The organism is Citrobacter amalonaticus (assembly GCF_002918555.1).
In the GTDB taxonomy this organism is placed as follows: Bacteria; Pseudomonadota; Gammaproteobacteria; order Enterobacterales; family Enterobacteriaceae; genus Citrobacter_C; species Citrobacter_C amalonaticus_A.
In genome coordinates this window covers 749,731-980,416 of sequence record NZ_PQMB01000002.1, presented here as the reverse complement: position 1 = coordinate 980,416, position 230,686 = coordinate 749,731, and the positions used below count along the sequence as shown (strand labels likewise).

The window sequence follows — 230,686 nt, the reverse complement described above, 5'->3', positions numbered from 1 at the left end:
AGATGCCCGACACAATCATGTGGTTTAACTGGATACGGTATTTGCCGAGGGTGCCGCCTGCTTTTCTTCATGGCGACGCATCAGAATGACTTTGTTTTGCAGCTTTTGCTGGAACTGGTCGACGACGACGGCGGTCACAATTACCACGCCCTTAATGACCATTTGCCAGAAGTCGCTGACGCCCATCATCACCATGCCATCGGCCAGGAAGACGATGACAAAGGCGCCGATAATGGATCCGGAAACCCGTCCGCGACCACCGGCCAGCGCGGTTCCACCCAGCACGGTGGCGCCGATGGCATCCATCTCAAACATGTTGCCGGTCATCGGGTGGGCCGTTTGCAGCTGTGACGCCACAATCAGCCCGACAAAAGCGGCGCACAGTCCGGAGAAGGCGTATACAAAAATTTTCGCTTTTACGATTGGCACACCGGCCAGTCGCGCAGCGGATTCGTTCCCGCCAATCGCATAGATATAGCGACCGAGCGGCGTTTTCGTGGTGATCCAGTAACCCAGCAGCAGGAAGCCGATCATCAACCAGATAGGCAGATAAATCCCCAGCAGCGTGCCGGATCCCAGGGTGGCGAAGCCGGTATTACCCAGCACCTCCATGCCGTTGAGGTTGGGATAGGTGCTACCGTCGTTGAACAGCAGGGCGGAGCCCCGGGCGACATACATCATGCCGAGGGTGCAGATAAACGGCGCAACGCCGAAGCGGGTGATGACTGCCCCGTTTACGAATCCGACGAGAATGCCGAAAATGGCGACGCAGAGGATCACTTCCGGGACGTTAAAGAAGATAATGTTGCCGCCCCAGACCGGCAGGCCGTTGGTAAGCAGAGCACCCGCCACCATGCCGCAGATACCGGCAACCGCGCCGACGGAGAGATCGATACCGCCCGTCAGGATCACCAGCGTCATGCCAATCGCCAGTAACCCGGTGATGGCCACGTGCTGGGTCATGATCAGCAGGTTAGATGTGGTCAGGAAATTCGGTACCATCACGCTGAAGAATGCGATTACCAGCAGCAGTGCGATAAATGTTCTGGCCTTCAGCAGGTACATATAAATCATATATTTCTGGTTCATGATGGATTCCAGCCTGATTAATCTTGAGGGGTAGAAGCCGCGATCAATGTCTCGCGGGTGACCGCATGGCGGGGGATATCCGCAGTGATGCGGCCATCGGCCATCACCAGAATGCGGTCCGCCAGCGCCATCACTTCATCCAGCTCTGATGAAGAGAACATCACGGCAAGCCCTTGCTGCGCCATTTTGCCAATAAGGTGATAGACGTCGGTTTTCGCCCCTACGTCGATGCCGCGGGTAGGCTCATCGAGAAAAACCACCTGCGGCTGCGTCATTAACGCTTTACCCAGTACCACCTTCTGCTGATTACCACCGCTGAGTGAGGTGACGGGCAGTTCAGGATCGCTCACCTTGATGGCAAGCTTTTCAATCATCTCTTTGACGCTGGCCTGTTCTTTTTGTGGATTCAGCCATTTCCAGGCCCGACGAAAGCCCTGCAAACTGAGGTCAGACAGCGTCATGTTGGCCTGAATCGACATCATCTGAATGACGCCTTCGCCCTGTCTGTCTTCCGGCACCAGCGCCAGCCCTTTTTTTAGCCGTAACTGGAAAGAGGCTTTATTAATGCATTCGCCATTGAGCTGAATAGTGCCGCTCTGACAGGGCATCAGCCCAACCAGACCTTTGAACAGCTCTGTCCGCCCGGCGCCCAGCAGACCGTAGATCCCGATGACTTCCCCTTTGCACAGGCTAAACGTCACGTCATTGAGCTTATAGCCGCCGCTGGAATGGAGCGCCGTAAGTCCCTGAACGGAGAGGATCGTGTCGCCTTGGGGGGCTGGCTGATAATCAAAATGTTTTTTCTTATCGCCGACCATCTGCTCAATGATCCACGGAATACTGGCATCGCTGACGGGCCGCTCGCTGATAAATCGTCCATCGCGGAAAATGGTGATGTAGTCGCCGATTTCCATAAGCTCTTCCAGACGGTGGGAGATATAGATAATGGTGACGCCCCGGCGCTTAAGCTGCTCAATCACGTTGAACAACACCTTCACTTCAGACTGGCTCAGCGCGGAGGTAGGCTCGTCCATAATTAAGACGCGCGTATCTTTGGAGAGGGCGCGGGCGATCTCCACCAGTTGCTGATGGCCGATCCCGAGCTCTTCCAGCGGCGTTAAGGGATCGACATCCAGCTCCAGCCTTTCCAGCAAGGATTTCGCCAGCGCATATTGATATTTTTCGTTGATTTTCCCTTTCTGAAAGAACTCGTTAGCCATGAAAATATTATCCATGACGTTCATATTCGGAAATAAATTCAATTCCTGAAAAATAATACTGATGCCCTGTTTTTCGGCCTGATGTGTCGAATTCAGTGAAACAGGTTTTCCATCGAGAAAAATTTGACCAGAGGAGGGGCTTTCGACGCCAGCAAGCATTTTCATCATGGTGGATTTACCCGCACCATTTTCTCCGATCAGGACGTTGACTTTATTTCGATAGACCCGATAGTTAACGCTATCTAATGCCACTACGCCGGGATAGAGGCGAGACAAATCGCGGGTTTCGATAATAACTTCAGATTCGACGGGCTGGGGAGCGACGAGATCCTGCGGCTGCATTTTACTGTCCTCCTGATGATTCTATTTTTGCTGGCGTGATATCAGGAATCGTTTGAGGGATATCCCACGCAGAAAATACGCCATAAACCTGGGTTGACTCACCGGTTTTCAGCTCTGCGGCCTGAATCATTTTTATCGCCTGCTCGTTAATGGCCCGACCATATTCGCCAAATAAAACCTGGTCGTTGAAATCACCATAGCTCGCGCCTTTATAGGCATCGCGTAATTGGGTGCCGCGCAGCGTTGGGCCAATCTGTACAATAATATTGTTCCCGCTTTTATCCGCGACGGTCATTTTTCCGCTTCGCGAGGCGGTATCCAGATTGCTAATTTTCCCTTCAACTTTTACGTAAAAAATACAAGGATTTTCTTCCTGAGAGCGATATCCCAGACTTTTACAGATGCTGTCGAAGTCTTTCCCGGCCTGTAATGCGGTCAATAAATCTGTCACCGGAAGAGCCTGCCCGACAATTTGCGGGACGATTTTGTTTTGCCACGTTTGGTCTATATTGGCCATATTTGGATTTGGCGGGGATTTAAGGTCCGCAAGCTCCTGCTGCGAGACGATGCGACATCCTCCCACGGTCAATACAGCCAGCGCCAGCCAGGCTTTTTTAGACATAATGTTCTCCTTTGCGCCTCGTGAGAGGCGCAACAACCCGAGATCAGGACTTAATATTGAAATCCTGTACTTTATCTGCGTTATCTTTGGTGATGAGAATGCCGCGGAACATGACGCGTTGTTTTTCCGGCGTCACGCCGTTTTGCAGGTAGTTATCCAGATCGGTAACCCCCTGGGCGGCGATAGCCTGGGCCTGGAGCATCACGGTTGCCTGTAAGGTTCCGGCCTTCACGGCATCGCGCTCGTCGTTGCTGCCGTCAATACCAACCACGACAACGTCGCTGCGGTTGGCGGCTTTCAGCGCCGCAATCGCGCCCAGTGCGACCGGGCCGTTACCACAAATGACGCCTTTCACGTCCGGGTGGGCCTGCAGGATGCTGTCCATGATACGTTTACCGTCGATAAGCGTCCCTTTGGCATCTTGTCTGGCGACGCTGACCATATCCGGGAACTGGTCGATAACCTGGTGGAAGGATTTTGAGCGGGTGACGCAGTTATTATCGGCAAGGTTACAGGTCAGCTCGGCATATTTCCCTTTCTCGCCCATTTTTTCGACAAATACGTTGGCGACTTCAGAACCTGCCTGGAAGTTATTATGGGTAATTTGCACCAGTGCAACATCATCAACGGGAATTTCCCGGTTAATTAAAATAACGGGAATGCCCGCTTTTTTCGCTTTCTCAATTGCCGCGACGCTGGCCGTTGAATCCGCATTATCCAGAACGATGCCCTGGACCTTTTGACCAATGGCGGTATCAATCAATTCATTCTGTTTTTTCACATCTTCGCTGTGCGACAAAATAGTGGTTTTGTAGCCTAACTCCTGGGCTTTTTCACTGGCCCCTTTGGCCTCGGAGGCGTAATAAGGGTTATCCAGTGAGTTCACCATAATCATGATGGTCCCTTTTTCTGCCGCATGGGCAGTAAAAGACAAAGCGGTCAGGGTTGCAGCGGTTAACAGCGTTAAACGTAATTTCATGACAATGTTCTCTCTGTGTTGTTATTGTCGGGTACGGTGAAACAACGTAAAGCCTGAAATCTTTTATGGTCTGGGTGGCTCCTCTGGTGAGTGATTAAGAACCTGGTCCATCAGGCTATTTTGCTTGCCATTTTGAACCCGGGCAGTGCTCGCCATTCTCACGTCCGGCTGCTGCGCGCTGTCCGGGTTCAAACTGTCTACGCCAGTTACGCCTGGTGGATCCGGTTCTGCGTGACATTCCGCGTCTGTTCCCTGGTGAGGCGTCAGGCGGATGAGGCCGGTTTCCATAATGTTCTGTTCACCGCATGGCGCCACTCCTGCCATCTTTTTTGCAAGCGATGGTGGCGGGCCATGTCGGGTTGAAATGCGCTGTGTACGGTCAAAAAGGCTTTTAAATCAGTCAGCGAGCCAGGGCGGATCGCTTTACGCGCCAGTAACGCTGCGCCGATGGCGGAAAGCTCAGGCACGTCGCTACGCATCACCGGGCACCCCAGCAGGTCTGCCTGATACTGCATTAACCAGTCGTTCTTCGTGGGGCCGCCGTCAACCATCAGCGCGGACAAGCTAAAATCATCATGCTGCTGCATGGCGACGACCACATCGGCGATTTGATAAGTAATGGATTCAAGGGCGGCGCGAATCAGATGCGCTCGCTTCACCCCGCGGCTAAGTCCGCAGATCACCCCGCGGGCGCTGTCATCCCACCACGGCGCGCCCAGCCCGGTGAGCGCCGGGACGAAGTAAACCCCCAGGGTGGACTCCACGGAAGCGGGGAGGGTGTTCAGTTCGTGAGTCAGTTCGGCGTCGGAAAGTTCGCTCAGTCCGGTGCTGTCGGCCATCCAGGCCACCGCGTCACCCGTGTGCGGGATGTTACCTTCCAGACCATAGATAATGCGGTCGCCATCGTGCCAGGCAATGGTGGTGGCCAGGGCGCCAATATCGCACTGGGCTGATTTGACCGGCGCCATCACGGATGAACCGGTGCCGTAAGTGGCTTTTACACATCCCATCTCACCGAGGGCGTGACCAAACAGGGCGGCGTGCGAGTCGCCGACCATCGACATGATCGGTATGCCGTCGGGGATCCCGGATAAATTACGGGTATAACCAAATAAGCCGCTGGAGGGTTTAATTTCCGGCAGCGCGGCGCGAGGAATGTGGAACAGCGCCAGCATAGTGTCATCCCACTGCCCGGTGTGCAGATTAAGTAACTGGGTGCGGGCGGCGTTGGAGTAGTCGCAAGAGAACGCGTCACCCCCGGTTAAATTCCACAGCAGCCAGCTGTCGATCGTGCCCAGGCAAATGTCCCCCTGCGCCGCGAGCTTCAGACCATCTGTCACCGACTCCAGCAGCCAGCGCATTTTGGAGGCAGAGAAAAGCGGTGCGATCGGCAGACCGGTGGTGGTTTTTATCAGTTGTTCTTTGTCCCCGCGCCGCAGTTCCTCGCAGTAAGCCGCGCTGCGCGTGCATTGCCAGGTGATGGCGGAATTCAGCGGCTTGCCCGTCTGACGATACCAGCCAATCGCGGTTTCGCGCTGATTACTGATAGCCAACGCCGCAACGTTTTCTGCGCCGACGTGGCTTATCGCGCTGGCGATCACATCAATTGATGCGTCAATCAACACTTCGCCGGATTGTTCAACCCAGCCTTCACGCGGGGTCTGAATGGCCAGCGGCTGAGAAAACTTTGCGACCACCTTGCCCTGTGCATCAAGCGCCACCGCTTTGGCATTGGTGGTGCCTTCATCCAGCGCAATAATGAACTCGTTCTTCGCTGCACACATAGATTATCTCCTGAGTCACATTGCGTCCTGGCGTAGAAGGGAGCGTTTCCCTCATTGTTGCGTCATGACTTCATCAGGCCTGACTGTGACATCGCGTGTTTTAGTGTTTGAATATATATTCGATATTGATTATTTATTTAATACCTTAGCCAGAATCTTCCTGTTGGGCTACAGAAAAAATCATCAATTGTGCTGAGAATCACACTTACACAGACAGGAGAATATCAGATTGAATAAGAAATTAAGCGAAGGTGAATCCTTTCAGTGTGTTGAAATATAAAGATTTTTTTGGCCTTCGCATCAGGCGGTATTAGCGCGAAGGCCGGGAGAGGTATCAGGATCAGGCGGTTACCAGCAGACGGGCGGTAGGGTAGTCGGTGATCAGAACGTCGATGTATCCACCGTTCAGCGCCCCTTTGAGCGCCGCAACTTTGTCTGTTCCGCCTGCCAGCGCCACGACGTTCGGGCATTTTTTAACTTTGTCGAGCGCCATGCCAATCACCGGATCTTCGTCATCCTGCAATACCGGCTGGCCTTTTTTGTCGTAGTAATGCAGGCAAATATCCCCAACGGCGCCGCGGTCGGCCAGCACCTGTAGCATATCTTCGTGGTAGTAGTTACCTGACGTTTTGAGCAACTGGGAAGGCTCCAGGATGCCGACCCCCACAATGGCGATATCCACGTTATCAAAGCGTGAGATCACATCGGCGACATCTTTGCTGGCGATGAGCCGATTTTTCTCTTCAACGGAACCTTCGATACTTTGTGAAGGAAGCAGCCAGGCCTCGCAGTTAAGATGCTGCGCCAGCGTCTGCGTCAGAATGGTGGCCTGCACGTTGCCGTTGGGACCTACGCCGCCCAACAGCTGGATGACGCCGCCGGCCTTCAGGTTTTGCGTATGGACTTCGTCAACCATGGCGCGGATTGTCGAGCTCCATGATGAGACACCCACCAGATCTTTGGGTCTTAAGCGGGTTTCCAGGTAGTGAGCGGCGGCAGAACCGATGGCGCGTTTGATGGTGTGATCGCTGGCATCGTCTTCGGTATCCACTACGATAGCCTGCTTAATGCTGTAACGTTCCTCGATCCCTTTTTCGAGATTCAGGAAGATATTTGAGGGCTGGACGACGCTGATTTTTACCACCCCTTCTTTCTGGCAGCGGGTGATTGCTCGGGAGATAAACGACTGAGAAAGCGAGAGAAGTTGAGCAATATCGGACTGTTTACGTCCTTCAAGATAGTAAAGGGTAGCGATTTTAACCAATAGCCGCTGTTCGTCCTGTTTAGCCATATATTTCCCCAAAAATCATTTACGTACCGCCATTATTTTAGTGCGTTTTATCATACGCGAAAAATGTGCACAGTTAAGTGTGATAAAGCTCTAAGTTTAACCAATCCTCAAAAACAGCTATGGACAAATACGGAAAAGAGGTTGCATAATTGAATAAAGAGTCATATGTGAATATATATTCAAGATGGCTCCAGGTCAACGAATTATTACCGGCGTCATTGTGGCCGCAGTAAGGAGGCAGAATGTTCCTGAGTATGATGCAGTGGCGTAAGCCTTGTGATGCGATGCATGGGGATTTCTGGTTTTTTTAGTCCCTGATGGAATAAATATTCCATATTGAAAATAAATTCAGAGGTGTTAAATGAATCCCTGGCACTATGATATCCAGACTCTTGAACGCAAAGCGCGAGCTGTGCGTCGTCACATCGTCAGATTAAATGCCAATAGCCCTGCGGGAGGACATACCGGTGCGGACCTGTCCCAGGTTGAGCTACTTACCGCACTCTATTTCCGCATTCTTAACGTCGCCCCGGATCGGATCGCCGATGACGAGCGAGACATTTATATCCAGTCTAAAGGTCATGCGGTGGGCTGCTACTACTGCGTTCTGGCTGAGGCGGGTTTTTTCCCGATTGACTGGCTGGAAACCTATCAACACGCAAACTCCCATCTGCCAGGCCACCCGGTTCGTCAGAAAACGCCGGGTATTGAACTCAATACCGGCGCTCTGGGCCACGGCTTGCCTGTGGCGGTAGGCCTGGCGCTGGCGGCGAAGAAAAGCCACCGCTCCCGCCGTATTTTTCTGATAACCGGTGATGGCGAACTGGCTGAAGGAAGTAACTGGGAGGCGGCGCTGGCTGCGGCGCATTATGGTCTTGATAACCTGGTCATTATTAATGACAAAAACAATCTTCAGCTGGCAGGGCCAACCCGCGAAATCATGAATACCGACCCGCTTGCTGAAAAATGGCAGGCGTTTGGGATGCAGGTCACCGAATGCCAGGGGAATGATATGGCGTCGGTTGTCGCCGCGCTGGAAGGATTGAAACAGGAAGGCAAACCCAACGTCATTATCGCCAATACCACCAAAGGCGCGGGTATCTCGTTTATCCAGGGGCGTCCTGAGTGGCACCACCGGGTGCCGAAAGGTGAAGAGATCGAACTGGCTCTGGAGGAGTTAAAAGATGAGTAATGCAGAACACCTCGCGAACGTCATGGTTCAGGCGTTTATTGATGCAGTAGAAAATGGTGTTGACCTGGTGCCGGTGGTGGCGGACTCAACGTCAACCGCGAAAATTGCCCCTTTTATGAAGCAGTTTCCAGGCCGACTGGTCAACGTGGGCATCGCCGAACAAAGTATGGTCGGAACCGCGGCGGGGCTGGCGCTCGGCGGCAAGGTCGCCGTCACCTGTAACGCAGCGCCATTTTTGATTTCGCGCGCCAATGAGCAAATTAAAGTCGACGTTTGTTACAACAATACCAATGTGAAGCTGTTTGGCCTTAACGCCGGTGCCAGCTATGGTCCGCTGGCGAGCACGCACCATTCGATTGATGATATCGCCATAATGCGCGGCTTTGGCAACATCCAGATTTTCGCGCCCTCTTCACCGCGGGAGTGTCGACAGATAATTGATTATGCCATTGACTATGAAGGGCCGGTCTATATCCGCCTGGACGGAAAAGCGCTGCCGGAGCTTCATGATGAAAGCTACCGCTTTGTACCTGGAGCGGTCGTGACGCTACGGGAAGAGGGCGATCTGGCGCTGGTGGCAACGGGTTCCACGGTCCATGAAATTGTTGATGCTGCCGCGCTGCTGGCGGATTCCGGTATTCAGGTGAAGGTGGTGAGCGTGCCCTCCATTCGACCGTGTGATACCCATGCCCTGCTGGATGTGTTGAAGGGATGCAGGGCCGCAATCACGGTAGAAGAGCATAATGTTAACGGTGGGCTGGGAAGTCTGGTGGCGGAAGTGCTGGCGGAAGCCGGGGAGGGCGTGGTTCTGAAGCGTTTAGGGATCCCGGATGGCGAGTACGCGGCGGCGGCCGATCGCGGCTGGCTGCGTCAGCACCACGGTTTTGACGCACAGGCCATTGCAGCCCAGGCGCGGGAAATGCTTTGAAGTGTATACACTTCATCCTTCAAACCGCCTCTTTGTGGGCTACTGAGTTACTCGTCTCATCCATGAGACTCGCCCTTACGGACCGCCGCTGTGCGACGTTCAAATCTGTTCCCTGCAGATTTGTCACTCTCCCCGGTCACGTACTGCTTGTACGCGCCTGGGGATTTAATGAGGGACATCCTTGTCCCTCACCGGAGGCCAGCCTTTGGCTGGTCAAATTCGTTCCAGACGAATTTATCATTCACTTGTCGCCTCGATGCAACCTGAATGATTTTGTGTATAGCGCATTGCCAGGGTGATTATGCGGCTACCTGAAAACAGCCACCGCACTCGATACGTCCGGGCATGGCTCTGCAGCAACATCTGGTTTTTCTGAACGTCCACAATTTGATATTGCATAAACCCGGCGTTCACCTGCCGCGACGTCGGGGTGGCTTTAAAGGCGCTCTCTTTGGCGGAAAAGGCCAGCGTGAGCGCCTGTTCCACTGGCAGTCCACTGCTTTCCAGCTTTCTGCGTTCTGCTTCCGTCACAATGCAGCTTTCCAGTTCAGCCGCCAGCGTGGGCGTAAAAATGGCCTCCACATCCACACCGACAGGCTGTCGCGAGACGACGGCCAGCGCGGTTGTTGCGCAGTGGCTAATGCTGCCAGACAGACCCTCCGGCCATCGTGGTTGACGCCGGTCGCCGATCCCAGGGACCGTTTTATGACCGTATTCATGCAGCGCATGGACTGCGGCAATCCGGCCAGCTAAATGTTCGGTTTTACGTTTATTGGCGCACGTCTGTAATTGCGCATGATGGGGGAGCCACAGCAGGTCGTGCTCGTGAAAACTGGCAGGATCGAACTCAATAATGTGCAGCCTGTGGCCTGCAATGGTTCGGGAAGTATAGGTTGTTCGCATGATTTCCTGGAAAATCCCTCCCCGTGCAGGGGAGGGAAGGCCAGCATCAGAAGTGCGTATTGATGCTCATGTACCACGTACGCCCCGGTTCGTTATAGGTGTACGCGCCTGCGCCACGCATATAAGAGACGTCGGTTGTACTACCGGTTGTCTGGGCATTACCTTCACGCCACAAACGTTTGTCGAACAGGTTATCCACGCCACCGGTCAGGCTAACGTTTTTGGTCACATCCCAGGTCGCGCTCAGACCCACAATGCTGTACGGGCTGATGGTCTGTTTATCCGAACCGGTAACCGGTTTGCCCTGATAATCGTATTTCTTCGGCTCTTGCTTACCGTACCAGGTGAAGGTGGATTGCACAGAGACATCCTGGTGTACCTGCCAGCTCAGCGTGGAGTTCAGCGTGTATTCCGGGATAATTGACAGGCGTTCGCCAGTCTCTTTGTTTTTACTCTGTAGCATGTAAGTGATGTTATTGGTCCAGTTAACGGTATCGCTCACCGGAACATTGAGCGTCCCTTCCAGACCTTCAACCACCGCTTTAGGCACGTTCTCCCACTGATAGATATCGGTGTAAGTCGTTTTACCTTTATTGGTGATTGAGGTTCTGTCAAATGGCACCGTACCTGCTTCGATCTTGTTACGGTAATCGTTGCGGAACCAGGTTACACCGGCCAGCCAACCATCACGTTTGAACTCCAGACCAATCTCTTTGTTGACGCTGGTTTCCGCTTTCAGATCATCGTTACCCATCATGTAGCAGCCGATGCCGGTAGCCGCGCCCGTGGCGTAGCAGCCCTGACCTTTACTGTACAGGATATAGTTCGGGTTAGTCTGGTACAGGCTCGGGGCTTTGTACGCCCGTGCGATCCCCATCTTCAGGGTAAAGTCATCACCCAGACCTTGCGACAGATTCAGTGACGGGCTCCAGTTGTTGCCCACGATAGTGTGATGATCGAAACGCAGACCCGGCGTCAGCATGGTGCTGTCGGTTATCTCCATATTGTTTTCAGCAAACAAAGAGAAGATCTCTGCTTTTGAATACGGACTGCGATCGGTGCCGCTGGAGCCTGGAATGTCGCCCCCCATAAAGGTTTGCGAGTTAGAGAGCATGTCTTTCATGCGCTGTTGGGTCCATTCGGTACCCAGCGTCAGGTTCTGATTTACCAGCAGATCGAATGGCATGCTCACTTCACTGTGCAGCGTGACGTCGTTCAGGTCGGCATCCACATATTTCTGCGCGGCTTTTGGATCAAAGATCCCCTCGGTTCCGCCCGCCAGACCTTCCGGTGTGCGGGAGTTACGCGTATGTTCGTACTGCACCCAGCTGCTGGTGGTCACGCCGTTATCCCAGCCGCCGTTCCAGGTCAGGGAGTAGTTCTGGCGATAGAGGCGGTTAGTCTCTTTACCGTAATTATCTTTTACCAGCTGGTTGGTGTTGGTGTTCTGGGTGTCACCCGCGTACAGGTTGCCCTGACGGCTGTAACCCGCTTCCAGCTCAATGGACTGCATCGGGGCGAAGTCCCAGCGCACCACGCCGTTGATGTCTTTGTTGATGACGCCTTCGCGTCCGGCGGGCAGGGTGTCAGCATAGGTTCCGGTACGTTCAGACTGATGGCCCTGGTTGATATCACGCGCATCGGCCTGAGTCTTATCAAGATTGCCGGACAGACGGAAGCTGAAATCTCCGCCCAGGGGACCGTTCAGGCTAAAGTTGGTGCGTTTGGTTGCGCCTTCGTCTTTGTGTTCCGGGGCATTGAAGTAGGTATTCCAGGAACCGTGCCATTCGCTGCCGCCTTTTTTAGTGATGATGTTGACCACACCACCGGCAGCACCGTTGCCGTAACGCGCCGCGGCAGGACCACGCAGCACTTCAATACGTTCGATCATTTCCGGCGGTACCCAGGAGGTATCGCCGCGGGTATCACGCTCGCCGCGCCAGCCCAGGCGCACGGAGTTACGGCTGGTGACGGGTTTGCCGTCGATCAGGATCAGGGTGTTTTCAGGTCCCATGCCGCGGATATCGATCTGGCGGTTATTACCACGCTGGCCGCTGGTTGAGTTACCGGTCAGGTTGACGCCCGGCATGGTGCGGATAATTTCCGATACGTCGCGGGCGGCGGGATTTTTGCGGATTTCATCAGCGGTGATGGTCGAAACGCCGGGTGCCTGCAGGTTCTGCTGGGCAGCGGTGACCACGATGGTATCTTCATGAGAGGCGGCGGCGCTATCGGCTGTCTCGTTTGCCATTGCAGGCAGCGCTACCCCATAAATCCCGATATTGACCAGTAAGGCCAGGGAATGAATCTTCTTGTTCATTGTATTTCCTGCTTTTCTTTAGCCACAAGCTTTTAGCCTGATATTGTCCGCATCTGCGAAAACGATCCGTTCCAGATAAAGCACGCAGTGCTGGCGTTTTATAATTGGTTAAATACTGTCCGCGCTTCCCACAGCGCGACAATACGCTATTGCAAATGCAAATAGTTATCAATAATATTATCAATAATTTTTATCAATTAATAAAAAATTACACAGTTAACATGGGGTTATGACGGTGACGGCGTTTACAACAGGAAGCGAAGCCTGGTGGCAGTCAAAACACGGGCCTGAATGGGTACGTGAAGAGGACGGAAATTATCGGGTAACTTTCTGGTGGCGCGATCCGCAGGGGAGCGAGCTGTGCTCTGCTATCCGGCGTGTCTGGATCTACATTACCGGCGTTACCGACCACCATCAAAATGCCATTCCGCAGACGATGCGGCGAATTGCTGGCACCGATGTCTGGCGGTGGAGCACGACATTCAGCCCCAGCTGGCGCGGCAGCTACTGCTTTGTCCCTGCCGAACGTGACGATGCGTTTGCGTCGCTGAGCGGGGGAGACACGCCGGACAGAGCAACGCTGCGGGAAGGCTGGCGACAGCTGTTGCCGCAGGCGATTGCCGATCCGCTCAATCCGCAGAGCTGGAAAGGTGGCCGTGGCCATGCGGTTTCGGCGCTGGAAATGCCGCAAGCCCCGGTGCAGCCTGGCTGGGATTCCCCCATGGAGCCGCAATCGCCTCCCGTTATTCTGGACTGGCACAGCAGGCGTTTGGGCAACTCGCGTCGGGTATGGATTTTTACCACGGGTGACGCGCAGCCTGAAGAGCGTCCTCTGGCAGTGCTGCTCGACGGGCAGTTCTGGGCACAAAGTATGCCGGTCTGGCCTGCGCTTACCTCACTGACTCAACGCCAACAACTTCCCCCGGCGGTTTATCTGCTCATTGATGCTATTGATACCACTCACCGGGCCAGTGAGCTGCCCTGCAATGCGGATTTTTGGCTGGCTGTGCAGCAGGAGCTATTGCCGCTGGCAAATCGCGTCGCACCGTTCAGCCATCGTGCGGAACGTACGCTGGTGGCCGGGCAGAGCTTTGGCGGTTTGTCCGCTTTGTATGCTGGACTGCACTGGCCTGAACGCTTTGGCAGCGTGCTGAGCCAGTCCGGTTCTTTCTGGTGGCCGCATCGCGGCGCACATCAGGACGGCGACATTATTGAACAGCTAAAAGCGGGCACGTTATCTGCCCGGAAGCTGCGCATCGTGCTGGAGGCGGGTGTCAGAGAGCCGGTTATTTTTCGCGCCAACCAGGCGCTTTATGCGCAATTACAGAGCACACGGCAGTCGGTTTTCTGGCGTCAGGTGGACGGCGGGCATGATGCGCTTTGCTGGCGCGGCGGCTTAACGCAGGGGTTGATCGATCTCTGGCAGCCGCTGCTTTAGCCAGCGATTTTTACGACAGGAGTTGAGTATGGAATTCAGTAATCCCTTCGATAATCCGCAGGGACAGTTCTACATTCTGCAAAATTCGCAGCGTCAGTTTAGCCTCTGGCCACGGCAGTGTGCATTACCTGCGGGCTGGCAGGTGGTTTGCGAGCCGCAATCACAAGAAGCATGTCAGCAATGGCTGGACGCGCACTGGACCACACTCATTCCGGCCCATTTTGCCGATAAACAGGAGGCATAATGCGCCCGCGTTTACCTTTGGTTGCCGCCCAGCCAGGGATCTGGATGGCGGAAAAGCTCTCCGATCTCCCCTCCGCCTGGAGCGTCGCTCACTATGTGGAATTATGCGGATCGCTGGATGCGCCGCTGCTGTCGCGCGCCGTAGTAACAGGGATGCAGCAGGCTGACACGCTGCGAATGCGCTTTGCAGAAGATAATGGCGATGTCTGGCAATGGGTGGATGAGACATTTACCTTTGCTGAACCGGAGATTGTCGATCTCCGTGCGCGCCCACACCCGCACGACGCAGCCTGTGCGCTGATGCAGGCGGATCTGCAACAAGATTTGCGCGTCGACAGCGGCAAAGCGCTGGTATTTCATCAACTGATTCAGGTGGATGACAACCGCTGGTACTGGTATCAGCGCTACCATCATTTACTGGTCGATGGCTTCAGTTTCCCGGCGATTACCCGTCAGATCGTGAACATTTATTGTGCCTGGCTGAAGGGCGATGCGACGCCAGATTCCCCGTTTACCTCGTTCGTTGAGGTGGTGGAAGAGTATCAGCAGTATCGTCAGAGCGATGCGTATGTGCGTGACGGTGCTTTCTGGGCGCAGCAGCGTCGCGAATTACCGCCTCCCGCCTCGCTTTCTCCGGCTCCGTTGCCGGGTCGTGCGGCGACAGCGGAGATTATCCGTATGAAACTCAACGCGCCGGAGGGGGATTTCCGGCAGCTGACGACGCAGATGCCTGGCGTGCAGCGCACGGATTTAGCGCTGGCGTTAGTGGCGCTCTGGCTGGGAAGGCTGTGCAGCCGGATGGAGTATGCCGCAGGTTTTATTTTTATGCGCCGGATGGGTTCCGCCGCACTGACGGCGACCGGTCCGGTGCTCAATGTCCTGCCGCTTGGCGTACAGCTTGTGGCATCGGAAAGCCTGCCTGAGCTGGCGACGCGTCTTGCCGGACAGCTGAAGAAAATGCGGCGGCATCAGCGCTACGATGCTGAACAAATTGTGCGTGACAGTGGGAAAGCCGCGGGGGAAGAACCGCTGTTTGGCCCGGTGTTAAACGTTAAAGTTTTTGATTATCAGCTCGCTATTCCGGGCGTTGCTGCACAGACCCATACGCTGGCGACCGGGCCGGTCAACGATCTGGAACTGGCGCTGTTCCCGGATGAAGAGGGGGGACTGAGCATTGAGCTTCTCGCCAATAAGCAACGTTATGATGAAACCACACTGAGGCAGCACGCTGCACGCCTGATGTCTTTAATTGCTCAGTTTGCCGCCAATCCTTCGCTTTGCTGCGGGGATGCCGAAATGCTGCTTCCGGCAGAATATGCACAGCTGGAAAAGATTAACGCGACGGCGGTGGAAATCCCCACCACGACGCTTAGCGCGCTGGTCGCGGAACAGGTAAATAAAACGCCGGATGCACCGGCGCTGGCGGATGCCCGCTATCAGTTCAGCTACCGTGAAATGCGCGAGCAGGTTGTCGCCCTGGCGACGCTGCTGCGTGAGCGCGGCGTTAAGCCTGGTGACAGCGTTGCTGTCGCTTTGCCGCGTTCTGTCTTTCTGACGCTGGCGTTGCACGGCATCGTCGAGGCGGGGGCGGCGTGGCTGCCGCTCGACACGGGATACCCGGACGATCGTCTGCGGATGATGCTGGAAGATGCGCAGCCGAAGCTGCTGATTACCACCGTGGAACAGCGGGCGCGCTTCAACGACATTCCGGGACTGGAAAGCTTCTGCTATAGCGAACCGCTGCCGGGAGGAGAGACGGCGCTGCCTGTCTTATCGCAGCCGCATCATACGGCGTACATCATTTTTACGTCTGGCTCGACGGGCAGACCCAAAGGGGTGATGGTGGGACAAACGGCCATCGTCAACCGCCTGTTATGGATGCAAAATCACTATCCCCTGACGGCAGATGATGTGGTCGCGCAAAAAACGCCGTGCAGCTTTGATGTATCGGTCTGGGAATTCTTCTGGCCTTTTATCGCGGGCGCAAAACTGGTGATGGCGGAGCCGGACGCCCATCGCGATCCGCTGGCGATGCAGCGCTTCTTTGCGTACTACGGCGTGACGACCACCCACTTTGTTCCTTCAATGCTGGCGGCGTTTGTCGCGTCGTTAACGGCGGAAAGCGCCCACGAAAACTGCGCGACGTTGCAACATGTTTTCTGTAGCGGCGAAGCGCTGCCTGCTTCCCTGTGTCGGGAGTGGGAACAACTGACGCGGGCACCGTTGCATAATTTGTATGGTCCAACGGAAGCGGCGGTGGATGTGAGCTGGTATCCCGCATGGGGCGAAGCGCTGGCGCAGGTCGCGGGAAGCAGCGTGCCGATTGGTTATCCGGTGTGGAACACCGGGCTGCGCATTCTGGACGCGATGATGCGTCCGGTTCCCGTTGGCGTGGCGGGCGATCTCTATCTGACCGGGATCCAACTGGCGCAGGGGTATCTGGGAAGACCGGATTTGACGGCCAGCCGTTTTATTGCCGATCCGTTTGCGCCAGGTGAACGCATGTACCGTACCGGGGATGTGGCACGCTGGCTGGAGTCTGGCGCGGTGGAGTATCTGGGGCGCAGTGACGATCAGCTAAAAATTCGTGGTCAGCGTATTGAGCTGGGTGAAATTGACCGCGTAATGCAGTCGCTGGATGATGTTGAGCAGGCTGTTACCCACGCCTGCGTCTTTAATCAGGCGGCAGCGACAGGGGGAGATGCCCGGCAGCTGGTGGGGTATCTGGTGTCACAGTCCGGACTGCCGCTGGACATTCCCGCGTTGCAGGCCCGGCTGCGGGAAAAATTGCCACCGCATATGGTCCCCGTGGTTCTGCTGCAACTGGCAGCGCTGCCGCTTAGCGCCAACGGCAAGCTGGATCGTAAAGCATTGCCGATGCCGGCGCTTACGCAACGGGCGAAAGGGCGCGCACCGCTGTCGGGAACGGAAGCCACCGTGGCGCAGGCGTTCTCCGCTTTGTTAGGGTGTGAAGTTAACGATATTGAAGCCGATTTCTTTGCCCTGGGCGGGCACTCGCTGCTGGCAATGAAACTTGCCGCATTGCTGAGCCGTCAGTTTGCGCGTCAGGTCACGCCGGGACAGGTGATGGTAGCCTCCACGGTGGCCCAGCTCAGCGCGCTGCTTGATGCGAAGGAGGATGAATCCGCCCGTCGTCTGGGTTTCGAAACGCGGTTACCGCTTCGCGAAAGCCACGGACCAACGCTGTTTTGCTTCCACCCGGCCTCCGGTTTCGCCTGGCAGTTCAGCGTGTTGTCACGTTATCTCAGCGCGGAGTGGACAATCACCGGGATCCAGTCGCCGCGTCCGGGAGGCCCCATGCAAACGGCGGCAAATCTGGATGCGGTTTGTGAACGTCATCTGGCGACGCTGCTGGAGCAACAGCCTCACGGTCCCTACCATCTGCTGGGGTATTCTCTTGGCGGCACGCTGGCGCAAGGGATCGCGGCGCGCTTACGTGCGCGCGGGGAGTCGGTGTCGTTTCTTGGGTTGCTGGATACCTGGCCACCGGAAACACAAAACTGGCAGGAAAAAGAGGCCAATGGTCTGGATCCTGAGGTGCTGGCAGAAATTGAACGCGAGCGTGAAGCCTTCCTTGCCGCTCAGCAAGGGAATGGATCTGCAGAATTATTCAGCGCTATCGAAGGAAACTATGCCGATGCTGTGCGCCTGCTGACCACGGCACACAGCGTACCGTTTGATGGCCGGGCGACACTGTTTGTGGCTGAGCGAACGCTGCCCGATGGCGTCAGCCCTGAACACAGCTGGGCGCCGTGGATTAGCGAGCTGGATATTTATCGTCAGGATTGCGCACACGTCGATATTATTTCACCTGCATCTTTTGAAAATATAGGTCCCATTATCGCCCGTTTGCTCAAGGAAATATAAGTACAGCAGTCTTATGTCACGTCAGGTTATCGATAACCCCCGTAATGAAGGGAACTCGTTGCGGGAATATTTTTTGTCGTGATTATTAACTTATTAATAATCTTAGTCGAAGGGGGAGGGCTTCTGATTTTATCGTTGTTGAGGAGGTCTGTTGTAAAGATGATTTCAGATTAATCTTATACTCTGTTAGAATATTTATAAGAATCGCTCCTTATGGAATCCGCTGCAGGACACACAGCATGCCGTCACTCAACGCAAAGTACGATAAAGATTCGGAATTTACTGGCTATACTTTGGCTCCCGCGCAAAATAATGAAATAGATCTGTTGGGCCTCCTTGATGTTTTGTGGCAGGCGAAAAGTCGGATCGTGGCATCGGTTTTGGCTTTTGCGTGTGTCGGTTTGTTGATCTCTTTTCTTTTGCCGAAAAAATGGACCAGCGAAGCCATCGTTACGCCAGCAGAAGCTGTCCAGTGGCAGGCTCTGGAGAGAACGCTGACGACGTTACGCGTCCTGGACCTGGATGTGAGCGTGGATCGCGCCGGTGCGTTTAACCTTTTTATTAAGAAGTTTCAGTCACCGTCGCTGTTGGAAGAGTATCTGCGCTCGTCTTCCTATGTGATGGATCAGCTCAAAGATGCCGAAATCAACGATCTGGAACTGCATCAGGCAATCGTTGCTCTCAGTGAGAAGATGAAAGCGGCTGACAGCAATTCAGGGAAGAAAAATGAAACGACGCTCTACACCTCATGGACGTTGAGTTTTACCGCGCCCACGAAAGAAGAAGCTCAAACGGTGCTGGCAGGATATATCCAGTTTATCTCTGATATTGTCGTGAAAGAGTCACTGGAGAATATTCGCAATAAGTTAGAGATCAAAACCACTTTTGAGAAAGAACGCCTGGCGTTAGATCGGGCGAGGGTTAAAAACCAACTGGATACTAACATTCAAAGACTCAATTATTCTCTGGAAATTGCCCGGGCTGCCGGGATTAAGAAACCCGTTTACAGCAATGGCCAGGCGGTGAAAGACGATCCTGAGTTTTCTATTTCCCTTGGCGCTGACGGTATTCAGCGTAAGCTCGAGATTGAGAAGGGTCTTACGGATGTCACCGAATTGAATGCCGATTTAAAAAATCGCCAGTACCATATCCAGCAGCTGGAGTCGGTGAATATCAGCGATGTAAAATTTTCACCGTTTAAATATCAGCTGATGCCTTCGCTGCCAGTGAAAAAAGAGGGGCCGGGTAAAGCGATCGTGGTTATCCTGGCGGCGTTAATTGGGGGGCTGGTCTCCTGCGGCGGCGTGCTGCTGCGTCATGCCATGCTGTCGCGTAGAGTGGATCAGACATCGGGATGGAAGAACGTTTAGAGCCAGCCCCATCAGGGCTATTTTTCTTGCCATTTTGAACCAGGGCAGTGCTCAAACTGCCTGCGCCAATAACGCCTGGTGGGTCAGGCTCTTAGTCCAGGCTCAGTCACAGCGCCTTAATTGACGGCCCATACATCACGCACCGTCTCACGTCATGTCCTGCCGGACGGCTGAACGCCATCCGGCATTTTTATCGACGCCCAAGCGGCACGACCAGCGGCGTTCCAGCGACCGGATCGTCAATAATCATGCAGCGCAGTCCGTAGATCTTCTCTATCAGTTCCGCGGATACAATTTCCTTTGGTGCTCCCTCAGCGACAATTTTCCCTTCACGCAGGGCAATCAGATGCGTGGCATAACGACACGCCTGATTAAGGTCGTGCAATACCGCGGCGAGGGTATAACCTTTCTCACGATTCAGCTCGCTGAGCAGCTCCAGCAGGTCGATCTGATGGCTGATGTCCAGCCATGTAGTGGGTTCATCAAGCAACATGATTGACGTTTCCTGAGCCAGCACCATGGCTATCCATGCCCGCTGGCGCTGACCGCCGGAAAGGGTATCCACACTTTGCGCAGCCAGATGGGTAATCCCCGTGGCGCGCATCGCCTGCGTCACCGCCTCTTCATCCTCTTTACGCCAGCGAGTGAACAGCGGTTGATGGGGATAACGCCCACGCGCAACCAGTTCCTGGACGGTGATATCGCCCGGCGTGGTGGCGTTTTGCGCCAACAGACCGATGCGTCGCGCCACCTCTTTACTGGCGAAACGCTGTATATGTTCGCCATCCAGCCAGACGTGACCGTGTGCGGGGGTCATCAAGCGGCTTAGCGTGCGCAGTAATGTCGATTTACCACAGCCGTTGGGACCAATAATCGCCGTGAAGTGGCCGTCGGGAATCGAAACGTTCAGGTTTTCAGCGACGGTAAATTTGCCATAACCCAGCGTTAGCTGGTCGCCACGCAAACGGGCTACTGATGAGGTCATTTTTTGCGGGACTCCTGAATTAACAAGACGATAAGGTAAATACCGCCGAGGCTGACGGTGACGACGCCAACCGGTAACTGGTAAGGCATAAACAGCTGTTGTGCGCACAGGTCGGCGGCGAGCAGAAGCAGCGCCCCGCACAGCGCGGACTGGGTTAAGCCCCAGCGTGCGGTGCCGCTGAGACGGCGGGCGATGTGCGGTGCGACAAGTGCGATAAATGAGATCGGCCCGGCCAGCGCGGTGGCGGCGGCGGTTAATACCACCGCCACCAGCATCATCAGCAGACGAGAGCGCTCCACGCTAACCCCAAGCGCACAGGCGCTGTCATCCCCCATCTCCAGCAGGCGCATCCGGCGCACCAGCAGCGCGGCGCAGACCAGCATGATGAGGATCAGTGGCGCACTGGGCCAGGTTTTTGCCCATGTCAGGCCGTTGAGTGAGCCCGCGTTCCACAATCCCGCGGTGAGCGCCGTTTCCAGCGAGGCCTTCAGCAACAGCCAGGTGTTAAACGCGACCAGCATGGCACGCACGCCGATGCCGATAATAATCAGGCGGAATGTTTCAATACCGTTGCGCCAGGCAAGCGCCCAGACCACCAGTGAGGTCAGAATGCCTCCGACCATTGCTGCCAGGGCGATAGCCGTCAGATGCTGACCAAACAGCACCATCGCCACCAGAACGCCGCTCCAGGCGCCAGTGTTAAAGCCCATCACGTCCGGGCTACCGAGTGGGTTACGCATCAGCGACTGGAATATGGCACCGCTGACGCCGAGCCCAGCACCAATCAGCAGCGCCATCAGTACGCGCGGCAATCGCCATTCCGTGACGACCAGCGTAACGCTGCGCGGCGCGTCACCCAGCAGCGCCGCAATAATCTGCTGAGTTTCCAGCGGCACAACCCCGCTACGCAGGCTCCACAAACCGATAGTGAGACAGGCGACAATGAGGAACAGACAGCTAATGAGTAGCCGACGAGATACGTGCATCATGCGGCACCTCGCGGTCTGCGACGAACCAGGAAAATCAATACGGGCGCGCCAATAAAGGCGCTAACTACGGAAACCCGTAGTTCGCCAGGAACAATCAGGCGACCAGTGATGTCGGCAAACAGCAGCAGGACGGGGGTGGCGAGCAGCGTGACGGGCAGCGACCAGCGATGGTCTGCGCCGACCAGCCAGCGCGCCATGTGTGGCATCATCAGGCCAATAAAGGCAACAGGGCCAACAATGGCCGTCGCGCTGCCGCAGAGAACGGTAATTGCCAGCAGGCCGATGAGCTGCGTTCGCGCCACCTTGCTCCCCAGCGCCGTTGCAGTATCGCTGCCCAGGCTCAGGCTGTTCAGGGCACGACTGAGAAACAGCGCAGTCGCCCCGGCCAGTAACACCGGCACGATAACCACTTTAAGCGTTTCCAGACTGCGAATGTCCAGCGAACCGGCCTGCCAGAAGCGAAGCTGATCGTAGACGTCAGGGTCAAGCAGGGCGATGCCGTAAGAAAGTCCCTCCAGCACCGCACCAAGGGCGACGCCCGCCAGCGTCAGGCGAACCGGGCTGAGCTGTCCCCCGCCCTGACTGCCGGTAAACGCGACAATCAGCGATGCCACCAACGCCCCGGAAAATGCCAGGATGAGCTGCTCCTGCGGGGAGGAAAAACCAAACAGCGATGCGCCGAGGACAATGGCGAAACTGGCGCCGGAATTCACGCCAAGAATTCCCGGGTCGGCAAGCGGGTTGCGGGTCAGCGTTTGCATTAACGCGCCAGCCAGACCCAGCGCGCCACCCGCCAGCAGCCCTGCCAGGGTTCGTGGCAGACGCGCGTCCAGCACGATGGTGCAATCGGCGCTTTGGCAGGTTCCGCTGAGAGCGTCCAGAACCACGGAGACGGGCAGGGGCTTTGCCCCGATGATCAGACTTAATGCCGTAGCGAAAACCAATAATAATAACAATCCGGGCACGGCAAGGGCGCGCGTCACGGAAACAGAGCATGGCATACTTAAACTTCCCTGATAATGATAGTAATTATCGTTATCGATCTTATTTGGTTATGTTAGCATGTGTAGCCATTGAATGGATATTTAAAAATTACCTGGTAAGGCGTTGTAATGAATCGACAATCCTGGCTGCTCAATCTCAGCCTGCTAAAGACGCACCCGGCATTTCGTGCGGTTTTCCTTGCCCGTTTTATCTCTATTGTTTCTCTGGGGCTGCTTGGCGTAGCGGTACCCGTACAGATCCAGATAATGACTCACTCCACCTGGCAGGTTGGCCTCTCGGTTACCCTCACCGGGAGTGCCATGTTTATCGGTCTGATGGTGGGAGGTGTGCTGGCCGATCGCTATGAACGGAAAAAAGTGATCCTGCTGGCGCGCGGAACCTGTGGTATAGGCTTTATTGGCCTGTGCCTGAATGCCTTATTGCCGGCCCCCTCGCTGTTGGCCATTTATCTGCTTGGCATGTGGGATGGCTTCTTTGCCTCGCTTGGCGTGACGGCACTGTTAGCCGCGACGCCCGCGCTGGTCGGACGTGAAAATCTGATGCAGGCAGGGGCTATTACAATGCTGACGGTGCGCCTGGGTTCGGTGATTTCGCCGATGCTTGGGGGATTGCTGTTAGCCACCGGCGGCGTGGCCTGGAACTATGGACTGGCGGCGGCGGGCACGTTTATTACCCTGCTACCGCTGCTGAGCCTGCCGGCATTACCTCCGCCCCCCCAACAGCGTGAACATCCTTTGACATCTTTACTGGCGGCGTTTCGCTTCCTGCTGGCCAGCCCGTTAATTGGCGGTATTGCCTTATTAGGCGGTCTGTTAACGATGGCGAGCGCGGTGCGCGTGCTCTATCCGGCGCTGGCAATGGGCTGGCAGATGTCGGCGGCGCAAATCGGCCTGCTGTATGCCGCTATCCCGCTCGGCGCGGCGGTAGGGGCGTTGACCAGCGGACAGTTGGCACATAGCGTTCGTCCAGGATTAATCATGCTTGCATCAACCGTTGGCTCCTTTCTGGCGATCGGGCTGTTTGCGCTGATGCCCGTCTGGGCTCTTGGCGTGGTGTGTCTGGCGGCGTTTGGCTGGCTGAGCGCCATCAGCTCATTGTTGCAGTACACCCTGCTGCAAACCCAGACGCCGGAAAATATGCTGGGAAGGATTAACGGGTTATGGACGGCGCAAAACGTGACGGGCGATGCGATCGGCGCCGCGCTGTTAGGCGGTCTGGGCGCAATGATGACGCCGGTGGCTTCGGCGAGCGTGAGTGGCTTTAGCCTGGTGATTGTGGGGGTGTTGTTACTGTTGTTGCTCAGTGAATTACGTCGATTCCGTCAGACGCCGCCAGAAATGGCAACATCTGACGGGGCGTGATTAAAACAGCGCGGAAAGCCGCTCCAGCACCAGCATGGCGCTGTAGTAATCCAGACGGAACGTCTCGGTACCCAGGGCATAAACACGTTTATTTTGCACCGCAGGCAGATGCGCCAGCAGCGGGTTAGCGTAAACCGCTTCGGCGTCTTTACTGTCTCCGGCAAACAGGAACAGCGACTCGCCGTTCAGCCCGGCAGCCAGATTCTCTCCACCGAGCTGGATGATGTCGTGGCGCTTACCCTGGCTTTTACTGGTATGTAGCCCGTCGGGCAGCGTTGCCAGCGTAAAGCCGAGCTGTTCCATCATCTTGCCCTGAGCTGATTCCGGCGTCCACAGATTGGCGCTGTGCGCTGCGGCAGTATAGACCAGCGCGCTAACCGGCTGCGGTGGCAGGGCGAGCTGTTGTTTAACGGCTGCCAGCTGTTTGTCAAATGCGTCAATCCGGGCGGCGGCCTGTTTTTCATGGCCGGTGATTGCGCCCAGTTGGGTCAGTAGTGACTGCCAGCTTTTGTCGTCATAGTTGATGACCAGCGTCGGGGCAATGGTGGAGAGCTGATCGTACAGCGCCAGCGCGGAATCCCCGCCAGTGGCGCTAATCAGGATCAGGTCGGGCATTTGTGCGGCAACCGCTTCGGCGGCTGGCTCGCCAATGTACAGACGGCTTAATTTGCGCGCTTTTGCCACATCGCTCCACTGGCGTAAAAAGCCCTGGCTGTCGGCAACGCGATTGTTGGGTGTGGTGGCGCCGCTGGCGATAACCGGGGCGTCGATGGCAAGCAGGGAACCGGTCAGCGTCACGCTGGTGGAAACGATACGCTGAGGTTTCTGCTCCAGCGTGTGGGTTCCGTGACTGTCGCTAAACTGGCGCGGCCAGTCAGCGGCGTGGGCTGAGGAGAATCCGAAAACGAAAAGCCCAATTAGCAGGGCAGGCAGGGAAGATAGTCGCACAAATGAGTTCCTGTTATTGACACATCACCCTCAGGCCGCCTTTTCGTCAGCTGCGCTTATTTGCTTGCCGCTTTGCTGCGTCCGAAGCGTGTCATGTCATGTTGATTTAATGCTTCTCATTTTCATTATTAGCGGGGCGGGATGCAAGTCTAAGTCGCACATTGTGCAACCCGAAGAGTTGACATATTCGCATTTTGCTTTTAGGTTAGCGCCGAAATATAAATGATAATCATTATTAAAACCTTTATCATTTTGGAGGATGATATGGATACGTCACTGGCCGAGGAAGTTCAGCAGACTATGGCAACAATTGCTCCCGATCGCTTTTTCTTTATGTCGCCGTATCGCAGCTTTACGACGTCAGGATGCTTCGCCCGCTTTTCCGAACCTGCTATCGACGGGGATGCCCCCGACAGCGCCTTCCAGCAAAAATTACAGCAACTGTTTGGAGAAGCGAAAGCGCAGGGTATCGCCAGCCCCATTATGGTGGGGGCCATCCCTTTCGATACACGTCAGCAGTCATCCCTGTTTATTCCGCACGCCTGGCAGCCGTTCTCCCGTACGGAGAAACAGCAGTCTGCGCGTTACTTTACCGGGTATCAGTCACTGAATGTTGTTGAACGCAAAGCCATTCCTGAACAAGAGACCTTTGAAGCGATGGTGTCGCGCGCCGCTGCGCTGACGGCAACGCCGGATGTTGACAAAGTGGTGCTCTCACGCCTTATCGATATCACCACCGATGCGGAGCCAGACAGCGGGGCATTGCTGGAACGACTGGTCGCGCAAAACCCGGTTAGTTACAACTTCCATGTTCCGCTGGACGATGGCGGCGTACTGATTGGCGCCAGCCCGGAACTGCTGCTGCGCAAAGAGGGCGATCGTTTTAGCTCGTTGCCGCTGGCAGGATCGGCGCGTCGTCAGCCTGATGACGTTCTGGACAGAGAGGCTGGCAATCGGCTGCTGGCGTCGGAGAAAGATCGTCATGAGCACGATCTGGTGACGCAGGCGATGAAAAGGGTACTGCGCGATCGCAGTACCGAGCTTCAGCTGCCCTCTTCCCCACAGCTGATCACCACGCCGACGCTGTGGCATCTCGGTACGCCATTTGAAGGGAAAGCCAGGGCGCAGGAAAACGCGCTGACGCTGGCCTGCCTGCTGCATCCGACGCCTGCGCTGAGCGGTTTCCCGCATCAGGTGGCGAAAACGCTGATTGCCGAACTGGAGCCGTTTGACCGTGAACTGTTTGGCGGCATTGTTGGCTGGTGTGATGCCGAAGGTAACGGTGAGTGGGTGGTGACTATTCGCTGTGCGAAGTTGCTTAAAAATCAGGTGCGTCTGTTTGCCGGTGCCGGGATTGTACCGGCCTCTTCTCCCGTCGGAGAGTGGCGCGAAACAGGCGTCAAGCTTTCCACCATGTTGAATGTTTTTGGACTGCATTAAGAGCCTGGTCCATCAGGCTATTTTATTTGCCATTTTGGTCCAGGGCAGTGCTCACCATCCTCACGTACTGCGTGTACGCTCCGGTTGTTGTGCGCTGTCCGCGTCCAGACTGGCTGCAACAGTATACGCCTGGTGAACCAGGCTTTAAGGAGCGATGATGAGCATTCCTTTCACCCGATGGCCTGACGAATTTGCCCGTCGCTATCGTGAAAAAGGGTACTGGCAGGATTTACCGCTGACGGACATTCTGACCCGTCACGCAGGGAGCGACAGAACAGCAGTGATTGAAGGCGAGCGTCATTTTAGCTATCGCGAACTGAATCAGGCAGCGGATAACCTGGCCTGCACCTTGCGTCGTCAGGGGATCAAATCAGGTGAAACCGCGCTGGTACAGTTAGGCAATGTGCCTGAGCTGTATATCACCTTTTTTGCATTGTTAAAGCTCGGCGTGGCGCCCGTACTTGCGCTGTTCAGCCATCAGCGAACCGAGCTTAACGCTTACGCCTCTCAGATTGAACCGTCGCTGCTGATCGCTGACCGCCAGCATACTCTGTTTGGGAGTGATGATTTCCTTAACACGTTTGTTGCGCAGCACAGCGCCATTCGCGTGGTGCATCTGCTCAATGATACGGGTGAACACTGTCTGCAAACGGCGATTAGCCAGCCGGCGGATAACGTTGAGGCAACGCCGTCCCCGGCGGATGAAGTGGCTTATTTCCAGCTTTCCGGGGGGACAACCGGCACGCCGAAGCTGATCCCACGCACGCATAACGATTACTACTACAGCGTGCGCCGCAGTAACGAAATCTGTCATTTTACGCAGGATACGCGCTTCCTGTGCGCGATTCCTGCGGCGCACAACTATGCCATGAGTTCACCGGGCGCGCTGGGCGTGTTTCTCGCTGAGGGCACGGTGGTGCTGGCCGCCGATCCGAGCGCAACGCTTTGCTTCCCGCTGATTGAGAAACACCAGATTACCGCGACGGCGCTGGTGCCGCCGGCGGTCAGCCTGTGGCTCCAGGCGATCGGTGAGTGGGGCAGCAACGCGCAGCTGGCCTCGCTTACGCTGTTGCAGGTTGGGGGCGCACGCCTGTCCGCGTCGCTCGCCGCCCGCATTCCGGCAGAAATCGGCTGTCAGTTGCAGCAGGTATTCGGCATGGCGGAAGGGCTGGTGAACTACACCCGTCTGGATGACAGCCCGGAGCGCATTATCAACACTCAGGGACGCCCGATGTGTCCGGACGACGAAATCTGGGTCGCCGACGCCGATGGCAACCCGCTGCCGCAGGGGGAAACGGGACGCTTAATGACGCGCGGCCCCTACACCTTCCGTGGCTACTTTAAAAGCCCGGAGCACAACGCCAGCGCCTTTGACGCCGACGGCTTTTACTGCTCCGGCGATCTGATCTCCATCGATAAAGACGGCTACATCACCGTTCAGGGCCGCGAGAAAGATCAGATCAACCGCGGCGGAGAGAAGATCGCTGCCGAAGAGATTGAAAACCTGTTATTGCGTCACCCGGTGGTGATCCACGCGGCGCTGGTCAGTATGGAAGATGAACTGATGGGTGAGAAAAGCTGCGCGTATCTGACGGTGCAGGCGCCGCTGCGTGCGGTAGAGGTTCGCCGCTTCCTGCGCGAGCAGGGCGTCGCAGAGTTCAAATTGCCGGACCGGGTTGAAGTTGTTGAGGCGCTGCCTCTGACGCCGGTCGGTAAAGTCGATAAAAAACAATTACGTCAGTGGCTGGCATCACGAAAACCTGCCTGAAGGAGATAATAATATGGCAATTCCCAAATTACAGGCCTATGCGCTGCCGGGCGCTCAGGACATCCCGACCAATAAAGTCAGCTGGGCATTTGAACCCGATCGCGCCGCGCTGCTGATCCACGATATGCAGGACTACTTTGTCAGCTTCTGGGGAGACAACTGTCCTATGATGGCGCAGGTGGTTGCCAATATTGCCGCGCTGCGCCAGTACTGCAAAGAACATCACATACCGGTCTATTACACCGCTCAGCCCAAAGAGCAGAGCGATGAGGATCGCGCCCTGCTCAATGATATGTGGGGGCCAGGACTGACGCGTTCCCCTGAGCAGCAGAGGATCGTGGATCTGCTGACGCCGGACAGGGAGGATACGGTGCTGGTGAAGTGGCGCTACAGCGCATTCCATCGCTCCCCGCTGGAGCAGATGCTGAGAGAGACGGGACGTAACCAGCTGATCATCACCGGCGTGTATGCTCACATCGGCTGCATGACCACCGCCACCGATGCTTTTATGCGTGATATCAAGCCGTTTATGGTAGCGGATGCGCTGGCGGACTTTAGCCGTGAAGAGCACCTGATGTCGCTGAAATATGTCGCCGGGCGCTCTGGCCGGGTGGTGATGACTCAGGAGCTTTTGCCGACTCCGGTTCCTGCCAGCAAAGAAGCGCTGCGTGCGCTGATTCTGCCACTGCTGGACGAGTCCGACGAGCCGCTGGATGATGAGAATCTGATCGACTACGGTCTGGATTCCGTTCGGATGATGGCGCTGGCGGCGCGCTGGCGTAAGGTACACGGCGATATTGATTTCGTCATGCTGGCAAAGAACCCAACGATTGACGCCTGGTGGAAACTGCTTTCCCGCGAGGTGAAATGATGGTGGGTTTCGATTTTCAGGGTAAAACCGTCTGGGTAACCGGCGCGGGCAAAGGTATTGGTTATACCACGGCGTTGGCGTTTGCTGACGCCGGGGCACAGGTAGTGGGATTCGATCGTGAATTCCCCCAGGCGCAATACCCCTTCACCACCCAGGTGATGGATGTGGCGGATGCCGGACAGGTTGCGCAAGTGTGCTCGCGCCTGTTGCAGGAAACGGAACGGCTTGACGTCCTGGTCAACGCCGCCGGAATTTTGCGCATGGGGGTGACCGATGCGCTGAGCGCAGAAGAGTGGCAACATACTTTTGCCGTCAATGTGGGCGGGACGTTTAACCTGTTCCAGCAGACGATGGCGCATTTCCGTCAGCAGCAGGGCGGGGCAATTGTCACCGTGGCTTCTGACGCCGCGCATACGCCGCGTATCGGCATGAGCGCCTACGGAGCGTCGAAAGCGGCGCTGAAAAGCCTGGCGCTGACCGTAGGACTGGAACTGGCGGGCAGCGGCGTGCGCTGTAACGTTGTTTCACCGGGATCAACCGACACCGATATGCAGCGCACTCTGTGGGTCAGCGATGATGCTGAACAGCAGCGTATACGCGGCTTTGGCGAGCAGTTCAAGCTCGGTATTCCGCTGGGCAAAATCGCTCGCCCCCAGGAGATCGCCAACACGATTCTGTTCCTCGCCTCCGATCTGGCCAGCCATATCACCTTGCAGGATATCGTGGTCGACGGCGGTTCAACGCTGGGAGCGTAACGATGATCTGGAAACGTCATTTAACGCCTGAAGAGCTGAATGCCACCAGTCAGAACACGATGGTGGCGCATCTGGCTATTGTTTATACCCGTCTGGGGGATGATGTGCTGGAGGCGGAAATGCCGGTGGATAGCCGTACGCATCAGCCGTTCGGCCTGCTGCACGGGGGGGCGTCGGCAGCCCTGGCGGAGACGCTGGGGTCGATGGCGGGTTACCTGATGACCCGCGACGGGCAGTGTGTTGTCGGCACTGAGCTGAATGCCACTCACCATCGTGCGGTTTCGCAGGGCAAGGTGCGTGGCGTCTGTCAGCCGCTGCATCTTGGGCGTCAAAACCAGTGCTGGGAAATCGTTATTTTTGATGAGCAGGGGCGGCGTTGCTGCACCTGTCGCCTGGGCACCGCAGTGCTGGGGTAATAGCGGTAATATCCAATGAGATTGCAGCGTTAACAGGCCAATGAAGTGATCCAGTTAACAATGCAATGTAAATAATCAGTTATGCATCAGGTTTAAATGGTTGTCAGGTTGTTATAACCGGAAAAGATGTTATAGAAACAAAATGTAACATCTCTCTTCTCTGGAACACGCAACCGGATAACAACCATGAATAAATCAGGGAAATACCTCATCTGGACACTGCTCTCCGTCATGGGCGCTTTTGCTCTCGGATACATTGCATTAAATCGTGGGGAACCGATAAACGCGCTATGGATCGTGGTCGCGTCAGTCTGTGTCTACCTCATTGCCTACCGTTTTTATGGTCTGTATATCGCCAAAAATGTGCTGGCGGTTGATCCGACGCGTATGACCCCGGCGGTGCGCCATAACGACGGTCTGGACTACGTGCCAACCGATAAGAAAGTGCTGTTCGGTCACCATTTTGCGGCAATCGCCGGGGCAGGCCCACTGGTGGGACCGGTACTGGCGGCGCAAATGGGCTATCTGCCTGGGATGATCTGGCTGCTGGCCGGGGTGGTGCTTGCCGGGGCAGTACAGGATTTTATGGTGCTGTTTGTCTCTACGCGCCGGGATGGTCGCTCGCTGGGTGAGCTGGTCAAAGAAGAGATGGGACCCACCGCCGGGGTGATTGCGCTGGTGGCCTGTTTTATGATCATGGTGATTATCCTGGCAGTACTGGCGATGATCGTGGTGAAAGCACTGACCCACAGCCCATGGGGAACGTACACCGTGGCGTTTACCATCCCGCTGGCGGTTTTTATGGGTATCTACCTGCGCTATTTGCGTCCGGGACGCATTGGCGAAGTGTCGGTGATTGGTCTGGTGTTCCTGGTCTTTGCGATCGTTTCCGGCGGTTGGGTGGCGGAAAGCCCAACCTGGGCACCGTACTTTGACTTTACCGGCGTCCAGCTGACCTGGATGCTGGTGGGGTATGGCTTCGTGGCGGCGGTTCTGCCCGTCTGGCTGCTGCTGGCCCCGCGTGATTATCTCTCTACCTTCCTGAAAATCGGCACCATCGTGGGGCTGGCCGTCGGTATTCTGATTATGCGCCCGACGCTGACCATGCCCGCGCTGACCAGGTTTGTCGATGGGACCGGGCCGGTATGGACGGGTAACCTGTTCCCGTTCCTGTTTATCACCATTGCCTGCGGCGCAGTCTCTGGCTTCCATGCGCTGATCGCGTCCGGCACCACGCCGAAGATGCTCGCGAATGAAGGACAGGCCTGCTTTATCGGCTATGGTGGGATGCTGATGGAATCCTTCGTGGCCATTATGGCTCTGGTGGCGGCCTGCGTGATCGACCCTGGCGTCTACTTTGCGATGAACAGCCCGATGGCGGTGCTGGCCCCGGCCGGAACCACCGATGTGGTTGCGTCAGCCGCGCAGGTTGTCAGCAGCTGGGGCTTTGTGATTACGCCGGACACCCTGCACCAGATTGCTAACGAGGTAGGTGAGCAGTCTATTATCTCCCGTGCCGGGGGCGCTCCGACGCTGGCCGTAGGGATGGCGTACATTCTGCACGGTGCGCTGGGCGGCATGATGGATGTGGCCTTCTGGTATCACTTCGCCATTCTGTTTGAAGCGCTGTTTATTCTGACGGCGGTGGATGCGGGCACCCGCGCCGCGCGGTTCATGTTGCAGGATCTGTTGGGGGTGGTTTCTCCAGGGCTGAAACGTACCGATTCACTGCCTGCGAACCTGCTGGCGACGGCGCTGTGTGTGCTGGCATGGGGTTACTTCCTGCACCAGGGGGTGGTGGATCCGCTGGGTGGTATTAACACCCTGTGGCCGCTGTTCGGTATCGCCAACCAGATGCTGGCGGGGATGGCGCTGATGCTTTGTGCGGTGGTGCTGTTCAAGATGAAACGTCAGCGTTACGCGTGGGTGGCGCTGATGCCGACGGCCTGGCTGCTGATTTGCACCCTGACCGCAGGCTGGCAAAAAGCGTTTAGTCCGGATGCGAAAATCGGTTTCCTGGCGATCGCCAACAAGTTTCAGGCTATGATCGACAGCGGAAATATTCCCGCGCAGTACACCGAATCTCAGCTGGCGCAGCTGGTGTTTAACAACCGACTGGATGCGGGCCTGACCATCTTCTTTATGGTTGTGGTCGTGGTGCTGGCGCTGTTCTCCATCAAGACTGCCCTGGCCGCGCTGAAGGAAGACAAGCCAACGGCACAAGAGACGCCATATGAGCCAATGCCGGAAAATGTTGATGACATTGTGGCGCAGGCAAAAGGCGCGCACTAACGTTTAACAGTAGCGCCCTCCCTTTGAGCGGGAGGGCGCTTGCATGATGGGTGATAACGATGTTTGATACGCTTTCAAAAGCCGGAAAGTATCTGGGACAGGCGGCAAAGCTGATGATTGGCGTGCCGGATTATGACAACTATGTTGAGCATATGCGTGCCACTCATCCGGAGCAGACGCCAATGACCTATGAAGAGTTCTTCCGCGAGCGACAGGATGCGCGCTATGGTGGGAAGGGCGGCGCACGCTGTTGCTAATGCTCTTTATGCAAGCCACATAATTCACGCTACAGGTGTGTTGGCTTTGTTACCCGGCCCCTTCGGGGCCAGCGCAAGCGCTGTTCAAAACGACTCCGCGTTTTGTCCTGTAACTTGAATTATTTTGCGCATCTGAAGCGACTATCAGTCAAGGCTATTGCTAAACGTCTCCACCTTTCCGAACGCCGCGCGCAGGGTTTCGGGCGTGACTCTGACCGGTAAAGCGTGGATGGATTCGACCGGGCGCAGGGTATGCGCGATCACCTTGTCGATCTCTGCCTGGTTATGAATATCCACCTCCAGCCCGGCAAGCCGTGTCGGCAGATGAAAGCGCTGATAAGCGGCGATCAGCTGGGCCAGCACGTCGTCCTGCCCCAGCAAAGCACTTTGCACCAGAATGCCGTACGCCACTTTGGTGCCGTGCAAAAACTTCTCTGTTTGCGGTAAAACGGTCAGCCCATTGTGCACGGCGTGCGCTGCCGCCACCCGGGTAAAGCGTTCGCCCAGTCCGCCAACCATGCCACCACCGGCGATGATGGCATCCACCACATCATAAAATGCCTGGGTGAGTTTTCCCTGCTTTTTATCTTCCAGCGCCTGCTCACTGCTATCGAGTAATACATCACGGATGGCCTGCGCGCCGTTAATCCCTAAACGTACGGTCAGCGGCAGGGTTTCCGGTTGAGGAGCCAGCACGACGGCCTCGTACCATTTCGCCAGCGTGTCGCCAATACCCGCCAGCAAATATTCCTCCGGCGCATTAAGAATGATCTCTGGCTCTACCAGAACCAGGAAGTTGGCATCATCGAAAATCTCAAACTGTAGTGCCTGACCTTCATCGTTGTACCAGACGGAAAGCGGCGTCCAGGCGGCACAGGTCGCCGCAATGGTTGGAATGCCAACAAAGGGCAGGCCCAGACGGCGAGCGAGGGCTTTGGCGGTGTCCAGTAACGCGCCGCCGCCAACACCAATCACCACGCTGCGGTCATCTCCGGAATCGTGCGCCAGCTGTTGTACGGCAGATTCGCTGCAATGTCCGGGAAAAAGCAGATGCTTTGCGCCCGAAAGCGTAAATGCCTCGGGAAGCCAGGGGCGTGCTCCGGCAATGGCGCGCTCGCCGTATACCCATACGGCGCGTGCAAGCTGCTGCGGGCTGAAAAAATCCTTCAGTCGGTTGAGGCTGCCAGGGTGTGAAAAATAGTTTGCCGGGCCGGGTACGACGCGGATCTCGGTATGATTCATGTTGTGTTGTCCTTATGGCTGTCCTGTCCATGCAGGTACTTTATATATAGACGTCTGAACGTCTTAATTGCCAAATACTAACACCGTGTTATAGTGCTATCAACACGCAACACCATCGGGCATGATAAAAATGAGTAATAATCCTCTGATTCCGCAAAGCAAGCTTCCCGCGCTCGGTACCACCATCTTCACGCAAATGAGCGCCCTGGCGCAGAAACATCAGGCCATTAATCTTTCTCAGGGCTTCCCGGATTTTGACGGGCCGCGTTATTTACAGGAACGTCTGGCCTGGCACGTCGCGCAGGGCGCAAATCAGTACGCTCCAATGACGGGCGTCCAGCCGCTGCGTGAAGCTATCGCCGACAAAACGGCGCAACTGTATGGTTACAAACCCGATCCTGACCATGAGATCACCGTGACTGCAGGGGCTACGGAAGCGCTGTATGCTGCCATTACCGCGCTGGTACGTGAAGGCGATGAGGTGATTTGCTTCGATCCAAGCTATGACAGCTATGCGCCAGCGGTTACGCTTTCTGGCGGTGTTTTAAAGCGTATTGCGCTTCAGCCGCCGCATTTTCGGGTTAACTGGGCGGATTTTTCCGCGCAGCTCAGCGAGCGTACGCGACTGGTTATCCTCAACACCCCACACAATCCGAGCGCCACGGTATGGCGCAACGCGGATTTCGCCGCGCTCTGGCAGGCAATTGGCGAACGTGAAATTTATGTGCTGAGTGATGAGGTTTACGAACATATCAACTTTGCGCAGGGGGGGCACGCCAGCGTGCTTGCGCACCCTGAACTACGCCAGCGCGCCGTTGCCGTGTCGTCGTTTGGTAAAACCTTTCATATGACCGGCTGGAAAGTCGGATACTGCGTGGCGCCCGCAGCAATCAGTGCAGAGCTGCGTAAGGTGCATCAGTATTTGACGTTCTCGGTGAACACGCCCGCCCAGCTGGCGCTGGCGGATATGCTGCGCGCCGAACCTGAACACTATCGGGACTTACCCGAATTTTACCGCAATAAACGCGATATTCTGGTCAATGCGCTGAGTCACAGTCGGCTGGAGGTTCTGCCATGTGAAGGAACTTACTTCCTGCTGGTGGATTATAGTGCGGTGTCCGCGCGCAATGACGTTGAGTTTTGTCAGTGGTTGACGCAGGAACATGGCGTGGCAGCCATTCCGCTGTCTGTATTTTGCGCCGATCCCTTCCCGCATAAACTGATTCGTTTATGCTTCGCCAAACAGGAGTCGACGCTACTTGCGGCGGCAGAGCGCCTGTGCAGGCTGTGATTATTTCACCGTCCACGCTTTAGAGAACCGACGGTCTGCAAACAGCTCCTGCAGGCCGTTGATCTGTTTCAGACGTAAAACTTCATCGTCATCCATCCCCAGCTCTTTACCAATTTTATTATCGTCCCAACCCAGCTGCGCGAGCTCGCGAACGATTTCTGACATGGCATGGATCTGATGGCGGCCACGCGCCCGATTATGGCGAATGGTGGCGGCAATACGTTCGTGCCGCGTTCTTTCCAGGCAGGTGACGGGCAGGTAACCTTTCAGACGGGACTTCAGGACCGCTTTGCCTTTACCTAATTCATGACGATGAAAACCATCAATAATTTCATACGATCCGGCGCTGGATTGTGACACGACGATAGGTTGAGTAAATCCATCAGCCTCGATCGACTTCAGCAATAACCGTTTCTCCGGTGGCGCGACGTTGTTCGGGTTATAGTCGTTGGGCGCAATGTTCTCGTTTTTAACCCACAGCACGCAGTCGACAGGTTCATTGCGAAAGGGGCTGACTTTGTGAATCGCCATGCGAAATTCGTTAATGGCCTTGATCCGGTCTTCTTCGGATAATCCAGAGAGAAAGCGGATTAACTCCTGTGTTAATCGTTGCTGCATAGTATCCCCCATTCCTTACGTTTTTCTTTCATTCGTTCGTTGTAACGTTGGTAACTTTTGGGTTTTGTAGGACTGAACGACAGAGCCCGGCACCAGTAATCATTATTCAGCAGTACCTTACAGATACGTCGCCAGGACGGGATATCTTTGGAGCCAATGTCGCCTTGCTGCGTCTGGGGAATATCGTCCATCCCCTTTTTCTTGTACCACTGTAAATAGACAGCGATTTTGTTGCGATAATGCTCAGCGGTATGCTCCGGCATACTGTTAAGTAACAGCATTGCGTATTCATTCCACTCTAAATGTTCCGGCTTTAAGATCTTACGGTGACCATAAAAGTGGTTATCCTGGCCGGCGTAAATACCGCCGCTTCGCACACCGCTGACGCGTGCGCACATCATGGCCCAGCGCTCGGGTTCAATGACATGGTATAGCCACAGTCCCTGACGCTGTTCGGGGCCGAACGGTTCGCAAATGCGCATGTAGCGGGCGGGGACTCCAGCCTGATACATCAGATTGTACAATGGGTTGCAGGGTTGTTTACTTTTTGCAAACCAGGTCCAGATGTCAGCGGTCTTCCAGTCATAGATGGGATAAATATACCAGGTGTGACCACCGGGCGCCGCTGTCGTCCAGGGTTTATCATCGGCAAAGCGCTGCTTATGGGAACTCGCGATGGCGATAAACCGATTGTATGATTCATCAGCCCGGATACCTACCAGCATTCCAGCCGGACGTTTTTCTGAAAACCAGTCTGCAAAATCACGAACGAACTGCTCGAACGTCATACCGTAATGATAAAAGGGGAAGAATGCGGGATCGGTAATAGCATCTGCGGGAGGCTGGCGAACCCAGTCGGTTCCTGGCTCCCAGCATTGCCATTCCGGTTGAAACTGTGAAAGGGAATTTTGAGTCGTTAATGGCAATGCGACCCAATAAAAATTATCGACAACATCGGAATAATAGTCACGTAAGGTCTGAACATAGTCGATCGTACAGGAGAACTGCGCTTCCCAGTCAATAAATAATATATTGATTTTTTTGTTTAACTGACGCGCCAGCGTGGCGGTCAGATGCAGCATTAATCCGGAGTCCTTACCGCCAGAAAATGAGACGCATACCCGAGGCAGATTCTTTAACGTCCACGTTATACGCTCCTGAGCGGCTTCCAAAACGTTTTGATTGAGTGGAATTTTATAAACAGACATCTAAAGGTTATCCCTGAACGTTAACCCGATAGTGCTTAATAATTATCAACCTATAAGATAGTCTAATTAATTGATTGTTTGCAATATTTAATTGTATTGATTGCGGTAATGTTTTTATTTTGATTAATTTGATTTATGAATAATTCGTTTATTAATTATTAGAGTGATGAGGTATTTAGAGGCCGTTCTCCTTTATCAATAAAATCTGTAAAACTGATATTTTAAAGAGGTGCTCGATTGTGCATTAAATATAAAAGAGATGAGGGTGGTGTAATGGGAACGTTTCACCGGCTTGCGCTTGATTAAATTTTTATAAAAATTGACGGCGATTCAGGGAGCATTCCAGCCAGGTCAGTTACTGAAAGAGGACAAATAATAAAATACGCGAGGTGCTTCTGAACTGTATTTTCTTTCGCAGACTGTAAACCTGCGCTGGCCTGGAAATTTTAAATACCCGTTGCAGGACGGGTTATCAGGAGACATTTTTCCTGCAAAAAAATCTTCTGAAGAAACCGGGGCAGATAAGCGTGGGTGATTACGGGTACAGACAAGGACGGGTTCGGGCAGACAAACTGCAGAGGCTGTTGATCCGCGTGGCTGCGCGGAGGTTGGCGCGCTACGATATGCTAAAGCTCGTCGGTGTTTCCGGGGGGAGGCTTCACCGGGTTTAATCTCAATATCAGACAGGTACGCGCCTGATGGATTAATTTCATCATATCAACCGGCACGATTAAGTTATGCCTATGACCTTTTTCTTCAGGGATGGTGTTATCTGTAATGCGGGGCGGCGTTGCAGATTATTCAGGTTATTCTCAAAGCATTAATGTGAGGTGATGCTTGCCGCGATCGGTATAATACCCTTGTTGTGGCGCGTAAATTAATAGTCTACACACGCCCGGCAATGACCGACTCACTGCCGATGGCGTTATGCACAGCATTTCAGCCATCTTGCTGATGACAGAAAATATACCCGAGGAGGAGAAGTTGATTGAAAGCGGGTTTTTCCGTTTACAGATATAAGCCATTTTCTCTCGAATATTATTTATTTTGCTTAATTATCCAGCGTTGTTAATGTTTTTTTGCACTTTTCGGATACGGGTGGATCAAAAAATAAATGGATTTTTAGTATGGCTAAAATAGCATCTCACCATGATGTAAGGTCGGGAGCAATGCGGAAAGGTGACTGTTAAAAATAAAAAACAATCACCTCATCTTGTGGCTTATTTGTTACCCATCATTACATTAAATTGTTCTTTGTCAGGCAACCCCACAACCTGCTGTAACATCTTTTCTTTGTCCATGTAATAAATGGCGGGGGTCGCGTTTGCTCCCAGGTCATCCATGATCTTCTGGTTCATATTGATAGCTTTCATCTGTTCAGGCGGAACGGATGCAGGCACGTTGAGCTTCAGCTTGCCGCCGGAAGCCTCATAGTCATGCCAGGTTTTGGCAGGATCTTTCGTCGATAAAATGGCGGCGGCGACCATCGGGCTTTCTGGTTTGATTACGCCAACCAGCAACGTGCGCAACTGGACTTTACCAGAATCAACCCACGGACGCGCTTGCTGCCAGAACTGCGTACAGTAAGGGCAGAAGGGATCGGCGAAAACATACAGAACGATCGGTGCGTCTTTTTTACCATCGGGAAGCCATGACGCTTTCTCCATCTGCTGCCACAATTCACGTCCGGCAGGGGCGTAAATCTCTTTTTCAATGAGCGCGTTACTCAGGTTTTTCCCTTTTTCATCATACATATAGCCAGAGATAGCCTGTTTACCGTCTGGAGTCATATAGATGGTCACGCCCATGTCCTGATATTTACCCAGATACCCCTTCATTCCTCCTGGGGCATCGAACGATTTGATAATGGTAATCCCTTGCTTTTCGATAGCTTTCACCGGGGCGGGTAACGCTTCGGCAAAGGTGACAAGTGGAAAAAGGGTGAGCAGCAGCAGACTTCGTTTAAACATTATTTTTCCTTATAAATCAATGCGGAATTGGGATGTATGGCTGAGCCTATTACAGCCATAGGCAAGATCTCATCCGGGAACATTGCCCTTTCGTGAGTGGGGTGTTGTAATCCTTTCCGCTGTTACAGCCTTTGTTAAGGTAATGTAGAGCGCAACACTTAGCCAGCTTGCTGGCGCTGAAGTTACCCACGGGTAGTTCAGGTAATGGGGCCGCCTGTTAAGGGGGCCCTTTTTACTTTGGTCGCATTGCTGCGGCTTACGGTTCACTAAAGCTGTCTTACGTTGGTTGTTAGTTAACGCTTATTGATTTGATAAAGGAAACGCATTAGCCCTGGCAAAGAAATTTCGTTAACTTACTCCTCAACGAAAACACGGAGGAAGTACAGATGTCCTTGATTAATACTAAAATTAAACCTTTCAAAAACCAGGCGTTCAAAAACGGTGAATTCATCGAAGTCACTGAGAAAGATACCGAAGGCCGTTGGAGCGTCTTCTTCTTCTATCCGGCTGACTTTACTTTCGTATGCCCGACTGAACTGGGCGACGTTGCAGACCATTACGAAGAACTGCAGAAACTGGGCGTAGACGTTTACTCAGTTTCCACCGACACCCACTTTACTCACAAAGCATGGCACAGCAGCTCTGACACCATCGCTAAAATCAAATATGCGATGATCGGCGACCCGACCGGCGCCCTGACCCGTAACTTCGACAACATGCGTGAAGATGAAGGTCTGGCTGACCGCGCCACCTTTGTTGTTGACCCGCAGGGCATCATCCAGGCGATCGAAGTTACCGCTGAAGGTATTGGCCGTGACGCATCTGACCTGCTGCGTAAAATCAAAGCGGCTCAGTATGTTGCTTCCCACCCAGGCGAAGTGTGCCCGGCTAAGTGGAAAGAAGGTGAAGCGACGCTGGCTCCATCTTTAGACCTGGTTGGCAAAATCTAAAATTCGCTGTGTCTTTCGTGCAACAGGTGCGTTGGCTACGTTTAATCACCCCGGACGCTTACTGATGTAAGCGTCCGGGGATTCAGAAGCTAGCCGCCTTCCTGTAACGCGAAATACGTGCGAATTCATTCTTAAGCGGGTGCGCGGCACCCGTTTTTTCCAGCACCATGATGCAAGTTGCATTCAGGCAGCCCGAATAAGGCAGCTTGCATGATGACGTTTTTAGAGAGGGAAGAAGAATGCTCGACACTAACATGAAAACCCAGCTCAAGGCCTACCTTGAGAAACTGACCAAACCTGTTGAGTTGATTGCCACGCTGGACGACAGCGCTAAATCGGCAGAGATCAAGGAACTGCTGGCGGAGATCGCCGAACTGTCACCGAAAGTGACCTTCAAAGAAGATAACAGCCTGGCAGTACGCAAGCCGTCTTTCCTGATCGCTAACCCAGGTTCTCACCAGGGGCCGCGCTTTGCCGGTTCTCCGCTGGGACACGAATTTACCTCCCTGGTACTGGCGCTGCTGTGGACCGGCGGTCATCCGTCAAAAGAGGCGCAGAGCCTGCTGGAGCAGATCCGCGATATCGACGGTGATTTTGAGTTCGAAACCTATTACTCACTCTCCTGCCATAACTGCCCGGACGTGGTGCAGGCGCTGAACCTGATGGCGGTGCTGAACCCGCGCATTAAACACACGGCGATTGATGGCGGTACCTTCCAGAACGAAATCACCGATCGCAACGTGATGGGCGTTCCGGCGGTCTTCATGAATGGTCAGGAGTTTGGGCAGGGCCGTATGACCCTGACGGAAATCGTCGCGAAAGTGGATACCGGTGCGGAAAAACGCGCAGCGGAAGCGCTGAACAAGCGCGAAGCGTATGACGTGCTGATTGTCGGCTCCGGCCCGGCGGGTGCGGCAGCGGCGGTTTACTCTGCACGTAAAGGGATTCGTACTGGTCTGATGGGCGAACGCTTTGGCGGCCAGGTACTGGATACCGTCGATATCGAAAACTACATCTCTGTGCCGAAAACCGAAGGCCAGAAACTGGCAGGCGCGCTGAAGGCGCACGTCAGCGATTACGATGTGGATGTGATCGACAGCCAGAGCGCCAGCAAGCTGGTTCCGGCTGCGGTGGAAGGTGGGCTGCACCAGATTGAAACCGCTTCCGGCGCAGTGCTGAAAGCGCGCAGCATTATCATTGCCACCGGCGCGAAATGGCGCAACATGAACGTCCCGGGTGAAGATCAGTATCGTACTAAAGGCGTCACCTACTGCCCGCACTGCGATGGCCCGCTGTTTAAAGGCAAGCGCGTGGCGGTCATCGGCGGCGGGAACTCCGGTGTTGAAGCGGCTATCGACCTGGCGGGTATCGTTGAACATGTCACCTTGCTGGAGTTTGCGCCAGAAATGAAAGCGGATCAGGTCCTGCAGGATAAACTCCGCAGCCTGAAAAACGTCGACATCGTGCTGAATGCGCAGACGACCGAAGTGAAAGGTGACGGGACGAAGGTGGTTGGACTTGAATACCGCGACCGCGTGAGCGGCGATGTTCACAACGTAGAACTGGCCGGTATTTTTGTTCAGATTGGCCTGCTGCCAAACACGACCTGGCTGGAAGGCGCTATTGAACGTAACCGCATGGGTGAGATTATCATCGATGCGAAATGTGAAACCAGCGTGAAAGGCGTATTTGCGGCGGGTGACTGCACAACCGTACCGTACAAACAGATTATCATTGCGACCGGAGAAGGCGCGAAAGCTTCCCTGAGTTCATTCGACTATCTGATTCGCACCAAAACAGCATAAAAAGAAGCAAGACTACACACCTGCAAACACCGCCTGCTAATTACAGGCGGTGTTTTTTTATCTGCATAATGCGATTTAACGAACAACCAGCACCGGCAGGGTGGCATGGCGAACGACGCTGGAAGCGTTTGAACCCAGCAGATGCGTCGTGATTGACGGATTGCGAGAGCCAATCACCACCACATCCGCCTTCAGCTCTTCGCCCAGCTCGTTGACGACATCCCGCACGCTGCCGAAGCGGACATGTTGCTTAATTCGTGATGGATCAATATTAAAGTGACCAGCCATCGTTTGCAGACGCGTTTCCGCTTCATGTTGCAGGTGTTCTTCAAAGCGGCGAACGTCAGCGGCAAACCGATGCAGGCTTAAGCTGGCAGAGCCTGGAAGCACATGCAGCAGATGAATCACGCCTTTATCTTGTGCCAGAAACTCTGCATGACGGACAGCCTTGTCGCTCAGCTCCATTTCAAAAACATCAACAGGCATAATGATAGTGTTGTACATAAGCGTTCTCTCCTTGTTATACACGTCACTTTTCAGGCTGCTTCTTTGCTGGCTGTCGTCACGCGTCCCGATCGCTTATTTGCGTAAGCCTCAGGGACGCATTCCGTTGCCGCCTCGATGCATCATAAATGGTGTTGTGCATTTCTCATGAATACATAACATCATAGTAATAAATATGATTCTGTCAGTCACGGCACAGATTACGCTTTGTGGCCTGGAGCCTGTAAAGATACGTACAACACGCTGTTACCAGCGATCTTCAAGGTAGATCACTGCCGCAACGAGGAGCGCCGCTATCAGGAAATACACCGCAGTGATGCCAAACGCTTCGGTCATGAAAGGTTCCACAGACGGATAACCCCTTCAGGTTAGTTCGCGCAGAAACTCGTTAAAATGATAAATTTGGCTGATATTAAACCGGAAAGAGGATGCGGCGGCATCCTCTGGGTAAAGCAGTGAATTGCTTATACAGATGGGATTAGCGCAGGTAGTCGCCTGCTGCTTCTGGCTGGTATTCGAGCTCCAGCACTTCGAGGTGTGTGGCGACGCCGCCCGGTAATTCCCAGTGAATAGTGTCGCCTACGCGCAGACCAAGCAGGGCTGCACCTACCGGAGCCATGACCGAAAGTTGCGTACTGCTGTCGGTCATCCCTGCCGGATAGACCAGCGTGCGTACGCGAATCTCGCCATCGCTGAGATTGCGAAATTTCACACGACTGTTCATGGTCACGACATCGTGGGGCATGGCTTCTGGCGAGCACATTTGCGCACGATCCAACTCTGCGTTTAACGCGTCGGCAATGGGGAGATCGGCAAACGCAGGCTGCTCCAGCAGACGGTCGATGCGCTCTGCGTCAAGGTCGTTAATGATGATAGTGGGTCTGGACATTTTTACTCCATGTCGTCGGTACTGCGAGTGCCGCAGGTAAATATTCCAAAAGAAAACCCTCACCGTCAGGCGGCGAGGGTTCAACTCTCATGATAATACTGAGACTTCCCCATTCTTTGAAGTGATTTAGTTCACATTCAGGCAAATCATCAATAGGGGGAAATTTTAGGTGAAAAACGTGATCGTTCTCAAATCTGCATTATGCTTTTTAAGCGCTCGCTTTGGGCGCGTCACCACTCTCAGTGTTCCACAACAGGAGATCTCATGAGCCATTACGACAAACTGACGTTAAAAGACGGCAGCTATTTGTACTTTAAAGACTGGGGGAGTGGGCAGCCTGTCGTGTTCAGTCACGGCTGGCCGCTAACCGCAGATGCGTTTGAGGATCAGATGCTGTTCCTCGGCTCGAAAGGGTTTCGGGTGATTGCCCACGACAGACGCGGGCACGGGCGGTCGGCTCAGCCCTGGGATGGCCACAATATGGATCAATATGCAGACGATCTGGCTCAGTTGACCGCGCATCTCAATCTTAAAGATGCTGTTCATGTCGGGCACTCTACCGGCGGTGGCGAAGTGGCGCGCTATATTGGTCGCCACGGAACCCTGCGAGTGGCAAAAGCCGCGTTGATTGGCGCGGTGACGCCCATCATGATTAAGACCGACTTTAATCCGAACGGCGTACCGAAAGAGGTATTCGATGGGATCCGTGAAGGGGTCGTGAACGATCGTGCTGCCTTTTTCTATGAGCTGACTGCGGCATTTTACGGCTACAACCGGCCGGGGGCGAAAGAGTCGAAAGGCGTACGTGAAAGTTTTGTCGCCCAGGGTTTACAGGGATCGATAAAAGCGATGTACGACTGCATAAAAGCATTCTCAGAAACCGATCTGCGAGAAGACCTCAAAAAAATGACCATTCCGACGCTGGTGATTCACGGGGATGACGATCAGATAGTCCCGTTTGAAACCTGCGGTAAGGCGGCGGCGGACATTCTGCCAGACGCTCAGCTGAAAGTGTACACCGGTGGCTCTCACGGCATTTGTACTACCCATAAACACCAGATTAACGACGACCTGCTTAACTTTATTCAGTCGTAATTATTAGCGGATTGTTCTACGCTGATCCTCCTCCATCAGGGGGATGAGCGAAGCATAATTCGTGTTTTGCTGTCGTAAACCTCACCAGAGAACGCTATGTACTTCTATCAGCCTTCCCAGGGACACGGCCTGCCGCATGACCCGCTGAACGCCATCATTGGGCCACGGCCTGTCGGCTGGATCGCGTCGCGCGACGGCGCCGGTCGACATAATCTGGCACCGTACAGTTTCTTTAACTGCTTTAATTATCACCCACCGATTATTGGTTTTGCCAGCAGCGGCTGGAAAGACAGCGTGCAGAACATTATCGAAACCGGTGAGTTTGTCTGGAATCTGACGACTCTCGAACTGGCCAGCGCGATGAATGAAACCTCGGCCAGTTTGCCGCATGGTGAAGATGAGTTTTTGGCGGCTGGACTTAGCAAAGCGGAAAGCCGGATCGTCAGCGTGCCACGTGTCGCACAAAGCCCGGTCAATTTCGAATGTCGTTTGTCACAAAGCCTGCAGCTGACCACTGCCGAAGGCGCACCCGTTGAAACCTGGCTGGTGCTGGGGGAGGTCGTCGGTATTCACATTGACGAATCCCTGCTGGAACAGGGAATCTACCAGACGGCGAAAGCGAAGCCGGTGCTGCGGGCGGGAGGGCCAACGGCGTACTATTCGATCAGTGACGCACATCGTTTTGATCTGGTCCGCCCGGATGCCCGCCTGAAGCGTTAAGCATAAAAACCGACGCTGGTCTTGCGTCGGTCGCAATGATCAGTAGCCCGCTTTGTCGATAATGAACTGTTTACCACAGTTACCCGGATGCGGCTGAGGCAGAAATGACAGGGCAGATAACGGTTGGTTAATGGTATCGGCTTTCAATGAAAGCTGGATCTCCGTCAGATATGCCGGATTGCCGTGACAGCTTAGCTTCACCGCGGTGACATTCTCTTTGCCCCAGCTCCTGGCGAATGCGGCGTTAAAAGCGCTACGCTTGACGGTTTTGCCGTAGTTATCCGCCAGAAACTTGCCGATCTCGCTGTGCTTTATCTCTTTATTCAGACGGACCATTGTGCCGAAGTAAGCATCCGGATTAAAGCCAAAACAGGCGCCATGCTTGGCGTATTCGTAACGTTCAAGGCAGGAGCGACCACCCGCGCCAGGCATGACCTCGCTTAACTTAGCGGCACTCTCCAGCGAAAGCCCTGTCTCTGGCGCTGCGCATTTGCGGCTGGCGCGCGCTTCCGGCAGATTAGGGATGGGGCGCGTTGCGCAGCCAAAGCGAAACCAGCGGCGCTCGTCTACTCCGCGCGCGGCAATCGATTTCGGTAAACCCGGCCACAGACCATGCACGGTCAGAAAATCGGTTTTGTTGGTGCTTTCTTTTTGCAGGCGACACTCATCGGGTTCGCGGAGATTGCGCTCATGCTGGCTCTGACAAAATCCCGTTTGCCAGGAGAGGGCCAGGACATAGCGATCGAAATCGCCGTACCGTTCAGGCTGAAGCGCGTCGGCCATTGCCATTGAGAGAGGAAGCAGAGACGCTGCCAGCAATGCACCATAGTGCCAGGTTGATTTCATGATGATTCGGGGACTTATATAAAAACTGAATAGTCTCTATTTAACCATAAAAAAGCCCGCCGGGTGTTTTTACCTGACGGGCTGTCGTCAATTCAGTTTTTCGGCGAGAGGATTAGCTCCACATTGCCAGAATCGGCCAGCCAACCAGCAGCAGCATGGCGATATAGATCACCCCAAAGATGGCGCCCAGGCGCCAGTAGTCTTTGGATTTCACATAGCCGCAGCCGTAGATAATGACGCCCGGGCCGGTTGCATAGGGGGTCAGACAGCCCATGATACCGATAGACAGCACCAGCAGAATACACAGATGTTCCATCGGTACGCCCGGGATACCTTTCCCCACGGCCAGAATAACGGGCAGCATGGTGGCAGTGTGGGCAGAAAGGCTGGCAAACAGGTAGTGAGCGAAGTAGAACACCAGCACCAGAACGATGACCGTCGCATTCGGCGAAAAGCCTTCCAGATGGGTACTCATGGTGTTAGCGAACCAGTCGATAAAGCCGGAACGGGTCAAACCGTTAGCCATGACGACCAGCGTCGCAAGGTTCACCAGCGTATTCCAGGCGCTGTTGTAACGGGTAATGTCTTTCCATGGAACGACGTGCAGCGCCAGCATCAGGGAAACCGCCAGCAGGCCGACTGCGGTTGCATCAATTAATTTGCCACCGAATACCCATAGCCCCAGGCTCAGCAGAACCAGGCCGATCAGCGTCCACTCTTTACGGCTCAGGTTACCCATGTTTTTCAGTTCGTCACCGGCCCAGGTCGCAACCTCCGCGCTGTGGGTCACTTCGGGTTTGTACAGAACATAGGAGAGCCACGGCGCAACGATCAGCAGAATAATCCCTACCGGCAGGAAGCTCAGGAACCACTGTAGCCAGCTGATCTGAATACCGGCAATCTTGCTGACGAACTCCAGACCCAGAACGTTTGGCGCAGCGCCAGTGACAAACATGGAGGAGCTCAGGCTGGTACTGATAACCATCATCCACATCAGGTAACCGCCGATACGACGCGATGAAGGATCGTTAGGGAACGATTTAAACAGTGGCGGCAGGTTTTTGATAACCGGGAACACGGTACCACCGGTACGCGCGGTGTTGGAAGGCGTAAACGGCGCCAGCAGAATGTCGATGATCACAATCGCATAGCCCAGCGTCAGGGTACGTTTACCCATGAACTTCACCAGGAATAGCGCGATACGACGACCCAGACCGGTAACTTCATAACCCAGCGCAAAAATGAATGCGCCAAAGACTAACCAGACGGTGGTGCTGGAGAAGCCAGCAAGGCCCCATTTCAGAGCCTGTTTACCGGCTTTGAATGCCGGGTCTGCCAGTTCTGAAGCATCAAAAAGCAGGTAGTTGCTGCCGATAACGCAAATCGTCACTGCGATAAAGCTGATCGCGGTAGCCGGAATCGGCTCCAGGATCATACCGATGATCATGGCGACGAAAACGGCGAAGTAGTGCCATGCCTGAGGTGGCATGCCATCGGGCACAGGAATAAGAAACATGACGCCCATTACCACTAATGGTGCCAATAACTTCCATATACTATCTTTAGATAAAGACATAAGTGATTCTCCGGAAAGGATCTTTCAATAATTGTGTAAATGCTTAACGTGTGGAATCTGTGCTAAAAACCAGGTGACGATCAGCAAATCGGCACTTCCTCCGGGGCTGAGGTTGCGTGCAATGCATTGCCTGTCGAACTGGTAGAGGTCATCGAGATCGGCGGGGGTTCTCATCCCCCCTTTTTGCAATAGCGTCCTGGCGTGCTGCTGCAGCCAGCGCAAACCTTGCGCACCACCGCGTGATGCAACGTTGGTATCACCGTTTATTGTCATCAGCAGCAGTAAGGTATCGAGGAGTGCCAGCTCAGGGTCGCGTCCCTGAGCCAGCAGCGTGCGGTAATGTGGCAAAGCATGACGGATCACCAGCGGATATCCCGCCTCGGCTTCGCCACGTGCGCCTGTCAGTCCCAATTGTTTAAAGAGTCGTTGGCCTGCCGTGAGTTGTTGATTGTTCTGACGCAGTTCGCGTTCAGTCAGGCCGCGGCAAAAGGTTGCCGCAGTCGCACAAAGGGTTTCTGCCGTGATTGCCTGCCGGTGTTGATGCAGACGACCAATGGCGGCGCAGAGCAGTCCTAAAGAAAAAATGCTGCCCTTATGGGTGTTCACACCGGCCGTTGCGCGGAACATATCGGCTTCACAGGCCATACCCAGTGGACGTAATCCATTCAGCACCGCCTCTGCGGGGAGTTGTGCACAGCACGCGCCGTATTCGATAAAACGCGGCAGCCACGCCTGGATCGCCAGCGCGCTGCGATGAAAATCCGCCAGCGCCATGTCCTTATGCGCCCCGCAGTTGAGGCGATCAACCAGACCAGGTTTTGGCGATAAATTCACTTCGGTGAGCATGGCGCGCCACGCCAGATGCGCATAAGCATCGAACAGCGCATGGGGCAGCGCGCTCGTTTCAGCGGGCATTTCGGGTATCGGCTGCATGCAGCAATGCCTCCATTTGATGGGTAAGGTCAGAAAGCGCATGGGTTTTGCCGCGCGCGCATTCAGCGGCGCTGTGGCCGCACAGCAAACAGCGACGGGCAGGCAGTGCAAAATGGCGACGGGAGAGAATTTCGCCTCCGGGGGTAAGAACGTCGATGTCCCACAAACGTCCCAGAGGATGACTGTGTTCAAGCCCGATTGTCGCGAGCTTGATGTTACGAGCCGGTGCTTCAAGAGAGAGCATACCTTCCGGCCCGCTTGCAGAGGCCAGTGCAGCCTGCTCCCGGATGGGCCACGCCATATTCCCCGCGAGGGTAAGCAGGGCAGTGACGCCGTGATTGAAGATCCGGCGAGTGAGCTCGCTGTCTTTAATCGGGCCTGGCGCCACCACGGTAAAGGAGACCAGTGGAATGGGATGGCGCATGAGCCAGGCGTGCTGCCTTGCCTGTCTCTCATCCCGGCTGGCGAGCAGCGCAGGGATCGAGACTTCATGATGAGTGGCGAGTTCCGGGAGCAGGTGCATGGCTTATTCCTTCACCTGATGAACCACGTCGATAACGGAACCATCACGGTAGCGCACAACGGCGATCACACGGTCGGTGAACCCGATGGGGCGCGGTTCGCCGGTGAGCTGTTGCGCACGTTCACGCAGCCACTCAATCGATACCACTTTCATTCCCGCTTCTTTCAGGCGTTCCGCCAGTTCCGGACGCGCCGGGTTAACAGCGATACCGTGATCGGTCACCAGGATGTCAACGCTTGAGCCTGGCGTGACGCAGGTAAGGACGTTATCAACCAACGTCGGGATACGACCACGCACCAGCGGTGCGACGATGATGGAGAGCGCGGCTGCGACGGCGGTATCACAGTGGCCGCCGGACGCGCCGCGAATCACGCCGTCAGAACCGGTCAGCACGTTAACGTTGAATTTCGTATCGACTTCCAGCGCACTGAGCACGACGACATCCAGACGGTCGACGGACGCCCCTTTTGAACCCCAGTTGGCATACTGGTTAGCGCTGATTTCGATGTGGTTAGGGTTACGTGCCAGTGACTCCGCAGCGTTGCGGTCAAAGCTTTGCACATCCAGCAGTTTGCGGATTAAGCCCTTTTCATGCAGGTCGACGATGGTGGCGGTAATCCCACCCAGCGCAAAGTCAGCACGGATATCGCGGCTGCGCATTTTATCTTCCAGGAAGCGGGTCACAGCCAGAGATGCGCCGCCTGTTCCCGTTTGCAGCGAAAAGCCTTCTTTGAAGAATCCGGAGTTGGCAATGACTTCTGCCGCGCTGCGGGCAATCAGCAGCTCACGCGGGTTGGTGGTCATGCGGGTGGCGTCAGCGCCTATTTTGTCGGCATCGCCAACCTGTTCGATCTGCACGATCAGATCCACCTGGTCCTGGGCAATGCTGGCCGGGTTATGAGGATACGCCAGCAGTTGTTCCGTCAGCAGAACAACCTGCCTGGCGTTTTCCGCGTCAACGCGGGCGTAGCCCAGAGAGCCACAGCAGGCTTTTCCGGTGTATCCGTTAGCATTACCGAATTGATCGCAGGAGGGCACGCCGAGGAAGGCGACGTCAATGTTAAGCTCGCCGCTCTGTACAAGATGAACGCGACCGCCGTGTGAGTGGACCTGAACCGGCTCAGCCAGCAGCCCACGGGAGATCTCTTCCGCCAGCGGCCCGCGCAGTCCCGAGGTATAAATGCGGCTGACCACGCCTTTACGAATATGATCGACCAACGGGGCATGACAGTCGCTCAGGGAACTGGACGCCAGCGTCAGGTTTTTAAAGCCCATACTGGCGATGGCATTCATCACCAGGTTGATGGTGAGATCGCCGCCACGAAACGCGTGATGGAAGGAGATCGTCATGCCATCCTGCAGACCGGAACGACGAATGGCCTCTTCCAGATTCGCACACAGCTTTTTATTACGCGGCTTTTGCGCCTGCTGGTTCTGCTTAGAGGTACTTGTGTAAGTGGAAAGGTCGCTTTCAGCGTGGCGACTCCACGCCGCTACCCGTTCCTGTCGTTGGGACTGTTCGATTTTCTGCGTCATTATTTTGCCTTATTCTTCGCGAATGCCGGAAAGTTCTGCACGGGAGAGCACCAGACGGGCGCGCTCAATCACCGGGCTGTCGACCATCTTGCCGTTCAGGGAGACGACCCCGAGGCCTTCACGGGCAGCGGCTTCAGCCGCTTCTACGACCAGGCGAGCGTGGTTCACCTCTTTTTGCGTCGGTGCGTACAGGTTGTGCAGCAGTTCAATCTGGCGCGGGTTGATCAGCGATTTGCCGTCAAAACCCAGCTGTTTGATGTGGGCAGCTTCGTGCAGGAAACCAGCTTCGTTATTGGCGTCGGAATAGACGGTGTCGAACGCCTGGATACCTGCTGAGCGTGCCGCTTGTAAAATCGAGCAGCGGGCAAACAGCAGTTCAGTGCCTTCCGGGGAGCGTTCGGTACGCAGGTTACGCACATAGTCTTCTGCACCCAGCGCAATCCCTATCAGACGCCCGGAAGCGTGGGCGATTTCTACGGCGCGAGTGATGCCCAGCGGGGATTCGATAGCGGCCAGCAGACCGGTACTGCCCGGCTCGCGACCACAGGCTTTTTCAATGCGCAGGATTTCGTTTTCGATATCGGTAACGTCCGAAGCGGTGTCGGTCTTCGGCAGACGTACAACGTCAGCGCCGCCGCGAACGACCGCTTCCAGGTCGTTGATCCCAAACTCAGAGTCGAGCGCATTCACGCGCACGATGGTTTCAACGTCCTGATACAGCGGATGCTGTAGCGCGTGATAGACCATGCGACGAGCGGTGTCTTTTTCACGCAGCGCGACGGAGTCTTCCAGGTCGAACATCAGGGCGTCCGCCGGGTAGATAAACGAATTGCTGACCATCGCGGCATTGGCACCCGGAACGAACAGCATGCTGCGGCGGGTGCGGGACTTACGTTGTTGCAAAGAAGTGGAAATCACTGGCGATCCTCCCAGGGCAGGGCCGGGATACCGCTGGCGCGCGCCAGCAATGCTTCCAGTCGGGCGCGTAAAATGCAGTCCAGCGCACCTTTATCGTCGACATTTAATTGCACGCCGTGGACATCGTTGCGAGCGAGTACGTCCAGAATGGTGGCGCGAATTGCGTCGCCGAACTGTTTCTCAACGCTGCTGTTGATCTGCAGATCAATATCCTGCGTATCGAGTGGGGCGATGCGTATCATCACATCACCGGACTCAAGTGTGCCTGCGACGGCAGCCTGATTTATTTTCATTTTTCACCTGTTACTAATGCGGGGGTCTTTTGGCGGACCGTCGCGCTCACCGGGGTACGTTCAGGCATATCCTGCAGATAGTGCAGAGTGGCTTCAGGTACCAGTGAGGCGATAGCCGTGAGATCTTTTTTAACCAGCAACTTACGAACCAGCGAGGCGGAAATTGGCGTCTCCTGGAAACACAGTCGCTCTATTTCCACCAGTTCAATTGGTGGGGCGGGAAGTGTTGGCGTCTCCAGCCAGAAACGCATATCGCGGTTATACTGGGAGGTGACAGCGCAAAAAGGTTCAGTACCGACGAAACGATGGGTGATACCCAGCGCCGGCGCCAGATACTGGCGGAAAATCTTCAGATCGATTTCGGTGTAGCAATGGTTGATAACGCTCTGCTCTTTGATGAAGTAGCACGGAAACGTGGCGCGGGAAATGATGTACTCAGAGCCGCGATGCACGGTGAGCCGTGGGATATCCGCCGTTCCTTTGAGCACCAGATCGAGCCGATCTTCATACGGGAAACGCGACGTATCCTCTTTGACGAGAAACAGATGCAGCCAGTCACACTGCGCGGCCGCTTGTTGAATCAGATAACGGTGGCCGTTTGTGAACGGATTGGCGTTCATGACGATACAGCCGATTTTTTCCCCGCTATGGCGCAGTTTTGTCAGCGATTCCGCATAGCGCTTCAGGCGTGTGGTGCTGTTTTCCATCAGCACCATGACGCCAGGGACACAGGTTAAGGTTGAAAAGCCGCACTGTTTAAATAGCGATTCATATTCAGTTTTTGTATATATAAAAAGATGTGTACAGTGTCTTTCATAAGCAAGGTTGATAAGCTCAGTTGCGAGAGTTAACGCTAAGCCCTCACCACGGACGGATTCACTGATGGCCACGCATTTAATGATATTCCCGGCAATGCCGCCACAGGCGATGAGCTTGTCGTCACGCATCACGGTAATAAATACTTCGACGGTCGTATCAACGCTTAAATCATTCGATTTCAGGAATTGCGTGATGGCGGCCATCTTTATATTTTCTGAGCGTTTAACTCGCGTAAATACATTATTACCAAACATAGTGAAAAGCGTCCTGAAGCTATATGTTGTTGCCAGTTTCCTGGGGTTGTTGTGCAGCATTGCCAATTGATAACATTTTGTTTCCGTCAGGTAGTTTTAGTTTTCTACTACTGAATATTTCTGTCCTGCCTTGACACGTACATCGTAAGGAGTATTTAAGAGATAAATTTTGATTTATTTCACAAAGACTTAGATGGTTTTTATGTGTTTTATGGTTTTAAGTTTTTTAATTATCCTAATCACATTTTGCATTGTGGTTTTAAGGTGTTTAATTGATTTAAGTTGAATAATCTGTAACGATCGCAATTAATGTCACGCTGTTGAGTTAAAACATTTTTATTACAAATGCAGAAAATGCACATCAAATAATGCCAGTCGAGGAACCGTAATGTGGGATCGAAAAAATAAAAAGCCGTTCTCTTTTTTTCGGCGACTTGCGTTTCCCTTGCGGATTTTTTTGCTTATCCTGGTTTTTTCCGTCTTTATCATCGCGGCGCTTGCCCAATATTTCTCCGCCAGTTTTGAGGATTATCTGACTTCGCACGTTCGGGATATGGCGATGAATCAGGCAAAAATCATTGCTGCGAATGACAGTATTATTGCCGCGGTGAAAAAACGTGATTACACGCGACTGGCGACGATTGCGAATAAGCTTCAGAGCGATACCGATTTCGACTACGTGGTCATCGGCGATCGCAACTCCATTCGCCTTTACCATCCAAACCCGGAGAAGATTGGCTATCCCATGCAGTTCACCAAGCCTGGCGCGCTGAGCAAAGGGGAGAGCTACTTTATTACCGGCACGGGTTCGATTGGTCTGGCGATGCGTGCTAAAACGCCGATATTTGATGATGATGGCAATGTGATTGGGGTGGTGTCGATAGGCTACCTGGTCAGCAAAATTGACAGCTGGCGGCTGGATTTTTTAATTCCGATGGCGGGGGTTTTTGTGCTGTTGCTGGGCGTGCTGATGTTGCTCTCCTGGTTTTTCGCCACTCATATCCGTCGCCAGATGTTAGGCATGGAACCGAAGCAAATCGCGCGAGTGGTACAGCAGCAGGAGGCGTTGTTCAGTTCGGTTTATGAAGGGCTTATTGCTGTAGATCTGGAAGGGAATATCACGGCCATCAATCGCAATGCGAGAAAGATGCTGGGTTTACGTTCGCCCGGCAGACAGTGGCTGGGGAAACCGGTCAGTGAGGTAGTCAACCCTTCCGGTTTCTTCACCGAACAGATCGCTGAAAAACGTCAGGATGTGATGGCGACCTTTAACGGGCTGAGCGTGATTGCTAACCGTGAAGCCATCCGCGCCGGGGATGATCTGCTTGGAGCGATTATCAGTTTCCGCAGCAAAGATGAAATTTCGACGCTCAATGCCCAACTGACGCAAATCAGGCAGTACGTGGAGAGCCTCAGGACATTACGCCATGAGCATCTAAACTGGATGTCGACAATTAATGGCCTGCTGCAGATGAAAGAGTATGACCGGGTTATCGCAATGGTGCAGGGGGAGTCGCAGGCTCAGCAACAGCTCATTGACAGCTTGCGCGAGGCTTTCGCCGATCGGCAGGTTGCGGGATTGCTGTTTGGTAAAGTACAGCGAGCCCGTGAGCTGGGGCTGAAAATGACGCTCGTGCCCGGTAGCCAGTTGCAGCAGTTGCCTGAAGGGCTGGACAGTACCGAATTTGCGGCAATTGTCGGTAATCTTCTGGATAATGCCTTTGAAGCCAGCCTGAGAACGACGGAAGGCAATAAGGTTGTAGAACTGTTCCTGAGTGACGAAGGGGATGACGTGGTCATTGAGGTCGCCGACCAGGGGTGCGGCGTGCCTGAGGCGTTACGCGAAAGAATATTTGAACAGGGTGTCAGCACCCGCGCCGATGAGCCAGGGGAACACGGTATCGGTCTGTATCTGATTGCAAGTTATGTGAAGCGCTGTGGCGGAGCAATTACGCTGGAAGATAATTCCCCCTGCGGCACTTTATTTTCTCTCTTTATTCCGAAAGTGAAAAAGAACAATGACGGAACCATTAACCCTATTGATTGTTGAGGATGAAACACCGCTGGCGGAGATGCATGCGGAATACATCCGCCACATTCCCGGCTTCAGTCAGATCTGGCTGGCAGGAAATCTGCTGCAGGCCCGGATGATGATTGAGCGTTTCAAACCCAGTCTCATTTTGCTGGATAACTACTTGCCGGATGGAAAAGGGATCACGTTACTGCACGAGCTGATGGAGTCGCACTATCCTGGTGGCGTAGTTTTTACCACTGCCGCCAGCGATATGGAGACGGTATCAGATGCTGTACGCAGCGGCGCGTTTGATTACCTTGTCAAACCTATCGCCTATGAACGGTTGGGGCAAACTCTGACAAGGTATCAACAGCGCAGGCGGATACTGGCCGCTAATGACAGCGCCAGCCAACGGCAGATTGATGAAATGTTCAATACCTACGCGCGCGGTGAGCCAAAAGGGGATTTACCTACCGGTATTGATGCCCTGACGCTGAATGCGGTGAAAAAGCTGTTTGCGGATCCGACTGTGCACCATACTGCAGAAACGGTGGCGCAGGCGCTGACGATCAGCCGCACAACCGCCAGACGTTATCTGGAGTACTGTGCCAGTCGACACCTGATCGTTGCGGAGATTGTTCATGGGAAGGTGGGAAGGCCGCAGCGTATTTACCACGGTGGCTGATACACGTCTTCCTTCAGGCTGCCCCTTTGCTGGACGTGGATTTGTCAAAAACCCCAGGAACATTGCTACCGATGTCACTGGGGTTTTTCACTTGCCGCCTGGATACGACTTTGTGTATCCAGGTGGAGAATAGACTCTAACTAATTCAGGTTGCAGGACAAATCTGCCGGGAGCAGATTTGAACGCTGCTTGCCTCGGCCCCGCAGGGGCGAGGCCCAGTGATGGGCCGGGTAACAAAGCCAACGCATCTGCAACCTGAAGTATGACGAGTATAAACGGACAGATTAGCCGCCTGCCACGGTAGAGGACGAGCCTGGCACCATCACTTCGGTCGCAATGATAACAATCAGTAACCCGACCATCACGGGAACTGACGTGCGCTTCACCACCTCAAACGGCGAAATTTTTGCCATCCCCGCGACCGCAACGACGACACCGGAAACCGGAGAGATAGTGCGCCCCAGATTTGACGCCTGCAGCATCGGAATCGATAAGTACGCCGGGTTGATGCCGGAGGAGTGGGCCAGTTTCGGGATCATCTCCACGAAGGCGTAGAACGGTGCGTTACCGGAGCCGGTGGTCATTGCGGCCAGCATGGTCAGAATCACCAGTACCAGCATCAGAATAATGCTCGCGGAACCAAAAGAGGTGGCGATCGAGATCAGGCTCTGAATAAAACCGATGGTGCTCAAACCCTGAGCGAAGACACCCGCAGCCACCAATAGCATGACTACGTTGGCGAATGCGTCCGCCATGCCGCGATAAGCGACTTCCAGACCAGTAAAGACTTTCTGCGTGTTGAAGCCGCGGACAAACTCCAGCACTGACGCGATCAGCATACAAATCACCAGAATCGTAATGATGTGCAGCTGTGGACCCCATTTGCCATCAAACACCAGCACGCCGATGATTGGCGTAAACGGCAGAAGGGCGTAAAAGGCCGGGGCGGTGGTGGTGATTTCATTCACATCGAGAATTTCATGTGAAATGTTCTCTTTTTTATCCAGATAGCGCTGCCAGAAGAAGTGGGCGATTGCCATTCCGATAATTGCCGCGATGGAGATTGGCAGCGTGGTTTTAAACGCGAAGTCGATTAGCGGCATTTCGGCTGCTTTGGCTGCCAGTACCACATCGCCGGAGGTGGGGGACAGGATGATCGCTGCGGGAGATGCGCAAATCGCTGCTGCGGCACCACGGCTGATCCCTACGTTCACCATCACCGGGAAGAGGGTGGCCATCAGCAGTACGCCCAGCCCCGTTGCCGAGGAGACTGCCAGCGACATGAGGCAGGCGACAAAATAGGCGGCAATCATGAGCAGGTAAGGTGAGTTAATATATTGCAGCGGCTTGGACGCCAGCTTGACGACCATATCGTTAGCGCCGATATGCGTCATGTAAGCGGCAAAACCACACAGCATCATGATCATCATGCCGAGGTCGCCACCGCGGCTCATCAGCAGAATTTTAATATATTCAACAATATCGGTGGCCGTGTAACCGGTGCTGGTTTCACTGGATGGCAAAATCTTGTGACCCATTAGCGCGCTAATGATTAACAGCGCCAGACCACCAACGAAGAGTACACCCGTTGCCGAATAGCCTTTAATGATATAACGGGCGACGCCCACAATAACCACAACTCCAATAAGGAGTTCAATAAACGTTAACATTACTTCCCCTGTCGCGTAGACGCCCAGAATATGAAAATAAGAAAATACTAATACTCTAAATAATTCGAGTTGCGGGACAAAACGCGTAGTCGTTTTGAACAGCGCTTGCGCTGGCCCCGAAGGGGCGAGTCCCCAGGAGCGTACACGAGTACGTGACTGGGGTGAACGACAAATCTGTCAGGAACAGATTTGAACGCTGCTTGCAGCTGCCCCGAAAGGGCGAGCCCCTGGGATGGACCGAGTAATAAAGCCAACGCACCAGCAACTTGAAGTATGACGAGTATAAATATTGATGCCAAAATGTGCCGAATAAACCGTTCTCTCTTGCTGATTAAAATCAATAAAAGAGTGGATTAAAGCGAGTCTGTGGTTATTTTTGTACCCTGGCAACAATTATGGAATACAGGGTTGCTAAATTTTTAAAAAGCCAGATTGTTAATTAAATGATGCAAATATGATTGATAAATGTTTAATTTTATATGCAGCGAGAGGATCCTGACAGGCAATGCAATGATCCTGGAGTGAGAAAATTTGTGCGACTGGCATTTTCTCCTGAGTGACGGCCGCTCAGGGTAACCAGGCCTTTTAAACAGGGATCTTTCTGATTTTGTTATTATGTATTTTTGTTAAGCTTTTATTCAGGTTTGCTTTGCTACGATCGGCATTGAATTTAATAATGGTAATAACAACTGTGATTTTCGCTAAAAGATATTTTACTATTTTCTCATTTCTTTTTATTCAGTTAGCGCTTTTTCCTCAGGCTAATGCCGCGGAAAAGGGGTGGTTCAACACGTTTACCGATAATGTTGCTGAAACCTGGAATCAGCCTGAGCATTTCGATTTGTATGTGCCTGCTATTACCTGGCACGCGCGTTTTGCCTATGATAAAGAAAAAACGGATCGCTATAACGAACGTCCCTGGGGGGCTGGATTTGGTCAGTCGCGCTGGGATGACAAGGGCAACTGGCATGGCCTGTACATTATGGCGTTTAAGGACTCGTGGAATAAGTGGGAACCTATTGGTGGCTACGGCTGGGAAAGCACCTGGCGACCACTGGCTGATGAAAACTTCCATATGGGTCTGGGCTTTACCGCCGGCGTAACGGCGCGTGATAACTGGAACTACATTCCGCTCCCTGTGTTGCTGCCTCTGGCATCGATTGGTTATGGCCCGGCAACGTTCCAGATGACCTACATTCCTGGCACCTATAACAACGGTAATGTTTACTTTGCCTGGATGCGTTTTCAGTTTTGACCCTGGCAACGACGGGTGTACTGACGGCGCTCACCGTAGCCTCCCTGAAAGCCCACTGATACTGCTTACAGACCGCCTGTTTTACCGGATAGCGTATTAAAAATATCGATAAAACAAGAAGTAATGTGTTTACACTAAAAAATAACGCGATATTTATCACTTTTTAGCAAAGATAGACTGGACAAAGCGTACCACAATTGGTGTACTGATACCCGACACAGCATTTGTGTCTATTTTTCATGTAAAGGTAATTTTGATGTCTAAGATTAAAGGTAACGTTAAGTGGTTTAATGAGTCCAAAGGATTCGGTTTCATTACTCCGGAAGATGGCAGCAAAGACGTGTTCGTACACTTCTCTGCAATCCAGACTAATGGTTTTAAAACTCTGGCTGAAGGTCAGCGCGTAGAGTTCGAAATCACTAACGGTGCCAAAGGCCCTTCTGCTGCAAACGTAACCGCTCTGTAAGCATACGTCAGCAAGAATTCAAAACCCGCTTATGGCGGGTTTTTTTTGCTTCTTAGTGGGCGGTTGAGGCTGAAAAGAGCCAGAACGCCAGAGCTGTCATGGCGAAAGAACCTAACAGGTTTACCAGTACGTTCAGCATCGCCCATGCAAAGCGTCCTTCCTGCAGCAGAAAGACGACTTCCGCTGAAAAAGTAGAGAAGGTCGTTAATCCCCCGCAGAAGCCGGTTGTGATCAACACTTTCCACATCGGGTCTATATTGGTCATCCGACTGAACCAGGCGAATCCCATACCAATGATAAAAGCGCCAATCAGGTTAGCTGCCAGAGTCCCAACAGGAATCGCCTGATGGAGCGGATTAAACCGCATACTGAGCATCCATCTCGCCACGCTTCCTGTCCCACCACCAATAAAAACCGCTAAAAATAGTTGTAACACTGCCAAATCCTGCTATTTGATTGGTACATGTAATGAGTTTAACGCTGAACAATCGTTGTTGGCGAGTTTAACCAGGCTAAGCGGAGGGAATATGTTTGTTGCCGCGGGACAGTTTGCCGTTACCCCTGTGTGGGAAAAGAATGCTGAAACATGTGTGTCGCTGATGTCTCAGGCGGCAAAGAACGGCGTGTCGCTACTGGTTTTGCCTGAAGCGCTACTGGCGCGTGACGATCTTGACCCCGATCTGTCGGTTAAGTCGGCACAGTTACCTGAAGGGGCATTTCTGACCAGCCTGCTGTTTGAGAGCAGGCGTAACAGGATGACCACAATTTTGACAATCCATGTTCCCTCTACGCCGGGACGGGCGTTTAATATGCTGGTGGCGCTGCGCGGTGGCAAGATTGTTGCTCATTATGCCAAGCTGCACCTTTATGATGCATTTTCGGTTCAGGAGTCACGCTATGTTGATGCCGGAGAGACCATAGCCCCCTTGCTGGAGGTTGAAGGCCTGAAGATTGGGTTAATGACCTGCTACGATTTGCGTTTCCCTGAGCTGGCGCTGGCTCAGGCATTGCAGGGGGCGGAAATACTGGTGCTTCCCGCGGCCTGGGTACGTGGCGCGCTGAAAGAGCATCACTGGTCAACGCTGGTGGCGGCGCGTGCGCTGGATACTACCTGCTACGTTATTGCTGCGGGGGAGTGCGGCAATAAAAATATTGGTCAGAGCCGTATTGTTGATCCGCTTGGCGTAACGATAGCCGCTGCGGCGGAAACACCGGCGTTGATTATGGCAGAGATTTCCGCTGAACGTGTGAGGCAGGTTCGCGCCCAGCTTCCCGTTTTGCGTAACCGTCGGTTTGCGCCACCACAATTATTATGACGCCTTTTTAAACAATGCTTGATTCACCTTGTTACAGATTGCTATTGTGTGCGCGCGTCGAATGACCGTTAATATTCTCAGGTTAATACGGCGCATTATGCAGCCTGTTTTAAGTCAAGAAGGTATCTATGGGTGAGATTAGTATTACCAAATTGCTGGTGGTTGCCGCACTGGTCGTTCTGTTGTTTGGTACCAGGAAGTTACGTACGCTGGGCGGAGACTTGGGAACAGCGATTAAGGGTTTCAAGAAAGCGATGAATGATGAAGACGGCACTGCCAAAAAAGACGCAGAGGCTGATGTTCAGGCTCAGAAACTCTCTCACAAAGAGTAATACCGGAAGCATAATGCTCATCCGTCTACTCTGAAAGAGAAAAAACCCGCGATTAAGCGGGTTTTTTTACAGAGAAAGTGTAAGTATTCATTACGTGATTACTTCACTTCCATGCCCTTTGCCTGCAGGTCTGCGTGATAAGATGAGCGGACAAAAGGACCACAGGCTGCGTGGGTGAATCCCATCGCCATAGCTTCAGCTTTCATCTCATCAAACTCATCCGGACTCACGTAACGCTGTACCGGTAAATGGTGACGACTTGGCTGTAAATACTGCCCCAGCGTCAGCATGGTCACGCCGTGGCGACGCAGATCGCGCATTACCTCAATGATTTCGGCATTGGTTTCGCCCAGACCCACCATCAGACCCGATTTGGTTGGGATCTCCGGATGCGCTTCTTTAAACCGCTCCAGCAGCTTCAGCGACCAGTTGTAGTCAGCTCCCGGACGCACCTGGCGATAAATACGTGGCACATTCTCAAGGTTATGGTTAAACACGTCTGGCGGCGTTTCGGTGAGGATCTCCAGCGCGCGATCCATACGACCACGGAAGTCAGGCACCAGTGTTTCGATCTTAATTGACGGACTTTTCTCACGAATGGCCGTAATGCAATCTGCAAAGTGCTGAGCGCCGCCGTCGCGCAGATCGTCACGGTCTACGGAGGTAATGACCACATAGCGTAACGCCATGTCGGCAATGGTCTGCGCCAGCTTCACGGGTTCGTTGGCATCCGGTGCAACCGGGCGACCATGGGCGACATCGCAGAACGGACAACGGCGGGTGCAGATCGCACCGAGGATCATAAAGGTCGCGGTTCCGTGATTGAAACATTCAGCCAGGTTCGGACAGGAAGCTTCCTCGCACACAGAATGCAGGCCATTTTTGCGCATTGCGGCTTTGATGCCCTGGATACGAGTGGAGTCCGCTGGAAGCTTTATTTTCATCCATTCCGGCTTACGGAGCAGGGCTTCACGCTCTGTTGCCACGTTTTTAACCGGGATAAGGGCCATCTTATCGGCATCGCGGTATTTAACACCGCGTTCCATCACAATGGGTTTACTCATAGCGTGCGTGTTCCAGTTGCGAATAACGAAGGAAAGCGTTTCAATTCAAGGAAATGTTGTATTTATCAACTATTTTTGAATTCACTACAGGCAGTATATCATTGAAACGAGCCATAGAGCAGCCTGAGCGGTCGGCAAAATGTAAAATAGTTGTTGTTTTGTGCCATTTGCCCAACATGTAGTGGTGCTTTGTCGCAACATTTCTTTTTCAGAACGCCTCTCGTATCGCGTTAATGACATTGTCCAGTACCGGATCGCGCAGGCTCAGCTTGTTAAAGTGGAGTGAGAATTCAACATGTTCACTGTTGATTGGCCCATGAGGAAGGCTCTGCAATGGCCAGCAGTTTCTGAAAAGCTCTAAAAAACGGCCCGGCATAATACCCAGTAGATCGCTGCTGGCAATAAGCGCTGCAATCGTGAAGATGTTGTAGCTGCTAAAGCTGATTTGCCGATCCGGAAACATTTCCTGAATACGCTGGCGTAGCAGGATGAAATGTTGTCCCTCAATCAGCAGTAACGTGTGATCGAGACCTTTTAATTTATCATCGTCAAGTGGAACGGAAAGGGACGGATGATCCTGACGGTAAACCAGTTCAAGATTATCAACAAAAAGCACGTAGCTCTGCAGCGCCCGGTTGGTGTAAACGCTGTTATCAATGATCAGGTCCGTCTGAAACTGGCTGAGCTGAATTTCGGCATCACTCACCGGAATATTCCGCAGCAGAAGTTGCGGATAGCGAGCTTTGATCGCCTGATAAATAGTGGGCATCACCAGTGCGCCCACCGAAGGTGTGGTACCGATAGTGATCGTGCGTTGTTTATCGTAGCTCCCTGTCAGATCCAGGGCACCAAGGATAGATTCCAGCCCCTGGCTGATATACTCGTGCAGATGGGTCGCATAGGTCGTTGGCGTAACGCCCTGGCCTTTCCTGATAAACAAAGGGTCGGGAAATATGGTGCGCAATTTCTGGATAGACTGACTAATAGCCGATGGCGTCAGATTAAGAATTTTCGCTGCATTAACGATGCCTTTATGTACATATACCGCTTCAAAAATAGTCAGCAGGTTAAGATCTATATTTCTCAGCGTTCTGAAAATTTGCGGTTTGTCTTCTGGCCGTTGCTCGGTAAAACGCGTTTCCGGCTGGTTATTATCACTCACACTTGTGCTCCATATTTATTCATATAATGAATAATAGTAGATAATTCACTTAAAGCATGCATTGAATTGCTTGAGGCGCCATTTGCCAGGATTTTTCCCACGATTTCAACAGGTAATTGATTAAATGTTCTAAAGTATTCTGCACGGCAATATTTCTCGCCATATTACACGGCAAGGTTGTATCGTTAATGGCTTCAGCCATAGTGTAGTGAAAATATAGAAACCTGGTGAAGATGTAAAGCATTCAAGTGATATATGACAAATGACCCATGCAATTTGGGTCATTATATTTTATTGATTAAGCAGGGATATATTCAGAGGGTGGGTTGTTTAGCAGGGCTAACATATTCTTTAATAATATTGGACGAATATTATCGGTTGTGGCACCGCTGTCCCACTGCGATATTTTCGCCATTTCCATCCCGGCATAGCCGCAAGGATTAATGCGTAGAAACGGCGAGAGATCCATATTCACGTTTAATGCCAGCCCGTGAAATGAACAACCGCGACGAATACGTAATCCCAGAGAACAAATTTTCTTTTCGCCGACGTAGACGCCCGGTGCGTCAGCGCGAGGATGGGCCTCAATACCCCGTTCGGCGAGTGTATTAACGACGGTTTGTTCCAGCAGTGTGACCAGTTCCCGCACGCCCAGTTTGCGGCGTTTAAGATTGAGCAGGACATACATGACCTGCTGACCTGGACCATGATAGGTGACCTGACCGCCACGATCGCTCTGAATAACCGGAATATCACCGGTCATTAAAAGGTGCTCTGCTTTTCCTGCCTGGCCTTGTGTGAAAACAGGATAGTGCTCAACCAGCCAGATCTCATCGGCGGTATCTTCATCACGGGTATCGGTGAATTCATGCATGGCCTGGGAGACGGGCTCGTAGGGCTGAAGACCGAGCTGGCGGACAAGAATTTTATCCTGATACAAAACAGCATCTCCGTAGAGAATGTAAAAGAGGCGAAAAGTATATCACAGTGGGGAAAGGAGGGGGGTTACCCGGACGAGGCCGGGTAACCGACAGGTTTTTACAGAACCATGCGCACAATGTCGATATTGCCCAGTTCTTCGTACAGCGTTTCAACCTGCTCGATATGGGTTGCGTTGATGGTAATTGAAACCGAGTGGTAGTTGCCTTTGCTGCTTGGTTTTACCGTCGGAGTGTAGTCACCTGGCGCATGGCGCTGTACCACTTCAACCACCTGATCAACCAGCTCAGGCAACGCCTGTCCCATTACTTTGTAAGTAAAAGGAGTAGGGAATTCAAGCAGTTCGTTAAGTTTGGTTTTCATGTCAGCTCCGGCATTACATCAAAAAATAATAACTCCCACTACGTGTGGGAGTTATCAGGATAACGAGTATATGGGGATGGAAATCACACTTTCAAGTGTTTAATTTTTAACCAAACCAGTGATGGAACATTAACTTAATGTAATCAATGATTTTACCGAAGAAGTTACCTTCAGGAATTTCCTGTAGCACCACTAATGGGCGCTGCTCAATGGTTTTGCCATCCAGCTGGAAGTTGATGGTACCGACAACCTGATTTTTCTGAAGCGGGGCGTGCAGCTCAGTGGCATTAAGCACATAGCTGGCTTTCAGGTCTTTCATTCGGCCACGCGGGATTGTGAGGTAGACATCTTTATCCACCCCCAGCGAAGCGCGATCGGTATCACCGAACCACGCAGGCTCAGACGCAAACTCTTTACCAACTTTCAGTGGATTAACCGTTTCAAAGAAGCGGAAGCCCCAGGTCAGCAGCTTTTTGCTTTCCGTCTCGCGGCCTTTGTAAGTACGTCCACCCATCACGGCGGAGATCAGGCGCATTTGACCTTCGGTAGCGGAGGCGACGAGGTTATAGCCTGCTTTGTCAGTATGGCCTGTTTTGATGCCATCCACGTTAAGGCTGTTGTCCCACAACAGTCCGTTACGGTTTAACTGGCGAATGCCGTTAAAGGTGAACTCTTTTTCTTTGTAAATGGAGTATTCATTCGGTACGTCGCGAATCAACGCCTGACCAATCAGCGCCATGTCACGCGCGGAGCTGTACTGACCGTCGGCATCCAGGCCATGCACGGTCTGGAAGTGGGTATTTTTCAGCCCCAACGCGTTTACATAGCTGTTCATCAGCCCGACAAAAGCATCCTGGCTACCGGCGGCAAAATCGGCCATTGCCACGCAGGCATCGTTGCCAGATTGCAGGTTAATACCACGGATCAGCTGGGAAACCGGAACCTGCATACCTGGCTTGAGGAACATCAGCGACGAGCCCTTAAATACCGGATTGCCGGTAGCCCAGGCGTCGTTACCCACCGTGACCAGATCGGTTTCTTTAAACTTACCTGCCTTCATGGCCTGACCGATGACGTAGCTGGTCATCATTTTAGTCAGGCTGGCAGGATCGCGGCGCACGTCCGCGTTTTGTTCTGCCAGCACTTTGCCGGAGTTATAGTCGATCAGGATATAGGACTCCGCATCGATCTGCGGAACACCCGGGATCATGGTTTTGATATTCAGGTCATCGGCGTGCGCAGCGGAGATAAAGGCTGCACAAAGAGCCGTGGTGAGCGCCATGCGCTGCATGATACGAGCGGAAAAAGTGGTCTTCATGGTCTGAACTACGACGTCCGTGATGGAATTAAAAAAGTGCCCTACTATAGCAAACGCATTACCTGCAGGCATCTGACTTTCCGCATGACTTTGTTAATGTCATTTACAGAAGCTGACAATTACACTCGTCATAGTTCAGATTGCGGGGAGGGCTTTGTTAGCAGGCCTGACTCTGAGCCTTGCCCCTTCGGGGCCGCCTTCCCGCAACGCGAATTATTTAGCGTTGATATGATGCCTGTTTTACGTTATTGCGCGCCAGTAATGAAGGACTGTAACTGTGCTTCAGACTGCAAACGCTGCTGCAGCGCACTGGCTTCTGCTTTGCTGGCGAAAGGTCCGAGCTGAATACGCCAGATAGCACCGTTCTGCGTTACGCGTCCGGGAACGCCAAATTGCTGGCCTAAACGTTGCTGATACTGCTGTGCCCGCGTCCGATCGCTGACGGCGCCAACCTGCACCACGTAGTCCCCGCTGGCGGTCGTTGCGGCAGCAGGCGTCACTGCGGCGTTTGATGCTGTGGACGGAGCCGTTACGGGAGCCGTTGCGACAGTGGGTTGTGGTGCCGGGGTCGGCTCACTGCCTTCCAGTACGCCCGGAGCTAACGTTGTTGGGGCGCCGAGGAAGCCGCTGCTGTTAACTGGCGCACCTGCGCTATCCTCGCTCTTCAGCGTTGAATTGCTGATGGCACGGATATCTTCCTGTGGCTGCATGGGTTCTGCCGGGGAGGAAACGCTGCCCATTCCACCGCTTAAATCAGGACGTGCAGGCAGGGCATAAGTTTGCTTAGCAACGGTTGTACACGCCATTCCCGGACCGGACAGCGTACCATCCTGGGCAACGATAATCGGGTCAATGCGCACTTTGGTGTTGTTTGACGTATTCAGACGATCGGCCGCAGCACGCGAAAGCGAAATCACGCGATCGCTGCCATAGGGGCCACGATCGTTAATCCGCACCACGATCATTCGACCGTTGGCGAGGTTGGTTACCCGCACGTAGCTGGGGATCGGCAGCGTTGGATGCGCTGCGGTGAGCTGCATAGGGTCAAACGCCTCACCTGACGCCGTCAGATTGCTGCCCGGTTCGGCATCATAAATTGCCGCCAGACCGGCCTGACTGAAACGAGAGGGATCCTGGACAATTTTGTAACTCTTACCATCGCGCTGGTAATCCTGATTTGCCGTTGCGTTAAGAGGTTCGAAGCGTGGGTCCGCCCCGCTGATTTCAACGATCGGACCATTACACACCGCAGGCTGCGGTGCGACGGTCGTCCGTTGCTGACCATCATCATTTGAACACGCCGCGAGCATTCCTGCCGCGATGCAGATTCCGAGCCACTGCTTACGCATTGCGCACCCCTTACACGCTTTTCGACAACATTTTTCTGTGGGTGTGGATCGACATCACAATCCCGAACCCGGCCATCAGCACTATCAGTGCGGAGCCTCCGTAACTGACCAGCGGTAATGGAACGCCTACTACCGGCAGAATACCACTCACCATACCAATATTTACGAAGACATAAACGAATAATATCAACATTAAGCCACCGGCCATCACGCGGCCAAAGGTGGTTTGCGCCCGGGCGGCAATCCACAGACCGCGCATAATCAGCAGAATGTAGAGTGCGAGCAGGACAAGTATGCCTACCAGACCCAGTTCTTCAGCCAGTACGGCGAAGATAAAGTCGGTGTGGCGTTCGGGTAAAAACTCCAGCTGCGACTGGGTTCCGTGCAGCCAGCCTTTACCACTCAGGCCACCGGAGCCAATGGCAATTTTCGACTGAATGATGTGATAACCCGCTCCCAGCGGATCGGTTTCCGGATCGAGCAGCATCATGACGCGCTGACGCTGGTAATCGTGCATCAGGAAGAACCACAGTATCGGGATAAACGCCGCCACCAGCACCACAGCAACGCCGATAAGGCGCCAGCTCAAACCCGACAGGAACAGCACGAACAGGCCGGAGAGCGCCACCAGGATAGAGGTTCCGAGATCCGGCTGTGCGGCGACCAGCAGCGTAGGCATGAAAATCAGCACCAGGGCGATAGCGGTGTTCTTCAGTGACGGCGGGCAGACGTCACGGTTGATAAAGCGTGCGACCATCAGCGGCACCGCGATTTTGGCGATTTCAGAGGGCTGGAAACGCACGATGCCCAGATCGAGCCAGCGCTGCGCCCCTTTGGAGATGGCCCCGAAAGCATCAACCGCCACTAACAGGATAATACAAAAAATATAGAGGTAAGGCGCCCAGCCTTCGTATACGCGAGGCGGGATCTGCGCCATCACCACCATGAACACCAGACCCATGGCAATCTGACCGATTTTACGCTCCATCATGCCGATGTCCTGGCCGCTGGCGCTCCAGATAACCATTGAGCTGTAGACCAGAAGAGCCAGTAAGATAAGCAACATGGTGGGATCGATATGGATCTTATCCCAGAATGTTTTTTTGTTCGGATTATCCGTCATGTTTATTGGTCCTCCGCCGCTGCGACCGCAGGGTTTTCAGCTGGCAGACTGGTGTTGTTGTCGCCCAACATAATGTGGTCAAGGATCTGGCGCATCAGCGTACCGACTGCCGGGCCCGATCCACCATTTTCCAGAATCATCGCGACAGCAATCTGAGGATTGTTATACGGTGCGAATGCTGTCATCAGCTTATGGTCACGCAGGCGTTCGGCAATTTTGTGTGCGTTGTAAGTCTCGTTGGCTTTCAGACCAAAGACCTGTGCAGTACCGGATTTCGCGGCGATTTTGTAGGGTGCGCTGGCAAAATATTTATGCGCAGTACCGTTAGCGCGATTTGCCACGCCGTACATGCCGTCTTTGGCCAGCTCCCAGTAACCGGAATGAATATCACCGACCGGAGGCTCGTGCGGCTGTACCCAGGGCACCTGCTTACCGTCTTCTGCGGTACTCATCAGCAGATGCGGCACTTTCACCACGCCGTCGTTAATCAGGGTCATCAGCGCCTTATTCATCTGAATTGGCGTTGCCGTCCAGTAACCCTGGCCAATCCCCACCGGAATGGTATCGCCCTGGTACCAGGGTTTTTTAAAGCGTTTCTGCTTCCACTCACGCGTTGGCATGTTACCTGAGCGCTCTTCTGCCAGGTCGATGCCGGTATAATGACCATAGCCGAATTTCTCCATCCACTCGGAGAGACGGTCGATCCCCATATCGTAGGCGACCTGGTAGAAGAAGGTATCCGCGGACTCTTCCAGTGATTTGGTGATGTTCAGATGGCCATGGCCCCATTTTTTCCAGTCACGGTAACGTTTTTCTGAACCAGGAAGCTGCCACCAGCCGGGGTCAAACAGACTGGTATTGCGGGTGATAACTCCGGCGCTCAAGGCCGAGACGGCAACGTAGGGTTTAACCGTCGATGCAGGCGGATAAATCCCCTGCGTTGCGCGGTTAACCAGCGGCGTATTCGGATCGTTGAGCAAGCCGGAATAATCTTTGCTGGAAATGCCATCGACGAACAGATTCGGGTCGTAGCTTGGCATGGAGACCAGCGCCAGCACGCCGCCGGTACGGGGATCGGTCACCACAACGGCGGCGCGACTGCCTGCCAGCAGCGTTTCAATATACTGCTGGAGTTTTAAATCCAGCGTAAGGTAGATGTCGTGTCCGGCCTGCGGCGGCACCTCTTTGAGCTGACGGATCACGCGACCGCGGTTGTTGACTTCAACCTCTTCATAACCGGTCTGCCCGTGCAGTACCTCTTCGTAATAGCGCTCGATCCCCAGCTTGCCGATATCATGGGTAGCGGCGTAGTTAACTAGCTTGCCATCTTTATCCAGGCGCTCGACGTCTTTATCGTTAATCTTCGATACGTAGCCAATGACGTGGGTCAGGGCAGAGCCATAGGGATAATAACGGCGTTTGTAGCCTTTGACTTCCACACCCGGAAAACGGTACTGGTTTACGGCAAAGCGCGCCACCTGTACTTCAGTCAGGTTGGTTTTGACAGGAATGGAGGTAAAGCGGTGAGAACGGGCGCGCTCTTTTTTGAATCCGGCAATATCGTCGTCGGTCAAATCCACCACGCTACGCAATGCATCCAGCGTTTGCTGAACGTTATCCACCTTCTCCGGCATCATTTCAATCTGGTAGATGGTACGGTTCAGGGCGAGAGGGATCCCGTTACGGTCATAGATAATTCCGCGGCTGGGTGCAATAGGCACCAGCTTGATGCGGTTTTCGTTTGAGCGGGTCTGGTAATCGGTAAAACGGACGATCTGCAGATTATACAGGTTGGCAATTAGCACGCCGGTCAGCAGTAAAATACCCAAAAAAGCAACCAGCGCCCGGCGCACAAACAGCGCAGACTCAGCCGTATAGTCGCGAAAAGAATTCTGTCGTTTCATCCGCTGCTTAATCTATTCAAGACTCAATGATCACTCACGGTGATAAGGGTGATTGGTGGTTATGCTCCACGCCCGGTATAAACTCTCTGCGACCAGCACCCGAACCAGCGGGTGGGGGAGGGTCAGCGCTGAGAGGGACCAGCTTTGTTCCGCTGCCGCTTTGCAGGCCGGGGATAACCCTTCCGGTCCGCCAATCAACAGGCTGACGTCACGACCGTCCAGTTTCCAGCGCTCCAGTTCGCTCGCCAGCTGCGGTGTATCCCAGGGTTTGCCCGGAATATCAAGGGTGACAATGCGGTTTTTGCCTGCGGCAGCCAGCATCTGTTCACCCTCTTTGTCGAGAATGCGTTTAATGTCCGCGTTCTTGCCGCGCTTGCCCGCAGGAATTTCAATCAGCTCAAAGGGCATATCTTTGGGAAAACGCCGCAGGTACTCCGTAAAACCGGTCTGCACCCAGTCGGGCATTTTCGTTCCTACGGCGACAAGTTGCAGCTTCACGCATTAACTCCAGAGTTTTTCCAGTTCGTACAGGCGACGGCTCTCTTCCTGCATGACGTGGACAATCACATCACCCAGGTCAACAACGATCCAGTCTGCGACGTTCTCGCCTTCGACGCCAAGCGGCAACAGACCTGCTGCACGAGACTCCTGAACCACATGGTCAGCAATAGACATGACGTGTCGGCTGGAGGTTCCGGTACAAATAATCATACAGTCGGTGATACTGGATTTGCCCTGAACGTCTAAGGCAATGATGTCCTGACCTTTAAGGTCATCAATTTTGTCGATAACAAAATCCTGGAGTGCTTTACCCTGCAAGTTTTCCCCCTGGGTGCATGAACGAATCTAACGATAGATAAAAAGGCCTGCCAGTATACCTGAATCAGAGGCGATATCGGGACAAATGTCGTCGAACCGACTGTTGAAAGTGGGCTATCATCCCATCCCGCGCCACAGAATGCATCGCCATTTTTGTAAAACAATTTCTGCAATGCTCTGGATGGCAGGAAAAGTCTGGCTGCGGAGAATAACAGCCTGTCAGGGGGTGTCAATGGCCGGAGCCTCCCTGACGAAAAAAAACAGAAGTTTCACTGTCCTGGCTGCCAGATAGCCCGGCTGTTTAAGACCTTCAGCGTGGCAAAATCTTCACAAAAATCAATGGCGCTCCAGCAGCCTTGCTCAACGCGAAAATGCCACATGGCAGCGGCTGGCATGGAGAGCAATCGGGCGACCAGCAGACTCAACACGCCCTGATGACTCACCACCAGTAGATTCTGGTGCTGCCGGTAATCGGTAAGCTGCGTAACAAAGCGTTCGACGCGCTGCGAGAAGTCCTGAAATCCTTCACCGTTGGTGGGGACGGCGTTCTGCCAGTCGGCACACCAGGCGGCATAATTTTCGGCATCTTCCTGCGTCAGATCGCGATGGTGGCGCATTTCCCAGTCGCCAAAGAACATTTCGTTGAGCTCGGGTTTTATCTGCCAGGGCACGTCTCGCCCCTGTAGCACCAGCTTTGCGGTATGCCGGGCGCGTTCCAGCTCACTGCACAGTACCTGATCAAACGGAACGTTTTGTAACAGCGTACACAGCGTTTGCGCCTGTATAATTCCCCGCCCGGTGAGCGGCGTGGGGGCATGACCGCTATACAGCCCGGCAACGTTGGCCTCGGTTTCTCCATGACGAACTAACCAGAGTCGCATTTTTTTCCTCTTGAGACGTAATCGCGCAAAACATGATTCAGGCACTGATTGCGCAGGTTTTTTTTTATAAAATAACGGTTTTCTCTGGAGCGGCACATGTCTTTATTGAAAAGCGCGCACGGCGGCAATACGCGGGAAGCCGCTGCGTGGTTAGGTATTGCGCCTGAACAGCTGCTGGATTTTAGCGCGAATATTAACCCGCTGGGTATGCCCGCGTTGGTGAAACGCGCCATCATCGACAATCTGCAGCGTGCTGAGCATTATCCCGATGTCGATTACCACCACCTTCATCAGGCGCTGGCGCAGCATCATCAGATACCAGCGGCGTGGATCCTCGCCGGAAATGGAGAGACGGAAGCGATTTTTACTCTTGTTAAAGGGCTTAAGCCGCGTCACGCGATGGTGGTCACGCCTGGATTTGCAGAATACCGCCGGGCGCTACGGTGGGGAGAATGTGCGGTACATGAATTTGCGCTAAGTGAAGAAGACGACTGGCAGCTTACCGATGCCATCCTTGATGCCTTAACATCCGATCTGGACTGCCTGTTCCTGTGTACGCCGAATAACCCCACCGGCTTGCTTCCGGATCGCGATTTACTCCAGGCCATTGCGCAGCGGTGCAGGGTGCTCGAAATTGCCCTGATCCTCGATGAAGCGTTTCTTGATTTCATTCCTGCCGAGCCTGGGTTTATTCCCGTGCTCAAAGATAATCCGCATATTTGGGTTTTGCGCTCGCTCACCAAGTTTTACGCCATTCCGGGATTGCGTCTGGGCTATCTGGTCAACAGTGATGAACAGGCTGTGGCCAGAATGCGGGCACAGCAGATGCCCTGGTCGATTAACACATTTGCTGCCCTGGCGGGGGAGCTTGTTCTTGACGATGCCGCTTATCGGGAGGCAACCTTTCGTTGGCTGAAGGAAGAGGGGGGGCGTTTTTATCAACGGCTGAGCGAATTACCGGGGCTGAAAGTCTACCCCGGCCAGGCAAATTATCTCTTATTACGCAGCGATCGCGAGTTGCAGTGGGCGATGCTGGAGCGGCACATCCTGATTCGCAGTTGTGCTAATTACCCCGGGCTGGATGAGCGCTATTACCGGGTGGCGATACGTGGACAAGAGGAGAACAACCGCCTGTTGGCAGGATTATCCGGGGTGCTTAGCGGTACAACCCCTGCTGATTAATGTAATTCAATACCGCTTGCGGCATCAGGTCATCGCACGGTTCGCCGTTCTCTAGACGTTCGCGGACGATAGTGGCGGAGATATTGAACCACGGCGTTTCCGCCAGATAGATTTTGCCTGCCGGTAATGTGTGCAGATCGTCAGGTGTATGGGTCAGATGATGTTCAAGCCACTGTTGATACTGCGGCTGTGACATTTCGAGCGGATATCCCGGGCGTCGGCAGACAATCAGATGCGTATTGTCGAGAATGGTTTCGTAGTCATGCCAGGTTGGGAAGGTGAGCAGCGAGTCCTGGCCGATGATAAACGCCAGCGGCACGTCCGGGCCTTGTTCTTCACGCCACTCTTTCAGCGTCTGAGCGGTATAGGAAGGCATATCGCGTTGCAGCTCGCGTTCATCCAGGACAAACAGCGGCTTATCGGCAATCGCCAGTTCAAGCATATATTTCCGCTGCGCGCTGGTGGCTTCTGGCTGCGGGCGATGCGGAGGCACGTTATTGGGCATGACAATTACCCGTGAAAGGCCAATCAGGTTCGCCAGCGTTTCAACCGGTTTGAGATGACCATAATGCACCGGATCAAAGGTGCCACCAAACAAAGCTTGCAAAGATTTCATATCAGCCATCAATAAATACGTCCGCCAGCGTCTTATGGCAGAGCAGGAGTGAAAGCCCTTCTAGCTCGGCCCAGACGGACTGACCATAATCCTGTTTAAGCGTAATTTCTGTTCGCGTCAGCAGCTGCACAGACTGGCGTAACTGCGCCTGACTGAGGCGGTTCAGCGCGTCGCCGATCATGCCCCGACGATTCTGCCAGACCCGGTGCTTATCAAACAGCGTCCGCAGCGGCGTATGGACAGACTGGCGCTTCAGATTCACCAGCAGCAGCAGTTCGCGCTGTAACGTCCGTAGAAGGATCACCGGTTCGCTGCCTTCCAGCCGCAGCTGCTGCAGGATATGCAGTGCACGCTTACTTTTACCCATCAGCAACGCGTCGACCCAGTGGAAAGGGGTAAAGTGCGCGGCATCGTTGACGGCCCGCTCTACGCGAGGCAGCGTCAATTTACCGTCCGGCCACAGCAGAGATAAGCGTTCCAGCGCCTGCGCCAACGCCAGCAGGTTGCCCTCATAGCAGTAACACAGGAGTTGATTCGCCGCATCGTCCAGCCGCAAATTGTTCTGCTTTGCCCGGGTTGCGACCCAGCGCGGGAGCTGCGCCTGTTCAGGCGTCTGACAGCTTATCTGTACGCTGCGATCGGCAAGTTGGGTATACCATGCGGCGTTTTCCTGCGCTTTGCTGAGTTTGTTACCACGCACCATCAGCAGCAGATCGTCATGTAGCAGGCTGACCAGCGTTGCGAGCTGTTCGTTTATTGCCGCATTGGGGCCATTTTCAGGCAGCAGCAGCAGCAGTGTCTGACGGCTGGCGAACAGGCTCATCGCCTGACACAACGAGAAAAGGGAATTCCAGTCGGTGCTGGTATCGATAGTAAAAGAGTGGTGTTCTTCGAATCCTTGCCCTGCTGCAACCTGACGGATTGCGTCCTGGCTTTCCTGCAACAAGAGCGGATCGTTGCCCAATAATAAATACGCCGCGCGCAACCCCTCATTGAGCTGCGCGCGGAGTTGTTCAGGGTACAACCGAATCATCAGTTACCCAGAGTCGTGGAAACGCGAGTCGAAGACGAGTCTGACGCTGCCGCTGAGTTATCCGCGGCGGCCTCTTCCCGGGTTGACTGTATATCTGCGGCACGAATGCTTGGCAGCTTACGAATCAGCTGTTCTGCGGCCCGGTCGTACATCTCTTTGATAATCATATCCTGCTCGTTATCTTTCGCCAGCGCCATCTGCGGGTTATCGAAGAAAGAGCGGAACACTTTAACGTTGATAGGATAAATGTCATGACCCGGAATCAACACCGAAGCACTGACTGTCATCACCATCTGATACTCGGCCGTCTGACCGTTCTGGAATACGGACGCGGTATCTTTCGTGAGGGTGGTGCGACCAAGGCGCAGAGACGGAACGTCCTGACGCATTGACCCTTTTTCAAGCAGAGTGACATCATTCAGACGTAGCTGATTACGTACCGCCCGACTTAACGGACCGTTCGGATCCCCGGAATCAAGAATCATGGTTTTCATAGTGGCTGGCACCTGCGTGGTATTACGCAGATGCCAGCCACACCCGGCGGTGGTTAACACCGCCAGAGATAACAACAATGTTGCCAGATATCGCACGCTTCCTCCCGCGCTTAGCCAACGACCAGATTGAGCAGTTTACCCGGAACGTAAATCACTTTACGTACGGTAACGCCATCAAGATATTTTGCAACCAGATGCTCCTGGCCTGCACGTTCACGAACCTGCTCTTCAGTCGCGTCCACCGGAACGGTGATTTTGCCACGTACTTTCCCGTTAACCTGAACGACAACCAGCGTAGAGTCTTCAACCATAGCGCTTTCATCAGCCACCGGCCACGGTGCGTTATCAATATCGCCTTCGCCTTTCAGCGCCTGCCACAGGGTAAAGCTGACGTGCGGCGTGAACGGGTTGAGCATACGCACAACCGCCAGCAGCGCTTCCTGCATCAGAGCGCGGTCCTGCTCATTTTCCTGCGGCGCTTTCGCCAGCTTGTTCATCAGTTCCATAATTGCCGCAATCGCGGTGTTAAAGGTCTGACGACGACCGATATCATCGGTGACTTTAGCAATCGTTTTGTGCACGTCGCGACGCAGCGCTTTTTGATCTTCGCTTAACGCTTCAACGTTCAGCGCGGCAACCTCACCTTTGCTGATGTGTTCATAGACCAGTTTCCAGACACGTTTCAGGAAGCGGTTAGCCCCTTCCACGCCGGATTCCTGCCATTCCAGCGTCATGTCAGCCGGAGAGGCGAACATCATGAACAGGCGCACGGTATCCGCGCCGTAGCGCTCAACCATCACCTGCGGATCGATGCCGTTGTTTTTCGATTTGGACATCTTGCTCATGCCGGTATACACCAGTTCATGGCCTGCCGCGTCTTTCGCCTTCACGATGCGGCCTTTCTCGTCGCGCTCGACGATAGCATCAACCGGAGAAACCCAGTTACGCTCGCCGTTTTCGCCCACATAGTAGAAGGCATCAGCCAGCACCATGCCCTGACACAGCAGCTGTTTCGCCGGTTCGTCAGAGTTCACCATGCCTGCGTCGCGCATCAGCTTATGGAAGAAGCGGAAGTAGAGCAGGTGCATGATGGCGTGTTCGATACCGCCAATGTAGATGTCAACCGGCAGCCAGTAGTTTGCCGCTTCGGAGTCCAGCATTCCTTCCTGGTACTGCGGGCAGGTGTAGCGCGCGTAGTACCAGGACGATTCCATAAAGGTATCAAAGGTATCGGTTTCGCGCAGGGCAGGCTGGCCGTTAACGGTGGTTTTCGCCCACTGCGGATCGGCTTTAATGGGGCTGGTGATCCCATCCATCACCACATCTTCCGGCAGGATCACCGGCAGTTGATCTTCCGGCGTCGGCAGTACGCTGCCGTCTTCCAGAGTGACCATTGGGATTGGCGCGCCCCAGTAACGCTGACGGGAAACGCCCCAGTCACGCAGACGGTAGTTCACTTTACGCTCGCCCACGCCTTTTGCTGCCAGCTTGTCGGCAATCGCGTTAAATGCTTCTTCGAATGCCAGACCGTCGAACTCACCAGAGTTAAACAGCACACCTTTTTCAGTCAGCGCCTGTTCGGACAGATCCGGTGCGGAACCGTCGGCAGCCAGAATAACCGGCTTGATGGTCAAACCGTATTTGGTGGCGAACTCGAAGTCGCGCTGATCGTGGCCCGGAACGGCCATTACTGCGCCGGTACCGTACTCCATCAGCACGAAGTTGGCGGCCCATACCGGGATCTCTTCGCCGGTCAGCGGATGAATTGCTTTAAAGCCGGTATCGACACCTTTTTTCTCCATGGTCGCCATATCGGCTTCGGCCACTTTGGTGTTACGGCATTCGTCGATAAAGGCGGCAAGCTCCGGGTTGTTCGCGGCAGCTTTCTGCGCCAGTGGATGGCCCGCGGCAACCGCCAGGTAAGTTGCGCCCATAAAGGTGTCAGGGCGGGTGGTGTAAACGGTCAGCGTGTTGTCGTAACCGTTCACATCGAAAGTGATTTCCACACCTTCTGAACGGCCGATCCAGTTGCGCTGCATCGTTTTTACGGTGTCTGGCCAGTGATCCAGCTTATCCAGATCGTTGAGCAGTTCGTCGGCATAGTCGGTGATCTTAATGAACCACTGCGGGATCTCTTTACGCTCGACTTTGGTGTCGCAGCGCCAGCAGCAGCCGTCAATAACCTGTTCGTTCGCCAGTACGGTCTGGTCGTTCGGGCACCAGTTCACCGCAGAGGTTTTCTTATACACCAGCCCTTTTTTATACAGCTCGGTGAAGAATTTTTGTTCCCAGCGGTAATATTCCGGGGTGCAGGTCGCCAGCTCACGGCTCCAGTCATAGCCGAAGCCCAGCATTTTGAGCTGGTTTTTCATGTAAGCGATGTTGTCGTACGTCCACGGCGCGGGGGCGGTATTGTTTTTGACCGCTGCACCTTCCGCCGGCAGACCGAATGCATCCCAGCCGATTGGCTGTAATACGTTTTTGCCCAGCATGCGCTGATAGCGGGCAATCACGTCGCCGATGGTGTAGTTACGGACGTGGCCCATGTGTAGTCGACCAGAAGGATAGGGAAGCATAGACAGGCAGTAATACTTCTCTTTGCTCTCGTCTTCGGTTACTTCAAATGTGCGCTTCTCATCCCAGTGAAGCTGTACTTTGGATTCTATCTCTTCCGGGCGGTATTGCTCTTGCATGGCAGCCAGTGGTCCTGTTTTCAGTACTGCTACAAATGTAGCTTTCGGGGTGGTGTTTCAGATCCGCATAGCATAGCCCAAACGCCCGCGTCAAAACAGCCTTTCGCGCATTCAGCGGCTAAATCCCATGCCAACAATCCTTGCATTAATTTACACACTCTGTGGGCAGTCTTGCAAAGCGGGGTGCAAATAACGTCTATTATTATAGACAGTTAACGACCCAGGAGGCGAAGTGATGAACAAGGTTGCTCAATATTACCGTGAACTGGTTGCGTCTTTAAGCGAGCGTCTGCGCAATGGCGAACGCGATATTGATGCGCTGGTGGAACAGGCACGTCAGCGTGTTTTGCAGGCCGGGGAGTTAACGCGAACCGAGGTGGACGAACTGACGCGGGCCGTCAGACGCGACCTGGAAGAGTTCGCCATGAGCTATGAGGAGAGTCTTGAAGAAGAGAGCGACAGCGTCTTTATGCGGGTGATTAAAGAGAGTCTGTGGCAGGAGCTGGCGGACATCACTGATAAAACGCAGCTTGAGTGGCGGGAAGTTTTTCAGGATCTCAGCCACCACGGGGTCTATCACAGCGGGGAAGTTGTCGGCCTGGGCAACCTGGTATGTGAGAAGTGTCATTATCATCTGGCGGTCTACACGCCGGATGTGCTGCCGCTGTGCCCGAAATGTGGTCACGATCAGTTTCAGCGTCGGCCGTTTGAGCCTTGATTATTGCGCGCGCCGAAGGTCATTGACAGGCCGGATAAGGCGCTTGCGCCACCATCCGGCATGTCGCCTGATGACGATGCTGGCGCCTTATCCGGCCTGACGTCATCCTTCGGCAACGTATTACGCGTAATACTTCAGACGCTCCGCCAGCAGATCGACAAACCCTTCACGATCCACATCCACCATCACGGTGGCGTTCGGCTTGTTGCCGGTCAGGGAATAGTAATCCACGACCGTCATCCCCTGGGTATATTTTCCTTGCGTCTCAACGCCGACCCAGCGTTCTACCGTCGTGAACAGTTCGGGTTTCAGCAGCCAGGCGATAGTACATGGATCGTGTAATGGTGCTCCGGTGAAGCCCCATTTTTCGTCTTTGTGGTATTCAAAGAAGAAATCCAGCAGTTCGGCGACGATGGTCGAAATCGGGTTACCTGTTGCGCGCAGGCGCTCGGTATCTTCAATGTGAATCTGCGCTTTGTGCGTCACATCCAGGCCAGCCATTACGACCGGAATCCCTGACTGGAAGACGATTTCCGCCGCTTCAGGATCGACATAAATATTGAATTCTGCTGCTGGCGTCCAGTTCCCCAGAGCCATCGCGCCGCCCATAATCACAATGCGGGCGATGTTGTTGTGCAGTTCCGGATGACTGTTCAGTAACAAAGCAACATTGGTTTGCGGGCCGGTGGAGACAATGGTGACCGGCTCCGGGCTCTCACGCAGGGTCTTTGCCATCAGCTCAACGGCAGTACAGGCTTGCGGAGCAAAGGACGGCTCTGGCAGCGCCGGGCCGTCCAGCCCGCTCTCGCCGTGGACATTGTCGGCAATGATAAGCTTGCGCATCAGCGGTTTTACTGCTCCACCGGCGACAGGAATATCCGGTCGGTTCAGCAGCGTCAACATGCGTAGCACGTTACGCAGCGTTTTGTCGGGCGTCTGGTTACCAGCGGAAGAGGTGATGGCTTTTACATCAAGTTCAGGGGAGGCGAGGGCGAGAACAAGTGCGATAGCGTCGTCATGACCTGGATCGCAATCAAACAGAATCGGCAGTGTCATTGTTGCTCCTTGTGAGTACTGATTTGTGGCAAGGGTAACGCCGACCTGAAAATGATTCGATAAATGAAACAAGAAAGCGTGATACGGCGCGCACTCTGAAGTGCGCGCCGGAAAGATTAATGCAGGATTTTAGCCAGGAAGTCTTTGGCGCGATCGGATTTCGGATTGGCGAAGAACTCTTCTTTCGGCGAATCTTCGACAATTTTCCCTTCATCCATAAAGATCACCCGGTTCGCCACTTTACGCGCAAAGCCCATCTCGTGGGTCACCACCATCATGGTCATTCCTTCATTGGCAAGCTCAACCATGACGTCCAGCACCTCGTTGATCATTTCCGGATCGAGGGCCGAAGTGGGTTCATCGAACAGCATGGCGATCGGATCCATACACAGCGCCCGAGCAATCGCCACACGCTGCTGCTGGCCACCGGAAAGCTGTGCCGGATATTTATTCGCGTGCGCGGCAAGACCCACGCGCTCCAGCAGTTTTTGCGCTTTCTCGCGAGCAGGGGCCTTATTGCGCTTAAGTACTTTCACCTGCGCCAGGGTCAGGTTTTCAATGATTGACAGGTGTGGGAACAGCTCAAAATGCTGAAACACCATCCCGACGCGAGAACGGAGCTTCGCCAGATCCGTTTTCTTGTCGTTCACCATGATGCCGTTAACGGTGATTTCCCCTTTTTGCACTGGCTCAAGACCATTGACGGTTTTTATCAGCGTCGATTTACCGGAACCGGAAGGGCCGCAAACCACCACCACTTCGCCTTTTTTGACTTCCGTGGAGCAGTCGGTCAGCACCTGAAAGTGACCATACCATTTAGAAACGTTTTTCAGGGTAATCATTAAACTGTCCTTTTCTTCAGATAACTGACCAACAACGACGCGCTCAGGCTGATAACAAAGTAGACGGCACCGGCAAACAGGATCATTTCGACCTGCGTACCGTCACGCTCACCAATCGTGGAGGCGGTACGGAAGAAGTCCGCCAGGCTTAATACATACACCAGAGAGGTATCCTGGAACAGCACTATGCCCTGAGTCAGCAGCAGCGGCACCATCGCGCGAAACGCCTGCGGCAGAATGATCAGCTTCATTGACTGCCAGTGCGTCATCCCCAGCGCCAGCGCGGCGCTGGACTGCCCGCGGGAGATACTCTGGATACCCGCGCGGATAATCTCTGAGTAATACGCCGCTTCAAACATGGAAAACGCCACCATCGCGGAGATCAGACGAATATCCGTTTTTGGCGACAGCCCCAGCACGTTTTGCAGGAAGCCGGGCACAATCAGGTAGAACCACAGCAGCACCATCACCAATGGGATGGAGCGGAATACGTTGACGTAGGCTTTGGCAAACCAGGCGATCGGCGCAAAGCTTGAAAGCCGCATCACGGCCAGGATCGTCCCCCAGACAATACCAATGACCACCGCCGTGACGGTAATTTTCAGCGTAATAACCAGTCCTGCCAGCAGATACGGCATGGAAGGAACGATTGAACTCCAGTCGAATTCGTACATTATTTGCCTCCCAAATTGCCAGGCAGGCGGATTTTGCGTTCCACCAGACTCATCACCAGCATGATGAAGGCGTTAATTAATACGTAGGCCAGGGTGATGGCGGTAAACGATTCCCAGGCGTGCGCCGAGTAATCCAGCAGTTTTCCCGCCTGGGCAGCCATATCCACCAGACCGATAGTGGAGGCGATGGCCGAGTTCTTTACCAGGTTCATCATCTCCGAGGTCATCGGTGGCACAATCACCCGGTAAGCGTTAGGCAACAGCACATAGCGGTAAGCCTGCGGGAGCGTCAGCCCCATCGCCAGCGCCGCGTTCTTTTGTCCGCGAGGCAGTGACTGAATGGCGGCACGGACCTGCTCACAGACGCGGGCGGCGGTGAACAAGCCCAGGCAGAGCATTGATGAGAGGAAGAACTGAATGTTGGGATCGAGTTCAGCCTTGAACCACATACCGAGGTTTTCAGGCAGCAACTCCGGTATCACAAGGTACCAGGTAAAGAACTGCACGATCAGCGGAACGTTACGAAACAGCTCAACGTACAACGTGCCGATGCCAGAAAGGAAGCGGTTAGGTACGGTGCGCAGGATGCCGAATATCGAGCCGACCAGGAAGGCGATAATCCAGGCGGTGATGGATAAGGCGACGGTGACCTGGAAGCCGCTCCAGAGCCAGCCGAGATAGGTGGTGTTGCCGAACGGGGCTTGTTGTAAAAAAATCCCCCAGTTCCAGTCTATTGACATAAATCTACTCCAGAAAAAAAAGGGTAGCAGTGCTACCCCCGAAGATTGTTACCCCGCTTTTTGCGGTTTTCGGGCCTGATGGGGAACGACCATCAGGCTTATAGTCTGTCCGTGCCGGGTAACAATCGAGAGGGAGGGGAAGCCTCCCTGATTACACTTCACCCTTCAGGCTGTCTCGTCGTTGGCTGCCTTTACTCATCCCGGTCACTTACTCATGTAAGCTCCCGGGAATTCGCTCAGTTGCCGCCTTGATACAACCTGAAAGATTTTGTGTACTCTTCTAATTAATTAGTTAAGCGCTTTATCATTCGGTGCTTTGAACAGGGCCTTCATCTCCTCAGACAGTTCAAAATTCATGTTCAGGTTCTTCGGCGGGATTGGGTTTTTGAACCATTTATCGAACCATTTTTCTGCTTCGCCTGAGGTCTGGGCCTGGGCGATGGTGTCATCCATCAGTTTTTTGAACTCTGGATCGTCTTTGCGCATCATGCAGCCGTAAGCTTCCTGGGACTGCGGTTTGCCGACAATTTCCCAGTTATCCGGTTTCTTCGCTTTCGCGCGTTCGCCAGCCAGCAGGGCGTCATCCATCATAAAGGCAACGGCACGACCGCTTTCCAGCGTACGGAACGAGTCGCCGTGGTCTTTTGCGCTGATGATGCGCATGTCCATTTTCTGTTCGTCATTGAGCTTGTGCAGCAGCACTTCGGAGGTCGTACCGGAAGTTACCACCACCGCTTTCCCTTTCAGATCAGGGAAATCTTTAATATCGCCACCTTTTTTGGTCAGCAGGCGTGTACCGACGACAAAGATCGTATCGGAGAAGGCGGCCTGTTTTTGACGCTCAAGGTTATTGGTAGTCGAGCCACACTCAAAGTCGAAGGTACCGTTTTGCAGCAGGGGAATACGGTTCTGGGAGGTGACAGGAATCAGCTTTACCTGCAGATCCGGTTTGTTGAGTTTTTTCTTCACCGCTTCAACGATGGCGTTGGAGTAGTCCTGAGAATAACCCACCACTTTCTGCTGGTTGTCGTAATAGGAGAACGGTACAGAAGATTCACGGTGACCGACGACGATCACGCCATTTTTGGCGATCTTTGCCAGCGTACCGCCCGCGGCTGGGGCGGCGTCTTCTGCCTGTGCCAGACCGGCAGACAGTCCCATTACCAGCATTGCTGTGGTTAGCTTACGTAATTGCATATCCAACTCCTTCATCGTCTGCGTCATCGACGCATTGATATGTGTTATTGTGTTGTTATAACTTGTAACCTAAATGCTTGGTGTTATGCGTGATTGTTAGCATTTAGTTTGGCTAAATGTAAAGATTTTGCCGTGTTTTTGTTTATTTTTGCGAGGTGCGCCGCACCGTTTTAAGGCAAAAATCTCACGTTGCACTATCCTGGTGCCACTGGCGTTCATCTTTGGTGCGACCCGGTTGCACATTCAGCCAAAATTGCGTTTGCCTTGTATTACAAAGCAATAGGCGTGCCAGAATGGACGTCGGAGCGGGAGGAAGGATTGCAGACCCCAGCAGGATAAGCGTTCGCGTTATCCGGCTGGAGAAGGAAGGGTTATTTGCGGCGCTGACGCAGGCTCATCACCACGGCACCAAAACCAAACAGTACGGTGAGCAGCCACAGCGGCCAGTGACCAGTACGGGCATAAGGCGTTAACCCGGTGGCTGGCGTCACTTTAGTCGTCAATACTTCACGAGTGAACTGCGGGATCATCGCCTGGATCTCACCTTGCGGACCAATCACCGCCGTAATCCCATTGTTGGTGCTGCGCAGCAGCGGTCGTGCCAGTTCGAGCGAACGCATCCGCGCCATCTGGAAATGTTGCCACGGACCAATTGACTTCCCAAACCAGGCATCGTTAGAGATGGTCAGCAGGTAGTCGGTATCCGGACGGAAGTTATCCCGCACCTGCTCACCGAGAATAATCTCGTAGCAGATGGCGGCGGTCAGTTTGAGGCCGTGCGCCCGCAATTGAGGCTGTACGTAGGGACCACGACTGAATGAGGACATCGGCAAATCAAAGAACGGAGCCAGAGGACGCAGAATCGACTCCAGTGGTACAAACTCGCCAAACGGCACCAGATGGTTTTTGTTGTAGCGGTTGGCAGAATCATAGCTGTACGGATTGTCTTTCCCCAGCGTGATAATGGTGTTGTAAGTGTCGTAACGATTCTGTTTGTTCAGCCGCGCGTCAACGATACCGGTGATCAGCGAGCTGCCCTTAGCGTTAAGCTGGTCGTCCATCATGTCCAGAAAACGCTGCTGGTTGATTTCCAGATCCGGGATGGCGGACTCCGGCCAGATGATTAACTGCGATTTCCCCATCAGCGGCCGGGTGGCATCAAGGTAGATTTTCAGCGTATTGATAAGCTGGCTTTCATCCCATTTCAGCGACTGCGGAATGTCGCCCTGTACCAGCGAAACCTGAGTTGCCTTTTCGGGCTCCAGCGTAAACCACTGGATATAACGTAGTGGGAAGGGGAGAGCGAAAAGCACTATCGCGGCAGCCAGCGGACGCCAGTTGCGCGTCACCAGCGCCAGCGCCAGCAGGCCGCTAACCATCATCAGCAGGAAGTTAATGGCTTCCACACCCATTACCGGCGCCAGACCTTTCAGCGGACCGTCAATCTGGCTGTAACCAAACTGTAGCCATGGGAAGCCGGTCAGCACCCAGCCGCGCAGGAATTCAGTCATTTGCCAGACGACAGGGGCGGCAATCGCCATCCGCAGCCAGTGGGTTTTCGGCCACAGACGCGACAGAATGCCAGCAAACAGGCCGGTATACAGCGAGAGATAAGCCGCAAGCAGCACCACGAGGAAGACGTTTACCGGGCCAGGCATCCCGCCGAACTGCGCGATACTGACGTAGACCCAGTTGATGCCGGAACCGAAGAGTCCCAGCCCCCAGACATAGCCAATCGCGGCGGACTGGAGCGGGCGACGGTTTAAGGTTAACGCCTGCAGACCCATGAGCGAAATAATCGCGGCGGGCCAGATGTCGTATGGAGAGAAAGCCAGCGTGCCGCAGGCACCGAATAATAACGCCAGCAGCAGGCGAATGCGCTGGCGTTCAATTAATGAGGCAAATGCCATTGAGTTCTTCATCCAGTTCGGGTTTATTCGTCCAGTTTCGGCTGGGGGGAGTCGTCCGGAATTCTGACATGAACCTGAATAATACGACGGCTGTCAGCCATCGCCACCTTGAACTGGTAACCATCGATGTCAATAGTTTCCCCGCGCGCGGGCAGGTGACCAAACGCCTGCATCACTAGTCCACCAATAGTGTCGACCTCTTCGTCGCTGAAGCTGGTGCCAAAGGCTTCGTTGAAGTCTTCAATGGGCGCGAGAGCGCGAATGGTCCAGGTGTGGCGACTGAGCTGACGGAAGTCGATATCGTCTTCTTCGTCGTATTCGTCTTCAATTTCACCGACGATCAGCTCCAGGATGTCTTCAATCGTCACCAGACCTGAAACACCGCCGAATTCATCGATGACGATAGCCATATGGTAACGCTGGGAGCGGAACTCTTTGAGCATCCGATCAACGCGTTTGCTCTCCGGGACGACAACGGCCTGGCGTAACACTTTTTCCATGCTGAAGGCTTCGGCATCACTGCGCATAAACGGCAGCAGATCCTTGGCCATCAGAATCCCTTCAATGTGATCTTTATCTTCGCTGATTACCGGAAAGCGCGAGTGGGCGGACTCGATGATAACATCAAGGCACTCATCCAGAGTCTGGTTGCGTTTCAGGGTAATCATCTGGGAACGGGGGATCATGATGTCGCGAACGCGTTGGTCCGCAATGTCCATTACCCCTTCGAGCATATCGCGCGTATCTTCATCGATAAGGTCGTTTTGCCCGGAATCACGGATCAGCGCCAGCAGTTCGTCACGGTTTTTTGGTTCACCGTGGAAAAGTTGGCTCAGTAACAGGGAGAAAAATCCCTTTTTGCTGTTTAAGGTGTCACTACTGTGTGAATTGTCGTCGCTCATGGCGTCGTATGGGTTCTCATGTTGGTTAATGGGTCGCTCAGTGCGCGCAAACTCAGCGCATGGCTTCACGGGAGGTCGGGCGCGTACCCGACAGCTTATTCCTTCTCGGCAATGTACGGATCCTCATAGCCCAGAGCAAGCATAATCTCTGTTTCGAGGGATTCCATCTCTTCCGCTTCGTCATCTTCGATGTGGTCGTAGCCCAGTAAATGCAGGCTGCCGTGTACCACCATGTGCGCCCAGTGGGCATCCAGCGGCTTGCCTTGTTCCTGCGCCTCCTGCTCAACCACCTGACGGCAGATGATCAGATCGCCCAGCAGCGGCATCTCAATGCCAGGCGGTGCCTCAAACGGGAAAGAGAGCACGTTGGTCGGCTTATCCTTCCCGCGATACGTCAGGTTAAGGTTATGGCTTTCAGCTTCGTCCACCAGACGAATCGTGACTTCTGATTCTTCCTGAAACTGGGGAATGACCGCATTCAGCCATGTCTGAAACTGGCTCTCTTGCGGCAAACCGGCGTTATTCTCACACGCCAGCTGTAAATCAAGGATCACCTGACTCATTTCTGTTCCTGCTCCTGGGCTTCACGCTTGCGCTCTGCCGCCAGCTCTGCTTTACGTTTTTGTTCCGCTTCTTCCCAGGCCTCATAGGCGTTAACGATGCGGGCAACCACCGGGTGGCGCACGACGTCTTCGCTGTGGAAGAAGTTAAAGCTAATTTCGTCAACCTCGGCCAGTACCTCAATTGCGTGACGCAGGCCGGACTTCGTGTTCCGCGGCAGGTCTATCTGAGTAATGTCGCCGGTGATCACCGCTTTTGAGTTAAAACCAATGCGGGTCAGGAACATCTTCATCTGTTCGATGGTGGTGTTCTGGCTTTCATCGAGAATGATAAAGGCGTCGTTCAGCGTACGACCGCGCATATAGGCCAGCGGGGCGACTTCAATCACGTTACGCTCAATCAGCTTTTCGACCTTCTCAAAGCCGAGCATCTCGAACAGCGCGTCATACAGCGGGCGCAGATAAGGGTCTACCTTCTGGCTCAGATCGCCCGGGAGGAAGCCCAGCTTTTCACCAGCCTCAACCGCCGGACGGGTCAACAAAATCCGACGAATTTCCTGGCGTTCAAGGGCATCAACGGCAGCGGCAACGGCCAGGTAAGTTTTGCCGGTACCGGCAGGACCGACGCCAAAGGTGATGTCGTGGTCGAGGATATTAGCGATGTACTGCGCCTGGTTCGGCGTGCGTGGCTTAACCACCCCACGCCGGGTTTTGATGTTCACCACTTTGCCATAATCAGGCACGCTTTCGGCGCTCTGCTCAAGCACGCGCGCTTCTTTAATGGCAAGGTGGATCTGTTCCGGTTCAATATCCTGAAGCTGGCCGCGCATGGGGGCAGTATCAACGTACAGACTACGCAGAATATCCGCCGCAGCGGTGACGCAAATCGGGCGACCGGTCAGTTTAAAGTGGTTGTCACGGCGGTTAATCTCGATGCCGAGACGGCGTTCCAGCTGTTTAATGTTGTCATCAAACGGGCCGCAAAGGCTCAGCAGACGGGCATTGTCTGCCGGCTCAAGAGTGATTTCGCGAGTGTCTATGTTCAAACTGTTCCTCTTAATGCATAGAGAGCCGGAAGAACAATATTCACCGGCTGATAAGGAAATTATTCACGCCGCAGAAGAAAGGCGCAAGCACTGCAATAAATATGGGGATGATGAGAGCGATTACAAGGCCCGCCCCGTCATACTTCAAGCCACAGAGGCGTTGCCTGCGGAGTTACTCGTCTCATTCACGAGACTCGCCCTTACGGGCCGTCGCTCAGCGACGTTCAAATCTGTTCCCGACAGATTTGTCGCGCACCCCAGTCACATAGTTATCTATGCTCCTGGGGATTTGCTCGTTTGTCGCCTTTCTGCAACTCGAATTATTTAGGGGGTAGAGGAGGGGCTATGGTGATTAAGGCTGGTAAAAACCGACGCCCAGATCGTTCTCTTTGCGGGTACGGGCAATCACCGATTCCGGGGTTTCTGCGATGCGCAGGCCCATCTCGTCTTCGGTACGCACCACTTTACCGCGCAGAGAGTTTGTCCACACGTCGGTGATTTCCACATCGACAAACTTCCCGATCATGTCCGGGGAGCCTTCAAAGTTCACGACACGGTTGTTTTCGGTACGACCAGACAGCTCCATAATGCTCTTACGTGAAGTGCCTTCCACCAGAATGCGCTGAACGGTGCCAAGCATACGACGGCTCCAGGCCATCGCCTGCTGGTTGATACGCTCTTGCAGAATATACAGGCGCTGCTTTTTCTCTTCTTCCGGCACGTCATCAACCATATCGGCTGCCGGCGTTCCCGGACGCGCGGAAAAGATAAAGCTGTAGCTCATGTCGAAATTGACATCGGCAATCAGCTTCATGGTCTGTTCGAAATCCTGGGTGGTTTCGCCTGGGAAGCCGACGATGAAGTCGGAACTTATCTGAATATCCGGACGCGCCGCCCGCAGTTTACGAATGATAGCTTTATATTCCAGCCCGGTATGGGTACGCCCCATCAGGTTGAGCACGCGGTCGGAGCCACTCTGTACCGGCAGGTGCAGGAAACTCACCAGCTCCGGCGTGTCGCGGTAAACTTCGATGATATCATCGGTGAACTCAATGGGGTGGCTGGTGGTGAAGCGGATCCGGTCGATCCCGTCAATGGCGGCTACCAGACGCAGCAGATCGGCGAACGATCCGCTGGTGCCGTCGTAGTTCTCACCGCGCCAGGCGTTAACGTTCTGGCCGAGCAGGTTCACTTCGCGCACACCCTGAGCGGCAAGCTGGGCGATTTCAAACAGAATATCGTCGGATGGACGGCTGACCTCTTCACCGCGGGTGTAAGGCACCACGCAGTAGGTACAATATTTGTTGCAGCCTTCCATAATGGAGACAAACGCGGTTGGGCCTTCGGCGCGTGGTTCCGGCAGACGGTCGAACTTCTCGATCTCCGGGAAGCTGATGTCTACCACCGGGCTGCGGTTGCCGCGAACAGAGTTAATCATTTCCGGCAGGCGATGTAGCGTTTGCGGACCAAAAATAATATCAACATAGTGCGCGCGTTGACGGATATGCTCGCCTTCCTGAGAAGCCACGCAGCCCCCGACGCCGATAATCAGATCCGGGTTCTTTTCTTTTAACAGTCTCCAGCGGCCTAACTGATGGAAGACTTTTTCCTGAGCCTTCTCGCGGATTGAGCAGGTATTCAGCAGCAGCACATCCGCTTCTTCCGCCACGTCGGTCAGCTGATACCCGTGGGTAGCGTCCAGCAGATCGGCCATCTTCGATGAATCGTACTCGTTCATCTGACAGCCCCAGGTTTTAATATGGAGTTTTTTGGTCATCGACTTGCTCTTGCGAAATAGTAGCCAGGAATGCAGGGCGCATAGTGTAATGCTTCGGCGCGGTTGTGACCAGTATGACCGTTATCAGCCTCAAGGGGTAAAAAATCCTGTAAACTTACACAATACATGTAACAGGATGATTGACCATGACAAATCAACCAACGGAAATTGCCATTGTCGGCGGGGGAATGGTCGGTGGCGCGCTGGCGCTGGGGCTGGCGCAGCATGGATTTACCGTTACGGTGATTGAACATGCCGCACCGGCGCCTTTTGTGGCTGACAGCCAGCCTGATGTGCGCATTTCAGCGATAAGCGCATCATCGGTCTCGCTGCTGAAAGGTCTGGGGGTTTGGGAGGCGGTTCAGGCGATGCGCAGCCATCCGTATCGTCGGCTGGAAACCTGGGAGTGGGAGAATGCCCATGTGGTGTTTGATGCCGCGGAACTTAAACTGCCTTTGCTTGGGTATATGGTCGAGAACAGCGTTCTGCAACAGGCGCTCTGGCAGGCGCTGGAACGACATCCGAAGGTGACGCTGCGCGTTCCTGCCTCTCTGATTGCCCTGCATCGCGACAACGATCGACATGTCCTGGAACTGGCTGGCGGTGAACGTATCTGCGCAAAACTGGTGATTGGCGCGGATGGGGCCAATTCCCAGGTGCGTCAAATGGCCGGAATTGGCATTCATGCCTGGCAGTATGCGCAGTCGTGCATGTTGATTACCGTACAGTGTGAGAACGAACCCGGCGACAGCACCTGGCAGCAGTTTACCCCGGACGGGCCGCGTGCGTTTCTGCCGCTATTTGACAACTGGGCATCGCTGGTGTGGTATGACGCTCCGGCGCGGATCCGTCAGTTGCAGGGGATGAGTATGCCGCAGTTGCAGAATGAAATTAACAAACACTTCCCATCCCGGCTGGGAGCGGTGACGCCCGTCGCATCGGGTGCATTCCCGCTTACCCGTCGCCATGCGTTGCAGTATGTTCAGCCAGGACTTGCGCTGGTAGGCGATGCGGCGCACACCATTCATCCTTTAGCCGGGCAGGGGGTAAACCTGGGCTATCGCGATGTTGACGCGCTGCTGGATGTGCTGGTGAATGCCCGCAGCTACGGTGAATCCTGGGCCAGCCAGCCGGTACTCAAACGTTATCAGGCGCGCCGCATGGCGGATAACTTCGTTATGCAGAGCGGGATGGATCTGTTCTATGCCGGATTCAGCAATAATCTCCAGCCGCTGCGTATTATGCGCAATCTTGGGCTGATGGCGGCAGAACGCGCTGGCGTGCTGAAACGCCAGGCGCTGAAATATGCGTTAGGGTTGTAATCAGGGGGCCCGGTGGGAGCGATGCTTACCGGGCCTGCTATCAGGCAAGAAATTCAGAAAAGCAAAAAGCCCGCCGAAGCGAGCTTTTCTAAGGTGGCTGGGGTACGAGGATTCGAACCTCGGAATGCCGGAATCAGAATCCGGTGCCTTACCGCTTGGCGATACCCCAATTATACCGTTTCGTATCTCGTGCCGGACTCAGCCCGATGCCTTACAGCCTGGAGATACCTCAATTATACCGTCTCGTATCTCGTGCCGGACTCAGCCGTCTGGAGATACCCCAATTATTGGGCTTCTTGCGTTCGTTGTCTGAACGTCTTTTAAATTTGGCTGGGGTACGAGGATTCGAACCTCGGAATGCCGGAATCAGAATCCGGTGCCTTACCGCTTGGCGATACCCCAATTATACCGTCTCGTATCTCGTGCCGAACTCAGCCCGGTGCCTTACAGCCTGGAGATACCCCAATTATACCGTCTCGTATCTCGTGCCGGACTCAGCCCGGTGCCTTACCGCCTGGAGATACTCCAGTTATGTCTTTTTTCGAACCTGTCAACGTGAATCAACATGCTCTGAATATGGTGGCTACGACGGGATTCGAACCTGTGACCCCATCATTATGAGTGATGTGCTCTAACCAACTGAGCTACGTAGCCAGATATTTCTTCGATGGCTGGGGTACCTGGATTCGAACCAGGGAATGCCGGTATCAAAAACCGGTGCCTTACCGCTTGGCGATACCCCAATGACCGTCGCGGTAATCCGCAAACTCGAAGAAATATGGCTGGGGTACCTGGATTCGAACCAGGGAATGCCGGTATCAAAAACCGGTGCCTTACCGCTTGGCGATACCCCATCCGTGCAACGCGTACTGGTGAATGGTGCGGGAGGCGAGACTTGAACTCGCACACCTTGCGGCGCCAGAACCTAAATCTGGTGCGTCTACCAATTTCGCCACTCCCGCAAAAAAGATGGTGGCTACGACGGGATTCGAACCTGTGACCCCATCATTATGAGTGATGTGCTCTAACCAACTGAGCTACGTAGCCATCTTTTTTCGCGCGTTACCTTATCGGCGTTGCGGGGCGCATTATGCGTATTGAGCCTTGAAGCGTCAACCCCTTTTTCATCGAAAACGACCGGAATGTGACTGTTTGGTTAGGTTGCGAACAGCGTGACGCAATATTCGGCAATTATTGGTTATTAAACGTTTTCGGGACAGGATTTCAGGATAAAAAAAGGGCTCTGTTGAGCCCTTTTCATCACGCTGACTTATTTATAAGCCGACTGGTGTACGCCGACGGCGCGACCCGATGGATCGTTCATTGTTTTGAATGCTTCATCCCATTCGATGGCTTTCGCAGAAGAGCAGGCGACGGACGGCCCGCCAGGTACGCACTCGGCGGCGCTCGGGACCGGGAACAGCTCTTCAAATATCTCACGGTACAGATACGCTTCTTTTGATGAAGGCGTGTTGTACGGGAAGCGGAAGCGAGCGGTTTCCAGTTGTTGGTCGGAAATCTGCTCTGCCGCCACCTCTTTTAAGGTATCGATCCAGCTGTAACCTACGCCGTCAGAGAACTGCTCTTTCTGACGCCACGCCACGCTTGCCGGCAGGTAGGATTCAAAACATTCGCGCAGGATATGTTTTTCCATTTTGCCATTGCCACACATTTTGTCTTCCGGGTTGATACGCATCGCCACATCGAGAAATTTCTTGTCGAGGAACGGTACGCGAGCTTCTACGCCCCAGGCGGACATCGCTTTGTTGGCGCGTGCGCAGTCAAACATATGCAGCGCCTGCAGTTTACGGACGGTCTCTTCGTGCAACTCTTTAGCGTTTGGCGCTTTATGGAAGTACAGATAGCCGCCAAACACTTCGTCAGATCCCTCGCCGGAGAGCACCATTTTGATTCCCATCGCTTTGATTTTACGCGACATCAGATACATTGGCGTAGAGGCGCGGATAGTGGTGACATCGTAGGTTTCAATGTGATAAATCACGTCGCGGATCGCGTCCAGACCTTCCTGCACGGTGAAGTGGATTTCATGGTGCACGGTACCGAGATGGTTCGCCACTTCCTGAGCGGCTTTCAGATCCGGAGAACCTTCCAGACCTACGGCGAAAGAGTGCAACTGGGGCCACCAGGCTTCTGAACGCTCCTGATCCTCTACGCGACGAGCGGCGAATTTCTTGGTGATTGCAGAAATCACCGAAGAGTCCAGGCCGCCGGAGAGCAGCACGCCGTAAGGGACATCTGACATCAGGTGGCTTTTGACGGCCTCTTCCAGCGCCTGGCGCAATTCGTTTTTGTCGGTGACGTTGTCTTTGACTGCATCATACCCGAACCAGTCACGCTGATAGTACTGACGGATTTCCCCGTCTTTGCTCCACAGGTAGCTGCCCGCCGGGAACTCTTTAATGGTGCGACAAACCGGCACCAGCGCTTTCATTTCAGAAGCAACATAAAAGTTGCCGTGCTCGTCATAGCCCATATACAGCGGGATGATACCGATATGGTCACGGCCAATCAGATATGCATCCTGCTCGCTGTCGTACAGCGCAAAGGCAAACATACCCTGCAAGGAGTCGAGGAATTCCGGCCCCTTTTCCTGATACAGCGCGAGGATCACTTCGCAGTCGGAACCGGTCTGGAACTGATAGCGATCGCCATATTCTGCGCGCAGCGCCTGATGGTTGTAGATCTCTCCGTTAACGGCCAGCACGTGGGTTTTCTTTTCGTTATACAGCGGCTGAGCGCCCGCGTTGACGTCAACAATAGACAGACGTTCATGGGCCAGGATCGCCTGATCGCAGGCATAAATGCCTGACCAGTCCGGGCCGCGATGGCGCATCAGGCGTGACAGCTCGAGGGCTTTTTTCCGCAGTTCAACCGCGTCAGTTTTGATATCGAATACGCCGAAAATAGAACACATAACTTTCTCCGTTAACCCGTTGTGCGGTGCTTTACTGTTTGCTTGTTTTAGAAAATGCCGCAAAGGGGCGAGAGGCGCAAGAGATTTACAGGCAGAAAAGGAAAAAACGCAATAACGATTGCTGATTGATAAAAAAAGAATACGTAATGAGCGCGTTTATTAGTGAATATTCATTTTTATGGCGTTTTTATTGAATGAGTGATTTTGCTTCTGATGTGCAAATGAAAAACCACGTCCTGGGACGTGGCTGGCTTCAGATGACGTCGATTTCGGCGACGGAAGGGTAGATCCAACTGGGTCTGAACGGCATGCTGTCGATATCGTCAATGGTCGATACGCCGGAAAGCACCAGAATGGTTTCAAGACCCGCCTGGAATCCTGCCAGAATATCGGTACGCAGGTTATCACCCACAATCACCGTTTCTTCCGAATGCGCCTGCATTTTGTTTAACGCCGCGCGAATAATCCACGGGCTGGGTTTGCCGACGTAGAACGGTTTGCGTCCGGAAATCTTCTCAATACCGGCACAGAGCGCACCGCAGGCGGGATAAAAACCACGGCCGTGGGTGTCGGGGTTGGTGGCGATAAAGCGTGCGCCATTCGCCACAAAATAGGCGGCTTTATGCATCATGTCCCAGTTATAGGAGCGGGTTTCACCGACAATCACGAAGTCCGGGTTAACGTCGGTAATGGTAAAACCGGCTTTATACAGTTCGTGAATCAACGCGCCTTCGCCCACGACGTAGGCCTTCTTGCCTTCCTGACGACGCAGGAAATCGGCGGTTGCCATGGCGGAGGTATAAAACACGCTGTCCGGTACGTTAACGCCAGCGGTCGCAAAGCGGTTTGCCAGATCCTGGCCGGTCTGTGACGGGTAATTGGTTAGCAGAACCAGCGGCAACCCTTTTTCTAATACTCCCGTCAGGAATTCTGCCGCGCCGGGAACGGCTACGTTGTCGTGCATCAGCACGCCGTCGATATCACAAATTACATTCTTGATGGTCATGAACTACCCAGAGATTCTGTTAGTAATCAGATATTATACCCTTCAAATTGTATTTTTGTTGGCTACGTCCACTCACCCCAGTCACATCGACTTGCCGCCTCGATACAATTCGAAATCCATTAGGTATATAAGAGCGCTTCAGTTTTCCAGCAAATGCTGTAACAGCGTGCCGTTAAGCATTGCGCGCTTCACCAGCGCAAAGGCGCCAATGGCGGAACGGTGGTCCAGCGTCGAGCGCACCACCGGTAAATTCTTACGAAACGCCTTCAGTGCCTGAGTGTTGATACAGCTTTCAATCGCCGGGAGCAGCACTTTATCGGCTTCAATAATTTCCCCGGCAATGACGATTTTTTGCGGATTAAACAGGTTAATGGCAATCGCGATCGTTTTACCCAGATGGCGTCCTACGTGTTCAATGACTTCGGATGCCAGGCTATCGCCCTTATTAGCCGCTTTGCAGATGGTTTTGATGGTGCAATCATCCAGCGGCACGCGGCTCTGGTAGCCTTGCTTCAGTAAATTGAGGACGCGTTGTTCAATGGCGGCATTGGCGGCGATAGTCTCCAGACAGCCGAAGTTCCCGCAGTGGCAGCGTTCGCCCAGCGGCTCAACCTGAATATGACCAATCTCGCCAACGTTGCCATTACGGCCAATAAAGATTCGTCCGTTAGAAATAATTCCGGCACCGGTACCGCGGTGAACGCGCACCAGAATGGAGTCTTCACAATCCTGACTTGCACCGAAGTAGTGCTCTGCCAGAGCCAGACTACGGATATCGTGACCGACAAAACAGGTCACGCGAAAACGTTGTTCCAGCGCCTCAACCAGCCCCCAGTTTTCCACCTGAATATGCGGCATATAGTGGATCATGCCGCTATCGGGATCGACAAGGCCGGGCAGGATCACGGAGATAGCAATTAACTCGCGAATTTTGCGCTGGCTGGTATCGATAAAGGTGGTGATCGCATTGAGCAACGCATGTTCCAGCGTCTCCTGAGTGCGCTCCGGCAAAGGATAGTGCTCCTCGGCCAGCACTTTGCTGCTCAGATCAAAAAGGGTGATGGTCGCATCATGGCGACCAAGCCGGACGCCAATGGCGTGGAAATTGCGGGTTTCGGTAACAATAGAGATAGCGCGGCGGCCCCCGGTGGAGGCCTGCTGATCGACTTCTTTGATCAGCCCGCGTTCAATAAGCTGACGCGTAATTTTGGTTACGCTGGCGGGGGCAAGCTGACTTTGCTCGGCTATCTGGATCCGCGAGATTGGCCCATGCTGGTCAATCAGGCGGTAAACGGCCGCGCTGTTAAGCTGTTTTACGAGATCAACATTCCCTATCTGAGCTTGTCCGCCTGGTGTCATATTTTCTCTTATTGAGTAACGACCTCGTTACCATTAACGATGGTCTTGATGATTTTAAAGTCATGCGTGAAAGCGGTCAGGTTTGCCACTTTGCCTGCGGCAATGCTGCCGAGCTGTTTGTCGACGCCAATCGCACGAGCCGGGTAGAGCGTAGCCATACGCAGGACTTCGTCGAGGGCGATACCGCAATGTTCAACCAGGTTACGCACGCCTTCGATCATGGTCAATGCCGAACCGCTGAGCGTACCGTTTTCATCCACACACAGCCCATTGCGGTAGTATATTGTTTTACCAGCAAAAATGAACTGTTCAATGTTTGCGCCTGCGGGCGCGGTTGCATCGGTGACCAGGCAGAGCTTGTCGCCTTTCAGCCGTTTGGCGTTGCGAATGTTGGCGTAGTCAACGTGCAGGCCATCAGCAATGACGCCGCAGTAGATGTCTGCTTCATCCAGAATTGCCCCTGCCAGACCCGGTTCACGCCCGGTGATATACGGCATTGCATTGAACAAGTGAGTGGCGAAAGTAATCCCTGCACGAAACCCGGCCTTCGCTTCTTTCAGCGTGGCGTTGGAGTGGCCGGCAGAGACGACAATACCGGCATTCGCCAGTTTGCCGATCGTTTCAGCGGGAACCTTTTCCGGCGCCAGCGTCACTTTGGCGATCACATCGGCATTATCGCACAGGAAATCGACCAGCGCAGCGTCAGGTTGACGGACAAAATTTGGATTGTGGGTGCCTTTTTTCACCAGGTTCAGCCACGGGCCTTCCAGATGAAGACCTAATGCCTGATTCGGATACTTTTCCAGATATTCGCGCATAACGCGGACACCTTGCTTCATCAGGTCATCGCTGGTGGTAATCAGCGTCGGCAGGTAGCTGGTGCAGCCGGATTTCTCATTGGCTTTTTGCATGATCTCCAGCGTTTCAACGGTCACGGCTTCTGCCGTATCGTTAAACTGCACGCCGCCGCAGCCGTTTAGCTGCACATCAATAAAACCGGGGGAGAGAATGGCCCCATTCAGCGAGCGTTGTTCAATATCTGCCGGCAGTTCGGCCACTGGACAGATGCTTTCGATCAGGCCATTAGCGACAACAACCGCATGGTCATCAAGAATTTCGTGACCGGTAAAGATCCGGCCCTGGGTTAAAGCGTACATTCCGACCCCCGATTTCAAAAAATACCGCCCCGCTGCGTGGCAGGGCGGAGACAGCATTACAGATCTTTAATATTTTCTGCTTCTAACTCATTGAAGTATTTCAACGTCTTCACTTTCAGCTCCATGGTGGATGGCTCATCACACACCACAACGGCTTTCGGGTGCAGTTGCAGACAGCTAATGGTCCACATGTGGTTGACGTTACCTTCAACCGCCGCCTGCAGCGCCTGGGCTTTCTGATGACCCAGCACCAGAATCATCACTTCTTCTGCATCCAGCAGCGTACCCACGCCTACGGTCAGCGCGTATTTAGGCACCTGGCTTACGTCGCCGTCAAAGAAGCGGGAGTTTGCCACACGGGTGTCATGGGTCAGCGTTTTGATACGGGTACGGGAAGCCAGCGAAGAGGCTGGTTCGTTAAACGCGATGTGACCGTCGTTACCCACGCCGCCCATAAACAGATGGATTTTACCGTAGGAACGGATTTTTTCTTCGTACTGACGGCATTCTGCATCGATATCCGGAGCATTGCCATTGAGCAGATTGATGTTTTCTGCTGGAATATCAACGTGATCGAAAAAGTTACGGTGCATGAAGCTGTGATAGCTTTCCGGATGCTCCTTCGGCAGACCTACATATTCATCCATGTTGAAGGTGACAACATGTTTGAAACTTACCTGGCCCGCTTTGTGCATTTCAACTAATGCTTTATAGGCGGTCAGAGGGGTACCGCCGGTGGGCAGGCCCAGTACAAACGGACGATCCGCAGTGGGTTTAAACGCATTGATGCGGTTAACGATATGGCGGGCAGCCCATTTGCCGACCTGTTCAGCGGAAGTCAGGGGAATCAGTCTCATTCTTCACCTCAGAAAGTAAATGTAAGAAGTTGGCGGATTGAGCGCCTTATAAGCGTAACCTGGATTTGAATGGACAGGAGCCAATCCGTCATGATTTTTTGAATGATAAAATAAGTTTTGGCAGTTAGCCAGTATGAGGGAGCAATCATAACGATATTTGGTGACTAAAATCACAAAAAACACGCTTTTAATTTGCGATACGAATTAAATTTTCACACACTCTGCAGGAGATGATCTAACAACTCGATTACAGAACATCGCGTTTTTAAAGTCTGCTGCACAATAAAAAAACGGCTTGAAACAAGCCATCGGGGTCTCGTAGGGGGAATAAGATGAATATTTTAGGTTTTTTCCAGCGACTGGGTAGGGCGTTACAGCTCCCTATCGCAGTGCTGCCGGTGGCGGCACTGTTGCTGCGATTCGGCCAACCAGATTTACTAAACGTAGCCTTCATCGCGCAAGCGGGTGGGGCGATTTTTGATAACCTCGCGCTGATCTTCGCTATCGGTGTGGCATCCAGCTGGTCAAAAGACAGCGCAGGTGCGGCAGCGCTGGCGGGGGCGGTAGGTTACTTCGTGCTGACCAAGGCAATGGTTACCATCAACCCGGAAATCAACATGGGTGTCCTGGCGGGTATCATTACCGGTCTGGTCGGTGGGGCTGTCTATAACCGTTGGGCGGGCATCAAGCTGCCTGATTTCCTGAGCTTCTTCGGCGGCAAACGTTTTGTGCCAATCGCGACCGGCTTCTTCTGCCTGGTGTTAGCGGCAATCTTCGGCTACATATGGCCGCCGGTTCAGCACGCTATCCATGCCGGCGGTGAGTGGATCGTGTCTGCGGGCGCGCTGGGCTCCGGTATCTTTGGTTTCATCAACCGTCTGCTGATCCCAACCGGTCTGCATCAGGTGCTGAATACCATCGCCTGGTTCCAGATTGGTGAATATACCAACGCCGCGGGGGCTATTTTCCACGGTGATATCAACCGCTTCTACGCCGGTGACGGCACTGCGGGCATGTTCATGTCCGGCTTCTTCCCGATCATGATGTTTGGTCTGCCGGGTGCGGCACTGGCGATGTACTTCGCTGCGCCGAAAGCGCGTCGTCCGATGGTCGGCGGTATGCTGCTGTCCGTTGCAGTCACCGCGTTCCTGACCGGTGTTACTGAGCCGCTGGAATTCCTGTTCATGTTCCTGGCGCCGCTTCTGTATCTCCTGCACGCAGTCCTGACCGGCATCAGCCTGTTTATTGCCACCCTGCTGGGTATTCACGCAGGCTTCTCTTTCTCCGCGGGCGCAATCGACTATGTGTTGATGTACAGCCTGCCGGCGGCGAGTCAGAACGTCTGGATGCTGCTGGTTATGGGCGTGGCCTTCTTCGTTATCTACTTCCTGCTGTTCAGCGCGGTTATTCGCATGTTTAACCTGAAAACGCCGGGCCGTGAAGATAAAGAAGACGATATCGTTACTGAAGAAGCGAACAGCAACACGGAAGAAGGTCTGACCCAACTGGCAACCAGCTACATTGCTGCGGTTGGTGGGACTGACAACCTGAAGGCGATTGATGCGTGCATTACCCGTCTGCGCCTGACCGTTGGTGACTCTGCTCGCGTGAGCGACGCAATGTGTAAACGTCTGGGTGCATCCGGCGTGGTGAAACTGAACAAACAGACCATTCAGGTCATTGTTGGGGCGAAAGCGGAATCTATCGGCGACGCCATGAAGAAAGTGGTCGTGCGTGGTCCGGTTGCGGCAGCGTCTGCTGATGCGGCTCCGGCAGCAGCGGCTCCGGTTGCGAAACCGCAGGCTGTAGCGAACGCAGTAACCGTTGAAACTTTAGTTTCTCCGATTACCGGTGACGTGGTTGCGCTGGAGCAGGTGCCTGATGAAGCCTTCGCCAGCAAAGCGGTAGGCGACGGCGTGGCGGTGAAGCCAACGGATAAAATCGTGGTTGCTCCGGCTGCCGGCACCATCGTGAAAATCTTCAACACTAACCATGCGTTCTGTCTGGAAACCGTTAAAGGCGCGGAAATCGTGGTCCACATGGGCATCGATACTGTAACGCTGGAAGGTAAAGGCTTTAAGCGTCTGGTTGAAGAAGGTGCGGAAGTGACTGCAGGTCAACCGATTCTGGAAATGGATCTGGAGTTCCTGAACGCCAACGCACGCTCCATGATTAGCCCGGTTGTGTGCAGCAACAGCGATGATTTCGGTGCTCTGGTCATTAAAGCCGAAGGTCATGTGGTTGCTGGTCAAACACCACTGTATGAGATTAAAGGTAAATAACTGCTCCTGAGTAAAGTGAGTTAAGTGCCTTAAGCGGCGGGGGATATTCCTCCGCCGCTTTTTTTTGCAGCAAATACCCTCATATATCCTGTTGAAACACCTTTTTTGTGTAACTAATAGTTGTCTCCTGACGTCGCTTATAAGATCATGTTCCGTTATACGTTGTTTACGCTTTGAGGAATCCACGATGAGTGAGGCTGAAGCCCGCCCGAGTAACTTTATTCGTCAGATCATTGATGAAGATCTGGCCAGTGGTAAGCACACCACTATCCATACACGTTTTCCGCCGGAGCCAAATGGCTATCTGCACATTGGCCACGCGAAATCCATTTGTCTGAACTTTGGCATTGCGCAAGATTACCAGGGCCAGTGCAACCTGCGTTTTGATGATACGAACCCGGTTAAAGAAGATATCGAGTACGTTGAGTCGATTAAAAACGACGTTGAATGGTTAGGTTTCCACTGGACTGGCGATATTCGCTACTCTTCGGATTACTTCGATCAGCTTCACGCCTATGCCGTAGAGCTTATTAATAAAGGCCTGGCGTACGTTGATGAACTGTCAGCGGAGGAAATCCGCGAATACCGCGGCACCCTGACGCAGCCGGGCAAAAACAGCCCGTTCCGCGATCGTAGCGTCGAAGAGAACCTGGCACTGTTTGAAAAAATGCGTACCGGTGGTTTTGAAGAAGGTAAAGCCTGCCTGCGCGCGAAAATCGATATGGCTTCGCCGTTTATCGTGATGCGCGATCCGGTGCTGTACCGTATTAAGTTCGCCGAACACCACCAGACCGGCAACAAGTGGTGCATCTACCCGATGTACGATTTCACCCACTGCATCAGCGATGCGCTGGAAGGCATTACGCATTCACTGTGTACGCTGGAGTTCCAGGATAACCGTCGTTTGTACGACTGGGTGCTGGACAACATCACCATTCCGGTTCACCCGCGCCAGTACGAATTCTCGCGTCTGAATCTGGAATACACCGTGATGTCCAAGCGCAAGCTGAACCTGCTGGTCGCTGACAAACACGTTGAAGGCTGGGACGATCCGCGTATGCCGACGATTTCTGGCCTGCGTCGTCGTGGTTATACCGCTGCGGCTATTCGTGAGTTCTGCAAACGCATTGGCGTGACCAAGCAGGACAACACGATTGAGATGGCATCGCTGGAATCCTGTATCCGCGAAGATCTGAACGAAAACGCCCCGCGTGCGATGGCGGTTATCGATCCGGTAAAACTGGTGATTGAAAACTACCCGCAGGGCGAAAGCGAAATGGTTACCATGCCTAACCATCCGAACAAGCCGGAAATGGGCAGCCGTGAAGTACCGTTTAGCGGTGAAATTTGGATCGATCGCGCCGACTTCCGCGAAGAAGCCAACAAGCAGTACAAGCGTCTGGTGATGGGCAAAGAGGTGCGTCTGCGTAATGCTTACGTGATCAAGGCTGAACGTGTAGAGAAAGATGCTGAAGGCAATATCACCACCATTTTCTGTACCTACGATGCTGACACCCTGAGCAAAGATCCGGCTGATGGTCGTAAAGTAAAAGGTGTTATTCACTGGGTGAGCGCGTCCCATGCGCTGCCGATTGAAATCCGTTTGTACGATCGTCTGTTTAGCGTGCCAAACCCAGGTGCGGCGGAAGACTTCCTTTCCGTTATCAACCCGGAATCGCTGGTCATTAAGCAGGGTTACGGTGAGCCGTCGCTGCAGGCTGCGGTTGCAGGTAAAGCGTACCAGTTTGAGCGCGAAGGGTATTTCTGCCTCGACAGTCGCTATGCAACGGCTGACAAGCTGGTGTTTAACCGCACCGTTGGTCTGCGTGATACGTGGGCTAAAGTCGGCGAGTAATTCCTGTCACACTGCCTCAAACGCCGCCGACGCGACGTTTGAGGCGGATTTCTCTGTTTTACTTATGCTGCATTAACGCCTGAACCCGCTGCTGGCTGCGTTCCAGCACCACCGATGTCTCCTGCTTGCCCACCGTGACCTGATTGACCATTTCACTGAGGATCATGGAGCCGGTAATATCCCCCATCCGCGTAAAGTTCTTCTCGCCGACCGATCCAAAGACTTGCATATTCGGGTACTGGGCAATCAGCTGTTCAGGGAGACTGCCAAAGACTTTGACGGCAGGGTTGTCCTTCCAGCTGACGTTTTGCGCGGCGGCCTTCGTCACCGGCAGCATGGCCCCCGGCGACATCAATACCCAGTCCGCCGCGTTCTGCGCCTGTCCCATAAAGCTGACAAATTTTTCGGCGGCTTTCGTCTCTGCCTCAGTCTGACCGGTCGTGAGCGTTAATGATGTGATAACGCCAAATACGGCAGGTGATTTTTCGCTCGGCACGACAAAGCCTAAATCCGCCAGTGAGCCATCCTGATAAATCGCTGGCAGGATGTAGGTCGAATAGACCGCCATCGGCGCGGTGCCGTTCATAAAGGCGTCTTTGATTTCTGTTACGTTGTTCGAGCCGGGCATGGTGTAGCGGGCCAGTTCGCGATAATAGTTCAGCGAGGCCTGCATTTCCGCTGAGTTAACCGTGATGTCGCCGTTCGCGTTGAACACATTGGCACCGTTTGAAAGTGCGAACTGGGAGAAGGTTTGTTCGCTCATGACGCTTTCAGCCGTCGGCAGCGCGATGCCATATTTTTTACTGGCGCTGTCGGTCAGCCTGCGTGCCGCCTCCAGCAGCTGCGTCCAGTTTTTGGGTTCGTCGATTCCCGCTTTAGCCAGTACCGATTTCCGATACCAGACCCCCTGCAGCCAGGCGCTGATCGGCACGCCGGTATAGGCCGCTCCGTCTTCGGTTCGAACAATGCGCAGCACGCCGTCGTAGAAGGCGCTTTCGCCTTGCCTGTCGATCAGCGTTTTCACCGCTTTGTGGTCGATAAGCTGCTCTTTATCCATGACTTTGGCATAGTCATGGCTGACCTCGACGACCTCCGGCAGTGACCCTGAGCGGGCAAGGGTAATGATTTTAGTATTATAGGCATCCTCTTCTACGGGAACCTGCTTCACAATAATATCCGGATTCTCTTGCTGAAAGCGGTTGATGATCCCGGCAATGACGGTCTGGCGCTCCTGCTCAACGGCGGAGTGCATAAATTCGATGGTCACCTGCTGCGGTTTATCCTCACAGCCTGAAAGCAAAACGGCGGTCATCAGCGCCAGCATTGTTTTTGATATGTTCATTTTTAATCCCTTGTTGTCGTCCATTTCCGTTGATTAGCAACTGGCGCTGATATGGATAGCGTCCGTCGACAGCGCACCCGCACAAATCAGTAAACCGATCCCGCCATCCATAAAGGCTTCGCGTTCAGCGTCCTCCACGCGCAGCGTTTTACCGTCAACGGTCGCGGAGATAATCTGCCCGTTGATAGCGATATCGAACGAGACAGGGCGCTCGTACACACCGGACAGCGCCGCTTCTGCCAGGACTCTGGTGCTGGTGTCGCGCACGCGGACGATCTGTAATTTTCCGTCGCGCAGGATGCGCGCGGCGTAATAGCGCCTCATCCCCTGCACCCGAAAAGCCAGACCGCCGTACTCCCCTGAATGCAGCGTAATGTCACTCTGAACGCGGTAGTTATCCCACTGCCGGGTTCCGTGAATAATCAATCCCTCGTCGTACTCTTTGGAGATGCGAAAGCTGGTGGGATAGTGGCGCGAAAAGAGATCCACGCCGTTTACCCAGGCCCGCCACCAGAAATTATTTTCCCCTGTGGGTTTTCGCAGGGTCAGCTCAGGCGCGCCGTCCCAGCGCATACTGTCGATGAGCAGGCGACCGCGGGCAACGCGGGCATCGGTGCTGATTGTTACGCCAATCTCGCCGATTGGTTGGCCCTGGCAGTCCGGGAGATCCAACGCCAGCGTTAGCGATTCACCCGGGGCTATGCTCTGCGCGGCGCCGTACTGGGGCGTCAGCTGATTGTTGTCATCATAAACCCGGTAGCAGAGCCGCACGTTTAACGCGGATGTGTTATCCGGTGGCGCAATCAGGGTGGCCTGAAGACGCTGACCTGGGTAGATAAGTGGGGTAGCCATTAAATCGTAGCTGCGCATTTCCACGATTTCAGGCGGGGTAAAGGTTTGCGTGGTCACGCTGGCGTGAAGTCCGGGCGCAAGATGGCGATAGTGCAGACTCAACATCTGCCGCCCCAGGTGCACCTCATTCTTAACCTCAACCGCGGCCGAATTTTCTTCATTAAGCCAGCGGAAACCCTGCACGCTGCCCGGTAGTGAGAAATGGTACTGCGCGCCGGATTTTTTGGCTTCAGGGCGCGGCAGACCGGCAATCTGGTGTCCCAGCCCGACCAGGTAATCGGTGATCCGCACGGCGTTGTTTATGGAGAACCCCCCGTCGGCTGAGGAGATCAGCATTCTGTCCGCCAGCGGCCCGCGCCAGTCCGGGCCTGCGTCAATACCCTGGAGTCCCAGCATAATGGCGGACAGACACCCGACATTCCCCGCATTGCAGTCGGTGTCCCATCCTGACGTATTGACGATGCACTGGGCCTGCTGGAAGTCGTCCGGCGCGTAAAGGATCGCCATAATCATCAGCGCATGATTAGGGATGATGTGACAATTGCTGGGATATTTGTGATAGCCATAGTTGTCGTCGATTCGCTGGCGGGTCGTCTGCCAGTCGTTATCTTCCCGTCGCCAGCGACGGATATCGCCAACCAGCTGGGCTATTTGCGACTCTGCCGGGATCACGGATAATCCAACGTCAATAAGCTGTTCGATCTCCTGGCAGATAAAAGCCTGTGACTCCATCGCCGCCCAGAGCATGGCGGCATACACCGCTTCGCCGCCGTGGCTTACGCTGGCGGCGTTTTTGGCAAGTTCTGCCGCCAGACGGGGCTGTCCCGGTGCGACAAGCGCCCAGCTATCAATAAAGATTTGTGCGCCAATCTGTTCGGCAATCGTTTTCCCGTTGGTCACAATGGCACCGCTTAGCGGAGCCGGAATGCCTTTTTTGAGATTCAGCCAGGCGGTGTGTTCCGTCGAATTACCGTTGCCGCCCCACCAGAGAATGGTGCGCTTATCAATGATGTAATTAAGCCAGCAGTGCCCCATCTGTTCCGCGCTCAGATCCGGCGGCAGGGCATAATCTTCCAGTGCGCGGATAAAGGTAAAGGTTCCGGCGACATCATCGTCGGTGACAACCAGCGGACGGTTAAACTTTTCATGGACGTAATACTGGATCGGCCCCAGCTCCTGCATAATTTTTTCGTAAGTCCACCCTTCGAAAGGGCGGCCAAGATAGACGCCGATTAATTTCCCTAACACACCCGCATAAACGCGCGACTCATAATCTGAAGGCAATTCCATCTGTTTGATCCTTGTGTGGTGTTTTATCAGCCGGTCAGGCGGATTCTCTTTTAACCAGGCCCCAGGGCATTTCTGTGGTGCTGCCCTGGAGCGGTGCGGTGATATCGGTTTGCGCCAGGAGGAGGGCGGCCGCTTTTTGCCCAAGCTGCTCCGGGTACTGGGCAATAGTGGTCAGGGAAGGGGTTACCAGCCCGGCGGCGGGAATATCATCGAAACCCATCACCGCAAGCTGCTCCGGGATATTGATGCCTTTCTCCCTTGCGGCGCGCATTACGCCGATAGCCATTAAATCGTTGGCGGCGAAAATCGCATCCGGGAGCGTGCCGTCATTAATCAGCTGCATCGCGATCTGATAGCCGCTCTGTTCGTTAAAACCTGGCAGAATTTTGATGCGCGGAAGGCGTCCTGCCTGCGTCATCGCCTGGCGATATCCTTCCACTCTGGCAGGCTCAGGACCGCCAGCGCTGGCGATCATCGTGATATTTCGGTGTCCCTGTGCCAGCAGATATTCGACGGCGCTGCGCGCGGCAGCGGTGTTGTCGATATAAACATTATGCAGCGGTAGCGGGCCGTTTTTTTTCATCCTGCCTTCAATACGCGCAATCGGGATCCCTGCCTGAAGATAAGGGGCAAAATCTTTCATCCCGATGTTAAAAAACGTTCCCACCACGGCGTCGACCCGCCCCTGCGCTGACCAGCGCAAAAAATGCAGCTCTCTTTCCCGCAATCCGTCGGTGCTGGCCACGATCGCATCGTAGTGATAAGTGTCCGTCACCGACTGAACGCCACGGACGAGCGAGGCATAAAAAGGGTTGGCGATATCCGGTACGATGCAGGCGATAGACATGGTTTTATTGGTTTTCAGCGCTTGTGCAAAACGGTTCGGTATATATCCCAGCTGATTAGCCGCTTGCTCAACCCGGCTCACTGTCTCCTGTGGGTAGGTGTGATTTCCTTTGGTGAGTACCACGGATACCACCGCCTGTGAAACGCCAGCCAGGGCCGCGACATCTTTCTGCGTGATGCGTTTTGTCATTTATCTACCAACTTATACGTATAACCTGCATCTTTAAATAATGGGGCACCCGGTAGTTGTCAATAAAAACCTTATAAAGTAAGTGCGTTTGTGTGGAAAATCCGAGGACGGTCACATCCACGACGGAGAGTGAATTCAGGAGATTGAACGTTCTGTTTGCAGAGCGAATTAATGACGTTCGATAATTAATATGTTTCGTGAATGTAAAGACAATTATTAGAGGGTGAATTATATATAAAATAAAGAAATTGAAGATATGCTTATGTAAATAAAGTGATTTTTTGTTATTTCGTGACTTTTTTACTCCTGAAGTAAAATGTAACATAAAACAAGAAAATATGTGCGGTTGCTCATACTCTTACATTCTCGTTACAGAAAGGTATTGATAATTCGCGTCGCGAAAAATAGTCTATCCACTGTAGTCTGCGAGGTTTTTCTCAACGCTACTTTTCAATTTTTATTTTTCGCTGCTTGCCTTTGGCAACAGCAATTAATACCCAAAAGATTTCGAGTTGCATTGAGGCGGCAAGTCTGTAACCCCCTGAAGCGGAGATAACTCTGTGACCGGTCTGAACGGACATCGCCAACAAAATGTTACCTGAAAGATGAAGGGTTTATACGTCAAAGAGGATAAACATATGCGTACGTTTAGTGGCAAACGTAGTACGCTGGCGTTAGCTATCGCTGGTATTACCGTAATGTCGGGACTTGTCGTTGTACCCGTGGCACATGCCGAAGGCTTTGTTGACGACTCCACCTTAACCGGTGGCATCTATTACTGGCAGCGTGAGCGTGACCGTAAAGATGTGACCGATGGCGACAAATATAAAACCAACCTCTCTCACTCGACCTGGAACGCCAATCTGGATTTTCAGTCCGGTTATGCGGCGGATATGTTCGGTCTGGATATTGCCGCATTCACTGCCATTGAAATGGCGGAAAACGGCGACAGCGGACATCCAAACGAAATTGCTTTTTCGAAAAAGAATAAAGGCTACGACGAAGATTACTCCGGTGATAAGAGCGGGATCAGCCTTTATAAAGCGGCGGCAAAATTTAAATACGGCCCGGTCTGGGCTCGCGCAGGTTATATCCAGCCAACCGGCCAGACGCTGTTGGCTCCGCACTGGAGCTTTATGCCTGGCACCTATCAGGGGGCCGAAGCCGGTGCTAACTTCGACTATGGCGATGCGGGCGCGCTGAGCTTCTCCTACATGTGGGCCAATGAATATAAAGCGCCGTGGCACACCGATGTTGATAAATTCTATCAGGCCGATAAAAAAACCAGCGTCGATTATCTCCACTCCATCGGTGCTAAATACGATTTCAAAAATGACCTGGTGCTGGAAGCCGCATTTGGTCAGTCTGAAGGCTATGTTGACCAGTACTTCGCTAAAGCCAGCTACAAATTTGATTTGGGCGGCAATCCTTTCACCACCAGCTACCAGTTCTACGGGGCGCGCGACAAGGTCGATGACCGCAGCGTCAACGATATTTATGACGGTACGGCCTGGTTGCAGGCGTTAACTTTCGGCTACAAGGTGTCGGAAGTGGTTGACCTGCGTCTTGAAGGAACCTGGGTTAAGGCCGAAGGCCAGCAGGGCTACTTCCTGCAACGTATGACCCCAACCTATGCCTCTTCAAACGGTCGTCTGGATATCTGGTGGGATAACCGCTCTGACTTCAACGCCAACGGGGAGAAAGCAGTATTCTTCGGCGCGATGTATGACCTGAAGAACTGGGATCTGCCGGGCTGGGCCGTCGGTGCCTCCTATGTCTATGCCTGGGATGCCAAACCATCCACCTGGCAGAGCAACCCGGATGCTTACTACGACAAAAACCGGACTATCGAAGAGTCTTCTTACAGTCTGGATGTGGCCTACACCCTGCAGGAAGGCCGTGCGAAGGGCACCATGTTTAAACTGCACTTCACCGAATATGACAACCATTCCAACATTCCGAGCTGGGGCGGTGGTTACGGCAACATCTTCCAGGATGAGCGCGACGTGAAGTTCATCGTCATTGCTCCGTTCACTATCTTCTAATGCCGACCACGGCAGGCTGTACGCCTGCCGTACCGCTGAGGAACGTTATATGAAAAAACGGATACTCATCGCTGTCATGGCATCGGGGCTGGTGGCCTGCGCGCAGCCTCCTGCGCCGAAAGAAGATAGTCGACTGAAGGAGGCATACAGTGCCTGCATCAATACGGCCCAGGGGTCGCCAGAAAAAATCGAGGCCTGCCAGAGTGTGCTGAACGTGCTGAAGAAAGAAAAACAGCATCAGCAGTTTGCCAGTCAGGAAAGCGTACGCGTGCTGGATTACCAGCAGTGTATTCAGGCAACAGGCACGGGCAACGATCAGGCGATTAAAGCCGATTGTGACAAGATCTGGCAGGAAATTCGCAGCAACAACGCGGCAAAGTAAAGCGCGGGTAAGAGGTATGGCGGGCGGAGAGCGTTCTCCGCCCGTTTGCGTTTCAGAGCTTATTCTCCACCGGTTGATAACCACGGCTCAAGCGGATGAACAACATCGCCGTGGCGGCAAGGCCGCATAGCGCGGCGCACATCAGCCACCATCCTGGGGAGCTTTTATCTCCGGTCCACTGGACCAGGGCGGTAGATATCGCGGGCGTCAGGCCGCCAAAAATCGCGGTCGCGAGGCTGAAGGCCAGTGAAAAACCCACGGTGCGCACATAGACCGGCATGACTTCGGTAAGTGCCGCCACCATGGCTCCGTTGTACATCCCAAAGAAGAACGAAAACCAGAGTAGCACCAGCGTCATACGCGTGAAATCCGGGGCGGCGGTGAGCCAGTGCATCACCGGCCAGGTGGTGAACAGCGCCAGCAGGGTAATCCCCATGAGTACCGGACGACGACCAATCCTGTCGGAAATTGCGCCGCCAACAGGCAGCCAGATAAAGTTAGAGATGCCAACCAGCATGGTGACAATCAGGCTGTCCCGCGCGCTCAGGTGGAGTACGGCTCTGCCATAGGTCGGGGTATAGACGGTAATAAAGTAAAAGGTGGTCGTGGTCATTGCTACCAGCAGAGTGCCGGCGGTGATGAGACGCCAGTTTTTGATAATAGTGATAAAAATTTCCCTGGTGTCGGGGCGGTGCTTACGTTGTAAAAACGCGTCGGTCTCCTGGAGTGAACGGCGAAGAACAAAAATGAGTGGGATAATCATGCAGCCAATAAAGAACGGGATCCGCCAGCCCCATTCGGAAATCTGATCGTGACCGAGCGTGGCGTTCAGGCCGTAGCCAATCAGTGCGGCAACAACAATGGCGACCTGCTGGCTGGCGGATTGCCAGCTGGTATAGAAGCCTTTATTTCCCGGCGTGGCGATTTCAGAGAGATAAACGGAAACGCCGCCCAGCTCTACACCTGCAGAGAACCCCTGCAATAATCGTCCCAGCAATACCAGCACAGGGGCCAGCAGACCAATACTGTGATAACCAGGTACCAGGGCAATCAGCAGGGTACCGCAGCCCATAATCGCCAGCGTCACCATCAGTCCTTTACGGCGACCAATTCTGTCGATGTAAGCACCCAGCACAATTGCGCCAACAGGCCGCATTAAGAAACCTGAACCAAACACGGCGAAAGTTAACATTAGCCCGGCAAATTCACTCTCTGCAGGAAAGAAGGTCTTTGCGATATAGGTGGCGTAAAAACCGAACAGAAAAAAGTCAAACTGTTCGAGGAAATTACCGCTGGTTACCCGCAGTATTGCGCCGAAAGTTCCGGCGCGCGATGGTTGTTGTGTCATTGGGTTTGCTCCACTGTCTTATCATAATATTTATAGAGGTAAGAGTTTGCGGGTTAGTCGCCTGCGACCCCCGCCTGTTTGCCGCGCCGTTTCTCAATTGCCCACTTGAGTAAGGCTGCGCAGCGGTAAAATCCGTGGGCAAATTTTCCATAAGGAATGGTCAAAAAGAGCGCCATGACCACGCCGAGGTGAATGGCGAGCAAAATAGCCATCCAGGAGGTGTCTCTTCCCGCCAGCAAACCCAGGCCAGTCAGGCTGGTCAGCAACAGCAATAAAATAAAACCGCGATCCATCGGCTTTTGCCGTGCGTCGCCATGCAGCGGTGAGCGCTTAAGATTCAGCCATAACAAACCGGCCGGGCCGATGACCAGACCTGCCCCACCCAGCGTGCCGAGGATCACCGGAACGCTGAAGAACGGGTAGGGCGCTTCAAGGCCCGCAAAGTAGTGATAGCCTGTCGCCACCACGGTAGCGGCGAAACAGAGCATGAAGCCGTAAAAGGTAAAGTGGTGGAAACGGCGACGCATCAGGGTGAAGGCATCATCCGCTTCGTTACAGCCTTTGCCGTGGCCGCCATCGAGATATTTCAGCGTCAGGGCATTGTGCGAGGCTTCGGCAATCTCAGCGGAACGCGGCATACCGGGTGAGATCTCCCGCCAGAAGCGGATCACGCCCGTCATGAGTAAGCCGATCGCCAGAATGAAGACTGAACCAAACATCCACGCCAGCAGGTTATGGGGGAATATCTGGTAAAAATCACCGGCCAGCGGCGGGTGAAGCAACGATCCTTTTAACCCCATCGCGAGGAGTAAAAAAAGAATCAGGCCAAACGCCAGGGTCAGCGTTACTGTCATGCCTGCCCGGCGATACAACGCGCCAAAAGCGGCGGGTTGGGCATAATGTTGATAGGTCTCCAGCCGGACTTCCGCCATCGCCTTCGGCACGTTAATGGCAAATTCATGGGGCGGCGCATACTGACACGCATGCAGGCAAGCGCCGCAGTTATGGCACAGGTTCGCCAGATAGTTAATATCCGCTTTAGGGAATTCCAGACGCTGGGTCATCGCCGGGAACACGGCGCAAAAGCCTTCGCAGTAGCGGCAGGCGTTACACACCTGCATTACGCGCTCCACTTCTGCTTCTGGCCCGGTAAGAATTTGTGCTTCGATAATCAATTTCTCAAGCTGCCTCATGACGTGCCTCCTTACGTGCTGCCAGAGCGGCCTCTTTTCCGGCGATACGACCAAACGTGGTGCCGATCGACATGCCCACGCCTGCGGTATAGCCCTTGCCCAGCACGTTACCCGCCATCATCTCTCCGGCGACAAACAGGTTGCGGCTTGGTTGTCCGGCAAAGTGTACGGCGGCGTGTTCGTTCACTTTCAGTCCCAGATAGGTGAAGGTGATGCCCGGTCGCAGGGCATAGCCATAGTAAGGTGGCGTGTCGAGTGGTCGCGCCCAGTGTGTTTTAGGGGGGATCAGACCTGCGGTAGAGCAGTTATCCAGAGTGGTGTGGTCGAATTGCCCGGACTGACAGGCTTGGTTGTATTGCGTCACCGTGTGGGTTAAGCGTTCGGCATCGAGTCCCAACTGGCGCGCCAGCTCCGCCAGCGTACTGGCCTGCGCGCCGGGGAATACCGGTGGCATAAAGTGGCCGATGGCTTTACTGTCGATAATGGAATAGCCAATCTGTGCTGGCTGTTGAGCGACCAGGCGTCCCCAGATGGCGTAGCGTTTGGGCCAGAAATCTTCGCCTTCATCATAAAATCGCTCAGCGTCGCGGTTGACGACCACGCCCAGCGATACGCAGTCCACGCGGGTGCAAATCCCGCCGTCATACAACGGCGCTCTGGCGTCAATCGCCACGCAATGCGACTGGGAAGGTTCGCCGATAATATCTGCCCCGGCATCCATCATAAATTTAAGCAGTACGCCCTGGTTAAAGCGCGTACCGCGAATGAGAAAGTTATCGGCTGGCCATTCGCCGCGTTCGTTTTCGCCCCACGCTTCCCGCAGCCATTCGCGGTTAGATTCAAATCCTCCGGCGGCAAGCACGCAGGATTTAGCCTCAATGCGCTCCTCTCCCGCCAGTGCCGCCACGAATTCGCCGTTACGCAGTTCAAGAGCCTGCACAGGCGTGTTGTAGCGAATTTGTACGCCCAGCTTTTCGGCACTGCGATAATAGGCATTCACGAGGGCTTTCCCGCCACCCATAAAAAATGCGTTGGTGCGCGCCACATGCAGCGCACCGGAAAGAGGGGGCTGAAAGTTAACGCCGTGCTGGCGCATCCAGTCGCGACACTGTGAAGAGGTGCGGATCACCAGGCGAGCCAGCGCTTCGTTGGTATTTCCTTCGGTAACGCGGCGGAGATCCTGCCAGAACTCCTCTTCGGGATAGCTCTCGACCAGTACGTCCTGCGGCGCATCGTGCATGCAGCGTAAATTGCGGGTGTGTTGGGAATTCCCGCCGCGCCACTCCCGGGGGGCCGCTTCGAGCAGCAGTACGGAGGCTCCACTCTCCCGGGCGGTTAAGGCGGCACATAATGCGGCGTTGCCTCCGCCAATCACCAGTACATCAACCATCGTATACTCCATTACCATTTAACTAATTGTTAAATTTGTAATTAAAATGTATACGCATAGGTTGTGTGGGCGCTATGAGGTGATGCTAAAGGGCTCTTTAGCCAGCGTAAAGGGTCGCGCCAGGCCAGTTTCCGGTCTCCACCAGCTGACGCATCACTTTCGTCAGCACCACGCGGGCGGCAAGGCCGGCCGGAGTCAGCTCATCATCAGAAAGACTGACCAGAAAGTTTGGGCGACTGAGTATCGGATTGTGGACGCCGATCACTCTTAGCGCCTCCTGATCAAGGTGGGAAATCGCCGCGCCTGGCTGGAGCGTGGCGCCCGATCCGCAGCGAACGGCACGCATGAGCAGCGCCAGACCGTCTATTTCGGTGACCACTTCCATGTTGAGGGCGTGTTCCTGACAAATCGCCTCCAGTCTGCCGCGCAGACCATGACCAGGGCTTGGCATAATCAGGGGAATATTGGCCAGCTGCGCAGGCGTGATGTTCTCATCGGCGATATCAGCCAGCAGAGCATGTGTGCCAATCAGAAACAGCCGCTCTTCGAGAATCGGCCTGGCGCTCCAGCGCAGAATCTTCTCCTTCTGAAACACCACGGCTAAATCTATCTGCCGGGTATTGATCATCCGCTCCAGGTTGCCGGAAAGGCTTTCCACCACGTGCAGGCGAACATCGGCATAGCTTTCCCGCATCGCATGGATAAAAGGCATCCCGAGGACAGAAGCGGTACTGGGAGCCATGCCGACGCTGACGTGCCCGGAGAGACGAGCCTCCCGTGCAGCAAGGATCGCATCGTCCGCATGTCGCAGCGCCAGCTGTGCCTGGGAGTAAAAGGCCAGTCCGGCGCTGGTGGGCGTGACGCCACGAGAAGTGCGTTGTAACAGGCGAATGGCGAGTTCGTTCTCCAGTCGTGTCATTTGCTGGCTGAGCGCCGAGACGCCAATATTGAGATCGAGCGCCGCGCTGCCCATGCTGCCGGTTTCCACGATGCGGACAAAGTAGCGAAGCTGGCGAAGTTCCATTCCGATTCTCCGGACAAGGCAAGATAGATTTCACATTAAAGCAACATAAGGAGGGAGGAAAGCAAATGGAGGGAATTCGACGCATATCCTTGTCGTCTTTCACGTTGTAATCCATTGGGTATAAAAAAAGCCAACCGATGGTTGGCTCTTTCAATGTGGCGTATCACTTCGCGTCGTGAGCGTGCTCGTCTTCGCGGCAGTCGCCTTCAGCGCAGTGACCGTAGAGATAAAGGCTATGGTTTGTTAAACGGATACCATGTTTCGCCGCAATCTCACGCTGACGCGCTTCGATGGAATCATCACTGAATTCAATCACTTTACCGCAATCAAGGCAGATCAGATGATCGTGGTGATGCTGTTGGGTCAGTTCAAAAACGGATTTGCCGCCTTCAAAATTGTGGCGGGTTACGATACCGGCGTCATCAAACTGGTTCAGCACGCGATACACGGTCGCCAGACCAATCTCTTCACCCATGTCAATCAGTCGTTTGTATAAATCTTCCGCACTGACGTGATGGTTATCCGGTTCCTGAAGAACTTCCAGAATTTTTAAACGAGGAAGCGTTACTTTCAGGCCAGCCTTCTTTAATGCGGTATTGTTGTCAGTCATGCGGAATCTGTCCTGTTGCTAAACGATTCACTTCAAACAAAGAAGTGACAGAAATTGCACTCGGGATAATGCGTTTCATTATAGGACTGCCACACCTAAATGAAAACTGCAAGCCTCTGGCAAATGTTAATAAAAACGAGGTATCGCCTGGAAATGAGAGCGCCACCTAATAACTTCCGCACATTGTACAGGGATGGGCAAGAAAGTTACAAATTTGTAGCAATTATTTTGATTGGTTTTATCTATTGATGCGGCATAGATAGAAATCTATGCCGCATAAAATCAGGCGTTGAGGATTTCGTCGAGATGCAGTTCTTCAGAAATCTGCTTAACCCATTTCTCTACGCGTTCGGCGGTCAGCTCCGGCTGGCGGTCTTCATCAATAGCCAGACCCACAAAGTGGTCGTCATCAGCCAGACCTTTGGACGCTTCAAAATGGTAACCCGCGGTCGGCCAGTGGCCGACGATGGTCGCGCCGCGCGGTTCAATAATGTCGCGGATGGTGCCTAACGCATCGCAGAAATATTCAGCATAATCTTCCTGGTCGCCGCAGCCAAACAGCGCAACCAGTTTGCCATTGAAATCAATCTCTTCGAGGGTAGGGAAGAAGTCATCCCAGTCACACTGCGCTTCACCGTAGTACCAGGTCGGGATGCCCAGCAGCAGAATATCGTACCCTTCCAGGTCTTCTTTGCTGCTTTTTGCAATGTCATGCACATCGGCAACGTCTTTACCAAGCTGTTTTTGAATCATTTTTGCGATATTTTCGGTATTGCCGGTGTCGCTGCCAAAAAAGATGCCAGTGATTGCCATGAGTAAAATAACCTCTTGAAACTTATTGAAATGGTGGTGGCGAATTGCCCACGGATAAGGGCAATCATAGCAGAACAGTCAGGCATGCGGAAACAGCAAACATGCCCGAGTGCACTCAGTGCTACATGAATTGTGTGTTAGCGCAGAAATTCAGACTAAGCCTTGCCGCGCAGCGCGGCCAGTTGAGACATCAGTATCTCTTCAATGAGTTCGCTGCGGTTCATATTGCGCGATTCGGCCAGTTCGTTCAGTGCGTCCACCGCCTCCGCGTTGAGCTTCAGTTCGACACGCTTAAGACCACGAACTTTATCGCGTTTTAGCTGATTGCGCTTATTGATGCGCAGCTGTTCATCACGCGAAAGCGGATTGGTTTTGGGTCGTCCCGGGCGACGCTCGTGCGCGAACAGATCTAATGTCGTACGGTCCGTTTGTTCTTTGGCCATGGTTTTGGTGACTTCGGGGAAACAATCAGCCAGGCGTCTGCCCGGATGGATAGCGCGCCATCATACATCAGCAAGGCAGGCACGCCAACGCCCGCGGACGCAATCGTGCGCGGACGCTGAGTTTTTAATCAGTTAGCCTTTATCGTTGAGGTAACGACGGATGGCACGCAGCACGGCATCCGGCTTTTCGGCATGTACCCAATGACCGGCCCCGGCAATCACATGTGCGCGGGCCTGCGGGAACTGCGCCAGCAGCTCACTGCGATACGCTTCGGTGACGTAGGGGGAATTGCCGCCGGGGATAAACAGCGCCGGATGCTCCCAGGCCGGGAGGGTTTCCCAGCCCACGATATGAGGATACTGCTCCCACAGTACGGGGACGTTAAAGCGCCATTCACCGTCAACATACGACTTCAGCAGAAACTGGATCACCCCTTCTTCTTGCAGATGCTCGCGCATAATGCCTGCCGCCTGCTGGCGCGTTTTTGCGTCGGACGTGGTCACCGCGTTGATAGCGGCAAAAATCTCATCATGGCGACGCACGTGATAATCAACCGGTGCGATGTCGATCGCCACCAGCTGGTCGATGCGCTCAGGAGCCAGCGCGGTGAGCGCCATAACTGCTTTCCCGCCCATGGAGTGACCAATAAAGGTTGCTTTTTCGATTTGCTCTGCATTGAGGGTATCCAGCAGATCCTGTGCCATCGCCGGATAGTTCATCACGGGATCGCGAGGAGAAAGACCGTGATTACGCATATCGACCTGGATAATGTTATGGTCGATCGCCAGGTCGCGTGCCAGCACACCGAGATTGTCCAGACTGCCAAACAGACCATGGACAAGGACAATGGGAGAATTATTGTGCAGGTTTTGTGCAGATTGCGCTCGGATATTCAATTTCATGGCAAAGTTCTTTTTTTCGCTCTGTCGGGTTAGGGTATTATGTTGACCATTCTGCCACACGGCTGCAACAAGCACGGTTTACTCCGAGTTTTTCTGCAAGCCAGGCTTAACGCTATCCGCTGTTGGGATTTGCCTTTACACTACCGGTAGACCATCCCAACGACTTGTATTCAGCTAAACACCGCACTGGATTAAGATGAAAACGATTGAAGTTGATGATGAACTCTATAGCTATATTGCCAGCCACACCAAGCATATCGGCGAGAGCGCATCCGACATTTTACGGCGCATGTTGAAGTTTTCCGCCGCAGCACAGCCCGCCACTTCGGCAGCGAAAGAGGTTCGCGTCGCGCAGCCTGCTATCGCGGAAGCGAAGCCGGTCACTCTTGTCAAAGATAAAGTCCGCGCCATGCGTGAACTACTGCTTTCCGATGAGTACGCAGAACAGAAAAAAGCGGTCAATCGCTTTATGCTGGTGCTGTCTACACTCTATTCACTGGATCAACAGGCGTTTGCTGAAGCAACCGAATCGCTGCACGGCCGTACGCGCGTCTATTTTGCGGCTGATGAGCAAACGCTGCTGAAAAATGGTAATCAAACCAAGCCCAAACACGTGCCCGGCACGCCGTACTGGGTGATTACCAACACCAACACCGGCCGTAAATGCAGCATGATTGAACACATCATGCAGTCAATGCAATTCCCGGCGGAATTGATTGAAAAGGTTTGCGGAACAATTTAATCCTTGCATCAGAAGGACCAGGCAATGGCAATCCACAACCGTGCAGGTCAACCTGCACAACAGAGTGATTTGATTAACGTCGCCCAATTAACGGCGCAATACTATGTACTGAAACCTACAGCCGGTAATGCGGAGCACGCGGTGAAGTTCGGCACCTCCGGACATCGCGGCAGTGCAGGTCGTCATAGTTTTAATGAGCCGCACATTCTCGCCATCGCTCAGGCAATTGCGGAAGAACGCGCGAAAAACGGCATCACTGGCCCTTGCTTTGTGGGTAAAGATACTCACGCCCTGTCCGAACCGGCGTTCATTTCCGTGCTGGAAGTGCTGGCGGCGAACGGCGTCGACGTCATTGTTCAGGAAAACAATGGCTTTACGCCGACGCCTGCGGTGTCAAACGCCATCCTGGTCCACAATAAAAAAGGTGGCCCGCAGGCCGACGGTATCGTGATCACGCCGTCTCACAACCCGCCGGAAGACGGCGGTATTAAATACAACCCGCCAAACGGGGGGCCGGCTGATACTAATGTCACTAAGGTGGTGGAAGACAGGGCCAATGCGCTGCTGGCTGACGACCTGAAGGGCGTGAAGCGTATTTCTCTGGATGCGGCGCTGGCATCGGGCCATATTAAAGAGCAGGATCTGGTGCAGCCGTTCGTTGAGGGGCTGGCGGATATCGTTGATATGGCGGCGATTCAGAAAGCTGGTCTGAAACTGGGCGTTGATCCGCTGGGTGGTTCCGGTATCGAATACTGGAAACGCGTTGCGGAACACTACAAGCTGGATCTGACCATCGTGAACGATCACGTCGATCAGACCTTCCGCTTTATGCATCTGGATAAAGACGGCGCGATCCGTATGGACTGCTCCTCCGAGTGCGCGATGGCGGGACTGTTGGCGCTGCGTGACAAGTTCGATCTGGCGTTTGCCAACGACCCGGACTATGACCGCCACGGCATTGTGACGCCAGCCGGCTTGATGAACCCGAACCACTATCTGGCGGTGGCGATCAACTACCTGTTCCAGCATCGCCCGCAGTGGGGTAAGGATGTTGCGGTGGGTAAAACGCTGGTTTCTTCTGCCATGATTGACCGCGTGGTGAACGATCTGGGACGTAAACTGGTGGAAGTGCCGGTGGGCTTTAAGTGGTTTGTGGACGGTCTGTTCGACGGTAGCTTTGGTTTCGGTGGCGAAGAGAGCGCGGGCGCATCCTTCCTGCGTTTTGACGGCACGCCATGGTCTACCGACAAAGACGGGATCATCATGTGTCTGCTGGCGGCGGAAATTACGGCGGTAACCGGTAAGAACCCGCAAGAGCACTACAATGAGCTGGCCGCTCGCTTTGGTGCGCCGAGCTACAACCGTCTGCAGGCGGGGGCAACCTCTGCGCAGAAAGCGGCGTTGTCGAAACTGTCTCCGGAAATGGTCAGTGCCAGCACGCTTGCAGGCGATCCGATCACCGCGCGTCTGACGGCGGCACCGGGTAACGGCGCGTCGATTGGCGGTCTGAAGGTGATGACCGAGAACGGCTGGTTTGCCGCGCGTCCTTCAGGTACTGAAGATGCATACAAAATCTATTGCGAAAGCTTCCTGGGTGAGGAACACCGTAAGCAGATTGAGAAAGAAGCGGTTGAAATTGTCAGCGAAGTGCTGAAAAACGCCTGATGTGTGGTCAGGAGCCGGTAACGGCTGATACCAACCGTTTAAGAGATAACGGAGAACTTTTAACAATGGCAAAGGGTTCCGTTCACCGTATGTTCATTGTTTCTCTGGAACCGTCATACCCGTGAACGGGCAAGGGAGGCTCGCCGCCGCCTCCCTTGCAACCCAGGCTCCCGGCAGGGAAAATCGCCACTTCGTGGTCCATTCGCCTTATGTCGTCTTCCTTCGGGTCGGGGACGAGCCTGCGTCCATGCAGGCCGTCCCCTCCGCCCGCATCCCTGCGGGCGGACCCGGTCATCCGCCAACGTCTCATCGATTTTCATGCCGGACTAGGAGCATCGCTTCAGCACGCTGACTTTCAGTTAAATCCGTTTCGCTTTAATAAAAATACAGACCGCACAAAGGGTCAGGTGTGGAACAGTCCGGCTGAAAATTGCCGACGTGTTTCTGTAAGGCCGGGAGAACCCGCATGGATGCGGGTTCAGGGCGCGTTTTGCAGGGACGCTACATCGCGCCCGACCCGGTAGCCTGGAGGAATAAACGGAGGGTATCGCGAAGCGACAATTTTCCCGCCGGGAGCCGGGATTGTTAAGGGTGCGGCGATAGCACCCTTAACCCGTTCACAGGAGCAGGAATGTCAGAAAGGCGCAGAACATGACGTGAACGGAATAATTAACCGAATCCGGCATATTGAATCTTCGTCACACAGGGGCTTTGCGGCTAATCAATCCTTAAGTGACCAGCATCAGCTGTCCACGACTCCCTTTTGGATCAGCTGTGTTTACCCTTCAGCTCAAAGCGTGGCGATACCAGGCCATACAGCGTCCAGCCGAGGAAAGTCACGATGGAGCCATACAGCATCGCTTCTTCACCTGAGGAGTAGAGCGCATAGAAGCTGTACATTGCGCCAATGAACGCCACGAAGTTTGCCGGTTTTGCTTTTGATGACGGGACATTCGCGATCTTCTGAATGATGACCAGCGCGGCCATCGACAGAATATACGGAATGATGTTAGTCACCACCGCAAGGTTGACCAGCACGTTGAACTGACTGTTCAGCGACGGGCTAATGGTCATCAGCGATAGTCCGCTCTGAATAACCACGATAGCCAGCATCCCCTGCACCGGCGCGTCTACTTTCGTCACGCGGGAGAAGATTTTCGGGAAGTAACCTTCATCTGCTGAAGATTTGAAGACCTGGGCGATAGTGAACTGCCAGCCCAGCAGTGAGCCGCAGCAGGACATCACCATCAGCGCCATGATCACTTTCCCGACTTCGGGGGTGAACATTTGCGCGAAGGCTAAACCGAACGGTGCCGTAGAATTAGCCAGATCCATATTCGGCACAATCCCTGCAATCACGTTGGTGGAGATGATGTAAATTACCGCCGCGCCCAGCGTACCGCCTAAGACGGCGATGGGCACGTTGCGTTCCGGGTTTTCCACGACTTCAGCGTTGGCACAGGCGGATTCCAGACCGAGGAAGGCCCACAGGGTCATCGCAATGGAAGAGCCAACGGCCGTGAAGAACGGTACATGATGCGGGTTCCAGGAGTTGGCATACAGCGTCGGGCTGAACCAGAACCAGCCGATGATGCACAGACCGACCACCGGAATAATGACGCCCCAGACGGTGACGCTACTGATCTGCCCGGTAATGCGCGCACCGCCAAAGTTAGCAACGGTACAGATCCACAGCACGCCGATAGTTGCCAGGCCAATTTGCACCGGCGTCAGTGCGGCACCAAACAGCTCGGTGCCGTACCCGACGGCGGAGATGGCGATAGCCACGTTGGCGATTAACAGCGAAACGCCATAAGTGTAGTTCGCCATAAAGTTACCGGATTTGCCGAAGGCATACTCAGCGTAGCCGCCCATGCCGCCGGATTTACGGCTGAACATGCCGCATTTTGCGAAGGCCCAGGCCAGCGCCATTGAACCAACCGCAGTCACCAGCCACGATATGATTGAAATGGTGCCAACTTCTGCAAGTTTAGTGGGCAACATGATGATTCCGGATCCCATCATATTAACCATGGTCAGGATGGTGAGCTGGACGACGCCCATTTTGTTGGATTTGGCTTTGCTCATAACATTTCCCCTTTCAACAGAGCGTGTTGCGCGCTTTGTTGCTTAATCACGTAGCACCACACCTGTTTACGACCGTCGTGTTCTTCGATGTATACGCCCTGTAATTCGGGCGCAAAGCCAGGCAGCAAATTGATCCCTTCTTCCAGCGCACTGAAGTAGCGTAATACTGCGCCCCCCCAGATTTCACCTGGAACCACACACAGCACGCCCGGAGGATAAGGAAGCGCACCTTCCGCCGCGATGCGGCCTTCGGCGTCCGGCAGCCGCACCAGTTCCACTTCACCACGCAGGAAGGCATAGTTGGCATCCTGGGGATTCATGCTGACGCGCGGGAAATGATCCTTACGGAACATCTCTTTCTGGAGTTGCTTCACGTTATGGCGTGCATACAGATCGTGCATCTCCTGGCACAGCTGGCGCAGGGTGTAACCGGCGTAACGGGCTTCGTGCTGTTTGTAGATTGATGGCAGAACCTCCGCCAGCGGGGCATCGGCTTCCAGCAGTTTTTCGAAACGCACCAGCAGGGCGACAAGCTGCTGCAGCTTCGCCATATCTTCTGCTGGGGTCAGCAGGAACAGGATGGAGTTAAGGTCGCATTTTTCCGGTACCACACCGTTTTCACGCAGGAAGTTTGCGAGAATGGTAGCCGGAACGCCGAAGGTATCGTATTCACCGTTACGTGCATTAATACCCGGAGTGGTGAGCAGCAATTTGCACGGATCCACAAAGTACTGGTGTTCGGCGTAGCCTTCAAAGGCATGCCAGTGTTCACCGGGGACAAAGTGGAAGAAGCGCAGGTCGCTGGCGATTTCGGCGGTGGGATAAGCCTGCCACGGTTTACCCTCCACCATCTCCGGCACGAACGGGCTAATGTGATGGCAGTTTTCCAGAATCAGTTTGCGGGTATCAACCCCGTTGGCGACGCAGTCCATCCACATGTTGCGGCCGCTGACGCCTTCGTGCATTTTGGCGTTGATGTCCAGCGCGGCAAACAGCGGATAGAACGGGCTGGTGGAGGCGTGCATCATGAAGGCGTTATTCAGACGTTTATGTGGCACATACCGGGACTGGCCTTTGATATGGCTGTCTTTTTTGTGGATCTGCGAGGTCTGGGAGAAACCTGCCTGCTGTTTGTGAACAGACTGGGTCACCAGAATACCGGGGTCGTTTTCGTTCAGCTCCAGCAGCAGCGGAGAGCAATCGGCCATCATTGGAATAAATTGCTCATAGCCGACCCACGCGGAGTCAAACAGGATGTAATCGCACAGATGACCAATCTTATCCACCACCTGACGCGCGTTATAAATGGTGCCGTCGTAGGTGCCTAACTGAATAACGGCCAGACGGAACGGACGGGCATCGTTTTTGCGCTGTGGTGCGACGTCGTTTACCTGCTCACGCAAATAGCTTTCTTCAAAGCAGTGTGCGTCGATGCCACCGATAAAGCCGTACGGGTTGCGTGCGGTTTCCAGATACACCGGCGTTGCCCCGGCCTGCAATAAAGCGCCGTGGTGGTTTGACTTGTGGTTGTTGCGGTCGAAAAGTACCAGATCGCCCGGCGTTAGCAGCGCGTTAAGCACCACTTTGTTCGATGAGGACGTTCCGTTCAGTACAAAGTAGGTTTTATCCGCGTTGAAGACTTTGGCGGCGTGCTGTTGGGCGATGCAGGGCGCGCCTTCGTGAATCAGCAGGTCGCCCATTGCCACGTCGGCATTGCACAAATCGGAGCGGAAAAGCATTTCGCCGAAGTATTCAACAAACTGATTGCCTGCGGGATGACGGCGGAAAAACTCGCCTCCCTGATGTCCGGGGCAATCAAATGCGCTGTTGCCCTGGTTGACGTAATCGACCAGGGCGCGGAAAAACGGCGGGCGTAGCTGCGTTTCATAATGGCTGGCGGCACTTTCTAACTGGCGACCATAGAAGGCGGTACGGGCTTCATTATATTCGAATACGCCCGAGATCCGCGGCAGGTACTCTGCCGGAACGCGCTCTTCATTTTCGGTAGCGATAAATACGGGAATACCGTAGCCCGTTGCGTCAATTTCATCGAGTTTTCCACGTTCAATATCATTGATGGATAACACCACTGCAGCAACATCAATAAAATTACTTTCATTAATATTCACAATGCTGCGGTGGCTGGAAAAACAGTCAGGGCAGTGACGACTTACGGCAATTTTTAATTCAGACATTTTTCATCTCTTTATTTTCAGGTAATAGCAGGTCCTCAATTTCTCAAATGAGAAATTGATAACTCCGGAAAAAAAGCAAAGTCATACCGCTGATAAATAAATCAGTAAATTGCTTTTTTTAAGATGCAAAAAACCATGCCTGTCCGGTCACAGGTATGTCAGGTATTTGCAGAGTGAGCACCGCGGGATACAGGCGTTATACCCGTCGTCTTTCGGGCTGCATCTGTGTTGGCTTTCCTCGCTTACCCCAGTCACGTACTGATGTACGCTCCCGGAGATTCACTGCGTCGCCGCCTTGATACAACGCGAAATCCATTGGGTATGGCCTGCGATACAGAGAGTCAGGAAGACCTGTATGCTGGAGTGCCCATAGTCGGAAGACTAACGGGCATTAAAGAAATGAAAGTCGAAGCTGTTACGGTGGGCAAACATCATAATATGTGTTGTCCGCCTTATGTGAGGCATAGTACGGCTATTATTTTCCATTTTGGTTACCTTTCCTGGATAAGTAGAAGGTGGGGGTATTTTATCCAGGAAATGGCTTTGTTCTGTGAAGAGGATCAATAAAAAAAGATCATTTCTAAAATAATTAGTCGCCATTTATGCATATCGTGCGATAAGATATAAGTATGTTTATTATATGTTATATTTTTGTTTTTTATTATTTTGGTGGTATTTGACTCATTCCGTGAAATAAAGCTCTCACAGCGGCATAAATAATAATTTCAAGAATTGAGAATTAATCAGAAAAAATGAATAACCATTCATGGCATAAAGCGATAGCCAATTCCGGTTTCGGTAATGAAATGGCGGGGGCGGGCCGGATCCTGCTCCAGTTTCTGTCGCAGATGACCCATATAAATACGCAAATAGTGGCTGTGCTCAACGGCGTTTGGTCCCCAGACCTGGTTCAACAGCTGGCGCTGGGTGAGGACTTTGCCTGCATTATTGAGCAACACGCCCAACAGACGGAATTCGATCGGCGTCAGATGAATCTCTTCTTCACCCCGCCAGACAAGGTGCGCGGCGAAATCCACCTTTACGCTGGAAAACTGTACGACAGGTTCAGGCGAAGGGCCGCTGGCATGGCGACGCAATGCCACGCGTAAGCGCGCCTGTAGCTCGCCAATACCAAAAGGTTTGCTCAGATAGTCGTCCGCGCCCGCATCCAGTGCGGCGATTTTATCGCTCTCCTCGCTACGTGCAGAAAGTACAATCACCGGGATTGCGCTCCATTGCCGCAGGTCGCGAATGAAATCGATGCCGTCGCCGTCCGGCAGGCCAAGATCAAGGATGATGAGGTCCGGTTTTCGCGTTGCGGCTTCAAGCAGGCCGCGGCTCAGGGTCTCTGCTTCATATACGCGCAGCCCGTCGCCTTCCAGCGCGCTGCGCAGAAAGCGACGAATAGCCTGTTCATCTTCAACAATCAGAACGTTGGTCACATATCCTCATGAAAATCATCAAGTTCGGGGACGGCTTCCTGCGGGAGTGTAACACGAAAACAGGCGCCTCCCTGCGGACGATTATGGGCGGAGATTGTTCCTCCGTGCACCTCAACAATCGCCTGACAAATGGCCAGCCCCAGTCCGACCCCCGGAACCGCTGACTCTTTATTTCCTCTGGCGAATTTGTCGAAGATACTCTTCTCCTGCCCGTCAGGAATACCGGGACCATTGTCCCATACATCGAGCTGGAGATGTTTGTCTTCGACGTGAGCCTCAATGCCGATTTCGGCCTGCAAACCCGCATACTTCACGGCGTTTTCCAGCAGGTTAATCAGTACCCGTTCAAACAGCGGGCCGTCAACATGTACCAGCGTTAATGGCTCCGGGAGCGCCAGATTTATCGGATGGGATAACCCCGGCTCCAGCATCTGTAGCGCGCTGCCGACGATCTCTTCCAGCGTCAGCCACTCTTTCTTTAAATTAAAGCCGCCAGACTGAATTCGCGCCATATCTAACAGATTATTCACCAGCCGGGTGGTGTTGAGCACGTGCTGGCGAATTTCGCTGGCCTGGCGTGCGTGCGGCGATCCTTCGCTGGCCAGATCCAGCGTCAGGATCTCCGCCTGACCAAACAGCACCGTCAGCGGGGTACGTAAATCGTGGGAGAGGGCGGCGAGCAGGGCGTTACGAATACTTTCGCGCTCACTGGTCAGCCGGGCCTGTTCTTCACTGGCGGTGAGCGTCAGACGCTCCAGTGCGCTGGCGACCAGCAGAGTAAAGGTTTCCAGCAAGCGCTGCTGCTCCGGGATCATCAGCTGGCGGAGGTTTCCTGGCTCTACCACCACCAATCCGTACGTTTTGTCGGCACTTTTCAGCGGCAAAATCTGGTACGGCACGCCGGGAAGGGTATCGGTACCGGCGCCCGCTGGCTGTCCCTTATCAAAACTCCATTGGGCAATTGCATCATCCCAGGGGGTCATGCCCTGTTGGTGCGTCAGCGGCGCTAACTTACCCTTTTCATCGGGTAATAAGATCTGACTGCGAGCCTGGAAAGTGGATGCGATGAACTGCTCGCTGGTGGCGGCGATATCCTGCTTGCTTCGTCCTGGCGCCAGCGCTTTGGACATTTCATACAGGTGACGAGTGCGCTGTTCGCGATAGCGGGCAACCCGGGCCTGATAACGCACACCGGCAGTCAAATTACCGATCACCAGTCCAACCGTCAGCATCACGGCGAAAGTCAACAGATATTGCACATCGGAAACGGCAAGCGTACCGCGCGGGGCAATAAAGAAGAGGTCAAAGCTGGCGACGTTAATAAAGGTTGCGACGACCGAAGGCCAGCGACCATAAAACAGGGCGATAATGACCACCCCCAGTAGATAGAGCATCACCAGGTTGGCGGCATCAAAGGCGACCATCCACTGCATCGCAATGAAGGTGGTCAACGCGCACAAGATGACGGCAGCCACGCAGCCCTGGATCTGTACCCGCCACTTATCCTTAAACGCCCGGGTGTCCGACGCGTGGTTGAGCGGGCGGGCAGGAGGCTCATCCAGCGCCACGACCACCTGATCGAGGTCCGGCGCCAGTTTTGCCAGGCGATCGGCAAACGAGTCGCTGCGCCACCAGCGCCGCGTCGTCGGACGGCCCAGCACAATTTTGCCCAGGTTATGTTCCCGGGCGTAACGGACGACCGCTTTTTCTGCCGCAGGATCGGAGAGGGTGGAGGTTTCCGCGCCCAGTTCCTGAGCCAGACGCAGGGCGCTTAAGATGGCCCGACGCTGTTTTTCCGGCAGGCGGTGCAGCGCTGGCGTTTCGACGTATACCGCGTGCCAGACGCTGCCGAGCCGGGAAGCCAGGCGCGCAGCGGCCCGGACCAGCTTTTCGCTCCCGGTGTTGTACCCAATGCACAACAGCAGGGCGTCGCGAGTGTGCCACACTTTCTCTTCACCAGGACGCCCCCGCCAGGCGCGCATCTGGTCATCCACCCGGTCGGCGGTACGCCGCAGCGCCAGCTCGCGCAGGGCGATCAGATTTCCTTTGCGAAAGAAATGTTCAATTGCGCGTTCGGCCTGACCGGCGATGTATACCTTGCCTTCTTTCAGACGCGCTCGCAGATCGTCAGGCGGCAGATCGACCAGTACCACTTCGTCAGCGGCATCAAAAAAAGGATCCGGTACCGTCTCACGAACCTGAATACCGGTGACGCCGCTGACCACGTCATTAAGACTTTCCAGATGCTGAACGTTGACGGTGGTAAAAACGTCGATACCCGCTTCCAGCAACTCTTCAATATCCTGCCAGCGCTTGGGATGACGCGAGCCTGGCGCATTACTGTGCGCCAGTTCGTCCATTAAAATCAGCGCCGGACGGCGGGCCAGCGCCGCGTCGAGATCAAACTCGCTGATATGGCGACCGTGGCGGGCTTGTCGCTTCAGCGGGAGCAGGGTAAGACCGTCCAGCAGCGCGGCGGTTTCTTTGCGTCCATGGGTTTCCACCACGCCGATTAACACATCAAGCCCCTGCGCCCGCAGCCGCTGCGCCTCTGCCAGCATGGCCCAGGTTTTCCCGACGCCCGCACAGGCGCCGAAGAAGATTTTCAGTTTTCCCCGGTGCGGAGCAGCGGTCTGCTCCAGCAGGCGATCCGGGTCGGGGCGTAAGGGTTCGTTATTCATGTCCTTTTTCTCAGCGCTTATCCAACGCTAAATTGAGTTCCACGATGTTAACCACCGGCTGGCCGATAAACCCGACCAGTGGCTTTTGCGTATATTGTGCAACCAGCCGCGTCACCTCTTCAACGCTGAGGTTGCGCGCCCTGGCGACCCGCGGGATCTGCCATTGCGCGGCCGCTGGCGTCAGGTTGTTGTCCAGCCCGCTGGCAGAGGCGGTGAGCAGTTCTACCGGAAGGGCTGTGCTGGCGTCCGGGTTGGCGGCGCGCAGTGCGACTGCCCGACTCTGTAGCAGTTTATCCAGTTCCGGGTTGCTGGCCGCCAGATTGCTGCCGCCAGAAGCCATTGGATTATAGGGCATTTCCGCCGTTGCCGACGGCCGCCCCTGAAAATAGCCTGCGGCGGTAAAATTCTGCCCGATAAGCTCAGAGCCGCGCACCGTATTGCCATCAACAATCAGCGAGCCGTTGGCCTGATGCCCAAACCACCATTGTCCCAGCGCCGTGGTGAGCAACGGATAAACGCCACCGGTCATCAGCATCAGGAACACCAGCGTCGATAGTGCAGGACGTAATCCACTCATCTTATACCTCACACCAGACCCAGAAGGGTCAATAGTAAATCAATCACTTTGATGCCAATAAACGGCACAAGCAGTCCACCCAAACCGTAGATCCATAAGTTACGGCGCAGCATGGCGGAAGCGGAGAGCGGTTTATAGCTCACCCCTTTCAATGCCAGCGGGATCAGAAAGATGATGATCAGGGCGTTGAAAATGACCGCGCTGAGGATGGCCGAATCCGGTGAATGCAGCCGCATAATGTTCAGCGCGTTCAGCTGCGGGTAAGTCGCGGCAAACGCAGCCGGAATAATGGCAAAGTATTTCGCTACGTCATTGGCGATACTGAAGGTGGTCAATGAACCTCGGGTCATCAGCATCTGTTTACCAATATGCACCACCTCGATAAGCTTGGTCGGGTTGGAATCGAGATCCACCATGTTGCCCGCTTCTTTCGCGGCCTGCGTGCCGGAGTTCATCGCCACCGCCACATCGGCCTGCGCCAGCGCCGGAGCGTCGTTGGTTCCGTCGCCGGTCATCGCCACCAGACGCCCTTCCGACTGATACTGACGAATCAGCGCCAGTTTGGCCTCCGGCGTGGCTTCTGCCAGAAAGTCATCCACACCGGCTTCTGCGGCAATCGCGGCTGCCGTCAGTCGGTTGTCGCCGGTGATCATCACCGTTTTAATGCCCATTTTACGGAGCTGGGCAAAACGTTCTTTTATCCCGCCTTTGACAATATCTTTCAGCGAAATAACGCCCAGCACGCGGGAACCTTCAACCACCACCAGCGGCGTCGCGCCAAGACGGGCCACGCTATCCACTTTTTGGTCGACATCTGCAGGAAAGTGACCGCCGTTGGCCTCAACGTGGCGACGAATGGCATCCACTGAGCCTTTGCGGATCATCCGGTTATCGATGTTAATACCGCTCATCCGGCTTTGTGCAGTAAAGGGAACGAAGGTGGCATGCAGCGACTGCACATCTCTTTCGCGCAGATTAAAGCGCTGTTTGGCAAGAATGACGATGCTGCGCCCTTCCGGTGTCTCATCCGCCAGCGAAGAGAGTTGGGCCGCATCGGCCAGCGTCCTTTCATCCACCCCCTGAGCGGGCAGAAAATCGGAAGCCTGGCGGTTGCCCAGGGTGATAGTACCGGTTTTATCCAGCAGCAGCACGTCCACGTCGCCCGCCGCTTCTACCGCACGTCCGCTGGTGGCGATGACGTTTGCGCCCAGCATTCGGCTCATCCCCGCGACGCCAATCGCCGAAAGGAGTCCGCCAATTGTTGTTGGGATCAGGCAGACCAGCAGGGCGACCAGCACGGTAACGCTAACGGCATTGCCGCCCCAGGCGGAAAAAGGCCACAGCGTGGCGGTGGCCAGCAGAAAAACGAGGGTCAGAGCAATCAGCAAAATGGTCAGCGCGATCTCATTTGGCGTTTTGCGACGTTGGGCGCCTTCCACCATCGCGATCATGCGATCAAGGAAGGTTTCCCCAGGGTTCACGCTGCATTCGATGACCAGCCAGTCAGAGAGGATCCGTGTCCCGCCGGTCACTGAGGCAAAGTCACCACCCGATTCGCGGATCACCGGCGCGGACTCACCGGTAATGGCGCTCTCGTCCACCGACGCGCCGCCTTCAATGACTTCGCCATCGCAGGGAATAATGTCGCCAGCTTCAACCAGCACAATATCCCCTCTGCGTAATGTATCCGCAGGGACGTTATCCATCTGCGCGCCATATTTCGCTTCGCGCAGCTTGCGGGCAAATGCGGTTTTCTTAACACCTTTCAGACTGTTGGCCTGGGCTTTACTGCGACCCTCAGCCAGCGCCTCGGCGAAATTGGCGAACAGTACGGTAATCCACAGCCAGAGGCTTATCGCGCCGGTAAACAGAGGGTTTCCCGCCATCTGTCCGGTCGCTATCGCCACCGTTATCAACGTTGTCAGCAGGCTGCCGATCCAGACAATAAACATCACCGGATTGCGCCACTGGGTATGTGGACTTAATTTTTTCACGGCATCGAACAGCGCCTGAGCGACCAGGGAGGGTTCGAATAGCGCCAGTTGTTTGCGACTCATAACAATGTGCTCCGCATCGCTCAAAATAAAGAGAGGTGTTCTGCAACCGGCCCAAGCGCCAGCGCAGGAATAAAGGTCAGGGCGCCTACCAGCAGGACGGTACCGATCAGCAGACCGACAAACAGCGCGCCATGCGTCGGCAACGTGCCGGTGCTGGCCGGTTGGCTTTTCTTACTGATAAGCGATCCGGCAATCGCCATGACCGGGATAATCACGCCGAAGCGCCCCGCGAACATGCAGAAAGCCAGCAGGCAGTTCCAGAATGGGCTGTTGGCGCTCAGTCCCGCAAAGGCGCTGCCGTTGTTGTTGGCTGCGGACGAGACGGCGTACAGTACTTCACTAAAACCGTGCGGACCGGGATTGAGCATGGCGCTGCGACCCGCTTCGGTCATCATGGCCAGTGCCGTACCGAGCAACACCAGCGCAGGGGTGACAAGAATCGCCAGAGCGGTCATTTTCATCTCGCGCACGTCGATTTTTTTACCCAGATACTCAGGCGTGCGGCCAATCATTAGCCCGGCAATAAATACGGCTAACAGCACGAACAGCAGCATCCCGTACAGACCCGAACCGACGCCGCCAAAGACCACTTCCCCAATCTGCATCAGCCACATCGGCACCATGCCGCCCAGGGCGGTAAAGGAGTCATGCATCGCAGCCACCGCCCCACAAGAGGCCGCCGTAGTGACGACAGCGAACAAGCTGCTTGCCAGCACGCCGAAGCGGCTCTCTTTGCCTTCCATATTCAGGCTGCTGTCAGCGCCAAATTGCAGCAGGTGAGGGTTGCCCTGAGTTTCCGCCCACATCACCACGGCAACGCAGACCACAAAAATGAGCGACATTGCCCACAGCAGCATCCGTCCCTGACGGCGGTCGCCGACGGCATCACCAAAGGCGAAGCAGAGCGCCGCCGGAATTAAAAAGATCGCCAGCATCTGCACCATGTTGGTCAGCGCGGTCGGATTCTCAAATGGATGCGACGAGTTGGCGTTGAAGAAGCCGCCGCCGTTGGTCCCGAGCAATTTGATCGCTTCCTGTGAAGCCACCGGTCCCATCGGCAATAGCTGTTTTGCCCCTTCAAGGTCGGTAAATGGCTGGTAAGGAAGAAAATTTTGCAGCGTGCCTTGTTGAATAAAGAACAAGGCAATCAACAGCGCGATGGGCAACAGGATCCACAGCGTAATTCGCATCAGATCCATCCAGGCATTGCCCAGCGTGTTCATACTCTGGCGGGCGAACGCACGGATCAGGGCGAAGATCACCGCGATGCCGGTCGCCGCCGACAGGAAGTTTTGCACGGTCAGCCCCGCCATCTGGCTGAAGTAGCTTAAGGTGGTTTCACCACTGTAAGACTGCCAGTTAGTGTTGGTAACAAAACTGACCGCCGTATTGAGCGCCAGATGCCATGAAAGACCGGGGAGCTGCTGCGGATTCAGTGGCAACAGGTTTTGTCCCATCAGCATCAGGAACAGTATCACCAGCCCCAGCATATTGAGTGCGAGAATCGCCAGCAGATACTGTTTCCAGTTCATCTCCTGCGGAGAAATTCCCAGCCCGCGCCACAGCCAGCGTTCAACGTTGGCGGTACCGGGCAAGGGAATATCATTAATAAGCCGTGCCAGACCCGTCCCTAAAGGACGAGCGAGCACGAACAGGATCAGTAAAAAACTGGCAATCAGTAAGAACCCTTGAGCCGCCATCAGAACGCCTCCGCATTAATCAGGGCATACACCAGATAACCTAAAAGTAAGAAAATCAGCACGATGCCGATTATCACGCCTGCACTCACGGTGCACCTCCAGTGGCATTATGATCTTGTTATCAGGGTATTTTTTTGCCTGCAAAGATTTCGCAAAAATTGGCGGGCGGGGTGTAAAAAAAGTATAAAAATGGCAAAAACCACTATTTAACTAATGATTAGTATTAATTTAACTTTTATGTAACTTAATTACGTGGTGAATGTAAATGAGGCATAAATAAACAAAAATAAGTGGTCGGATGAGTAGTAAAATTACGTACAAAGCGGTATTATTTTCAGCAGATAACCAAATTCATTTTACCGGTGCCATTCACCGACAAACCTGAGGGGAGAAAGCTATGGGACATTACAACGATTATCCTGCACATATCATCTTTTTACGCCGTGCTTTCGCCGTCCTGGCTGGGGTTCTGGCGTTGCCGGTGATGCTGTTCTGGAAAGATCGCGCCCGTTTTTATAGCTACCTGCACCGCGTCTGGTCGAAGACCAGCGATAAGCCGGTGTGGATGGATCAGGCTGAAAAAGCCACCGGCGATTTCTACTAAGTATTTGCTGATTAACAGGAGCCGCTGATATCGACGATATCAGCGGCTTTTTTTTTGAATTCGCAATGCCAGAAACGGCGGCGGCAGTGAAAGAGAGTGATAATTTTAGAAATATGTTTTTGCTTATGATAGCTACACTTATCTCAGGAATGAGAAAGGAGAAATCATGAGCGAGAAAATCCCTGTTGGCATCAGCGCCTGTCTGTTAGGGGAGGCGGTTCGCTTTGACGGTGGGCATAAACGGCTGGCTTTTGCCGTAGAAGAGTTGTCGCCGTGGGTGCATTTTGAACCGGTATGTCCTGAAATGGCGATAGGGTTGCCGGTCCCGCGACCGGCGCTCCGGCTTGTTAAAGGCGATGGCGAAATCGCTCTGCGCTATAGCGATAAGCGTGAAGGCGATTTGACCGGGGCGATGACGGCGTTCAGTCTTGGGCGGGTGGCCCGATTTGAGCATTTGTGCGGCTACATTGTTTGTGCGAAATCGCCAAGCTGCGGGATGGAGCGTGTCCGCGTCTACGATGCGGAAGGAAAAAACAACCGTAAATCGGGACGTGGCATTTATACCTCAGTGCTGATGGAGACTTTTCCGTGGCTGCCCGTTGAAGAAGACGGGCGTCTGTGCGATCCGCAGATCCGTGAAAATTTTGTTGAGCGAATCTATGCCCTTAACGAGCTGAATGGCATCCGGCAGCAAGGATTAACGCGAGGCGCATTGATTGATTATCATAGTCGCTACAAGCTGCTACTGTTAGCTCACTCTCAGCCGGCGTATCGTGAGCTGGGGCGATTTGTGGCGGCGATTGGCGAATGGCAGGATCTCGATGCCTATTTTGTGGCGTATCGTCAGAGACTGATGGATTTACTGTCACACCCTTCCTCCCGACGTAACCATACCAATGTTTTGATGCACGTTCAGGGTTATTTCCGCAAGCAGCTCAATGCCCGTCAGCGGCAGGAACTCGCCTCCCTCATCGACGGGTATCGACGTGCAACGCAACCGCTGCTTGCGCCGATCACGTTGCTCAAACACTATATGGCGGAATACCCGGACGCTTATCTTTCCGGGCAGCGCTATTTCAATCCCTGGCCCGAAGCCCTGCGTTTACGCTACGGGCGTTGAATTATTCTTTTCAGGAGCGTTATGACCACTCATCTGGTCTGGTTTCGTCGTGATTTGCGTCTGCATGACAATCTTGCGTTAGCGGCGGCTTGCCGGAACGGTGCCGCCCGCGTGCTGGCGTTATACATTGCCACGCCTGAGCAGTGGGCTGCTCATGATATGGCGCCGCGTCAGGCCGCATTTATCGCCAGCCAGCTGAACGCGCTAAGGACAGCGCTGGCGGAAAAAGGGATCCCCCTGATCTTCGAAGAGGTGAAGGATTTTGCTGCCAGCGTGAACACGGTGAAAACACTCTGCCAGCAGCATGAAGTTAGCCATCTGTTTTACAACTATCAGTATGAAGTGAATGAACGTCAGCGTGATGCTGCGCTGGAAAGCGCGCTGGCGGGCGTGGTTTGCGAAGGTTTTGATGACAGCGTGATCCTGCCTCCGGGAGCGGTAATGACGGGCAACCATGAGATGTACAAAGTCTTTACGCCGTTTAAGAATGCGTGGCTGAAAAGGCTTAAAGAGGGGATACCTGAGTGCGTGGCGGCACCGGCCCCGCGAGGTAATGGCACGTTTTCCGCATCCCGACCGATAGCTTTTAGCTACCCGCAGCTGGATTTCGATGCCACGCTTTTTCCCACCGAAGAGAAAGCGGTCATTGCCCGACTGCGCCATTTTTGCAAACAGGGAGCAAGGGAGTATGAGCGGCTGCGCGATTTCCCGGCGACGGAAGGTACCAGCCGACTCTCCGCCAGCCTCGCAACCGGTGGCATATCACCGCGTCAGTGCCTGCATCGTCTGCTGGCAGAACAGCCGCAGGCGCTGGAGGATGGTCCTGGAAGCGTCTGGCTCAATGAGCTTATCTGGCGTGAGTTTTATCGCCATCTTATGACCTATCATCCACAGCTGTGCAAACATCGCCCGTTTATTCGCTGGACTGACCGCGTGCAGTGGCAATCAAATAGCGCACATTGGCATGCATGGCAGGAGGGGAACACGGGTTACCCGATTGTCGATGCGGCGATGCGGCAGCTCAATGCCACGGGCTGGATGCACAATCGGCTGCGGATGATTACCGCCAGCTTTCTGGTGAAAGATCTGCTGATTGACTGGCGGGAAGGTGAGCGCTATTTCATGTCGCAGCTCATTGATGGCGATCTTGCCGCGAATAATGGTGGCTGGCAGTGGGCTGCCTCGACAGGGACCGATGCCGCACCTTATTTTCGTATTTTTAACCCGACCACTCAGGGGGAAAAGTTCGATCGTGACGGTGACTTTATTCGTCAGTGGATCCCTGAACTGCGCGGTGTACCGGGTAAAGCCATTCACGAACCGTGGAAATGGGCAACGAAAGAGGGGATCAAACTCAACTATCCCCAGCCGATTGTGGATCACAAACAGGCAAGGCTGGAGACGCTTGCAGCATACGAGGCGGCGCGAAAGGGGTGAGTGTCCGGGGACGTTATTTGAGTCTAAAAACAATGCAATTGTTTCTCAATGAGTCAAAGAATTGCCTGGTGACGAACGGATAGGATGACGCTATTTTAACGGAGTGCCTAACTCAACAAGGGAGCGATGATGAAAAACACCGAACTGGAACAACTGATCAACGAGAAGCTGAACAGCGCCGCGATTAGCGATTACGCGCCGAATGGTTTACAGGTTGAAGGCAAAGAGACGGTGCAGAAAATCGTGACCGGCGTCACCGCAAGCCAGGCGTTGCTGGATGAAGCGGTGCGGCTGCAGGCTGATGCGATCATCGTTCACCATGGCTACTTCTGGAAAAACGAATCCCCGGTTATTCGCGGGATGAAACGTAATCGTTTAAAAACGCTACTGGCTAATGACATTAATCTCTATGGCTGGCACCTGCCGCTGGATGCCCATCCTGAGCTGGGAAACAACGCCCAACTGGCGGCGCTGCTTGGGATTACCGTGATGGGGGAGATTGAACCCCTGCTGCCGTGGGGCGAACTGGCCATGCCCGTTCCTGGACTGGAGCTGGCATCGTGGATTGAAGCGCGCCTGGGACGCAAGCCTTTGTGGTGCGGCGATACCGGACCGGAAACCGTTCGACGCGTGGCCTGGTGCACCGGCGGCGGTCAGAGCTTTATTGACAGCGCCGCGCGTTTTGGCGTGGATGCCTTTATTACCGGTGAAGTGTCCGAGCAGACCATCCACTCCGCACGCGAGCAACAGCTCCATTTCTATGCCGCAGGGCATCACGCCACCGAGCGCGGCGGCATTCGTGCATTAAGTGAATGGCTGACAGAGAATACCGATCTGGATGTGACTTTCATTGATATTCCGAATCCTGCCTGACCTCACTCATTAAGGCTATGTTATTTACCATTTTGGCCCCGGCAGTGCTCACAACCCTCACGTACCGCGTGTACGCTCCGGTTGCTGTGCGCTTCCCGTGTCCGGACTGACTGCGACAATAACGCCTAATCAGGCAGGCTGTAATAAGAGGGGCACAAGTGCAACGAGCGCGTTGTTATCTGTTAGGGGAAACGGCGGTGGTACTGGAGCTTGAGCCGCCCGTAACGCTGGCGAGCCAGAAGCGCATCTGGCGTCTGGCGCAGCGTTTGATCGAGCTGCCTGATGTGGTCGAAGCCATTCCGGGAATGAATAATATCACGGTGATCCTGGGCGATCCGCATACGCTGGCGCTGGATGCCATTGAGCGTTTGCAGCGTTGGTGGGAAGAGAGCGACGCGCTGGAGCCAGAGTCACGATTTATCGAAATTCCGGTGAATTATGGCGGCGAGTGTGGCCCTGATCTGGCTGAGGTTGCCCGCCACAGTGGCCTGAGTGAAAAGCAGGTTGTTGAACTGCACGCATCGGTTGACTACGTGGTCTGGTTTTTAGGTTTTCAGCCTGGCTTTCCGTATCTGGGGAGCTTACCAGAACCTTTACATACGCCAAGACGCGCGGAGCCACGGCTGAACGTTCCGGCAGGATCTGTGGGGATTGGCGGCCCGCAAACCGGGATCTACCCGCTGCCGACGCCGGGAGGCTGGCAGCTGATTGGCCTTACGCCGCTGAAGTTATTCGATCCTCATCGGGATGAGCCTATTCTTCTGCGCCCGGGAGACAGTGTGCGCTTTGTCCCACAGAAGGAGGGGGTATGCTGAATATTATTCGGGCGGGCATATACACCTCGGTGCAGGATAATGGGCGTCACGGGTTTCGTCAGTCAGGAATCAGCCACTGCGGGGCGCTGGACAAACCGGCGCTGTATATCGCTAACCTGTTGGTGGGCAATGATGCTGGCGCGGCAGCGCTGGAGATCACGCTGGGCCAGCTGGTTGTGGAGTTTGAGTCTGACGGTTGGTTCGCTCTCACGGGGGCGGGCTGCGAGGCGCAGCTGGATCGTCAGCCCGTCTGGACCGGCTGGCGGCTGCCGGTAAAAGCCGGCCAGCGTCTGACGCTGAAACGTCCGCAACACGGTATGCGCAGCTATCTGGCGGTGGCCGGAGGAATTGTTGTACCCGACGTGATGGGCTCCAGCAGTACCGATCTGAAAGTCGGGATCGGTGGTTATGAAGGGCGTCTGCTTAAAGATGGCGATCGGCTGACAATAGCGCAACCCGCGCGACAGTTTAACGGTACATGCGGCGTTAAACAGCTGCTGTGGGGAAACCGTATCCGTGCGCTGCCGGGGCCGGAATACCAGGAGTTTGATCGCGCTTCACAAGAGGCGTTCTGGCGCTCGCCCTGGCAACTGAGTCCACAAAGTAACCGTATGGGGTATCGTCTGCAGGGGCAGCCCCTTACGCGTACGACTGACCGCGAAATGGTGTCACATGGTTTGCTGCCGGGCGTCGTCCAGGTGCCGCATAACGGGCAACCCATTGTATTGATGAACGATGCCCAGACGACCGGCGGTTATCCGCGAATGGCCTGCATTATTGAGGCGGACATGTACCACCTGGCGCAAATCCCGCTCGGGCATCCCATCCATTTTGTTCAGTGTTCGCTGGAGGAGGCGCTACAGGCGCGTCACGATCGGCAGCGTTATATCGAACAGCTAATATGGCGACTCAACGATGAAAATTGATATGAATGCGGACCTGGGCGAGGGTTGCGGCCACGACGCGGAATTATTAAAAATCGTCTCCTCCGCAAATATCGCCTGTGGATTTCATGCGGGCGATGCGCAAACCATGCTGACCAGCGTGCGTGAGGCGCTGAAAAACGGCGTGGCCATCGGCGCGCATCCGGGGTTTCCGGATCGGGAAAACTTCGGTCGCACCGCCATGACGCTGCCGCCGGAAACGGTCTATGCGCAAACGCTGTATCAAATTGGCGCGCTGGCGGCGATAGCCCACGCGGAAGGCGGCGTGATGCGTCACGTTAAGCCACACGGTATGCTCTACAACCAGGCGGCAAAAGATCCACAGCTGGCCGATGCTATTGCGAAGGCGGTATACGCCTGCGATCCGTCGCTGATTCTGGTGGGGCTGGCGGGCAGTGCGCTGATTCGCGCAGGTGAGCATTATGGACTTGCGACGCGCCAGGAGGCGTTTGCCGATCGGGGCTACCAGCGCGACGGCACACTGGTGCCGCGTACGCAGCCTGGCGCGCTGATTGTGGATGAAGAGCTGGCACTGGCGCAGACGCTGGGAATGGTCGAATCCGGTAGGGTGAAAAGCATTACCGGCGAGTGGGCGCAGGTGACAGCCCAGACGGTGTGTATCCACGGTGACGGTGAACATGCGCTCGCCTTTGCCCGCAGGTTGCGCGCCGCGTTTGAGGAACGCAGTATCAGAATTGTTGCATAAGTAAACCCACGCAATCCCCGTAGAGGGGTGATGTATACCCGTCATACTTCAGGTTGCAGGTGCGTCGCCGCGTTACCCGGTCTCTCTCCTGCGGGGTCAGCGCAGGCGTTGTTCAAAACGACTACGCGTTTTGTCCCGCAATGCGAATTATTGGGAGTATAGTTGTCGTTTTGAACCTGGGCAGTGCTCATCGCTGTCACGTACTGCGTGTATGCGCTTGCGCGCTGTCGGTGTTCAAACTGACGGCAACTAACACCTGAAAAGCCAGGTTAACTAAAAGGACAGAAAAATGCCTGAAGGCCCGGAAATCCGTCGCGCGGCGGATAACCTGGAGGCGGCGATCAAAGGTAAACCATTGACCGATATCTGGTTTGCCTTTGATCGGCTAAAACCGTATGAATCGCAACTTGCAGGGCAAATCGTTACCCATATTGAGACGCGGGGAAAGGCGCTGTTAACCCACTTCTCCGGGGGGCTGACCCTCTACAGCCATAATCAGCTCTACGGCGTTTGGCGGGTGGTGGAGACGGGGACGATGCCGCACTCCTCGCGGGTGCTGCGCGTCAGGTTGCAGGCTGCCGACAAAACGATTCTGCTTTATAGCGCTTCTGATATCGACATACTGACGCCGGAACAGCTCACCACTCACCCGTTTTTACAACGGGTGGGACCGGATGTATTGGATCCGCGCCTGACGGCTGATGCGGTGAAAGCGCGGCTGCTGTCGCCCCGTTTTCGCAATCGTCAGTTTTCCGGGCTGCTGCTGGATCAGGCTTTTCTCGCCGGACTGGGTAACTATCTGCGGGTGGAGATCCTCTGGCAGGTTGGTTTGAACGGGCAGCACAAGGGGAAAGATCTCAGCGATCAACAGCTGGAGGCGTTGTCTCACGCCTTGCTGGATATCCCGCGTCTCTCCTATGCCACGCGTGGCCAGGTGGACGAGAATAAACATCATGGGGCACTGTTTCGCTTTAAGGTCTTCCATCGGGATGGCGAAGCCTGCGAACGCTGCGGCGGTATTATTGAAAAAACGACGCTCTCTTCACGCCCGTTTTACTGGTGTCCGGATTGCCAGAAATAGCGTGCCATTGTTCTGCCGGAGGGGCGTGAGGAGGCGATTGTCTGGCAGGACGGTAGCAGAAGCAGGGTATCCGGATTAAGACTCTTTTTCACGACGCGATGGTTTCGGCGCATACGTTGAAATAAACCGGGCCACCGCCGGGCCGGTCAGCAAAATACTGAACAGCCGCAGGGTTTGCATCGCCATAATCAGCGTCATATCAGCATTGCTGCCCGCGGCGATGACCGCCACCGTATCCAGTCCCCCAGGGCTGGTGGCAAGATAGGCAGTCATAAAATCAATCTGCATATAATGAGCGAGCCCCCAGGCCATTGCTGCGCAAATTGCCAGTAGCGCGAAGATGGAGGCCAGGATCTGCGGCAGGGGGCGCAGCGCCATAAAAAAGACCTGTTTGTCGAATCCCAGCCCGATGCGCCAGCCAATCGCCATATACGCAATCGCCAGCAGCCACTCCGGCAGCTCAATCACCATTATGCCGCCTGCGTGCAGCAACGCGCCGGCCAGCATCGGCACCAGCATCGTGCCGGAAGGAATACGCAGCATTCGTCCGGCAATACCGGCAATGGCGGCCAGTAGCAGGGTGCCGAGGAGATGAATGTTCAGGGCCGGGAACCATTCAACCTGCTGGCTCACCGCTTCGGCGTTGTCGCCCATGATAATCCGGGTGACCAGCACCGCCGCGCCAGCGACAAACAGCACGCGTAAATACTGCATAAATGCCACCAGGCGGATATCAGCGCCATAGTCCTGGGCCATCGCCACCATTGCCGCCGCTCCGCCGGGAGAGGAACCCCAGGCCCCGGTATTCCCCGGCAACGCGCTGTAGCGAACCAGCAGCCAGCCGACGATGGCGCTGGAAAGGAGCGTAACCAATAAAATGACAAGCACCACCGGCCAGTTGGCCGCCAGCGTGGTGAGTATTGAACCGGTAAGGTTTTGCGCGATCATGCAGCCGAGAATAGCCTGAGCAGCAAGGAAGGCAGAGCGGGGGAGTTGCAAAGAGATACCGCGCAGGCTGAACAGGATCCCGGCGATCATCGGGCCAAGCAGCAGGGCCGCCGGGAAATGCAGACACAGAAACAGCAGGGACAGAAGAAGCGATACGACAAACAACAAACCCCACTGCAAAACAGGCATTCCGTGCTCCCAGGCTCTCTTTGATCGGGTGTAACGATACAGCATAGAGAAAGCGGAGGGAGAAAAAAATATCAAGAATCAATAAAAAGCGATGGGCAAAGGGATCAGTCATAAAAAACGCGCCCGAAGGCGCGTTTGCAGAAAGCGAAGATTAGCGCTTAATTGACGATTTGAAATCGCGCTTGTCGTAGCCGGTGTACAGCTGACGCGGACGAGCAATTTTCATGCCGTCGGTGTGCATTTCGCTCCAGTGTGCAATCCAGCCAACGGTACGCGCCATCGCGAAGATAACGGTAAACATGGAAGAGGGGATGCCCATTGCTTTGAGAATGATCCCGGAGTAGAAGTCTACGTTCGGGTAAAGTTTCTTCTCGATGAAGTACGGGTCGTTCAGCGCAATGTGCTCCAGCTCCATGGCGACTTCCAGCAGGTCATCTTTGGTACCCAGCTCTTTCAGAACTTCGTGGCAGGTTTCACGCATAACGGTCGCGCGCGGATCGTAGTTTTTGTAAACACGATGACCAAAGCCCATCAGACGGAAAGAATCGTTCTTGTCTTTCGCACGACGAACAAATTCAGGGATATGTTTCACCGAGCTGATTTCTTCCAGCATCTTCAGCGCCGCTTCGTTTGCGCCACCGTGCGCCGGTCCCCACAGGGAAGCAATACCGGCTGCGATGCAGGCAAACGGGTTAGCGCCGGAGGAGCCAGCGGTACGTACGGTGGAGGTGGAGGCGTTCTGCTCATGGTCTGCGTGCAGGATCAGAATTCTGTCCATTGCGCGTTCCAGCACCGGGCTGACTTCATAGTTTTCACACGGCGTGGAGAACATCATGTTCAGGAAGTTACCGGCATAGGAGAGATCGTTGCGCGGATAAACAAACGGCTGGCCGATAGAGTATTTGTAACACATCGCTGCCATTGTCGGCATTTTAGACAGCAGGCGGAATGCCGCAATTTCACGGTGGCGTGGATTATTTACATCCAGGGAGTCGTGATAAAACGCTGCAAGCGCGCCGGTGATCCCGCACATAACCGCCATTGGATGCGAGTCGCGGCGGAAGGCGTGGAACAGACGAGTGATTTGCTCGTGGATCATCGTATGGCGGGTAACGGTCGTTCTGAACTCGTCGTACTCTGCCTGCGTAGGTTTTTCGCCGTACAGCAGGATGTAGCATACTTCCAGATAGTTTGACTCCGTTGCTAACTGGTCAATCGGGAAGCCGCGATGTAACAAAATACCTTCGTCACCGTCGATAAAGGTGATTTTGGATTCGCAGGATGCGGTAGAGGTGAAACCTGGGTCAAAAGTGAACATACCTTTTGAACCAAGGCTACGAATATCAATAACATCTTGACCTAGCGTGCCCTTCAGCACGTCCAGTTCAATAGCAACATCACCATTTAGGGTGAGTTTTGCTTTTGTATCAGCCATTTACGGTCTCCTTAGCGCCTTATTGCTTAAGACTGCCGGAACTCACATTTGCCTTCGTACATCAATGAACCGTTACCAGTTTGTTATTTGGCTCGCCGCTCTGCGAAAGAGGGGATGACCTGGGTACAGAGCTATGGGCGCTTGCAGGTAAAACGGTTTGTTCATGGCGAATAAACAGCAAATCAAGAACTTAGCAATCCGAATTATTCAACCTGTCTATCACTATTAACTGTACTGAAGGGGTCGGTCAATAGCTTCTTACTGTTACATAACTTATTAGCAGGTTAAAGAGTGACCCCATAACTTTTACGCATTATATGCTTTTTCTGGTGTTGTTTGTAACAACTTTGTTTAATATTTGTCAAATCAAATGATTAAAAATTAAAAAAATGTTGTTATCGTGACCTGTGTCACTGTTCGGGATAAAACCTGACAAACTATATGTAGGTTAATTGTAATGATTTTGTGAACGTCCTATACTGCCGCCAGGTCTCCGGAATACCCTGCAATCCCGAGCCACCCAGCGTTGTAACGTGTCGTTCTAGCATCTGGAAGCAGTGTTTTACATGACGCGTAGTTATAGAAAGGACGCTGTCTGACCCGCAAGCAGACCGGAGGAAGGAAATCCCGTCGTCTTTCAGGCACAGCTGGATTCAGCCTCTGTACCCGAAGTCCATAGGGAATAATAAGAACAGCATGTGGGCGTTATTCATGATAAGAAATGTGAAAAAACAAAGACCTGTCAATCTGGATCTGCAAACGATCCGGTTCCCAATCACGGCGATAGCGTCCATTCTCCATCGCGTTTCTGGAGTGATCACCTTTGTGGCGGTCGGGATCCTGTTGTGGTTATTGGGTACCAGCCTCTCTTCCCCTGAAGGATTCCAGCAAGCATCCGCCATCATGGGTAGCTTTTTTGTTAAATTTATTATGTGGGGCATCCTGACCGCGCTGGCTTATCACGTCGTGGTCGGTATTCGTCACATGATGATGGATTTTGGCTATCTGGAAGAAACATTCGAAGCGGGTAAACGCTCTGCCAAAATCTCTTTCGTTATCACTGTCGTGCTTTCACTTCTCGCAGGAGTCCTCGTATGGTAAGTAACGCCTCCGCATTAGGACGCAATGGCGTACATGACTTCATCCTGGTCCGTGCTACCGCTATCGTTCTGACCTTATACATCATCTATATGGTGGGTTTCTTCGCGACAAGCGGCGAGCTGACCTTTGAAGTCTGGACCGGTTTCTTCTCATCGGCATTCACCAAAGTCTTCACCCTGCTGGCCCTCTTCTCCATCTTGATTCATGCCTGGATTGGCATGTGGCAGGTGTTGACCGACTACGTTAAACCGCTGGCTGTACGCCTTGTGCTGCAACTCGCTATTGTTGTTGCGCTGGTGGTTTACGTCATTTATGGATTTGTTGTGGTGTGGGGTGTGTAATGAAACTGCCAGTCAGAGAATTTGATGCTGTTGTTATTGGCGCAGGCGGCGCGGGTATGCGCGCAGCGCTGCAAATTTCCCAAAGCGGTCAGACCTGTGCGCTACTGTCCAAAGTGTTCCCAACCCGTTCCCATACCGTATCTGCGCAGGGTGGTATCACCGTCGCACTCGGTAATACCCATGAAGATAACTGGGAATGGCACATGTACGATACCGTAAAAGGGTCGGACTACATTGGTGACCAGGACGCCATTGAATATATGTGCAAGACCGGCCCGGAAGCGATTCTGGAGCTGGAACACATGGGGCTGCCGTTCTCTCGTCTTGACGATGGTCGCATCTATCAGCGTCCGTTCGGCGGTCAGTCGAAAAACTTCGGCGGCGAGCAGGCGGCACGCACCGCGGCGGCGGCTGACCGTACCGGTCATGCGCTGCTGCACACGCTGTATCAGCAGAACCTGAAAAACCACACCACGATTTTCTCCGAATGGTATGCGCTGGATCTGGTGAAAAACGCGGACGGTGCCGTTGTCGGTTGTACCGCGCTGAGTATCGAAACCGGTGAAGTGGTCTACTTTAAAGCGCGCGCGACCGTGCTGGCGACCGGCGGTGCGGGGCGTATTTATCAGTCGACCACTAACGCCCATATCAACACCGGCGACGGCGTGGGTATGGCAATCCGCGCCGGTGTGCCGGTACAGGATATGGAAATGTGGCAGTTCCACCCAACCGGTATCGCCGGTGCGGGCGTTCTGGTCACCGAAGGCTGCCGTGGTGAAGGCGGCTACCTGCTGAATAAACACGGCGAGCGCTTTATGGAGCGTTATGCCCCGAATGCGAAAGACCTGGCGGGTCGCGACGTGGTGGCGCGTTCCATCATGATCGAAATCCGGGAAGGTCGTGGTTGCGATGGCCCGTGGGGACCGCACGCCAAGCTGAAACTCGACCATCTGGGTAAAGAAGTTCTTGAGTCCCGCCTGCCGGGTATCCTCGAACTCTCCCGTACCTTTGCTCACGTTGACCCGGTAAAAGAGCCGATTCCGGTGATCCCGACCTGCCACTACATGATGGGCGGTATTCCGACCAAAGTAACCGGCCAGGCGTTGACCGTGAACGCGCAGGGTGAAGATGTCGTCATTCCAGGGCTGTTTGCCGTTGGTGAAATTGCCTGCGTATCGGTACACGGTGCTAACCGTCTGGGGGGCAACTCGCTGCTGGATCTGGTGGTCTTTGGTCGTGCCGCAGGTCTGCATCTGCAGGAATCTATCGCCGAACAGGGCGAGCTGCTGGATGCGACAGAAGATGAGATCAATGCCTCGCTGGAACGTCTGAACCGCTGGAACGGTAACCGTGATGGTGAAGACCCGGTCGTCATTCGGAAAGCGCTTCAGGAATGTATGCAGCATAACTTCTCGGTATTCCGCGAAGGTGATGCGATGGCGAAAGGGCTTGAAGAGCTGAAAGTCATCCGCGAGCGTCTGAAGAATGCCCGTCTGGACGATACCTCCAGCGAATTCAATACCCAGCGCGTTGAGTGTCTGGAGCTGGATAACCTGATGGAAACGGCTTATGCAACCGCGGTTTCCGCCAACTTCCGTACCGAAAGCCGTGGCGCGCATAGCCGCTTCGACTTCCCGGAGCGTGATGATGAAAACTGGCTGTGCCATTCCCTGTATCTGCCAGAGACGGAATCCATGACGCGTCGTAGCGTCAATATGGAACCGAAACTGCGCCCGGCATTCCCGCCGAAGATTCGTACTTACTAATGCGGAGACAGGACAATGAAACTCGAGTTTTCAATTTATCGCTATAACCCGGATGTTGATGACGCTCCGCGTATGCAGGATTACACCCTGGAAGGCGAAGAAGGGCGTGACATGATGCTGCTGGATGCGTTAATCCAGCTTAAAGAGAAAGATCCGAGCCTCTCTTTTCGTCGCTCCTGCCGTGAAGGCGTGTGCGGTTCCGACGGTCTGAACATGAACGGAAAGAACGGTCTGGCCTGTATTACCCCCATTTCAGCGCTGAATCAGCCGGGTAAGAAGATTGTGATTCGCCCGCTGCCCGGTTTACCGGTGATCCGCGATTTGGTGGTAGACATGGGACAATTCTACGCACAATATGAGAAGATTAAGCCTTACTTGTTGAATAATGGACAAAATCCTCCGGCTCGCGAGCATTTACAAATGCCAGAGCAGCGGGAAAAACTCGATGGGCTGTATGAATGCATTCTCTGCGCATGTTGCTCAACGTCTTGTCCATCTTTCTGGTGGAATCCGGATAAGTTTATCGGTCCGGCAGGCCTGTTAGCCGCGTATCGTTTCCTGATCGATAGCCGTGATACTGAGACCGACAGCCGTCTGGAAGGGATGAGCGATGCATTCAGCGTATTCCGCTGTCACAGCATCATGAACTGCGTCAGTGTATGTCCTAAGGGGCTGAACCCAACGCGCGCCATCGGCCATATTAAGTCGATGCTGTTGCAACGCAGTGCGTAAGGTATAAACGCCGGGGAAGCGATTCCCCGGTTATCCAGGAAATCTTTAAAAACCGCCACATTGCAGTACCCGTAATCGAGGCGTTCAGAGCGAGACAAGGCGGCAACTGAGCGTATTCCCGCAGCATAGATAACTCTGTGACTGGGGTAAGTGAAGGCAGCCAGCGAAGTCGCAGCCTGAACGCAGAAGATGAATGGCAGTTTTTAAAGGTTCCTTCGCGGGCCAGTAAGAGCTCGCAGGTGAACCCCGGCACGCACGTCACTGTGCGTGGTAGTATCCACGGCGTAAATACTCGCCATACTTCACGTTGCAGATGCGCAGAGCTTCGTAAACTCGCCGCCCTCCTGAAACGTGAATTATTCAGAGTATTAAGTAAGCACAAAAGATGCTTAAGGGATCACGATGCAGAACAGCGCTTTGAAAGCCTGGTTGGACTCTTCTTACCTCTCTGGCGCAAACCAGAGCTGGATAGAACAGCTCTATGAAGACTTCTTAACCGATCCTGACTCGGTAGACGCTAACTGGCGTTCGACGTTCCAGCAGTTACCTGGTACCGGAGTCAAACCGGATCAATTCCATTCAAAAACGCGTGATTACTTCCGTCGTCTGGCGAAGGATGCTTCACGTTACTCTTCTTCGATTTCCGACCCTGACAGCAATGTGAAGCAGGTTAAAGTCCTGCAGCTCATTAACGCTTATCGCTTCCGTGGTCACCAGCATGCGAACCTCGATCCGCTGGGACTGTGGCAGCAAGAAAATGTGGCGGATCTGGATCCTTCATTCCATGATCTGACGGAGGCCGACTTCCAGGAAAGCTTTAACGTAGGTTCTTTCGCCAGCGGCAAAGAGACGATGAAGCTGGGCGAGTTGCTGGAAGCACTCAAACAAACTTACTGCGGCCCCGTTGGCGCCGAGTATATGCACATCACCAGTACCGAAGAGAAACGCTGGATCCAGCAGCGGATCGAATCCGGTCGCGCGGCATTCAGCAGCGATGAGAAAAAGCGTTTCCTGGGCGAACTGACCGCCGCCGAAGGGCTGGAACGCTATCTGGGGGCGAAATTCCCGGGGGCGAAGCGCTTCTCGCTGGAAGGTGGCGATGCGTTAATCCCGATGCTCAAAGAGATGATCCGCCATGCCGGTAACAGCGGCACCCGTGAAGTGGTGCTGGGGATGGCGCACCGTGGTCGTCTGAACGTGCTGGTCAACGTGCTGGGTAAAAAACCGCAGGATCTGTTCGACGAGTTTGCGGGCAAACATAAAGAGCACCTCGGCACCGGTGACGTGAAGTACCACATGGGCTTCTCGTCGGATATCGAAACCGAAGGCGGCCTGGTTCACCTGGCGCTGGCGTTTAACCCGTCGCACCTGGAGATCGTCAGCCCGGTGGTGATCGGTTCCGTACGCGCTCGTCTGGACAGGCTCGACGAACCGAGCAGCAATAAAGTGCTGCCAATCACCATTCACGGTGATGCGGCGGTGACCGGGCAGGGCGTGGTTCAGGAAACGCTGAACATGTCGAAAGCGCGGGGTTACGAAGTGGGCGGTACCGTTCGCATCGTGATCAACAACCAGGTGGGCTTTACCACCTCTAACCCGCTGGATGCACGTTCCACCCCGTACTGCACCGATATCGGTAAAATGGTTCAGGCACCGATTTTCCACGTGAATGCCGACGATCCGGAAGCCGTCGCGTTTGTGACCCGTCTGGCGCTGGATTTCCGTAACACCTTCAAACGTGATGTCTTTATCGATCTGGTGTGCTATCGCCGTCATGGGCACAACGAAGCCGACGAGCCGAGCGCAACCCAGCCGCTGATGTATCAGAAAATCAAAAAGCATCCGACCCCGCGTAAAATCTACGCCGACAAGCTGGAGCAGGATAGCGTTGCAACGCTGGAAGATGCGACCGAGATGGTCAACCTCTACCGTGATGCGCTGGATGCTGGCGAGTGTGTGGTGAAAGAGTGGCGTCCGATGAACATGCACTCCTTTACCTGGTCGCCGTACCTGAATCACGAATGGGACGAAAACTACCCGAACACAGTTGAGATGAAGCGTCTGCAGGAGCTGGCTAAACGCATCAGTACGGTGCCGGAAGCGGTGGAAATGCAGTCACGCGTTGCCAAAATTTATGGTGACCGTCAGGCGATGGCCGCTGGCGAGAAACTGTTCGACTGGGGCGGCGCGGAGAATCTGGCCTACGCCACGCTGGTTGATGAAGGTATTCCGGTTCGCCTGTCCGGTGAAGACTCCGGTCGCGGTACGTTCTTCCACCGTCATGCGGTGATTCACAACCAGACGAACGGTTCTACTTACACCCCGCTACAGCATGTGCACAACGGGCAGGGAACCTTCCGTGTCTGGGACTCCGTGCTGTCCGAAGAAGCGGTACTGGCATTCGAGTACGGTTATGCCACGGCAGAACCGCGCACGCTGACCATCTGGGAAGCGCAGTTCGGTGACTTCGCCAACGGCGCGCAGGTGGTTATCGATCAGTTCATCTCTTCTGGCGAGCAGAAATGGGGCCGTATGTGTGGTCTGGTCATGCTGCTGCCGCACGGTTACGAAGGGCAGGGGCCGGAGCACTCCTCCGCACGTCTGGAACGTTATCTGCAACTTTGCGCCGAGCAAAACATGCAGGTTTGCGTACCGTCCACCCCGGCTCAGGTGTATCACATGCTGCGTCGTCAGGCGCTGCGCGGAATGCGTCGTCCATTAGTGGTCATGTCGCCGAAATCGCTGCTGCGTCATCCGCTGGCGGTTTCAAGCCTTGATGAACTGGCTAACGGAACCTTCCTGCCCGCAATCGGCGAGGTTGATGAAATCGATCCGAAAGGCGTGAAGCGGGTGGTGATGTGTTCTGGTAAGGTTTATTACGATCTGCTGGAACAGCGTCGCAAGAACGAGCAAAAAGACGTGGCCATTGTGCGCATCGAACAGCTCTATCCGTTCCCGCATCAGGCGATGCAGGAAGTGCTGAAACAATATGCTCACGTACATGATTTTGTCTGGTGCCAGGAAGAGCCGCTCAACCAGGGCGCATGGTACTGTAGCCAGCATCATTTCCGTGAAGTGATTCCATTTGGGTCCGCTCTGCGTTACGCAGGTCGCCCGGCCTCCGCCTCTCCGGCGGTAGGGTATCTGTCCGTACACCAGAAACAGCAGCAAGATCTGGTTAATGACGCGCTGAACGTCGATTAATTAAAGGATAAATAATGAGTAGCGTAGATATTCTTGTTCCCGACCTGCCTGAGTCCGTAGCGGACGCGACTGTTGCCACCTGGCACAAAAAACCGGGTGATGCGGTTGTTCGTGACGAAGTGCTGGTAGAAATCGAAACTGACAAAGTGGTACTGGAAGTACCCGCATCGGCTGACGGCATTCTGGATGCAGTTCTGGAAGACGAAGGGACTACCGTGACTTCTCGCCAGATCCTCGGTCGCCTGCGTGAAGGCAACAGTGCAGGTAAAGAGACCAGCGCGAAATCTGAAGAGAAAGCGTCTACCCCGGCGCAGCGCCAGCAGGCGTCTCTGGAAGAGCAAAACAACGATGCGCTTAGCCCGGCGATCCGCCGTCTGCTCGGCGAGCATAACCTTGAAGCCAGCGCCATCAAAGGCACCGGCGTCGGTGGGCGTATTACCCGTGAAGATGTGGAAAAACATCTGGCGAAAGCCCCTGCGAAAGCAGAGTCTGCCGCCCCGGCAGCAGCACCTGCCGCGCAGCCTCAGTCTGGCGCACGCAGCGAAAAACGCGTCCCGATGACCCGCCTGCGTAAGCGCGTGGCTGAACGTCTGCTGGAAGCGAAAAACTCCACCGCGATGTTGACCACCTTCAACGAAGTCAACATGAAGCCGATTATGGACCTGCGTAAGCAGTACGGTGAAGCGTTTGAAAAGCGTCACGGTATCCGTCTGGGCTTTATGTCCTTCTACGTGAAAGCGGTGGTTGAAGCGCTGAAACGCTATCCGGAAGTGAACGCCTCTATCGACGGTGAAGATGTGGTGTATCACAACTACTTCGACGTGAGCATGGCGGTTTCTACCCCGCGCGGCCTGGTGACCCCGGTTCTGCGCGATGTGGATACGCTGGGCATGGCCGACATCGAGAAAAAGATTAAAGAGCTGGCTATTAAAGGCCGTGACGGCAAGCTGACGGTCGACGATCTGACCGGCGGTAACTTCACCATCACCAACGGCGGGGTGTTCGGTTCCCTGATGTCTACGCCAATCATCAACCCGCCGCAGAGTGCAATCCTCGGCATGCACGCGATCAAAGATCGCCCGATGGCCGTGGAGGGTAAGGTTGAGATCCTGCCGATGATGTATCTGGCGCTGTCCTACGATCATCGCCTGATCGATGGTCGCGAATCCGTGGGCTTCCTGGTGGCGATTAAAGAGCTGCTCGAAGACCCGACTCGTCTGTTGCTGGACGTGTAGTAACTTTTAAGCGTCACCTGCCCTGTAGGCCGGATAAGCGTAGCGCCATCCGGCACAAATACCGCGCCGGTCTACAGGTTTAAAGATAACGATTACCTGAAGGATGGACAGAACACATGAACTTACATGAATATCAGGCAAAACAACTTTTTGCCCGCTATGGCTTACCGGCGCCGGTGGGTTATGCCTGTACTACTCCGCGTGAAGCCGAAGAAGCCGCATCTAAAATCGGTGCCGGCCCGTGGGTAGTGAAATGTCAGGTTCACGCTGGTGGCCGTGGTAAAGCGGGCGGTGTGAAGGTAGTAAACAGCAAAGAAGAAATTCGCGCCTTTGCTGAAAACTGGCTGGGCAAACGTCTGGTGACCTATCAAACAGACGCCAATGGCCAACCGGTAAACCAGATTCTGGTTGAAGCAGCGACCGATATCGGCAAAGAGCTGTATCTCGGCGCGGTTGTTGACCGTAGTTCCCGCCGCGTGGTCTTTATGGCCTCTACTGAAGGCGGCGTTGAAATTGAAAAAGTGGCGGAAGAAACCCCACACCTGATCCACAAAGTGGCGCTCGATCCGCTGACCGGCCCGATGCCGTATCAGGGACGCGAGCTGGCGTTCAAACTGGGTCTGGAAGGTAAACTGGTTCAGCAGTTCACCAAAATCTTCATGGGCCTGGCGACTATTTTCCTGGAGCGCGATCTGGCGCTGATCGAAATCAACCCATTGGTTATCACCAGACAGGGCGATCTGATCTGCCTCGACGGTAAGCTGGGCGCTGACGGCAACGCCCTGTTCCGCCAGCCGGATCTGCGTGAAATGCGCGATCAGTCTCAGGAAGATCCGCGTGAAGCGCAGGCGGCACAGTGGGAACTGAACTATGTCGCACTGGACGGCAACATCGGCTGCATGGTTAACGGCGCAGGCCTGGCGATGGGGACGATGGATATCGTTAAGCTGCACGGCGGCGAACCGGCTAACTTCCTCGACGTGGGCGGCGGCGCGACTAAAGAGCGCGTAACCGAAGCGTTCAAAATTATCCTCTCTGATGACAACGTGAAAGCGGTTCTGGTTAACATCTTTGGCGGCATCGTACGTTGCGACCTGATCGCTGACGGCATCATCGGTGCGGTAGAAGAGGTGGGTGTTAACGTTCCGGTTGTCGTTCGTCTGGAAGGCAACAACGCCGAACTCGGCGCGAAGAAACTGGCTGACAGCGGCCTGAATATTATTGCAGCGAAAAGTCTGACGGATGCAGCTCAGCAGGTTGTTGCCGCAGTGGAGGGGAAATAATGTCTGTTTTAATCGATAAAAATACCAAGGTTATCTGTCAGGGCTTTACCGGTAGCCAGGGGACTTTCCACTCTGAACAGGCCATTGCCTACGGTACGCAGATGGTTGGCGGCGTAACGCCAGGCAAAGGCGGCACCACGCATCTTGGTCTGCCGGTGTTCAACACCGTGCGTGAAGCGGTAGACGCGACTGGCGCAACCGCCAGCGTTATCTACGTACCGGCTCCGTTCTGCAAAGACTCTATCCTGGAAGCGATCGACGCAGGCATCAAACTGATCATCACCATCACCGAAGGCATCCCGACGCTGGATATGCTGACGGTGAAGGTGAAGCTGGATGAAGCCGGCGTGCGCATGATTGGCCCGAACTGTCCGGGTGTGATCACCCCAGGCGAATGCAAAATCGGCATCATGCCGGGGCACATTCACAAACCGGGCAAAGTGGGTATCGTCTCCCGTTCCGGTACGCTGACCTATGAAGCGGTTAAGCAGACCACCGACTACGGTTTCGGCCAGTCCACCTGTGTGGGTATCGGCGGGGATCCGATCCCTGGCTCAAACTTTATCGATATCCTGAAGCTGTTCCAGGAAGATCCGCAGACTGAAGCGATTGTCATGATCGGGGAGATCGGCGGCAGCGCGGAAGAAGAAGCGGCTGCGTATATCAAAGATCACGTGACCAAGCCGGTTGTCGGTTACATCGCGGGTGTGACTGCGCCGAAAGGTAAGCGTATGGGTCACGCAGGCGCGATTATCGCTGGCGGTAAAGGGACGGCGGATGAGAAATTCGCAGCGCTGGAAGCAGCAGGCGTGAAAACCGTCCGCAGCCTGGCGGATATCGGCGAAGCGCTACAGGCAGTTATTAAATAATAGCAACAACAATAACACGATCCATCCCCTTCATTTACCCGTGATGAAGGGGAGAGGACGGGTCCGGTTTCGACATGGTTGGCCATCAGATGATGGCCTTTTTTTTTGCCTGCCCGACGACGTTACCCGGCCATAGCCAGCGTCTTCAGCCAGCGGATGCCGCTTTCTGGCGAGGTCATCACCGGAACGGGTGGGGTGGGGAGCTGTTGCAGCACCCTGGCCATTGATGCCTGCGCCAGCATAATTACATCTGCCTGGGTGAATGCGTTCTGTAGCCCCTCGCTGACGATGCGATCGTGGGTGGCCGTATCTCCCGCCAGCAGCGCGTGGAAGGCATCTTCCATTAATACTGGCGTGATTGTGCGCGGCTTACCGCTTTCCTGAACCTGACGCTGTACATAATCCAGCGTCGGCTTCAGCGTAGTCGCGACGGTTGCCAGAACGGCAATGCGTTCGCCTTTTCCAATCGCCTCTTCAACCATTGCGCAATCAATACGTGCCAGCTGTAGCGGGGTCATAAACTGACACTGTTCAACTGCGGTACCAATTGATGAGCAGGCGGTAATGAAGATATCGCAGTCCGCTTTTTCCGCAATATGGACATAGTCAGCGATGCGGGCAGCAATATTCGGGGTTACCCCTCCGGCCTTCATTACCTGCTTGATCATCGACTCTTCAATCAGGTGCATCACCTCGACTTCCGGCATGATGTCGGCAATCAACTGCTGCATCATGGCGAGCGTGGCGGAACTGGTGTGCAGCATAGCGACCTTTTTCATTGTGCAATCTCCTTAAGCAAACTTTCTGCGACAGTTTGTGCCGCGTCGTGATCTTCCTGTGCCGACAAACCGCCTACCGCGACGGCACCCAGGCATTTTCCTTCATGGATAATCGGAATACCGCCAGGCAGGGCCGTGAAGCGAGCGTCGGCAAAGTAGCTGATATCCAGCTGCTCTTTTTGCAGGCGCTGCAAAAATGCCTGAGTGGTGCAGCCCAGGCGACTGCTGGTGCGTGCTTTGCGCTGGGTCAGTTCAATGGTTAACAGCCTGGCGTTATCCATCCGGGCGAAGCTCAGGAGTTCACCGCTGGCATCGCACACCGCGACGCTTAACGGACGTTGGTTATAGTGGGTAGCGGCGAGGCTGAGCGCATTTTCTACGGCGCGGCTGGCCTGCTCCAGGGTTAAAGTTGTCATCGTTTATTATCCTTTTGAAAGATGTTCGGAAGTGGGCTGAACAGGAGCTTTTGCGGCAATAGCCTGAGCGTGTCTGGCATCCTTCTTGCGCCAGTAGTTTGCCAGCAGCGAGCCGCTCACGTTGCCAAGCGGCGTCATGACCGCAGAGGCGAGACCAACCGTCGCCAGTTTGCCCATCGCGGCGGCAAGGCCGGAGGCCATTCCGCCATTTTGCAAACCAACCTCAAAGGCCACCGTGCGTGCCGATTGCACGTCCATGCGGAAGATCCAGCGGCTCATCAGATAGCCAATCAGGAAGCCGCCGAGGTTATGCATCAGCATGGCGAAGCAGAGCAGGAAGCCGACCTGCACCAGGTTGTCGCGTCCGGCTGCGGCTGCGGTCGTGGTGAAGAAAATAATCCCCATCATTGAGATCGTCGGCATGATCTTCTTGACGCCCGCAACGCGGCCATACAGCCAGTTGTAGAACAGCGCCCAGACCAGACCACCGGCAACAAAGTTCAGCACGACGGCGTACATCTGCGCTTCAGCGCTGGCGCTGCCAAAGAGTGCCTCCCAGCCTCCGGCGATCATATACACCAGCCAGACTGCGCCGATCCCCGCCAGGGTTTGTACTGTGCGACGTCCACGGATGCCGGCGTAGGTTTTCAGGTAGTCGTGTAAAATGGCGGCCCCGATAGGGATCAGCACAATTTTCACCACATCCATCACCATTGCCGTGAGCTGAATATCGATCATCGAACCTGCCAGCAAATTGACCCACAGCGGGGTCATCACCGTGGCTGCCAGCGTTGAGACGGCAGCGATGGAAACCGCCAGCGCCAGGTTGGCGTTCGCGATATAGACCATGACGGTAGAGGAGAGTCCGCTTGGGCAGGCGCCAATCAGCAGAATCCCGACCGCCACCTCAGGCGGAAAGTTAAAGATAAGCGTAATGCTCAGGCCGAGCAGGGGCATGATGACGAAGTGGCAGAAGGTGCCAATAAACACCGCCCAGGGCATTTTGGCGACGTCAATAAAGTCCTGGATCGTCAGCTTGGTACCCATGCTGAACATCGTGGCCTGGATCACTAAAAATACGATCCATTTGTGGGTGATATTGAAGCCGCCCCAGACAATCAGATCCGTGGACCAGGTCATGGCGGCGACGAAGCCTGCGATGATCCACAGAGTGAACTGGTAGCTGCGTAATCCTGGCCAGTAACCTGCCCCTGCCGCAAAGCCTGCGGTGAGCATCACCAGCCCGGGTTGCCAGAGCGCGGCGGACTGCATGAGTGCCCCTGTGGCTGCCAGTGCGCCACCGGCGATGCAGATGCCCAGCCCGGTTTTATGAATAACGGTGGTCATAGTCATTGAAATGTCCTTTCTTGCGTTATTGCTGCCGTGGTGGAATGGCTAATATTTGTCGTGCAATTTCCGGTGTGGCGACTTTTTTGTCCATGCTGCGAATAAGCGTGGCAAGTTTGGCAACCTGCTGATAATTATGTTGCGCCTTTTCTTCAGCACTTAAATAATAGCTGTCTTCAAAACCAATACGCACTTCACTGGCACCCATTGCGACGGCGGCAGCAATAATATCGAAGTTTTTTCTGCCAAAATGGGTAATTCCCCATAATGCATCGCGGGGGATCATACTGCGCAAGGCAATTAATGCATCGATCGTCGCCGGGGTACTTCCACGATGTCCCAGTACAATATTAAACAGCATTGGTTTTTGGAACGGGATCTTCTCTTCCAGGGTGAGAATGTTATTGATCATACCGATCTCAAAGACTTCAAATTCCGGAATGATATTGCGCTGGGTAATTTGCCTTGAACAATATTCCACATCGGGGGCGGGATTAAAATAAACCGCATCGCCGAGGTTGACGGAGCCCACGTTCAGTGAGGCCATCTCCACGCCGGGGCAGTCCAGAGGCGCGCAGCGCTCGGCGATGGTCATTGGCGAAACACCACCGGTAGAGGCCTGAATAATCAGGTCGGAATGGCGCATTACGCTGTCGATAGTGGCCTGAAAATCGGTGATATCTGGCGTCAGGCGTCCTTGTTGATCGCGAACGTGTAAATGAACAATGGCCGCACCATATTCCACGCTGGCGAGTATTTCCTGTGCCAGTTCTTCGGGTATAACTCTGGGGCAATCCGCGGCAACGGGTGCCAGCGAGATAATAACAGTATCTGACATGTTTTCCTCCGGTTTTCCGGTACAGAATAAATAAAATTATAAGTAAGGCGTTATCCAACGTAACGATTCAGGTCCGGGTGTTGACGGTTTATATTCACATCCCATCCACCCCTGGTAGTTCATTTTATTAATTAAGTCGAAAAGCCATGTTTCATTTAATTCACCCGTACCGGGTTCATGGCGACCTGGCACAGAAGCAATCTGAAAATGTTTAATGATCGGGAAATAGCGTTCAATATTGTTCGCCACGTTACCGTGTATTTTCTGACAGTGATAAATATCAAACTGTAAACCGATATTTTTTCTGCCGACTTTGCGGATAATGGATTCGGCCAGCGGAAAACTGTCAATAAGATAACCAGGCATATCTTCCGGATTTAACGGTTCAACCAGCACATCAATTCCGGCATCAGCCATCACATCACAGGCGAGGCGCAGACGATCCGCCAGCAGGCTGTGTTGGGCGGGCAGGGATAGCGCTTCGCAACGCAGACCCGCCATAACGTGAACCTGACGGCAGTTCAGGCCGGTTGCATAGTCGCGGGCGACCGCCAGAGAACGACGAAACGCCTCTTCACACCCAGGTAACCCTGCCAGTCCGCGTTCGCCCTGCTGCCAGTTTCCGGCCGGGGCGTTCATCAGCACCACCGGCAGGGCGTATTTCTGCTGTGCGGCTTGCAGCTGCGTCAGCGGGTGTTGCCAGAGAAACAAACCCTCAACGCCGTGAAAGCCCGCCTCTTTGGCGGCAGCAAAACGCGCCGCTACAGGCCGTTCGATAAATAACCAGTCAAGATTAGCCGCTAACTTCAGCATTGAGCATCCCCTCCCGGCTTTCGACCAGATGGAGCTTAACGCCCTGGCTGGCGATGGTCTGTTGAGCGCTATCGGGCAACTGATTGTCAGAAATAATATCGGTCAGCTGATCCAGCCCGCAGATATGGAACATGCCGTACTTGCCGAATTTACTGCTGTCGCAGACCAGTACCCGGCGGCGGGAAACGGTGAGTACCGCCTCTTTGACCGAGGCTTTGCCTTCGCTTGGCGTTGACATCCCGCGTTCCGTATCCCAGGAGGAGGAACTGAGAAACGCCACGTCAATGTTAATTGTGCGCAAAAAGCTGGCGGCACTTTTCCCAAGACAGGAGCGGTTGCGCTGATCCACCAGACCACCGGTGTGATACAGGGTGATATGCGGCATATCCATCAGATAATGGCTAATCGAGAAATCGTTGGTCACGACGGTCAGGTTAAAGCAGCGGCTGGCGGCAACCGCCTTCGTCACTTCAAACAGCGACGTTCCCGCATCCAGATAGAGCGTCTGTCCCGGCTCAATCAGCATAGCGGCAAGCTGCCCCATTTTCCGTTTCACCTCATGATTCAGCTCCGCTTTTTCCCGCCACGGCAGCTCGGATTTCAGCAGGTTATTAAGTTTCACCCCGCCGTTGATGGCGATAACCCTGCCTTCTTCTTCCAGTAGCTGAATGTCGCGGCGCACGGTCATGTGGGAAACGTTCATCAGCTCCGCCAGCTCGTTAAACGAAGCGACGTTTTTTTCATGCACGTAGCGGTAGATAAAGTCACGTCGTTGTTCGGGGATCATCATCTCACCTCACATTCGCCGGGATTGTTCGAGTTCAGCTACGGCTTCAGCGGTGAGCTGAACGTAGCCAAGCGGTTTTAAGGTCAGCCAGATGCGGGCGCTGTCTTCCAGTTCTTCAGCGTTAAACACCGCTTCGCGCAGCGAGCGACCACTTACTACCGGGCCATGGTTCGCCAGCAGCGCTGCCGTATGGTCGGCCGCAATGGCGCTCAGGGCGCTGGCAATGCCGTCATGTCCGGGTTTGAAGTAGGGGAGCAAAGGCAACCGCCCGACGCGCATTACATAGTAGGGCGTCAACGGTGGCAGACAATTCTCCGGCGTGTTACACGGCAGGCAGGAGAGTGCGGTCAGCCACGGTGAATGCAGATGAACCACTGCCCCGCAGGTGGGACGATGCCGATACCAGGCCAGGTGCATGGGCACTTCTTTTGACGGTTTATCACCGCTCAGATGTACCCCGTTGGCATCCAGTCGGCTCAGCGTGCTGGCGTCCAGCTCGCCCAGACAAGAGTTGGTTGGGGTAACCAGATAGCCGCCGTCCGGCAATTTGACGCTGAGATTGCCAGAACCTCCGCTGCTGTAGCCGCGCATAAACAGGGAGTGTCCATAATGGACCAGTTGTTCGCGGAGTTGGTGTTCACTCACCGGATTCATGATGCGTACTCCTGGGCAGTAAAAAAGAACGTCTCATCACCAAAATTGCCTGATTTAAGCGCCAGGGCCAGCGGGGGTTCTGCGGAAAACACCCAGGGAACGCCAGGGGCGATGGCCCTGCCGACGCTGAGACGCTTCAGCTGCAATGATTCCACGACGGTGCCGGATGTCTCGCCACCGGCGACAATAAAGCCATTAACGCCTGCGGCCTGGAGTTTTGTCGTCAGCGTGGCAAAGGTGTGTTCAATCGCCCGGCTGGCTTGCTGCTCGCCATACTCCTGTTGAATGCGTTTTAGCGCGTCAGGCGGCTGGGTGGCGTAAATCAGCGGCGCGAGGGCGTCGTTGACGTGCGACATTGCCCAGAGCGCCAGCTCATCGGTGTAACGATCGGTATCCGCCAGGCAGCGGGCAACGTCGAGCTGGCAGGATGCCGCCTCCGCCTTATAACGCATGACCTGACGATTGCTCATGACTGAACAGCTGCCGGAGAACACCACGGTTTTCGCCGGTTGCGCAAAGGCGTTCGGTTGGGCGTGAGAAAGATGTGCAGCTGCACTGCCCGCCAGCGCACCGCCAAGTCCGGAGCCGCCCGCCAGCAGAGGGGAGTCGCGCAGTGCCAGCGCGAGGATGTCCAGATCCTCTTCGGTCAACGTATCGACGATAACGTGGCGCTTCCCTTCGCTCTGGCTGCGGCTCAGCGCGTGAGTGACTGCTTCCACACCGCGGCGAATGATGCTGAGATCGATACAACCAACTGCGTTCGGGGTTTGCGCGGCCAGCAGACGTGGCAGACTGGCATCGGTCATCGGATTCAGCGGGTGTCTTTCCATGCCGGATTCGTTCAGCAGCACACCATTCACAAACAGATGTCCGTGAATCACCGTGCGCCCGTTTTGCGGCAGCGCGGGGCAATGAACGATCAGCGGGGCTTGCATCACCTGCATCAGGGCATCGCTGACCGGACCAATATTACCGGCGGGGGTGGAATCAAACGTTGAGCAATATTTAAAGTAGATCTGCGAGACGCCCGCCCGGTTTCTCAACCACTCAGCGCAACGCAGAGACTGGGCGACGGCCTGTTCTGCTGGCAGGGAGCGGCTTTTCAGGGAGATAACAATGGCATCGACCTCTTCGTTCCACGCCTGGGTAACGTCGGGCATACCGGGTAACAACGCGACCCGCCAGCCTCGCTCGACCATAAAACTTGCAATATCCGTAGCGCCGGTAAAATCGTCGGCGATAACGCCTGTGGTAACGGCCATACATCCACTCCGTTCAGATTGTCTGGTAATTGAATCTATTATTCAGGAGGATGTTTCACATTCACATGATGATTCTCACAAATAAGCACATCACTCATTTGAATGATTATCAATATAACTAACTGAAAATTATGAGTTATTTTTAATATCAGCGCTCAATAACAATCACATAAATCTGTGAAGATTCGTTAAGCTTTGAGAAAAGAGGTGAAAAAGGTGTAAGAAAGGGGATTTTAATGCTGATGAGAAAGGCAATTCAGAGCCTGACCCATCGGGCTATTTTGCCTGCTATTTTGCCTGCTATTTTGACTCCGGGCAGTGCTTGCTCAACACCCGACGTCTGCGGCATCCCGCAGGGTGAGCGTTGCGAATAATCCTCACGAACGACGTGTACGCTCCGGTTTTTCCGCGCTGTCGGTGTTCAAACTGCCTGCGCCAATGACGCCTGGTGGCCAGGCTCTTATCCGCTCTTGCGATTTGATCATAATCACCTGAATAAATGAGATTATTTTTTGCGGTTAGCATCATTCTTTCCGCAGGATAAATTTTGCATATTACGGGTTTAAATATCAAAACGACTGGAGAATTGCGTGCCTTTACAAATTCAGGATGACTATTTGCACTGTTTCTTCTCGCTGGCTGAGGTTTTTTCCAGCGCGACGGGACTGGCCGCCGTCGTGGTGGATATTAAAGGAAAAGCGCTCTCCGAATACCATAATTTTAATTCTTTCTGCACGCGTATGCGTTCGCATCCACAATATCTGGAAAGCTGTCAAAAGTGTGATAAATATTGTGCTTTTGAAGGGCTGAAAGAGGAGAAAATTAGAATAATCTGTTGTCATGCCGGGTTAAGTTGCTTCTCTATGCCATTAATTAACGCCGGACAATTACATGGATTTATTATTTGTGGTCAGGTGCGGGCAAAATATCAGGAATATAAAACCATTCTGATTGATGACGATCGACAGTGGATCCATGATCCTGAAATAAAATCTGCGTGGGAGCAGGTTAAAGTGGTTGATAATAATCACCTCGTGGCGGCGGCAAACTTGCTCAGTTTTATTATTAATAATCTCAATCCCGCGGAGAACGTCACAAGGGAAGAGGCGAAGCCGCAGCTCAGCGAGCTGCGTTTTTCGTATGCTGAACTTTCCCGCCATGAAAAGAAACTGGCAGCGGCATTACGCTATATTGATGAGCACTTATATGACGAGCTGACGCTGGAATCGGTCGCCGCCCATGTCTGTCTGAGCGCCAACTACTTTAGCCGTTTCTTTAAGAAACGGCAGGGCGTGAACTTTAAAACCTGGGTCAGTCAAAAGAAAATGCAGCGTGCGGGAGAGTTGCTGCGCGATCCCACTTACTCTATCGACAGCATAGCCCGGAAACTTCAGTACGCGCAGACCAGCTATTTTTGTCGCGTTTTCCGGGCGGCTCACCGGACCTCTCCACAGTCATTCCGTCATGAGCAACTCTCGCAGTAGCGCGTTTGCGTCACCTCGGGAATAAAAGAGAGTCGGTCACTCAGACTGACGACTTCGCCAACCACAATCAGCGCGGGCGGTGCAATGTTTGCCTCCTGAGCTTTACTTAACAGCGTACCCAGAGTGCAGGTCAGACGACGCTGATTTTCGCGTGTGGCCGACATCACAATAGCGGCTGGCGTATTGGGGGATTTGCCTCCCATCAGTAGCTCTTCGCAGATAAACGGTAAATTGGCGATGCCCATTACGATCACCAGCGTTCCGTGTAGCCTGGCGAGCTGGCGCCAGTCCTGCTGCTGATTGCCTTCGCGGGTATGACCGGTCACGACATGAAATCCGGAAGCCAGATCCCGGTGGGTAACGGGGATCCCGGCACAGGCAAGGCCGCCAATGGCGGAGCTGATTCCTGGTACCACTTCAAAGGGAATTCTCTCTTCCACCAGACATTCAACTTCCTCAGCGCCGCGGCCAAAGACATACGGATCGCCGCCTTTCAGACGAACAATGTTGTGATGGGTTCTGGCATGATGAAGCAGCAGGGCGTTGATCTCATGCTGGGGAACACAATGATTACCAGGATTTTTCCCGACGTTAATCAAGGTGCAGTCCTTTGCGGCCCATTCGAGGATTTTGGGGTTAACCAGGCGATCATAAATAATCACGTCGGCCTGATGAATACAATGCTGCGCTTTTAGCGTCAGTAATGATATATCGCCTGGACCGGCGCCAACGAGCCAGACTTTTCCGGAAGTTTTCACATTGTGTCCTTTACATGACTGGAGAAAAAAGGGATCCAGGACTAAAAAACATCTGAGAAAAGCGGTCGATTGTCTTTTAGCCACAAAGCTAAATTCTCCTGAAATAATAAGAAAATAATATTGATTAAACTCGCAAACTTTTTTCTCCGTTAAACAAGTGATCATGAAAAATTATTAAGAACTTATTGGCACTATTTGTCTTAATTAACCTTATTTAAATTGTGTTTATTGCTGTGGTTGAGTATTATTGGTTATTATTTGTTCGTCTCCAGAGTGAATAAATCATGGAGTGGATCAATGACATCCTGACCGGAAATAATATATATGCTCGTCATACTTCAAGTTGCTGGTGCGTTAGCTTTGTTAATCGTCCTTCAGCTTCGCCCCTGTGGGGCCAGCGCAAGGGGACGACGTCGTTTTGTCCCGCAACCGAATTATTTAGAGTATAGCTCTCGGGTTTATCTGGAGGGAGTGCGTTATTTTTTTATCACTTAAACTATTTTTCTACGCTGCATATGGAAGACGTTATGAGAGGAAAGATACCCAAGACCGAATTGCTGGTGACTTTTGAAGTGGTGGCGCGACATGAAAGTTATACCCGGGCAGCCGAGGAGTTGGCGTTAACACAAAGTGCTGTCTTCAGACAGGTAAATGCACTGGAAGATTTTTTGTGTACGTCGTTATTCAATCATGCCAAAAAACGGATTTTTTTAAACGACGCAGGTAAACATTATTTGAGTATCGTTAAGGAAACACTTAACAAGCTCGAACGTGATACCAATACCATAATGACCTGGCAACCGACGGTGGAGGTCATTGAGCTGGCCGTCAATCCTACCTTCAGTACCCACTGGCTGATCCCGAATCTGCGTGAATTTAATAAGCTCAATCCGGATATTATCGTCAATATTCATTCGCTGGCGAATATTGGTGATTTTCTTAATCGCGAATACGATGCCGCCATCATGCGTGAGGACTTTTGTTCGCCATGGTCGGAAGTGGAGTATTTGTTCGAAGAGGAGATCCTGCCGGTCTGTAGCGGAAGTTTGCTGTCGGAACCTAATCAGAAGCTGGCAGTAGAGGAGCTGCTTAATGAATTTCCCTTGCTTCATCAAAGTACGCGGATCAACGGCTGGCAGGAGTGGTTCGCACTGTCGAACGTCAGCAGCCCGCTGGCGAATAAAGGTCCCCGTTTCGATCTGCTTTCGATGCTGATTGCTGCGGTACGATCAAACCTGGGCGTGGCATTGCTGCCGCGTTTTGCGATCCAGCACGATCTGGATAATGGCGATATGGTGATCCCTTGTGATGTTCCGATGCGCACCGGGAATCGTTTCATCATGACGTGGCGAGAAGAGAAAGCGGAATCCCGTCATTTACAGGTATTCCGCGACTGGTTACTGCAAAAATCGGTGGTGTCCCAGGTGGGACGCTGATGCCGGATGGCGACGCGGATGCGTTTTATCCGGCCTGCAGACGGTACAAACTGTAGGCCGGATAAGCGAATGCGCCATCCGGCAAAAGCGTGACTACCAGTCAATCCCCGCCTGCGCCTGGATACCGCTGTCAAACGCGTGTTTCACCGGGCGAAGTTCACTGACCGTATCGGCCAGTTCCAGCAGCTGAGTATGGCAGCCGCGACCGGTGACGATCACACTTTGTTGCGTCGGACGATTCCTGAGAGCGGCGATCACTTCCTGGGTATCCAGATAGTGGTAAGCCAGCATATAGGTTAGCTCATCCAGTATCACCAGATCATAGTCGGGATCGGCCAGCATACGCTTGCTCTCCAGCCAGACCGCCATTGCCGCCTGAATGTCCGTTTCCCGGTTTTGCGTTTCCCAGGTAAAATCGGTGCCCATAATGTGAAACTCAACGCCGAGCGGATGCAGAGTATTGTATTCGCCGTTGTCCCACTGTCCTTTAATGAACTGCGCGACGCCAACGGTCTTACCGTGGCCGAGGGCGCGTGTTGCTGTGCCAAAGGCCGCTGTGGATTTACCTTTACCGTTTCCGGTGAAGACGATCAGAATCCCTTTCTTTTCGGTGGCCGCCGCCACGCGGGTATCAACCTGCTCTTTCAGCTTTTGCTGCCGCTGGCGGTGTCTGTCTACGTTGGCTCGCGCTTCCATCATTGCTCCTTAATGTCCAGCCGGGCAGGATGCGCAGCGATGCTGCTGCTCAAACTGACTGAAGAAATTATTCCCCTTGTCGTCCACCAGCATAAAGGCAGGCAGGTTCTCGACTTCCATCATCCAGACCGCCTCCATACCCAGTTCAGGATACTCAAGACAGCGCAGACTCTTCACATACTGCTGTGCCAGTAACGCCGCGGCGCCGCCGATGCTGCCCAGGTTAAAGCCGCCATGCTTATGGCAGGCATCCGTCACCTGCTGGCTCCGGTTACCTTTGGAGAGCATGATCAGGCTGCCGCCGGCGGCCTGGAAAGCGTCAACATAACCGTCCATGCGTCCACCGGTGGTGGGGCCGAGAGAGCCACAGGCCTGATTGTCGGGTGTTTTTGCCGGACCCGCGTAATAAACAATGTGGTTCTTCATGTATTCCGGCATCGGTTCGCCGTTATCCAGGCGCTCTTTGATTTTGGCATGGGCGATATCGCGGGCGACGACAATCGGACCGCTTAGCGACAGCCGCGTGCCGATGGGCAATGCGGACATGTCGTGCAGGATCTCGCGCAGTGGACGGTTCAAATCGAGCTGTACGGTCTGGCCGCTGTTTTCCACACGACAGGATTCGGGGATAAATTTTCCCGGATTATGCTCCAGTTTTTCCAGCCAGATACCGTGCTTGTTAATCTTCGCTTTGATATTACGGTCGGCGGAGCAGGAGAGGGCCATAGCAACAGGACAGGAGCCGCCGTGACGCGGCAGGCGAATCACGCGAATATCGTGGGCGAAGTATTTACCGCCAAACTGTGCGCCGATGCCGAATTCACGACTGGCGTTGAGCAACGTGGTTTCCAGCGCCGTATCGCGAAACGCCTGGCCCAGCTCGTTCCCGCTGGTGGGCAAGCTGTCGTAATATTTTGTGGAAGCCAGCTTTGCCACCTTCAATGCCTGATCGGCAGAGAGGCCGCCCACGACAAAGGCGATGTGGTACGGCGGGCAGGCGGCGGTGCCCAGTGATTTCATCTTTTCAATCAGGAATGCGGTGAGTTTTTCCGGTTGCAGGATGGATTTCGTCTCCTGGAACAACGCCGCTTTGTTGGCTGAACCGCCGCCTTTATTGACGAACAGGAAGCGGTATTCGCTGCCCGGCGTGGCGCTGATGTCGATCTGTGCGGGCAGGTTGGTCTGGGTATTTACCTCGGTATACATATCCAGCGGCGCATTTTGCGAGTAGCGCAGATTGGATTCCCGGAAGGTCGTATAAACCCCTCTGCTTAACGCTTCGGCATCATCACAGCCGGTCCACACGTTCTGTCCTTTACTCGCTACTATGGTGGCCGTTCCGGTATCCTGGCAGTTTGGCAGAACGCCTTTCGCTGAAACTTCCGCATTGCGCAGTAACTGTAGGGCGACATATTTATCGTTACTGCTGGCCTGCGGGTCATGCATAATACTGGCGATCTGTTTTAAATGTCCGGCGCGCAGGAAAAAGGAAGCCTCATAAAATGCCTGCTGGGCAAGCAACGTTAACGCCTCTGGCGCGACTTTAATGACTTCTTCCCCATCTAATTCTGTTACCGTAATATATTGATTACTCAGTAATTCATATTCTGTATTATCTTTACTTTGAACAAAAAGTTCCTGCCAGACAAATGGTTTAGACATATGACTTCTCACTTTGTGGCTGTTTTCAACTGCAGGCCGTATCCGGCCTGCATTGGGTGGCGTTGTTATTGTGCTAAAAAGAGATTGGCCTGTGTTGCATGAGCGACATACTCAATGGTTTGCTGCGCGCGAACGCTGTTACCCGCTTCATCCAGCGGGGGAGAGTAGACCGCAATAGCGTATTGTCCTGGTACCACGGCAACCATCCCGCCGCCGACGCCGCTTTTCGCTGGAATACCGACGGTGTACAGCCATTTGCCGCTGCCGTCATACAATCCGGCAATCGCCATTTCTGCCAGCACCTGGGGTACGTGGCTTTCATTGAGCAACTGCTTGCCGTTGAAAGGCGATTTTCCCTTGTTGGCGAGCACCGCGCCCATTTTGGCGAGCTGCTCGGTGGTGATATCCACTGAGCACTGACGGGTGTAGATTTCGACGGCTTCCTGGGTATTGCCATAAAAACTGTTGTAGGACTCCATCAGCATCGCCAGCGCCTGATTATGCTGATTGGTTTCCATTTCTGATTTGAACACTGGCTCATTGACGGTGAGCGAAGCATCGGCCCAGACATTCAGGTTGTTGAGGATTTTGTTCCAGCGCTCAGTTTTGTCTTTTGCCTCAATCAGGCTGACCGTGCTCATTGCACCTGCATTGACCAGAGGGTTTTCCGGTGCGCCTTTGGTGAGTTCGACGGCTAAGCCTGAGTTAAAAGGCAGGCCGGTGGCATTCGCGCCGAGTTTATCCAGCACCTCCTGCGGGCCATGCTGCTCCATCGCCAGCGCCAGGGTGAAAACTTTGCTCAGGGACTCCATCGGGAACGTTTTTTTCACGTCGCCGACCTGATAAATTTTGCCGTCGACCGTAGCGATAGTGATGGCGAAATTGTTGGGGCTATAAGTTGCCAGAGCAGGGATGTAGTCGGCGACTTTACCCTCATTGTTGCTTTTAAATTTTTGATACGCCTGCCCGATAAGCGTGGCGTAGTCCGGCGTGGTTTGCGCCTGCGTAGCCGCGCTAAACAGTAAGCTGGCTGTTAAGAGGCTCGCGCCGAAAAATTTTACGTTCATGGTGTCATAACCCTGATGAATTTATTATAAAAAGGCCGACGGCTGTCGGCCTGTCGTATCAGGACATCGCAACTTCAGAAGGTTCGGCGGCAGGACGTTCCTGCTCCGGCGTTTTGACAGGGGCGGTGCCACGGCAGCCTCCACCGAAGTGCTCGCCTTCCCAGCGACCGATGATCGCCGCACCCATTGCGTTACTCATGACGTTGGTCGCAGAGCGGCCCATATCAAGGAACGGATCGACACCCATCAGCAGGATCAAACCGGCTTCGGGGATATTGAACTGGTTAAGGGTTGCGGCGATAACCACCATAGAGGCACGCGGTACGCCCGCCATCCCTTTGGAGGTCAGCATCAGGATTAATAACATGGTGATTTGCTCGCCCATGCTCAGCTCAATGTTGCACGCCTGCGCGATAAACACGGTGGCAAAGGAGCAGTAGGCCATCGAACCGACCAGGTTAAACGAGTAACCGATGGGCAGTACGAAGCTGGCAATCTTGGAGGAGACGCCAAATTTTTCCAGCTTGTTCAGCGTGCCGGGGAAGGCGGCTTCGGAACTGGAGGTGGTGAAGGCCAGCAGCGCAGGTTCGAGAATCGCTTTCGTCAGGCGACCGATGCACGGACCCACAATCATCGCCGACAGACCAATCAGGATCGCCCACAGCATGCCGAGCGTCAGGTAGAACTCGCCCATGAAGATCCCGGCGCTGACCATCACGCCCAGGCCACGTTCGGCAATCAGACCGGAAATGGCCGCGAACACGGTTAACGGCGCGAACAGCATGACGTAGCCCGTCAGCTTCAGCATCACGTGTACCAGAGAGTCGAGAACCTTAACGATAGGATCGGCTTTCTCGCCAATTGCCGCCAGACTACAGCCGAGGAAAATCGAGAACACCACGATTTGCAGTATTTCGTTGCGTGCCATTGCATCAACGATACTGGTCGGCACCGCGTGAGAGATAAATACTTTCAGCGTGAAGGGTTCGGACTGAACGGCAGCGACAGCCCCGACGTCATGAGGAACAAAGTTAATGCCCACGCCCGGCTGGAACAGATTGACGATCACCAGGCCCAGCGCAATTGACAGCAGGGAAGCACAAATAAAGAGGAAAAAGGTTTTAGAAAATATACGTCCCAGCGTTTTCGCATCGCCCATTTTGGCAATGCCGACGACCAGGGTAGAAATAACCAACGGGGCGATAATCATTTTTACCATACGCAAGAAAATAGTGGTAAAAATTGAAATATCTTGCGCGTACGCCTTTGCTGTATCTGCCGATGACATATTATTAATGACCACCCCGGCAATCATGCCGAGTATCAATCCTAATATGATCATTTTCGTTAAACTAATTTTCTTCATTATTACTCCATCGGATAAAGGCTGGCCATACCCTTCGTCTTTCAAACCCTATTATTGTTGGCTACGGTCATTATCCCCAGTCACAGAGTGACCTGTGCGCCTGGGGATTGTTGAACGTGCCGCCTCAATACGACTTGAGATCCATTGGGTATGATTGTAGGGGGATGCAGCTAGCCGGACAGCAGCCCAGCGGCAAGCCTGAACAACCAACCGCATGAATTATCTGGAATACAGTGGTACAGCGAAATCCTGTACGCCAATGGCTTTTGTTGTATTTGTAAACTACAGATCGAACTCAATATTTAATAACGGCGCATGCTGCTGCGCGCCATAAACATCATTATCACCAACGTTGCCGGAAATAATATCGCGGGGCATGACAATTTTTACCGCATTTGCCGGGTCGAACCAGACAATACGATGAATAAAGTCAGGCTTAACGTTATACAAGCTGGCAATAAGCTGCGGCGTTAATTGCTCCGAGGCTTTTACCCGCTGATAGTCTTCCCGGGTTTTAAATAAAATATCTAAAACCAGTTCATACGGTCCGGCGTTTTTGGAACGAATCACCTGCGCCAGTGAGCAAATAGAGTGTTTCATGCCTGAACTCCTTCTGGCGTCACCTGCTCGATGTGGAAATCAAAACGCAGCGCGTCGCTCGCTTCAATCAGATGGTAGATTGAGAATTCATACACCGGGCCGCTTTGAATATCGGAAGGCGAGAACGGGAAGGCGAGGTTGCCCGCTGTTGCAATCCGGTTTTCATAGCCATAGTGCAGCAGGGTAGAGCGCACCAGCGAACAGACGCTGTTGGCGATATCCTGCGTTGGTGCAACCACATCCAGCAAAATGCCCAGTTCGTGTCCGGCTGTCTGCATCGGCTCATGGTTGCCCATGACGCCGTTCTTCCCGTACAGGTGGAACGTCATGCGGATGCTGTCGTCATTCAGCGAGAGATTACGCTTTACGCTGGCCTGGACGTCTTCGAGAATGTTATCGATCCCGGCAATCATGATCGGGTCGCGAGTGCCGGCGATAGTCAGGCAGCGGAAGCCTACCTGACGTGCCCCTTCCAGCTTCAGTGCGTACGGCGTCGCTTCGTGACGGGAACCGCTGACGTAGACTTCGCCTTCGTTTACCGCCTTGAAACTGCACTCTTTCAGATTCAGTACGCCGCCCGGTCCCGGCAGGAAGTAGGGATCGGACTTCTCATACAGCGTGTGCGCCGCAGCAGAGGTTTCGGTGAACTTACGCTTCGGATTGAACGTCTTGAGCGTAAAGCCGTTGTCGTCGATGATCCCCATCGCGCAGTCGGAACCGGACCCCGGCGTGGCGGCAATGGCCGCGCACTCCAGGATCTTGCCGCAGTGCAGGGCCAGACCTTCATCAAACCCCTGCATAATGGGAAGTGCCGCGAAGCAGGCGGGATCGTACGCGCGTCCCCCCAGCACCACCTGAGCACCGGCTTCCAGCGCACGCTGGAAAGGTTCGATGCCCATCTGCGCAACGATGTAGGTACTCTCTTCGATGGCCTCGTGGGTCAGCGCCGGGACAAAATCCAGTGCGGTGATTTTCCCGTTATCCAGCGCCTGATGAACGATCTCTTTATCGACGTCAGAGGGGATCAGCGCCATTGAGAATGACAGCTTCTCTTCCTGGGCAATCTCGAGGACTATCTGGCGACACCACTCCAGGTGCGGTGCGGCACCGGAGCCTCCGGCGGTGCCAATCACCACCGGAATGTTGTGCTTAACGCCTGCCACTATCATATAGCGCAGATCGCGTTTCACTCCCGCCCGATCGGTGAAGGGTTTACCTGCCCCCAGGTAATGGGGGCCGGGATCGGATGAACCTGCGTCAACTGCAATAAGATCCGGTGACTCTTCCATGGCTTTACGAAAACTCTCTTCCGGGAAGCCATAACCCAGGATAGCCGTTGGCGATAAGATCTTAAATGTACGAGCCATCTCTTAATCCTTAGTCTGCAACAGCGCGATGGTGCGGTTCATTTCGTTAAACACGATGTTAAGACCTTCGTCGAAGCCCATGCCTGGCTTGATCAGCATACGCATTGGACGTGCGGCGAGCGCCACGTGTACGCAGGTACGCGCGCTGATCTCGGTTTCGTTACAGGTACCGCCCTGATAGGCTTCCATTCCGTGCTTGTTGCAGTACAGCACCGCATCAACGATGTTGTGGATGCCACCGAGATCCGGGGTTTTGATCTGCACCATGTGGCAGCTACCGGCATCGGTAAAGTCCACGATATCCTGATAGGTATTGCACCACTCATCAGCGACAATTTTCACGCCGGATCCCAGACGGGTCAGCTCTTTGGTGATCGCGGTTAACATGCGGATTTGATCCGGTTTATTACCGGCATCTACCGGGCCTTCAATGTACAGCGGCAAACCCTGCGCCTCTTTTTCCAGGCTGGCGATATAGTCGGCGCAGCGCACCGGATCCATATCGAAAATCAGGCCAATGGTGCCGTATACGTCGATGTGCAGCGTCGGGTGATAGCGCGGGCTGGAGCGCAGGCTTAAGATACGGTCGGACAACCAGCGCACATATTCACGCAGTTTTTCCCCTTCCAGCCCCAGCTTCTCTTCGACGTTGTTGATCAGCGCATGCGGCAGCACGTCAACGCCTTTGAGGATCATCTTATCAACGGCGATATAGCGATCGTCACCGCTCTGACCAAATAACGGAATGGCTTCCGGGACGCACGGTAACTGCCATTCGTCGCAAACCACTTCGGTTTTCAGACGTCCGGTGGCCAGCGCGGTAGCATCAAGCAACGCCTGGGACAGGCCGTAACGCACGGCAGTGTGCAGCAGATTGCCTTCAATACGCAGCTTGTCGAAGAAGCGGGCGTTCGGCAGGAACGCATCCACATCGCGGCCTTCCAGCAGCGGTTTAATGTGGTCGTTAAGGAACGGAATGAAATGTTCGGCGAGGAACAGCGGGTCACGACCGCCCGCCCCGGAGTACTGTACGGCGGCACAGTCACCGACCGCGACCGCACCGTTTTCCAGAATCAGCTGTACGCTGACGCACTCTCCCGCCTGACGCACAGAGGTAAAGCCAGGGGTAACCGGCGCGCCGGTATAAATGAATCCGTCATGACCCGCGCCGTTTTTGATCGCCTGCTGATCGTCGAAATAGAATGAGGAGTAGCCAGCGGTAAAAAGGGCCTGTTTAATTTTCATTATGGTCTTCCTATTAATTGACTGTGGGATACAGCGTTGATGTCATCAACAACCATCTGGAATGAGGGCTTGCGTCCTTCAAAATGCGCGCGCTCGGCCACATAGTCGTGGTGCAGGGCGAGAATATCTTTCGGTAATGGAACCGCACCGGCCTCCAGAACGCGGATGGCGCCAAAGTTATCGCGGACCGGCAAAATTTTACCGGCGTTACAGGCTGCCGGGGCAAAAGGCACATCCAGCACGCCTGCTTCAAAGGCCAGCACCGTGCCACGGGCGACATCGCCGTTGCCCAGTTCGAACACTTTATTCAGCACGGCGCGGACTTCGCTCTTAATCAGATCCACTTCCTGCTCGACGGCGTTGCACTGCGGGAATTTTTGGTCGCGGACCATATTGAGCATCTGACGAGAGGCTTTAAGTCCCTGCAGGTTGGCTGCCGCGGTAGGGATACCGAAGGCTTCGTGCGGACTTTTGGTGATCACTTTGGTTGCGCCAGCCATGCCAGCCACTGCCGAGCCCCAGGAGATAATGGCGAAGGCTTTGGATTCGTCTTCCGGGAAGCCGCCCATCCACTGGTGGAAGACGGTGCTAAGCTCGTAATCATCAAAACCGTAGTTCTGGAAGTATTCGTGGGACAGCTCGCGCAAAGACTGAATCGCCGCGATATCCTGTGTCAGGCTACCCACCTGACCATAGCCCACGGTAATGGACTTCACGCCCTGTTCCAGTGCCAGCAGACCTTCGATAATCGCCACCGCGTGAGACATAAACGGCGGGATCAGGGTGCCGGTCAGCGGGCCAAACGGTTCACGGTTAATGCGGATACCGTGCTCTTCATACAGACCCATCAGGCGATCGCAGTACTGCCAGTCGCGAATCGATTTTTCCAGGGTGACGCGTTTGGCGTAAGGAATGTTGTAGGAGATGCCGCCGCCTTCGTAGCTGGTAAAGCCGCTGGCCATCGCGATTTCCGCCAGCAGACGCGCATCTGGCGTACCGTGGCGCACCTGGATCGGTTTTTCCAGCGCTTCGGTCATCCGGCGGCAGGCCGCGACGCCGTGGTTTACCACAGGTAAACCGTTCAGCCTGGAGGTTCCCGCTTCGATGGATTTCTGAATGCCAACCGCCGCTTCTTCATAACGGTTCAGACGGGTATAGGCATCAATGGTACTGGGCAGCAGATCGCACTCTTCCTGTAGCGTTTTGAGCAGTTCAATGTGCTCATCCATCAGCGCCACGCCCGCTCGCGGCTGGCTGAGCGTTTTACCTTCCTGGTCGGCTTTCAGCAGAGCATAAGAAAAGCGTTTTTTCTCAGGGATTGTTTGCTGGTACTTCACGCCATCTTCGAAGTTCTCGACATCCTTGCCGGTATGCCAGGTCTGCAATACCTGACGCCGCTCGGTCATGAATTCGTCATGGGTTAATTTTTTATTTCGAAGTTCCATTCGTAGCTGCCTTTGGTTTTATAGGGTTAAACAGTGAATGCTGGTGCGAGCCGCGGCCTGCGGATACAGCCTGGCAACGTTTGCCAGTAGAGGGAGCAGGCCTTTTGAGTCGCGGTAATATTCAAACTGAGAGGGTAAGAGAATGCGTCTGCCGTCGTCGTCCAGCTCGCGGTACTTCAGCCAGCTGTGGATGTCGAACTGGCTGGCGCGGGAGAGCCATCCGCCGGAACCGACGACTTTGCGGACGGTGGTCAGATCGCGTCCCATCTGCAAATCGACGTTACCCACGCAGGTGCAAACCTGTTTCTTGGTGCCGGCATGACGTTCGCTGGCGTAGCCGACGCACAGTCCGGCCAGGACGGTGTCGAAGTACTTCTCTTCCTCACTGACGGGCAAATAATCCGGGTGGGCGACCAGATGATGCAGATAGCGATAAAACGCGTCCTGACGCTGCGGCTGGTGGGCGAATACCACATTCACCAGCTCCTGGGTGCTTTCACCCACGACGACGGCTGAGACGCGCATACCGAGATCGCCTTCCACGGTGCGTTTCACAAACGGTTCCGGCACGCCATGCAGCACCGTATCCGGAGAGAGCGTGTTGGCGCTGGCGGAATAGACGTCGGTGGTTGCGCCGCCCATATCAATCAGCATGAACTCTTTCCATGCGCTGTCGTAGTCGCTGATGGTTTTCACCAGCTCATAGACTGTCCACGGTGTCGGCATGGGTTCTTCACCGGTTTCACCGACGATAACGTCCAGCCCTTTTCCTTTCACAATGCGGGACAAGAAAACATCGCAAATGGCTTTGCGGGCGGCCCAGGGATTCGGGTGATCAAGATCTGGCAGAATGTTATCTACCGTGATCAGATCTTTGTGACCGAGAATCGCCTGCACGTCGTCCTGAATGTCGCGGTTTCCGGCGTAAATAATCGCACAATCAAGTGACGACTCTGCCAGCGCGTGAGCATTGGCCAGGCCGTAGCTCTCTTCACCGCCATCGGTGCCGCCCGTAAACAGCAGAATGTCCGGCGGCGTGGCTTCCAGTTCCTGGATATCGTGGCGGTTCAGTTTGTACGAGTAAAACTGGGCGATTTTGGCACCCGCTGAGTGAGCGGTAACTTTCGCCGATTCCAGCGTGATGGACGGCACCAGCCCCATTGCCGCCACGGCGAGCCCACCTTTCGCCGATGAGGAGTATTTCAGCGTGACCTCACCGCGGTTAAGTAACGGACGCGCATCGGCAACGTTCAGCACCTGGTTCAGGCTGGCAAAAAAACCTTCAGCCAGATGATGGGTTGTTGTCGGGGTCAGAACGTGGTTAACCAGCGTCAGCTCATCCCCCTCCAGTGAGAAGAGGGCTGCTTTAGTCCACGTCGAGCCGATATCGACAGAGACGGTTTGCATCAGATAGCCTCTTCAAGACAATTTTGTTCAACACCGTGACGCTGACGAATATCGTTCGCCATTAACTGGCAGACGTCTTCAAGGTCGTGACTTGGCGCGAAGACGCGGTTGAAGCCCATCTCTTTGAATTTGGCTTCAATATCGGCAAAGTCATGCTTACCGACCACCAGATTACCGCCAACATAAAGAAGAATGTCGCCGATGCCGCGCTCAATGCAGCGCTCGCGCAGACCCAGGCAGTCGATATCGCCGTGTCCATAAATGGATGACACGACAATGGCGTCAGCACCGGTTTCGATGGCAGCATCAATATATTCATCCTGACTTACCATTACCCCCAGATTGATTACGCGAAAATCATGGGCAGTAAAAACGCGGTCCAGAACTTTATTGCCTACTGCATGGCAGTCAGCACCAATGACGCCAATAACAAGTGTTGATTTCTTCATGGGTAATCCTCTCCAGGACTGATGTGAACAATGAATATTCTCGTCATACTTCAGGTTGCAGATGCGTTGGCTTTGTTACCAGACCCTTGCCCCTGCATTGCCGCCGTCCCGCAACTCGAATTATTTAGAGATAAATGTCGTTTTTAATATTCCGCCCATATGGAGCATGTCAGGCGGTCGGGTATTTAATTGTCATGGAGTTTCTGTGGAAGGTGAGGGGGATGCAATTGATCTATTTTCAAAATATCTTTCGCAAAACTGCCATTCTGCGAATGTTTTGTTAAAATCCTTTTATTTCATGACTTTAAAAATTATTCATTAATGTTGCTTTGGGTTTTCATATCATCGGTCAATAAATGAAATATCATCTTTGTGATCGCAATCTTATTTATTGATGAACGGATTTTTAGAAAATAAAAAATAAAGCAAGGGTGGAAGTGTGAGATGTGTAACGGAATGAGGGACAACGATACTGTACACATTTTATTATTGTTAATAAAATGATAAATGCAATGATGATTTGTTTATCATAACTAAAATCAGACGATGAAAATTCAGCGAAGATAATGATCTTTATATTTGTGAAGCAGTTAACAATTTATAATAATACCTGGTGCGCATATACTTATTAACGCTGTTTCCTGTGTGCGATCAATGTAAATTTGTAATCGTCAGTATTAAACGCATTACGACTGTATTCGAATACCCGACCTCCTTTTAAAAATCCTCGCGAGACTTTCTCCAGAATAGGTTTTGTGAGAGGGATACCAAGCAGACGGCTCATCTCTTCTGTGGGCATGAGAGGGATCAGTTCCTGCTCACTGCGCTCAATCACCCACTGTTTCATCTCTTCGATGAAGTGGTATTTCGAGTTTTCCATTACCTGCCAGGTTAAATCAGGAAACAGCGCCAGCGGCATCCACGTCTCTTCCAGCGCGACCGGTTTTTGCTTGATGTAACGCAGCCGCTTAACGTGCCAGACCCGGCTATCTTCAGCCAGCTGTAATTGGTTTATTAAAAATTCATCTGCCGGAACGACTTCGAAAACCAGCACTTCGCTGTGTGTGTCGCTGCCCCGGTCCGTCAGCTTTTCATCGAAACTGGTTAATTGGTAAATATCGTAATTAACCCGCTCTTCCTTAACGTAGGTGCCGCTGCCCTGAATGCTTTCGATGATCTGCTGTTCGGTCAGCTGTCTGAGTGCCTGACGCACGGTGACCCGGCTGACCTCAAACGCCGCCTGTAGCGCTGACTCTGTCGGCAGGGCGTCGCCGGGCTTTAGCTCACCGCGCTGAATTTGTTCACGGATCCGGTCGGCAATCTGTCGGTACAGCGGTTTTCGGCTCATGCTTTTTTCTATCGGGTTAATACGACTTCAGCCATTATGCCTGATGAATTTAAGGTGTAAACAATACAAATTAAATACAAATTATCATCCTTAAGTGAAAATGATCACATAAATGTATTATTTCGTCTGGCACAATCCTTAGCACATAAAACCACCATTGTGTGAGGATCATGATGAACCTGACGACGTTAACCCACCGCGACGCGCTGTGTCTGAACGCCCGGTTTACCAGCCGTGAAGAGGCTATTCGCACGTTAGCGCAGCGGCTAACGGCGCTGGGTAAAATTGCCGATTTCGATAGTTTTCTGGAAGAGGTGCTTGCACGTGAAAACCTCGGCCCCACTGCGCTAGGGGAGGGGCTGGCGGTACCGCACGGGAAAACATCCGCCGTCAAAGAGGCGGCTTTTGCGGTTGCGACGCTCAGCCAGCCGTTAACCTGGGAAGGGGTTGACGGTCCGGAACCCGTCGAATTGATTTTTCTGCTCGCTATCCCCCAGGAGGAGGCGGGCAGCACCCATATGCAACTGCTGACCGCGCTGACCACGAGACTGGCAGATGATGAGATGCGAAGGCGCGTTCTGATGGCAACGACCGCTGATGAACTGATGTCGGCGCTCGATGACAACTGGCACTCTCCGACGGTGGCAACGCCGTTCAACGCCCCGACGATAGTGTGTGTGACCGCCTGTCCGGCGGGTATTGCCCATACTTATATGGCGGCGGAGTATCTGGAGAAGGCCGGCCGGAAGCTGGGCGTCAATGTGTATGTTGAAAAGCAGGGGGCAAACGGCATTGAAGGGCGGTTAACGGCGGAACAATTGAATACGGCAACTGCCTGTATCTTCGCCGCTGAGGTGGCAATTAAAGAGAGCGAGCGGTTTACGGGGATCCCGGCGCTGACGGTTCCCGTCGCCGAGCCGATTCGCCATGCGGAACAACTTATCCGCCAGGCGCTGGCGCTTGAACCGCAGAGTGAAAAGCGCACCCGCCAGGAGGATGTTCATCAGCATAAAGGGCTTAAGACGGAGCTAAAACAGGCTCTGCTGAGCGGCATCTCCTTTGCCGTGCCGCTGATTGTCGCGGGGGGGACGGTGCTGGCCGTGGCGGTATTGCTGGCGCAGATATTCGGGTTGCAGCCACTTTTCGATCAGGAGAACTCCTGGCTGTGGATGTACCGCAAACTTGGCGGCGGGATGCTTGGTATTTTGATGGTGCCTGTACTGGCGGCCTGGACAGCGTATTCTCTGGCCGATAAGCCCGCCCTTACCCCTGGTTTTGCGGCAGGTCTTGCCGCCAACATGATTGGCGCCGGTTTTCTTGGCGCGATAGCGGGTGGCCTGATCGCCGGGTATCTGATGCGCTGGGTGAAAAATCACCTGCGACTCAGCAGTAAATTCAACGGTTTTTTGTCGTTTTATCTCTATCCGGTGTTAGGCACGCTGGGCGCCGGGAGTCTGATGCTGTTTGTTGTCGGCGAACCGGTTGCATGGATCAACAACAGCCTGACGGCATGGCTTAACGGTTTATCCGGTGCGAATGCGCTGCTGCTTGGCGCTATCCTCGGCTTTATGTGTTCATTTGATTTAGGTGGCCCGGTTAATAAAGCGGCCTACGCCTTTTGTCTGGGGGCGATGGCGAACGGTGTTTATGGTCCTTATGCCATCTTTGCCTCGGTCAAAATGGTTTCCGCTTTTACGGTGACCGCCTCAACGTTGTTCTCTCCGCGTCTGTTTAAAGAGTTTGAAATTGAAACCGGAAAATCCACCTGGCTGCTTGGTCTGGCGGGGATTACTGAAGGCGCTATTCCGATGGCAATTGAAGATCCGCTGCGGGTGATTGGCTCCTTTGTGGTGGGGTCGATGGCGACAGGGGCGATTGTCGGGGCGATGAATATTGGTCTGTCGACACCGGGCGCGGGTATTTTCTCGCTCTTTTTACTGCACGACGCCGGATACGGCGGCGCATTGGCTGCGGCAGGCTGGTTTGGTGCGGCGCTGATGGGGACCGCTATCTCAACGTCAGTTTTACTGCTCTGGCGACGCCATGCGGTGAAGCAGGGCAAATATATGACGGATGGCGTGACGCCGTAAAATTTAACAGCCTGGTCATCAGGCTATCTGGATTGCCATTTTGAACCTGGGCAGTGCCCGCACAAAACCCGACAGCGTTGTGAACGCTGCTTGCGGCGGCCCGAACGTACTGCGTGTACGCTTCGGTTGCTCCGCGCTGTCTGTGTTCAAACTGTCTGCGCCAGTTACGCCTGGTGGATCAGGCTCAAAGCACAGGAAATAAAGATGAAAGCTGTATCTCGCGTTCACATTACCCCGCATATGCATTGGGACCGGGAGTGGTATTTCACCACCGAAGAGTCGCGCATTTTGCTGGTTAACAATATGGAAGAGATCCTCACCCGCCTGGAGCAGGATGCTGAATACCTCTGTTACGTGCTCGATGGGCAGACGGCGGTGCTGGAGGATTACTTCGCGGTAAAACCGGAAAACAGACAGCGGGTACAGCGTCTGGTGCAGGCCGGGAAGCTGATTATCGGCCCTTGGTATACCCAGACGGATACCACCATTGTCTCCGGTGAATCTATCGTGCGTAACCTGCTGTATGGCATGCGTGATTGCCAGGCCTTTGGTGAACCGATGAAAATCGGCTATCTGCCTGACTCTTTCGGTATGTCCGGACAGCTCCCGCATATCTACAACGGGTTTGGCATCACCCGGACGATGTTCTGGCGCGGCTGTTCAGAGCGGCACGGCACAGACAAGACTGAGTTTTTGTGGCAAAGCAGCGACGGCAGTGAAGTTGTGGCGCAGGTGCTGCCGCTGGGCTACGCGATTGGTAAGTACTTACCGGAGGACGAGAACGGGTTGCGCAAACGACTCGATAGCTATTTTGCGGTACTGGAAAATGCGTCATTAACCAAAGAGATTTTGCTGCCCAACGGCCATGACCAGATGCCGCTGCAACAGAATATTTTTACGGTGATGGACAAACTGCGCGAGATCTACCCGCAGCGAAAATTTGTGATGAGCCGCTTTGAAGAGGTGTTTGAACATATTGAGGCGCGGCGTGAGCAGCTCGCCACGCTGAAGGGCGAATTTATTGACGGTAAATATATGCGTGTTCATCGCACGATTGGCTCGACGCGGATGGACATCAAACTTGCCCACGCGCGTATTGAAAATAAGGTCGTCAATATTCTTGAACCGCTGGCGACGCTGGCCTGGACGCTTGGCTTTGAATATCACCACGGTTTGCTGGAAAAAATGTGGAAAGAGATTTTAAAAAATCATGCCCACGACAGCATTGGCTGCTGCTGTAGCGACAAAGTACACCGGGAAATTGCCGCCCGCTTCGCACAGGCGGAGGACATGGCCGACAACCTGACGCGTTTTTACCTGCGCAAAGTGGTGGACAATATGCCGCACAGCGACAGTGACAAACTGGTGTTGTTTAACCTGATGCCGTGGCCGCGTGAGGAGGTCATTAACACCACAATTCGGCTACGCGCCAGCCAGTTTTGTCTGCGGGACGATCGTGGGCATTCCATTCCCTTTTGTATTCGCGAAGCCCGTGAGATCGATCCGGGACTCATTGACAGGCAGATAGTGCATTACGGCAACTACGAGCCGTTTATGGAATTCGATATTCAGCTCCATCAGATTGTTCCGTCAATGGGCTACCGCACGCTCTACATTGAGCCTGGCGAGGCTGGAGAGCGCATTCCGGTTAACACCTCCCCTTCACGGCAGCTGGAAAATGCGTTCTGGCAGATTACCGTTAATGACAACGGTACGCTGTGTCTGCATGACAAGGATAGTGGGATCCGCTATGACCGCGTACTGGCGCTGGAAGAGGGCTCTGATGATGGGGACGAGTATGACTACTCGCCCGCAAGAGAGGAGTGGCTACTGACTTCCGCTTCGGTAAAGGCACAGTGCGACATTATCCATGAGGCGTGGCAAAGCCGGGCACGAATTCGTTATGAAATGATGGTGCCGCTGAATCTCGCACAGCGGAGCGCTCGTCAATGTAGCGGCAAAGTCGGCGTTGAGATAACGGTTACGTTGAGCCACAACAGCAGGCGAATTGATATTGAGGTGCATCTTGATAATCAGGCTGACGACCACCGTCTGCGGGTGTTAATCCCTACGCCGTTTGCTACCGATCGCGTGCTGGCTGATACGCAGTTTGGCTCTGTGAGTCGTCCCACGCAGGATCCTGCGATGGCAAACTGGCGAGAAGAGGGCTGGAAAGAGGCCCCTGTTCCCGTCTGGAATATGCTTAACTACGCGGCGCTTCAGGAGGGGATAAACGGTCTGGCGGTTTTCACCGAAGGGCTGCGTGAATTTGAAGTTCTCGGCGATGAGCAAAAAACATTCGCCATCACGCTGCTACGCGGCGTGGGATTGCTGGGGAAAGAGGATCTGCTTTTGCGTCCGGGCCGTCCTTCAGGAATCAAAATGGCGGTACCGGATGCGCAACTGCGCGGTCCGCTGTGCTGTCGGCTTAGCCTTTTCAGCTATAGCGGTACGCCATTAAGCGCGGGTATTGCCCAGCAGGCCAGAGCCTGGCTCACTCCCGTACAGTGCTATAATAAAATCCCCTGGGATGCGATGAAACTTAACAAGGCAGGGGTTATCGTACCGGAACGCTATAGCTTGCTGGCGATACCGCCGGTGGGATGTCAACTGAGCGCGTTCAAAAAAGCAGAAGAGCGGGATGAGCTGATTTTACGCCTGTTTAATCCATCTGAATCGACACCTTGTGATACCACTATTTCCTTCAGCAGAGCGGTTGAATGTTGTACAGAGGCGCGAATGGATGAACAATGGCATCGCGAGGAGGGCGGCAAGCCGGGAGATATGGGCACTTTTTTGCCGGGGCAATCGCGAACGTTCTGCTACAAAATTGCATGAATAGCCAGCAAACAGTCATTAGCCACGCTCTGCGTGGCTTTTTTATTAACAGAATAATAACAGTGCGGTGTTAATTCATATAAACATAAAAGTGAAATAATTGTGAATATTCGCAGTGTGAATCTTTCACCTGGCAAATAACAGTAAATTGACTACCCTAAACAGATCGGGGAAGTGAAAGAGAAACCTCCACGTTTTCGTTTATTAAAACACGGTTTTTATATATATAGCTTCCCGGCCAGTAACCATTGCCACCCCTGATGATACATGATGGTAACATTGCATTTACCCATGTCACTGCGTGTATACATCATTAACATAATTCATTGATTTTGATTTAAATCAATGTTTAATGCCTGGAAAGTGTTATCAAAACACGATAAATTGTCGCCGATCAAATTGGTGGAAAAGTGATAAGTTCGCTATAAATTGATCACTGTCGAAAAATGCAAATCTTCCTCAATAAAAACCTGTTTATTGTAAGGATTTTGCGGCGTAATATAATCGCGGGATCAATTTGAGTTTTTCATTAACATGTTTGTAACCTTTCATCATTGTTGTTTTCCCTTACGACGAAACGGCAATGAAGGAGGCGCGCAAATGAATTTGTATTGGGGCATGCGTGTGACCCTTTCTAACGGGGTTCACTCTCGGAGTCTTCATGCGATGAGCAAGGAGTCATGATGTTAGATATAGTCGAACTGTCGCGCTTACAGTTTGCCTTGACCGCGATGTACCACTTCCTGTTTGTGCCACTGACGCTCGGTATGGCGTTCCTGCTGGCCATCATGGAAACGGTTTACGTCCTTTCCGGCAAACAGATTTATAAAGATATGACTAAGTTCTGGGGCAAGTTGTTTGGTATCAACTTCGCTTTGGGTGTGGCAACAGGGTTGACCATGGAGTTCCAGTTCGGGACTAACTGGTCTTACTATTCTCACTATGTTGGGGATATCTTCGGTGCGCCGCTGGCTATCGAAGGTTTGATGGCCTTCTTCCTCGAATCTACCTTTGTAGGTCTGTTCTTCTTCGGTTGGGATCGCCTGGGTAAAGTCCAGCATATGGCGGTGACCTGGCTGGTGGCTCTGGGTTCCAACCTTTCTGCGCTGTGGATCCTGGTCGCAAACGGCTGGATGCAAAACCCCATCGCGTCGGATTTCAACTTTGAAACCATGCGTATGGAGATGGTGAGCTTCTCCGAACTGGTACTTAACCCGGTAGCTCAGGTGAAATTCGTTCACACCGTGGCTTCTGGCTACGTTACCGGTGCGATGTTCATCCTCGGTATCAGCGCTTACTACCTGCTGAAAGGACGCGATATCGCGTTCGCTAAACGCTCTTTTGCTATTGCTGCCAGCTTCGGTATGGCTTCCGTACTGTCTGTTATCGTACTGGGTGATGAATCTGGTTACGAAATGGGCGACGTGCAGAAAACCAAACTTGCTGCAATTGAAGCCGAGTGGGAAACCCAGCCAGCCCCTGCGGCGTTTACGCTGTTCGGTATTCCGGATCAGGATTCGCAGGAAAACAAACTGGCCATCCAGATCCCTTATGCGCTGGGTATTATCGCCACGCGTTCTGTCGATACCCCGGTTATCGGTCTGAAAGATCTGATGACGCAGCACGAAGAGCGTATCCGTAACGGGATGAAAGCTTACGCGCTGCTGGAGCAGCTGCGTGCGGGTTCAACCGACCAGGGCGTTCGCGACCAGTTCAACACCATGAAGAAAGATTTGGGCTATGGTCTGTTGCTCAAGCGCTATACCTCTAATGTGACTGACGCGACCGAAGCGCAGATCCAGCAGGCAACGAAAGACTCCATCCCACGCGTTGCGCCGCTGTACTTTGCGTTCCGCATCATGGTGGCGTGTGGCTTCCTGCTGCTGGCGATTATCGCGCTCTCCTTCTGGAGCGTTATTCGTAACCGCATTGGTGAGAAAAAATGGCTGCTGCGTGCGGCGCTGTATGGGATCCCACTGCCGTGGATTGCCGTAGAAGCGGGCTGGTTTGTCGCAGAATATGGTCGTCAACCGTGGGCTATCGGTGAGGTACTGCCGACGGCGGTGGCGAACTCGTCGCTGACAGTCGGTGACCTGCTGTTCTCGATGATCCTGATTTGCGGCCTGTATACCCTGTTCCTGGTGGCGGAGCTGTACTTAATGTTCAAGTTTGCACGCCGTGGCCCAAGCAGCCTGAAAACCGGTCGCTATCACTTTGAGCAGCCCAATGTGGCCTCTCAGCCGGCACGCTAAGACAGGAGTCGTCAAATGATCGATTATGAAGTATTGCGTTTTATCTGGTGGCTGCTGGTTGGCATTCTGCTGATCGGTTTTGCGGTTACCGATGGCTTCGACATGGGGGTGGGCATGCTCACCCGTTTCCTCGGTCGTAACGACACCGAGCGTCGAATTATGATCAACTCCATCGCCCCACACTGGGACGGTAACCAGGTTTGGTTGATCACTGCCGGTGGCGCGCTGTTCGCGGCCTGGCCGATGGTGTATGCCGCTGCGTTTTCCGGTTTCTATGTGGCGATGATCCTGGTGCTGGCGTCCTTATTCTTCCGTCCGGTTGGTTTCGACTACCGTTCCAAGATTGAAGATACCCGCTGGCGCAATATGTGGGACTGGGGCATCTTCGTGGGAAGCTTCGTGCCGCCGCTGGTTATCGGCGTGGCATTTGGTAACCTGCTGCAGGGCGTACCGTTCCACATCGACGAGTACCTGCGTCTGTACTACACCGGTAACTTCTTCCAGTTACTGAATCCGTTCGGTCTGCTGGCGGGTGTGGTTAGCGTAGGGATGATTATCACTCAGGGTGCAACGTATTTGCAGATGCGTACGGTAGGTGAACTACACCTGCGTTCCCGTGCGACTGCTCAGGTTGCTGCACTGGTGACGCTGGTCTGTTTCGCACTGGCGGGCGTTTGGGTCATTTACGGTATTGATGGTTATGTCGTGACCTCTGCGTTGGATCATCATGCTGCTTCTAACCCACTGACCAAAGAAGTTGCACGCGAAGCGGGCGCATGGATGGTGAACTTCAACAGTGCGCCGATCCTGTGGCTGGTTCCTGCTCTGGGTGTGGCGTTACCGCTGCTGACGATTCTGACCTCCCGGATGGAGAAAGGAGCATGGGCATTCCTGTTCTCTTCTCTGACGCTGGCCTGCATCATCCTGACTGCCGGTATCGCTATGTTCCCGTTTGTGATGCCGTCAAGCACTATGATGAACGCGAGCCTGACCATGTGGGATGCGACCTCCAGCCAGAGAACGCTTAACCTGATGACCTGGGTTGCGCTGGTGTTTGTACCGATCATCCTGCTCTACACCAGCTGGTGTTACTGGAAGATGTTTGGTCGTATCACCAAAGAAGATATTGAACGTAACACCCACTCTCTGTACTAAGTAAGGAGCTGAAAATGTGGTATTTCGCATGGATTTTAGGAACGCTTCTTGCCTGTGCATTTGGGATAATCACCGCGCTGGCGCTTGAGCATGTTGAAGCAAACAAAGCCGGTCAAGAAGAACACTGATGAGTAGTATTATCGCTCTGTTGTATAAAGCGATGGACAAGCGCCCCCTGCGGGCGCTTTCCTTTGTGATGGCGTTAGTGTTAGCGGGTTGTATGTTTTGGGATCCAACCCGCTTCGCCGCAAAGACCAGCACCCTTGAAATCTGGCATGGTTTACTACTGATGTGGGCCGTCTGCGCAGGTGTCATTCACGGCGTTGGATTTCGCCCACAGGCCGTACACTGGCAGGGAATTTTCTGCCCGCTCCTGGCGGATATCGTGCTGCTCGTTGGTCTGATTTTCTTCTTCTTTTGAATAAGAAACATCCTTAAATATTTATGGGCTTGCATTAGCCCATAAATTTTTACGCTCCCTTAACTTCTCCCCATTCCCAAGCCTCATCCGCGCGCGTATAGTAGCAACGTTTAAAAGCTCCAACTTTTGTTTTACCGGGATGTAAAGTGAATACAGCGCGATATACAACGGCATTCTTGATGCCTCGCGACGGCAAGTACGCAAATCACCAGACGTTCACAAGAATCAGTGACGGGTGTGAGTGGGCAAAGCCAACAAAGAGGCAGTAAGAATGAATAAGTATATATTTCGATGGCCGGTTCGTGTCTATTATGAGGACACCGATGCCGGTGGTGTGGTTTATCACGCCAGTTACGTCGCTTTTTATGAAAGAGCACGCACAGAGATGCTGCGTCACCATCACTTCAGTCAACAGGTTCTGCTGGCTGAACGAGTTGCCTTCGTGGTGCGTAAAATGACGCTGGAGTACTATGCGCCAGCGCGTCTCGACGATATGCTCGAAATCCAGACTGAAATTACGTCAATGCGTGGCACCTCTTTGGTTTTCACGCAACGCATTGTCAACGCAGAGAACACCGTGCTCAATGAGGCTGAAGTTCTGATCGTTTGCGTTGATCCACTCAAAATGAAGCCTCGTGCGCTTCCCAAGTCTATTGTCGCGGAGTTTAAGCAGTGACTGACATGAATATCCTTGATTTGTTCCTGAAGGCAAGCCTTCTGGTTAAACTTATCATGTTGATTTTGATTGGTTTTTCAATCGCATCCTGGGCTATTATCATCCAGCGGACCCGTATTCTGAACGCTGCCGCACGTGAGGCTGAAGCGTTCGAGGACAAATTCTGGTCCGGAATCGAACTCTCCCGCCTGTATCAGGAGAGCCAGGGGCGTCGTGATAATCTGGTCGGGTCGGAACAAATCTTCTATAGCGGGTTCAAAGAGTTTGCTCGCCTCCATCGTGCAAACAGCCATGCGCCGGAAGCCATTGTGGAAGGGGCCGCGCGCGCGATGCGTATCTCGATGAACCGTGAACTGGAAACGCTGGAAACGCATATTCCGTTCCTCGGTACCGTCGGTTCTATCAGCCCATATATTGGCCTGTTTGGTACCGTCTGGGGGATCATGCATGCGTTTATCGCTCTGGGGGCGGTAAAACAGGCGACTCTGCAAATGGTGGCTCCGGGGATCGCGGAAGCGTTGATTGCCACGGCGATTGGTCTGTTTGCCGCGATTCCGGCGGTAATGGCTTACAACCGCCTTAATCAGCGAGTCAACAAGCTGGAACTGAATTACGACAACTTTATGGAAGAGTTCACCGCGATTCTGCACCGTCAGGCGTTTACCGTTAGCGAGAGCAACAAGGGGTAAGCCATGGCCAGATCGCGTAGGCGGGGTCGTCGCGACCTTAAGTCCGAAATCAACATCGTACCGTTGCTCGATGTACTGCTGGTGCTGCTGCTGATCTTTATGGCAACAGCCCCCATCATTACCCAGAGTGTGGAGGTCGACCTGCCGGATGCGACAGAATCGCAGGCCGTCAGCAGCAACGACAATCCACCGGTGATTATTGAGGTTTCTGGGGTAGGGCAGTACAGCGTGGTGGTTGAGAAAGACAGGATGGATCAACTGCCGCCAGAACAGGTTATCGCTGAAGCGAAAAGCCGCCTGGAAGCGAATCCGAAAACGGTCTTCTTGATCGGTGGCGCGAAAGATGTGCCTTACGATGAAATAATTAAAGCGCTGAACTTGTTACACAGTGCGGGCGTGAAATCGGTTGGCTTAATGACGCAGCCAATCTGATGTCTGCGTTGCGCTGGCTTGAAAGAGAGCAGGTAACAGGCGAACAGTTTTTTGGGAACCGAGAGTGTCAAAGGCAACCGAACAGAACGACAAGCTCAAACGGGCGATAATTATTTCAGCAGTGCTGCATGTCATCTTATTTGCGGTGCTGATCTGGAGTTCGTTCGATGAGCATATAGAGGCTTCAGCCGGAGGCGGCGGTGGTTCTTCCATCGACGCCGTAATGGTCGATCCTGGCGCTATTGTGCAACAGTACGACAGGCAGCAGCAACAGCAGGCAAGTGCTAAACGTGCAGAAGAGCAGCGTGAAAAACAGGCGCAGCAGCAAGCTGAGGAACTTCGCGAGAAGCAGGCTGCTGAGCAGGAAAGACTAAAGCAACTTGAGAAAGAGCGTTTAGCGGCCCAGGAACAGCAAAAGCAGGCGGAAGAAGCGGCGAAGCAGGCTCAGCAACAGCAAAAGCAGGCAGAAGAAGCGGCGGCGAAAGCGGCAGCTGATGCTAAAGCGAAGGCGGATGCGCAGGTCAAAGCCGCAGCTGACGCGCAGAAGAAAGCGGAAGCCGATGCGGCTAAAGCGGCGGCTGATGCCAAGAAAAAAGCGGAAGCAGAGGCCGTGAAAGCCGCCGCTGATGCGAAGAAGAAAGCTGAGGCCGAGGCTGCGAAAGCGGCTGCTGATGCGAAGAAAAAAGCCGAGGCTGAGGCAGCAAAACAGGCTCAGGCTGAAGCGGCTAAGAAAGCTGCCGCAGAAAAGGCCGCTGCTGAGAAAGCGGCTGAGAAGAAAGCTGCCGCAGAAAAAGCCGCTGCTGATAAAAAAGCAGCCGCAGATAAAGCTGCCGCAGAAAAAGCCGCTGCTGATAAAAAAGCAGCCGCAGATAAAGCAGCCGCAGAAAAAGCAGCGGCTGATAAGAAAGCGGCTGCTGCGAAGAAGGCCGCGGCAGAAAAAGCGGCTGCGGCTGAAGGTGTTGACGATCTGCTGGGCGATCTAAGCTCAGGTAAGAATGCGCCGAAAACCGGCGGCGGGGCGAAAGGGAGCAATGCTTCCCCAGCCGGGAGTGGTAATACTAAGAGTAATGGCGCTTCAGGTGCGGATATCAGCAACTATGCCGGACAAATTAAATCTGCCATTGAGAGCAAGTTCTATGATGCATCGTCCTATACAGGTAAAACCTGTACGCTGCGGATAAAACTGGCTTCTGATGGTATGTTGTTGGATATTCAGTCTGAAGGTGGGGATCCCGCGCTTTGTCAGGCAGCGCTTGCTGCAGCCCGACAGGCGAAGATACCAAAACCACCGAGCCAGGCGGTATACGAAGTGTTTAAAAATGCACCTCTGGACTTTAAACCGTAAGATACGCTTTCCCCATAATTGCGGGGGAAAACAATCTTCGGGAGTCGCTGGGTTCTGGTAGTTTTATGTATTTGAGTTTGTTAACATTCTGCTAAATTATCGTGGGCTTTCCGTCCGGATAAGGGAGATATGATGAAGCAGGCATTACGAGTAGCATTTGGTTTTCTGATGCTGTGGGCGGCGGTGCTGCACGCAGAAGTACGTATCGAGATCACCCAGGGGGTGGACTCGGCGCGCCCGATTGGCGTTGTGCCATTCCAGTGGGCGGGACCGGGTGCCGCACCTGAAGATATCGGTGGAATTGTTGGTGCGGACCTGCGTAACAGCGGGAAGTTTAATCCGTTGGATCGTTCTCGTCTGCCGCAGCAGCCGGGCACGGCGCAAGAAGTTCAGCCTGCGGCATGGTCTGCCCTGGGTATTGACGCAGTCGTCGTCGGCCAGGTGACGCCGAATCCGGACGGCTCTTACAATGTTGCTTATCAGCTGGTTGACACCGGTGGTGCTCCGGGTACTGTACTGGCGCAGAACTCGTACAAAGTGAACAAGCAGTGGCTGCGCTATGCGGGTCACACGGCAAGCGACGAAGTGTTTGAAAAACTGACCGGTATTAAGGGCGCGTTCCGTACCCGTATCGCCTATGTTGTTCAGACTAACGGCGGCCAGTTCCCCTATGAGCTGCGCGTATCTGACTACGATGGTTACAACCAGTTTGTTGTTCACCGTTCCCCGCAGCCGCTGATGTCTCCGGCGTGGTCTCCGGACGGTTCCAAACTGGCTTATGTGACCTTTGAAAGCGGCCGTTCTGCGCTGGTTATCCAGACGCTGTCTAACGGTGCGGTTCGTCAGGTGGCTTCGTTCCCGCGTCACAACGGTGCGCCAGCATTTTCTCCGGATGGCAGCAAACTGGCGTTTGCCCTGTCTAAAACCGGTAGTCTGAACCTGTACGTGATGGATATCGGCTCTGGTCAAATCCGTCAGGTCACCGATGGTCGCAGCAACAACACGGAACCAACCTGGTTCCCGGACAGCCAGAATCTGGCCTTTACCTCTGACCAGGCCGGTCGTCCGCAGGTGTATAAAGTTAACGTCAACGGCGGTGCTCCGCAGCGTATTACCTGGGAAGGTTCACAGAACCAGGACGCAGATGTCAGCAGCGACGGTAAATTTATGGTAATGGTAAGCTCAGCCAATGGTCAGCAGCACATTGCCAAACAAGATCTGGTAGCGGGTGGCGTGCAAGTTCTGTCGTCAACGTTCCTGGACGAAACGCCAAGTCTGGCACCTAACGGCACTATGGTAATCTACAGCTCTTCTCAGGGGATGGGATCCGTGCTGAATTTGGTTTCTACAGATGGGCGTTTCAAAGCGCGTCTTCCGGCAACTGATGGACAGGTTAAATCCCCTGCCTGGTCGCCGTATCTGTGATAATAATTAATTGATTAGTAAAGGAATCATTGAAATGCAACTGAACAAAGTGCTGAAAGGGCTGATGATTGCTCTGCCTGTTATGGCAATTGCTGCATGTTCTTCCAACAAGAACGCCAGCAATGACGGCAGCGAAGGCATGCTGGGTGCCGGCACTGGTATGGATGCGAACGGCAGCGGCAATATGTCCTCTGAAGAGCAGGCGCGTCTGCAGATGCAACAGCTGCAGCAGAACAACATCGTTTACTTCGATCTGGACAAGTACGATATCCGTTCTGATTTCGCTGCAATGCTGGATGCGCACGCAAACTTCCTGCGTAGCAACCCGTCTTACAAAGTCACCGTAGAAGGTCACGCGGACGAACGTGGTACTCCTGAGTACAACATCTCCCTGGGTGAACGCCGTGCGAACGCTGTTAAGATGTACCTGCAGGGTAAAGGCGTTTCTGCTGACCAGATCTCCATCGTTTCTTACGGTAAAGAAAAACCTGCAGTACTGGGTCATGACGAAGCGGCTTACGCTAAAAACCGTCGTGCCGTACTGGTTTACTAAGAGAATTGCATGAGCAGTAACTTCAGACATCATCTGTTGAGTCTGTCGTTACTGGTTGGCATAGCGGCCCCCTGGGCCGCTTTTGCTCAGGCGCCAATCAGTAGTGTCGGCTCAGGCTCGGTCGAAGACCGTGTCACTCAACTCGAGCGTATTTCTAATGCTCACAGTCAGCTTTTAACCCAACTTCAGCAACAACTCTCCGATAATCAGTCCGATATTGATTCCCTGCGTGGTCAAATCCAGGAAAACCAGTATCAGCTGAATCAGGTTGTGGAGCGTCAGAAGCAGATCCTGTTGCAGATGGATAATCTGAGCAGCGGCGGTGGGGCGGCAGTGCAGTCCACTGGCGGCGATCAGAGCGGCGCTGCAGCGAATGCAACGCCAGGAGCGTCTGCTGATGCAGCAACCTCAGGCGCGCCGGTGCAGAGTGGGGACGCCAATACCGATTACAATGCGGCCATTGCTCTGGTGCAGGATAAATCCCGCCAGGATGATGCGATTGTGGCATTTCAGAACTTCATCAAAAAATACCCTGATTCAACTTACCAGCCGAATGCCAATTACTGGCTGGGTCAGCTGAATTACAACAAGGGTAAAAAAGATGATGCGGCGTTCTACTTCGCTTCGGTCGTCAAAAACTATCCGAAATCACCTAAGGCTGCAGACGCGATGTATAAAGTCGGCGTGATTATGCAGGACAAGGGCGATACCGCGAAAGCCAAAGCGGTTTATCAGCAGGTTATCAGCAAATACCCTGGCACTGATGGCGCAAAACAAGCGCAAAAACGTCTTGGCGCGATGTAATGCGCACCATGCGACCAGAAATCGCGTTATTTCTGGTCGCGTCGTGCGATTCATAAGCAGTTGAATGATCGGTATCGAAATTTTTGTTGCGCTGAATTCTTAAATCAGTAATATATGCCGCCGTTGCCAAGGGATATCACACAAACCAAAAGCAGCGCAAAAGTGGGTCGTTAGCTCAGTTGGTAGAGCAGTTGACTTTTAATCAATTGGTCGCAGGTTCGAATCCTGCACGACCCACCACTAACTTAGTCAAGAAGCAGTATCCAGCGTAGTATCGGGTGATTAGCTCAGCTGGGAGAGCACCTCCCTTACAAGGAGGGGGTCGGCGGTTCGATCCCGTCATCACCCACCACTCGGGTCGTTAGCTCAGTTGGTAGAGCAGTTGACTTTTAATCAATTGGTCGCAGGTTCGAATCCTGCACGACCCACCAATTTAACATCAGACTCAGATGTTAAGAGTGAAGAAGCTTCCGCAACGGTGCCGCAGGGCGGGCGTTAAGAGAATATTCTGCACGATTTATCACGTTACCGTGGTTTCGAGTAAAAATCTTTCAGGCTGCACCCGAACGGGTCGTTAGCTCAGTTGGTAGAGCAGTTGACTTTTAATCAATTGGTCGCAGGTTCGAATCCTGCACGACCCACCATCCTGAATGATTTAAGTCGTAAAATCCCGCAAGGGGTCGTTAGCTCAGTTGGTAGAGCAGTTGACTTTTAATCAATTGGTCGCAGGTTCGAATCCTGCACGACCCACCAGTGTAAAAAGGCGCCCTAAAGGCGCCTTTTTGCTATCTGCGATTTATAAGATTCGAACCTGCAGCAGGTCGAGTCGAACGTAGTGAGACAACGGAGCCGTTTACGGCGACGGCCCGAAGGGCGAGCGAAGCGAGTCATCCTGCACGACCCACCAGTGTAAAAAGGCACCCTAAAGGTGCCTTTTTGCTATCTGCGATTTATAAGATTCGAACCTGCAGCAGGTCGGGTCGAACGTAGTGAGACAACGGAGCCGTTTACGGCGACGGCCCGAAGGGCGAGCGAAGCGAGTCATCCTGCACGACCCACCAGTGTAAAAAGGCACCCTAAAGGCGCCTTTTTGCTATCTGCGATTTATAAGATTCGAACCTGTAATCCCGTCCGGTCTGGATCAGACATCCGCCGCCATCCGACGTTGCTAAATGCAATTGGTGTGACTTTTATCAGACGATCGGCTATCTTGTTTAGCATATAAAACATTTATGGCCGATTGTGGCGTATATCGCGCTTTATATCGGTTGTTTCGTTAAGCCAGTAAAACGAGAAAGCATGATGAGCGTGATGTTTGACCCAGAAACTGCAATTTATCCATTTCCACCCAAGCCAACGCCGCTGAGTGTCGATGAAAAGCAATTTTATCGCGAAAAGATTAAGCGCCTGCTGAAGGAGCGGGATGCGGTGATGGTGGCACATTACTACACCGATCCGGAAATTCAGCAACTGGCGGAAGAAACAGGCGGCTGCATTTCTGACTCCCTGGAGATGGCTCGCTTTGGTGCCAGGCATCCCGCGTCCACGCTGCTGGTGGCGGGCGTGCGCTTTATGGGGGAGACTGCCAAAATTCTCAGCCCGGAAAAAACGATCCTCATGCCGACCCTTCAGGCGGAGTGTTCGCTGGATTTGGGATGTCCGGCTGAGGCGTTCAGCGCTTTCTGCGATGCCCATCCGGATCGCACTGTTGTGGTCTATGCTAATACGTCCGCTGCGGTTAAAGCGCGCGCCGACTGGGTGGTGACTTCCAGTATTGCCGTAGAACTCATTGAGCATCTGGATAGTTCAGGTGAAAAAATCATCTGGGCACCGGATCGTCATCTGGGGAATTACGTACAAAAACAGACCGGGGCCGATGTGCTGTGCTGGCAGGGGGCCTGTATTGTTCACGATGAATTCAAAACCCAGGCGCTGAGCCGCATGAAACGACTCTATCCAGATGCCGCTATACTTGTGCATCCGGAGTCGCCACAGTCAATTGTCGATATGGCGGACGCCGTCGGCTCCACAAGCCAGCTTATCCATGCGGCGAAAACCCTGGCGCATAAGCAACTTATTGTGGCGACTGACCGGGGTATCTTCTACAAAATGCAGCAGGCTGTGCCAGATAAAGAATTGCTGGAAGCGCCAACTGCCGGTGAGGGGGCGACATGTCGCACCTGTGCGCATTGTCCGTGGATGGCAATGAACGGTCTCAAAGCGATTGCTGAAGGGCTGGAGCAGGGTGGAGAGGCCCATGAAATCCATGTTGACGACGTGCTGCGAGAAGGGGCATTGCTGCCGCTTAATCGCATGCTGGAATTTGCGGCTACACTACAGCGTAAATAACCAAACGCTCTGGGGGAAAGATGGACTTTTTTAGCACGCAGAACATCCTGGTACATATTCCGGTTGGGGCGGGCGGTTACGATCTGTCATGGATTGAAGCCGTTGGCACGATTGCCGGTTTGTTATGTATCGGCCTCGCCAGTATGGAGAAGATCGCTAACTACTTTTTCGGGCTAATCAACGTTACGCTGTTTGGCATTATTTTCTTTCAAATTCAGCTCTATGCCAGCCTGCTGCTACAGGTCTTCTTTTTTGCGGCCAATATTTACGGCTGGTACGCCTGGTCCCGACAGACCAGCCAGCATGAGGTTGAGCTTAAAATTCGCTGGCTGCCTTTGCCAAAAGCGTTGGGCTGGTTGGGCGCTTGCGTGGTGGCGATTGGGCTGATGACAGCGTTTATCGACCCGGTATTTGCCTTCCTCACGCGCATTGCCGTAAATATTATGCAGGCGCTGGGATTGCAGGTCGCCATGCCAGAATTGCAACCGGATGCTTTCCCGTTCTGGGATTCCTGCATGATGGTGCTGTCGATTGTGGCGATGATCCTGATGACGCGCAAATATGTGGAGAACTGGCTGCTGTGGGTGGTGATCAACGTCATAAGCGTGGCGATCTTTGCACTGCAGGGCGTTTATGCGATGTCGCTGGAATATCTGATCCTGACGTTTATTGCCCTGAATGGCACCCGGATGTGGATCAACAGCGCGCGTGAACGTGGCTCACGCGCGCTTTCTCATTAGTGGTGATGATGTGTATGGCCGGAGGAGCCTTTGTTCAGGTGACACTCCGGTCCGTTGCAAGGTTGATATTCCATCTGGATCGTGGCGTGCTCAATCTGATACTTCTGGATCAGGAAATGCTGGATACGATCAAGCAGCGCATCATGATCGTGAGGTGGAATAACCTGCACATGCAGAGTCATCACCGGTTTCTCTCCCACCATCCAGACGTGTACATGATGCACATTGCGCACTTCCGGGATCTCCTGGCTGAGATGACGCTTCAGGGCAGCAATATTCAGCGCAACGGGGGCACCTTCGAGTAATTCATTCACGCTATCTTTCAGCAGTCGCCAGGCGCTGCGCAGAACCAGCACGGAAACCAGAATCGACAGAATTGGGTCCGCTGGCGTCCATCCGGTCCAGATAATAATCAGAGCAGCAAGGATAGCCCCGACCGAACCCAATAAATCCCCCATGACGTGGAGGGCGGCGGCGCGGACGTTGAGGTTTTTCTCTTCACTTCCTCGATGCAGGATCCAGAATGCGAGTACATTGGCGAGCAAACCTGCGACCGCGATGGTCATCATCATGCCACCAGCCACCGGTCGTGGGGTATAGAAACGCTGAACCGCTTCCCAGACGATTAAAATAGTGATCACGACCAGCGCAATAGCATTCACAAAGGCGGCCAGGGTGGTGAGTCTCAGCCAGCCGAAGGTATGGCGAAGGGTTGGCGGACGCCTGGCAAACTGAACGGCCAGCAGAGCAAACAGCAGGGCCGCGGCATCGGTGAGCATGTGACCGGCATCAGCCAGCAGCGCCAGTGAGCCGGAAAGTATCCCGCCCACGACTTCGACCAGCATAAACCCGGCTGTCACGCAGAACGCGAACAGTAACCGACGCGCATTTTTATCTTCAGGCAGATGAGAGGAAGTATGAGTGTGCGAGTGCGCCATATTATCATCCCTTTGTTATTCTCTTTTTTAACTGTATGACATCATACCGTTTTTGGGATGATAAAATTAAAAAGGAGAGCTATTGCTCTCCCGTTATTAGCGATGTTTCTGCGTTACTGGGTGGTGCCGTCGGTTTTGGTATCCACATCATTGTTGATGCCATTTCCGGTCTCGACTTTCTTGTTTACGTCGGGACAACGACCATCTTTGCACATGGAGTTTTTGTGTACTTCATCTTTGGTCATTCCATCATGGTTCATGGTTGAGCCATCAGGATGCAACATTTTGCCCCCGGAATTGATTTTATTATTGTCGACATTGTTAGGTGCAACGTTTTCTTTTGCATCCGGCGCAACCTGACCTGCATCTGCCGCAGCGTTTGCCTGGCCATTGTTGGACTGAGTGCCTGATTCGGCGGCCAGCGCGGCGCCGCTGGCAAGGCTGAGTGTGGCGGTCAGAAAAAGTGAGGCTAATTTCGTCATTTTCATAATGATGCTCCTGTCATGGTCGAGATGTCGGATAACGTCTTCCAACAGTGCATTTGCCAGTTTGAGTTGCCGGGCAATGGTTAAAGATTTCATCCTGGCCCATAAAGCCAGCAGGGAATCCTGGAAAAAATAACAAATTGAGCAGTTACAGTTAAAAATTGTAGGTCAGATCTCTTTTTTCGCTACATTATGGCGTTTTTTTGTGTAATTCCAGGATTAATCCGTTCGAAGTGTAAAACCCCGTTTACACTTTCAGACTGAAGAGATAGATTGAAGGGATTGCATTCATTTAGATAAGTATGGCAACACTGGAATAATCATGAATTATCAGAACGACGATTTACGCATTAAAGAGATTAACGAGTTATTACCCCCTGTCGCATTGCTGGAAAAATTCCCCGCAACAGAGAATGCGGCAAACACCGTTTCCCACGCCCGCAAAGCAATCCACAAGATCCTGAAAGGCAATGACGATCGCCTGCTGGTGGTGATTGGCCCATGCTCCATTCACGATCCGGTTGCTGCAAAAGAGTATGCTTCCCGTCTGCTGGCGCTGCGTGAAGAGTTAAAGGACGAGCTGGAAATTGTCATGCGCGTCTATTTTGAAAAACCGCGCACAACCGTGGGCTGGAAAGGACTGATTAACGATCCGCACATGGATAACAGCTTCCAGATTAACGATGGTCTGCGCATAGCGCGCAAGCTTCTGTTAGATATCAACGACAGTGGTCTGCCGACGGCGGGTGAGTTCCTGGATATGATTACACCACAATACCTGGCCGATCTGATGAGCTGGGGCGCAATTGGCGCGCGCACCACGGAATCCCAGGTACACCGTGAGCTGGCGTCCGGCCTTTCCTGCCCGGTAGGCTTTAAAAACGGGACCGACGGCACGATCAAAGTGGCGATTGACGCCATCAACGCCGCAGGCGCACCGCACTGTTTCCTGTCGGTCACCAAATGGGGCCACTCCGCGATTGTGAATACCAGCGGCAACGGTGACTGCCACATTATCCTGCGCGGCGGTAAAGAGCCGAACTACAGCGCGAAACACGTTGCGGAAGTGAAAGAAGGTCTGGTTAAAGCAGGACTCTCTGAGCAAGTGATGATCGACTTCAGCCATGCCAACTCCAGCAAGCAGTTCAAAAAGCAGATGGATGTTGCGAAAGATGTTTGCGGACAAGTCGCCGGTGGCGAAAAAGCAATTATTGGCGTGATGATCGAAAGCCATTTGGTGGAAGGTAATCAGAATCCGGATAGCGGTGAGCCGCTGACCTACGGTAAGAGCATCACCGACGCCTGCATTGGCTGGGAAGATACCGATACGGTGTTGCGTCAACTGGCGGATGCGGTAAAAGCGCGTCGCGGTTAACCAAGTCCCGTAGGCCTGAGAAGCGTAGTGCCATCAGGCATTCCGGTGCAGACTGCCGGATGGGACGATGCCTTATCCGGCCTACATTTTTCTGGTAGGGCCGAAATAAAAAAAAGCGTGGAGGAATCCACGCTTTTTCTTTAACTTACCGCGAAAATTACTTCGCTTTACCCTGGTTGGCGACGGCTGCGGCTTTCGCGGCGATCTCGTCGGCATTCCCCAGATAGTAATGCTTAACTGGTTTGAAGTTTTCGTCGAACTCATACACCAGCGGAACGCCGGTCGGGATGTTCAGTTCCAGAATCTCGTCTTCGCCCATGTTATCCAGGTATTTCACCAGCGCGCGCAGCGAGTTGCCGTGAGCGGCGATAATTACGCGCTCACCGCTCTTCATGCGCGGCAGAATGGTTTCGTTCCAGTAAGGGATCACGCGATCGATGGTCAGCGCCAGACTTTCAGTCAGCGGCAGCTCTTTTTCGGTCAGACTGGCGTAACGCGGATCGTGGCCCGGATAGCGTTCGTCATCTTTGGTCAGCTCTGGCGGGGTGACAGCAAAGCCGCGACGCCACTGTTTCACCTGCTCGTCACCGTATTTTTCCGCAGTTTCTGCTTTGTTCAGCCCCTGCAACGCACCATAGTGACGTTCGTTCAGCTTCCAGGATTTCTCAACCGGCAGCCAGGCCTGATCCAGCTCGTCCAGTACGTTCCACAGGGTATGGATGGCACGTTTCAGCACAGAAGTGTAAGCAAAATCAAAGCTATAACCTTCCGCTTTCAGGAGTTTACCTGCCGCTTTCGCTTCGCCCACGCCTTTCTCAGACAGATCCACATCGTACCAACCGGTGAAACGGTTTTCGTTGTTCCACTGGCTTTCGCCGTGGCGCACCAGAACCAGCTTAGTTACAGACATACACTTACTCCTCAAGCTTTATCGAATGATAATAATTCTCATTATATTGCCGTGACGCGTCAGCAGCAATGCTTACGCATAACCATAGCGAAAATAGTGCGTCAGTGTAAGGTTCTTGTGAACTCAGAGTTGCGATTTTGTCTGTGAGTGGTGGGGATTTGAGCATCCCGACGCGCAGAAGGCCCGATAAGCAAGTGCTATCGGGCCTATTACGCTAAACGATCAGGCCGGAATAAACCGATATTCCGTCACGCTGGCGTACTCTTCGCCAGGGCGCAGGAAGCAGTCTGGCTGCGGCCAGTGGGGATGGTTCGGGCTGTCAGGCAGGAATTCGCTCTCCAGCGCCAGGCCTTGCCAGTCGGCGTAAGCGTCGGGTCCACGGGAGGAGGTGCCGCCCAGATAGTTACCGGAATAGAACTGTAGCGCCGGTGCAGAGGTGTAAACCTCCATCTGGAGCTTCTCATCCTGTGACCACACTTTCGCCACCGGTTTTTTAGCATCGCCTTTTGCCTGGAGCAAAAAGGCGTGATCGTAGCCTTTTACCTTGCGCTGATCGTCATCGGCGAGGAATTCGCTGGCGATAACTTTCGCACTACGAAAATCGAATGAGGTTCCGCCAACGCTTTTCAAATCCTCACGCGGGATACCGTCTTCATCAACCGGCAGATACTCATCGGCAAAGATTTGCAGCTTGTGGTTGCGTACATCGGACTGCTCGCCGTCGAGATTGAAGTAGACGTGATTGGTCAGGTTAACCGGGCACGGTTTATCAACCGTCGCGCGATAGGTGATGGAGATGCGGTTATCATCGGTCAGACGATATTGCGCGGTGGCGCACAGGTTGCCAGGAAAACCCTGGTCGCCGTCGTCAGAGGTTAACGCAAACAGCACCTGCCGCTCGTTCTGGTTGACGATTTGCCAGCGGCGTTTATCAAAGCCGTCCGGCCCGCCGTGCAACTGGTTTTTACCCTGGCTGGGAACGAGCGTGATGGTTTCACCGTTAAAGTGATAACGGCTGTCGGCGATGCGGTTGGCGTAACGACCAATCGATGCGCCCAGAAACGCAGCCTGCTTCTGATAATGTTCCGGGCTGGCACAGCCCAGCAGCGCTTCACGCACGCTGCCGTCGGAAAGTGGAATTCGGGCGGATAGCAACGTAGCACCCCAGTCCATCAGCGTCACCACCATCCCTGCGCTGTTGCGCAGGGTTAACAGGCGGTATGGCTGACCATCGGGTGCCAGTGCGGGTGTTTCATTCAGCACTGACCTGCTCCTTGTGATGGTTTGCAAACATAGAATGTTTCTTTAATACCGGTTTTCGCTTCGTACTGTTCGGCAACGGCCTGCTGGACAGCGGGAACCCGATCTTCCGGGATCAGCGCGACAATACAGCCGCCAAATCCGCCACCGGTCATGCGTACGCCACCTGTATCGCCAATTGTCGCTTTGACAATCTCAACCAGCGTATCAATCTGCGGCACGGTAATTTCGAAATCGTCGCGCATTGATGCGTGAGATTCCGCCATCAGTTCACCAATGCGTTGCAGATCGCCTTTTTCCAGCGCGCTTGCTGCTTCAACGGTACGTGCGTTTTCAGTTAACACGTGACGGACGCGTTTGGCAACCACCGGATCCAGTTCGCTGGCCACAGCGTTAAAAGCATCAAGGCTGACGTCGCGCAGCGCAGGCTGCTGGAAGAAGCGGGCGCCGGTTTCGCACTGTTCGCGGCGCGTGTTGTATTCGCTCCCGACCAGCGTACGCTTAAAGTTACTGTTGATGATCACTACGGCCACGCCTTCCGGCATTGATACGGCTTTGGTACCCAGCGTCCGACAGTCGATCAGCAGGGCGTGGTCTTTTTTGCCCAGTGCGGAAATCAGCTGATCCATGATGCCGCAGTTACAGCCCACGAACTGGTTTTCCGCTTCCTGACCGTTGAGTGCGATCTGCGCGCCGTCCAGCGGCAGGTGGTAAAGCTGTTGGAACACGGTGCCGACCGCCACTTCCAGCGACGCAGAGGAGCTTAAGCCCGCGCCCTGCGGTACGTTACCGCTAATCACCAGATCCGCACCGCCAAAGGCGTCGTTGCGTTTTTGCAGATGCTTCACCACGCCGCGCACGTAGTTTGACCACTGCTGGCTGTCGTGCGTTACGATCGGCGCATCAAGGGAGAATTCGTCGATCTGGTTGTCATAGTCGGCGGCAATAACGCGAACGATTCGATCTGCACGTGCAGCACAGCTAATCACCGTTTGATAGTCGATAGCGCAGGGCAGGACAAATCCGTCGTTGTAATCGGTGTGTTCGCCAATCAGATTAACGCGGCCTGGCGCCTGGATAGTATGAGTGGCAGGGTAGCCGAATGTTTCAGCAAACAGAGATTGTGTTTTTTCTTTCAGACTCATTTTTAAACTCCGGATTCGCGAAAATGGATGTCGCTGACCGCGCGCAGGCGTTCTGCAGCCTGTTCTGCCGTCAGATCGCGTTGGGTTTCTGCCAGCATTTCATAGCCGACCATAAATTTGCGGACGCTGGCAGAACGCAGCAACGGCGGATAAAAGTGCGCGTGTAACTGCCAGTGTGCGTTCTCCTCGCCGTTAAACGGTGCGCCGTGCCAGCCCATCGAGTAGGGGAATGAGCACTGGAAGAGGTTGTCATAACGACTGGTCAGTTTTTTCAATGCCAGCGCTAAATCGCTGCGCTGTCCGTCGGTCAAATCGGTAATGCGTAGCACGTGCGCCTTAGGTAGCAGCAGCGTTTCGAACGGCCACGCCGCCCAGTAAGGCACCACCGCCAGCCAGTGCGCGGTTTCGACCACCGTGCGGCTACCGTCCGCCAGCTCGCGCTGAACGTAATCCACCAGCATCGGGGAACCCTGTTCGTCGTAATAGGTTTTTTGCAGGCGATCTTCGCGCTCGGCTTCATTGGGCAAAAAGCTGTTCGCCCAAATCTGCCCGTGTGGATGCGGGTTCGAGCAGCCCATTGCCGCGCCTTTATTCTCAAAAACCTGCACCCAGGGGTAGGTTTTGCCCAGATCTGCGGTTTGCTCCTGCCAGGTTTTGACAATTTCCGTCAGGGCGCAAACGCTTAATTCTGGCAGCGTTTTGCTGTGATCGGGCGAGAAGCAAATCACGCGGCTGGTCCCGCGTGCACTCTGGCAGCGTATCAATGGATCGTGACTGTCCGGCGCGTCCGGGGTGTCGGACATCAGCGCCGCGAAGTCATTGGTGAACACGAAAGTGCCTTTGTAATCCGGGTTTGTATCGCCCGTGACGCGCGTATTCCCGGCGCACAGGAAGCAGTCCGGATCGTGAGCAGACAATACCTGCTTTGACGGCGTCTCCTGCGCCCCCTGCCAGGGGCGCTTAGCGCGATGCGGCGAAACCAGAATCCACTGTCCGGTGAGCGGGTTAAAGCGGCGATGTGGATGATCGACGGGGTTAAACTGTGTCATGGCAAGTCCTTAATCTGGATATCCCTGTGGATGGCGTGACTGCCAGTGCCAGGTGTCCTGCGCCATTTCGTCAAGCGTGCGGGTGACGCGCCAGTTCAGCTCGCGGTCGGCTTTGCTGGCATCTGCCCAGTAAGCCGGGAGGTCACCCTCACGGCGCGGCGCGAAATGGTAGTTAACCGGTTTGCCACAGGCTTTGCTGAAGGCATTGACGACGTCCAGCACGCTGCTACCGACGCCAGCGCCAAGGTTATAAATGTGTACACCTTGTTTATCCGCCAGTTTTTCCATAGCAGCGACGTGTCCGTCGGCCAGGTCCATCACGTGAATGTAATCGCGCACGCCGGTACCGTCTTCGGTGGGGTAGTCGTTGCCGAAGATGGCGAGTGAATCGCGGCGGCCTACGGCAACCTGAGCAATGTACGGCATCAGGTTGTTCGGGATTCCCTGCGGATCTTCCCCCATATCACCTGACGGATGCGCCCCGACCGGGTTGAAGTAGCGCAGCAGGGCGATGCTCCATTCCGGCTGGGCTTTTTGCAGATCGGTGAGGATCTGTTCCACCATCAGCTTGCTTTTGCCGTACGGGCTTTGCGGCGTACCGGTGGGGAAGCTCTCAACGTAAGGAATTTTCGGCTGGTCGCCATAAACGGTGGCGGAGGAGCTGAAGATGAAATTTTTGACGTTAGCGGCGCGCATGGCGCTGATAAGACGCAGTGTACCGTTGACGTTATTGTCATAGTACTCCAGCGGTTTGGCGACCGATTCACCGACCGCTTTCAGACCGGCGAAATGGATCACGGTATCAATCGCGTGGTCGTGCAGAACTTCGGTGATCAGCGCTTCATTACGGATGTCGCCTTCCACAAACGTCGGATGCTTGCCGCCCAGACGTTCAATGACCGGCAGTACGCTGCGCTTACTGTTACAGAGGTTATCGAGGATGACGACATCGTGACCGTTTTTCAGTAACTGCACGCAGGTATGGCTTCCAATGTAACCGCTACCACCTGTTACCAGTACTCTCATAATTCGCTCCGTTAAGCCTATGGTATGGAATAACCATAGCATAACAAAGATGCGAAAAGTGTGACATAGAATAAATTAGTGGAATCGTTTACACAGCGGGTTTTTCAGATTTGACCGCCAGTTTATTCATTATAAATCACAGGATTTGCGAATGTTCGCGCCTGTTATCTGAAAAAAGGGCGCATCAGGCGCCCACGAATACACATTACTGCACCTGCGTTTGCTGATAGAGATAACGCTCTCCTTCTGGCACAAATTCCAGCCGGTGGGTAATACACGCTGGCGCATCTTCCGCATGATGGGAAACAAACAACAACTGGGTTTCACCTTCGCTAATCAGGACATCGACGAAGCGGCGGATAAGCTGACGGTTCAGCGGATCCAGTCCTTGTAACGGCTCATCAAGAATGAGCAGAGTGGGGTGTTTCACCAGTGCGCGAACAATGAGCGCCAGCCGCTGCTGTCCCCAGGAGAGACTGTGAAACGGCGCGTCGGCGGTGCGTTTATCCATCCCCAGAATATCCAGCCACTGCTGCGCCAGTTTCTGTTGTCGGTCAGAAACGGCCTGATAGATGCCGATGGAGTCAAAGTAACCGGAAAGAATCACATTGCGCACCGTGGTACTGACGCGATAGTCGAGATGCAGACTGCTGCTGACATAGCCAATGTGTTTTTTGATATCCCAGATGGTTTCGCCACTGCCGCGACGACGACCAAACAGCGTCAGATCGTTGCTATAGCCCTGCGGGTGATCGCCGGTTACCAGACTCAGCAGCGTGGATTTTCCTGCGCCGTTAGGACCGACAATCTGCCAGTGTTCACCGGGATTCACCTGCCAGCTCAGATGATTAAGAATGGGGTTTTCGTTATAAGAAACGACGCCGTCGTTGAGGACGATACGCGGTGCGATGTCTGACAACGCATGGCGGGCAGAGGGTTCATCCGGTTCCGGGAGGCGCACGCCGTCAAGTCGTTCACTGTGGGCAAGTTGGGCAATCAGCGCCTGTTGCAGTAAATCGGCTTTTGTGCCGGATTCTGTCAATGTGCAGTCCGCAAGCACGCCAGCGAACTGGACGAAATTCGGGATCTCATCGAAGCGGTTTAACACCAGTACGAGCGTATAACCTTTCTGGTGTAGCGTCGCCAGCAGCTCCGCCAGCTGCTGGCGGGAGGTGACATCCAGCCCGTCGAAAGGCTCATCAAGGATAAGCAAATCCGGTTCGGCCATCAGCGCCTGGCAGAGAAGGGTTTTTCGCGTCTCGCCGGTGGAAAGATATTTGAAACGTCGCTCAAGCAGGTGAGTGATACCGAACTGCTGTGCCAGCTCGGTGCAACGGGCCGGGTTGTTGATCTCATCCTGGATGATTTCTGCGGTAGTGCGTCCGGTATCGTCTTCGCCAGGACTGAGCATATCCGTATTATTGCGCTGCCATTCGTCGCTGACCAGTTTTTGCAACTGTTCAAATGAGAGTCGGGTGATGCGCGTAAACTGACACCGGCGTTCGCCCTTCAATAACGGTAACTCTCCCGCCAGCGCGCGGGCCAGCGCCGACTTCCCGCTTCCATTGGAGCCCACAAACGCCCAGCTATCCCCCGCGTTCAATACCAGGGTATCAAGCTGAAGCGTTTTTGTGTCGCTCAGACGAAACGTGCCTTGCGAAATTTGCAACGATGACATTTTGTATCCCATTTTTTGCAGCGATGAATGACAGGGATACGTGTTGAACGAACAGATGTCAATGCGCTTAGCACAACGTCGCGATGATCACTCTGTCCGCATTAAAATATGCTGTGACCCTGGCCCCTTCGGATAAGGTATGCGCCTGCTCCACCGGCAACGTCGCACACAGCGTCTGGCCGTCCGGCAGCGTGACCAGCACCTCACACTGTTCAGCGCCGCGTTCAACATGGCTGATGGTGCCGCGCAATTGATTGTCGGCAGCCTGGGCAACCGCGTCGTCCTGCGTGATCCCTACCCACGGCGCTTTCAGCAGAATCAGCACCTCTTTACCTTCATCCAGGCCGAGGCGCTCGCCGCTCTGTGCGGTAATCGCCACCTTCAGACGCGTTTCGCCATCGGCCAGGAGAACGTCGACATGCTGCTGCACCTGATCGTGGTCACGGGCGGTAATGGTACCGAACCACTGATTGCGGGCACTGGTTTGCAATGAGAAACGGGAGATCGCCGCCAGCAGGCTATTGAGCGGCAGCGCGTCGTCATCGCTGAGGACGTCGAAGGCTTTTTGCTGAATTTGCGCCAGCAGGTCGTAAAGCTGAATCAGGCGCTGACCGTAGCGAGTCAGTACCGCGCCGCCGCCGCCTTTACCGCCTGTCGCCCGTTCCACCAGCGTCTGTTCGCTGAGCTGGTTCATTTCATTTATTGCATCCCAGGCGCTTTTGTAGCTGATACCGGCATCCTTCGCACCCTGACTAATGGAGCCGGAAAGCGCAATATGCTTAAGCAGAGAGATGCGTCGTGGGTCGGCAAACAGTTTTTGCTGAAGTTTCAGAGTAAGGAGGATTTCGGCCTGCATAACAAAGTCCTGGCAAAAAGACTATTGTGACGGAAAACCGCTGATACGCAAAGCCGACCGCACAAAAGGGGAGTGTTTTTCTCAATTATGTCGTTAGAATATAACAAGGACTACATCTGGAGTTGACCATGTTAGAGTTATTGAAAAGTCTGGTATTCGCCGTAATCATGGTACCCGTGGTGATGGCAATCATCCTGGGGCTGATTTATGGTCTCGGTGAAGTGTTTAACATTTTTTCCGGCGTTGGCCAGAAAGACCAGTCCAGACAGAATCATTGATTTCCCGAACGCCCGCTCAGCCGGGCGTTTTCTTTTAAGTCGCATTTTTGTTGGCTGCACCTGCTCATCCCGTCACCTGATTCCCCCAGGGCCTCGCCCCTTCGGAGCCAGCGCAAGCGCTGTTCAAAACGACTACGCGTTTTGTCCTGCAATTCGAATTATTTAGGGTGTTATTACTATAACGCCTTAAGATCCCGCGATCTCTGCCGATATTTTACTGGCGTCACCTCTCCTGGGTATCAATAACCTCTGGGAATAACCTTAGTTTTTCGTTATATTTGCGCCTACATAACGATACTTAAAGGAGTGAAAGATGGCACGTTCATGGTTACGTTTGTTTGCAGGGGCAACATTATCTCTTTCCGTTGCCGGACAGGCTCTTGCGGATGAAGGAAAAATCACGGTGTTCGCAGCGGCTTCGCTGACTAATGCGATGCAGGATATTGCTGCCGGGTACAAAAAAGAGAAGAACGTTGATGTGGTCTCTTCTTTTGCCTCTTCTTCTACTCTGGCGCGCCAGATTGAAGCGGGTGCGCCTGCGGATCTGTTTATTTCGGCTGACCAGAAATGGATGGACTACGCGGTAGAAAAGAAATCAATTGATACCGACTCGCGTCAGACGCTGCTCGGTAACAGTCTCGTTGTTGTGGCGCCAACAGCGAGCGAGCAAAAAGATTTTACTATTGACAGCAAAACGGACTGGACCAGCCTGTTGAACGGTGGTCGTCTGGCGGTTGGCGATCCGGAGCATGTTCCGGCCGGTATTTATGCCAAAGAAGCGCTGCAAAAACTGGGAGCATGGGATACCCTGGCACCCAAGATGGCGCCTGCTGAAGACGTGCGCGGCGCACTTGCGCTGGTGGAGCGCAACGAAGCGCCGCTGGGCATCGTATACGGTTCTGACGCCGTTGCCAGCAAAGGTGTTAAAGTCGTCGCAACTTTCCCGGAAGATTCGCATAAAAAAGTGGAATACCCGGTAGCGATTGTTGATGGACACAAAAATGCAACGGTCAGCGCGTTCTATGATTACCTGAAAGGACCGCAGGCTGCTGAAATCTTTAAACGTTACGGATTTACGACTAAGTAATGATACTGACCGATCCAGAATGGCAGGCGGTTTTACTCAGCCTGAAAGTCTCCTCCCTGGCCGTGCTGTTTAGCCTGCCGTTTGGGATCTTTTTTGCCTGGCTGCTTGTGCGATGCAAGTTTCCGGGCAAAGCCTTACTTGACAGCGTCCTGCATTTGCCACTGGTGCTTCCGCCGGTGGTCGTGGGTTATCTGCTGTTGATTTCGATGGGGCGGCGCGGGTATATCGGCCAGTGGCTGTACGACTGGTTCGGCATCACCTTTGCGTTTAGCTGGCGCGGCGCGGTGCTGGCCGCGGCGGTGATGTCTTTTCCGCTGATGGTGCGTGCTATTCGGCTGGCGCTGGAAGGCGTGGATGTTAAGCTTGAGCAGGCTGCCCGCACGCTGGGGGCCGGGCGCTGGCGCGTCTTCTTCACCATCACCTTACCGCTGACCCTTCCAGGGATCATTGTCGGGACGGTACTGGCATTCGCCCGCTCGCTCGGCGAGTTTGGTGCAACGATTACTTTTGTTTCGAATATTCCAGGTGAGACGCGCACGATTCCCTCCGCGATGTACACCCTGATCCAGACACCCGGCGGTGAAAACGCAGCTGCGAGACTGTGTCTGATTTCTATTGTGCTGGCGCTGATCTCGTTGTTGATTTCAGAATGGCTGGCGCGCATCAGCCGTGAGCGGGCGGGACGATAATCATGCTGGAACTTCACTTTTCTCAAACGCTCGGCACCCACTGCCTGACGCTCAACGAAACGCTGCCCGCCAGCGGGATCACCGCGATTTTTGGTGTTTCCGGAGCCGGGAAAACCTCGCTGATTAATGCCATCAGCGGCCTGACGCGTCCGCAAAAAGGGCGCATTGTGCTTAACGGGCGGGTATTGAACGATGCCGAAAGCGGTATCTGCCTGACGCCGGAAAAGCGCCGCGTGGGCTACGTCTTTCAGGATGCGCGTCTGTTTCCCCATTATAAGGTCCGCGGCAACCTGCGTTACGGCATGGCGAAAAGCATGACCGGACAGTTCGACAAGCTGGTTGCGCTGCTGGGAATTGAACCGCTGCTTGACCGCCTGCCTGGCGGCCTTTCCGGTGGAGAAAAACAGCGCGTGGCCATTGGTCGCGCGTTGCTGACTGCGCCGGAACTGCTGCTGCTGGACGAACCGCTGGCGTCGCTGGATATCCCGCGTAAGCGCGAACTGCTGCCCTATTTGCAACGTCTGGCGCGGGAAATCAATATCCCGATGCTTTACGTGAGCCACTCCCTGGATGAGATTTTGCATCTGGCGGATAACGTGATGGTGCTTGAAGATGGGCGGGTGAAGGCATTTGGTCCGCTGGACGAGGTCTGGAGCAGCAGCGTGATGCATCCGTGGTTGCCCAAAGAGCAGCAGAGCAGCGTCCTGAAGGTCAGCGTGCTGGAGCACCATCCGCATTATGCAATGACCGCGCTGGCGTTAGGCGATCAGCATCTGTGGGTCAATAAGCTCGAAAAGCCGCTGCAAAGTACGCTACGCATTCGTATTCAGGCCTCAGATGTCTCGCTGATCCTGCAACCGCCGCAGCAGACCAGCATCCGTAACGTACTGCACGCGAAGGTGGCGAGCTGCTACGAAGATAACGGGCAGGTGGAAGTGCAGCTTGAGGTGGGGGGAAGGACGCTGTGGGCGCGAATCAGCCCCTGGGCCAGGGATGAACTGGGGATCAAGCCTGGCCTGTGGCTGTATGCGCAAATCAAGAGCGTGTCGATTACCGCCTGATTAAAGCAGGTGGGAATAGATGAACTTCGCAATGCTGTCGGTGGTGTTGTCGCCAATCACAATATTGGCGCGGGCTTTAACCGCATCGTCAGCATTGCCCATTGCCACGCCGGTACCTGCGGCTTCGAGCATGCTGATATCGTTAAAGTTGTCGCCAAACGCGATCACGTTCTCCATCGATCCTCCCTGCGCTTCAATCCATTGGGTGAGGCGTTTTCCCTTGCTGTTCCCCTGGCGGGCGATATCCACCTGATCGTGCCAGGACCATTCGCATTCCAGGCCCAATTGTTGTTCAACATGTTTGCCGAACTGCCGGAGTTTGGCAATATTTTCATCCGTCAGGGCAAATTTCCATACGGCGTTGACGTCGCGCGCAGCTTGCGCCAGTGAAGGCACCTGAGTAAAGGTGGGACGTTGCTCAGGTGGCAGCGTTTGCGCCCAGTTTGAAGTGCGCAGCACGTGGCCTGTCGGACGCTCATAGAGCATGGCGTCATCGACGTACATGAGTCCATGAATCTGGTGTTCTTCCAGCAGGTCGATCAGTTGCAGGGCCTGACTGACCGGCATCGGGTCTGCCTCCAGAACGCTTTTTGCATGATAATCATATAAATAGGTTCCGTTACAGCAAATGGCGGGTGTATCCAGCGCCAGCGCCTGATAAAAAGGATGAATCGCAACGTGATGGCGACCCGTGACGATAATCAGCTGGTAACCGGCTTTCCGGGCGCGGGACAGGGCTTCAAGAGAAGAGGGGAGCAAGGTTTTTTTGGGCGTCAGTAAGGTACCGTCTAAATCTAGGGCAATCACGCGTGCGGTCATAGAGATTTCCAGAGTAAGGTTGAGAATTTCGTCTGTCTGAATGGTACACCGGGACGGAGAGAGGACAAAATTCTGAGCGTTAAATCCGCATTCGCCGTTAAAAGTATGGTTTTAAGCGCTCTTCGGCTCTTGCAGCCAGTGGGCATCAATAAAGGAGTTTTTATGAAGCAAAAACTCCTTTTGAAAAACATCTTAATGGCAAAAGATTAAAGGGGCCGTTCCGCTATCATTCGGCATTCATTCGAAAAGGTCGGCGGTGTCCAGCTCCAGCTCAGAAGAGATAAATTGTCTGACATGGAGCATCGAATCCAGATTCAGCTTCTCCCCGATTTTACGGGAATAGGAATAAATGGTTTTTGGTGACAGGGAGATCATGTTTGCTGCTGTCCTGATATCATCAGTATCTCTCAACGCATACAGGGCTTTTCTCTCTCGTAGGGTCAGCATATGCAGATTTATGCATTTTGCGATGTGGGCCAGCGCATACTCCGGTGAATATGTCTGCCCGCTCGTCAATTGCCAGCGAAAATTAATGAAACTGGATTTTCTGTAAATGGTCACCAGTGGCTCAAGGACCCTGGAGCTGACATCCTTACCGCCAATAAAAATCAGACGATGATTTTCAGTTAGCCTCTTTCTTTGAAGGCGTCTGTATATCGCCCCCAGGCTGGTGAAAGATTCAATATCAATAAGACAAACCGTTCTGTCAGCAGGAACATAATTAAGCATCATGGACAGCGCTTTAAATAAATAAACATCTTTCGTCAAAATCAGATTCGACATAAACATTACCACCCGTATTCCGTCGGACGTCAAGAGAGGGGCCGCAGGCTCCTCTGTGCTTATCAGGTTCAGAAGCTGATACGAAAACCCGCTACGCTCTGAACCTGCGTCCCGATATGGCTTCCCTGATGGTCATTCGCCTCACCGTAAAGTTTGGCGCCATGAAGGGGGGTGACAGCCGCTGTACCTCCTGCATTGATATTCCGGGTGTCGTCTTTAATAAACTGAAGGTCTGAGTTTATTTCGCTAAAATAAACCGTTCCCCAGCCGGATTGTGATGGGATGTGATGGTTATCAATGATGATGTCATTAACGGTTTGGCCTGGCGCAATATTCCCGGCATTTTTTGAAGCCAGAATATGTTGTGATATATCTGATAATCGCGCGGTTGAAGCAATTACCGTCAGGTGTTTCTTTCTTAATTTCATAATATTAACCTCATAATAATATCAATGTTAAAAATCTGTCGCCTGCTTCCTGACTCACATAGGGGGGCTGAGGGGGTGTTATCAATGTCGTGCAGTAATCAGAGAAATTTTTCCGAAAAAACCTCCATGCTGACAGGACGGGAGAAAAGGTATCCCTGAAATGTATTCACCCCTTTATTTTTTAACAGGCGTAGCTGTTCATCGCTTTCAACGCCTTCAGCAATAATCTGGATATCCAGTTTTTCGGATAACGTCATAATGGCATCAATCACGGAGGAATAGACCAGTGAGCCGTTACTGGCCACGGTCAGACATTTGTCTATTTTTATCGTGGAAAATCCGGAGTGCTCGATATATTTCAATCCTGAACTGCCGCTGCCAAAATCGTCGATTGAAAAGCGTACACCTGACCTAATAAGACCCTGCATGACTTCCTGTGCAAAATCGTCAAATTCTGTTGTGCCACGCTCAACAATCTCCAGCACCACCGTAATACGCTGACCAAAGTGCGCACTAAAATTCTTAACCGCCTTGATCGTGCGGGGCGAATTCAGCTGATAAGCACAGATATTGAAGGAAAAGTAAAAACCCTCAGGAAGCGACTGCGCACAGGGGGCGAAATGAGCCTTCACTTTTTCCAGCAGGCTACAGGTGACGTCATTAACAATATCGCCGGATTCAATAGCCGACAGGTATTTTTCAGGGGAGTGAAGGATGCCATTCTTTTTTACTCGCATAAGAACCTCACATCCCACCAGACTGCTGGACTGATAAACAGGTTGAATGAAAGGCACAAACTCAGCCCCGGCCAGTTCACACGCTAATATCGATTTCCTTATCGACTGGAGCAGACCCGCGACCCGTCGTTCTGTTTTCCTGAGTATTGTGATACCTGGCATCGATTCAGCTCCATATTTGTCTGGCGGGTGAAATATCCTGCAGGTTATGCAGAACCGTGAAGGCCGGAAGCGGCCCGGTGGCACCCGCGACAGACTTGTTTAAAATATGAGAAAAATCCTACCCTCCTCCAGAATCAAACAACAACATGTATTGAGAATAAGTCATTTAACAGAATTAAATTCTTGGATTAATATCTTTTACAAGCAGTTAATCCACCTGAAAAAGCTTTCAGGTGGGCTGTGATATGCTCCTTAGCAGGTCAATTTAAGGATAATTGAACGGTGTACGAGGGTTTTTGGCACCTTTCAGCGAGGTTCTGTGGAGAATCATGATGGAGTATTTAATCAGTTCACAGGTAAAGTACCGTTCAGATGACGGTGCAATGTGGCCGGTCAGAGATGAAGATTCTGTTATTATCCTGACCATAACAATGAACAGACTACTGGCATATCTGCTGGAAAGACGGGGGCAGGTTGTGACCCGGGATGAGCTGTTGAATAATGTCTGGGATTCACACGGTCTGCGTTCGTCAAACCACACTCTGAATAAATACATTTCTGAAATCAGAAAACACTTAGTCAGCTCCGGAATTAAGGAAGAGTGTGTTACCACCGTGCCCCGGATTGGGTTTATGTTCAGCAGCGAAGTGGATGTCAGGGGATTAACCGATAAACGCCTGGGGCAAGAACCCAGTACAGATTATATAAATACGGAGAGCGGAAAAGCCCTGCAACGTCTGGCAGCAGGCGCAAAATACAAAGCCACTTTTATCACTCTGGCGCTGATGCTTATCGCCGCCAGCGTCACTTTGATCATAGCCGGTATTCACCTTCCAACCCCAAAAACAGAGAAGCCACAGGATATTCAGACCTATTTTCTTTTTGACTACAAAACCTGTCCTGTTTACACCATCCAGAAAAACTCTGTCTCGCTCTCTGAGCAAAAAAGGAAAATGTTCCTTGAACTGGTTGAGTCAAATAATATTGACTGTCTGAAAGGAACATCTTTTCTGTATCAGGTTTCTGAGTCCTACCTTTATGGTAACAAGGGACGGGCATTTATCAGCAGATGTACGGCAAAAAATAATAAATACATCTCATGTCTGAATAATTACTGGAGCGGTTATGAAAGCAGTCAATAAAAAAGCGCTGTGGTCTGCTGCCACTTTACTCATTATCTTCGTACTGTCAGCCTGGTTTTATTTACATCACTGTCTACTGCAAAGCAGCATGCAGGTTAACTGTGCCACAATTTTGCGCTACAGCCATCATGACCCGAATTTTATTGCTACTCTGGATATGATTTTTCGTCTTGATAAAAACCACAATGGCCAGGCAATTCTTTCCGGAAATATGCATACTGAACGTGAGGTGCAAATCGTTTCCCGAACCATTATTTTCAATTACGAAGTGAACAGGCCGGGTGAAATTTACGTAAAAAATATGAGATACGTAAAAAATATCCGGGACACCGCCAGTGATGATCACTTCAGACGCGGCTTCTTTTATGTCCCGGACGGCTCTGTCCGTCAGCTCAGGATAAACCCGTCAGGTAACGGCTGGCTAATAGATAACCTGCAATCACCGTTTGCTTTATGCATAAACAGTGAAAACTAAACGCGTTAAGCCACTGCGGGTGAGGGGGATACGATCCCGCAGTTGATTCTGATATCTGCCATTTTCTTTTCTCTGCCTGCAGGTCACGCAACATTTCGGAAATTGCCAGACAGTGTCTCAGTGGCCTGGCCGGTCTGTAATCTTAAACGCGACTCATCTCACCGACCTGCATTTAAAGATAAATACAGTTATATCAATGTATTACATGATATCTGACGTTTTTATTGATCGTTTTCAGCGATCAATTGATCAGAATCGATCGATAGTAACAATTTTAAATTCTCGTTTTCCCCTGACATGCTTATGCCATTGATTTTTCGCGGAGAAGCATATGCCTGTCAGCTACACGGATGGTGCAAAAACGTTTATTGGTTTGATTGTTCTGGGAGCTGTCGGGTTGATGACTCTTTTGGCATTTCTTTTTGTTGCGCCGGAGAAAAAGATGTCCGCAGAGCTGACGCCGCCGGTTATGAAAACTTACTCCTGCCGCGACGATGAGTATATTGGTTATGCCGATAACGATGATATTGGCGAGAGGATAAATAATCTGGTAGAGCAGAAAAAGTTCGATCTCTATTGTCTGGAACAGACAGGCGTACGTCGCTGGAGTATTTACGGGCACTACGAGAAGGAACGTTAACCCTGGATGACGATTACCGGGTACCGCCAGGCGAGTATTTTGTCAGTACGGCGTGTCACGCCATTCGAAATGATGTGCTAAATTATTGATTTGATTATAGCGTGATGTCGTGTTTTATGGCGAATCATTGTCCGTTTTTTAAACTAAATATTTATGTATTTGATAAAAAACGACATTATCATTTTCGAGGTGTACTTATGAAGCAAACTGTTTATACCGCCAGTCCTGAAAGCCAGCAGATTCACGTCTGGAGCCTGAATCATGACGGCGCGCTGACGCTGGTACAGGTGGTTGACGTGCCTGGGCAGGTTCAGCCGATGGTGGTCAGCCCGGATAAACGTTATCTCTATGTGGGTGTGCGCCCGGAGTTTCGCGTGCTCGCTTACCGCATTGCGCCGGATGACGGTGCGCTGACCTTTGCTGCCCAGTCTCCGCTGCCCGGTAGCCCAACGCATATCTCAACCGATCGTCAGGGACGTTTTGTTTTTGTCGGCTCCTACAACGCCGGCAACGTCAGCGTGACGCGCCTGGAAGACGGCCTGCCGGTTGGCGTGGTTGATGTGGTTGAAGGGCTGGAAGGCTGTCACTCCGCCAATATTTCACCGGATAACCGTACCCTGTGGGTGCCTGCGCTGAAGCAGGATCGCATCTGTCTGTTCACCCTGAGCGATGACGGTAAGCTGGTCGCGCAGGAGCCAGCCGAAGTGACCACCGTGGAAGGCGCAGGTCCGCGCCATATGGCGTTCCATCCACACCATCAATATGCCTATTGCGTCAATGAGCTGAACAGTTCCGTTGATGTCTGGGCGCTGAAAGATCCGTACGGCAAAATTGAATGCGTACAGACGCTGGATATGATGCCGGCAGATTTTTCCGACACCCGTTGGGCTGCAGATATTCACATCACGCCGGATGGACGCCATCTGTACGCCTGTGACCGCACCGCCAGCCTGATCGCCGTCTTCAGCGTGTCTGAAGACGGCAGCGTGCTGAGTAAAGAGGGATTCCAGCCGACAGAAACTCAGCCGCGCGGTTTTAATATCGATCACAGTGGTAAGTACCTGATCGCGGCCGGGCAAAAATCGCACCATATCGCGGTGTATGAGATTACCGGCGAGCAGGGGCTGCTGGCAGAGAAGGGGCGTTATGCGGTGGGTCAGGGACCGATGTGGGTCGTGGTGAACGCGGAGTAACGGCACCAGGCTGATGGCGGTGGACGCCACCAGTCAGAGCAGGAAAAGCCTGTCCAAAGATAAAAAGCGAGGTTCACATCCGTGTGAACCTTGCGGTGAAACTAATTTATTTATAAAGTTTATGGGTAACGATTTGTTATCACGGCCCCGGATAACGACAGGTAGCGACGTCCCATGGAATACAGTTAAAATCCGTTTTGCTGAAATCAACAGCAATCCCTGTACTTTCAGGCCTCCACCAGTTAATGCGTTCGCCATTATATTTAAGAGTGACATCAAGAATATCAATCTTTTCGAAATCGACTTCCTCGCCACCGCCATGAATATTGGAGTCTCCTGCATCCCAATACCCCCCTGTATTATCGCTTGGGGTCGATGAAGGAAAACCAGCTGCATGTCCACTATTTACAAACACCTCCATTCCCGACGAGGCATTTTTGTCCGTTCTTAATATTTTCATTTTCTTCCCATTCCCTTTGGGGACATATTTTACGGCCATAACAGGGAATGTCCAAAATTCGTGAGTGGAAGCATTTACGGGGCCTCCAATGTCATGCTGGAACCCGATGACCTCAATGACGAGATATTCCAGATCGTTACTTGAGATAGTTATGCTTTGAGGTGTTTGCTTTCCATCCTGACCACCACAAAATTTGCCCGCGGCACTACATAGATCGCCTGACTGGGTAAAAAAGACCGAGGAAAGTCGAACATTAGGATCATCAACTGGTCTCGGACCAGGAGGAAGAGTACTGCCGCTGTCTCCACTATTCCACTGGGCGCCACTAAAACGATGCTCAAAGAACCGTGTCACCCTGTTCCATTTATCGGGGACCTTGCCATGTATATTATAACTGTTCATGACGCCATTATAAGTCCAAACCAAACCTTCAAGGTGCTCTGATGACCCTCTATCTCCAAGTTTTCCTTTACTACTATCACACTGTATTTCGCGGCTAAATGAACAACGCGGCAAATTGGGGGAGGCAGAGGTAAGAATATTACGACCTTTATCCTGATCGTATCCTTTTGTTTTCCAGTACACATTCACGCCAAAAGTCTGATAGGCATCTACGTCGAATGACATCCTTCCCCCGGTCTTAAAACCAAAGACCGACGATACCCGAACGGTAAAATAATGCGGTCCCAGCGAGGCCGACGTGCGTTTCAGAAAACCAAAATTTGCGCTGACGTCTTCTCCCGAATTGGGAGCATTATTCGAAGATATTGCACTTGTGCTAAAAAGCAGCATTGCCGAGATCAGCCCTGCCGATAAAACAGTCCTTTTCATTTGTCACTCCCTCTTTATGCGACGGAAATAATCTGATATTTACCACTGCGCAACAGAACGACCTGATAGTCGCCAAACACCATACTACCAGGTGCCACGGTGCGCGTTTTGTTGTTAAACCGGACGGTGATCCGGATCCCGCCCGGTCCCTGAGAAACCAGCATCACCCGAGGCTGAGCGTCGGATTTTTCTTCCGCGGACGCACGCCCGGTGCGCGCCGGCAGCGGGGTGTTATTCAGCAAGGGCTGTGGGTCGAGCGCCACGCCCCGCCAGGCGATTTCCAGATGCAGATGCGGACCGGTGCTTAAACCGCTGCTGCCGGATGCGGCGATCTCCTTGCCCGCCGTCAGCTTTTCGCCTTTTCGTACCCGCGCAGAGGCGAGATGAAAATAGCGGCTCAGCCAGCCGTCCGCATGACGGAGAGTGATAAAATGCCCGGCACCGCGATCGTAGCCGCTCTCCACCACTTCGCCGTCGGCAATTGCATGCACGCTGCTGCCGAACGGCACAGGAATATCCATCCCTTTATGCTGCATCATGCGTCCCAGCACTGGGTGCAGGCGTTGTCCAAACCCTGAGCTGATCTGGCGCTTTGCCACGGGCCAGATAAAGCGTACCGGCGCGTTATCATCAGCCACAGCCACAGTGCTGGGCGATATCCTCAGGTTCTCTTCTGACCACGCCTCCTCCGCCAGTAATGACGGAACGAATGCCTGCTGCCAGGCCTGCTCGCAGCTGGTCGTCGCCAGCGGCGTCATTGTCAGCCATACGCTCCATATCAGACACGACACGATCGACCCCCGTCAGAGCAGCAGTAAAAACGCAACCAGCGCGATAGCCGGACCGAACGGAATATAAAAGCGATGTTTGTCATCCTCTTGCGTATAAAAGAACCGCACGCCGACATAAAACAGCAGCCCGGCCAGCGCCGAAAAGCAGAGTAATTCCGGCAGGCGCTGCCATCCAAGCCATGCCCCGCAGGCGGCGTAGAGCTTGACGTCGCCGTAGCCCAGACCGTCGCGTTTGCAGAACGTCTCCCACAGCTTCATCACGCCCCACAGCAGCAGCCAGGCTACGGCGACGCCGTAAACCGCGTCCTTCAACCGCACCATGGAGTAGCCCGATGCGGCAAGCAGCAGTCCGCTCCAGAGCACGGTGAAGACCAGCGCGTCCGGCAGAATCAGATGGTTAAAATCGATAATCGCCGCGCTGTAGAGCACCATAAACAACAGGGCATACGCCAGCGCGAGCTGAGGAGACAATTGCGGCAGGCAAAACCAGGCCAGCGCCCCCCATACCAGCCCCATCGCCAGTTCAGAAACCGGATAAATAACCGGGATCGTAATGCCACACTGGCGGCATTTGCCCTTCAGTAACAGCCAGCTGAGTACCGGAATATTATCCCAGGGCTTAATATCTGATTTACAGGCAGGGCAGTGCGACGGCGGCCACCATAAATTAACCGCCGTCCCTTCTGAATCATCCTCATCCATCACGCCAAGCATCAGCGGCAGACGATAAATAATCACGTTGGCTAAGCTGCCAAACAGCAATCCAAGTAGGATAAAAATAGCCACCATCCATGGCATTAATAGATCCATGATTTAATTTCCCTAAAAAGAACCGCTGGCGCCCATCGCCGCCAGCTTGTCGCTGAGCGAAAACAACGCGGCAAAAACCCAAATAACGCAACCGCCTAATATCAGCGTGGAGAGCGCTTTTAATAACCCGGAAAGTTTATTGATATATTCCCGAATGTGTTCACGTGATTTATTCGATACCGCCAGCAGCACCTCATTAAACGAAGGCAACGCGGCGTAAAGGCTGATATTGAGCAGCGTTTCCGTGTTCAACAAACCCGAGTTGAGCGCCTCCCCATAGCTGACGCCCGCCGCCATTTTTTTCTGCATCCCGGCCAGGTGCCAGCGTAGCCAGCGGCTGGAGTTCAGGCTAATAATACTGAGCGCATCGTTGAGCGGAATGCCGTTTTTTAACATCAGCGCCAGGTTGTTGAGAAAAATAGAAGCGGTCAACTGCTTATACGTTGAGAACGGCATAATTCGGTCAAGAAACTGATTACGAATATTCCCGGTCATTTTTCCCATCGCCATTTTGATCACGGTAACCAGCACAATAAAACCAACGAGGATATATATCCACAGCCCTTTACACAGCGCCATCCCAAAAATATAGAGCGCACTGGTGACGCCAGGCCATTTCTCAACTGGTACAACGCTTTCAAAAGCCGGGAACACCTTATAGGCATAACCCGCAATCACCACCAGCGACAGGACCAGCATAATGAGCGGGAAGGTGATGGCACCGACGATTTTTTTGCGCAGCTCGTCGTTATAATTAATCACGTTCACCAGGGTGATAAAACCGTCGGCCAGGCTGCCGCTACGCTCTGCCGCGTTAATCACGCTCAGTTCAGATTCAGGGACCAGCCCCTCGAAAACCATCGCAATGGAGGTGGTTTTCGCCATTTTGCTTGTCAGCTCTTCCAGACGTTTTGCAAATCCTCTGCCGAGCAATTTTTCCCCTTCCGAGCGTAATTTTTGCAGCGCATCATACAGCGGAAGCTCAGCGTTAATCATGTCTGCGCAAAACTGATAAAGATAAATACGCTGTTTCTTACCGAATTTTTTCAACTATTACCTCCAGCTCTTCCTGAACGACTTGCCCAAATTCCATTTGAAACCAGGTCGCGCACACGCGTCCCTGAAGTACCGCCGCCATCGTTTTTTCTTTAATTTCGAATCCCTCGCTCAGGCCGGTCTGTTTTAATCGCTTCGCGCGCCAGACGGTATAAACCTTAAGCCACTTCTGTTCAGCAATGGCCTCCAGCTCGTCATACACCGGCAGCAAATACTCCATCACCAGCTGGCGTCCGCCAATACCGGTGTGCTTGCAGGCCGGACAGCCTTCAGAGTTTTTTTCATAAAGCTGGAACTCGCGTCCCTTAATGGCGGTGGTCCGTAACGACGTTTTACACTGCGGACACAGTACCGGTATCAGCTTCTGGCACTGTAAGCCCGCAATAAAGCCCGGCGTTGAAAGCTTATCGCTGGTAATACCGAGCGCGGATAAGCGTTGCAATAACGAAACGATGTTGCCTGCGTGCACGGTGGTAAAGCAGTAGTGACCACTTTCCACCGCCCCGGCCAGCGCGTTAGAAGAGATATTGTCGCGAATTTCCCCCACCATCAGCACGTCCGGGTCGCGACGCAGCGAGGATTTGATCGCCGAATGGAATCCTCCGGATTCGCCGCTTAATACCGAACTTTGCGTCGCGCCATAGATCTGATATTCGACCGGATCTTCTACGGTCAGAAAACAGCCGCGATTGTCGTAGCGGTTGATCTGCATCCACTCCATCAGATTTTTCAGGGTGGTGGATTTTCCCGAACCGGTTGTTCCGGCAATAATATAAGCGCCGTAGGGGTTACTCAGGATCCTTTTGAGGTCGCTAATTTCCTCATCGGAAACGCCAAGCTTATCCAGGCTCGCGACGCTGGCTCTGTCCAGACCCGATGGAATAATACGCAATACCGCGTGATAGCAATCGCTGGTTTCGCCAAATATCGGATAGTGCGCATAGCGGAAGCGGTAGCTTTTCCCCGCCAGCGAATAGAGGATATTGGCGTTTTGCGCAATATTGCGGTTCCAGGTGGTGTCGCGGGTGCTTGCCTCAACGTTGTAGAGCACGAACACCAGCTCATCGCAGCGTGACGCCTTCATCTGTATAAACGGACAAAGCACACCGTTAATGCGCAGCTCAATATTCGCCACCATATCATTACGGGTGATATGCAGGTCGCTGGCCTTCAACGCCACGGCCTTTTTCAGCATCTCTTCCAGCGCAAGTTGCGTGTTACTGCTTTCCTGCTCAAGCAGCTTACTTCCTGCCGACAGCAGCTGTTCAACGATCAGGTAATAATTTTTCTCAGTAACCTGCGCTATCCCCTTAACCTGAATATTATGGGAAACCTGCAGGCGGTGGCACACCGCCTGCATTGGTGCCAGATTATCAATCAAAGGCGTGGATACCAGTAACCAGGCTTCATCCGCATGCTCAGCAACCAGAATATCGCCGTCATACTCCTGGAATTGCCACTCCTGAGAATGAATGTTCTCCTCGTTAAACTGGATATAATCGATCACTTACCCACAACCTCGACCGTTACGTCATTTGCCTGGTTATGACGCGCAATATAGTCATAACCGCCGTAGCTAAAACGCTGATTCAGCGGCACCATTTTCACGCCGCCGCCGGAACCGGCAATCGCCACGCGCTTTTGACCCGCGATTTCAGAAATCAGCAGCGGCCGCAGCCCAGGCGCGGACTCTGACGTTGCTCCAGGGGCAGCGCTGGCATCATCCATCGTGCTGGCGGTGCTCATCGGCATGCCCGCTGCGCTACCCGCCTTTTTCTCCCCGCGCAGCTTGCGCAGCTCGCTGCGGACTTTTTCCAGCGCAAGCTGATTCACCAGCTCACGGTACTGGCTCTCGAAGTTGAAATCTTTTTCTATCATCTCAACAACGTGATCCTGCATCGGCGATACGTCGCTTAACGGCGGCGTGCCTTCCGCTTGTACAACCTCCTGCGCTGGAGTGATTTCTGCCGTATCAGCGGCGTAAAGAGCAGGTGAAAGCGTCAACACTATTCCCGCAATGATTAATTTCCCTTTTTGCATGCCAGTCCTCCGGTAACAAGCGTTGAGTTTTCATTGAATACGATTGATTTGATAATAAACGCGTCGGCAAAGGGTTGTTTATTCAACACCAGCGACACGCCCGAGAAATCCATTTTGGTCGGTGAGGTGATCGTCCAGCCGGCAAACAGCATCCCGAATGACGTTACCGCACTTTTCAGCGCGCTTTCATTTTTCTCGACGGCAGAGGAGGGCATCCCCGTTAATACCAGTTCGGTATTTCGTCCGCCTAATGAGTTCCAGGTGCTGATATAACTTAATACATCGGTACAGATCGGCAGATTGACCGTGTTTTTACTCTGCCAGGCGCTGAACCACGGATGTTTATTCATCCCGGACTCAACGCCCGTATAGTCCAGCGTATTTTTTGAAAAACTGGGCGACCAGGTTTTGCCCCAGAGATTAATATCGGCCACGCTAAATATCCGCCCTGGATTCAGCGCATAGCTGAGTGAACAGCCCGTACTGGTACATTCAACACTTTTTGGCGCAAAACCCACTTGCGACAGTTTTTTATTCGCCAGCAAGAGCTGCTCCAGCAGCAGGCTGGCATCAGAAATACTGCCGCCCGTGAGCGAGTTGCGATAAAAATCTTCAATAGCTTTGATTTTTTGCTGGCGAGCAGCCTGTTCAGCTTTAATTTTAGCCAGACGTTCCTGCTCCGGTTTCCAGATAAAATAGTAATAGCCCGACCCGCCGCCGCCAGCCAATAAAATCATTAGCGTAACTACCCAGACGATAATATTACCTCCTCGTCCGGTAGGTGCGCCCCCTATATTACGACGCTTCCAGAAATAGAGATTTTCAGAGACCGCCACGTTCTCATCCTTTTATAAATAATTTCAGTAGTGTCATAAACACCAGTAAAAATACGATGCCGCCTGCTATCAGAGCGCCGATCATCATTTGTCGCCGCTTTTTCTGCCGTCGCTGATGTTCAGTACAGCCTTCAACCACCGCCTCAATGTGCTGTTCCGTTAACTGAATTAACGGTAGCTCTGCATACTGTGGCGATTCTTTCAGCTGCTCTTTGAGCTTCATCCAGAAGCGTCTGGAGACCAGACGATCGCTGCCCGAAACGGGAACGCCGTGCGAGATAATCAGGAAATAGCAGCTTTCCGCCTGCTCATAATAATAAATACCGTCACCGTACAGGGCTTTCATCCACAGAGCGAAAGGCTCATATAATGTGGAGTGTTTGGTACAGAAACCCGTAACCATTTCCCCTTCATCCGACTGGCCCGTTAACTGGCGATGGGTTCGCCGCAAATGTGCCAGCCAGTCAAGATAATAAGGCTCGTGAGAGGCAGGCTCGTAGCTCCAGACCAGATCAATTAATACCCGATTTTCTGATAAGTGCTTAAGCATGATGCCCTCATCGGGTCTGCGTTGGGGCACGGTAATTATCAATACCGACTACCATAACCACGGTTTCGACATGATCGTTGTTGGTGACCGAGCCTGCCAGCACCGACCATCCCTGACCGTCAGAATCCTCTTTCGCTTCGTATTTGCTGACCAGCATCAGGCTACCCGGCGTAATTGTGGAAATGTTAAACATTTCCGTCGTGCTTACCGACGGCAGCTGAACTTCATCAAAGGTATCGATTGAGTTGAGGTAGCGCTTGGTAAAGCCGCTGGCCACTTCAATTCGCCCGTCGGTTAAGATACGCGGGGTAAGAATAAAGCTGGTGCCGGTGATCAGTTCCGTGGTTTCCACCTCCGTACTGACGTCTCCTGTATTGGAATCTTGTTCCCTGGTGCGGCTGGAGACATAATATTGCGACGTGGTCATGTTGAGTGGAATAGGGATGTTATTGCGGGTAATAAACGAGCCGCTCTGGATCACCTTACTGCCGGTGAGTTCGTACAGGGCATCCAGCTGGGAGCTGATATTCATATGCTGATTGGTCCAGCCTGCGGTTAAGCCGCCGGAGAGCTTCATCAGCATTTCTGAGCTGTCGATACCAAAAGAGGAGGTCCCGTCCTTAAAGGTCATATTGACCCCACCGCCCAGCTCTTTCGTTTTGCGCTTATCAAGGGTGAATATTTTGTAAGTCACGACAAACTGACGGGTATTATCCGCCTGGAATTTCTTCAGCGACTCATTCAGCGCGTGATATTCTGAAGGCCGCGCGGTGATTGTCAGAATTGAGGCGTCTTTAAAAATGCTGTAAACGCCGCTGGAGACGAATTTGTCCGCCATATCCTCAACGTCGTCCCAGAAGCTGGATTCAAACTTGGTTTCGGCTTTGCCTTTCAGACCGCCGCTGGACGTGGCTTGATTACCGGACAGGTCGAGACTGGTCTCAAACTTGTTGTCTTCGCCGTAAAAATCGAGCTTCAGCACATAGTTCTGGTAATAAGAGACGACCAGCACGCCGTTGTTATCCAGCAGCGGATTCACGTCATACAGCGCGGAAATATAGCGGGTAAACTCCTCAAACGTTCCGTTGAACTTGACGCTACGGAACTCCGGTTCCTCCGCATCCGATTTTCCACCGGGAACGGAAGTATTAATACGGTAGCTAATACCAGTTTGTGCGGTCACCGCCTCAAGGATTGTCGCCAGATCGGTAGGCTCGTAAGACTGAATACTCACCTGCTTACGCAACAGCGCCTGTTTACGGGAGTTATATTCAACCTTTTTTCCCAGGTAGGGCTCGTTATATTTCATATAACCGGTCGTTTTCATCTCATCCGGAGTGGTCGGGTTGCCGGTTTCCTGCGGGACAATACTTTTATCGTACTTGGTGTCAATGGACGTACAACCCTGAAGAGCCAGCGTCAACGCCAGAAGCGAAACTTTAATTTTCATAGCATTATTCCCTTGCTTAATTACTGCTCATCAATGATCAGTACGTTATTTGCCTGGTAGTCTTTAATCACCAGCCCGTAGTTTTCTGACGTAAATACTTGTCCAAGCTTAACCAGCACATCCTGTATTGATTTACCCTGCAAATGAATTGCCTTGTAAATAACAAAATCAGTTGAGCTGTTCCAGAGCAGCTTATAGCCATTTTGCTGCGCCCATTTTGTGAGCTGCTGGCTTAATAACTCCTCTTCCAGTAAATCAATTTTTATTTCCACCACTGGCGCACTGACAGGCGCGACGCTTTTCACCGTATCATCCCCGGAAAAGGGGTTTCGCGGCGTGGCTGTACTTTCTTTCACCTGCGTGGTGGTCAGCATCCCTGCGTCAATTTTTTGCCCGGCTGGCGCGCTGGCGGCAAAACTTCCCTGACTGCCTAATAATGCGGACACGGCAGCCCCAATTATCCATGTTTTTTTCATATTACTCTTCCAATGATTAATAGGTGATTCTTTCATGGTCCGGAATATCAAGTTCATTACCGTTTTCTTTATAAAACTTAAGATCGTTATCTTCCGCAACAAGAGAATGGAGCACATACTTATTCGGCATCGCCGTCTTCCAGGCGTAACCTTCGGATGAAATCATCCCCCCTTGCGGGATCGTGCTGCACCACTGGTTAATCACCACCGAGAGAGACTGCGGATTCATTTTATTGATACCATCACCATCGGGATTAATCATTGCCGACGTGGCGCTGATTAACCAGAAGGGGTCGTCCTTATTACCTGTACCTTTAAACCATGCCTCCGCGATCCAGTCCTCAAAGGTTCCGTTTATGTCCCTTTTCGTCGGATCGTTGGCAGTGGCTGCAATATCTTTGTAAACCACAATATTGGCCTGGATCACAACACCCGCTACCGCCCCCACTTTGTTGCGAGTTTGAACGGTATTCAAACGGGTTGCCCCCTGCTGAGTGTAGTCAGTATAGCCACCGTGTGCTTCAGCATCCTTATCCTCATCTGCCGCGACCGATGATATGGCGACCGACAGGCGGGGATAGAGGCTACGCAGCGTGGTGTTACCGTCTTTATCGATACCGGTGACTTTAGGACACGTTTGCAACGGTAAACGAATTACGCCCGGCTCACTTAAGAGACCAGCGTAATTTGTACTCTTATTTGCCTTTGTATAAATATCATCAGCCCCTGTCGGACCTTTATCCTGTGGATAATCGTTTTTAAATGACTGATAAAAGGTGGTGGTGGGCGTCACCAGCTCATACTGACCACGGAAGGCATCAGAAAATACGCGTGCGGTATTATCATTATTCTGTCGACCATCCTTAAGCGCATTCGCCTCTGCTTGATCGTAAGCCACATGCCATTTTTCCGGATGCCTGCGCGAGGTATTTTCCATCACGATATTGGCGTACAGCGTGCCGGTGGTGCCTTTGAGCGAGCTCGGCGAAGCAGGATCCACCTCGGTACCGTCTGTTTTATTCGCGCTGGTACGCAGATGCAGAATGCGATCGTCCGGGTTATCCGTGCCAGGATTAACGCCGTTGCTGTTCATTGCTGCCAGGCACAGCGTGCTGGCTTTTTGCTCTTTGCTCCAGCACATCGCTGGTTCGTTTTTATCTTTGCCCGTTGCATCGCTGCTGGTAATCAGCAGGCGGTCTTCATCTATCGCCGTAATACACGGTCCGGCCTCGCCTTTGGCATCGTTCCAGCACAGCTTGGCAGCCGGAACGGAACCATCGGCAGTTATGTCTTCACTGCTTTTGTCTAGGCTTAAGCGAATGCCGTAACGTTTATTTGCATCGAGCCTGTCCATATGATTGGGAACGTCCCCCATCTGCAGCGGCTGGCCTGAGGCCGTTGTTACCAGTTTAAAATTACCGCTACTCTCGATTTCAAACACCACCGCCTGCAGATAGCCGAGATCGACGCCTTTCAGCGCTTTTTCCAGCGGCTTAATAAATCCGGCAAAATGGAGACCTTCGTTCTCGGCATCTGTCTGGTAGGTGATGTAGAAGTCGACACGTTCAATACCTGGCCCGCTGGTGCCGGCTTGCCGAATGTTGTTGACGAAGTCCACGCGTTCCAGCATCAGCTCCAGCGATTCGGCGCCAGGGCGCAGTTCACACGGCAGCATAGACTCCGCAAGGGCGAAGGGCAGTTTCCCTTTCGGGTTATTGCCATTTTTACATTCACTACCCAGAAACAGATAGCGAGAACCTCGAGTGGGCGATACCTGGGCTTGCGTTGACACACCAACAGACCAACCGGAATAAAACTTGTCTGTATCCGTATTGGGATAGGGTTGATCCTGTAATGTTTTATTGGTGACGCGATTATCATAATTCGCGACGGCGACGTTAGTATTTTTCGTCCCGAATAGTGGGTTGGCTTCTTCACCCCCCCCCAGAACATTCAGTTTATTTTGCGAAATAAAGCGCATTACGCCAGAAATATCACGGACGATCATATCAGCGACAATAAGCTGGTGACTTTGCTGGGCTTCTTTTCGTTTATAATTTGCATAAGTCATCAGACACATGCCGATAATGGCAAGCACAATAATCATTTCAAGAAGGGTAACACCTGCCTGCGGGCGAACGTTTTTTTTGAGGTATTTGTACGACATTTTTCCGTCCGTGGGATAAATATTGCCCCCATTATGGGGGCAATTTATCAGATTATCAGAAAATAACGTTATAAATTAACGGCTGCCGAGAATTACCGCGTTAGCAGAACCCTGGTCAGTACAGACAGTCGACCCAGTAATGATATCCGGAGTCAAAGTATCTTTTTTCAGCGTCTTAACGATTGATCCAGAAGGATCTACGCCCATCACCAGTATTGGTGCAGCAACCGCTGGTGAAACCGCAGGAGCAACAAGATAACTAGTATTCGCTCCAGCGGCAACGACCTGAGTCTCTACATAATCCCACTCGCTACCCGTCTGAGAAATAAGATTACGACATTCTTCCTGACTTAAGCCATTAACAGCAATATAGAAACCTTTTGGTTTATCCGCTGTTGCACCAATGGCGGCAGGACCAATTTCAAATGGTTCACTGGAGAAGTTATTAAAAGCCTCACTGCTGGTCAGTTTACCCATCTTCAACATAGTCAGAACTGGTCCTGGGTATGAAGGACTGGTCGCTGCTTTATCTGCATCCAGTTGAGCTTTAGTGATGCCTGCCAGGCTTGTAGAACCTGGATAACCGTTCGCATCACGATATACTTCAGTCATTGCTACGCGGATAGTGTTGCTATTATCAACAACATCGGTCATGTCCTGAGAAGCAAACGCACGTTGTGCCAGAATAACCACACCTGCAGCGATAATACCAATAATGCCCAGTACAATGATAATTTCAAGCAGCGTTACGCCTTTCTGCTTTTTCAATTCACGATACTGTGCTGCCTTTTTTTTCCATGAATGAATCATGCTTTTCATGTCTATCAATCCTTAGATATTACTGGTTACTGAAAAATTAAAAAATTAACTCCGCACTCACTGTGCCAAAACATTATAGGCGGCATTTTTCGTAAAGCACCAGAAGCTAAAAGTTGTGACGGGATAATTAGGAAAAAGGGTATCTGGTCAGATGAGTTGCTTTCGAATGACTCTTACTATATTTATATTTTATATGTGGCGCATATCACAAAGGGTTTTTGATTTATTTTTAGACAAAGTTACGGTTATTTTCCCTTTCCGGACGGTGATATGTATTGATGAGATTGATATATTAAATTTAATATAGATTATCTTTTATCTATTTTTGGTTAAAAAGTGAGTTTAGCGGCAGGGTAATATTTGTCCAGTTAAGGGTTCCTGTAACTTACTTATGTAAGTGTCTGGGCTTGCCTTCATACCACTCGAATTATTTTGGCTATAAATGGATTGATTCACGCGATCGATTTTAAACCTGTGATGGTGAAAATATGACCTGCGTGAAGAAAAGACGTTGAAAACGGTGAAGGGGGCTGGCGGGAGTATTCCCGCCAGCGGTTTGATGACTGTGATTACCGTTTTGGCTCTGCGACCACTTTGCTGCCTGTACCGCGGTTGTTGTATTCCCACATGCGGTTAAAGTGCGTGTCGTTCAGGTTACGTTGCATTTCCCCTTTGTCATCCTTCGCTCCGGTGTTACCCGCAAAAGGACGTCCGGAAATCACGGCGTCAGCCCATGGCTTCGCCACATTAAAGCCTTCGTTGATGATGCTGTCGCGGATAACGACCTGGCCGTTTGTGCTGGCATCCACATCCAGTGAACGACCCAGTTGCGCCACGTCATCCCCGGCAGCGGTAAACCGGCTGTGGGTCACGAGGAAACCGTAATCGATGCCGGACTGCGTGGCCGGAGCAAAGACGTACGCCTCCTGTTGGGTGCGGGAATTCACCACGCGGAAGTCGGTGTTATCAAACACCACTGCGCCACGACCGGAAACGATATCCACATCGCCTTCAATATAGCTGTTGGTCACCAGCGTACGCGGCTGACGATCGGTTTGCAGTTGGTTCTGCACGCCGCTGTTGGTAACGAAGAAGGTGTTCTGCCGACCAAGAATGTTCACATTGTTAATCTGAACTTTGTCGCCGTCGTTACGCAGCGCCACCGCCGGGTGGTTACCCGCGTCGACGCTGTCGCCAAGATTGTTTTCGATGGTCAGGTTCTGCAACTGTAGCCCGTTGTTTTGCGACCAGAGCACTGCGGAACACATCATGCCGATACTGGCGCCACGCTTGTTCTGGCAGCTGTCGAACATATACCACGCCGGTTTGCCTGGCATATATTTACCGCCGGGATTCACCGTACGGCGCCAGTCTGCGGTGCTCATTTCGCCGTCTGTCGCCAGGCCAATTTTCACATCGAGCGGCTTGTCGCCCATCCCGTACAGCGTCAGGCTGCCTGGAGCGGCAGGGATGTAAACCGTTCCCGTGTACTCACCCGGCATAATGGCAATATACAGGCGTTTGTTGGTGCGCGTGTTAATCGCGGCGTCAACGGCAGCCTGAATGGTGGTGTGCGTCACGCCCTGGGTGCCAGCCGGTCCTACCACATAATCAGGTTTCGCAGGCAGCGTAATCGGTGACGGCGTCCACGGCGCGGTGTCCGGGGTCAGCGCAGAAAAATAGTGGGCAGCAACAAAGTTCTGCGCCTCGGCTGCCGACAGAATCGGGCGCGAAGAGGTTCCTGGCGCGGTCTGGTCGGACGGTATTTGATCCGGCGGCGTAGAGCTACAGGCGGTCAGCGTCGCGCCAAAAGCCAGTGCCAGCGCCAGACGGGAAACTGATGATATGTTCACAGAGTGCTCCGGGCTTTGAAAGTTATCCATTAAAGCCTGCTTTTTTATACTAAGTTGTACCAAAATAAAAGCAAGCATAATCAAAATGTTGCAATGCACAGGTTACTATTAGTCAAAATAAAATCACTAACTGAACTCAATTTTATCCCACTCTCTCCCTCGGTCATCTCGATACTGAGAGGCCATAGTGTCCGACTTATGCCCGAGAAGGTGCTGAGAAAACTCCCTGCTAACCTGTTTCTCATAGAGTCTTGCTGACAGGCTGCGTAACTCATGAAAAGCAGGCGGTTCTCCTTCAAAGGAAAGTTCAGATGCCTTGCGTGCGCGCATAAAATACCTTGATATCGTCCCTGAAGAAAGCGGTTCGCTGCGTGTTGAAGCAATAATAGTTTCGCCATTAAGCAGTAACTTGCACTTCTCAAGCGTTTTCTGCATGGAAATATTAAGAGCATTCACTGTTAGTGAGGTAGGTAGTGCAAGCTTTGACCCTGTTTTACTTTGCTCAACATAGAGATAATCATCCTTGATATCTTCCCACCTCATCTTGCATAAATCTCCAACACGCTGACCGGTAACCACAGCCAGATCCATTACCAGGACAACCCAGGCCGAAAGGTCTTCGGCATACTTCCGTATCGTCAGATATTCATCTGCTGTAATCCTCGCTCTCTTAACCTCTGATTTTGCAGCTCGTGTAGCCGGACCTTGGTTAACGATCGGTTCGTTGTAACTCCAATGACTGATGTTGGTGGAGTTGCATTTTTGTTTGAGGTCACAACAGGTAGCCAACTAGTAGCTATGCAGCTGTAGTGACTGGCTTGAATTTATATTGCATGCTATAACACCTCCATGATTGTTAGTGAGATTGTGGCGGAAAAGTGAACTTCAGGACTGACATTAATGGGCTGAGAGCGATAGCAGTAATTGTTGTCATTCTTTATCTCTTTGGGATTCCTGGCTTTGGTGGTGGATTTACGGGGGGGGATGTGTTTTTTGTTATCTCTGGTTATCTTATGACTGGGATAATATTATCGAGATTGGCTAATTCTGAATTTTCAATTATCGGATTTTATATGGATAGAGCCAGAAGTATAACTCCTGTGCTATATCTTTTTTGCTTTTTTTTATTGGTGTTTGGGGGCTTTCTTTTACTTCCTTCTGATTATCAGTTGCTTTATGAATACGTTAAAAGTGGCTCTCTGTTTTATTCTGATGTTCAGTATTTTCGTGACGTAAGTTACTTTGATACATCTTCAAAAGAGAAATGGATTCTGCTGATAAGTATTGGGGCTAGAGAGTTAGATATGTCTTTAAAAAGTGATCGTTGCAATTGTTTAATGAGTGGTGGTTATGAGTTTATATAATGCGTTTAAAAAAATAGTTGTTCACAAAGGCGTTATTGAACTTTCATTTTATGGTTCTTATTATCATAATGACAATTTGGAAATGCTATGATTTTCAGTTCTCCAGAGTTTATTTTCGCATTTTTGCCAGTAGTATTTTTGGGCTATTTTCTTCTCAATAAATTTAAACTTCTATACTTCGGAAAAGTATGGTTGGTTGCTGCCAGTCTGTACTTTTACAGCTACTGGAGTCTGGCCTACCTTCCTTTAATGCTCGGGTCAATAATGTTTAACTATGGGCTCGGTATTCAGTTAGCTAAGGGCGCAAAACGAAAAAAAATAATGCTTACAGCAGGTATTGTCGCGAACCTGCTAGTGCTTGGCTATTACAAATACACGAATTTTCTCCTTGATAATCTGAACTACCTTACTGGTGAACACTATCATATAGCGGGGATAGTGCTTCCTATTGGCATAAGTTTTTATACGTTTACCCAGATAGCCTTTCTTGTTGACAGCTATAAGGGATATGCAAAAGAATATGACATCGTTAATTATGCACTGTTTGTTACTTTTTTCCCTCATTTAATTGCCGGTCCGATCCTTCATCATAAAGAGATGATGTCACAGTTCAAATCTCTTAGGACTGTTCCTGTTAGATATAGAAACATCATGATGGGGTTAATGATATTCGGTATAGGACTTTTCAAAAAAACGATAATTGCTGATACATTCGCAATATGGGCAGATGCTGGTTACGTACCTGGATATCATCATGATTTTTATAGCGCTTGGGTAACAAGCCTCTCTTATACATTCCAGCTTTATTTCGATTTTAGCGGCTATTGTGATATGGCAATAGGAGTCGCATTATTGTTCAATATCTGGCTTCCTTTAAATTTTAATTCACCCTATAAGGCACTAAACATACAGGATTTCTGGAGGCGGTGGCATATTACACTTGGCCGTTACCTCCGGGATTACCTGTACATCCCCTTAGGGGGTAACCGATGCTCCATACCTCGAACTTATTTCAACCTGTTCATAACATTTGTTATTGGTGGATTATGGCATGGTGCAAGTTGGATGTTCATCATATGGGGGGTTATGCATGGTGTGGGACTGGTGGTTCACAGGGCATGGTCTTCTGCTGGGCTAAAAATGTATAAACCGGTGGCATGGTTGGTAACCTTTCTATATGTACATATAGCATGGATATTTTTTCGTGCCCATTCCATTAAGGATGCAATGGGTATTATCGAATCTATGTTTAGTTTTAACTCGATGACTAAATTTACTATTCTTGACGCGCCGATCGAAAATCTGTCAATGCTTGGTGTTCAGGCAGACAAGTTGTCGGCGATGTTGCCACCTGGACTGGCCGGTTACTCTGTTCAGTTTGCGGCTATTGCATGTGCTTTCGTTATCATATCTTTCAAAAATGCCATAGAAATAGTGGTAACAGATAAGCAAAGCATGTTGAAGGTAACATGGGTTGCATTCATCAGCGCTTTGGCTTTGTATATGACTCTACATACCACAAGCGCAGTTTTCCTGTACTTTAACTTCTGAGGATGATGATATGAAAGGTAAAGTATTTTTATTCTCAGCTATAGTAATTGCTTCACTGGCTATTCTGCCAACTTACAATATTGTTAACGAGCCGCATCTTTTTAAAAGCAAACGTATGCCAGAACGATTTAGAAATCTCTATAATATGGATGCTGTAGAAGCATGGGTGGGTGCCGTTGCTTTCAAATACGGATTATCAACAGAACCAGAAAAAGTTCTTATTGGCAAGGAAGGATGGTTGTTTCTGGGTGATAGCTTTGTAAAAACGTTAACAAAGAAAATACAAGGCTCATCTATAATCGCAAAAGACATGCTCGCTGTTAGTAAAGCGACTGAAGCATGGGGGGATTATTTTAAAATA

Annotated in this window: 206 protein-coding genes, 12 tRNA genes, 1 other RNA gene and 1 pseudogene (1 of these 220 cut by a window edge); 86 read left to right on the top strand and 134 right to left on the bottom strand. The window is 53.4% G+C overall.

Features of this window, described 5'->3' with window-relative positions; all coding sequences use genetic code 11:
* Nucleotides 1-24 precede the first annotated feature (24 nt).
* The 6 genes from C3432_RS10225 to C3432_RS10195 form a co-directional block, all read right to left on the bottom strand.
* A complete protein-coding gene (locus C3432_RS10225; RefSeq protein WP_103776492.1) occupies nt 25-1,089 on the bottom strand; it encodes an ABC transporter permease in 1,065 nt (354 codons plus the stop codon).
* A 17-nt stretch (nt 1,090-1,106) separates the two neighbouring features.
* Complete coding sequence (locus tag C3432_RS10220; RefSeq protein ID WP_103776491.1) at nt 1,107-2,651, bottom strand: sugar ABC transporter ATP-binding protein; 1,545 nt, start codon at nt 2,649-2,651, stop codon at nt 1,107-1,109.
* Between the two features lies 1 nt (nt 2,652).
* Nucleotides 2,653-3,273 carry a DUF2291 family protein gene (locus tag C3432_RS10215; RefSeq protein WP_103776490.1) on the bottom strand — a complete coding sequence of 207 codons (621 nt, stop codon included), beginning with the start codon at nt 3,271-3,273 and terminating at the stop codon, nt 2,653-2,655.
* Between the two features lie 43 nt (nt 3,274-3,316).
* Nucleotides 3,317-4,252, bottom strand: coding sequence for a D-ribose ABC transporter substrate-binding protein (locus C3432_RS10210; protein ID WP_103776489.1), 936 nt, complete (start codon nt 4,250-4,252; stop codon nt 3,317-3,319).
* Nucleotides 4,253-4,515: 263 nt separating this feature from the next.
* Nucleotides 4,516-6,036: an FGGY family carbohydrate kinase gene (locus C3432_RS10200; protein WP_103776487.1), complete on the bottom strand. Its 1,521-nt coding sequence runs from the start codon at nt 6,034-6,036 to the stop codon at nt 4,516-4,518.
* Between the two features lie 340 nt (nt 6,037-6,376).
* Complete coding sequence (locus tag C3432_RS10195; RefSeq protein ID WP_103776486.1) at nt 6,377-7,327, bottom strand: sugar-binding transcriptional regulator; 951 nt, start codon at nt 7,325-7,327, stop codon at nt 6,377-6,379.
* 361 nt (nt 7,328-7,688) lie between these two features.
* Between C3432_RS10195 and C3432_RS10190 the strand changes: the two genes are divergently transcribed.
* Both C3432_RS10190 and C3432_RS10185 read left to right on the top strand, forming a co-directional pair.
* Nucleotides 7,689-8,519, top strand: a complete 831-nt coding sequence (locus tag C3432_RS10190; protein ID WP_103776485.1) for a transketolase — start codon at nt 7,689-7,691, stop codon at nt 8,517-8,519.
* Nucleotides 8,512-9,447 carry a transketolase family protein gene (locus tag C3432_RS10185; protein ID WP_103776484.1) on the top strand — a complete coding sequence of 312 codons (936 nt, stop codon included), beginning with the start codon at nt 8,512-8,514 and terminating at the stop codon, nt 9,445-9,447. Before C3432_RS10190 ends, C3432_RS10185 begins: the two co-directional genes overlap by 8 nt.
* A 237-nt stretch (nt 9,448-9,684) precedes the next feature.
* On the opposite strand, the gene entD is transcribed toward C3432_RS10185, so the two are convergent.
* A complete protein-coding gene (gene entD, locus C3432_RS10180; protein WP_103776483.1) occupies nt 9,685-10,350 on the bottom strand; it encodes an enterobactin synthase subunit EntD in 666 nt (221 codons plus the stop codon).
* A gap of 46 nt (nt 10,351-10,396) precedes the next feature.
* Nucleotides 10,397-12,670 (bottom strand): TonB-dependent siderophore receptor, encoded by a 2,274-nt coding sequence (locus C3432_RS10175; protein WP_103776482.1) that lies wholly within the window; start codon nt 12,668-12,670, stop codon nt 10,397-10,399.
* Between the two features lie 229 nt (nt 12,671-12,899).
* On the opposite strand from C3432_RS10175, the gene fes reads away from it, so the two are divergent.
* The 4 genes from fes to wzz(fepE) all read left to right on the top strand — a co-directional run bounded on the left by fes (nt 12,900) and on the right by wzz(fepE) (nt 19,609).
* The gene (gene fes, locus C3432_RS10170) at nt 12,900-14,108 is read left to right on the top strand and encodes an enterochelin esterase (protein WP_103776481.1); all 1,209 of its coding nucleotides are present in this window, start codon (nt 12,900-12,902) and stop codon (nt 14,106-14,108) included.
* A gap of 28 nt (nt 14,109-14,136) precedes the next feature.
* Nucleotides 14,137-14,352 (top strand): MbtH family protein, encoded by a 216-nt coding sequence (locus tag C3432_RS10165; RefSeq protein ID WP_103776480.1) that lies wholly within the window; start codon nt 14,137-14,139, stop codon nt 14,350-14,352.
* Nucleotides 14,352-18,239 carry an enterobactin non-ribosomal peptide synthetase EntF gene (entF, locus tag C3432_RS10160; RefSeq protein ID WP_103776479.1) on the top strand — a complete coding sequence of 1,296 codons (3,888 nt, stop codon included), beginning with the start codon at nt 14,352-14,354 and terminating at the stop codon, nt 18,237-18,239. The genes C3432_RS10165 and entF overlap by 1 nt, the downstream gene beginning before the upstream one ends.
* Nucleotides 18,240-18,478: 239 nt before the next feature.
* Nucleotides 18,479-19,609: an LPS O-antigen length regulator Wzz(fepE) gene (wzz(fepE), locus tag C3432_RS10155; protein ID WP_103776478.1), complete on the top strand. Its 1,131-nt coding sequence runs from the start codon at nt 18,479-18,481 to the stop codon at nt 19,607-19,609.
* A gap of 190 nt (nt 19,610-19,799) precedes the next feature.
* Here the strand turns inward: wzz(fepE) and fepC are convergent, their stop codons facing one another.
* Genes fepC through fepD form a run of 3 tightly spaced genes read right to left on the bottom strand, consistent with a single transcriptional unit; the run spans nt 19,800 to nt 22,584 of the window.
* Nucleotides 19,800-20,594: an iron-enterobactin ABC transporter ATP-binding protein gene (gene fepC, locus C3432_RS10150; RefSeq protein ID WP_103776477.1), complete on the bottom strand. Its 795-nt coding sequence runs from the start codon at nt 20,592-20,594 to the stop codon at nt 19,800-19,802.
* On the bottom strand, nt 20,591-21,583 hold the full coding sequence (gene fepG / locus C3432_RS10145) for an iron-enterobactin ABC transporter permease (protein WP_103776476.1): 993 nt from the start codon (nt 21,581-21,583) through the stop codon (nt 20,591-20,593). Before fepG ends, fepC begins: the two co-directional genes overlap by 4 nt.
* Entirely contained in the window at nt 21,580-22,584 is a 1,005-nt protein-coding gene (gene fepD, locus C3432_RS10140; protein WP_103776475.1) for a Fe(3+)-siderophore ABC transporter permease, read from the bottom strand. The genes fepG and fepD overlap by 4 nt, the downstream gene beginning before the upstream one ends.
* A 111-nt stretch (nt 22,585-22,695) precedes the next feature.
* On the opposite strand from fepD, the gene entS reads away from it, so the two are divergent.
* Nucleotides 22,696-23,949, top strand: a complete 1,254-nt coding sequence (entS, locus tag C3432_RS10135; RefSeq protein WP_103776474.1) for an enterobactin transporter EntS — start codon at nt 22,696-22,698, stop codon at nt 23,947-23,949.
* Here entS and fepB read toward each other — a convergent pair whose 3' ends face one another.
* Entirely contained in the window at nt 23,950-24,897 is a 948-nt protein-coding gene (fepB, locus tag C3432_RS10130) for a Fe2+-enterobactin ABC transporter substrate-binding protein (protein WP_103776473.1), read from the bottom strand.
* Between the two features lie 264 nt (nt 24,898-25,161).
* Here fepB and entC point away from each other — a divergent pair, with 264 nt between their 5' ends.
* From entC to C3432_RS10090, 7 genes are all read left to right on the top strand, one after another.
* Nucleotides 25,162-26,337, top strand: a complete 1,176-nt coding sequence (gene entC / locus C3432_RS10125; RefSeq protein ID WP_103776952.1) for an isochorismate synthase EntC — start codon at nt 25,162-25,164, stop codon at nt 26,335-26,337.
* A gap of 157 nt (nt 26,338-26,494) precedes the next feature.
* Entirely contained in the window at nt 26,495-28,105 is a 1,611-nt protein-coding gene (entE, locus tag C3432_RS10115) for a (2,3-dihydroxybenzoyl)adenylate synthase EntE (protein ID WP_103776471.1), read from the top strand.
* Nucleotides 28,106-28,118: 13 nt separating this feature from the next.
* Nucleotides 28,119-28,976: an isochorismatase gene (locus tag C3432_RS10110; protein WP_103776470.1), complete on the top strand. Its 858-nt coding sequence runs from the start codon at nt 28,119-28,121 to the stop codon at nt 28,974-28,976.
* Nucleotides 28,976-29,731, top strand: a complete 756-nt coding sequence (gene entA / locus C3432_RS10105; RefSeq protein ID WP_103776469.1) for a 2,3-dihydro-2,3-dihydroxybenzoate dehydrogenase EntA — start codon at nt 28,976-28,978, stop codon at nt 29,729-29,731. Before C3432_RS10110 ends, entA begins: the two co-directional genes overlap by 1 nt.
* 2 nt (nt 29,732-29,733) lie before the next feature.
* Nucleotides 29,734-30,147, top strand: coding sequence for a proofreading thioesterase EntH (gene entH / locus C3432_RS10100; protein ID WP_103776468.1), 414 nt, complete (start codon nt 29,734-29,736; stop codon nt 30,145-30,147).
* Between the two features lie 186 nt (nt 30,148-30,333).
* On the top strand, nt 30,334-32,439 hold the full coding sequence (gene cstA / locus C3432_RS10095; RefSeq protein WP_103776467.1) for a pyruvate/proton symporter CstA: 2,106 nt from the start codon (nt 30,334-30,336) through the stop codon (nt 32,437-32,439).
* 59 nt (nt 32,440-32,498) lie between these two features.
* Nucleotides 32,499-32,696, top strand: coding sequence for a YbdD/YjiX family protein (locus C3432_RS10090; RefSeq protein ID WP_103776466.1), 198 nt, complete (start codon nt 32,499-32,501; stop codon nt 32,694-32,696).
* A 144-nt stretch (nt 32,697-32,840) separates the two neighbouring features.
* On the opposite strand, the gene C3432_RS10085 is transcribed toward C3432_RS10090, so the two are convergent.
* Nucleotides 32,841-33,938 (bottom strand): oxidoreductase, encoded by a 1,098-nt coding sequence (locus C3432_RS10085; RefSeq protein WP_103776465.1) that lies wholly within the window; start codon nt 33,936-33,938, stop codon nt 32,841-32,843.
* 130 nt (nt 33,939-34,068) lie between these two features.
* Between C3432_RS10085 and C3432_RS10080 the strand changes: the two genes are divergently transcribed.
* Nucleotides 34,069-35,229: a pyridoxal phosphate-dependent aminotransferase gene (locus C3432_RS10080; RefSeq protein ID WP_103776464.1), complete on the top strand. Its 1,161-nt coding sequence runs from the start codon at nt 34,069-34,071 to the stop codon at nt 35,227-35,229.
* On the opposite strand, the gene C3432_RS10075 is transcribed toward C3432_RS10080, so the two are convergent.
* The 3 genes from C3432_RS10075 to dsbG form a co-directional block, all read right to left on the bottom strand.
* Nucleotides 35,230-35,859, bottom strand: coding sequence for an IbrB-like domain-containing protein (locus C3432_RS10075; protein WP_181012895.1), 630 nt, complete (start codon nt 35,857-35,859; stop codon nt 35,230-35,232).
* Nucleotides 35,832-37,055, bottom strand: a complete 1,224-nt coding sequence (locus C3432_RS10070) for a phosphoadenosine phosphosulfate reductase (protein ID WP_103776462.1) — start codon at nt 37,053-37,055, stop codon at nt 35,832-35,834. The genes C3432_RS10075 and C3432_RS10070 overlap by 28 nt, the downstream gene beginning before the upstream one ends.
* A 1,220-nt stretch (nt 37,056-38,275) precedes the next feature.
* Nucleotides 38,276-39,025 carry a thiol:disulfide interchange protein DsbG gene (gene dsbG / locus C3432_RS10065; RefSeq protein ID WP_103776461.1) on the bottom strand — a complete coding sequence of 250 codons (750 nt, stop codon included), beginning with the start codon at nt 39,023-39,025 and terminating at the stop codon, nt 38,276-38,278.
* Between the two features lie 386 nt (nt 39,026-39,411).
* Here dsbG and ahpC point away from each other — a divergent pair, with 386 nt between their 5' ends.
* On the top strand, nt 39,412-39,975 hold the full coding sequence (gene ahpC / locus C3432_RS10060; RefSeq protein WP_004859485.1) for an alkyl hydroperoxide reductase subunit C: 564 nt from the start codon (nt 39,412-39,414) through the stop codon (nt 39,973-39,975).
* A gap of 239 nt (nt 39,976-40,214) precedes the next feature.
* A complete protein-coding gene (gene ahpF, locus C3432_RS10055; RefSeq protein ID WP_103776460.1) occupies nt 40,215-41,780 on the top strand; it encodes an alkyl hydroperoxide reductase subunit F in 1,566 nt (521 codons plus the stop codon).
* Nucleotides 41,781-41,855: 75 nt separating this feature from the next.
* On the opposite strand, the gene uspG is transcribed toward ahpF, so the two are convergent.
* Entirely contained in the window at nt 41,856-42,284 is a 429-nt protein-coding gene (uspG, locus tag C3432_RS10050; RefSeq protein WP_103776459.1) for a universal stress protein UspG, read from the bottom strand.
* Nucleotides 42,285-42,762: 478 nt separating this feature from the next.
* The gene (gene rnk, locus C3432_RS10045) at nt 42,763-43,173 is read right to left on the bottom strand and encodes a nucleoside diphosphate kinase regulator (protein ID WP_103776458.1); all 411 of its coding nucleotides are present in this window, start codon (nt 43,171-43,173) and stop codon (nt 42,763-42,765) included.
* A 264-nt stretch (nt 43,174-43,437) separates the two neighbouring features.
* Here rnk and C3432_RS10040 point away from each other — a divergent pair, with 264 nt between their 5' ends.
* Together C3432_RS10040 and C3432_RS10035 are read left to right on the top strand one after the other, a co-directional pair.
* Nucleotides 43,438-44,268 carry an alpha/beta fold hydrolase gene (locus tag C3432_RS10040; RefSeq protein ID WP_103776457.1) on the top strand — a complete coding sequence of 277 codons (831 nt, stop codon included), beginning with the start codon at nt 43,438-43,440 and terminating at the stop codon, nt 44,266-44,268.
* Between the two features lie 96 nt (nt 44,269-44,364).
* The gene (locus C3432_RS10035) at nt 44,365-44,988 is read left to right on the top strand and encodes a flavin reductase family protein (protein ID WP_103776456.1); all 624 of its coding nucleotides are present in this window, start codon (nt 44,365-44,367) and stop codon (nt 44,986-44,988) included.
* A 39-nt stretch (nt 44,989-45,027) separates the two neighbouring features.
* Here the strand turns inward: C3432_RS10035 and rna are convergent, their stop codons facing one another.
* The 8 genes from rna to citC form a co-directional block, all read right to left on the bottom strand.
* Nucleotides 45,028-45,834 carry a ribonuclease I gene (rna, locus tag C3432_RS10030; RefSeq protein WP_103776455.1) on the bottom strand — a complete coding sequence of 269 codons (807 nt, stop codon included), beginning with the start codon at nt 45,832-45,834 and terminating at the stop codon, nt 45,028-45,030.
* A gap of 112 nt (nt 45,835-45,946) precedes the next feature.
* On the bottom strand, nt 45,947-47,410 hold the full coding sequence (citT, locus tag C3432_RS10025) for a citrate/succinate antiporter CitT (RefSeq protein ID WP_103776454.1): 1,464 nt from the start codon (nt 47,408-47,410) through the stop codon (nt 45,947-45,949).
* Nucleotides 47,411-47,434: 24 nt separating this feature from the next.
* Nucleotides 47,435-48,343 (bottom strand): triphosphoribosyl-dephospho-CoA synthase CitG, encoded by a 909-nt coding sequence (gene citG, locus C3432_RS10020; RefSeq protein WP_103776453.1) that lies wholly within the window; start codon nt 48,341-48,343, stop codon nt 47,435-47,437.
* A complete protein-coding gene (gene citX / locus C3432_RS10015) occupies nt 48,315-48,866 on the bottom strand; it encodes a citrate lyase holo-[acyl-carrier protein] synthase (protein WP_103776452.1) in 552 nt (183 codons plus the stop codon). Before citX ends, citG begins: the two co-directional genes overlap by 29 nt.
* A 3-nt stretch (nt 48,867-48,869) precedes the next feature.
* The gene (gene citF / locus C3432_RS10010; RefSeq protein ID WP_103776451.1) at nt 48,870-50,402 is read right to left on the bottom strand and encodes a citrate lyase subunit alpha; all 1,533 of its coding nucleotides are present in this window, start codon (nt 50,400-50,402) and stop codon (nt 48,870-48,872) included.
* 9 nt (nt 50,403-50,411) lie between these two features.
* Nucleotides 50,412-51,320, bottom strand: coding sequence for a citrate (pro-3S)-lyase subunit beta (citE, locus tag C3432_RS10005; RefSeq protein ID WP_103776450.1), 909 nt, complete (start codon nt 51,318-51,320; stop codon nt 50,412-50,414).
* On the bottom strand, nt 51,317-51,613 hold the full coding sequence (citD, locus tag C3432_RS10000; protein WP_103776449.1) for a citrate lyase acyl carrier protein: 297 nt from the start codon (nt 51,611-51,613) through the stop codon (nt 51,317-51,319). The genes citE and citD overlap by 4 nt, the downstream gene beginning before the upstream one ends.
* Nucleotides 51,610-52,686 (bottom strand): [citrate (pro-3S)-lyase] ligase, encoded by a 1,077-nt coding sequence (gene citC / locus C3432_RS09995; RefSeq protein WP_103776448.1) that lies wholly within the window; start codon nt 52,684-52,686, stop codon nt 51,610-51,612. Before citC ends, citD begins: the two co-directional genes overlap by 4 nt.
* A 388-nt stretch (nt 52,687-53,074) precedes the next feature.
* Between citC and dpiB the strand changes: the two genes are divergently transcribed.
* Nucleotides 53,075-54,736, top strand: coding sequence for a sensor histidine kinase DpiB (dpiB, locus tag C3432_RS09990; protein WP_103776447.1), 1,662 nt, complete (start codon nt 53,075-53,077; stop codon nt 54,734-54,736).
* The gene (gene dpiA, locus C3432_RS09985; protein ID WP_103776446.1) at nt 54,705-55,385 is read left to right on the top strand and encodes a two-component response regulator DpiA; all 681 of its coding nucleotides are present in this window, start codon (nt 54,705-54,707) and stop codon (nt 55,383-55,385) included. Before dpiB ends, dpiA begins: the two co-directional genes overlap by 32 nt.
* A 284-nt stretch (nt 55,386-55,669) precedes the next feature.
* Here dpiA and dcuC read toward each other — a convergent pair whose 3' ends face one another.
* A complete protein-coding gene (gene dcuC, locus C3432_RS09980; RefSeq protein ID WP_103776445.1) occupies nt 55,670-57,055 on the bottom strand; it encodes an anaerobic C4-dicarboxylate transporter DcuC in 1,386 nt (461 codons plus the stop codon).
* A 676-nt stretch (nt 57,056-57,731) separates the two neighbouring features.
* Here dcuC and pagP point away from each other — a divergent pair.
* Nucleotides 57,732-58,310 carry a lipid IV(A) palmitoyltransferase PagP gene (pagP, locus tag C3432_RS09970; protein WP_103776443.1) on the top strand — a complete coding sequence of 193 codons (579 nt, stop codon included), beginning with the start codon at nt 57,732-57,734 and terminating at the stop codon, nt 58,308-58,310.
* A gap of 256 nt (nt 58,311-58,566) precedes the next feature.
* The gene (gene cspE, locus C3432_RS09965; protein ID WP_000034826.1) at nt 58,567-58,776 is read left to right on the top strand and encodes a transcription antiterminator/RNA stability regulator CspE; all 210 of its coding nucleotides are present in this window, start codon (nt 58,567-58,569) and stop codon (nt 58,774-58,776) included.
* A gap of 52 nt (nt 58,777-58,828) precedes the next feature.
* On the opposite strand, the gene crcB is transcribed toward cspE, so the two are convergent.
* A complete protein-coding gene (gene crcB / locus C3432_RS09960; RefSeq protein WP_103776442.1) occupies nt 58,829-59,212 on the bottom strand; it encodes a fluoride efflux transporter CrcB in 384 nt (127 codons plus the stop codon).
* A 91-nt stretch (nt 59,213-59,303) separates the two neighbouring features.
* Here crcB and C3432_RS09955 point away from each other — a divergent pair, with 91 nt between their 5' ends.
* Both C3432_RS09955 and tatE read left to right on the top strand, forming a co-directional pair.
* A complete protein-coding gene (locus C3432_RS09955) occupies nt 59,304-60,092 on the top strand; it encodes a deaminated glutathione amidase (protein WP_103776441.1) in 789 nt (262 codons plus the stop codon).
* Nucleotides 60,093-60,220: 128 nt separating this feature from the next.
* Entirely contained in the window at nt 60,221-60,424 is a 204-nt protein-coding gene (tatE, locus tag C3432_RS09950) for a twin-arginine translocase subunit TatE (protein ID WP_103776440.1), read from the top strand.
* Nucleotides 60,425-60,522: 98 nt separating this feature from the next.
* Here the strand turns inward: tatE and lipA are convergent, their stop codons facing one another.
* The 11 genes from lipA to C3432_RS09885 form a co-directional block, all read right to left on the bottom strand.
* Nucleotides 60,523-61,488 (bottom strand): lipoyl synthase, encoded by a 966-nt coding sequence (gene lipA, locus C3432_RS09945; RefSeq protein WP_103776439.1) that lies wholly within the window; start codon nt 61,486-61,488, stop codon nt 60,523-60,525.
* A 208-nt stretch (nt 61,489-61,696) separates the two neighbouring features.
* Nucleotides 61,697-62,650 (bottom strand): YbeF family transcriptional regulator, encoded by a 954-nt coding sequence (locus tag C3432_RS09940; RefSeq protein WP_103776438.1) that lies wholly within the window; start codon nt 62,648-62,650, stop codon nt 61,697-61,699.
* Nucleotides 62,651-62,948: 298 nt separating this feature from the next.
* Nucleotides 62,949-63,590 (bottom strand): lipoyl(octanoyl) transferase LipB, encoded by a 642-nt coding sequence (lipB, locus tag C3432_RS09935; protein ID WP_103776437.1) that lies wholly within the window; start codon nt 63,588-63,590, stop codon nt 62,949-62,951.
* A gap of 98 nt (nt 63,591-63,688) precedes the next feature.
* Nucleotides 63,689-63,952: a DUF493 family protein YbeD gene (gene ybeD, locus C3432_RS09930; RefSeq protein ID WP_103776436.1), complete on the bottom strand. Its 264-nt coding sequence runs from the start codon at nt 63,950-63,952 to the stop codon at nt 63,689-63,691.
* A 106-nt stretch (nt 63,953-64,058) separates the two neighbouring features.
* A complete protein-coding gene (dacA, locus tag C3432_RS09925; RefSeq protein WP_103776435.1) occupies nt 64,059-65,270 on the bottom strand; it encodes a D-alanyl-D-alanine carboxypeptidase DacA in 1,212 nt (403 codons plus the stop codon).
* A gap of 245 nt (nt 65,271-65,515) precedes the next feature.
* Complete coding sequence (gene rlpA, locus C3432_RS09915; RefSeq protein WP_103776433.1) at nt 65,516-66,619, bottom strand: endolytic peptidoglycan transglycosylase RlpA; 1,104 nt, start codon at nt 66,617-66,619, stop codon at nt 65,516-65,518.
* 10 nt (nt 66,620-66,629) lie between these two features.
* On the bottom strand, nt 66,630-67,742 hold the full coding sequence (gene mrdB / locus C3432_RS09910) for a peptidoglycan glycosyltransferase MrdB (RefSeq protein ID WP_103776432.1): 1,113 nt from the start codon (nt 67,740-67,742) through the stop codon (nt 66,630-66,632).
* Between the two features lie 2 nt (nt 67,743-67,744).
* On the bottom strand, nt 67,745-69,646 hold the full coding sequence (gene mrdA / locus C3432_RS09905) for a peptidoglycan DD-transpeptidase MrdA (protein ID WP_103776431.1): 1,902 nt from the start codon (nt 69,644-69,646) through the stop codon (nt 67,745-67,747).
* Between the two features lie 30 nt (nt 69,647-69,676).
* Nucleotides 69,677-70,144: a 23S rRNA (pseudouridine(1915)-N(3))-methyltransferase RlmH gene (gene rlmH, locus C3432_RS09900; RefSeq protein WP_103776430.1), complete on the bottom strand. Its 468-nt coding sequence runs from the start codon at nt 70,142-70,144 to the stop codon at nt 69,677-69,679.
* Between the two features lie 3 nt (nt 70,145-70,147).
* Nucleotides 70,148-70,465: a ribosome silencing factor gene (rsfS, locus tag C3432_RS09895; RefSeq protein ID WP_045441037.1), complete on the bottom strand. Its 318-nt coding sequence runs from the start codon at nt 70,463-70,465 to the stop codon at nt 70,148-70,150.
* Between the two features lie 269 nt (nt 70,466-70,734).
* Entirely contained in the window at nt 70,735-71,346 is a 612-nt protein-coding gene (locus tag C3432_RS09885; RefSeq protein ID WP_103776428.1) for an adenosylcobalamin/alpha-ribazole phosphatase, read from the bottom strand.
* A 96-nt stretch (nt 71,347-71,442) separates the two neighbouring features.
* Between C3432_RS09885 and cobD the strand changes: the two genes are divergently transcribed.
* Nucleotides 71,443-72,528: a threonine-phosphate decarboxylase CobD gene (cobD, locus tag C3432_RS09880; RefSeq protein WP_103776427.1), complete on the top strand. Its 1,086-nt coding sequence runs from the start codon at nt 71,443-71,445 to the stop codon at nt 72,526-72,528.
* On the opposite strand, the gene nadD is transcribed toward cobD, so the two are convergent.
* From nadD to leuS, 4 genes are read right to left on the bottom strand one after another with little or no spacing between them, the layout of a single operon-like run.
* Complete coding sequence (gene nadD / locus C3432_RS09875; RefSeq protein ID WP_103776951.1) at nt 72,503-73,144, bottom strand: nicotinate-nucleotide adenylyltransferase; 642 nt, start codon at nt 73,142-73,144, stop codon at nt 72,503-72,505. The genes cobD and nadD overlap by 26 nt on opposite strands.
* Before the next feature lies 1 nt (nt 73,145).
* Complete coding sequence (holA, locus tag C3432_RS09870) at nt 73,146-74,177, bottom strand: DNA polymerase III subunit delta (RefSeq protein WP_103776426.1); 1,032 nt, start codon at nt 74,175-74,177, stop codon at nt 73,146-73,148.
* Nucleotides 74,177-74,767: an LPS assembly lipoprotein LptE gene (gene lptE / locus C3432_RS09865; RefSeq protein ID WP_103776425.1), complete on the bottom strand. Its 591-nt coding sequence runs from the start codon at nt 74,765-74,767 to the stop codon at nt 74,177-74,179. The genes holA and lptE overlap by 1 nt, the downstream gene beginning before the upstream one ends.
* A gap of 14 nt (nt 74,768-74,781) precedes the next feature.
* A complete protein-coding gene (leuS, locus tag C3432_RS09860) occupies nt 74,782-77,364 on the bottom strand; it encodes a leucine--tRNA ligase (RefSeq protein ID WP_103776424.1) in 2,583 nt (860 codons plus the stop codon).
* 235 nt (nt 77,365-77,599) lie between these two features.
* On the opposite strand from leuS, the gene C3432_RS09855 reads away from it, so the two are divergent.
* Nucleotides 77,600-78,082: a zinc ribbon-containing protein gene (locus C3432_RS09855; protein WP_103776423.1), complete on the top strand. Its 483-nt coding sequence runs from the start codon at nt 77,600-77,602 to the stop codon at nt 78,080-78,082.
* A gap of 120 nt (nt 78,083-78,202) precedes the next feature.
* On the opposite strand, the gene rihA is transcribed toward C3432_RS09855, so the two are convergent.
* The 10 genes from rihA to miaB all read right to left on the bottom strand — a co-directional run bounded on the left by rihA (nt 78,203) and on the right by miaB (nt 88,786).
* Nucleotides 78,203-79,138 carry a pyrimidine-specific ribonucleoside hydrolase RihA gene (gene rihA / locus C3432_RS09850; protein WP_103776422.1) on the bottom strand — a complete coding sequence of 312 codons (936 nt, stop codon included), beginning with the start codon at nt 79,136-79,138 and terminating at the stop codon, nt 78,203-78,205.
* Nucleotides 79,139-79,254: 116 nt separating this feature from the next.
* Nucleotides 79,255-79,980, bottom strand: coding sequence for a glutamate/aspartate ABC transporter ATP-binding protein GltL (gltL, locus tag C3432_RS09845; protein WP_103776421.1), 726 nt, complete (start codon nt 79,978-79,980; stop codon nt 79,255-79,257).
* Complete coding sequence (gene gltK / locus C3432_RS09840) at nt 79,980-80,654, bottom strand: glutamate/aspartate ABC transporter permease GltK (RefSeq protein WP_103776420.1); 675 nt, start codon at nt 80,652-80,654, stop codon at nt 79,980-79,982. The genes gltL and gltK overlap by 1 nt, the downstream gene beginning before the upstream one ends.
* Nucleotides 80,654-81,394 (bottom strand): glutamate/aspartate ABC transporter permease GltJ, encoded by a 741-nt coding sequence (gene gltJ / locus C3432_RS09835; protein WP_103776419.1) that lies wholly within the window; start codon nt 81,392-81,394, stop codon nt 80,654-80,656. The genes gltK and gltJ overlap by 1 nt, the downstream gene beginning before the upstream one ends.
* A 288-nt stretch (nt 81,395-81,682) precedes the next feature.
* The gene (locus C3432_RS09830) at nt 81,683-82,591 is read right to left on the bottom strand and encodes an amino acid ABC transporter substrate-binding protein (protein ID WP_181012894.1); all 909 of its coding nucleotides are present in this window, start codon (nt 82,589-82,591) and stop codon (nt 81,683-81,685) included.
* A gap of 371 nt (nt 82,592-82,962) precedes the next feature.
* Nucleotides 82,963-84,501, bottom strand: coding sequence for an apolipoprotein N-acyltransferase (gene lnt, locus C3432_RS09825; protein ID WP_103776417.1), 1,539 nt, complete (start codon nt 84,499-84,501; stop codon nt 82,963-82,965).
* Nucleotides 84,502-84,524: 23 nt separating this feature from the next.
* On the bottom strand, nt 84,525-85,403 hold the full coding sequence (corC, locus tag C3432_RS09820) for a CNNM family magnesium/cobalt transport protein CorC (protein ID WP_024130542.1): 879 nt from the start codon (nt 85,401-85,403) through the stop codon (nt 84,525-84,527).
* Nucleotides 85,404-85,498: 95 nt separating this feature from the next.
* Complete coding sequence (ybeY, locus tag C3432_RS09815) at nt 85,499-85,966, bottom strand: rRNA maturation RNase YbeY (protein WP_103776416.1); 468 nt, start codon at nt 85,964-85,966, stop codon at nt 85,499-85,501.
* The gene (locus C3432_RS09810) at nt 85,963-87,009 is read right to left on the bottom strand and encodes a PhoH family protein (RefSeq protein WP_103776415.1); all 1,047 of its coding nucleotides are present in this window, start codon (nt 87,007-87,009) and stop codon (nt 85,963-85,965) included. Before C3432_RS09810 ends, ybeY begins: the two co-directional genes overlap by 4 nt.
* Before the next feature lie 352 nt (nt 87,010-87,361).
* The gene (gene miaB / locus C3432_RS09800) at nt 87,362-88,786 is read right to left on the bottom strand and encodes a tRNA (N6-isopentenyl adenosine(37)-C2)-methylthiotransferase MiaB (protein ID WP_103776413.1); all 1,425 of its coding nucleotides are present in this window, start codon (nt 88,784-88,786) and stop codon (nt 87,362-87,364) included.
* 146 nt (nt 88,787-88,932) lie between these two features.
* Between miaB and ubiF the strand changes: the two genes are divergently transcribed.
* A complete protein-coding gene (gene ubiF / locus C3432_RS09795) occupies nt 88,933-90,108 on the top strand; it encodes a 3-demethoxyubiquinol 3-hydroxylase (protein WP_103776412.1) in 1,176 nt (391 codons plus the stop codon).
* A 94-nt stretch (nt 90,109-90,202) separates the two neighbouring features.
* Here the strand turns inward: ubiF and C3432_RS09790 are convergent.
* The 12 genes from C3432_RS09790 to nagB form a co-directional block, all read right to left on the bottom strand.
* A tRNA-Gln gene (locus tag C3432_RS09790) sits at nt 90,203-90,277 on the bottom strand.
* A gap of 158 nt (nt 90,278-90,435) precedes the next feature.
* A tRNA-Gln gene (locus tag C3432_RS09785) sits at nt 90,436-90,510 on the bottom strand.
* A 175-nt stretch (nt 90,511-90,685) separates the two neighbouring features.
* A tRNA-Met gene (locus C3432_RS09780) sits at nt 90,686-90,762 on the bottom strand.
* Between the two features lie 14 nt (nt 90,763-90,776).
* A tRNA-Gln gene (locus C3432_RS09775) sits at nt 90,777-90,851 on the bottom strand.
* A 36-nt stretch (nt 90,852-90,887) separates the two neighbouring features.
* Nucleotides 90,888-90,962: transfer RNA gene (locus C3432_RS09770), tRNA-Gln, on the bottom strand.
* A 23-nt stretch (nt 90,963-90,985) separates the two neighbouring features.
* Nucleotides 90,986-91,070: transfer RNA gene (locus tag C3432_RS09765), tRNA-Leu, on the bottom strand.
* An 8-nt stretch (nt 91,071-91,078) separates the two neighbouring features.
* Nucleotides 91,079-91,155: transfer RNA gene (locus tag C3432_RS09760), tRNA-Met, on the bottom strand.
* Nucleotides 91,156-91,378: 223 nt separating this feature from the next.
* Nucleotides 91,379-93,043: an asparagine synthase B gene (asnB, locus tag C3432_RS09755; RefSeq protein ID WP_103776411.1), complete on the bottom strand. Its 1,665-nt coding sequence runs from the start codon at nt 93,041-93,043 to the stop codon at nt 91,379-91,381.
* Nucleotides 93,044-93,296: 253 nt separating this feature from the next.
* Nucleotides 93,297-94,049, bottom strand: a complete 753-nt coding sequence (nagD, locus tag C3432_RS09750) for a ribonucleotide monophosphatase NagD (protein WP_103776410.1) — start codon at nt 94,047-94,049, stop codon at nt 93,297-93,299.
* A gap of 138 nt (nt 94,050-94,187) precedes the next feature.
* Nucleotides 94,188-95,408, bottom strand: coding sequence for a DNA-binding transcriptional regulator NagC (gene nagC / locus C3432_RS09745; protein WP_103776409.1), 1,221 nt, complete (start codon nt 95,406-95,408; stop codon nt 94,188-94,190).
* Nucleotides 95,409-95,416: 8 nt separating this feature from the next.
* Nucleotides 95,417-96,565 carry an N-acetylglucosamine-6-phosphate deacetylase gene (nagA, locus tag C3432_RS09740; RefSeq protein ID WP_103776408.1) on the bottom strand — a complete coding sequence of 383 codons (1,149 nt, stop codon included), beginning with the start codon at nt 96,563-96,565 and terminating at the stop codon, nt 95,417-95,419.
* A gap of 56 nt (nt 96,566-96,621) precedes the next feature.
* Nucleotides 96,622-97,422: a glucosamine-6-phosphate deaminase gene (nagB, locus tag C3432_RS09735; RefSeq protein WP_103776407.1), complete on the bottom strand. Its 801-nt coding sequence runs from the start codon at nt 97,420-97,422 to the stop codon at nt 96,622-96,624.
* A gap of 332 nt (nt 97,423-97,754) precedes the next feature.
* On the opposite strand from nagB, the gene nagE reads away from it, so the two are divergent.
* Both nagE and glnS read left to right on the top strand, forming a co-directional pair.
* A complete protein-coding gene (gene nagE, locus C3432_RS09725; RefSeq protein ID WP_103776405.1) occupies nt 97,755-99,704 on the top strand; it encodes a PTS N-acetyl glucosamine transporter subunit IIABC in 1,950 nt (649 codons plus the stop codon).
* 187 nt (nt 99,705-99,891) lie between these two features.
* A complete protein-coding gene (gene glnS, locus C3432_RS09720) occupies nt 99,892-101,559 on the top strand; it encodes a glutamine--tRNA ligase (RefSeq protein ID WP_103776404.1) in 1,668 nt (555 codons plus the stop codon).
* Between the two features lie 58 nt (nt 101,560-101,617).
* Here glnS and C3432_RS09715 read toward each other — a convergent pair whose 3' ends face one another.
* From C3432_RS09715 to C3432_RS09705, 3 genes are read right to left on the bottom strand one after another with little or no spacing between them, the layout of a single operon-like run.
* Nucleotides 101,618-102,901 carry an ABC transporter substrate-binding protein gene (locus C3432_RS09715; RefSeq protein ID WP_103776403.1) on the bottom strand — a complete coding sequence of 428 codons (1,284 nt, stop codon included), beginning with the start codon at nt 102,899-102,901 and terminating at the stop codon, nt 101,618-101,620.
* A gap of 33 nt (nt 102,902-102,934) precedes the next feature.
* Nucleotides 102,935-105,043 carry an ADP-ribosylglycohydrolase family protein gene (locus tag C3432_RS09710; RefSeq protein WP_103776402.1) on the bottom strand — a complete coding sequence of 703 codons (2,109 nt, stop codon included), beginning with the start codon at nt 105,041-105,043 and terminating at the stop codon, nt 102,935-102,937.
* Nucleotides 105,044-105,077: 34 nt separating this feature from the next.
* The gene (locus C3432_RS09705; RefSeq protein WP_103776401.1) at nt 105,078-106,079 is read right to left on the bottom strand and encodes a LacI family DNA-binding transcriptional regulator; all 1,002 of its coding nucleotides are present in this window, start codon (nt 106,077-106,079) and stop codon (nt 105,078-105,080) included.
* Nucleotides 106,080-106,717: 638 nt separating this feature from the next.
* Between C3432_RS09705 and chiP the strand changes: the two genes are divergently transcribed.
* Both chiP and chiQ read left to right on the top strand, forming a co-directional pair.
* Complete coding sequence (gene chiP, locus C3432_RS09695) at nt 106,718-108,124, top strand: chitoporin ChiP (protein WP_103776399.1); 1,407 nt, start codon at nt 106,718-106,720, stop codon at nt 108,122-108,124.
* A 49-nt stretch (nt 108,125-108,173) separates the two neighbouring features.
* Nucleotides 108,174-108,506 carry a ChiQ/YbfN family lipoprotein gene (gene chiQ, locus C3432_RS09690; RefSeq protein WP_103776398.1) on the top strand — a complete coding sequence of 111 codons (333 nt, stop codon included), beginning with the start codon at nt 108,174-108,176 and terminating at the stop codon, nt 108,504-108,506.
* Between the two features lie 52 nt (nt 108,507-108,558).
* Here chiQ and C3432_RS09685 read toward each other — a convergent pair whose 3' ends face one another.
* From C3432_RS09685 to ybfF, 8 genes are all read right to left on the bottom strand, one after another.
* Nucleotides 108,559-109,854 (bottom strand): MFS transporter, encoded by a 1,296-nt coding sequence (locus tag C3432_RS09685; RefSeq protein WP_103776397.1) that lies wholly within the window; start codon nt 109,852-109,854, stop codon nt 108,559-108,561.
* Between the two features lie 53 nt (nt 109,855-109,907).
* The gene (tcuB, locus tag C3432_RS09680; protein WP_103776396.1) at nt 109,908-111,047 is read right to left on the bottom strand and encodes a tricarballylate utilization 4Fe-4S protein TcuB; all 1,140 of its coding nucleotides are present in this window, start codon (nt 111,045-111,047) and stop codon (nt 109,908-109,910) included.
* Nucleotides 111,034-112,437 carry an FAD-dependent tricarballylate dehydrogenase TcuA gene (gene tcuA / locus C3432_RS09675; protein WP_103776395.1) on the bottom strand — a complete coding sequence of 468 codons (1,404 nt, stop codon included), beginning with the start codon at nt 112,435-112,437 and terminating at the stop codon, nt 111,034-111,036. The genes tcuB and tcuA overlap by 14 nt, the downstream gene beginning before the upstream one ends.
* 97 nt (nt 112,438-112,534) lie before the next feature.
* On the bottom strand, nt 112,535-113,461 hold the full coding sequence (tcuR, locus tag C3432_RS09670; protein WP_103776394.1) for a tricarballylate utilization LysR family transcriptional regulator TcuR: 927 nt from the start codon (nt 113,459-113,461) through the stop codon (nt 112,535-112,537).
* A 163-nt stretch (nt 113,462-113,624) separates the two neighbouring features.
* Nucleotides 113,625-114,071 carry a ferric iron uptake transcriptional regulator gene (fur, locus tag C3432_RS09665; protein WP_007373881.1) on the bottom strand — a complete coding sequence of 149 codons (447 nt, stop codon included), beginning with the start codon at nt 114,069-114,071 and terminating at the stop codon, nt 113,625-113,627.
* 282 nt (nt 114,072-114,353) lie between these two features.
* A complete protein-coding gene (gene fldA, locus C3432_RS09655; RefSeq protein WP_103776392.1) occupies nt 114,354-114,884 on the bottom strand; it encodes a flavodoxin FldA in 531 nt (176 codons plus the stop codon).
* 155 nt (nt 114,885-115,039) lie between these two features.
* On the bottom strand, nt 115,040-115,327 hold the full coding sequence (gene ybfE / locus C3432_RS09650; protein WP_103776391.1) for a LexA regulated protein: 288 nt from the start codon (nt 115,325-115,327) through the stop codon (nt 115,040-115,042).
* Between the two features lie 132 nt (nt 115,328-115,459).
* Nucleotides 115,460-116,230, bottom strand: coding sequence for an esterase (gene ybfF / locus C3432_RS09645; protein WP_103776390.1), 771 nt, complete (start codon nt 116,228-116,230; stop codon nt 115,460-115,462).
* 196 nt (nt 116,231-116,426) lie between these two features.
* Between ybfF and seqA the strand changes: the two genes are divergently transcribed.
* Nucleotides 116,427-116,972: a replication initiation negative regulator SeqA gene (seqA, locus tag C3432_RS09640; RefSeq protein ID WP_103776389.1), complete on the top strand. Its 546-nt coding sequence runs from the start codon at nt 116,427-116,429 to the stop codon at nt 116,970-116,972.
* A 24-nt stretch (nt 116,973-116,996) separates the two neighbouring features.
* The gene (pgm, locus tag C3432_RS09635) at nt 116,997-118,637 is read left to right on the top strand and encodes a phosphoglucomutase (alpha-D-glucose-1,6-bisphosphate-dependent) (RefSeq protein WP_103776388.1); all 1,641 of its coding nucleotides are present in this window, start codon (nt 116,997-116,999) and stop codon (nt 118,635-118,637) included.
* A 768-nt stretch (nt 118,638-119,405) separates the two neighbouring features.
* Here pgm and potE read toward each other — a convergent pair.
* The 9 genes from potE to kdpF form a co-directional block, all read right to left on the bottom strand.
* The gene (gene potE, locus C3432_RS09620; RefSeq protein ID WP_103776387.1) at nt 119,406-120,725 is read right to left on the bottom strand and encodes a putrescine-ornithine antiporter; all 1,320 of its coding nucleotides are present in this window, start codon (nt 120,723-120,725) and stop codon (nt 119,406-119,408) included.
* Complete coding sequence (speF, locus tag C3432_RS09615) at nt 120,722-122,920, bottom strand: ornithine decarboxylase SpeF (RefSeq protein WP_103776386.1); 2,199 nt, start codon at nt 122,918-122,920, stop codon at nt 120,722-120,724. The genes potE and speF overlap by 4 nt, the downstream gene beginning before the upstream one ends.
* Nucleotides 122,921-123,301: 381 nt before the next feature.
* Entirely contained in the window at nt 123,302-123,406 is a 105-nt protein-coding gene (gene speFL, locus C3432_RS27440) for a leader peptide SpeFL (RefSeq protein WP_114149115.1), read from the bottom strand.
* Between the two features lie 278 nt (nt 123,407-123,684).
* Nucleotides 123,685-124,362, bottom strand: coding sequence for a two-component system response regulator KdpE (kdpE, locus tag C3432_RS09605; protein WP_103776384.1), 678 nt, complete (start codon nt 124,360-124,362; stop codon nt 123,685-123,687).
* Nucleotides 124,359-127,043, bottom strand: coding sequence for a two-component system sensor histidine kinase KdpD (gene kdpD, locus C3432_RS09600; RefSeq protein ID WP_103776383.1), 2,685 nt, complete (start codon nt 127,041-127,043; stop codon nt 124,359-124,361). The genes kdpE and kdpD overlap by 4 nt, the downstream gene beginning before the upstream one ends.
* A gap of 10 nt (nt 127,044-127,053) precedes the next feature.
* Complete coding sequence (kdpC, locus tag C3432_RS09595) at nt 127,054-127,620, bottom strand: K(+)-transporting ATPase subunit C (protein ID WP_103776382.1); 567 nt, start codon at nt 127,618-127,620, stop codon at nt 127,054-127,056.
* 8 nt (nt 127,621-127,628) lie between these two features.
* Entirely contained in the window at nt 127,629-129,677 is a 2,049-nt protein-coding gene (gene kdpB / locus C3432_RS09590; protein ID WP_103776381.1) for a potassium-transporting ATPase subunit KdpB, read from the bottom strand.
* A gap of 20 nt (nt 129,678-129,697) precedes the next feature.
* Nucleotides 129,698-131,377 carry a potassium-transporting ATPase subunit KdpA gene (gene kdpA, locus C3432_RS09585; RefSeq protein WP_103776380.1) on the bottom strand — a complete coding sequence of 560 codons (1,680 nt, stop codon included), beginning with the start codon at nt 131,375-131,377 and terminating at the stop codon, nt 129,698-129,700.
* Nucleotides 131,377-131,466 (bottom strand): K(+)-transporting ATPase subunit F, encoded by a 90-nt coding sequence (gene kdpF, locus C3432_RS09580; RefSeq protein ID WP_042285393.1) that lies wholly within the window; start codon nt 131,464-131,466, stop codon nt 131,377-131,379. Before kdpF ends, kdpA begins: the two co-directional genes overlap by 1 nt.
* 308 nt (nt 131,467-131,774) lie before the next feature.
* On the opposite strand from kdpF, the gene C3432_RS09575 reads away from it, so the two are divergent.
* From C3432_RS09575 to nei, 8 genes are all read left to right on the top strand, one after another.
* Nucleotides 131,775-131,981: a YbfA family protein gene (locus C3432_RS09575; RefSeq protein WP_103776379.1), complete on the top strand. Its 207-nt coding sequence runs from the start codon at nt 131,775-131,777 to the stop codon at nt 131,979-131,981.
* A gap of 166 nt (nt 131,982-132,147) precedes the next feature.
* Nucleotides 132,148-133,101, top strand: a complete 954-nt coding sequence (locus C3432_RS09570; RefSeq protein WP_103776378.1) for a YbgA family protein — start codon at nt 132,148-132,150, stop codon at nt 133,099-133,101.
* A gap of 21 nt (nt 133,102-133,122) precedes the next feature.
* The gene (phrB, locus tag C3432_RS09565; RefSeq protein ID WP_103776377.1) at nt 133,123-134,538 is read left to right on the top strand and encodes a deoxyribodipyrimidine photo-lyase; all 1,416 of its coding nucleotides are present in this window, start codon (nt 133,123-133,125) and stop codon (nt 134,536-134,538) included.
* Nucleotides 134,539-134,667: 129 nt separating this feature from the next.
* Nucleotides 134,668-135,411 (top strand): radiation resistance protein YbgI, encoded by a 744-nt coding sequence (gene ybgI, locus C3432_RS09560; protein ID WP_103776376.1) that lies wholly within the window; start codon nt 134,668-134,670, stop codon nt 135,409-135,411.
* 158 nt (nt 135,412-135,569) lie between these two features.
* Complete coding sequence (gene pxpB, locus C3432_RS09555; protein ID WP_103776375.1) at nt 135,570-136,226, top strand: 5-oxoprolinase subunit PxpB; 657 nt, start codon at nt 135,570-135,572, stop codon at nt 136,224-136,226.
* Nucleotides 136,220-137,152 (top strand): 5-oxoprolinase subunit PxpC, encoded by a 933-nt coding sequence (pxpC, locus tag C3432_RS09550; RefSeq protein ID WP_103776374.1) that lies wholly within the window; start codon nt 136,220-136,222, stop codon nt 137,150-137,152. Before pxpB ends, pxpC begins: the two co-directional genes overlap by 7 nt.
* Nucleotides 137,142-137,876: a 5-oxoprolinase subunit PxpA gene (pxpA, locus tag C3432_RS09545; RefSeq protein WP_103776373.1), complete on the top strand. Its 735-nt coding sequence runs from the start codon at nt 137,142-137,144 to the stop codon at nt 137,874-137,876. The genes pxpC and pxpA overlap by 11 nt, the downstream gene beginning before the upstream one ends.
* A 289-nt stretch (nt 137,877-138,165) precedes the next feature.
* Nucleotides 138,166-138,957: an endonuclease VIII gene (gene nei, locus C3432_RS09540; protein WP_103776372.1), complete on the top strand. Its 792-nt coding sequence runs from the start codon at nt 138,166-138,168 to the stop codon at nt 138,955-138,957.
* A gap of 75 nt (nt 138,958-139,032) precedes the next feature.
* Here the strand turns inward: nei and C3432_RS09535 are convergent, their stop codons facing one another.
* Together C3432_RS09535 and C3432_RS09530 are read right to left on the bottom strand one after the other, a co-directional pair.
* Nucleotides 139,033-140,094: an AbrB family transcriptional regulator gene (locus tag C3432_RS09535; protein WP_103776371.1), complete on the bottom strand. Its 1,062-nt coding sequence runs from the start codon at nt 140,092-140,094 to the stop codon at nt 139,033-139,035.
* 151 nt (nt 140,095-140,245) lie between these two features.
* Nucleotides 140,246-141,529 carry a citrate synthase gene (locus C3432_RS09530; protein WP_103776370.1) on the bottom strand — a complete coding sequence of 428 codons (1,284 nt, stop codon included), beginning with the start codon at nt 141,527-141,529 and terminating at the stop codon, nt 140,246-140,248.
* A 696-nt stretch (nt 141,530-142,225) separates the two neighbouring features.
* On the opposite strand from C3432_RS09530, the gene sdhC reads away from it, so the two are divergent.
* From sdhC to sucD, 8 genes are all read left to right on the top strand, one after another.
* Nucleotides 142,226-142,630 (top strand): succinate dehydrogenase cytochrome b556 subunit, encoded by a 405-nt coding sequence (sdhC, locus tag C3432_RS09520; RefSeq protein ID WP_181012893.1) that lies wholly within the window; start codon nt 142,226-142,228, stop codon nt 142,628-142,630.
* Entirely contained in the window at nt 142,624-142,971 is a 348-nt protein-coding gene (gene sdhD / locus C3432_RS09515; protein WP_103776368.1) for a succinate dehydrogenase membrane anchor subunit, read from the top strand. The genes sdhC and sdhD overlap by 7 nt, the downstream gene beginning before the upstream one ends.
* On the top strand, nt 142,971-144,737 hold the full coding sequence (gene sdhA / locus C3432_RS09510) for a succinate dehydrogenase flavoprotein subunit (RefSeq protein ID WP_103776367.1): 1,767 nt from the start codon (nt 142,971-142,973) through the stop codon (nt 144,735-144,737). The genes sdhD and sdhA overlap by 1 nt, the downstream gene beginning before the upstream one ends.
* Before the next feature lie 15 nt (nt 144,738-144,752).
* Nucleotides 144,753-145,469, top strand: a complete 717-nt coding sequence (sdhB, locus tag C3432_RS09505) for a succinate dehydrogenase iron-sulfur subunit SdhB (protein ID WP_024134962.1) — start codon at nt 144,753-144,755, stop codon at nt 145,467-145,469.
* Nucleotides 145,470-145,871: 402 nt separating this feature from the next.
* Nucleotides 145,872-148,673, top strand: coding sequence for a 2-oxoglutarate dehydrogenase E1 component (gene sucA, locus C3432_RS09500; protein ID WP_103776366.1), 2,802 nt, complete (start codon nt 145,872-145,874; stop codon nt 148,671-148,673).
* A gap of 14 nt (nt 148,674-148,687) precedes the next feature.
* Nucleotides 148,688-149,908 carry a 2-oxoglutarate dehydrogenase complex dihydrolipoyllysine-residue succinyltransferase gene (odhB, locus tag C3432_RS09495; protein ID WP_103776365.1) on the top strand — a complete coding sequence of 407 codons (1,221 nt, stop codon included), beginning with the start codon at nt 148,688-148,690 and terminating at the stop codon, nt 149,906-149,908.
* Nucleotides 149,909-150,024: 116 nt separating this feature from the next.
* Entirely contained in the window at nt 150,025-151,191 is a 1,167-nt protein-coding gene (sucC, locus tag C3432_RS09490) for an ADP-forming succinate--CoA ligase subunit beta (protein WP_103776364.1), read from the top strand.
* Nucleotides 151,191-152,060, top strand: coding sequence for a succinate--CoA ligase subunit alpha (gene sucD, locus C3432_RS09485; protein ID WP_103776363.1), 870 nt, complete (start codon nt 151,191-151,193; stop codon nt 152,058-152,060). Before sucC ends, sucD begins: the two co-directional genes overlap by 1 nt.
* 122 nt (nt 152,061-152,182) lie before the next feature.
* On the opposite strand, the gene C3432_RS09480 is transcribed toward sucD, so the two are convergent.
* Genes C3432_RS09480 through otnK form a run of 8 tightly spaced genes read right to left on the bottom strand, consistent with a single transcriptional unit; the run spans nt 152,183 to nt 158,956 of the window.
* The gene (locus C3432_RS09480; RefSeq protein WP_103776362.1) at nt 152,183-152,839 is read right to left on the bottom strand and encodes an aspartate/glutamate racemase family protein; all 657 of its coding nucleotides are present in this window, start codon (nt 152,837-152,839) and stop codon (nt 152,183-152,185) included.
* A complete protein-coding gene (locus tag C3432_RS09475) occupies nt 152,836-153,255 on the bottom strand; it encodes a GlcG/HbpS family heme-binding protein (protein ID WP_103776361.1) in 420 nt (139 codons plus the stop codon). The genes C3432_RS09480 and C3432_RS09475 overlap by 4 nt, the downstream gene beginning before the upstream one ends.
* 6 nt (nt 153,256-153,261) lie before the next feature.
* Complete coding sequence (locus C3432_RS09470; protein WP_103776360.1) at nt 153,262-154,608, bottom strand: bile acid:sodium symporter family protein; 1,347 nt, start codon at nt 154,606-154,608, stop codon at nt 153,262-153,264.
* 19 nt (nt 154,609-154,627) lie between these two features.
* Nucleotides 154,628-155,440 (bottom strand): BKACE family enzyme, encoded by an 813-nt coding sequence (locus C3432_RS09465; protein ID WP_103776359.1) that lies wholly within the window; start codon nt 155,438-155,440, stop codon nt 154,628-154,630.
* A gap of 36 nt (nt 155,441-155,476) precedes the next feature.
* Nucleotides 155,477-156,253 (bottom strand): hydroxypyruvate isomerase family protein, encoded by a 777-nt coding sequence (locus C3432_RS09460; protein WP_103776358.1) that lies wholly within the window; start codon nt 156,251-156,253, stop codon nt 155,477-155,479.
* Nucleotides 156,234-157,043 carry a DeoR/GlpR family DNA-binding transcription regulator gene (locus C3432_RS09455; RefSeq protein ID WP_181012892.1) on the bottom strand — a complete coding sequence of 270 codons (810 nt, stop codon included), beginning with the start codon at nt 157,041-157,043 and terminating at the stop codon, nt 156,234-156,236. Before C3432_RS09455 ends, C3432_RS09460 begins: the two co-directional genes overlap by 20 nt.
* Before the next feature lie 6 nt (nt 157,044-157,049).
* Nucleotides 157,050-157,694: a 3-oxo-tetronate 4-phosphate decarboxylase gene (otnC, locus tag C3432_RS09450; RefSeq protein ID WP_103776356.1), complete on the bottom strand. Its 645-nt coding sequence runs from the start codon at nt 157,692-157,694 to the stop codon at nt 157,050-157,052.
* A complete protein-coding gene (gene otnK / locus C3432_RS09445; protein WP_103776355.1) occupies nt 157,691-158,956 on the bottom strand; it encodes a 3-oxo-tetronate kinase in 1,266 nt (421 codons plus the stop codon). Before otnK ends, otnC begins: the two co-directional genes overlap by 4 nt.
* A 236-nt stretch (nt 158,957-159,192) precedes the next feature.
* Here otnK and C3432_RS27650 point away from each other — a divergent pair, with 236 nt between their 5' ends.
* Nucleotides 159,193-159,330: a hypothetical protein gene (locus tag C3432_RS27650; RefSeq protein WP_181012891.1), complete on the top strand. Its 138-nt coding sequence runs from the start codon at nt 159,193-159,195 to the stop codon at nt 159,328-159,330.
* A gap of 216 nt (nt 159,331-159,546) precedes the next feature.
* Entirely contained in the window at nt 159,547-160,440 is an 894-nt protein-coding gene (locus C3432_RS09440; RefSeq protein WP_103776354.1) for a PocR ligand-binding domain-containing protein, read from the top strand.
* Here C3432_RS09440 and cobA read toward each other — a convergent pair.
* A complete protein-coding gene (cobA, locus tag C3432_RS09435; protein ID WP_103776353.1) occupies nt 160,419-161,198 on the bottom strand; it encodes a uroporphyrinogen-III C-methyltransferase in 780 nt (259 codons plus the stop codon). The two genes, C3432_RS09440 and cobA, sit on opposite strands and share 22 nt — an antisense overlap.
* 527 nt (nt 161,199-161,725) lie before the next feature.
* Here cobA and C3432_RS09430 point away from each other — a divergent pair.
* Nucleotides 161,726-162,634 carry a LysR family transcriptional regulator gene (locus tag C3432_RS09430; protein WP_103776352.1) on the top strand — a complete coding sequence of 303 codons (909 nt, stop codon included), beginning with the start codon at nt 161,726-161,728 and terminating at the stop codon, nt 162,632-162,634.
* A gap of 93 nt (nt 162,635-162,727) precedes the next feature.
* Here C3432_RS09430 and cobO read toward each other — a convergent pair whose 3' ends face one another.
* The 11 genes from cobO to C3432_RS09375 form a co-directional block, all read right to left on the bottom strand.
* Nucleotides 162,728-163,330 (bottom strand): cob(I)yrinic acid a,c-diamide adenosyltransferase, encoded by a 603-nt coding sequence (cobO, locus tag C3432_RS09425; RefSeq protein ID WP_103776351.1) that lies wholly within the window; start codon nt 163,328-163,330, stop codon nt 162,728-162,730.
* Nucleotides 163,331-163,339: 9 nt separating this feature from the next.
* Nucleotides 163,340-164,992, bottom strand: coding sequence for a class I fumarate hydratase (locus tag C3432_RS09420; RefSeq protein ID WP_103776350.1), 1,653 nt, complete (start codon nt 164,990-164,992; stop codon nt 163,340-163,342).
* Between the two features lie 65 nt (nt 164,993-165,057).
* Nucleotides 165,058-166,059 (bottom strand): glutaminase A, encoded by a 1,002-nt coding sequence (gene glsA / locus C3432_RS09415; protein WP_103776349.1) that lies wholly within the window; start codon nt 166,057-166,059, stop codon nt 165,058-165,060.
* A 58-nt stretch (nt 166,060-166,117) separates the two neighbouring features.
* Entirely contained in the window at nt 166,118-167,425 is a 1,308-nt protein-coding gene (locus tag C3432_RS09410) for a dicarboxylate/amino acid:cation symporter (protein WP_103776348.1), read from the bottom strand.
* A gap of 282 nt (nt 167,426-167,707) precedes the next feature.
* On the bottom strand, nt 167,708-168,025 hold the full coding sequence (locus C3432_RS09405; protein WP_103776347.1) for a DUF4387 domain-containing protein: 318 nt from the start codon (nt 168,023-168,025) through the stop codon (nt 167,708-167,710).
* Nucleotides 168,022-169,392 carry an acyclic terpene utilization AtuA family protein gene (locus tag C3432_RS09400; protein WP_103776346.1) on the bottom strand — a complete coding sequence of 457 codons (1,371 nt, stop codon included), beginning with the start codon at nt 169,390-169,392 and terminating at the stop codon, nt 168,022-168,024. Before C3432_RS09400 ends, C3432_RS09405 begins: the two co-directional genes overlap by 4 nt.
* A gap of 3 nt (nt 169,393-169,395) precedes the next feature.
* Nucleotides 169,396-170,637: a methylaspartate ammonia-lyase gene (locus C3432_RS09395; protein ID WP_103776345.1), complete on the bottom strand. Its 1,242-nt coding sequence runs from the start codon at nt 170,635-170,637 to the stop codon at nt 169,396-169,398.
* A complete protein-coding gene (locus C3432_RS09390) occupies nt 170,637-172,082 on the bottom strand; it encodes a methylaspartate mutase subunit E (RefSeq protein ID WP_103776344.1) in 1,446 nt (481 codons plus the stop codon). The genes C3432_RS09395 and C3432_RS09390 overlap by 1 nt, the downstream gene beginning before the upstream one ends.
* 18 nt (nt 172,083-172,100) lie before the next feature.
* Nucleotides 172,101-173,489, bottom strand: a complete 1,389-nt coding sequence (glmL, locus tag C3432_RS09385) for a methylaspartate mutase accessory protein GlmL (RefSeq protein ID WP_103776343.1) — start codon at nt 173,487-173,489, stop codon at nt 172,101-172,103.
* On the bottom strand, nt 173,489-173,938 hold the full coding sequence (gene glmS / locus C3432_RS09380) for a methylaspartate mutase subunit S (protein WP_103776342.1): 450 nt from the start codon (nt 173,936-173,938) through the stop codon (nt 173,489-173,491). Before glmS ends, glmL begins: the two co-directional genes overlap by 1 nt.
* Before the next feature lie 628 nt (nt 173,939-174,566).
* Nucleotides 174,567-175,286, bottom strand: coding sequence for a GntR family transcriptional regulator (locus tag C3432_RS09375; RefSeq protein WP_103776341.1), 720 nt, complete (start codon nt 175,284-175,286; stop codon nt 174,567-174,569).
* 173 nt (nt 175,287-175,459) lie between these two features.
* On the opposite strand from C3432_RS09375, the gene mngA reads away from it, so the two are divergent.
* The 21 genes from mngA to pnuC all read left to right on the top strand — a co-directional run bounded on the left by mngA (nt 175,460) and on the right by pnuC (nt 193,055).
* Nucleotides 175,460-177,376, top strand: coding sequence for a PTS 2-O-a-mannosyl-D-glycerate transporter subunit IIABC (gene mngA / locus C3432_RS09370; RefSeq protein ID WP_103776340.1), 1,917 nt, complete (start codon nt 175,460-175,462; stop codon nt 177,374-177,376).
* 204 nt (nt 177,377-177,580) lie between these two features.
* Complete coding sequence (gene mngB, locus C3432_RS09365) at nt 177,581-180,214, top strand: mannosylglycerate hydrolase (RefSeq protein ID WP_103776339.1); 2,634 nt, start codon at nt 177,581-177,583, stop codon at nt 180,212-180,214.
* A gap of 683 nt (nt 180,215-180,897) precedes the next feature.
* Nucleotides 180,898-182,466 carry a cytochrome ubiquinol oxidase subunit I gene (cydA, locus tag C3432_RS09360; protein ID WP_103776338.1) on the top strand — a complete coding sequence of 523 codons (1,569 nt, stop codon included), beginning with the start codon at nt 180,898-180,900 and terminating at the stop codon, nt 182,464-182,466.
* A 15-nt stretch (nt 182,467-182,481) separates the two neighbouring features.
* Nucleotides 182,482-183,621, top strand: coding sequence for a cytochrome d ubiquinol oxidase subunit II (gene cydB / locus C3432_RS09355; RefSeq protein WP_103776337.1), 1,140 nt, complete (start codon nt 182,482-182,484; stop codon nt 183,619-183,621).
* 14 nt (nt 183,622-183,635) lie between these two features.
* Nucleotides 183,636-183,749, top strand: a complete 114-nt coding sequence (gene cydX, locus C3432_RS09350) for a cytochrome bd-I oxidase subunit CydX (protein WP_103776336.1) — start codon at nt 183,636-183,638, stop codon at nt 183,747-183,749.
* Complete coding sequence (ybgE, locus tag C3432_RS09345; protein WP_103776335.1) at nt 183,749-184,042, top strand: cyd operon protein YbgE; 294 nt, start codon at nt 183,749-183,751, stop codon at nt 184,040-184,042. Before cydX ends, ybgE begins: the two co-directional genes overlap by 1 nt.
* Before the next feature lie 271 nt (nt 184,043-184,313).
* Nucleotides 184,314-184,718, top strand: a complete 405-nt coding sequence (gene ybgC, locus C3432_RS09340) for a tol-pal system-associated acyl-CoA thioesterase (protein WP_043001341.1) — start codon at nt 184,314-184,316, stop codon at nt 184,716-184,718.
* A complete protein-coding gene (gene tolQ, locus C3432_RS09335; RefSeq protein WP_103776334.1) occupies nt 184,715-185,407 on the top strand; it encodes a Tol-Pal system protein TolQ in 693 nt (230 codons plus the stop codon). Before ybgC ends, tolQ begins: the two co-directional genes overlap by 4 nt.
* A gap of 3 nt (nt 185,408-185,410) precedes the next feature.
* Entirely contained in the window at nt 185,411-185,839 is a 429-nt protein-coding gene (gene tolR / locus C3432_RS09330; protein ID WP_103776333.1) for a colicin uptake protein TolR, read from the top strand.
* Nucleotides 185,840-185,903: 64 nt separating this feature from the next.
* Nucleotides 185,904-187,184, top strand: coding sequence for a cell envelope integrity protein TolA (tolA, locus tag C3432_RS09325; protein ID WP_103776332.1), 1,281 nt, complete (start codon nt 185,904-185,906; stop codon nt 187,182-187,184).
* Between the two features lie 132 nt (nt 187,185-187,316).
* Entirely contained in the window at nt 187,317-188,609 is a 1,293-nt protein-coding gene (tolB, locus tag C3432_RS09320) for a Tol-Pal system beta propeller repeat protein TolB (protein WP_103776331.1), read from the top strand.
* Between the two features lie 34 nt (nt 188,610-188,643).
* Complete coding sequence (gene pal, locus C3432_RS09315; protein ID WP_003022983.1) at nt 188,644-189,162, top strand: peptidoglycan-associated lipoprotein Pal; 519 nt, start codon at nt 188,644-188,646, stop codon at nt 189,160-189,162.
* Between the two features lie 9 nt (nt 189,163-189,171).
* Nucleotides 189,172-189,966: a cell division protein CpoB gene (cpoB, locus tag C3432_RS09310; RefSeq protein ID WP_103776330.1), complete on the top strand. Its 795-nt coding sequence runs from the start codon at nt 189,172-189,174 to the stop codon at nt 189,964-189,966.
* Between the two features lie 164 nt (nt 189,967-190,130).
* Nucleotides 190,131-190,206 (top strand) — tRNA-Lys (locus C3432_RS09305).
* 36 nt (nt 190,207-190,242) lie between these two features.
* Nucleotides 190,243-190,318, top strand: a tRNA-Val gene (locus C3432_RS09300).
* 3 nt (nt 190,319-190,321) lie between these two features.
* Nucleotides 190,322-190,397, top strand: a tRNA-Lys gene (locus C3432_RS09295).
* Between the two features lie 137 nt (nt 190,398-190,534).
* Nucleotides 190,535-190,610: transfer RNA gene (locus tag C3432_RS09290), tRNA-Lys, on the top strand.
* A 33-nt stretch (nt 190,611-190,643) separates the two neighbouring features.
* Nucleotides 190,644-190,719: transfer RNA gene (locus C3432_RS09285), tRNA-Lys, on the top strand.
* Between the two features lie 29 nt (nt 190,720-190,748).
* A non-coding RNA gene (locus C3432_RS09280) (RtT sRNA) lies at nt 190,749-190,873 on the top strand.
* Nucleotides 190,874-191,268: 395 nt separating this feature from the next.
* Entirely contained in the window at nt 191,269-192,315 is a 1,047-nt protein-coding gene (gene nadA, locus C3432_RS09270) for a quinolinate synthase NadA (protein WP_103776328.1), read from the top strand.
* 20 nt (nt 192,316-192,335) lie between these two features.
* A complete protein-coding gene (pnuC, locus tag C3432_RS09265) occupies nt 192,336-193,055 on the top strand; it encodes a nicotinamide riboside transporter PnuC (protein ID WP_103776327.1) in 720 nt (239 codons plus the stop codon).
* Here the strand turns inward: pnuC and zitB are convergent.
* Complete coding sequence (gene zitB / locus C3432_RS09260) at nt 193,052-193,993, bottom strand: CDF family zinc transporter ZitB (RefSeq protein WP_103776326.1); 942 nt, start codon at nt 193,991-193,993, stop codon at nt 193,052-193,054. The genes pnuC and zitB overlap by 4 nt on opposite strands.
* 113 nt (nt 193,994-194,106) lie before the next feature.
* Nucleotides 194,107-194,481 carry a YbgS-like family protein gene (locus C3432_RS09255; protein WP_103776949.1) on the bottom strand — a complete coding sequence of 125 codons (375 nt, stop codon included), beginning with the start codon at nt 194,479-194,481 and terminating at the stop codon, nt 194,107-194,109.
* Nucleotides 194,482-194,800: 319 nt separating this feature from the next.
* Here C3432_RS09255 and aroG point away from each other — a divergent pair, with 319 nt between their 5' ends.
* Nucleotides 194,801-195,853: a 3-deoxy-7-phosphoheptulonate synthase AroG gene (aroG, locus tag C3432_RS09250; protein WP_103776325.1), complete on the top strand. Its 1,053-nt coding sequence runs from the start codon at nt 194,801-194,803 to the stop codon at nt 195,851-195,853.
* 157 nt (nt 195,854-196,010) lie between these two features.
* Here aroG and gpmA read toward each other — a convergent pair whose 3' ends face one another.
* The 7 genes from gpmA to modE all read right to left on the bottom strand — a co-directional run bounded on the left by gpmA (nt 196,011) and on the right by modE (nt 203,777).
* Nucleotides 196,011-196,763 carry a 2,3-diphosphoglycerate-dependent phosphoglycerate mutase gene (gene gpmA / locus C3432_RS09245; RefSeq protein ID WP_103776324.1) on the bottom strand — a complete coding sequence of 251 codons (753 nt, stop codon included), beginning with the start codon at nt 196,761-196,763 and terminating at the stop codon, nt 196,011-196,013.
* 222 nt (nt 196,764-196,985) lie between these two features.
* Nucleotides 196,986-198,026, bottom strand: coding sequence for a galactose-1-epimerase (galM, locus tag C3432_RS09240; RefSeq protein WP_103776323.1), 1,041 nt, complete (start codon nt 198,024-198,026; stop codon nt 196,986-196,988).
* Nucleotides 198,020-199,168 carry a galactokinase gene (gene galK, locus C3432_RS09235; protein WP_103776322.1) on the bottom strand — a complete coding sequence of 383 codons (1,149 nt, stop codon included), beginning with the start codon at nt 199,166-199,168 and terminating at the stop codon, nt 198,020-198,022. Before galK ends, galM begins: the two co-directional genes overlap by 7 nt.
* 2 nt (nt 199,169-199,170) lie before the next feature.
* On the bottom strand, nt 199,171-200,217 hold the full coding sequence (galT, locus tag C3432_RS09230; protein ID WP_103776321.1) for a galactose-1-phosphate uridylyltransferase: 1,047 nt from the start codon (nt 200,215-200,217) through the stop codon (nt 199,171-199,173).
* A gap of 9 nt (nt 200,218-200,226) precedes the next feature.
* Complete coding sequence (gene galE / locus C3432_RS09225) at nt 200,227-201,243, bottom strand: UDP-glucose 4-epimerase GalE (RefSeq protein ID WP_103776320.1); 1,017 nt, start codon at nt 201,241-201,243, stop codon at nt 200,227-200,229.
* Nucleotides 201,244-201,448: 205 nt separating this feature from the next.
* Complete coding sequence (gene modF, locus C3432_RS09220; protein WP_103776319.1) at nt 201,449-202,921, bottom strand: molybdate ABC transporter ATP-binding protein ModF; 1,473 nt, start codon at nt 202,919-202,921, stop codon at nt 201,449-201,451.
* 67 nt (nt 202,922-202,988) lie between these two features.
* Nucleotides 202,989-203,777 carry a molybdenum-dependent transcriptional regulator gene (gene modE, locus C3432_RS09215; protein ID WP_103776318.1) on the bottom strand — a complete coding sequence of 263 codons (789 nt, stop codon included), beginning with the start codon at nt 203,775-203,777 and terminating at the stop codon, nt 202,989-202,991.
* Nucleotides 203,778-203,905: 128 nt separating this feature from the next.
* Between modE and C3432_RS09210 the strand changes: the two genes are divergently transcribed.
* The 4 genes from C3432_RS09210 to modC all read left to right on the top strand — a co-directional run bounded on the left by C3432_RS09210 (nt 203,906) and on the right by modC (nt 206,892).
* Nucleotides 203,906-204,055 (top strand): AcrZ family multidrug efflux pump-associated protein, encoded by a 150-nt coding sequence (locus C3432_RS09210; RefSeq protein WP_103776317.1) that lies wholly within the window; start codon nt 203,906-203,908, stop codon nt 204,053-204,055.
* 313 nt (nt 204,056-204,368) lie between these two features.
* Nucleotides 204,369-205,142, top strand: coding sequence for a molybdate ABC transporter substrate-binding protein (modA, locus tag C3432_RS09205; protein WP_103776316.1), 774 nt, complete (start codon nt 204,369-204,371; stop codon nt 205,140-205,142).
* Nucleotides 205,142-205,831 (top strand): molybdate ABC transporter permease subunit, encoded by a 690-nt coding sequence (modB, locus tag C3432_RS09200; protein WP_103776315.1) that lies wholly within the window; start codon nt 205,142-205,144, stop codon nt 205,829-205,831. The genes modA and modB overlap by 1 nt, the downstream gene beginning before the upstream one ends.
* Nucleotides 205,832-205,833: 2 nt before the next feature.
* Nucleotides 205,834-206,892, top strand: a complete 1,059-nt coding sequence (modC, locus tag C3432_RS09195) for a molybdenum ABC transporter ATP-binding protein ModC (protein ID WP_103776314.1) — start codon at nt 205,834-205,836, stop codon at nt 206,890-206,892.
* Here the strand turns inward: modC and C3432_RS09190 are convergent, their stop codons facing one another.
* The 4 genes from C3432_RS09190 to C3432_RS09175 form a co-directional block, all read right to left on the bottom strand.
* On the bottom strand, nt 206,893-207,711 hold the full coding sequence (locus C3432_RS09190; protein WP_103776313.1) for a pyridoxal phosphatase: 819 nt from the start codon (nt 207,709-207,711) through the stop codon (nt 206,893-206,895).
* Nucleotides 207,712-207,948: 237 nt separating this feature from the next.
* Complete coding sequence (locus C3432_RS09185) at nt 207,949-208,494, bottom strand: hypothetical protein (RefSeq protein WP_146050864.1); 546 nt, start codon at nt 208,492-208,494, stop codon at nt 207,949-207,951.
* 68 nt (nt 208,495-208,562) lie between these two features.
* The gene (locus tag C3432_RS09180; protein WP_103776311.1) at nt 208,563-208,922 is read right to left on the bottom strand and encodes a hypothetical protein; all 360 of its coding nucleotides are present in this window, start codon (nt 208,920-208,922) and stop codon (nt 208,563-208,565) included.
* A gap of 98 nt (nt 208,923-209,020) precedes the next feature.
* Nucleotides 209,021-209,821 (bottom strand): EAL domain-containing protein, encoded by an 801-nt coding sequence (locus C3432_RS09175; RefSeq protein WP_103776310.1) that lies wholly within the window; start codon nt 209,819-209,821, stop codon nt 209,021-209,023.
* A gap of 329 nt (nt 209,822-210,150) precedes the next feature.
* Between C3432_RS09175 and C3432_RS09170 the strand changes: the two genes are divergently transcribed.
* The 4 genes from C3432_RS09170 (at nt 210,151) to pgl (ending at nt 213,271) form a co-directional block, all read left to right on the top strand.
* Complete coding sequence (locus C3432_RS09170; protein ID WP_258041596.1) at nt 210,151-210,963, top strand: winged helix-turn-helix domain-containing protein; 813 nt, start codon at nt 210,151-210,153, stop codon at nt 210,961-210,963.
* Nucleotides 210,947-211,438: a hypothetical protein gene (locus C3432_RS09165; RefSeq protein WP_103776308.1), complete on the top strand. Its 492-nt coding sequence runs from the start codon at nt 210,947-210,949 to the stop codon at nt 211,436-211,438. The genes C3432_RS09170 and C3432_RS09165 overlap by 17 nt, the downstream gene beginning before the upstream one ends.
* 331 nt (nt 211,439-211,769) lie before the next feature.
* The gene (locus tag C3432_RS09160) at nt 211,770-212,078 is read left to right on the top strand and encodes a hypothetical protein (RefSeq protein WP_103776307.1); all 309 of its coding nucleotides are present in this window, start codon (nt 211,770-211,772) and stop codon (nt 212,076-212,078) included.
* Between the two features lie 197 nt (nt 212,079-212,275).
* Entirely contained in the window at nt 212,276-213,271 is a 996-nt protein-coding gene (gene pgl, locus C3432_RS09155; RefSeq protein ID WP_103776306.1) for a 6-phosphogluconolactonase, read from the top strand.
* Nucleotides 213,272-213,410: 139 nt separating this feature from the next.
* Here pgl and C3432_RS09150 read toward each other — a convergent pair whose 3' ends face one another.
* From C3432_RS09150 to C3432_RS09085, 14 genes and pseudogenes are all read right to left on the bottom strand, one after another.
* On the bottom strand, nt 213,411-214,562 hold the full coding sequence (locus C3432_RS09150) for a hypothetical protein (protein ID WP_103776305.1): 1,152 nt from the start codon (nt 214,560-214,562) through the stop codon (nt 213,411-213,413).
* 14 nt (nt 214,563-214,576) lie between these two features.
* The gene (locus C3432_RS09145; protein ID WP_258041595.1) at nt 214,577-215,353 is read right to left on the bottom strand and encodes a M23 family metallopeptidase; all 777 of its coding nucleotides are present in this window, start codon (nt 215,351-215,353) and stop codon (nt 214,577-214,579) included.
* A gap of 12 nt (nt 215,354-215,365) precedes the next feature.
* Nucleotides 215,366-216,163: a prepilin peptidase gene (locus C3432_RS09140; protein WP_103776303.1), complete on the bottom strand. Its 798-nt coding sequence runs from the start codon at nt 216,161-216,163 to the stop codon at nt 215,366-215,368.
* 12 nt (nt 216,164-216,175) lie between these two features.
* A complete protein-coding gene (locus tag C3432_RS09135) occupies nt 216,176-217,213 on the bottom strand; it encodes a type II secretion system F family protein (protein WP_103776302.1) in 1,038 nt (345 codons plus the stop codon).
* On the bottom strand, nt 217,197-218,726 hold the full coding sequence (locus C3432_RS09130; RefSeq protein WP_103776301.1) for an ATPase, T2SS/T4P/T4SS family: 1,530 nt from the start codon (nt 218,724-218,726) through the stop codon (nt 217,197-217,199). The genes C3432_RS09135 and C3432_RS09130 overlap by 17 nt, the downstream gene beginning before the upstream one ends.
* Complete coding sequence (locus C3432_RS09125) at nt 218,723-219,259, bottom strand: hypothetical protein (RefSeq protein ID WP_103776300.1); 537 nt, start codon at nt 219,257-219,259, stop codon at nt 218,723-218,725. The genes C3432_RS09130 and C3432_RS09125 overlap by 4 nt, the downstream gene beginning before the upstream one ends.
* Entirely contained in the window at nt 219,241-220,095 is an 855-nt protein-coding gene (locus C3432_RS09120; protein ID WP_103776299.1) for a hypothetical protein, read from the bottom strand. Before C3432_RS09120 ends, C3432_RS09125 begins: the two co-directional genes overlap by 19 nt.
* 4 nt (nt 220,096-220,099) lie before the next feature.
* Nucleotides 220,100-220,645 (bottom strand): hypothetical protein, encoded by a 546-nt coding sequence (locus C3432_RS09115; protein ID WP_103776298.1) that lies wholly within the window; start codon nt 220,643-220,645, stop codon nt 220,100-220,102.
* Nucleotides 220,646-220,652: 7 nt separating this feature from the next.
* The gene (locus C3432_RS09110; RefSeq protein ID WP_103776297.1) at nt 220,653-222,095 is read right to left on the bottom strand and encodes a type II and III secretion system protein; all 1,443 of its coding nucleotides are present in this window, start codon (nt 222,093-222,095) and stop codon (nt 220,653-220,655) included.
* A gap of 20 nt (nt 222,096-222,115) precedes the next feature.
* A complete protein-coding gene (locus C3432_RS09105; RefSeq protein ID WP_103776296.1) occupies nt 222,116-222,571 on the bottom strand; it encodes a TcpQ domain-containing protein in 456 nt (151 codons plus the stop codon).
* A gap of 16 nt (nt 222,572-222,587) precedes the next feature.
* Complete coding sequence (locus tag C3432_RS09100; protein ID WP_103776295.1) at nt 222,588-224,738, bottom strand: prepilin-type N-terminal cleavage/methylation domain-containing protein; 2,151 nt, start codon at nt 224,736-224,738, stop codon at nt 222,588-222,590.
* Between the two features lie 75 nt (nt 224,739-224,813).
* Complete coding sequence (locus C3432_RS09095; protein ID WP_103776294.1) at nt 224,814-225,557, bottom strand: type IV pilus major pilin; 744 nt, start codon at nt 225,555-225,557, stop codon at nt 224,814-224,816.
* 569 nt (nt 225,558-226,126) lie between these two features.
* Nucleotides 226,127-227,410, bottom strand: coding sequence for a putative acyl-CoA thioester hydrolase (locus tag C3432_RS09090; protein ID WP_103776948.1), 1,284 nt, complete (start codon nt 227,408-227,410; stop codon nt 226,127-226,129).
* A gap of 126 nt (nt 227,411-227,536) precedes the next feature.
* Nucleotides 227,537-228,121: pseudogene (locus C3432_RS09085) on the bottom strand (tyrosine-type recombinase/integrase); the annotation flags it as partial.
* Nucleotides 228,122-228,288: 167 nt separating this feature from the next.
* Between C3432_RS09085 and C3432_RS09080 the strand changes: the two are divergent.
* The 3 genes from C3432_RS09080 to C3432_RS09070 all read left to right on the top strand — a co-directional run.
* Entirely contained in the window at nt 228,289-228,774 is a 486-nt protein-coding gene (locus C3432_RS09080) for a hypothetical protein (RefSeq protein WP_103776292.1), read from the top strand.
* Nucleotides 228,775-228,861: 87 nt separating this feature from the next.
* Nucleotides 228,862-230,325: an MBOAT family O-acyltransferase gene (locus tag C3432_RS09075; protein ID WP_103776291.1), complete on the top strand. Its 1,464-nt coding sequence runs from the start codon at nt 228,862-228,864 to the stop codon at nt 230,323-230,325.
* A gap of 10 nt (nt 230,326-230,335) precedes the next feature.
* Nucleotides 230,336-230,686, top strand: partial view of an alginate O-acetyltransferase AlgX-related protein gene (locus C3432_RS09070; RefSeq protein ID WP_103776290.1) — the 5' portion only. Its footprint extends 750 nt past the window's final position; only the first 351 of its 1,101 coding nucleotides appear in the window; it begins with the start codon at nt 230,336-230,338; its stop codon lies off the right edge, out of view.

What these genes read in the sequence shown, in the direction of transcription:
- seqA (WP_103776389.1), top strand. Translation starts at nt 116,427, where the DNA reads ATGAAAACGATTGAAGTTGATGATGAACTCTATAGCTATATTGCCAGC.
- miaB (WP_103776413.1), bottom strand. Translation starts at nt 88,786, where the DNA reads ATGACCAAAAAACTCCATATTAAAACCTGGGGCTGTCAGATGAACGAG.
- ybgC (WP_043001341.1), top strand. Translation starts at nt 184,314, where the DNA reads ATGAATAAGTATATATTTCGATGGCCGGTTCGTGTCTATTATGAGGAC.
- galT (WP_103776321.1), bottom strand. Translation starts at nt 200,217, where the DNA reads ATGACACAGTTTAACCCCGTCGATCATCCACATCGCCGCTTTAACCCG.
- C3432_RS10070 (WP_103776462.1), bottom strand. Translation starts at nt 37,055, where the DNA reads ATGTCTGTTTATAAAATTCCACTCAATCAAAACGTTTTGGAAGCCGCT.
- C3432_RS09430 (WP_103776352.1), top strand. Translation starts at nt 161,726, where the DNA reads ATGAGAGGAAAGATACCCAAGACCGAATTGCTGGTGACTTTTGAAGTG.
- cobD (WP_103776427.1), top strand. Translation starts at nt 71,443, where the DNA reads ATGTCTTTATTGAAAAGCGCGCACGGCGGCAATACGCGGGAAGCCGCT.
- C3432_RS10225 (WP_103776492.1), bottom strand. Translation starts at nt 1,089, where the DNA reads ATGAACCAGAAATATATGATTTATATGTACCTGCTGAAGGCCAGAACA.
- citF (WP_103776451.1), bottom strand. Translation starts at nt 50,402, where the DNA reads ATGACGCAGAAAATCGAACAGTCCCAACGACAGGAACGGGTAGCGGCG.
- citG (WP_103776453.1), bottom strand. Translation starts at nt 48,343, where the DNA reads ATGCAGCCGATACCCGAAATGCCCGCTGAAACGAGCGCGCTGCCCCAT.
- C3432_RS09255 (WP_103776949.1), bottom strand. Translation starts at nt 194,481, where the DNA reads ATGAAAATGACGAAATTAGCCTCACTTTTTCTGACCGCCACACTCAGC.
- fepC (WP_103776477.1), bottom strand. Translation starts at nt 20,594, where the DNA reads ATGACCTCATCAGTAGCCCGTTTGCGTGGCGACCAGCTAACGCTGGGT.
- ybfE (WP_103776391.1), bottom strand. Translation starts at nt 115,327, where the DNA reads ATGGCCAAAGAACAAACGGACCGTACGACATTAGATCTGTTCGCGCAC.
- mngA (WP_103776340.1), top strand. Translation starts at nt 175,460, where the DNA reads ATGAACCTGACGACGTTAACCCACCGCGACGCGCTGTGTCTGAACGCC.
- cpoB (WP_103776330.1), top strand. Translation starts at nt 189,172, where the DNA reads ATGAGCAGTAACTTCAGACATCATCTGTTGAGTCTGTCGTTACTGGTT.
- C3432_RS09530 (WP_103776370.1), bottom strand. Translation starts at nt 141,529, where the DNA reads ATGGCTGATACAAAAGCAAAACTCACCCTAAATGGTGATGTTGCTATT.
- C3432_RS09160 (WP_103776307.1), top strand. Translation starts at nt 211,770, where the DNA reads ATGCCTGTCAGCTACACGGATGGTGCAAAAACGTTTATTGGTTTGATT.
- entF (WP_103776479.1), top strand. Translation starts at nt 14,352, where the DNA reads ATGCGCCCGCGTTTACCTTTGGTTGCCGCCCAGCCAGGGATCTGGATG.
- ahpF (WP_103776460.1), top strand. Translation starts at nt 40,215, where the DNA reads ATGCTCGACACTAACATGAAAACCCAGCTCAAGGCCTACCTTGAGAAA.
- modC (WP_103776314.1), top strand. Translation starts at nt 205,834, where the DNA reads ATGCTGGAACTTCACTTTTCTCAAACGCTCGGCACCCACTGCCTGACG.
- speFL (WP_114149115.1), bottom strand. Translation starts at nt 123,406, where the DNA reads ATGGAAAATAATAGCCGTACTATGCCTCACATAAGGCGGACAACACAT.
- holA (WP_103776426.1), bottom strand. Translation starts at nt 74,177, where the DNA reads ATGATTCGGTTGTACCCTGAACAACTCCGCGCGCAGCTCAATGAGGGG.
- C3432_RS09375 (WP_103776341.1), bottom strand. Translation starts at nt 175,286, where the DNA reads ATGAGCCGAAAACCGCTGTACCGACAGATTGCCGACCGGATCCGTGAA.
- C3432_RS10195 (WP_103776486.1), bottom strand. Translation starts at nt 7,327, where the DNA reads ATGGCTAAACAGGACGAACAGCGGCTATTGGTTAAAATCGCTACCCTT.
- sdhC (WP_181012893.1), top strand. Translation starts at nt 142,226, where the DNA reads ATGTGGGCGTTATTCATGATAAGAAATGTGAAAAAACAAAGACCTGTC.
- nadA (WP_103776328.1), top strand. Translation starts at nt 191,269, where the DNA reads ATGAGCGTGATGTTTGACCCAGAAACTGCAATTTATCCATTTCCACCC.
- C3432_RS09095 (WP_103776294.1), bottom strand. Translation starts at nt 225,557, where the DNA reads ATGAAAAGCATGATTCATTCATGGAAAAAAAAGGCAGCACAGTATCGT.
- sucC (WP_103776364.1), top strand. Translation starts at nt 150,025, where the DNA reads ATGAACTTACATGAATATCAGGCAAAACAACTTTTTGCCCGCTATGGC.
- C3432_RS09110 (WP_103776297.1), bottom strand. Translation starts at nt 222,095, where the DNA reads ATGAAAATTAAAGTTTCGCTTCTGGCGTTGACGCTGGCTCTTCAGGGT.
- corC (WP_024130542.1), bottom strand. Translation starts at nt 85,403, where the DNA reads ATGAGCGACGACAATTCACACAGTAGTGACACCTTAAACAGCAAAAAG.
- C3432_RS09210 (WP_103776317.1), top strand. Translation starts at nt 203,906, where the DNA reads ATGTTAGAGTTATTGAAAAGTCTGGTATTCGCCGTAATCATGGTACCC.
- ybgI (WP_103776376.1), top strand. Translation starts at nt 134,668, where the DNA reads ATGAAAAACACCGAACTGGAACAACTGATCAACGAGAAGCTGAACAGC.
- entA (WP_103776469.1), top strand. Translation starts at nt 28,976, where the DNA reads ATGGTGGGTTTCGATTTTCAGGGTAAAACCGTCTGGGTAACCGGCGCG.
- nagB (WP_103776407.1), bottom strand. Translation starts at nt 97,422, where the DNA reads ATGAGACTGATTCCCCTGACTTCCGCTGAACAGGTCGGCAAATGGGCT.
- pal (WP_003022983.1), top strand. Translation starts at nt 188,644, where the DNA reads ATGCAACTGAACAAAGTGCTGAAAGGGCTGATGATTGCTCTGCCTGTT.
- citX (WP_103776452.1), bottom strand. Translation starts at nt 48,866, where the DNA reads ATGCACCTGCTCCCGGAACTCGCCACTCATCATGAAGTCTCGATCCCT.
- C3432_RS09710 (WP_103776402.1), bottom strand. Translation starts at nt 105,043, where the DNA reads ATGGAATTGCCTTCAGATTATGAGTCGCGCGTTTATGCGGGTGTGTTA.
- C3432_RS09465 (WP_103776359.1), bottom strand. Translation starts at nt 155,440, where the DNA reads ATGTCAGATACTGTTATTATCTCGCTGGCACCCGTTGCCGCGGATTGC.
- C3432_RS10040 (WP_103776457.1), top strand. Translation starts at nt 43,438, where the DNA reads ATGAGCCATTACGACAAACTGACGTTAAAAGACGGCAGCTATTTGTAC.
- C3432_RS09115 (WP_103776298.1), bottom strand. Translation starts at nt 220,645, where the DNA reads ATGCTTAAGCACTTATCAGAAAATCGGGTATTAATTGATCTGGTCTGG.
- lnt (WP_103776417.1), bottom strand. Translation starts at nt 84,501, where the DNA reads ATGGCATTTGCCTCATTAATTGAACGCCAGCGCATTCGCCTGCTGCTG.
- dcuC (WP_103776445.1), bottom strand. Translation starts at nt 57,055, where the DNA reads ATGTTAACGTTTATTGAACTCCTTATTGGAGTTGTGGTTATTGTGGGC.
- C3432_RS09125 (WP_103776300.1), bottom strand. Translation starts at nt 219,259, where the DNA reads ATGCAAAAAGGGAAATTAATCATTGCGGGAATAGTGTTGACGCTTTCA.
- sdhD (WP_103776368.1), top strand. Translation starts at nt 142,624, where the DNA reads ATGGTAAGTAACGCCTCCGCATTAGGACGCAATGGCGTACATGACTTC.
- cydX (WP_103776336.1), top strand. Translation starts at nt 183,636, where the DNA reads ATGTGGTATTTCGCATGGATTTTAGGAACGCTTCTTGCCTGTGCATTT.
- C3432_RS09100 (WP_103776295.1), bottom strand. Translation starts at nt 224,738, where the DNA reads ATGTCGTACAAATACCTCAAAAAAAACGTTCGCCCGCAGGCAGGTGTT.
- C3432_RS09190 (WP_103776313.1), bottom strand. Translation starts at nt 207,711, where the DNA reads ATGACCGCACGCGTGATTGCCCTAGATTTAGACGGTACCTTACTGACG.
- ahpC (WP_004859485.1), top strand. Translation starts at nt 39,412, where the DNA reads ATGTCCTTGATTAATACTAAAATTAAACCTTTCAAAAACCAGGCGTTC.
- phrB (WP_103776377.1), top strand. Translation starts at nt 133,123, where the DNA reads ATGACCACTCATCTGGTCTGGTTTCGTCGTGATTTGCGTCTGCATGAC.
- C3432_RS10090 (WP_103776466.1), top strand. Translation starts at nt 32,499, where the DNA reads ATGTTTGATACGCTTTCAAAAGCCGGAAAGTATCTGGGACAGGCGGCA.
- ubiF (WP_103776412.1), top strand. Translation starts at nt 88,933, where the DNA reads ATGACAAATCAACCAACGGAAATTGCCATTGTCGGCGGGGGAATGGTC.
- tolB (WP_103776331.1), top strand. Translation starts at nt 187,317, where the DNA reads ATGAAGCAGGCATTACGAGTAGCATTTGGTTTTCTGATGCTGTGGGCG.
- ybgE (WP_103776335.1), top strand. Translation starts at nt 183,749, where the DNA reads ATGAGTAGTATTATCGCTCTGTTGTATAAAGCGATGGACAAGCGCCCC.
- nagC (WP_103776409.1), bottom strand. Translation starts at nt 95,408, where the DNA reads ATGACACCAGGCGGACAAGCTCAGATAGGGAATGTTGATCTCGTAAAA.
- nagE (WP_103776405.1), top strand. Translation starts at nt 97,755, where the DNA reads ATGAATATTTTAGGTTTTTTCCAGCGACTGGGTAGGGCGTTACAGCTC.
- citT (WP_103776454.1), bottom strand. Translation starts at nt 47,410, where the DNA reads ATGTCTTTATCTAAAGATAGTATATGGAAGTTATTGGCACCATTAGTG.
- ybeD (WP_103776436.1), bottom strand. Translation starts at nt 63,952, where the DNA reads ATGAAAACCAAACTTAACGAACTGCTTGAATTCCCTACTCCTTTTACT.
- tcuA (WP_103776395.1), bottom strand. Translation starts at nt 112,437, where the DNA reads ATGGTTGATGTACTGGTGATTGGCGGAGGCAACGCCGCATTATGTGCC.
- C3432_RS09705 (WP_103776401.1), bottom strand. Translation starts at nt 106,079, where the DNA reads ATGACAAAACGCATCACGCAGAAAGATGTCGCGGCCCTGGCTGGCGTT.
- sucD (WP_103776363.1), top strand. Translation starts at nt 151,191, where the DNA reads ATGTCTGTTTTAATCGATAAAAATACCAAGGTTATCTGTCAGGGCTTT.
- C3432_RS10190 (WP_103776485.1), top strand. Translation starts at nt 7,689, where the DNA reads ATGAATCCCTGGCACTATGATATCCAGACTCTTGAACGCAAAGCGCGA.
- cobO (WP_103776351.1), bottom strand. Translation starts at nt 163,330, where the DNA reads ATGGAAGCGCGAGCCAACGTAGACAGACACCGCCAGCGGCAGCAAAAG.
- pgl (WP_103776306.1), top strand. Translation starts at nt 212,276, where the DNA reads ATGAAGCAAACTGTTTATACCGCCAGTCCTGAAAGCCAGCAGATTCAC.
- kdpB (WP_103776381.1), bottom strand. Translation starts at nt 129,677, where the DNA reads ATGAGTCGCAAACAACTGGCGCTATTCGAACCCTCCCTGGTCGCTCAG.
- fes (WP_103776481.1), top strand. Translation starts at nt 12,900, where the DNA reads ATGACGGTGACGGCGTTTACAACAGGAAGCGAAGCCTGGTGGCAGTCA.
- fur (WP_007373881.1), bottom strand. Translation starts at nt 114,071, where the DNA reads ATGACTGACAACAATACCGCATTAAAGAAGGCTGGCCTGAAAGTAACG.
- otnC (WP_103776356.1), bottom strand. Translation starts at nt 157,694, where the DNA reads ATGAATCCGGTGAGTGAACACCAACTCCGCGAACAACTGGTCCATTAT.
- chiQ (WP_103776398.1), top strand. Translation starts at nt 108,174, where the DNA reads ATGAAAAAACGGATACTCATCGCTGTCATGGCATCGGGGCTGGTGGCC.
- rihA (WP_103776422.1), bottom strand. Translation starts at nt 79,138, where the DNA reads ATGACACTGCCGATTCTGTTTGATTGCGATCCAGGTCATGACGACGCT.
- tcuB (WP_103776396.1), bottom strand. Translation starts at nt 111,047, where the DNA reads ATGAGGCAGCTTGAGAAATTGATTATCGAAGCACAAATTCTTACCGGG.
- ybeY (WP_103776416.1), bottom strand. Translation starts at nt 85,966, where the DNA reads ATGAGTCAGGTGATCCTTGATTTACAGCTGGCGTGTGAGAATAACGCC.
- mrdA (WP_103776431.1), bottom strand. Translation starts at nt 69,646, where the DNA reads ATGAAACGACAGAATTCTTTTCGCGACTATACGGCTGAGTCTGCGCTG.
- odhB (WP_103776365.1), top strand. Translation starts at nt 148,688, where the DNA reads ATGAGTAGCGTAGATATTCTTGTTCCCGACCTGCCTGAGTCCGTAGCG.
- C3432_RS09185 (WP_146050864.1), bottom strand. Translation starts at nt 208,494, where the DNA reads ATGTCGAATCTGATTTTGACGAAAGATGTTTATTTATTTAAAGCGCTG.
- tatE (WP_103776440.1), top strand. Translation starts at nt 60,221, where the DNA reads ATGGGTGAGATTAGTATTACCAAATTGCTGGTGGTTGCCGCACTGGTC.
- C3432_RS09475 (WP_103776361.1), bottom strand. Translation starts at nt 153,255, where the DNA reads ATGACAACTTTAACCCTGGAGCAGGCCAGCCGCGCCGTAGAAAATGCG.
- entS (WP_103776474.1), top strand. Translation starts at nt 22,696, where the DNA reads ATGAATCGACAATCCTGGCTGCTCAATCTCAGCCTGCTAAAGACGCAC.
- mrdB (WP_103776432.1), bottom strand. Translation starts at nt 67,742, where the DNA reads ATGACGGATAATCCGAACAAAAAAACATTCTGGGATAAGATCCATATC.
- pnuC (WP_103776327.1), top strand. Translation starts at nt 192,336, where the DNA reads ATGGACTTTTTTAGCACGCAGAACATCCTGGTACATATTCCGGTTGGG.
- dsbG (WP_103776461.1), bottom strand. Translation starts at nt 39,025, where the DNA reads ATGTTTAAACGAAGTCTGCTGCTGCTCACCCTTTTTCCACTTGTCACC.
- pagP (WP_103776443.1), top strand. Translation starts at nt 57,732, where the DNA reads ATGGTAATAACAACTGTGATTTTCGCTAAAAGATATTTTACTATTTTC.
- mngB (WP_103776339.1), top strand. Translation starts at nt 177,581, where the DNA reads ATGAAAGCTGTATCTCGCGTTCACATTACCCCGCATATGCATTGGGAC.
- gltL (WP_103776421.1), bottom strand. Translation starts at nt 79,980, where the DNA reads ATGATTACCCTGAAAAACGTTTCTAAATGGTATGGTCACTTTCAGGTG.
- C3432_RS10085 (WP_103776465.1), bottom strand. Translation starts at nt 33,938, where the DNA reads ATGAATCATACCGAGATCCGCGTCGTACCCGGCCCGGCAAACTATTTT.
- C3432_RS10175 (WP_103776482.1), bottom strand. Translation starts at nt 12,670, where the DNA reads ATGAACAAGAAGATTCATTCCCTGGCCTTACTGGTCAATATCGGGATT.
- C3432_RS09570 (WP_103776378.1), top strand. Translation starts at nt 132,148, where the DNA reads ATGAGCGAGAAAATCCCTGTTGGCATCAGCGCCTGTCTGTTAGGGGAG.
- glnS (WP_103776404.1), top strand. Translation starts at nt 99,892, where the DNA reads ATGAGTGAGGCTGAAGCCCGCCCGAGTAACTTTATTCGTCAGATCATT.
- nei (WP_103776372.1), top strand. Translation starts at nt 138,166, where the DNA reads ATGCCTGAAGGCCCGGAAATCCGTCGCGCGGCGGATAACCTGGAGGCG.
- C3432_RS09410 (WP_103776348.1), bottom strand. Translation starts at nt 167,425, where the DNA reads ATGAAGAAAATTAGTTTAACGAAAATGATCATATTAGGATTGATACTC.
- modE (WP_103776318.1), bottom strand. Translation starts at nt 203,777, where the DNA reads ATGCAGGCCGAAATCCTCCTTACTCTGAAACTTCAGCAAAAACTGTTT.
- dpiA (WP_103776446.1), top strand. Translation starts at nt 54,705, where the DNA reads ATGACGGAACCATTAACCCTATTGATTGTTGAGGATGAAACACCGCTG.
- dacA (WP_103776435.1), bottom strand. Translation starts at nt 65,270, where the DNA reads ATGAAGACCACTTTTTCCGCTCGTATCATGCAGCGCATGGCGCTCACC.
- C3432_RS09175 (WP_103776310.1), bottom strand. Translation starts at nt 209,821, where the DNA reads ATGCCAGGTATCACAATACTCAGGAAAACAGAACGACGGGTCGCGGGT.
- C3432_RS09420 (WP_103776350.1), bottom strand. Translation starts at nt 164,992, where the DNA reads ATGTCTAAACCATTTGTCTGGCAGGAACTTTTTGTTCAAAGTAAAGAT.
- cstA (WP_103776467.1), top strand. Translation starts at nt 30,334, where the DNA reads ATGAATAAATCAGGGAAATACCTCATCTGGACACTGCTCTCCGTCATG.
- kdpD (WP_103776383.1), bottom strand. Translation starts at nt 127,043, where the DNA reads ATGAATAACGAACCCTTACGCCCCGACCCGGATCGCCTGCTGGAGCAG.
- pgm (WP_103776388.1), top strand. Translation starts at nt 116,997, where the DNA reads ATGGCAATCCACAACCGTGCAGGTCAACCTGCACAACAGAGTGATTTG.
- gltK (WP_103776420.1), bottom strand. Translation starts at nt 80,654, where the DNA reads ATGTACGAATTCGACTGGAGTTCAATCGTTCCTTCCATGCCGTATCTG.
- C3432_RS09480 (WP_103776362.1), bottom strand. Translation starts at nt 152,839, where the DNA reads ATGAAAAAGGTCGCTATGCTGCACACCAGTTCCGCCACGCTCGCCATG.
- C3432_RS10215 (WP_103776490.1), bottom strand. Translation starts at nt 3,273, where the DNA reads ATGTCTAAAAAAGCCTGGCTGGCGCTGGCTGTATTGACCGTGGGAGGA.
- nagA (WP_103776408.1), bottom strand. Translation starts at nt 96,565, where the DNA reads ATGTACGCTTTAACCCAGGGCCGGATCTTTACCGGTCACGAAATTCTT.
- C3432_RS27650 (WP_181012891.1), top strand. Translation starts at nt 159,193, where the DNA reads ATGCTGATGAGAAAGGCAATTCAGAGCCTGACCCATCGGGCTATTTTG.
- dpiB (WP_103776447.1), top strand. Translation starts at nt 53,075, where the DNA reads ATGTGGGATCGAAAAAATAAAAAGCCGTTCTCTTTTTTTCGGCGACTT.
- lipA (WP_103776439.1), bottom strand. Translation starts at nt 61,488, where the DNA reads ATGAGTAAACCCATTGTGATGGAACGCGGTGTTAAATACCGCGATGCC.
- citD (WP_103776449.1), bottom strand. Translation starts at nt 51,613, where the DNA reads ATGAAAATAAATCAGGCTGCCGTCGCAGGCACACTTGAGTCCGGTGAT.
- C3432_RS09830 (WP_181012894.1), bottom strand. Translation starts at nt 82,591, where the DNA reads ATGCAATTACGTAAGCTAACCACAGCAATGCTGGTAATGGGACTGTCT.
- cydA (WP_103776338.1), top strand. Translation starts at nt 180,898, where the DNA reads ATGTTAGATATAGTCGAACTGTCGCGCTTACAGTTTGCCTTGACCGCG.
- galK (WP_103776322.1), bottom strand. Translation starts at nt 199,168, where the DNA reads ATGAGTCTGAAAGAAAAAACACAATCTCTGTTTGCTGAAACATTCGGC.
- sucA (WP_103776366.1), top strand. Translation starts at nt 145,872, where the DNA reads ATGCAGAACAGCGCTTTGAAAGCCTGGTTGGACTCTTCTTACCTCTCT.
- glmL (WP_103776343.1), bottom strand. Translation starts at nt 173,489, where the DNA reads ATGCAAACCGTCTCTGTCGATATCGGCTCGACGTGGACTAAAGCAGCC.
- citC (WP_103776448.1), bottom strand. Translation starts at nt 52,686, where the DNA reads ATGTTTGGTAATAATGTATTTACGCGAGTTAAACGCTCAGAAAATATA.
- otnK (WP_103776355.1), bottom strand. Translation starts at nt 158,956, where the DNA reads ATGGCCGTTACCACAGGCGTTATCGCCGACGATTTTACCGGCGCTACG.
- sdhA (WP_103776367.1), top strand. Translation starts at nt 142,971, where the DNA reads ATGAAACTGCCAGTCAGAGAATTTGATGCTGTTGTTATTGGCGCAGGC.
- fepG (WP_103776476.1), bottom strand. Translation starts at nt 21,583, where the DNA reads ATGATGCACGTATCTCGTCGGCTACTCATTAGCTGTCTGTTCCTCATT.
- zitB (WP_103776326.1), bottom strand. Translation starts at nt 193,993, where the DNA reads ATGGCGCACTCGCACACTCATACTTCCTCTCATCTGCCTGAAGATAAA.
- C3432_RS09470 (WP_103776360.1), bottom strand. Translation starts at nt 154,608, where the DNA reads ATGACTATGACCACCGTTATTCATAAAACCGGGCTGGGCATCTGCATC.
- C3432_RS09140 (WP_103776303.1), bottom strand. Translation starts at nt 216,163, where the DNA reads ATGGATCTATTAATGCCATGGATGGTGGCTATTTTTATCCTACTTGGA.
- galE (WP_103776320.1), bottom strand. Translation starts at nt 201,243, where the DNA reads ATGAGAGTACTGGTAACAGGTGGTAGCGGTTACATTGGAAGCCATACC.
- C3432_RS09180 (WP_103776311.1), bottom strand. Translation starts at nt 208,922, where the DNA reads ATGAAATTAAGAAAGAAACACCTGACGGTAATTGCTTCAACCGCGCGA.
- entH (WP_103776468.1), top strand. Translation starts at nt 29,734, where the DNA reads ATGATCTGGAAACGTCATTTAACGCCTGAAGAGCTGAATGCCACCAGT.
- C3432_RS09575 (WP_103776379.1), top strand. Translation starts at nt 131,775, where the DNA reads ATGGGACATTACAACGATTATCCTGCACATATCATCTTTTTACGCCGT.
- C3432_RS09390 (WP_103776344.1), bottom strand. Translation starts at nt 172,082, where the DNA reads ATGGAACTTCGAAATAAAAAATTAACCCATGACGAATTCATGACCGAG.
- nagD (WP_103776410.1), bottom strand. Translation starts at nt 94,049, where the DNA reads ATGACCATCAAGAATGTAATTTGTGATATCGACGGCGTGCTGATGCAC.
- C3432_RS09855 (WP_103776423.1), top strand. Translation starts at nt 77,600, where the DNA reads ATGAACAAGGTTGCTCAATATTACCGTGAACTGGTTGCGTCTTTAAGC.
- nadD (WP_103776951.1), bottom strand. Translation starts at nt 73,144, where the DNA reads ATGAAATCTTTGCAAGCTTTGTTTGGTGGCACCTTTGATCCGGTGCAT.
- C3432_RS10075 (WP_181012895.1), bottom strand. Translation starts at nt 35,859, where the DNA reads ATGGGGGATACTATGCAGCAACGATTAACACAGGAGTTAATCCGCTTT.
- C3432_RS10185 (WP_103776484.1), top strand. Translation starts at nt 8,512, where the DNA reads ATGAGTAATGCAGAACACCTCGCGAACGTCATGGTTCAGGCGTTTATT.
- potE (WP_103776387.1), bottom strand. Translation starts at nt 120,725, where the DNA reads ATGAGCAAAGCCAAATCCAACAAAATGGGCGTCGTCCAGCTCACCATC.
- rlpA (WP_103776433.1), bottom strand. Translation starts at nt 66,619, where the DNA reads ATGCGTAAGCAGTGGCTCGGAATCTGCATCGCGGCAGGAATGCTCGCG.
- ybfF (WP_103776390.1), bottom strand. Translation starts at nt 116,230, where the DNA reads ATGAAATTGAATATCCGAGCGCAATCTGCACAAAACCTGCACAATAAT.
- C3432_RS09715 (WP_103776403.1), bottom strand. Translation starts at nt 102,901, where the DNA reads ATGAACATATCAAAAACAATGCTGGCGCTGATGACCGCCGTTTTGCTT.
- fepD (WP_103776475.1), bottom strand. Translation starts at nt 22,584, where the DNA reads ATGCCATGCTCTGTTTCCGTGACGCGCGCCCTTGCCGTGCCCGGATTG.
- gltJ (WP_103776419.1), bottom strand. Translation starts at nt 81,394, where the DNA reads ATGTCAATAGACTGGAACTGGGGGATTTTTTTACAACAAGCCCCGTTC.
- chiP (WP_103776399.1), top strand. Translation starts at nt 106,718, where the DNA reads ATGCGTACGTTTAGTGGCAAACGTAGTACGCTGGCGTTAGCTATCGCT.
- glsA (WP_103776349.1), bottom strand. Translation starts at nt 166,059, where the DNA reads ATGAACGTAAAATTTTTCGGCGCGAGCCTCTTAACAGCCAGCTTACTG.
- modF (WP_103776319.1), bottom strand. Translation starts at nt 202,921, where the DNA reads ATGTCATCGTTGCAAATTTCGCAAGGCACGTTTCGTCTGAGCGACACA.
- modA (WP_103776316.1), top strand. Translation starts at nt 204,369, where the DNA reads ATGGCACGTTCATGGTTACGTTTGTTTGCAGGGGCAACATTATCTCTT.
- fldA (WP_103776392.1), bottom strand. Translation starts at nt 114,884, where the DNA reads ATGGCAATCACTGGCATCTTTTTTGGCAGCGACACCGGCAATACCGAA.
- C3432_RS09105 (WP_103776296.1), bottom strand. Translation starts at nt 222,571, where the DNA reads ATGAAAAAAACATGGATAATTGGGGCTGCCGTGTCCGCATTATTAGGC.
- C3432_RS09165 (WP_103776308.1), top strand. Translation starts at nt 210,947, where the DNA reads ATGAAAGCAGTCAATAAAAAAGCGCTGTGGTCTGCTGCCACTTTACTC.
- rna (WP_103776455.1), bottom strand. Translation starts at nt 45,834, where the DNA reads ATGAAATCAACCTGGCACTATGGTGCATTGCTGGCAGCGTCTCTGCTT.
- pxpA (WP_103776373.1), top strand. Translation starts at nt 137,142, where the DNA reads ATGAAAATTGATATGAATGCGGACCTGGGCGAGGGTTGCGGCCACGAC.
- aroG (WP_103776325.1), top strand. Translation starts at nt 194,801, where the DNA reads ATGAATTATCAGAACGACGATTTACGCATTAAAGAGATTAACGAGTTA.
- sdhB (WP_024134962.1), top strand. Translation starts at nt 144,753, where the DNA reads ATGAAACTCGAGTTTTCAATTTATCGCTATAACCCGGATGTTGATGAC.
- C3432_RS09075 (WP_103776291.1), top strand. Translation starts at nt 228,862, where the DNA reads ATGATTTTCAGTTCTCCAGAGTTTATTTTCGCATTTTTGCCAGTAGTA.
- C3432_RS09455 (WP_181012892.1), bottom strand. Translation starts at nt 157,043, where the DNA reads ATGATGATCCCCGAACAACGACGTGACTTTATCTACCGCTACGTGCAT.
- C3432_RS09395 (WP_103776345.1), bottom strand. Translation starts at nt 170,637, where the DNA reads ATGAAAATTAAACAGGCCCTTTTTACCGCTGGCTACTCCTCATTCTAT.
- pxpC (WP_103776374.1), top strand. Translation starts at nt 136,220, where the DNA reads ATGCTGAATATTATTCGGGCGGGCATATACACCTCGGTGCAGGATAAT.
- asnB (WP_103776411.1), bottom strand. Translation starts at nt 93,043, where the DNA reads ATGTGTTCTATTTTCGGCGTATTCGATATCAAAACTGACGCGGTTGAA.
- C3432_RS09535 (WP_103776371.1), bottom strand. Translation starts at nt 140,094, where the DNA reads ATGCCTGTTTTGCAGTGGGGTTTGTTGTTTGTCGTATCGCTTCTTCTG.
- modB (WP_103776315.1), top strand. Translation starts at nt 205,142, where the DNA reads ATGATACTGACCGATCCAGAATGGCAGGCGGTTTTACTCAGCCTGAAA.
- cspE (WP_000034826.1), top strand. Translation starts at nt 58,567, where the DNA reads ATGTCTAAGATTAAAGGTAACGTTAAGTGGTTTAATGAGTCCAAAGGA.
- entE (WP_103776471.1), top strand. Translation starts at nt 26,495, where the DNA reads ATGAGCATTCCTTTCACCCGATGGCCTGACGAATTTGCCCGTCGCTAT.
- entC (WP_103776952.1), top strand. Translation starts at nt 25,162, where the DNA reads ATGGATACGTCACTGGCCGAGGAAGTTCAGCAGACTATGGCAACAATT.
- tcuR (WP_103776394.1), bottom strand. Translation starts at nt 113,461, where the DNA reads ATGGAACTTCGCCAGCTTCGCTACTTTGTCCGCATCGTGGAAACCGGC.
- C3432_RS09405 (WP_103776347.1), bottom strand. Translation starts at nt 168,025, where the DNA reads ATGAAACACTCTATTTGCTCACTGGCGCAGGTGATTCGTTCCAAAAAC.
- tolR (WP_103776333.1), top strand. Translation starts at nt 185,411, where the DNA reads ATGGCCAGATCGCGTAGGCGGGGTCGTCGCGACCTTAAGTCCGAAATC.
- entD (WP_103776483.1), bottom strand. Translation starts at nt 10,350, where the DNA reads ATGCGAACAACCTATACTTCCCGAACCATTGCAGGCCACAGGCTGCAC.
- C3432_RS10200 (WP_103776487.1), bottom strand. Translation starts at nt 6,036, where the DNA reads ATGTGTGCAGCGAAGAACGAGTTCATTATTGCGCTGGATGAAGGCACC.
- C3432_RS10035 (WP_103776456.1), top strand. Translation starts at nt 44,365, where the DNA reads ATGTACTTCTATCAGCCTTCCCAGGGACACGGCCTGCCGCATGACCCG.
- C3432_RS10220 (WP_103776491.1), bottom strand. Translation starts at nt 2,651, where the DNA reads ATGCAGCCGCAGGATCTCGTCGCTCCCCAGCCCGTCGAATCTGAAGTT.
- C3432_RS10110 (WP_103776470.1), top strand. Translation starts at nt 28,119, where the DNA reads ATGGCAATTCCCAAATTACAGGCCTATGCGCTGCCGGGCGCTCAGGAC.
- C3432_RS09400 (WP_103776346.1), bottom strand. Translation starts at nt 169,392, where the DNA reads ATGGCTCGTACATTTAAGATCTTATCGCCAACGGCTATCCTGGGTTAT.
- cydB (WP_103776337.1), top strand. Translation starts at nt 182,482, where the DNA reads ATGATCGATTATGAAGTATTGCGTTTTATCTGGTGGCTGCTGGTTGGC.
- rnk (WP_103776458.1), bottom strand. Translation starts at nt 43,173, where the DNA reads ATGTCCAGACCCACTATCATCATTAACGACCTTGACGCAGAGCGCATC.
- C3432_RS09460 (WP_103776358.1), bottom strand. Translation starts at nt 156,253, where the DNA reads ATGCTGAAGTTAGCGGCTAATCTTGACTGGTTATTTATCGAACGGCCT.
- gpmA (WP_103776324.1), bottom strand. Translation starts at nt 196,763, where the DNA reads ATGTCTGTAACTAAGCTGGTTCTGGTGCGCCACGGCGAAAGCCAGTGG.
- C3432_RS10080 (WP_103776464.1), top strand. Translation starts at nt 34,069, where the DNA reads ATGAGTAATAATCCTCTGATTCCGCAAAGCAAGCTTCCCGCGCTCGGT.
- C3432_RS10165 (WP_103776480.1), top strand. Translation starts at nt 14,137, where the DNA reads ATGGAATTCAGTAATCCCTTCGATAATCCGCAGGGACAGTTCTACATT.
- kdpC (WP_103776382.1), bottom strand. Translation starts at nt 127,620, where the DNA reads ATGAGTGGATTACGTCCTGCACTATCGACGCTGGTGTTCCTGATGCTG.
- C3432_RS09685 (WP_103776397.1), bottom strand. Translation starts at nt 109,854, where the DNA reads ATGACACAACAACCATCGCGCGCCGGAACTTTCGGCGCAATACTGCGG.
- C3432_RS10210 (WP_103776489.1), bottom strand. Translation starts at nt 4,252, where the DNA reads ATGAAATTACGTTTAACGCTGTTAACCGCTGCAACCCTGACCGCTTTG.
- C3432_RS09170 (WP_258041596.1), top strand. Translation starts at nt 210,151, where the DNA reads ATGATGGAGTATTTAATCAGTTCACAGGTAAAGTACCGTTCAGATGAC.
- C3432_RS09150 (WP_103776305.1), bottom strand. Translation starts at nt 214,562, where the DNA reads ATGAAAAGGACTGTTTTATCGGCAGGGCTGATCTCGGCAATGCTGCTT.
- uspG (WP_103776459.1), bottom strand. Translation starts at nt 42,284, where the DNA reads ATGTACAACACTATCATTATGCCTGTTGATGTTTTTGAAATGGAGCTG.
- kdpA (WP_103776380.1), bottom strand. Translation starts at nt 131,377, where the DNA reads ATGGCGGCTCAAGGGTTCTTACTGATTGCCAGTTTTTTACTGATCCTG.
- C3432_RS09885 (WP_103776428.1), bottom strand. Translation starts at nt 71,346, where the DNA reads ATGCGACTCTGGTTAGTTCGTCATGGAGAAACCGAGGCCAACGTTGCC.
- speF (WP_103776386.1), bottom strand. Translation starts at nt 122,920, where the DNA reads ATGTCTGAATTAAAAATTGCCGTAAGTCGTCACTGCCCTGACTGTTTT.
- C3432_RS09955 (WP_103776441.1), top strand. Translation starts at nt 59,304, where the DNA reads ATGTTTGTTGCCGCGGGACAGTTTGCCGTTACCCCTGTGTGGGAAAAG.
- glmS (WP_103776342.1), bottom strand. Translation starts at nt 173,938, where the DNA reads ATGAAGAAATCAACACTTGTTATTGGCGTCATTGGTGCTGACTGCCAT.
- leuS (WP_103776424.1), bottom strand. Translation starts at nt 77,364, where the DNA reads ATGCAAGAGCAATACCGCCCGGAAGAGATAGAATCCAAAGTACAGCTT.